We start from the raw sequence: 197,483 nt of genomic DNA, 5'->3' as shown, positions 1-197,483 counted from the left end.
GGCCAGCGTGCGCTTGATCAGGTCGGCGATCTGGGTGCGGGTGGCGGCCCCGGCCACGGCGACGTTCGTGGCCGGGGCGGCCCCGGGGAGGGTCAGGCGGCGATCGGCGAGTAGGTCGCGGCGTCGCCGCTCAGTGCGGTGCTGGTCCGGCCGTCCACGCCCACCGGCAGGTCGCCGGCGATCGTGACCCGATGCAGGCGGCGGGGACGGTCGCCGAAGTCGTGCACCACGCGGTGCTGGGTGGCCCGGTTGTCCCAGATCGCCACGTCGCCGGGCGACCAGCGCCAGCGCACGGTGTTCTCCACCTCGGTGACGTGCTCCTGGACCAGCCGGATGATCGAGCCGGACGTGTGCCCCGACAGGCCGCTCAGCCGTTTGGCGAAGTCGCCGAGCAGGATCGAGCGCTCGCCGGTCTCCGGATGCACGCGCACGACCGGGTGCTCGGTCTCGAACAGGGTGGAGGTGAACGCCTCGGCGTGCTCGCGGGCCCGCTCGTCGACGGTGGCGGTGCGGACGTAGTCGTACTGGTTGGTGTGCACGGCGCGCAGCCGGTCGAGCAGGTCGCGCAGCTCGGCGGGCAGATTGTCGTACGCGCTGACGGTGTTGGCCCACAACGTGTCGCCGCCGGCCTCCGGCACGACGACCGCGCGCAGCACCGAGGCGAGCGGCGGCCGGTCCACGAAGGTCACGTCGGTGTGCCAGCGGTCGACCTTGTGGCCGTTGCTGTAATCGAGGTCCAGGATGTGGGCGTTGCCGTGCAGCGCGGGCACGGTCGGGTGGGCGGCGGTCGGCTCGCCGAGCAGCCGGGCGAAGCCCACCTGGCCCTGCTCGTCGAGGTGCTCCTGACCGCGCAGGAAGATCACTTTGTGGGTGAGGAGGGCCTGGCGGAGCTCGGCCACGACGTCGGGGCGCAGGTCGGGGGCGAGCCGCACGCCGGTGATCTCGGCTCCTATACGGCCGGCCACGGGGGTGATGGTCAGGGATGGCAGGGTCGGCATGGTGTCCTTCCTTCCGTACGCCTCCACCGTAGATAAAAACCAACTAAATTGGTAGGGCTTGACGGAATACGATCACCGTGCTGGGCTGAAAGACGTTTCACGGACGCCAGAAAGGACTCGGCATGCCTGTGGAGTTTCTCGGTATCGGCGGCACCAACGACGGCTCGGAGACCTCACCCCGCTCGGGCCCGTCCTTCGACAAGCAGTACACGCTCCGGCTCGCGCGGGCCCACCAGGAGCACGGCTGGGACCGGGTGCTGTTCGCCTACGGCTCCGGCTCGCCCGACCCGGCCCAGGTGGCCGCGTACGTCGCGAGCAGGGTCGAGGACCTGGGGATCCTGCTGGCCCACCGGCCGAACGTGTCCTACCCGACGTACGCGCTCAAGACCTTCGCCACCCTCGACCAGATCAGCGACGGCCGCCTGACCGTGCACTTCATCACCGGCGGCAACGACCACGAGCAGGGCAGGGAGGGCGACCGCCTGACCAAGGACGAGCGGTACGCCAGGACCGGGGAGTACATCCGGATCGTCAAGAAGGGGTGGACCTCCAGGGAGCCGTTCGACCACGAGGGCGCCCACTACTCCTTCAGGGACTTCGTCTCCGACGTCTTCCCGGTCCAGCGGCCGCGGCCTCAGGTCTCCTTCGGCGGCTCGTCGCCCGCGGCGTACGCGGCGGGCGGGGCCGAGGCCGACGTCTACTGCCTGTGGGGCGAGCCGCTGGCCGAGACCGCGCAGCAGATCGCCTCGGTCAAGGAGGCGGCCCGCGCGGCCGGGCGGGCCGACGTGCCGCGCATCCAGGTGGCCTTCCGGCCGATCATCGCGCCCACCGAGGAACTGGCCTGGGAGAAGGCGCACCGGATCCTGGGCGAGCTGCGACAGGGCGGGGCGAACCCGCGGCGGCGTCCGTCGGGCCCGCCGCAGAACGCCGGGTCGCGGCGGCTGCTGGAGGTGGCCGCCAGGGGTGAGCGGCACGACCGCGCCCTGTGGACGCCCACCGCGGCGGCCACCGGCGGCGCGGGCAACTCCACCGCCCTCGTCGGCACCCCGGAGACGGTGGCGCGGGCCCTGCTCGACTACTACGACCTGGGCGTGGAGATCCTCTCGGCGCGCGGCTACGCGATCCTGGACGACGCCGTCGACTTCGGCCGGCACGTCATCCCGCTCGTCCGCGCGGAAGTGGCCAGACGCGACGCCGAGCGCGCCGCCCGCGACCAGGCCACGCGCACCGACCACGACGAGGCCGCGCGCACCGACCGCGGCGACGCCACGCGCACCGACCACGACGACGCCGCGCGCACCGACCGCGGCGAAGCCGGGCGTGCGGACCATGACGCTGCATGACACGGCCGCGGCCGTGCCCGCCGCCGGGCCGCAGGAGGCCGCGCCGAAGGTCGTGACCGCCCGCCACCCGTTACGGGCGGCGGCCGCGCTCGGTGTGCTGGTGCTGCTGGCGATGGCGGCCAACGCCCTGGTCACCAACCCGGCGTGGGATTGGGACGTCGTCGGGACGTACCTGTTCGCGCCCTCGGTCGTGCGCTCGGTGCTGCTGACGCTGGAGCTGACCGGGCTGGGCATCGGGCTCGGGTTCGGGCTCGGCACCCTGCTCGCCCTCATGCGCCTGTCGTCCAACCGGCTGCTGTCGTCGGTGGCGTGGGGGTACGTGTGGTTGTTCCGCTCGGTGCCGCTGATCCTGCAACTGCTGTTCTGGTACAACCTGGCGCTGCTGTACCCGAGGTTGTCGTTCGGGGTGCCGTTCGGGCCCGCCTTCTTCGACGTCGGCACGATGGACCTGATCGGGCCGGTCACCGCCGCCGCGCTCGGGCTGGCGCTGCACCAGGCCGCCTACGCCGCCGAGATCGTCCGCGGCGGCCTGCTGTCGGTCGATCCGGGGCAGCGCCTGGCCGCGGCGGCGCTGGGCATCCCGAGGGTCCGCCGGATGTTCCGGATCATCCTTCCGCAGGCCATGCGGACGATCGTGCCGAACGCCGGGAACGAGATCGTCGGCCTGGTCAAGGGCACCTCGGTGGTCTACATCATGGCCCTGCCCGAGCTGTTCTACCAGGTGCAGGTGATCTACAACCGCAACGGCAGGGTGATGGCGCTGCTGCTGGTCGCGACCGTCTGGTACTTCGTCCTGACCACCACGCTCTCGGTCGTCCAGCACTTCCTGGAACGCCACTACGGCAGGGGCCGCTCATGATGGTGGAACTGGCCGGGGTGCACAAGAGCTTCGGCGCGCTGCACGTCCTCAAGGGCATCGACCTGCGCGTACGGCAGGGCGAGGTGGCGGTGGTGCTCGGCCCGTCCGGCTCGGGCAAGTCCACCCTGCTCCGCGTGATCAACCACCTGGAGAAGGTGGAACGCGGGACGGTCACGGTCGACGGCGAGCTGCTGGGCTACCGGCGGGCCGGCGACAGGCTGTACGAGCTGCCCGAACGCGAGATCCTCCGCCAGCGCACCAGCATCGGCTTCGTCTTCCAGAACTTCAACCTCTTCCCGCACCTGACCGTCAGCCAGAACGTGGCCGAGGCGCCGCTGTCGGCCCGGCGCCGGCCGCGCGGCGAGGTGGCCGAGCTGACCGCCCGCCTGCTCGACCGGGTCGGGCTGGCCGACAAGGCGGCGGCCTACCCGCGCACGCTCTCCGGCGGCCAGCAGCAGCGCGTCGCCATCGCCAGGGCGCTGGCCCTGGAGCCCAAGGTGGTGCTGTTCGACGAGCCCACCTCCGCCCTCGACCCCGAGCTCGTCGGCGAGGTCCTGGAGGTCATGAAGGACCTGGCCCGCAGCGGCACCACCATGATCGTCGTCACGCACGAGGTCGGCTTCGCCCGGGAGGTGGCCGACACCGTCGTGTTCATGGATGAAGGCCGCATCGTCGAGCGGGGCCCGGCCGCGCAGGTCCTCGACGCCCCGCGCCACGCGCGCACGCGCGCCTTCCTCGGCAAGGTCCTCTGATCACAAGGAACCCTCATGCGTCTGATCGCCGTGCCCGCCCTTCTGCTGCTCCTGTCCGCCACCGTTACCGCCTGCGCGGCCGAGCCCGCGCTCGTCCCGAAGGCCGGCCCGGGGGCCGCCGCCCCCGCGGGCGCCGGCCGCGTCATCGACACCGGCCCCGACCAGAAGCGGGTGCGCACCGGCAAGGTCGCGGGCATCGCCGCCCGGGTGCCCGCCGAGATCGCCCGGGACGGCCGGCTCACCGTCGGCTTCAGCGGCCAGGGCTCGCCGCCGCTGGTCTTCCCGGCCAGTGACGACACCACGCTGATCGGCGTGGAGACCGACCTCGCCCAGCTGGTGGCCGACGTGCTCGGCCTCGAACTGGCCCCGGAGAGCTCGTCCTGGGAGAACCTGTTCCTCGGCGCCAGGTCCGGCAAGTACGAGGTCGTGCTCAACAACGTCACCGTCACCGAGGAGCGCAAGGACGTCTACGACTTCGCGACGTACCGGATCGACCAGCTCGGCTGGCAGGTGCCCGCGTCCAGTCCGATCAGGAAGATCTCCCAGCCGGCCGACGTGGCCGGGCTGCGTGTCTCGGTCGGACCGGGTACCAACCAGGAGAAGATCCTGCTCGACTGGGACGCCCGGAACCGCAGGGCAGGCCTGAAACCGGTCGAGATCCTCTACTACCAGAAGTACGGCGACGTGCTGCTCGCTCTGCGGTCGGGGCGGGTGCAGGCGTATTTCGGCCCCAATCCGTCCATCGCCTACAACATCGCGGTCAGCGGCGGTTCCAGGATCGTGGGCACCGCCTCGGGCGCCGGGCCGGGCCTGCAGGGGCTCATCGCGGCGATGACGAAGAAGGGCAACGGCCTGGTCGGGCCGGTCCACGACGCGCTGAACACGGTGATCGGGAACGGCACGTACCGGCAGGTGCTCGACCGGTGGGGGCTGGGCAACGAGGCGGTTCCCGAGTCCAGGGTCAACCCGCCTGGCCTGCCGAGGCAGAACGGTTGAGCGCGCCCGCCTTCGAGGTCCGCCTGGTCGCGCCGGACGATCCCGCCGTCCGGCCGCTGCTGGCGGACCTCGCGCTGGAGTACACGAGCCGGTACGGCGCCAATGACGAGCTGGGCCGGTACCCCGCCGAGGAGTTCGCGCCGCCGGACGGGGCCTTCCTCGTCCTGGTGGTGGGCGGCGAGACCGTGGCGGGGGGCGCGTTCCGCCGCTACGACGCGCACACGGCCGAGCTGAAGCGGGTGTGGACGCATCCCGGCCACCGCAGGCGCGGCCTGGGCGCGGTGGTCGTACGCGAGCTGGAACGCGAGGCCGCCCGCCGCGGCTACCTGCGGATCCACCTGAGCACCGGCCCCCGCCAGCCCGAGGCCGTCGCCCTGTACCTGGCCGGCGGCTACACCCCGCGGTTCGACCCGGACGACCGTCCGGAGCGCGGCCCGCTGCCTTTCGTGAAGAGTCTGTGACCCAGCGTGGGATTGACGGGCGCCCTCTCTTGCTCCTATAAACACTCTAAAGCCACTAAATAAGTGGGAAATAGGGAGAAGAGATGAACGCTCGCAGGGTTCGCGTATCGGTGGCCACCCTGGCCGCCCTGGCGCTCACGACCATGGCGGCCGCCTGTGGGGGCAGCGGCAGCCCTGCGGACAGCGGCGCGAAGAGCGGGGGAGCCGGCACGACGCAGGTGCGTCTCGGCTTCTTCCCCAACATCACCCACGCCACCGCCCTGGTCGGCGTGGAGAAGGGCATCTACGCCAAGCACCTCGGCACCGCGCCCAAGACCAGCACGTTCAACGCCGGCCCGGCCGCGATCGAGGCCGTGTTCTCCGGCGCCATCGACGCCACCTACGTCGGCCCCAACCCGGCCATCAACGCCTGGTCGAAGTCGAAGGGCCAGGCCATCAAGATCGTCGCCGGCGCGGCGTCCGGCGGCGTGTTCCTCGTGGTCAAGCCCGGGATCAACTCGGTGGAGGACCTCAAGGGCAAGAAGATCGCCACCCCGCAGCTCGGCAACACCCAGGACGTCGCGCTGCGCTACTGGCTGACCGAGAAGGGCATCAAGACCGACACCAAGGGCGGTGGCGAGGTCTCGATCGTGCCCCAGGAGAACTCCCAGACCATCCAGACCTTCGCCACCGGCGACATCGACGGCGCCTGGGTGCCCGAGCCGTTCGCCAGCCGCCTGATCAAGGAGAGCGGCGGCAAGGTGCTGGTCGACGAGCGCGACCTGTGGCCGAACAAGCAGTTCGTGATCACCCACCTCATCGTCCGCCAGGAGTGGGCCAAGGAGCACCCCGACCTGCTCAAGAAGCTGATCGAGGCGCACGTCGAGGCCAACGACGTCATCGCCAAGGACCCGGCCGGCGCCGCGCAGACCGCCAACGCCGCCCTGCAGAAGCTGACCGGCAAGCCGCTCAAGCCCGAGGTGCTGGACAGCGCGTTCAAGAACATCACCTTCACCAACGACCCGATCGCCTCGTCGCTGGTGGGCAGCGCCGAGCACGCGACGAAGGTCGGCCTCCTCGACCCGGTCGACCTGAACGGCATCTACGACCTCACGGTCCTCAACGAGGTCCTCGCCGCCAAGGGCCAGCAGGCCATTTCCGACAAGTAGGAGGCGCACGCGATGTCCGCTCCGCTCACGGAGCAGGCCACCGGCCGGGTCGAGGGGCAGCGCCCCGCGGTCCGGCTGGAGGCCGTCTCCAAGCTCTACGGTCAGGGCCGGACGGCCCTGCAGGCCCTCGACCAGGTCTCGCTGTCGGTGGCCCCCGGCGAGTTCGTCTGCCTGCTCGGCGCGTCCGGGTGCGGCAAGAGCACGCTGCTGTCGCTGGTGGCCGGGCTCGACCGGGTCTCGGCCGGCCGCATCGACGTGGACGACAGCCGCGTCGCGCTGATGTTCCAGGAGCCCGCGCTGTTCCCCTGGCTGACCGTCTCGGCCAACGTCGAGATGGCGTTGCGCGCCAAGGGCGTGGGCAAGCAGGAACGCCGGGACCGGGCGGCCGAGTTCCTCGACATCGTCCACCTGGGCGGGTTCGGCAAGAAGCGGCCGCACGAGCTGTCCGGCGGCATGCGCCAGCGCGTCGCCCTGGCCAGGGCACTCGCCCAGGACGCCGACGTGCTGCTGATGGACGAGCCCTTCGGCGCCCTGGACGCCATGACCCGCGACCTGCTGCACGACGAGCTCGAACGCATCTGGCGGGAACGCTCCCTGTCGGTCCTGTTCGTCACCCACAACGTGCGCGAGGCCGTACGGCTCGGCGACCGGGTCGTCCTGCTGTCCAGCCGGCCGGGGCGGGTGGTGGAGGACTTCCCCGTCGAGCTGCCGCGGCCCCGCCGCACCGACTCGGGCGAGGTGGCCGAGCTGGCAGGGGAGATCACCGGCCGCCTCCGCCAGGAGGTCCTGCGCCACGCCCGTCAGGAGGAGCCCGCATGACGACGACGGACACCCACGCCCAGCAGCTCGCCGGGCTCGACGCGCTGGAGCTGGGCACCGGCCACCGCGCCGGCCTGGCCTCCCGGCTGTGGGCGGGGCTGTGGCCGATCGCCTCGGCCGTGGTCATCGTGCTGGCCGTCTGGCAGGCGGTGGTGTGGGCGGGCTGGTGGCCCGAGTACGTCTTCGCCGGCCCGGTCACCACGCTCTCCGAACTCGGGCACCGCCTCGGCGACCCCGAGTTCTACACCGCGCTGACGGTCACCATGCGCCGCGCGGTCACCGGGTTCGCCCTGGCCATCGCCGTCGGGCTGGTCGTCGGCGCGCTGGTCTCGCGGATCGGGCCGCTGCGCCGCGCCACGGGCTCGCTGATCACCGGGCTCCAGACGATGCCGTCCATCGCCTGGTTCCCGCTGGCCATCCTGCTGTTCGGGCTGTCGGAGAGCGCGATCCTGTTCGTGGTGGTGCTGGGCGCGGCGCCGTCCATCGCCAACGGCCTGATCACCGGGGTGGACTACACGCCGCCGATCCTGCTGCGCGCCGGGCACATGCTCGGCTTCCGCCGGATCGCGCTCTACCGGCACGTCATCCTGCCGGCCTCGCTGCCGTCGTTCCTGGCCGGGCTCAAGCAGGGCTGGGCGTTCGCCTGGCGCTCGCTGATGGCCGGTGAGCTGCTGGTCATCATCGCCAACCAGGCTTCGCTGGGCGAGCAGCTCCACTACGCCCGCGAGCTGGCCGACTCGCCCGGCCTGCTCGCCACCATGATCGTCATCCTGGTCATCGGCATCGTGGTGGACCGCGTCTTCGGCCTGGCGGACGACGCGTTGCGCCGCCGATGGGGCCTGCACCAGGTGAGCGCCTGAGCAGTAGACGGTCATGCGGATCTCCGCCAGAACCCAGTACGCCCTGCGTGCCGCGGCCGAGCTGGCCGCGGCGCCGCCGGGCCCCATGCCCGCCGAGAAGATCGCCACGGCCCAGGGCATCCCCCGCAAGTTCCTCGACAACATCCTGCTGCAACTGCGCCGGGCGGGGCTGCTGCACAGCCAGCGCGGCCCCGACGGCGGCTACTGGCTGGCCAGGCCCGCCGGCGAGATCACCCTCGCGGACATCGTGGTGATCGTCGAGGGCGTCTCCGAGGGCGGCGACCACGGGGGGTATCCCGGGGTCGCCAGCCCGCTCGCCGAGGTGTGGAGCGCGCTGCGCGACCACGAGGAGATGATGCTGGCCGACATCACGCTGGCCGACATCGCCCGCGCGAGCGTCCGGCTGGGCGACGAGACGCGCTGAGTGCCGTACCCCGGAGCTAGCCCGCCACCCGGTTCTCCCAGGCCCACGCGATGATCTCGACCCGGTTGCGTACGCCCAGCTTGTCCAGGACGGCCGAGATGTGGCCCTTCACCGTGCTCAGCGAGATGTGCAGGGACGCGGCGATCTCCTGGTTGGTGCGTCCGGCGGCCACGGCGCGCACCACGTCGGTCTCCCGTTCCGACAGCGGGTGCACGGCGCCCTTCGCGCGCGGCGCCCGTCCGGCCAGCCGGCCCAGCAGACGCGGGGTGATCGACGGCGAGATCAGCGCGTCCCCGGTGCTGGCCGCCCGGACGGCCTCGGCGAGCAGGGCCGGGCCGGCGTCCTTCAGCACGAAGCCGGCCGCGCCGCCGCGCAGCGCGTCGTAGACGTACTCGTCGAGGTCGAACGTGGTGACCACGACCACGGTCAGCGGGTCGGGCACGCCGGCGCCGGCCAGGGCACGGGTGACCGCGATGCCGTCCATGCCGGGCATGAGGATGTCCACCAGGCACACGTCGGGGCGCAGCCGCCGGGCCAGCTCCACGGCCTCCTCGCCGTCCCGGGCCTCGGCCACCACGCGGATGTCGGGCTGGTCCTCCAGGATCAGCCGCAGGCCCCGGCGGACCATCGCCTGGTCGTCGGCCAGCAGCACGCCGATCGTCATCGCCGCCCCCCTAGGGGCCCCGTAAGGGGCCCCGTGAGAGGCAGGGTGGCGCGGACCGACCAGCCGCCCTCCGGCCGGGGGCCCGCACGCAGGGTGCCGTCGAGGGCCTCGACGCGTTCGCGCATGCCGAGCAGGCCGTAGCCGCCGCGGTTCCGGGACGTCGTCACCGGCGGGGCGTCGTCGGCGACCTCGACCACGACCGCGCCTTCCCCGCCGGTGACCTCCACGGTGACGTCGACGGTGACCGCGCGGGCGCGGGGGGCGTGCCGGGCGACGTTGGTCAGCGACTCCTGGACGATCCGGTAGACGGTGCTGGTCACCTCCGGCGGCCAGCTCTCCGCCTCGCCGGGGCCGCGCAGGGTCACGGGTGGGCCGTCGAAGCGGCCGACCAGGTCGGTGAGACGTCCGGGCGGGCCGGGGACGTCGTCGGCGGAGTCGCGGAGCAGGCCGACGACGCGGCGCAGCGCGGCCAGGGCCCCGGTGCTCGCGTCCTCGATGTCCTCCAGGGACTCCTCCAGCGGGCCGGACCCCCTGCGGGCCAGCAGCCGGGCGGCCTGGGCCTGGAGGACGATGCCGGTCATGTGGTGCGCGGCCACGTCGTGCAGCTCCCTGGCCAGCCTGCGGCGCTCGTCGTGGCGTACGCGCTCGGCGACCGCCAGGCGGCGCCCGGCCAGCAGCCTCAGGCCGCCGCCGACGGCCAGGGCGGCCAGCCAGCCGGCCACGTTGAGCGCCACCACGGAGGAGTTGTGCGCGGCAGGCACGCTCGCGGCGGCCACCGCGAGCCCACCGGCCGCGACGGCGCACGCGGGCCGCGCGGGAAGCGTCCTGACCGCCGATCCGACCAGCACGGACAGGCCCAGCGCCATGGCCGGCCCCGGCTCGTTCGGCAGGTCGGCCCACGCGGCGGCCAGGACGGCCGCCACCGCGACCGCCAGACCGGCCGCGGCCGTCCAGGCAGGGGCGAGGCGGCGCGCCAGGGCCAGCGCGCACACCGCCGCCCCCGCCGCGCAGTCGAGCACCCAGTAGCCGCCGCCCCAGCTGTCGGCGATCAGGCCGGCCCAGAAGGCCAGCACGGCGACGGCCGCGCCCCCCAGCGCGACCTCCGCCGACACGGCCGCGGCCCGTCCGCCGGGCCAGGCGGGCGCAGCCCCGTCCCGCACGTTCACACCAACCAGGCCAGGCAGGCGGGCGCAGCCCCGTCCCGCACGTTCACACCAACCGGGCCAGGCAGGCGGGCGCAGCCTCGTTCCGCATGTTCACGACATCCAGGCTAGGGAGGCGGGTCCGCCCGGCACACCGGCCGAAAGTACGGTCGCGGCGGTCCGAACCCTGCTTTCGACCCTCCCTGCGCCCCGCCGCCCGCCGCAGGATGAGGCCCCATGCCCTACGACGACACGCGGCCCGCCCGCCCCCTGCCCCATGACGAAACACCGCCCGCCGCTCCCCGGCGGTCGCGCATCATCGCGCTCGACGTCGTGCGCGGGTTCGCCCTGTGCGGGATCCTGCTCGCCAACGTCCAGCCGATCTCGCACGTCGGCATCGAGGCGGTCACCCAGCAGGAGGTGGTGCTCGACGACACCGCCCGCTGGCTGGGCCTGCTCGTCGAGCAGCGCTTCTTCCCGATCTTCTCGCTGCTGTTCGGCGTCGGCTTCTCGCTGCTGCTGGACTCCGCCTCGGCCCGCGTCCCCCACCCGCGGGCGCTGCTGCTGCGCAGGCTCCTCCTGCTGGCCTGCATGGGCCTGGTCCACATGTTCCTGCTGTGGCGCGGCGACATCCTGACCGTCTACGCGGTCGTCGGCCTGGTGGTGCTGCTGCCCTCGACGTGGCTGCCGCGCTGGGCGGTGGCGGGGCTCGCCGCCGTGCTCGTCGTCGCGGCGATGGTCGTCTTCAGCGGCGGCACGATGCTGGTCCCCGGCCTGTTCCTGCTGGGCTCGGCCCTCACCAGGTACGGCGTGATCGACCGGATCGAGAGCTCCACCCGCGTCCCGGCGCTCCTGGCCCTGCTCTTCGCCGCGGCCACCGTCCCGGCCCTGTCGTGGCAGGCGGGCGCATCGGGCGTCCCCCTGCCGATGGCCACGTCCGGCCTGCTCATGGCCGGCCTGTACGTGTGCGTCCTGCTCGTCCTGCTCAGGACCCCGGTGCGCCCGCTGCTGCGGGCCGTCTTCGCCCCGCTGGGCCGCATGGCGCTGACCAACTACCTGAGCGCCACCGCCCTGGTCCTGGTCATCGGCAAGGTGGTCGGCGGCCGGTCGGAATACTGGTCGCTGGGCACGATCGTGGGGATCGCCGCCGTCATCCTGGCCGTCCAGTGGGTGTGGTCCACCCTCTGGCTGCGCCGGTACCGCTTCGGCCCGCTGGAGTGGCTGTGGCGCTGGGCCACCTGGGGACGCCGTCCCGCCCAGCGGGCCCGGTGATTTCGCAGAAAATTCCGGGACGAACCATGCAACCCTCCGCCCGGCCGGCCGCGTTGGGAACGGGCGAAGGGAGAACACCACATTGGACGCTCACGACGGCTTCCGCGAGTTCGTCATCGCCCGGCAACAGGCGCTGATGCGGACCGCCTACCTCCTCGTGGGCGACCCCCACCTGGCCGAGGACCTGCTCCAGAGCGTGCTGGTCAAGGTCGTGCGGCACTGGCACAAGCTGGCGCGCGAGGGCAACCCCGAGGCGTACACGCGTAAGGCGCTGGTCAACCAGTACATCTCGTGGCGGCGCCGGCCGGACCCCGAGCTGCCCAGCGCCGACCCGCCCGAGCGCGCGGTCACCTACGACGACGACGCGCTCGACCGGATCGTGCTGCGGCAGGCGCTGGGCAAGCTGACGCGCAAGCAGCGGGCGGTGATCGTCCTGCGTTTCTGGGAGGACCTCACCGAGGCCCAGACCGCCGACGTGCTCGGCTGCGCGGTCGGCACGGTGAAGAGCCAGACCCACCACGCGCTGGCGCGCCTGCGCGAACTCGCTCCCGACCTCATGGACTCGCGAATCGCTCAGGAGGCGGCCCGATGACCAGACTGCGTGACGCACTGAACGGCTTGGCCGAGGAGGCTCCCCCGGCGAATCTGGCCGGCCTGGCCGACCTGGCGGTGGTCGGGTACCGGCGCAGGCGACGGTCCACGGCGACGCTGGCGGCGGTCGCGACGATCGCGGTGCTGGCCGGGGTGACGGCGACCGTGCTGATGGCCGGGCCGCGGCGGACGCCCGCCGCCGCGCCGCAGGAGGCACCAGTGCCCGTGCTGCCGGCGGGCAAGGTGGGGACGCTCAGCCACGCCTACCTGGAGACCTGCCTGCCCCCCAAGGGAAAGGACCCGCTGCCCGACTGCGTGCCGGACGAGTGGCGGGTGGTCACGAGCGCCGGCAAGACGTACCGGGTGCCCCAGGCGCTCGGGACGACCGCCCGGAACCACCGTGTGCCCGTCGCCGTCAGCCGCGACGGGCGCATGTTCGCCTACTACGACAAAGACGCGGAGGCGCACGTCGTCCGCGACATGGTGACCGGCGTGGAGACGGTCTCCGCCGCGAAGGTGAAGGAGGAACGCCTCGGCGTCGGCTCCATGCTGGTGGTCTCCGACGACGGCCGCCACCTGGCCTTCGACCCGCGCGAGGGCACCAAGGACCCCGGCCTGCTGATCGACGTGCGGACCGGCGGGACGGTGCCCGTCCCCGGCGTGTACGAGCCGGTCGCCATCAAGGACGGCGTCGCCGAGCTGGTCCGCTACCGCAGGACCGACCTGCTGTTCATGCCGGTCACCGGCGGCGGCAGGCCGGTGCGCTTCGACGGCGTCTTCATCATGTTCAGCGAGCTCGCCCCGGACGGCCGCACGGTGGTCGCCTTCGAGTTCCCGCCCGGCAAGAAGACCCAGCCCGAGTACGTCACCCGCAGGCTCACCGTGCTCGACACCAGGACCGGCCGCACTCTGCGGAAGGTCTCCGTGAAGGGCCTGCCGAAGAGGGCGGGCATCGACGACGCGACGATCTGGCAGAGCCCGTCGGAGGTCACGCTCGCCGTCGGGGTCGGGCCGGACACCCGGGCGTACGCGGTGGACGTCCGCACCGGCCGGGCCAGGCCGGTGGCCAAGTATCCCGGCCGGTCCAGGGGACAGCTGGTCCTGCCCGGAGCCGCCGGCGGGCTATGAGGCTCCCGGGAGCGCTGCCTGTACGGAGGCCAGGCAGCGCTCCACCACGGGACGCGGGTCGAAGGCGTAGTCCCCGGCCCCGAACAGCTCGAACGTCATCGCTCCCCGGTATCCCCTGCGGTCCAGCGCCGCCAGGTACGCGGCGAGCGGCAGCTCGCCGTCGCCCCAGGCCAGGTGCCCGGTGGGGGAGCCGTCGACCAGGTGCACGTGCCTGACCCGGTCGCCGAGGGCGTCGAAGTAGTCGTCCACGTCCTCCCCGGCCGCCGCCATCGCCACGGTGTCCAGCACCGCGCCCAGGTTGGGGGCGCCCACCTCGTCGATCATGCGGGCCAGTGTGGGCGCGTCGTTGACCAGGTTGGACTCCACCCGCTGCAACGCCTCCAGCACGCATGACACGCCGAGCGTCCCGGCGTACGCGCAGATCTCGCCGATCGCGTCGGCCGAGCGCCGCCAGGCGCCGGCGACCGGCTCGTCCTCGAAGCCCCGGCCGGGGGTCAGCAGCAGCAGCTCGGCCCCCAGCTCGGCGGCCAGTTCGGCGGCCCGGCGGAACATCGCCACGCTCCCGGCCCGCAGCCGGCCGTCCGGCGAGGCCAGGTTGACGGGGTAGGCCACCTGCTCGGGCGTCAGGCAGCGGACGGTGAGCCCGCGCCCGGCGGCGCTCCGGCGGATCGCCCGCGCCTCGGCGTCGCTCAGCCACGGGACGTGCAGCTGCGGCGCGACGCCCCACAGTTCCAGCTGCTCGCGCCCGAGCGCGGCGGCGTCGTCGAGGAAGCGGTCGAAGGGCAGGTGCTGGTAGGCGAAGTTGGAACCGGTGACCTGCCGCAGTGACAAAGACATCAGACTCACTTCCCGACCCCGTCGGCGAGGCCCTTGACGATGTAGCGCTGGCCTAGGAAGAACAGCAGCACCACGGGCAGCGCCGCGATCACCATCCCGGCGAAGACGACGGGGAAGTCCGTGCCGTGCTTGCTCATCAGGCTGGTCAGGCCGACCGGCAGCGTCTGCACGCCGGCGCCGCTGGTGAAGACCATCGCGAACAGGTACTCGTTCCAGGCGAACAGGATGTGCAGCAGCACGGTCGAGGTGAGGATCGGCTTGCACATCGGCAGGATGATCCGCCAGAACGCGGTCCACCGGCCGCAGCCGTCCATCTCGGCGGCCTCGTCCACCTCGCGGGGCAGGTCGATCATGTACGCCCGGATGAGGAACGTCGTGAACGGGACGCGGAACGCGGTGTAGAGGATCAGCAGCGCCCAGAAGCTGTTGTACAGCCCCATGGCCTGGAACATCTTGACCAGCGGCACGAGCGCCACGGTCGGCGCGAGCATGAGCCCGCCCAGGATGCCCATCGTGACGAACCGGTTCAACGGGAGGTTCACCCGGGTCAGCCCGTAGGCCGCCCACGCGCTGACGAACACGGTGGCGACCGTGGAGGTGAGCGTGACCAGCACACTCGTCGTCAGGTAGTCGCTCACCCCCCGGTTCCACGCCTTCTGGTAGCTCTCGAAGCTCCAGCTCGACGGCAGCGCGAACGGGTTGCCGAACAGCTCGCTGTTGGACTTGAACCCGTTGAGCACCATCCACAGCAGGGGATAGAGCACGACCACCGCGAGACAGAGCAGGAACGCCCAGAGGAACACGCGCGCGATCACGCCGAGAAAGCCACGGCGACTCACCATTCCACCCTTCTCCTACGGGTGACCCACATCTGTCCCACGGCGATGCCGAGCGTGATGACGAAGATCACTGTCGCGATGGCGGCGGCGTAGCCGAAGTTGTTGCGCACGAAGCCGCTGCGGTAGAGCCAGGTGCCCAGGACCTGGCTGGAGTTGTCGGGGCCGCCGCTGGTCATCACCATGACCTCGTTGAACACCTGGAAGGCGCCCGAGACGGTGACCATCATCATCAGCCCGGTCATCTCGCGCACGAGCGGCACGGTCACGTGGAAGAACCGCCGGACCGGGCCGGTGCCGTCGATGGCGGCGGCGCCGTAGATCTCGCGGGGGATGCGCTGGATCGCGACGGCGAACAGCAGCGTCGAGTAGCCGAATCCCTGCCACTGGCTCATCGCGATGATCGCCGACATGGCGGTGCTCTCCTGGCCCAGCCACGCCTGGGCCAGGCCGTCCAGGCCGATCGCCCTGAGCAGGTGGTTGAGCGGGCCCAGGTTGGGCTCGTAGATGAAGTAGAAGAGCAGGCCGGCGACGGTCATGGAGATCGCCGACGGGATGAAGTAGACCGCCCGCAGGCCGCGCTGCCACCGCTCGCTGCGCACGCCCTCGATCAGCGCGGCCAGCAGCAGCGCGCCGAACACCTGGAAGACGATCGAGACCACCGCGTACAGGACGTTGTTGCCCAGCGAGGACCAGAAGACCGGGTCGTCGACCAGCTTGCGGTAGTTGTCGAGCCCGACGTACTCCTGGGTGCCGCTGTAGATGTCCCACTTGAGGGTGCTGAACTGGAAGTTCTGCACCAGCGGCAGGTAGACGAACACCACGACCAGCGCGAGCGCGGGGGCCACCCACGCCAGGCCGAGCGCCCGTTGACGTATGGCACGCACCGGCATGCTCTCCCTCCGGCCGCCCGGCCTACTTCGCCGACTCCGACGCCTCGCGGACGCTCGCCAGCACCTTGTCGGGGGTCGAGCCGCCGCTGATCAGCGCCTCGCCGCCGGCCAGCCAGGCGTCGGCGACCTCGGGCACGGTGACGGTGTCGAGCCACGCGGCCAGCCGCGGCGCCTTGTTGACCTGCTCCATGCCCTCGTAGACGGCCTTGCTGGAGGTCTCGGCGGTGACCGCGCCGACGACCGTGCTGGGCTGCCCGTACGGGGGTGCCGACAGGGTCCTGGCGTTCTGCGTGGAGGTCACGAACTTCATGAAGTCGACGGCCAGCGCGGCCCGCGGCGACCTGGCGTTGATCAGGTAGCCCTCGGGCGCGCCCTCGATCGTCTTCGGGTCGCCGGCCGCGTTCTGGGGGACCGGGAGCTGGAAGATGCCGAAGTCGTCCGCCTTGAGGCCGTTCTTGTCGGTGGCGTTGTCGAACTCCAGGACCTCCTGGTAGTACATGGCCGCCTTGCCGTCGTGGAAGGCCTGCTGGGCCGAGCTGTAGAGCACGCCGTTGGTGCCCTTGCCGGTGTCGGTGCAGGTGTCGACCAGGGTCTTGAACCGGTTGAGCGCGGTCACGTAGCCCGGGTTGTCGAGCTTGGCCGTCTTCGGGCTGAAGTCGGCCTGCAGGACGTCGGCCGGCACGTCGTAGGCGAAGAGCTGCTGGAGGTAGTGCAGGGCGGGCCAGCCGTCCTTGTTGCCGAAGGCGATCGGCTCGTAGCCCGCCTTGCGCAGCGCCGCGCAGCTCCCGACCAGCTCCTCGAACGTGCCGGGCACCTTGACGCCGGCCTTGTCGAAGGCGGTCTTGTTGTAGCCCATGAACTTGCCGTTGCCGTACAGCGGGATGCCGTAGTACTTGCCGTCGTAGGCGAAGGCCGACAGGGAGCCGGGGCTGAACGTGCCGCCCCACTCGGTGCCGGGGCCGATCACCTTGCTCAGGTCGGCGGCCCGGCCGCCGCGCACGAAGTTCTCCGCCCAGTTGCCGCTCCAGGTGAAGAAGACGTCGGGCAGCGCGTCGGAGGCGGTCAGCGTCTTGGTCTTGTCCTTGACGCTCTGGTCGGTCTCCTGGATGAGCTCGACCTTCACTCCCGGGTGCTTCTTCTGGTACGCCGCGGCCAGGTCCTCGAAGTACGGCTGCAGCGGGTCGCCGGCGAACTTGGTGAGGACGCTCAGCGTGCCGGAGAAGTCGGGCGTGGCGGACAGGTCGGCGGCGGGGGCCTTGGCCGCTCCGTCGCCGCCGCCGGAACAGCCGGCCAGGGCGAGCGTCCCGAGGAGCGCCGCGAACGACGTCATTGCGCGAGGGCGCATGGGCTTCCTTTCTCTCGGAGGGAGAGGGGGACCTGCCGGTCCGCGGTGGGGGTGTTGGCTGACTGTACAGATGAACTGATACCGGTACCAGAGCGCAGAGGAAGATTTTCTTTCCGAGCAGCTCCCGGCGGGCTTTTCGCCGAGGTGAAACAGCAGGCCGCTTCGGGTTCTCGCAGGCAGGGTGTTGACGCGTGGCCGGATCCTGTGCCACCGTGACCTCCGCGTGATACCGGTATCAGGCCGCTGGGCGGCGCCGGCCCGCAAGCATTCCCGAAAGGACGCGAAGATGCTCGGATTCAACGAGCCGGAATTCCTGTCGCAGCTGGCCAGCACCGTGGCCCTGCGCCCCCAGATCGAGGAACTCGTCGATCGGCTCGTGGACCAGGGGTTCGACACCCTCCTGCTCGTCGGCGCCGGGGGCACGTACGCCCAGATGTGGCCCTACGAGCACCTGGCCAGGCGGAGCTCGACGCTCGACGTCCGCGCCGCCGTCGCGGCCGAGCTGGTCGTCTCCGGCGACGCCCGCCTCGGCGAGCGCACGGTCGCGATCTTCACCTCGGTCTCCGGCACCACCGAGGACAGCCTGCGCGCGATCGAGTACGTCAAGGACAAGGGCGCCTACACGGTCGGCTTCACCGGCTACCCCGACTCGCCGATCGCCAAGGCCGTGGACGCCGTGCTCGTCTCCGAGCCGAAGGCATGGCCGTTCGACCAGCAGATGTTGCTGTTCATGGGCCGCCTGCTGTCGCGCCGCGGCGAGTTCGAGGGCTACGAGAAGCTGGCCGGCGAGCTGGCCGGGCTGCCCGGCGTGCTGCTGGAGGTCGCCCGGCAGGCCGATCCGGTGGCGTCCGCCTTCGCCGAGGCCCACAAGGACACCGGCTACCACTTCCTCATCGGCGGCGGGAACCTGTGGGGATTCACCTACCTGTACTCGATGTGCATCCTTGAGGAGATGCAGTGGCTGCGCACCACCAGGGTGCACAGCGCCGAGTTCTTCCACGGCTCGCTGGAGCTGCTGGAGGAGGACACGAGCGTGCTGATCTTCCAGGGCGAGGACGAGACGCGCCCGCTCACCGACCGCGCGGAGGCGTTCGCCCGGCGCGTCTCCAAGGACGTCACCGTCTTCGACACCCGCGACTACCCGCTCGACGGCATCAGCCCCGAGTTCCGCGGCCTGCTCGCACCGCTCGTGCTCGACACGGTGATGGGCCGGGTCAGCAAGCACCTGGAACGGGTCCGCGACCACTCGCTCGAGCTGCGCCGCTACTACCGGGTCATGGACTACTAGGCCACCGCCACCCCGCTCCCGCTCCCGCCCGCCGGGACGGGAGCGGCCACGGCCTGCCCACCCCGAACCCCCGGCACAGGAGAAACATGAGAGTCCTCGGCTTCGGCGACAACATCGTCGACCGGTTCGTCGATCGGGGCATCGACTATCCGGGCGGCAACAGCGTGAACGTCGCCGTCTACGCGGGCCGCCTCGGCGTCGAGGCCGCCTACCTCGGGGTCTTCGGCGACGACGACCTCGGCGGCTTCCTGCGCGAGGCCGTCGCCGCGCAGGGCGTCGCCGTCGACCGTTGCGTGGTGCGTCCCGGCGAGAGCGGCGTCTCCCGGCTGCGCGTGGACGACGGCGACCGGGTCTTCCTGGGCTGGAACGGCGGCGGCGTCACCGTGCGCGAGCCGCTGGCGCTGGCCGGCGACCTGCTGGCCTACGCCGGCTCGTTCGACCTGGTGCACTCCAGCGTCTACTCCGGCAGCGAGGACGAACTGGCCGGGCTCGCCGGCCTGCGTCCCCTGGTCAGCTTCGACCTGTCCAGCGAGGACGACTACCGCGCCCCCGCCTACCTGGACCGCGTCTGCCCGCACGCCGACCTGGTGCTGTCGTCCTGCTCCCACCTGGACGAGGCGGGCACCCGCGACCTGCTGGCCCGGGTGGTGGCGAGCGGCGCCCGCCTGGCCCTCGGCACCAGGGGCGTGGACGGCGCGATGGCCTACGACGGCCGCGACCTGGTCGCCGCCCCCGCCCGGCTGGTCGAGGACCCGGGCAAGATCGTCGACACCATGGGCTGCGGGGACGCGTTCCTGGCCGGGTTCGCCGTCTCGCTGCTGCGTGACGGCTGGCGCAAGGGCGTGGCGCCCGGCCGCGGCAGGATCGAGCGGGCGCTGCTGGCCGGTGCGGAGACCGCCTACGAGCAGTGCTTCGTCGAAGGCGCGTTCGGCTTCGGCAGGCCCGCCCCGCGCGACTAGCATGGGCGTGCCCGCGACCCCCCAGAAACGAGGAACCCGTTCGATGGCAGCCGACCGGAGCCAGTCGGGCCGGCCGACGATCTCGGAGGTGGCCGCCGAGGCCGGCGTCGGCCGCGCCACCGCGGCCCGCACCCTCGGCGGCTACGGCTACGTCAGCCCCGAGCTGCGCGAACGGGTGCTGGCGGCGGCCGAGAAGCTCGGCTACCGCGCCAACGCCCTGGCCCGCAGCATGTCCACCGGGGTCAGTCACACCCTCGGCGTGATCCTGGCCGACATCGGCAACCCGTTCTTCGCGGGCGTCCTGCGCGGCATCTCCGACGCCTCGCGCGCCCGCGGGTTCGACACGATCGTGCTGAGCACGTACGAGCGGCTCGACGAGGAGGTGGCGGCCACCGACGTGCTCATCGACAAGCGGGTCGACGGCGTGATCATCGCCTCCGCGGCCGTGGGGCGCGACGAGGTCAAGCACATCAGGGCGGCCATGGGCCGGGGCATCCCGATCGTGCTCGTCGACCGCGCGGTCACGCCGCTCGACCTCGACACGGTCGTCATCGACAACCGCGGCGCGGCCCGCGAGGCGGTCGAGGTGATGATCGCGGCCGGCCACCGGCGCATCGGGTTCGTGTGGGGGCCGTCCTCGGTCGACCCGCCCGTGACCAGGCGGGCGCTGCTGGAGAAGGCGCGCAACGTGTGGACCGACGGCGAGCGCCTGCGCGGCTACCTCGACGCGCTCGACGACGCCCGCATCCCCTTCGACCCCGAGCTGGTCATGACCGGCCCGAAGACCGAGGAGTGGGCCACCCAGGAGGTGGCCCGGATGCTGGCGCTGCCCGACCGCACCACCGCCCTGTTCTGCACCGAGACCGACGCCGTGACCGGGGCGCTGCGGGCCGTACGCGCCGCCGGGCTGTCCTATCCGGCCGACATCTCGCTCATCGGCTTCGACGACAGCGCGTGGGCGGCGGTCATGGACCCGCCGCTGACGATGATCGAGCAGCCGGTCCACCAGCTCGGCGCGAAGGCGGCGGAGGTGCTGCTCGACGTGCTCGACGGCGGCGAGCCGCGGCACGACGTGCACACGCTGCGCTCGCGGCTGGTCACCCGCGCCTCGGTCGCCCCGCCGCCGTCCTGAGCGGCTCCGCCGTCGATCACCCGCTCAATGGTGGGTGACCTGTGGCGAGGTGGTCACCACCTCGCGCGTGGGGCGCGGCGCGGGCGGGGTGCGCGGACGGCCCGCCGCCACGAACACGACCGCCGACAGCAGCGTCATCGCGACCACGATGATCAGGATGAAGGCCATCTCCCGTCGCGTCACCGGACAGCGGCGGCGGCGGGCCGGTTTGGCGTTGAGCGCGTCGATGCGGCAGGCGAAGTCGCGGTCCTGCCAGCGCAGATCCTGCTCGATCTCGGCCAGGATGCGGCGTTCGCGGTCCGACAGGCTCATGGCCGCCGCTCCCGTCCCGCGACGCCGTGTGCGGGGGCGGGCCGTGAGGTCAGCGGTTCGGTCATGTCGTTCTCCGTCGCTCCCGGTCAGAAGTAGCCCCCGTCAGGGCGGCCCGGTCGGGGCCGGCCCTGGTCAGGGGGCGTCCCGCTGGTGAGGCGCGCTTTCGTGGCGGCGCGCTCTGGCGGGTCGCCGGCGGGCCTGAGGGCCCGCGATTCCTCCCGTACCCGGGGGCGCAGGCTCGATGCGGTGCCTTACCGCGCCCGGAATGAACTGTTACGCCCGTACGGCGATGTCCACCTAAATCCAGACATTTCCTTCACCTGCGATCGAGTCCCGGCTTACCGGGCCCGGCCCCCGGTCACCTGTCCGGCTTCTCCACCAGCGGGGTGTCCACCAGGTGCTCGATCAGGAACCAGGTCTGCAGCTCGTTCGTCCTGATGACGTCGGAGACCAGCAGGTCGTTGGTGCCGTCGTCGCCCATCTCCTGCGCCCGGTTGGCCGCGTCGTGGGCGGCCACCAGGATGGTCTCGTGCGCCTCGATCAGGCGCGAGAGCATGGCCGGCACCTCCTCGCAGCCGTTCGGCGGGCGCGGGATCACGGTGATCTCGGCCACGTGGCGCGGGTCGCCCACCGCGACGCCGCCGAGGGTCTGCACGCGCTCGGCCATCTCGTCCACCAGCGCGATCTGCTCCGAGGCGTGCTTGTCCAGCAGCAGGTGGAGCTGGTAGAAGGTCGGGCCGCGCATCAGCCAGTGGTGTTTCTTGTAGAGGCTGTAGAGGATCTGGGTGTCGGCCAGGATCTGGTTGAGGCGCTGGCAGGAGTACTCGCGCGCGTCGCGGGAGAGGCCGAGCGGGAACATCCGCACGGTGCCGTACTCCTGGATCTCCACGCCGTTCACGTGCAGCCACGGCTGGCTGTCGGGCTTCGACCGGGTCGGCTTGGTGGAACGTTTGGTGGGCACGTACATCTCCTCAGAAAGGCGGAACAATCGCCCGGAAACCTCCCCATGGACGCGCCAAGGGCCCCCACGAGCCTGCACAAGAGCCGGTCAACATCCGATGTCGGCGCCCGTTTGCCCGCAGGTCGGAGGGGTAGCCGGAGGGGTGGGTGCGGGGGAGCCCCGCGCCTCGTCTTCCTGAGGGGGGATGACGATGCGACGCAAAGAGTCCGAGGACCAGGAGACGCCCGCGGCCGACCTCGAAGGCCCCGAGAACGACGAGCCCTACGACGAGGAGCGCGAGCGCTTCGAACGCCTCAAGGAACTGAACCCGGACGACTTCGAGTGACCGCCGGGCCGCCCCTGGACCGGCCACTACCGGACCGGCCACTACCGGACCGGCCACCGGCCGGCGGGCCGGGTCTGTGCGGGTCAGGCGGGTCTGCCCGGGTCAGTCCGGGTCGATGAGGGCCAGGCCGGTGGCGGGGTCGTGGCGGCGCCTGAGGTAGCGCGGTGACTGCGTGACGATCACTTCCAGCGTCGGCCACACCTCGCCGCCCAGCAGGTGGCCGCCGCGGGTCGTGCCGTCCGGCAGGCCCACGACCACATGGGCGTGCAGGTGGGGCCCCACGTCGTCGTCGGGCATGGCGAAGTCGCCGATCAGGGAGAGCACCTCGGTCTGCCGGCCCACCGGGATCGGGTCGTAGCGGAGCGCCTCGGGGTCGAAGAAGCCCAGCGTGACCCGCCGGAACCCGCCGATGCCGGTCAGGCGGGCGGCGCGGATGCCGTTGCCGGCCGCCCACTCCGTCAGGCTCCGGACCACCTCGTCGCCGGGGTCGAGGACGACCGCGTACGTCTGCTCCTCGTTGGTCGAGAGCCGCTTGCTGCGCATGACGATCTCCTGCCCGCAGGGCGCGCGGGCAACCGGGTCACCGCCAGACGGCCTTGGCCAGGATGGCCCCGAGCCCGGGGGTCTTCCACTGGTCGACGACGAGCACCTTCTCCTTGCGCAGGTACCAGATGCGCTGGGTGTAGGCCACCGAGGTCGGCTTGCTGGTCTTCGTCTGGCAGGTCAGCTTCCACTCGGTGAAGCGGGCCGGATGCCCCTTCCCCACCTGTACGGTCGCGGCGCGCGAGGGCTTCAGGGGCGCGACGCCCTCCACGTAACGTTTGTCGGGAACGCACTCCATGACCCCGCTGCTGGGGTGGTACGGCTGCCCCGCCCGGTAGGGGCCGCCCTCGGAGGCGTAGGCGATGGCCTGCCGGCCGCCGATGGAGAAACCGGGGCATTCCATCGCCTGCTTCGAGCAGGCGCCGGTGACCACGTCGAGCCCTCCGACCGGGTCCTTCTTCACCTTCCATGAGACCGGTACCTGGATGGTGAAGCCCTGGAACGACACGGATTTGGTGGCCTGCGCGGGGGTTCCGGTGAGGACGAGCGCCGCGCTGAGCGTCAAGGTCATGAGCACGGCGGCGATCTTAGGTCCTGTCATCGAGGGAATGTCAAGGCCCGATAAATCGGGAAAAATGGTCGCAACTTTCCGGACGATCACCGCATCCAACCGTCCGTGAACGTGCTGACCGCCGACGATCCCCAGCGCCTGGGCGGCTACTGGCTCGCCGGACGGCTGGGCGCCGGCGGCCAGGGCGTCGTCTACGAGGCCTACGCCGAGGACGGCGTCCGGGTCGCGATCAAGGTGCTGCACGGCGACGAGGCCGGACGGCTGGCCAAGGAGGCCGAGGCGGCCGGGCGGGTCGCCTCGTTCTGCACGGCTCGCGTGCTCGCCGCCGAGCTGGACGGCCCGCGTCCCTACATCGTCAGCGAGTACGTCGCCGGGCCCAGCCTGCGCCAGGCGATCGCCGCCGGACGCCGCTTCGCGGGCGGCGACCTGCACCGACTGGCCACGGCGGTGGCGACGGCGCTCACCGCCATCCACGAGGCCGGCGTGGTGCACCGCGACCTCAAACCGGACAACGTGCTGCTGGGCCCGGACGGCCCGCGGGTCATCGACTTCGGCATCGCGCGGACGGCCGAGATGTCGCTGACCGCGACCGGCCTGGTGACCGGCACGCCGACGTACATGGCGCCCGAGGTGTTCGGCGGGCAGCGGGCCGGCGCCCCCGCGGACGTGTTCGCCTGGGGCTGCGTCGTCCTGTACGCGGCCACGGGCGCCGACCCGTTCGAGGCCGAGAGCCTGGGCGGGGTGATGCACCGGGTGCTGTCGGCCACGCCCGACCTGGCCGCGCTGCCGGACTCGCTGCGCCCGCTGGTGTCGGCGGCCCTGAGCAAGGAGCCCGGCCGGCGTCCCGAAGCCCGTCAGCTCCTGCTCGCGCTGGTCAGCGGGGACGGCGGGCTCGACACCGCGCGGCTGCTCGAACGCGGGCGACAGGCCGCCCGCGTCGCCGAGGCCGCCGCGGACCCGGCGCTCGGCACGCTGGCCGAGGACTCCTACGCGCTGCTCGCCCCGGCGGAACGGGAGCTGGCGCCCGAGGTGTTCCTGCGCCTGTTCACCGTGGACGCGCAGGGCGAGCTGGCCACCCGGAAGGCCGCCCTGGACGAGCTGGTCGCCGGCAGGCCGGCGGCCGAGACGCCGGCGGTCACCAGGATCCTGGAGGTGTTCGCGTACCTGCTGGGCCGCGACGGGCGCGAGGTCTGGCTCGCCCGCCCGGCCCTGCCGCACGCCTGGCCGCGGCTGCGCCGCTGGATCGAGGCCAACAAGGAGGGGCTGGTCGTCCACGGCCCGATCCTGGCAGCCGTCCGGCGCTGGGACGAGGGCGGCCGCAGGGACGGCGGCCTGTTCCACGGCACGATGCTCGACGACGCCCTGAGCTGGGCCGCGACCGCCCGCCGCGACATCAGGCTGTCCCAGGCCGAGCGCGAGTTCCTGGAGTCGTCGGCGCGGCTGGCCAAGCGGCGGGCCCGCCGCGCCCGGCTCCTGACGCTGAGCCTGGCGGGGCTGCTGGTCGTCGCGCTGGTCGCGGGCGGCCTGGCGATCCAGCAGAGCAGGCTCGCCGCCGCCCGCGCCGACGAGTTGCAGGACCGCCTGATGACGTCGGAGTCCACCCGCCTGGCCGCCCGCGCCGAGGCGACCAGGCGCAGCGATCCCGTGCTCGCCGGGCTGCTCGCCGTGGCCGCCTGGCGGCTGCGGCCCACGCCGCAGGCCAGGGCGGCGATGACCGCCGCGCTCGCGCAGCGCGAGCGCGGCATGTTCCGCGACCCCGCCGCCGCCCGCAGCACCCTGCGGGCGCTGGGCGCCGACGGGCACACGCTGCTCAGCGTCGGCCAGGACCAGGCGCGGCTGTGGGACGTGCGCACGGGCCGCCGCACCGCGCTGATCTCCGGCCTGGGGCTCGGCAGCGGCCAGGTGTCCGACATCGGGCTGTCCCCCTCGGGCCGCACGCTGGTCGCCGCCACCGAGAGCCGCGCCCGCGCCTGGGACGCCCGGACCGGCCGGCCGGTCGGAACCTGGCCGGTCAACCGGGTCAAGGACCTGGTCGAAGGCTGGGAGAACGCCGTCCGCCGGCACGAGGGCCGCAAGGTGATCGTCGAGCCGGACGACAGCGAGCAGTGGACCGTCGCCGACGCCGCCGACCCCGCCGCCAGGCGCGGCACGCTGAGCCCCGACGGCCGGTGGCTGGCCACGTCGGGCGATGGCACCCTGACCCTGACCCAGACGAAGGAGGGCTGGACGGAGGAGATCGGCGAGGGCACGGAAGGCGCCTGGAACAAGGGCGATCCCGTCTTCGACCGCGGCGGACGGCTGCTGGCCACCGTCACCGACGCCACCGTGCAGTTCTGGCGCCTGCCCGACAGCCACCTGCTCAGCGTCGTCCCGGTGCGCGGCGACGGCGAGGCGGGCACCCGTCCGGCCGCCGCCTTCGACGGTACGACCTTCCGCTACCTCGTCGGCGACCAGGTGTTCGCCGTGGACGTCGCCGACCTGCTGAACGAGCCGAGCGAAGGGCCGCCGTACGAGCGGGCCGACCTCGGCGAGGACGGGCTGCACCTCGTCGTGGACGGCACGCTGCGCCAGGTCCAGGGCGGCACGTCCGGCCGCCTGCCCGCCGCGCAGGCGCTCGGCTTCAGCCGCGACGGGCACGACGTCGCGCTGGCGTCCGGCCACGACGTCGCCGTCCTGGACACCACGACGCGGAAGCCCGTGGGCGGCTTCCCTGCCGGGATCGGGAAGGCACAGCCCGAGCTCGTCCGCTTCAGCCCCGACGGCGGCCGGCTCGCGCTCGTGCTCGACGGCCCCGGAAACGGCGAGGACGCGGTCGAGCTCTGGGACTGGCGGGCCCGCCGCCGCCTGTGGAGCACGCGGGTGAGAGGGGTCGTGGACCTGGCGTTCGCGCCCGACGGCGGGCGGCTGGCGGTGACCGGCCTGGACGTCCGCCTGCTGCGGGCATCGGACGGCCGGGCCGCGGGCTCGCCGTTCGGCGTCTTCGGCAAGGACGTCCTGGGCGCCTGGGTGCGCTTCACCCACGCGGGGGACGGGGTGGTCGTGTTCGACTCGCGCGGGCGGCTGAGCACGTGGGACGCGGGCGGCCGGCGGCTGGTCGAGGACACCGAGGGGTTCTCCTTCGCCGGGACGGCGGCGTACTCGCCGGTCGAGGACCTGGTCGCGGCCGACGCCGGGCAGGGCCGCGTCCGCCTGATCGACCCGAGGACCGGCGTCGACCTCGGGCTGTCCGCGGACCCGGGCGGCGGCCTCGACCGCGACGAGGGCGAGCTGCTGTCGGTCGCCTTCACCCCCGACGGGTCGCACGTCCTGACGGTGGACGCCGGCGGGACCATCGGACGCGTCCCGGCCGTCGCCGAACTGGTGGCGCGGACGGTCTGCGCCCGCGCCGGGCGGGCACTGACCGAGCGGGAATGGCGGACGTACGTGCCCGCGCTGCCCTACCGGCCCGTCTGCGGATGATCGCGCCGGCCGGGGGCTCACACCAGCGTCAGGTAGCCGGCCAGCTCGGCGGCGGAGTCCGTGGCGATCCCGACGTGGCCGTCCGGGCGCACGAGCGTGTGCCGCGCCCCGCCGTACGGCTCGGCCGGGGCGTACGCCCGCACCTCGGGCCCGCCCGGCACGCGGGGCGCCGGGTCCGGTGACAGCAGCGTGAAGTGCGGGCCGCGCAGCAGGTCGAACATGCGCGCCCGGGAGCCGTCGGCCAGCCGCAGCGGCCCGTCGGGCACCCGTTCGCCGCCCGCGCGGGCCAGCGAGCCGCCCCGGTAGCCGACCTGGAGCTGGTAGGTCTCCTCGTCCCGCTTGTACGACTTCCTGTCGTGCAGGTCCGTGCTGAGGCCGAGCACGCGGGCGGCGACCGGGCGGCGCTCCTCCTCGTAGGTGTCCAGCAGCGACGCCGGCCCGCCGGTCAGCGTGCGGGCGAGCTTCCAGCCCAGGTTGTAGGCGTCCTGGACGCCGGTGTTGAGCCCCTGGCCGCCCGCCGGGGAGTGCACGTGGGCGGCGTCCCCGGCCAGGAGGACGCGTCCGGCGCGGTAGGCGTCGGCCAGCCGGATGTTGACCCGGTAGAGGGAGGACCACAGCAGCTCGGTGATGCGGACACCATGGGCACTGCGCAGCATCGAGCGTTCGGCGAAGAGCCGCTGGAAGCCGGCCGGCGTCAGGTCCGGCGTCGCGCCCGGCCTCAGCGGCGCCATGAACTGGAAGCAGTCGGTGCCGGCCATGGGGTAGAGCGCCACCATCCCCCTGCCCGGCCGCACCCAGGCGTGGATGTGCTCCCGGTCCAGTCCCTCGACGCGCACGTCCCCGAGGGCCATGCGCTCCTCCTCGCGGGTCTCGCCGGTGAAGCCGACGCCGAGCGCCTTGCGTACCGTGCTGCGGCCGCCGTCGGCGGCGACCAGGTATCCGGCCCGCAGCGTCGCGCCGGTGCCGAGCCGGGCCGTCACGCCCTCCGCGTCCTGCGCGAAGCCGGTCAGCTCGACGCCGTGCTCGACCTCGCCGCCCAGCTCGGCCAGCCGCTCCCGCAGCACCGCCTCGGTGCGCCACTGCGGGTGCATCCGCACCATCGGGTACGGCACCTCGTCGCTCGCCGCCGCCGGCCTGTGCATGCGGCCCTGGTAGACCGGCAGCCGCCCGATCCTGACCCGGATGGGCGGGTAGGGCGTCGTCCCGGCCAGGACCCGGTCGATGATCCCGAGATCGTCGAAGATCTCCTGCGTGCGCGGTTGCAGGCCCTTGCCCTTGGAGCCCGCCGAGGGCGCCGCCGCCCGCTCGACGACGCGGTGCGCGATCCCGCGCCTGGCCAGCTCCACGGCGAGGGTGAGGCCGGTGGGCCCGGCGCCGACGATGAGCACGTCCGTCCTGTCTGTCATGGGGCGACCGTGCCAGCGGCCGCTGCCGGATCTCTGTCACCGCCCTGCCACGGGGTCACCGGCAGGGCGGACGGTAGGGCAGGTCGTCGAAGTACCGCCGCCACTCGGCCCGCGTGAGCGGCATCCCGGCGGCCTCGCAGACCACCGCCGCCACCGCCTCCGGCCGCAGGTCCCACAGCCGCAGGTCGTGGCCGGCGGCCGAGACGAGGGTGTGGTCGTCGGCGTACAGGACGGTTCCGAGGTCGGGATGGGACAGCACGGCGATCGGCCGGCGGGACCGCAGGTCCCACACGCGGGTGGTACGGGAGGCGTCCGTGGTGGCCAGGGCGGCGCCGTCGGGGCTGAACCCGGCGATCCGGACGGTGTCGTCGTGCCCGCGCAGGACCGCCGGACGGGGAACGCGGCGGAGGTCGGCGATCCTCCAGACCCGGGCGGTCCGGTCGTGGCCGGTGCTGACCAGCACGTCGCCCTTGGGGCCGAAGCGCACGGCGGCCACCGCGTCGGCGTGCTCCTCGTGGTGGGCGACCTGGTCGAGGGCGCGGCGGCGCACGTCCCACAGCCGTACGCCGCGGTCGGCGCCACCGCTGGCCAGCCGGCCGCCGTCGGGGCTGAAGTCGAGCGCGCCGACGTCGCCGAAGCCGTCGCGGGCGGCCAGGCGGCGCGGGGGGCCGGTGACGTCCCAGAGCAGCAGCCGCCCGCCGTGGTCGCCCGTCGCCAGGGTGCGGCCGTCGGGGCTGAGCGCGGCGACCGCCAGGCCGCGCACCGGCAGCCGGACGTGCCGGGCCGGGCGGTAGGGGTCGCGGATGTCCCACACGGTCACGGCCACGCCGCGCTCGACGGTGGCCAGGCGGCGGGCGTCGCCGCTCAGGGCCAGACCGGCGGTCCGTGGAACGTTCCAGCGTGACAGCAGCACGCGGTGCCGGGGGTCGCGGACGTCCCACAGCGCGCCGCCGCGCGCGCCGGTCGTGGCCATCAGCGTCCGGTCCCGGCTCAGGGCCAGCTCGGTCACCGGGGCGGGCACGCGTACCGGATGGCGCCACTGGTAGAAGGCGCCGGCCGCGGACCCGGTGGCCAGCGCCTGACCGTCGGCGGTGAAGGCGAGGCCGAGCACGCGGTCGGGATGCGGGAACGAGGTGACCTCCGCGCGGGTGGCCAGGCTCCACAGCCGGACCGTGCGGTCGTCGCCCGCGGCGGCCAGGACGGTGCCGTCCGGGCTGAAGGCCAGGGCGCCGGCGGGGTCGCCGTACCGGGTGGGACGGTGGCAGCGCCGAGCGTCCAGGCGGCAGAGCCAGGTGCCGCGGTCGGGGGCGGACCAGGCCAGCGCGCTGCCGTCGGGGCTGATCGCGAGCGCGGCGGGGGCGTCCTGGAGGCCGGTCGCGATCGTGTCGGCGGGGGAGGCGGGGGCCGCCGGGTCCCACAGGCGCACGCTGCCGTCGTCGTGGCCGGTGACCACCGCGTCGTCGCCGACTGCGAAGCGGGTGACCTGGGCGGACGTGCGTACCGGGGGCAGGGGGACCGGCCGGCCGGCCAGCCGCCACCGCCGGACGCCGTGCGCCGCGGCGGCGAGCACCGTGCGGCCGTCCGGGGTGAACGCGGCCGTGGACGCGCCGGGCAGGGCGGCGACGTGCCTGGGGCGGGCCGGGTCCACGACGTTCCACACCTCGACGCCGTCCCGGGTGGCCGCCAGCAGGACGCGGTCCCCGCCGGACGGGCGGAAGGCGAGCGCGCCGACCGGCCCGGCGGTGCGCGGCAGGGTGGCGAGCGGGGTGCGGCGGCGCGAGTCGGCGGCGTCCCACAGCTCGACCACGCCGTTGTCGGCGCCGGTCGCGAGCAGGGCGTGGTCCTGGCTGTAGGCGATCGCGCGCAGGCGGTCGCCGGTGGAGCGCAGCCGGGTGGCGTACGGCTCGGCGGTGTCGAGCAGCGTGCCCCGGGTGCCCGGGGTGTCGGCCAGGCCCTGGGCGGCCACCGCCACCTGCATCGCCAGCGCCGGGTCCGTCGTCCGCAGCGCCCGCGCCTGGGCGGCGGCCCGTTCGGCGAGCGCGGTGACGCGGGCGTCGCTCGCCCGGCCGCTCTTCTGCCACGCCAGCCCGGCCCCCACCCCGGCGACCACGACCAGCACCACCAACGCCACCACCAGCCCCCGCACCCTCCGCCGGACCGGACACCCCCCGCCGCGGGCGGGCGAACCAGGCACCCGACCCGACGGTTCCCCGCCCCCACCCCCCTCCAGGGACGGGGACGCCTCCACGAGAAAGCCTTCGGTGGGCCGCGCCGTTACGGAGAGGGCGTCGTCGGCAGTCGGCGGTGGTGGTGCGGTGGTGGTGGGGTGGTAGGCGTGGCGGGTGAGGGTGTCGCCGTCGCGGTGGTGCCAGGTGGCGCGCATCGCGTGGGAGAGGCGGGGCAGCGCGTCGGCCGCCGCCGGGGCGTCGTCGCGGGCCCCCAGGTCGTGCAGGATCGTCTCGGTCAGCCCCGGCTCCAGGGACAGGCCCGCGACCCGGGCCGGTCCGGTGATCGCGCGGCGCAGCTCGGCGCCGGTCATCGGGCCGAGCGGCAGCGACCGTGCCCGCAGCGCCTCCACCAGCGGTGGAAACCCCAGGCACCGCTCGTAGCAGCCGGCCCGCATCCCGATCACCACCGGCAGCCCGCCCGCCGCGAGCCGGCACAGCTCCTCGACGTACGCCGCCCGCTCGCTTTCGGCCCGAGCCGTGAACAGCTCCTCGAACCGGTCGACCACCAGCAGCGCGCACGACTCCACCGGCCGCCCGCCGCCCCCGACCGGCGAGCCCGGCGAACGCCACAACACCCCGGTGCCGCCCCCCGGCAGCGCCCCTTCCAGGACGGCCGGCACCAGCCCGGCCGCCAGCACCGACGTCTTCCCGACCCCGGCCGCCCCGGTCAGCACCACGGGATGGCCAGGACGGCCGGGGTCCGAGAGCAGCCCCACCAGCTCCGACACCACCCGCTCACGCCCGAAGAGCCACCTGGCGTCCCCGGCCGTGAACGGCCCGGAGGGCCAGGGGCACGGATCCCGCGCGCACCGGTCCCGCTCGCTCCCCAGCCCCGCGCCGAACCCGTCGTCCATCCCGCACCGCATCCCGTCACCCAGCGAAGTCGATCGGGGACTCAGGGTACGCGCGCCCGCCAGGCGGCGTACGCCGGTCCGGAAGGCGGCATCCACCGGACCGGTACGAAGCCGGGGAAGATCAGCCCTTGCGGCCGACGCCCGCGTAGTAGACGGCCTCGCGGTCGGCGTACAACGTCTCGGGGACGGGACGCCAGCGCGGCAGCGCCACCACGCCCGGCTCCAGCAGCTCCAGCCCGTCGAAGAAGCTCGTGACCTCGTCCAGGGTGCGCAGCGTCATGGGCGCGCCGCCGCTCTCGTTCCAGTGGCGGACGCCCTCTTCGAGCTGCCTGCCGACGAGCCCGTGGGAGACGGCCAGATGGCTGCCCGGCGCCATCGCGGCCAGCAGTTCGGCGATGATCGAGCGGGCCTGTCCGGTGTCGGGGATGAAGTCCACGACGCCGAGCAGGGTCAGCCCGATCGGCCGGTCGAAGTCGAGATGCTCGGCGGCGGCGGCCAGGATCTTGTCGGGCTCGCGCAGGTCGGCGTCGATGAAGGCGGTCGTGCCCGCGGGAGCGGCCCGCAGCAGCGCCCGCGCGTGGGCCAGGACCATGGGGTCGTTGTCGACGTACACGACGTGGCTGTCGGGGGCGACCGCCTGGGCGACCTGGTGGGTGTTGTCGGCCGTGGGGATGCCGGTGCCGATGTCCAGGAACTGCCGGATGCCCGCCTCCCCGGCCATGTACCGCACCGCGCGGCCGAGGAACTCCCGGTTCGTACGGGCCAGCACCGGCAGGTCGGGCACGGCGGCCAGGATCTGCGCGCTCACCATCCGGTCGATCTCGTAGTTGTCCTTGCCGCCCAGCCACAGGTCGTAGATGCGGGCGGGGCTCGGAACATCAGTGTTCAGCGAACGTTCGCTCATCGCGACGCCTTCCGGACGAAAGGGGCTATGTGGGAGATCGTAGCCCCAAGATCCTTCGGCGGGCCACGCCCGCCCCGGTCCAGGGTTCCGGGGACGAGTGGCTCACCTCCCCACACAGGACGCCCTGCCCGTGACGGGTCAGAGCAGGCGGCGTTGTACCGCGTCGGCGATGGCCGTGGTCACGATCCACTCGACGGCGGTGGCGCCGGGCGGGTCGCCCTCGCTGCCGGCGAACAACAGGTGGCCGCTGCCGATCAGAGTGAGCGCGAGGGCGTCGACGTCGGCGTCGACCGCGATGCGGCCCATCTCGCGCTCGGCGGTCAGGTAGGCGGCGATCATGGTCGTGGCCTCGGTCAGGAGCGGGATGCCCGACGACCCGGCCTGGCGCAGGCGGGCGCGCAGGCCGTCGCGGGAGATGACGAGGCCGACGACGGCCACGGCGACCGACCCGAACAGTTCCAGCAGCGCGAGGGTGAGGTTCCCGGCGACGGTGCCGGTGCCGGCGCTCTCGCGCAGGGCGGCGGACTGGGCCTCGACGCGGCGGATGCGGTCGGTCACCAGGTCGGCGAGGAAGGCGTCGAAGTCGGCGAAGTGGCGGTGGAGCACGCCCTTGGCGCAGCCCGCCTCGGTGGTGACCGCCCGGCTGGTCAGAGCGTTGGGGCCGTCTCGGAGCAGGACGCGCTCGGCGGCGTCGAAGAGCTGCTCGCGTACGTCGCGGAGGGCTACGCCTGTGGGCACCGGGCCGGTCTCCTTCGTTCACGAATCCCGTTCAGCGTAGACGAGTGGGCACATGCCCACTAGAGTGGGCGCATGCCCACTAACAGCTCCGAGAACGAGCCGCACCGCCACCGGGGGATGGCCGAGTCCTTCGGCGCGGACGCCGACCGCTACGACCGCACCCGCCCCCGCTACCCCGAGGAGATGATCGCCGGGATCGCCGCCGCCGCCCCCGGCCCGGACGTCCTCGACGTCGGCATCGGCACCGGCATCGCGGCCCGCCAGTTCCAGGCGGCCGGCTGCAGGGTGTCCGGCGTGGACGTCGACGCCCGCATGGCCGAGCTGGCCCGGCGCGACGGCATCGAGGTGGAGGTGTCCGCCTTCGAGTCCTGGGACCCGGCCGGGCGCACGTTCGACGCGGTCGTCGCCGGCCAGACCTGGCACTGGATCGACCCGGTCGCGGGCGCGGACAAGGCGGCCCGGGTGCTGCGGCCCGGCGGCGTGCTGGCGCTGTTCTGGAACGTCTTCCAGCCCCCGGACGTCCTGCGCGACGCCTTCGCCGAGGTCTACCGCCGCATCCTGCCCGACCTGCCGGCGCTCGGCCAGGCCGGTCCGGCGGTGGACCTGTACTCGTCGCTGCTCGACAAGATCACCGACGGCGTGCGCGCGGCGGACGCATTCGGCGAGCCCGAGCGCCGGCAGTACGCATGGGAGCGCGTCTACACCCGGGACGAGTGGCTGGAGCAGGTGCCCACGCACGGCCCGGCCACCGGGTTGCCGCCGGAGCGGCGCCGCGAGCTGCTGGAGGGCGTCGGGGCCGCGATCGACGCGGTCGGCGGCGCCTTCACCGTCCACTACGACGTCCTGGTGCTCACCGCAGTTCGGAGGGCCGGGTAGCCGCCGCTGCCCGACACGGTGGCCGGTTCAGGCCGGTTGCGGCGTCCGCGGCTCGGCCCTGGCCGGGGCGTAGAGGCCGAGCCGGCGCAGGGCCGGCGCCGTCATCATGGTGGTGACCAGGGCCATCAGCACGAGCACCGTGAACGTGCCGGGCGCGATCAGCCCCATGCCGAGCCCGGTGCTCAGCACGACGATCTCGGTGACGCCGCGGGCGTTCATCAGCACGCCGAGCCCGAGCGCGAGCCGTCCCGGCATGCCGCCCGCCCAGGCGATCACCCCGGCCGCCCCCAGCTTGCCGAGGACGGCGGCCACCAGCAGCACCGCCCCGCCCAACAGCACCGCCGGGTGGCCGAAGGCCAGGTGCACGTCGGTGCGCAGCCCGATCGAGGCGAAGAACACCGGCAGCAGCATCGCGCGGTTGAGCGAGCCGAGGCGTTCGGGCACCGCGCCGAGCACGGGCGCCTCCCGGGGGAAGGCGACCCCCGCCAGCAGCGCCCCGAAGATCGCGTGCACGCCGATGGCGTCGGTCGCCGCGGCCAGGGCGAAGATCAGGCCCAGGACGAGCGCGAGCGCGGCGGGGGCGGGCAGCCGCCGGTCGGCGTGCCGGGCCGCCAGGGCGGCGAGCGCGGGACGTACGACGAGGGTCACGGCGAGCACCAGGGCGGCGGCCAGCGCCAGCGAGGTCAGCACGCCCGCCGGGGAGCCGGCGTGGGCCAGGGCGATCACCGCGGCCAGCGCGCACCAGGCGAGCACGTCGGCCAGCCCCGCGCAGAGGATCGCCAGCGAGCCCAGCCGGGTGACGGTCAGCCCGGCCTCCTGGAGGATCCTGGCCAGCACGGGGAACGCGGTGACGCTGAGGGCGGTCCCGACGAACAGCACGAACGCCGTGCCCGACGCCGACGGCCCGGCCAGCGCGTCGGCGAACGGGAGCGCCGCGACGGTCCCCAAGGCGAAGGGCACGGCCATCATGGCCAGCGCGGCGACGCCCACGACCGTGCGCTGCCGGCCGAGGGCGGCCGGGTCGAACTCCCGTCCCACCGTGAACATGAAGATCGCCAGCCCGGTCTGGGCCAGCAGTTCGAGCTGCGGCGCCACCCAGCCGGGCAGGATCAGCGCAGACACCCCCGGCGCCAGCGAGCCCAGCGCCGACGGCCCGAGCAGCAGCCCCGCCACCATCTGCCCCACCACGGACGGCTGGCCCGCCCGGCGCGCCAGGACGCCGCCCAGCGAGGCCAGCCCGCCGATGACCGCCACCGCGAGGAACAGGCGCAGGATCGACTGGGCGGGCGGCACTCCGGCGTGCGCGGCCGGCGCCGCCGGATGCCCCGGTTCCTGCGCGCCCGGCCCGAACACGAGCAGGAGCGACACGCCGGCCACGGCGATCAGCAGCAGGGCGACCGCCAGGCCCCGGGCCGGGAGGGGCAGCAGGGCCTGTTCGGTGTCGTCGAGCGGGTCGTCTCCGCGCATGGTCGCACCTTCCTGCGTACTCCGCGATGGGCTGCCCGGCCCTTCGCCGGCTCCGGCGGCCGGCTCAGTCCGCGGCCGGGAGCGGCCCTGCCGCCCGCCGGCCGATCAGCAGCAAGGCGCCGACGGCGGCGACGATGCCGACGGCGATGACGGGGATCAGTGCCGGGTAGCCGAAGTCGCTCGCCACCAGGCCGAACAGCGGGGGGCCGAGCAGGGAGCCGAGGCTGCCGGCCTGGGCGATGACGCCGTTGCCGACGTCGGCGTGGTCGAGGCGTTCCAGGATCAGGGGGAGCGCGGCGAAGACGAGGGCGCCCAGGAAGCCGTTCTCCATGGAGATGACGCCGGCGCCGGTGAGCGCGCCCGCGGAGGAGCCGCCGGAGTACAGGATCCAGGCGGCCGGCACGACGAGGAACCCCGACAGGGCCAGCACGCCGACCCGTACGCCCCTGCGCAGCAGGACGCCCACCGCCAGCCCGCCGGCCACGCCGAGCAGCGAGATCACCGAGGTCAGCGCGCCCGCGGCGGCGGCCGAGCGGCCGTACTGCTCGATGAGCAGGGTGGGCAGGAGCACGATCACCGGGATGGTCACCAGCGCGGTCAGGCAGAAGGCCGCGGCGAGCACGCCCGGCCAGGCCAGCGCCCGCGCCCGGGGGACCGGCCCGGCGGCCTGCGCCGCGCCGCCGCGCGGCAGCCGCGCCCACGTCACCACCGCGGTCAGCAGCGTCAGCCCGGCGATCAGCCCGGTCCAGCCGCGCCACCCCAGCGCGTCGCCGGCCGCGCCGCCGGCCAGCGTGCTGGCCCCCAGCCCGACCGGGACGAACGTCGCCCACACCGACAGGGCGGTGCCCCGGTCGCGCTCCTGGGCCAGGCGCAGGATCAGCGCCGGGCAGGAGATGGTGACCAGGACGTAGCCGACGCCCTCGACGCCGCGGGCGATGAGCAGCCAGGCGAAGTCGTCGGCGGCCATGCTCGCCGCGCCCGCCGCCGCGATCAGGGCCAGCCCGGTGACCAGCGACCGCCCGGTGCCGAAGCGGCGGACGAGGTAGCCCGCCGGCAGGCCGACCGCGGCCCCGACGCCGACCACCGCCGAGATCACCCAGCCCAGCTCCGACAGCGACAGCCCGAGCTGGGCGGCCACCGCCGGTCCGACCGAGGAGAACTTGCCGAGGCTCATCGCGGCGACGACCCCGCCGACGTAGACGACGAGGATCGTCAGCCAGGGGGAGCGTGGCGGGGACGCCTCCGTGATCTTCGCCGCCGACCGGGGGTCCATGAGTCTCCTTCGCACTGCGTTCCGCGGGCCAGGGTTCCCACGTCCGATCTTCGCCATGCCGGCGGCCTCGATCAACCCGCTTCTCCCGTGGCGAGGATGCCGATGGCCGACTCGGTGACGTCGACGGCCCCGGCCGACAGCAGCGCGTCGATCGTCTCGGGCACGTCCCGCCTGGGCAGGACGCCCTGGACGACGACCATGGCGCCGTCGGCCAGGTCGGGGCCCGAGCGCCAGGACCGGCCCGGCATCGCGGGCACCACCTCGGCCAGCCGGTCGGCGGGGGCGCGGACCGTCAGCAGCACGTGGGCCGGGCCCACCCAGGCGGCGCGCAGCAGCAGGGCGACGTTCCTGATCACGTCGCGCCTGGCCGGGTCGGCGTAGGCGGCCGGGTTGGCGACGAGCTGCGCGCCGCAGGTCCGGACGGTCTCGATGACGCGCAGGTCGTTCTGGCGGAGCGAGTGGCCGGTCTCCACGACGTCCATCAAGGCGTCGGCCAGCTCGGGGATCTTGGCCTCGGTCGCGCCGTAGGACACGACCACCTCGGCCCGCCGTCCCGCCTCACGGAAGAAGCGGCGGCCGATGTTCGGGTACTCGGTGGCCACCCTGACCCCGTCGTCCAGGTCGGCCGCGCTGCGGGCGGGGTGGCCGGACGGCACCGCGAGCACCAGCCGCCACGGCCGCTCGGTGTTCCTGGAGTAGTCGAACGACTCCACCACCTCGACCTCGGCCCCGCTCTCCTCCACCCAGTCGGCGCCGGTCAGCCCGAGGTCGAAGGTGCCGTCCCCGACGACCAGGGGGATCTCGCGCGGCTTGTAGAAGGCCACGTGCGACACGCCGGAGTGGTCCACCGTGCCGCGGTAGGAGCGTTCGGAGCGCCGCCGTACGGGGAGCCCCGCGGTCGCGAAGAGCTCCAGGGCCCGCCGCTCCAGCGACCCCTTCGGCAGGGCGAGCGAGATCATGGTTCCTCCTTGCGAGCACGGCGGCGACGAGGGGGGCGCGGGGTCACACGTGCAGCAGCCGGTCGATGCCGACGACGGGCGGCTCGGGCAGGCTGGACGGCCGCACCTCGATCTCGCCCACCACGAGGTCGTCCGGCCAGGAGCCGACGATGGTGCCCACGCAGCGGGCCACCGACCGGGTGCTCATCTTGTGCGGCGACCCGTCGCCGTCGAGGTTGGCGATGGCGCCCGGCGAGACCAGGCAGGCCCGCACCCCGTTGCCCCGCTCCTCCAGCAACAGCGTCTCGACCAGCGCCTTCAGCCCGGCCTTGGTGGCACTGTAGGCGGCCCCGCCCTCGAAGTACCGGGTCCCGGCGTGGCTGCCCATGGCGACGAACATCCCGCGGGCGGCCCGCAACGCCGGCAGGACGGCCTTGAGCAGGTGGAAGCAGGCGCTCAGGTTGATCGCGACCAGCCGCTCCCAGTCCTCCCCGCGCAGGTCGGCGATCGGGTCGAGCACCCGGTCCACCGCGTTGGACACGCAGACGTCGAGCCGGCCCGCCGCGCCGAGCACCTGGGCGGTCGCCTCCGCGATCTGCGCGGGGTCCGACAGGTCGCACTTGTGCTCGCCGAGCCAGTCCTCGCCGGCGAGCGAGCGGTTCAGGGAGAAGACGCGGTAGCCGCGCTCGCGCAGCTCCTCGGCGATGGCCAGCCCGCTGCCCCGGTTGCTGCCGGTGACCAGCGCGGCCGGGGTCTCATGTGATGACATCGAGGACGCGGCTCCACTGGTTCACGATCTCCTCGCCGGCCACGCCGTCCCGGAACAGGTCCTTGTCCAGCGGGGAGCCGTCCTGGTGGCGCAGGCGCATGCAGTCCTGGGAGATCTCGGAGATGACGGTCAGGCCGCCGTCGGCGGTCTGACCGAAGATGAGGCAGAAGTCCCACACCTCCAGCGGGCGCAGCCAGGACCGCAGCACGTCGTTGACGGCGAGGGACAGCTCGCGCATCTCCTCCACCGGCAGGTCGAGCGCCCGCAGGTAGTCCTCGCCGATCGGCTGGTCCTCGGGGTCGGTCCGGTAGTCGAACTTCACGACCGGGCGCGGCAGCGGGGCGCCGTCCTCGAACAGGCCGGGGTATTTGCGGGTGGTCGATCCCGTGGCCCGGTTCTTCACGATCACCTCGAACGGCGGCGCCGGGCAGTAGTCGGCCACGTACGAGTCGGCCGAGACCCGTTCCCGGAACGCGCACGGCACCCCGGCGTCGGCCAGCCGGGCCGCCGCCCTTTCGTAGAAATCGAGCCGGAGCGGCCCGGTGCGTTCGACGATTTCATCGCGGTGGTACGTGAAACTGCGCAGGCTGGGGATTATCTGCACCAGGCAGCGCCCCTCCGGCAGCAGCCACAGACGCTTACTGCGCCCGACGATATCCGGCTCTCCGCGGCCGGCCGGACTTCCCGGTTCGGTTCCGTTATCCACGTGGCCTCCATCCGCCGACAATGGCCCACACAACTTGATATTGCGGGCACCTGATTGTCAAGGCGGCGTGACCCTGGAAAAAGGAGCACTTGACGTCCGTCTCGCGGTCTTGATATGTCGTCCGACCGTGCCCGGGGTCCTGGAAGAAAGAGTACTTGACGGGTCCCGGCGACCGGACGGTACTGTCTTCTGAAATTGAGAATTCCGATCTTAATTCAAATCCCAATGGGGGGAGGATCGTTGTCGGAATATGAGCGCATAGCTCACTCGAAGATCACGCGAAAGTTCAGGTCGGCGGGGCAGCAGCTCTTGTTCTCGCGGGGGCGGCGGGGCGAGGTGTCCGACGCGAACGGCGTACCGTACATCGATTTCGTCATGGGTTATGGGCCAGTGATAATCGGCCACGCGGACGCCCAGTTCAACGAAATTCTCTGCGGTTATCTCGGCAACGGCGTCATGCTGCCGGGCTACACCACGTTCCACCAGGAATACCTGAACAGGCTGCTCGGCGAGCGGCCCGGCGACCGCGGCGCGTTCTTCAAGACCGCCTCCGAGGCCGTCACCGCCGCCTTCCGGCTGGCCGCGATGCGCACCGGCAGGCTCGGCGTCATCCGCAGCGGCTATGTCGGCTGGCACGACGCCCAGATCGCCGACTCGCTCAAGTGGCACGAGCCGCTGCACTCGCCGCTGCGGGACAAGCTCCGCTACACCGACGCCATGCGCGGCGTCGGCGACTCCGAGCCGGTGGCCAACTGGGTGGACCTGCGCCTCGAATCCCTGGCCGAGCTGCTGGAACGGCACCGCGGCCGGCTGGGCTGCTTCGTCTTCGACGCGTACCTGGCCTCCTTCACCACGGCCGACGTGCTGCGCCAGGCCGTCGCCATGTGCCGCGAGGCCGGGCTGCTCACCGTCTTCGACGAGACCAAGACCGGCGGCCGGATCTCGGCACTCGGCTACGACCACGACAACGCCCTCGGCTCCGACCTGATCGTGATCGGCAAGGCGCTGGCCAACGGCGCCCCGCTGAGCATCCTGGCCGGTGACGCGGACCTGCTCGCGCTGGCCGAGAAGGCCCGGTTGAGCGGCACCTTCTCCAAGGAGATGATCGCCGTCTACGCCGCGCTGGCCACCCGCGACGTCCTGGAGAAGCCCGTCGGAGACTCGCCCGACGGCTGGACGGAGATCGGGCGGATCGGCACGCAGGTGGCCGCCGCCTTCACCGCGGGCGCCGCGGACGCCGGGGTCGAGGCCCTGGTCGGCGCCCGTCCGGTGCTCGGCGGCGGCATGTTCGAGCTGGTCTACCACGACGTGGGGCTGCTGGGCGACAAGGAGCGGCGCGAGTCGCTGCTGGCCGAGCTCGCCGGGGTCGGCATCCTGCTGCTCGAAGGGCACCCGTCCTTCGTGTGCCTGGCCCACCGCGACCTCGACTGGGACGACCTGCGCGACCGGGCGCGGCAGGCGTTCGAGGCGTGGAGCGCGCCCGCGGAGGCCGGCCGTGGCTGACCTCCTCCGGCTCGCCCTGGTCGGCTGCGGCCGCCAGATGCAGCAGAACCTCTTCCCGTTCCTGCAACGCATCCGCGGCCACCAGGTCGTGGCCTGCGTCGACCCCGACCTGTCGCTGGCCGCCGACGTGCAGTCGCTGGCCGGCGGCGCGACCTGTGTCTCGTCGGTGGACGAGCTCGACCTGGAGATGGTGGACGCCGCCGTGCTGGCCGTCCCGCCGGAGCCGTCGTACCTGCTGGTCCGGCAGCTCGCCGAGCGCGGGGTCGACTGTTTCGTCGAGAAGCCGGCCGGGCCGTCCACGCCCTCGCTCCAGGACCTGGAGCACGTGGTGCGGCGCACCGGGCGGCACGTCCAGGTGGGCTTCAACTTCCGCTACGCCGAGACGCTGCAACGGCTGCACGAGTTGAGCGAGGAGATCCGGGCCACGCCGTGCTCGGTGACCATCGACTTCTACAGCCGCCACCCGTCCGCGCCGCAGTGGGGGGTGGACACCACCCTGGAGGCGTGGATCCGGCACAACGGGGTGCACGCCCTCGACCTGGCCCGCTGGTTCGTGCCGTCGCCGGTCGTCCAGGTGGACGCGCACGCCATCGCCAGTGACGCCGACCGGTTCCAGGTCAACCTGTTCCTGCGGCACCACGACGGCTCGCTGTCCACGCTGCGCATGGGCAACCACGTCAAGCGGTTCATGGTGGGCGTCACCGTGCAGGGCATGGACGGCAGCCGGTACAGCGCGCCGTCGCTGGAGCGGGTGACGCTCGAACTGTCCGACGGCGTGCCGTACGGCCAGGAGCTGCACAGCACCCGCAACCTGGACCACGGGTGGGCGCGCAGCGGTTTCGGGCCCGAGCTCCAGGCGTTCGTGGACGTCTGCGCGCAGCGGTCGGCCGAGGCCCGCACGGGCGCACGTCCCGCGGTCAAGGGCGTGCCGTCGGTCTCCGACGCGCTGGCCGCCTCCGCCCTGTGCGACCGGGTGATGGCGGAGCTGAACACGGCCGCGACGAACGGCTTCGGCCTGCTGACCGGCTCCGTCCGGGCCTCGGCCTAGGCGGGGGCCGTTGACGAGGAGGGGGAGGCATGACTGAACGGGCGCGACCGGCCGCGGGCGGGCGGCCGGTCGCGTCGCACGATCAGGCCGACCGGCGGACCGGCCCAGGCACGCGCGAGGGGCGGCCGGTCGCGTCACGGGGGGTGGGCCGGTGGGTGGCCGGTCATCTGGGCCGGCACCGGCTCTCGCTGCTGCTGTTCACCCTGGCGGCCGTGGCGGCGAGCCTGTGCTCCACGCTCGTGCCCGTCCAGATCGGCACGGCGTTCGCCGAGGCCACCGGTCCCCGGCACGACCTCGGCGCGGTCGGGGTGGCGGCGCTGACGGCCGCGCTGCTGGCGGTCGGCCGGTTCGTCGCCGACCTGCTGTCGAACGGCTCGATGGAGGTCGTCGCCCAGCGCGTCAAACGGGACGTACGCGACGAGCTGTACCGCAGCCTGCTGACCAAGCGCATGGCCTTCCACGACCAGCAGCGCATCGGCGACATCCTGGCCCGCGCGATCAACGACGCCAGGCTCGTCGACTACATGCTCAGCCCGGGGGCGGCCACCGCCGCCAACGGCGTCCTGGCCCTGCTGGTGCCGATCCTGTTCATCGCCTCGCTGGACCCGCGGCTGCTGCTGGCCCCCGGCGTGCTGGTGCTGGTGTTCGCCTACGCGCTGCGCTACCACCTGCGCCGGCTCTACCCGCTGGTCATGCGCACCCGCGAGACCTTCGCCGACCTCAACGAACGCTTCTCCACCACGCTGTCGGGCATCGCCACCGTCAAGGCCGCCACGCAGGAGGACTTCGAGCGGCGCGCCCTGCGGTCGGCCGCCGCCGCCTACCGGGACGCCTTCGTCCGGCGCGGCCGGGCGCAGGCGGTCTACCTGCCCGCGCTGAGCTTCGCGCTGGCCATGGTGACCGGCTCCCTGCACTCCCTCTACCTCTACTCGCAGGGGGAGCTGGCGCTGTCCCAGGTGGTGACCTACCTCGGCTGGCTGCTGCTGTTCGCGCAGCCCGTCACCATGTCCGAGCAGGCCGTGCCGGTGATCCAGGAGGGCTTCGCCGCCGCCGCGCGCATGCGGGAGATCATCGACGGCGCCCCCGGCGAGCGCGAGGACACACGCGGCACGACGGCGGACGTCGAGGGCTCGATCACCTTCGACCGGGTCTCGCTCCGCCACGAGGGCAGGGACATCCTGCGCGAGGTCTCCTTCCACCTGCCCGCCGGCCGCACCCTGGCCGTCGTCGGCCCCACCGGCAGCGGCAAGAGCATGCTGATCAAACTGGTCAACCGCATGTACGACGCCACCGAGGGCCGCGTGCTGATCGACGGGCGTGACGTGCGCGAGTGGGAGCCGGGCGCGCTGCGCCGCCAGATCGGCCACGTGGACCAGGAGATCTTCCTGTTCTCCAAGAGCGTGCTGGACAACGTCGCCTTCGGCGCGCCGCACGCCGCCGGGTACGAGGACGTCCTGCGCGTCGCCAAGCAGGCGTGCGCGGACGAGTTCGTCCAGGGAATGGCCGACGGCTACGACACCGTGCTCAACGAGGGCGGCACGACGTTGTCCGGCGGGCAGCGGCAACGGCTGGCCATCGCCAGGGCCCTGCTGACCGACCCGCGCATCCTCACCCTCGACGACGCGACCAGCGCGGTGGACGCCCGTACCGAATCGGCCATCACCGAGGCCGTCGAACGTGCGACGGCGGGCCGCACGACGGTGCTGGTCTCGCACCGCCCCGGCCAGATCCGCCGCGCCGACGTCATCCTGCTGCTGGACGGCGGCCAGGTCGTCGACCAGGGCTCGCACGACGAACTGATGGCGCGCTGCGCGCTCTACCGGGAGATCTACAGTGGATGACGCCCAGGATCGGCGACGGCCATGAGCGACCTGTTCGCCGGCCTGCACGCCGACGCCTACGACCGCGTGTACGGCAACCGCCGCCTGCTGGCCCGCATCCTGCGCCAGCTGCGCGCCCACCGCGCCGGCATGATCGGCTCGGCCCTGCTCGTCGCGGGCTCGGTGCTGCTGACCGCCTCGGTGCCGGTGGTCGTCTCCCGTCTGATCGACCAGGCCGGCGGCGGCAGCGGCCCCGGCCTGCTGCTGTGCGTGTTCGTGGTCGCGGCGGCGGTGCTGGCCTGGGCGATGAACTGGGCCCGCCAGGCGATCACCGCCCGGCTGGTCGGCGGCATGGTGTACCGGTTGCAGTGCGAGGCCGCCGACGCCGCGCTCGCCAAGGACGTCGCCTTCTACGACGAGAACTCGGTCGGCAAGGTGCTCAGCCGGGTCACCGGCGACACCGAGGGCTTCGGCTCGGTGCTCACCCTCACCCTGAACCTGATCAGCCAGCTCTTCCTGGTGGTGCTGCTCGGCGGCGTGGTGTTCTGGATCGACCCCGGCCTCGGCCTGGTCATCGTGGCGGCGCTGCCGTTCCTGCTGGGCACGGCCCTGGCCTTCCGCCGGGTGGCCCGTACGGCGGCGGCGGCCACGCGGCGGGTGATGGCCAAGGTCAACGCCAACGTGCACGAGACCATGCTCGGCATCGCGGTCGCCAAGAGCTTCGGCCGCGAGCAGGCCGTCCATGGCGACTTCGACGACGTCAACCGGCTGTCGTACCGCGTCTACGTCCGGCAGGGCCTCATCTACGCGGTCATCCTGCCGGTCCTGACGTTGCTGGCCGGGCTGGCCACGGCGGTCGTGCTGTACCAGGGCGGGCGGTTCGCGGTGTTCGGCAGGCTTTCGGCGGGCGAGTGGTACTTCGCCCTCCAGGCACTCGGCATGCTCTGGCAGCCGGTCACCCAGGCCGCCTCGTTCTGGAGCCTGTTCCAGCAGGGGCTGGCCGCCGCCGAGCGGGTGTTCGCGCTGATCGACAGCGATCATGCCGTCGTCCAGAGCGGGAACGCGCCGGTGACCGGGCTGACCGGCGCGATCGAGGCCCGCGGCCTGCACTTCCGGTACGGCTCCGGCGCCACCGTGTTCCGCGACTTCGACGTGCGCGTCGCGGCCCGCGAGACGGTGGCGGTCGTCGGGCACACCGGCGGCGGCAAGTCCACGCTGGCCAAGCTGATCGCCCGTGCCTACGACTTCCAGGGCGGCGAGCTGCTGGTCGACGGTCGGGACATCCGCGGCCTCGACCTGCGGGCCTACCGGCGGCGGGTGGGGGTCGTCCCGCAGCACCCGTTCATCTTCGCCGGCACGCTCGCCGAGAACATCGCCTACGGCCGCCCCGGCGCCGGCCGCGACGACGTCGTACGGGCCGTCGAGCGGATCGGCCACCGCGTGTGGGACCGCAGCATGCCGATGTCCCTGGACGACCGCCTGGCCGCGGGCGGTCAGGGCGTGTCGGTCGGGCAGCGGCAGCTCATCGCCCTGGCCCGCATGTTCGTCCGCGAACCGGACATCCTGCTGCTGGACGAGCCGACCGCCAGCGTCGACCCGCTGACCGAACGCGGCATCCAGGACGCCCTGTCGCGCCTGTGCGCCGACCGCACGGTCCTGGTGATCGCCCACCGGCTGTCCACCATCCGGCGCGCCGACCGCGTTCTGGTGTTGCACGGCGGGAGGATCGCCGAGCAGGGCCGGTTCGACGAGCTGCTGCGCCGCGACGGCCCGTTCGCCGCGCTCTACGCCACCTACTACGCCCACCAGGAGACCGCATGACCTGCGCACCCCATCCGCCGGAGTTCGAGCCGATCCAGCGGGAGGCGTCCGCGGCGGGCGTGCGCTGCGTGGTGGGCGCGGTGCTGGTCAACCCGGGCGGCGAGGTGTTCCTGCAGCGGCGGGCGGCCCACGTGCGGCTCTTCCCCGGCTGCTGGGACATCGTCGGCGGGCACGTCGAGCAGGACGAGACGTTGTGCGCGGCGCTGGCCAGGGAGATCGAGGAGGAGACCGGCTGGCGGCTGCTGCGGGTGGGCGGCCTGGTGGACGTCTTCGACTGGACCGGCGGCGACGGCGGCCTCCGGCGCGAGATCGACGTGCTGGCCACGGTCGAGGGCGACCTGACCCGGCCCCGGATCGAACAGGACAAGTTCGAGGAGTCCCGCTGGCTGGACGGCGACGCCCTACGCCGCCTGGCCGCCGATTCCCCCGGCTCCGGCATGGTCGAGCTGGCCCTGCGCGCGCTGGCCATGCGGCCGGGTTAGGGCTCCGGCTTGCGTACCGCGTCCAGGGCCTGGCGCAGGGTGAACCTGCCGGCGTACAGCGCCTTGCCGACCACCGCGCCCTCGACGCCCAGCGAGGTCAGGGAGGAGATGGCGCGCAGGTCGTCCAGGCAGGAGATGCCGCCGGAGGCCACGACGGGGCTGCCGGTGGCGGCGCACACCTTGCGCAGCAGGTCGAGGTTGGGGCCGCCGAGCGTGCCGTCCCTGGCGATGTCGGTGACGACGTACCGGGCGCAGCCGGCGGCGTCCAGGCGGGCCAGGGTCTCGTACAGCTCGCCGGCGTCGCGGGTCCAGCCGTGGCTGCGTACGGTGGTGCCCCAGACGTCGAGCTCGACGGCGACCCGGTCGCCGTGCCGGGCGATGACCTCGGCCACCCACGCCGGACGTTCCAGCGCGCCCGTGCCGAGCACCACCCGGCCGCAGCCGGTCGCCAGCGCGGCGGCCAGGCCCGCGTCGTCGCGCACGCCGCCGCACAGCTCGACCGGGATGTCCAGGGCGCCGACGACCTCGGCGAGGCGGGCCCGGTTGGAGCCGGTGCCGAAGGCGGCGTCGAGGTCCACCAGGTGCACCCAGTCGGCGCCCGCGTCCTGCCAGGCCAGCGCCGCGTCGAGCGGGTCGCCGTACCAGGTCTCGGATCCGGACTCGCCGCGCACCAGGCGGACGGCCCGGCCGCCGCGCACGTCGACGGCGGGCAGGAGGGTCAGGCATGTGGACACTCGTCGTTTCCTCTCCCGTGTACCCCCCTTTTCCATCATCGCCAACAATGGTCAGAAATCGAAGTCAACCTTCGGCCACCACCATGGTTCACTTGCCGCCGCCCGGCCGGACGGGGACGCTTGCCGGTGCGCGCCGCACGCCCAGTCGCCGGGGGCCGGTCCCCCTGTTCCGAGGAGGACTGCATGGTCTCGCTCGCGCTGCCCAAGGGCACGTTCCTGGAGCGTCCCGTCCTCGACCTCTTCGCCGCCGCCGGGCTGGAGGTGCGCCGCCCGTCCGAGCGCGGCTACCGGGCCGCCATCGCCTACGACGGCGGCGTCGAGGTGGTCTTCCACAAACCGCGGGAGATCCCGCTCGCCGTGGAGAGAGGCGTCTTCGACTTCGGCGTGACCGGCACCGACTGGATCGAGGAGACCGGCGCGAAGGTCGAGCTCGTCGAGGTGAGCGGGTGCGTGCCCCCCTGGCGGCTCGTGCTCGCCGTCCCCGACGGGCATCCCGCCGTGGACGCCGCCGGCCTGCCGGCCGGGGCCCGGATCGCCACCGAGTACCCGAAGATCGTCAGGCAGTTCTTCCAGAGCGTGCCGCTGCCCGTACGGATCGTCCCGTCCTTCGGGGCCACGGAGGCCAAGGTCCCCGAGCTGGCCGACGCCGTCGTCGAGGCCGACGGGCACGGCTCCGCCCTCGACGACCACGACCTGCGGGTCATCGCCACGTTACGAACGTGCTCCCCGCACCTCGTCGCGAGCCCGGCCGCCTGGCGGGACGCCGGCAGACGCGCCGCCATCCAGCGGATCGCCCGGCTGCTCACCTCGGTGGACGGGGGAGCGGCGCACGTGCTGCTGACCGTGCGCACCTCCCCGCGCGACCTGCCGCGCGTGGCCGGGTCGATGCCGGAGCGGTCCTGGCGGGCCGGCACCGGCCTGACCGAGGGCCTGGTGGTCGTGCAGGGGCTGGCCGCCCGGCGCGGCCTGGCCGAGACCATCGGCGGCCTCCTGGCCGCCGGGGCGCTCGACGTCATCGGGTCGGGCGTCGGGAAGGACGTCACCGCGTGAGCCGGCGGATGATCGTGTGCGACCTCGACGGGACGCTCCTCGACTCCCGCGGCCAGGTCTCGGAGCGCACCAGGACGGCCGTGCGCCGCGCCCGCGCCGCCGGGCACGTGTTCGTCATCGCGACCGCCCGGCCGGTGCGCGACACCCGTCCGGTGGCCGCGGCCCTGGACCACGCGGCCGTCGCCGTCTGCGGGAACGGCTCGATCACCTTCGACTTCGGCAGCGAGGAGGTGGTCGACTTCCGCCCGCTGGACCGGCAGCCGCTCGCCGCGGCGCTGTCGGTGCTGCGCGACCGCTTCCCCGGCGTGCGCCTGGGCGCCGAGTGCCGCCTTGAGCTGCTGCTGGAGGACGCCTTCCACCTGCCCGAGCCGCTGGCCCGCGACGCCCGGCGCGTCCCCCGCCTGGAGGGCGAGATCGGCCGGCACGACGTCGGCAAGCTCATGGTCCAGCTCGAAGGGGCCGCCCGCCAGTACTACGAGACCGTGCGAGGGATCCTGACCGGCTGCGAGGTCACCATCTCGGCGGACGTGTTCTGCGAGGTGATGCGGGCCGGCGTCACCAAGGCGGCGGCCCTGAAGTCGATGGCGGCCCGGCTCGGCCTCGGCAGCGCCGACGTGATCGCCTTCGGCGACATGCCGAACGACCTCCCCATGCTGACCTGGGCCGGAACCGCGGTGGCGGTCGCCAACGCCCACCCCGCCGTGCTCGGCGCGGTCGGCGAGGTGACCTTCTCCAACGACGACGACGGGGTGGCCGCGTGGCTGGAAAGGCACGCCATGGCCGATTTCTCAGAGAAGTATTGACGCTTGTCTGACGAGTATTCATGATGGGCGCTGGAGCCGGGAACGCACCGGCCAGGATCGGCCTGCGGAGGCAGGCCGCCAGGGCCCGCGCCAGGCGCGGGCGTCCCGTCTGAGAGGTGCCCCAGTGCCCCGATTAGCCGCTGCCCCTGTGCTCGTCCGCGTCGTCGCCCTCTGCGCGGCGCTGTGCTCGCTCGCCGCCTGCACCGCCGTCGACTCCGCCGGCGGCCCCGCCGCCGGGACGAAGGGCGCCACCTCGGTCGGCGTCGCCTTCAGCCGCGGCGGACGCGGAGACAGGTCCTTCAACGACTCGGTGGGGGCCGGCGTCGACCGCGCGAAGGCCGAGCTGGGCGTCACCGCCAAGGAGCTCAGCCCCAACGCCGCCGGGTCCGACCTGGAGGAGATCCTGCGGCTGCTGGCCCAGACCGGCCACAACCCGGTGCTGGCCGTCGGCTTCTTCTACGCCCAGCCGCTGGCGAAGGTCGCCCCCGCCTTCCCCCGCACCCAGTTCGTCATCATCGACGACGCCACCGTGAAGCTGCCCAACGTCACCAACGTGGTGTTCCGCGAGGAGCAGGCCAGCTACCTGGTCGGCGCGGCGGCCGCGCTCAAGTCCGCCACCGGGAGGATCGGCTTCGTCGGCGGGGTGCAGACGCCGCCGCAGGAGAAGTTCCTCGCCGGGTACGAGGCCGGCGCCCGCGCGGTGAAACCCGCGATCCAGCTCTCCAGCGTGTTCATGTCCCAGCCGCCCGACTTCAGCGGCTTCTCCGCGCCCGACAAGGCCCAGGAGGCGGCCCGCGGCATGTACGACGGCGGCGCCGACGTCGTCTACCACGCCGCCGGCGCGTCCGGGCTCGGCGTCTTCCAGGCGGCCAAGGCGGCCGGCAAGTGGGCGATCGGCGTCGACGTCGACCAGCGGAAGACGGTCGATCCGGGGCTCGCCGGGGTGATCCTCACCAGCGCCACCAAGCAGCTCGACGTCGCGGTGCTGAGCATCGTCCGGGACGCGGCGGCGGGCCGGCCGATCGCCGGGGTGCGCGAGTTCGGGCTCAAGGAGGGCGGCGTCGGCTACGCCACCAGCGGCGGCGAGCTCGCCGACATCCAGCCGCGGCTGGAGGAGCTGCGCAAGCAGATCGTCTCGGGCCAGATCAAGGTGCCCGTCAGGCCGGCGGAGAGCCGGTGAGCCGGGCGCGGGCGGCGGGCCGGGAGGCGGTGGGCGTGCTCGCCGTGCCGGCGCTCGCGCTGCTGATCGCGCTCACGGTCGCCACCGCGCTGCTGGCCGCGGTGGGGGCCGCGCCGGGGCGGACGTACCTGACGATGCTGGAGTTCGGGGTCCGGCCGGACTCGCTCGTCTCGGCGGTGAACCGGGCGGCCGTCTACTTCTTCGCCGCCCTCGCCGTGGCCGTCACCTTCCGGATGAAGCTGTTCAACATCGGGGTCGAGGGCCAGTACCACGTGGCCGCGCTGTTCGCGGCGGTCGCCGGGACGGCCGTGCGGCTGCCGGGCCCGCTGCACCTGGCGTTCGTCTGCCTGGTCGCCGTGCTGGCCGGGGCCCTGTGGGCGGGGATCGCCGCGGTGCTCAAGGTGTGGCGCGGCGTCTCCGAGGTGCTGTCCACGCTGCTGCTGAACTACGTCGCCACCGCCGTCGTCGCCTACCTGCTGGCCGAGGTCTTCGCCGCCGGCAGCACCTCCGGTTCGACGCCGGAGCTGCCGCCGTCGGCCCGGCTGCCCCAGCTCACGCTGCCCTCGGGCGACCAGCTCGGCTCGGCCGCGCTCGCCGCGGTCGTGCTGGGGGTGGCCGTGCACCTGATGCTCACCCGCACCCGCTACGGCTACGAGCTGAAGGCCGGCGGCCTGAACCCGGTGGCGGCGCGCGTCCAGGGCATCGACCCGCGCCGGATGATCCTGGTGACGATGTTGTTGTCCGGCGGCCTGGCGGGCCTGGCCGGGCTGCCCGACCTGCTGGGCCAGACCTACCGGTACGGCATGGACTTCCCCTCCGGCGCGGGCTTCACCGGGATCGCCGTGGCCCTGCTCGGCCGCAACACGCCGGTGGGCATCGCGCTGGCCGCCCTGCTCTTCGGGTTCCTGGAACGGTCGGCGCTGATCCTCGACATCGAGGGCATCCCCAAGGAGATCGTCACGATCATGCAGGGCGTCATCGTGCTCAGCGTCGTGGTCGCCTACGAGGTGGCGCGGCGCGTGGAACGCAGACGCGCCGAGCGGCTCGTACGGGAACAGGCCGCCCCCGCGCTGGAGCCGTCCGCGTGAGCGCGGCACGGTACCGGTGGTGGCGGGCCGCGCTCGTCCTGCTGCTGGCGATGTCTGCGGTCAGGGTGTTCACCGGCGCCGACGAGCTCACCGGGTCGGGCGTCATGGGGGCGGCGCTGCGGCTGGCGGTCCCCATCGGGCTCGCCGGGCTCAGCGGCCTGTGGAGCGAGCGCGCGGGCGTCGCCAACCTCGGCATCGAGGGCATGATGATCATCGGGACGGTCTGCGGCGCCTGGGCCGGGTACGCGTACGGCGTCTGGGCCGGGGTGCTGGTCGGCACGCTCGGCGGGGTCGCCGCGGGGCTGCTGCACGCGGTCGTCACCGTGACGTTCGGGGTCGACCAGGTCGTCTGCGGCATCGCGATCAACATCCTGGCCGTGGGCGTGGCCCGGTTCATGTCGGTCATCGCCTTCAGCGGCCTGCCGGGGGCGGGGGCCACCCAGTCGCCGCCGGTGCGCGGGTCGATCGGCACGGTGAGCGTGCCCGTCCTGGCGGGCGGCGGGGGCTCGCCCGATCTCCTGGGCGGGCTGGAGCGCGGCCGGTTCTTCCTGGTGTCCGACCTCGCCGGGATCGTGCGGGGGTTCCTGCACGAGGTCTCGCTGCTGACCGTGGTCGCCGTCGCGCTGGTCCCGCTGAGTTTCGTGCTGCTCTGGCGGACCGCGTTCGGGCTGCGGCTGCGTTCGGCGGGCGAGCATCCCGCGGCGGCGGACTCGCTCGGCGTCCCGGTGCTGCGGATGCGGTACTACGGCGTGCTGGTCTCCGGCGGGCTGGCCGGGCTCGGCGGGGCCTACCTGGTCACCGTCTCCTCGACCGTCTACCGCGAGGGCCAGACCGGCGGCCGGGGCTTCATCGGGCTGGCCGCCATGATCTTCGGCAACTGGCGCCCGACCGGTACGGCGGCGGGTGCCCTGCTGTTCGGCTACGCCGACGCGCTGCAACTGCGCCAGGCGAGCGCGGTGCACGTGCTGCTGCTCCTCGGGGCCGTGCTGGCCTGGGTCGCGGCGATCGTGCTCGTCCGCACGCGGCTGCGCCCGGCCGCGACGCTGGCGCTGCTCGGCGCCGCCGCCTTCGCGCTCTTCCAGGGCACCGACTCGGTCCCCACCCAGCTCGTGTACGCCACGCCGTACCTCACCACGCTCCTGGTGCTGGTCACGGTCGCCCAACGGCTCCGCATGCCGGCCTACGTCGGCATCCCCTACCGGCGAGGAGACGCGTGATGGCCATCGACCGGGAGCCTCGCCTGATGGGGTACGCCGACCGCTGGTCGGCCGCCCCCGGCGAGCGGCTGACCGTGCACGCCTCGGGCCCGTCCGGGGAGGCGGACGTCGCCCTCGTGGACCTCGTGCGGGAGGGCGACCTGACCCCGGCCGTGCCCGTGACGATCGAGCCCCGGCCGCTGCGGCCCGGCTCCCGGCTGGAGGCGGCCTCGGTGCCGACGCCTCCCCGGGGCGGCCTGGCCCTGTGGATCCGTCCCAAGCGGCTCGGGGCGCGCCAGGTCGTGGCCCGTCTGGGCGCCTCCGGCTGGCGGCTGCTGCTGGCGCTCGACGAGGAGGGCCGGCCGGAGGCGACCGTGCTGACGGCGTCCGGGAGCATGGGCTGCCGCCTGCGCGCGGCCGTCCCGGCGGGGGAGTGGTCGCTGCTGGCCGTGGCGTGGGACGCGGCGCCGCTGATGACCGTCCTGCACCTGAACGACTTCCGCACCCCGGGCGTGAGCGCCGGCCGGGCCCGCCTGCCGCTGCCGTCCACGTCCGGCGAGCTGCGGATCGGGGCCGGCGACGAGCACCCGTACGCGGGCCGGATCGCCCTCCCGATGGTGACGGACGGCCTGCTCACCGCCCCGGGACACGCCCCGCTGCGCGACCTGACCACCGCTCCCGAGCTGGTCAAACACCTCGGCCCCGACCTGCTGGCCCTCTGGGACCCCTCCGCCGGGCCCGGCGCCCCCGTCGTCCCGGACGTCAGCGGGAACGGGCGCCACGCGAACGCCGTCAACCGGCCGCTCGCCGGGCTGATCGGGCCGGGAGGCGTCGCCCGCACCGCGCTCCAGGTCAGCCCGGAGGACCTCGACGACGCCCGCTGGCCGGTGACGTGCGAGCTGACCGTCCCCGAGGACGCCGGCTCCACCGTGCTCGGCGTGCGCCTGCGCACCCGGGGCCAGTCGTGCGTCCTCCCCGTGGTGGTGCGCCCGGACGGGACGCGCAGGAGCGCGGTCGCGGTCGTCCTGCCCACGTTCACCTACCTCGCCTACGCCAACCACCGGCAGTCCAGCGAGGCCGAGTACTTCGGGGACTACAAGCGGGTCACCGACCGCGTGATCACGCTCTCCCCGGTGGACGCCTACCTCAACGAGCACCGCGAGCTCGGCCTGTCCCTGTACGACCAGCGGAGAGAGGGCGGTCACGTCACCCACTCCTCCAGGCTCCGCCCGGTGCTCAACCTCACCCCCGGCTACCGCTGGTGGATGACCGGCGCGCCACGCCACTTCGCCGCCGACCTGCTGCTGCTGCGCTGGCTGCGTTCGGCGGGGTTCGCCTTCGACGTGCTGGCCGACGAGGACGTGCACGAAGGCGGCGCCGACCTGCTGTCCGCCTACCGCGTCGTCCTGACCGGCAGCCACCCCGAGTACGTCACCGCCCCCGGCCGCGCGGCCTTCGGTGCGTACGTGTCGGGCGGCGGCCGGCTCATGTACCTGGGCGGCAACGGGTTCTACTGGGTGACCGGCGTCGACCCCCGTCACCCGCACGCCATCGAGGTCCGCCGCGGCCACGTCGGCGACTGGTGGGACGACGAGCCCGGCGAGGACGTGCTGACCTCCACCGGCGAGCCGGGCGGCCTCTGGCGGCACCGCGGCCTCGCGCCGCAGGAGTTGCTCGGCGTCGGCTTCGCCGCCCAGGGGTGGGGGCCCGCCCCCGGGTACACCCGGCTGCCCGACAGCCACCGGGAGGAGGCGTCCTGGGTCTTCGAGGGCGTCGGGACCGACCCGGTGGGCTGCTGCGGGCTCGCGCTCGGCGGGGCGGCCGGGGACGAGATCGACCGGGCCGCGCCCGAGCTCGGCACCCCACCGGACACCCTGCTGCTCGCGACCTCCGCGGGCGGCCACAGCCACCACTACCGGCCCCCTACCGAGGAGGCCGGAACCGGCGCGGAGACCGTACGCGCCGACATGACCCTGCGACGGCTCGGATCAGGCGGCGCGGTCTTCGCCGCCGGATCCGTCAACTGGGTGACCAGTCTCGCCTGCTGTGACGGTGACATCAGGCGAATCACCCGCAACGTCCTGTCCCGATTCCTGCTCTCCCGCAGCTTGTGAGTGAGGAGTGACGTGACCACCGCCAGCGCGAGGCACCTCGACTACCCCTATCCCCGCACGTCGGCCGAGTTGACCGACGAGCTGTTGTCCATGCCCGCCGAGGACGTGGCGGCCATCGCCCGCCACCCGCTGACCGTCTACCCCGACACGACCGAGCTCTACTACCGGCTGGCCCGCGAGATGGCCGACGAGTTACGCGCCCGCAACATGCGCGGCGAGCCCACCCGCTGGATCCTGCCCGTGGGACCGAAGGCGCAGTACCCGATCCTCGCGCGCATCTGCAACGAGGAGCGCATCAGCTGGGCCGACGTGTTCGCCTTCCACATGGACGAGTTCCTCGACTGGCAGGGCCGGCCGGTGGACCCCTCGCATCCCTTCAGCTTCCGCGGCTACTGCGACCGCAACCTCTACCAGCTCCTCGACCCCGACCTGCGGCCCCACCCCGACAACGTCGTCTTCCCCGACGTGTTCGACCCCGACGCGTTCGGCGAGCGCCTGCGCGGCACGGGCGGCGCCGACACCTGCTACGCGGGCTTCGGCTACCGGGGGCACCTGGCCTTCAACGAGCCGCCGTCCACGCGCTGGCACCAGTACACCGCCGAGGAGTTCGCCGCCTCGACCACGCGCGTCGTCCCCTTGCTCGACGACACGATCGTGGCCCACTCCCACCGTGTGACCGGCGGCTACACGCAGGCGATCCCGCGCATGGCGATCACCGTCGGCATGTCGGAGATCCTCTCCGCCCGCCGGCTGCACCTCGTCACCGACGGCGGCGCCTGGAAGCGCTACATCGTCCGGGTCCTCCTGCTCACCACCGAGCCGGACGTGCTGCTCCCGGTCACCTTCGCGCACCGCCACCCCGACGTGCGCGTGACCGTCGACGCCGACAGCATCGCGCCCTGCGCCCTGGGGCTGGGCTCGTGACCGTCGTCGCGATCGGCGCCTACATCGTCGACCTGTACATGTTCGGCGACCACCTGCCGGAGCCGGGCGAGAGCGTCAACGCCGCCGACTACGCCACCGCGCACGGCGGCAAGGCCGCGAACGTGGCCGTGGCCGCCGCGCGGCTGGGCGCACCGGCCCGGTTCGTCGGCTGCCTCGGCGACGACGCCGCCCGGCCGGTGGCGCTGGCCGAGCTGCGCGCCGAGGGCATCGAGGTCGGCGACTGCACCACGGCCGTCGGCGTGGCGACCGGGCGCAGCTTCGTCTACGTCGACTCCGGCGGCAGGCAGATGGTGATGACCTGGCCGGGGGCCGCCGACCTGCTGCCGCCCGCCCAGGCGGCCGCCGTCGCCGCCGGACTGCCCACCGGGTCCGTGCTCGTCCTCCAGGGCGAGATCCCGCTGGAGATCTCCTACGCCGCCGCGACGGCCGCCCCGGCGGGCGTGCGCGTCCTGCTCAACCCCAGCCCGGCGGGCCCGTTCCGCGAAGGGACCGGGAAGGAGCTGCTGGCCCGGGCCGACCTGCTGGTGCTCAACGAGGGCGAGCTGGCCGCCCTGGCCGGGCCGACCCCCGGCGACCTGGACGACCTGCGCGGCCGGACCAGGGGGCGCGCCGTCGTCGTCACCCGCGGCGAGCACGGCGCCGAGATCGCCGACGACGGCGGCACTATGCTGATCGACGTCCCCAGCGTGCGCGTTGTGGACACCACCGGCGCGGGTGACGCCTTCACCGGCGCCCTGGCGGCCGCCCTCTGCGCCGGCGCGGGCCTGGTGCGCGGCGTCCGGCTCGCCTGCCAGGTGGCGACCGTCTCGGTCACGCGCCGGTTCTGTGCCCCCAGCTACCCATCGGCCGCCGAGCTCGGCATCGCCCCGCTCCGCGGTCCGTCCGTGCAGGAGAGACCCGCGTGACACGACGTCATCCCACCCTGGCCATCCAGATCCGTGACCGGCTGCACGCCCTGATCGTCGAACAGGGGTTGCGCCCCGGTGACAGGCTGCCGTCGGAGAACGAGCTCATGACCCTGTTCGACGTCGGGCGCACCAGCATCAGGGAGGCGTTCAAGCTCCTGGAGCAGGAAGGGCTCATCCAGGCCAGGCACGGCGACGGCCGCTACCTCACCACCCAGCCCAGCCTGGACCGGCCGCTGACCCGCCTCGAAGGCGTGACCGAGATGCTGGCCAGCCGGGGGTTCACGGCCGACAACACCGTCCTCGACGTCGTGGCCACCGAGCCGGACCGCCACCAGCGCGAGCTGCTGCAACTCCCGCCCGGCGAGGCCATCGTCCGGTTGGAACGCCTGCGCCGGCACCGGGACGACGCGCTGCTGTACTCGATCGACCTGTTCCCGCGCTCGCTCATCGGCCGCCCCATGGACGAGGTGGACTGGACGGGGTCGCTGTTCCAGCTCCTCACCGAGTACGGCCACACCATCGCCTACGCCGTCGCCCAGGTCAGGGCGGTGACCCTCAGCCACGCCCAGGCCGAGCGCATCGGCACCCCCGAGGACGGCGGCGCCTGGCTGCTGCTGCTCCAGACCCACCACGACAGCGCCGGACGGCCGCTGCTGTATTCGCAGGACTACCACAGGGGCACCGACTTCTCCTTCCACCTGGTGAGACGCCGAGACTGACGAGTCCCCACGACCGATAGAGCCGCCGCCGCGTACCGACCGACCGCCGTTCGCCGACGCAGAGAGGATCATGCGATGAGTGCCATCACGCTGGAGGCCGGCCAGCCGATCCCGGCCTCCCCTTCCAGCCTCCGTGCGAGGTGCTCCAGGCTGTCCGTCTTCTGGCTCGCCGAGGACGAGGTCTCCTTCTACGGGCTCCCGCCGCTGCTGATGAAGGTGTCGAACGTGGCCGGGGTCGCGGTCGTGCGCAGCTCGGCGGAGGCCAGGCTGCTGCTGGCCGGCGAGGACTTCGACGTGGCGGTGATCCCGCTCGCCGTCCTGGCGGACGTGCTCGGCGGACGCCCCTGCCGGGCCCGCCCGCGCATCCTGGCCATGGTGCGGCAGGGGGAGGAGCTCGCGCCCTGCGTCGCCCAGCGGTACGGCCTGGCCGGTTGCCTGCTGTGGGACGAGATCAATGTCGCGGGCTTGTCGGGCACCTTCGATCGGCTGCTGCGCGGTGACGCGCCCGCCCCGTCCAGAGGCGGCCCCGACCTGCTCGGACGCCTGACCGAACGCGAGCACATGGTCCTGGCGCTGCTGCTGCGCGGCATGAGCAACCACCAGATCGCCCGCGCGATGGGCATCTCCATCCACGGCGTCAAGCGCCACATCTCGAACCTGCTCGTCAAGTTCAACTGCTCCAACCGCACCGAGGTCGCCCTGGTCGCCCAGCGTCTCGGCCTCGACCCCGCCGCCCGCATCCCGAGCCACCTGAGCAGCACCGGCACGTAGCACGTACGACGAACCATCCCGATCGGTCATCGAGAAACGGAGTGACAATGGACGTCCCTCTCATGGAACTCAGCGGCCGCGCTCCCGTCGTCAGGCTGCACGACATCGAGGCGGACATGGCCGCCGCCACCGACGCCATCAGGTCACAGCTGACCGGATGGGGCTTCATGGCCGCGGAGGTTCCCGGCATCGGCGAGCGCGTCGCGGCCATGATGAACGACTTCGCCGCGGCCTGCCGGGCGACCGGGCCCGCCCTGTCCGACTACGCCTACGACGTCGTCCCGCAGCTCGCCGTCGGCGGCACGCACGGGTTCTTCCCGTACAACTCGGAGATCCCGCGCCTGGCCAACGGCGTGCCCGACCCGAAGGAGTTCATCCACGTCAGCGGCGCCATGATCGGCGACCAGCCGCCCGGGGCGGGTGACGTGCTGCGGGCCTTCCCGGCGTTCGGCACCCGCGCCGCCGAGGTGTTCGACATCGCCTTCCGGCTGATCTCGCTCTTCGGCGAGGTCGTCCGGGGGATGATGCCGCCGGGCACGCCCGAGCTGGACCTGTCGCACGACGCGACGAACCTGCGGGTGATCCACTACCGGGACGTGGGCGACCGCCAGGTGCTGGCCCACGAGCACTCCGGCATCCAGATGCTCGGCCTCCAGCTTCCCCCGTCCGACCAGGGCCTGCAGTACGTGCTGCACGACGGCACCTGGGTCGAGCCAGTGATCGCCGGGACCGACGTCGTGCTCTGCAACATCGGCCGGATGCTCACCAGCGCCTCCGACGGGCGGTTCCGGCCGTCCACGCACCGGGTGCACACCAGGCCGATGCCCGCCGGCTACGAGCGCCTGTCGTCCGTGCTCTTCGCCTACCCGCAGCACAAGGCCCGCCAGTGGAAGATGGTGGACGGCGAGCTGATGACGCTGAACTCCACCTGGGGCGACTTCATCGAGAGCCGCTTCCAGGGCCTCGGCAAGCAGTCCTGACCACCCGGCCTCCACCCGCCTCCTGGCGGCCTTGGCTGCCGTCAGGAGGTGGCGCGGACGGCCGCGCGGATCACGTCGGCGACCTCCTTCGGCCGGGACACCGCGACCGCGTGCGAGGCGCCCGCGACCTCGACGGCGGTCGCGCCGGCCCGCTCGGCGCCGAACCGCTGCACGTCGGGGTTGATGGCCTGGTCGGCGTCCGCGACGACGGCCCACGACGGCTTGGCCCGCCAGGCCGTCGTGGCCGCCGGCTCGGTGAACGCCCCGGCCGCCAGCGGCCGCTGCGCCACCGCCAGGACGCGGGTGACGTCGGCGGGCACGTCCGCGGCGAAGACCTCGGGGAAGGCGTCGGCGGCGATGGTGAGCTCCACGGCGGTGCCGCCGCCGGCCAGCGGGTAGGACGCCTGCCGCAGGCTCGCGCCGAGCGGCGGCTCGGGGAAGCGTCCCTGGAGCTCGGCCAGGCTCTCGCCCTCCTCCAGGACGTACGCGGCGACGTAGACGAGGCCGACGACGTTGTCCGCCGTGCCGGCCACGGTGATGATCGCGCCGCCGTACGAGTGGCCGACCAGCACGACCGGGCCGTCGATCTGGGCCGCCACGGAGGCGACGTAGGCGGCGTCGGAGGCCAGGCCGCGCAGCGGGTTGGGCGGCGCGACCACGGGGATGCCGTCCCGCTGGAGCTCGGCGATGACGCCGGTCCAGCTCGCCGCGTCGGCGAACGCGCCGTGCACGAGGACGACCGTCGGGGTGATGCTCTCCGTCATGGGAAAGGCTCCTTCTCTGGGCAAAGGGGACCGGTCGGCCCCGGTAGCGATCCAACAGCCCGGCCGCTCGCGCGCACGAGGCGGAAACGTACTTCTGCCTGTGGTTCCGCCTCGTCTTTCCCCGGGACGGTCGCTTTGATGGATGACGGCCCCCCTGCTTCCCGCCCCTTCTTCCTGGAGTGATCATGATCAAGCCTGTCCTGGAACCCGCCGCCCAGGCGTTCGCCGAGGCCACCGCCGAGCCGCCGTACCTGTTCCAGCTCCCGCCGGAGGAGGGCCGCAAGGCCGTGAACGAGGTCCAGTCCGGCCCGGTCGAGCTGCCCGCCGTGGACGAGGAGTGGGTGACGGTCCCCGGCGGCCCCACCGGCGAGGTCAGGGCCCGCATCGTGCGGCCCGCCGGCAGCACCGGCGACCTTCCCGTGATCATCTACATCCACGGCGCGGGCTGGGTCTTCGGCAACGCCCACACCCACGACCGGCTGGTCCGCGAGCTGGCGACCGGCGCCGGCGCCGCCGTGGTCTTCCCCGAGTACGACCTGTCGCCCGAGCACCGCTACCCGGTCGCCATCGAGCAGAACTGGACGGTCGCCCGCTGGATCGTCACCGACGGCGCCTCCAAGGGCCTGGACGCCACGCGCCTGGCGGTGGCCGGCGACTCCGTCGGCGGCAACATGACCGCCGCGCTCACCATCATGGCCAAGCAGCGTGGCGGGCTGTCGCTGCGCGGCCAGGTGCTCTTCTACCCGGTGACCGACGCCTCCTTCGACACCGGCTCCTACCGGCAGTTCGCCGAGGGCTACTTCCTGCGCCGCGACGGCATGCAGTGGTTCTGGGACCAGTACACGACCTCGGCCGCCGAGCGCGCCGAGATCACCGCGTCCCCGCTGCGGGCCACCGTCGAGGAGCTGACCGGCCTGCCGCCGGCGCTGGTCATCACCGGCGAGGCGGACGTGCTGCGGGACGAGGGCGAGGCGTACGCCGCCAAGCTGCGCGAGGCCGGGGTGCCCGTGACCGCCGTGCGTTACCAGGGCATCATCCACGACTTCGTCATGCTCAACGCGCTGCGCGGCACGTACGCGGCCGAGTCGGCGATCGAGCTGGCCGTGGGCACGCTGCGCCGGGCCCTGCACGAGAGCTGACCCGCCGCGCCATGTCCTCCGCCTACGACCTCGACCAGGTACGCCACGCCAACGCCACCGGCCGGGTTCCGGTCGTCTTCGTGCACGACCCGTGGCTGCTGGCCGAGAGCTGGGAGCCCTGGGCCGAGGTGTTCGGGCAGGCGGGGTTCGTCCCCGTGATCCCGGCCTGGCCGGCGGACGGCGAGGCGGCGGGGCACTTCGCGGGGCTGGTCGGCGGGCTGACCCGCCGGCCCGCCGTCGTCGGCCACGCCGCCGGCGGCCTGGTCGCGCAGATCCTCGCCGGGCGCGGGCTGGCCTGCGCCTGCGTGGCGATCAGCCCGGCGCCGTTCCGCGGGACGCTCACGTACGGGCGGTTCCGGCACGCCGTGGCCAACGCCGTCGGGGAGGAGGAGGCCAGGCGGCTGTACGAGACGTACGCCGTCCCGGCGGGGGAGGCGGCCGACCCGTGGAGCCTCGACGGCACAGCGCCGGACCGGGGGCCGCTGCTGCTGATCTCCGGCGAGATGGACCGCACGGTCCCGTGGGCCGCCGCACACGCCTCCTACCTGCGCCAGGCGCGCAATCAGCACCACCTGACCGAGATCGTCGAGCTGCCGGGGCGCGGACACTCGATGACCGTGGACAGCGGCTGGCGCGAGGTCTGCGGCACCGCCCTGACCTTCGTCGAACGCTTCGTGGAGCCCTGACCGGCGCGCGCCCGGCCTGGTTCAGCCGGTGGCCCCCGGGGTCGCGACCGGGCTGAGCCGGGCGAGCTCGGCGGCCACGCGGGCGGCGCGGACGGTGTCGGCGGAGGCTTCGTACAGCTCCTTGGCCTCCTGGAACGCCTCGCGGGCCTCCTCCAGCCGTCCCAGCTCGACCAGCGCCCGGCCCAGGTTCGTCAGCGTATGGGCCGTGGCCCGGTTGATCGGACGCTTGCGCAGCTCGACCAGCGCCTCGCGATAGTGGTCGGCGGCCTCCTGCCAGCGGCCGAGCGCGAAGTAGCCGTCGCTCAGCAGGTCCAGTGCCGCGCCGACGGCGTGGGCGACGATGACCGGCGTGCCGCCGAACGCCGGGTCGCGCAGCCGTTCCAGCACCTCCAGCCCGTGCCGTACGGCCTCCTCGATGCGGCCGAGCCTGCGCAGGCCGTTCCCGACGCTGAGCACGGCCTGGGCGTACCCTTCCGGGTCGCCGGCCAGGCGGAAGCACTCCGCCGCCCGCCGCGCGTGCTCCAGGCCGGTCTCCAGGGCGGGCCGGTCGTCGCGACCCCACAGCGCCCAGGTGGCGTAGGTCAGCGCCCAGCCCTGCTGGCGCACGTCGCCGACCTCGCGGGCCAGCTCCAGCGCGCGCAGCGCGGTGCGCTCGCCCTCGGCGTACCGGCCCTGGCAGTACGTCCGCGCCCAGGACAGGTAGTTGAGGTGCACCGCCTCCTGCGCGCGGTCGCCCGTCGCGCGGGCGGCCGCGGACGACAGCTCGAACACCTCGGGCCAGTGTCCCCAGTGCATCCACAGGTCGGAGAACCAGTGCATGGCCTCGGCCACCTCGACGACCCGCGCGTGCTCGCCGACGCGGGCCGCCTGCCGCAGCGCCGCCAGCCATGCCGTGCCCTCGGCCTGGAGCCATTCCTGCGCCTGCCGGGCGCTGTCCAGCTCGACCAGCGAGCTCCAGCCGGGCGGCGGCGCGCCGTAGTCCGGCTCGAACCAGCGTCCGGCGACGGTTGCCACCTCCAGCAGCCAGTCGTCCATCCGCCGCCGCGCCTGCCGCTGAGCCGACATGGACTCCTCGTCGGACAGCCGGGCGCGGGCGAACAGCCGTACGAGATCGTGGAAGCGGTAGCGGCCGGGGTACGGCGACTGCAGCAGCCCCAGGTCGACCAGCTCCTCCAGGGCGTCCTCGGCGTCGTCCGGGCCGAGCTCGGCGAGGACCGCCGTCATCGGCACCCCGAAGTCCGGCGCGGCGGCCAGCGCCAGACGGCGGAAGGCACGCCGCGCGGGCGCCGAGAGCTGCCGGTACGACAGCGCGAAGGCCGCCGCCACCGACAGGTCGCCGGCGGCCAGCGACTCCACCCGGCGTCCCTCGTCGCCGAGGCGGGCGGCCAGATTCCCGGGGGTCCAGCCGGGCCTGCTCTGCAGCCGGTTGCCGGCGATGCGCAGCGCCAGCGGCAGGTTCCCGCACAGGTCGGCCACCAGTGCCACCCCGTCCGGGTCGGCCTCGGCACGCTCGGCGCCGACGATCGCGCGCAGCAGCGCGGCCGACTCCCCGGCGGCCAGATGAGCCAGCGGCAGCTGGTGGACGCCTTCGAGCCCGGCCAGCGGGCGGCGGCTGGTCACCAGCGTCATCGCCGGGCCCTCCGCGGGCAGCAACGGGCGCACCTGGGCCTCGTGGGCGGCGTTGTCCAGGATGACCAGGCAGCGCCGTTCGCGCAGCAGGGCGCGGTAGTGGCCGGCGCGGCCCTCCTCGTCGGCTGGGATGCGTCGCTCGGCCACGCCCAGGGCGTTGAGCAGCCTGGACAGCGCCGTGCCCGGGTCCAGCGGGACCGGGTCCATGCCGCGCAGGTCCAGGTAGAAGCGGCCGTCGGGGAACAGGTCGGCCAGGTGCGCGGCGGCGCGTACGGCCAGCGCCGTCTTGCCGATGCCGGCGGTCCCCGAGACGGCGGCGACGACGGCGGGCGCGTCCTCGGCCGTCCGGGCGGCCAGGTCGCGCAGCAGGTCCAGCTCCCGTTCCCGGCCGGTGAAGTCGCCCACGCCGCGGGGCGGCTCGCAGGCGCCCGGCGCGGCGGCCTCCTGGCGGGGACGGCCGGCGCGGGCGGCGTCCGACAGCGCCGTCCGCCGCGGCTCGTCCAGCCGCAGCGCCTCGGCCAGGGCCTCGACGGTGCGCCGCTGGGGGCCCCGGCTGGCGCCGCGCTCCATGTCGCCGATGGCCCGCACGCTGACGCCGGAGGCGTGGGAGAGCTCCTCGATGGTCAGCCCGGCGGCGTGTCTCAGGCTTCTCAGCATCGTGCCGAACGACTCCGCCACCCGTCCCCCTCATGCTGGTGAGCGGCGAAATCCCCCGAAGCGCCGCATACCCACCTTATCTGCCGGAAAATGGGGTGAGGTGCTGGTCGATCGAGGTGTACGTCACGGTCCAGAAGTTCTCGAAGACCTTGGGCGGCACCTGCGAGGTCATGGCCACCTGCGTGAACAGCACACCCACCAGCCCCGGCACCTCGCCCCGCTCCACGAACCCGCCCAGCACACCCCGCAGCCGCTGTTCCAGTACGCTCATCGGTCCTCCTGAAGTGACGTGTCCCGGCAATGACCGGCCGCCGTCGGAAAACTCATCGCCGCGACATGTCCATCCGGGCGGGTCCCGTTCGTGGTGATGGCGTACGGCGGCCCCGCCGTACGCCGACCGCGGAAAGGGAACACCGTGAAGTACATGCTGCTGATCAACTCCGGCACCTCCGACGAGCAGGAGCCGGGCGACTTCCAGGAGTGGGTGGCCTACGACAAGTCCGTCCGGGAGGCGGGCGTCCTGGTCTCCGGCGAGTCGCTGGCCGACCTGGTGACCGCCACCACCGTCCGGGTGGGCGGCGACGGCACGCCCACCGTGACCGACGGCCCGTACGCCGAGACGCACGAGGTCCTGGGCGGCTTCTACGTGATCGACGTGCCCGACCTCGACGCCGCCCTCGACTGGGCCGTCCGTTGCCCGGGGGCGCGCGGCGGCGGCTCGGTGGTGGTGCGCCCGGTCGCCGACTTCGACGCGTGAGTTCTCCGGTGCGTGAGCGCTTCGGGGTCTTCGGTGCGTGAGATCGAGGACGTCTTCCGTGAGGAGCGCGGCCGGTTGCTGGCCGCGCTCGTCCGCCGCTTCGGCGACCTCGACCTGGCCGAGGAGGTCACCTCCGACGCCGTCGAGGCGGCGCTGAGACACTGGCCGGCCGAGGGCGTGCCGCCCAATCCGGGCGCGTGGCTGATGACCACGGCCCGGCGCAGGGCGGTCGACCGGCTCAGGCGCGAGCAGGCGCTCGCCACCCGGCTGGCCGTCCTGGCGGCCGAGGCCGAGCGGGCCGGCCCCGAGGCCCCCGCAGGCGAGGACGGCGGCCTGCCCGACGAACGCCTGCGGCTCTTCTTCACCTGCGCCCACCCCGCGCTGCCCGCCGAGGACCGGGGCGCGCTGACGTTGCGCTGCCTGGCCGGCCTGACCACCCCCGAGGTGGCGCGGGCCTACCTGGTGCCGGCCCAGACGATGGCCAAGCGCATCGTCCGGGCCAAGAAGAAGATCCGGGAGGCGCGCGTCCCGTTCCGCGTGCCCGACGCCGACGAGCTGCCGGAACGGGTTCCCGGCGTGCTCCAGGTCATCTACTCGATCTTCACCGAGGGCTACGCGGCCAGCTCGGGCCCCCACCTCCAGCGGCTCGACCTGGCCGAGGAGGCGATCAGGCTGGCCCGGATCCTGCGCCGGCTGCTGCCCGCCGAGCGGGAGGTCGCCGGGCTGCTGGCGTTGCTGCTGCTGGTGCACGCGCGGCGCCAGGCCCGTACCGGGCCTGGGGGCGAGCCGGTGCTGCTCGACGAGCAGGACCGCGGCCTCTGGGACCGGGCCATGATCGAGGAGGGGGCGGCGCTGGTGGTGGCCGCGCTCAGCGGCGGCCCGCCGGGCCCGTACGCCGTCCAGGCCGCGATCGCGGCGCTCCACGACGAGGCCCCCGACCTGGCCACGACCGACTGGCCGCAGATCGTGGCCCTGTACGACGTGCTGCTCGCGCTCGACCCCTCCCCGGTGGTGGCGCTGAACCGGGCTGTCGCCGTGGCCATGCGCGACGGGCCCGAGGCCGGGCTGGCACTGCTGGAGGAGCTCGCGGGGGAGCGGCGGCTGCGCGACTACCACCCCTACCTGGTGGCCCGCGCCGACCTGCTGCACCGGCTCGGCCGCCTGCCCGAGGCCGCCGAGGCGTACCGGACGGCGCTGCGGGCGGCCACCAGCGAGCCCGGACGCGCCTACCTGCGCCGCCGCCTGGCCGCGGCGGAGGAAGCCGTGCCCGAGGTTTGAGTACCGCCCTGACCTGGGAGAACTGCTGCGATGGGTGGAGCAGACGGTGACCGCTACCTGCCGATCGCCGAGCACGGCCTCATCGGCGATCTGCGCAGCGTGGCCCTCGTCGGCACCAACGGGACCATCGACTGGTACTGCTGCCCGGCCTTCGACTCGCCCAGCGTCTTCGCCGCGATCCTCGACGCCGACCGGGGCGGGGCGTTCGAGCTGGCCACCGACGTGCCGGCGCGGACCAAGCAGTTCTACTTCCCTGACACCAACGTGCTCATCACCCGCTTCTTCACCGAGAGCGGAGTGGGCGAGATCCAGGACTTCATGCCGATCATCGGCGAGCCGGGCGGCCGCGGACGGCAGCGGCTGATCCGGCGGGTGCTCTGCGTGCGCGGCTCGCTGCCCTTCCACGCGCGGGTGGCCCCCCGCTTCGGCTACGGCGCCGACCCGCACACCGTCCGCGAGGCCGACGGCCTGACCGTCTTCGAGTCGGCCCACCTGACGCTCGCGCTGAGCGTCACCGTCCCGGTCGAGTCCGACGGCCGCGACGTGCGGGCGGCCTTCACCCTCGCGGAGGGCGAGTCGGAGGTGTTCGCGCTCGACCGGGTCGAGGCCGAGGTCCCGCCGCTCGGGTGCCCGCACGTCGAGGCGGAGGAGCAGCTGACCGCCACGGTGACGTTCTGGCGCAAATGGCTGTCGGCCTCCCGCTACCGGGGCAGGTGGCGGGAGATGGTCCACCGCTCGGCGCTGACGCTCAAGCTGCTGACGTACGCGCCGACCGGCGCCATCGTCGCCGCGCCGACGACCAGCCTGCCCGAGCTGATCGGTGGCGAGCGCAACTGGGACTACCGCTACCTCTGGATCCGCGACGCCGCCTTCTGCGTCTACGCCCTGCTCCGGCTCGGCTTCACCGGCGAGGCGGAGGCGTTCATGTCGTTCCTGACCCGGTACGTCAGCCTGCGCGGCGCCGGACCCAACGGCCCCCTCCAGATCATGTACGGCATCGACGGCCGCACCGACCTGCCCGAACGGCAGCTCGACCACCTGGAGGGCTACCGCGGCTCGGCCCCCGTACGCGTCGGCAACGCCGCCGCCGACCAGCTCCAGCTCGACATCTACGGCGCCCTCCTCGACTCCGTCTACCTCTACGACAAATGGGGCAAGCCCATCTCCAGCGACCACTGGAACGCCGTCTGCGCCCTGGTCGACTGGGTCTGCGACAACTGGGACCAGCCCGACGAGGGCGTCTGGGAGACCAGGGGCGGGCGCAAGAAGTTCCTGTACTCCCGGCTGATGTGCTGGGTCGCCATCGAACGCGCCATGCGCATGGCCGCCCACCGGGGCCTGCCCGCCGACATCCCCCACTGGCGCGCGGCCCGCGACGACCTCTACCGGCAGATCATGGCCCACGGCTGGTCCGACGTGCGGCAGGCGTTCGTCCAGCACGAGGACGACGACGTGCTCGACGCGGCGCTGCTGATGATGCCGCTGGCCAAGTTCGTCTCGCCCACCGACCCGAAATGGCTGTCCACCCTCGACGCGCTCACCGCCGACCTGGTGTCCGACTCGCTGGTCTACCGCTACGACCCCGACGCCAGCCCCGACGGCCTGCGCGGACAGGAGGGCACGTTCTCCATCTGCTCCTTCTGGTACGTCGAGGCGCTGGTCCGCGCCGGCCGGGTGGAGGAGGCCCGCCTGGCCTTCGAGAAGATGCTGACCTACGCCAACCACCTCGGCCTGTACGCCGAGGAGATCGGCCGTACGGGCGAGCAGCAGGGCAACTTCCCGCAGGCGTTCACCCACCTGGCCCTGATCAGCGCCGCCTTCAACCTCGACCGCGCCCTCGGCTGACCTGCCAGCGTCCTGACAGCCGGGTACCAGCGCGGGCGGCCATGCTGCTGTCTCCACCGACGTGAAGGCAGGACGGGATGGGCGGCAGGATGGCGACGCAGTGGCAGCCGGCGGAAGTGACCTCGCGGGACGGGACGACGATCGCCCTGCTCAGCGCCGGGCGAGGCCCCGGGCTGCTGGTGATCCCCGGGAACAACCGGCGCGCCCACCACTACGGGGCCCTGGCGCGGGAGCTGTCCGGCGCACACAGCGTGCACGTGATCGAACGGCGCGGACGCGGCTCCAGCGGCCCGCAGGGCCCGGCCTACAGCGTGGAGACGGAGGTCGACGACGCCCTCGCCGTCATGAACCACACGGGTGCGCGCCTGGTCTTCGGGCACAGCTACGGCGGCCTCGTCGCCCTGCACCTCGGGCTGCGCCGGCGGGTGGACGCGCTCATGGTCCACGAACCCGGCGTGAGCATCGACGGTTCCTTCCCCGCCCACTGGGTGCCGGCGTTCAACCGCCTGCTGGAGGAGGGCAGGCGCACGGCGGCGATGGCGGCCTTCCTCAAGGGCACCCGCCTGACCCCCGTCGGCGACGCGCCGGCGCCGGTGTTCCACGCGCTGGCGTTCCTGCTGCTGCGCGGGTCCGAAGGGCGGGACGCGCGGGCGATGATGGCGACGACCCCGGCCGAGATCGGCGAGATCCTCCGCCTGGACTCCGACGGCGCCAGGTACACGGGCGTCGACTCCCCGACGCTGCTGCTCGGCGGCGGCAGGTCCCCCGGCTACCTCACCGGCGTGCTCGCCCGCCTGGCCCACGTCATGCCCGACGCCTGCCACGAGATCGTCGCCGGGCTCGACCACAACGCCCCCGACCTGAACGCCCCGGACGTCGTCGCCGAACGGATCCGGACCTTCGTGCGGTCCCGTCCCGCCCGCGGACACGAGCCGCCGGCGGGACGGATGACCTCCGCCTGATCCCCGAGGGGTCAGGACTCGCCGGACAGCACGGCCGTCCCCAGGGACGCGCCGGAGATCACCCTCGCCGCGGTCGTCGTGGACGAGGAGGACGTCAGTTCCGACAGCACGGCCCGGTCGAGGGCGTGCACGGTGAACTGGTAGGTGTTGACCGACCAGGGCGAGCACGGCCCCTGGTAGCCGTACAGGCTCGCGCTGCCGCGGTAGTAGACCTGCCGGGCTCCGGCGGGGGTCGCCGGCCGGTAGGCGTGCTCGACGTTCTGCGGCAGAGAGGTCACGCCCGCCGGGATGTCGTAGATCACCCAGTGGATGAGGTTGTTGTTGTCGAGGTCTCTCATGACCAGGGCGTAGCCGCGGGTCCCGGCCGGGCCGCCGTTCCAGGTCAGGGGCGGGGACTCGTTGCGGCGGCCGGGGTCGGTCTGGCCGCCGCTGGTGCACTCGTGCACCTTCGGGATGAGGCCGCCCTCGGTGAAGGCGGTGCTGGTCAGGGTGAAGGCGGTGGCGGACGCCGGTGAGGCCGCGGTCGCGGCGGTCGCCGCGGTCGTCACGGCGAGCAGGGCGTGCAGCACGATTCGTCTGACGGTCACAAAGGGCTCCTGAGGAGGGGTTCGGTGCGCCGTTCGTTCGCGTCTGCTGTTCGTGGGGTGTGCCCGCAGTGTAGGCATCGGCGGCCCGTCCCGTCACCACCGTGAACGGCATAAACCCGTCGATCCTGTCCGCCATGAACCGATATCAGGCTGAGCCATCCGGTTTCTTTGAGATGAGGCAGGGAAGCAATGGCGCTGTCAGGCCGGGGGCCGCTCCTTCCCCCACGAGGGGCGGCGACACCCGGCGCGGCAGAACGGGAGCGTGCAGCGTGGAAGTCACCGGCATCATCTCCGCCCTCATCATCGGGCTTGTCATCGGCGTCCTCGGCCGGCTGGTCGTGCCGGGCCGTCAGAGCATTCCCATCTGGCTCACCATCGTGATCGGCATCGTCGCGGCCCTCATCGGCACCGCGGTCGCCGCCGCGGTCGGCGTCGCGGACACTCGCGGCATCGACTGGATCGAACTGGTCATCCAAGTGGTGCTCGCCGGTCTGGGGGTGGCCCTGGCGGCGGGCCTCTACGGCAGACGCGGCGTCAGGTAGACCGGGACACGTCGGGATCCCGGAGGGCGGCACACGCGCCGCGCTCCGGGATCCCGCCGTTCCCGCCCCTTCGCCGACGCCCCGGCATGCGTTTTCGCTATGTCCGGAACCGGGGCACGCCGGAGATCGTTGTGCGGGTCGGCTGCACACATTTCGATCTTCGACAGGGAGAACAAAGCCGTGGTCTTCAAACGCATGCTGGGTGCCTTCGGCGTCGGCGCGCCCTCCGTGGACACCGTCCTGGCGACCCCGCGCGTCCAGCCGGGCGGCACGCTGTCGGGCGAGGTACGGCTCAAGGGCGGCGACTTCGACGCCGAGATCGAGCACGTCACCCTCGGCCTGGTCGCCCGCGTGGAGTTCGAGCACGGCGACGGCGAGCACGCGGGGGCGGGGGAGTTCTCCCGCGTCCAGGTGTCCGGCCCGTTCGTGCTGCGCCAGGGCGAGGAGCGCACGATCCCCTTCGAGATCGGCGTGCCGTGGGAGGCGCCGATCAGCCGGATCGGCGGGCAGCCGCTGCACGGCATGGCGCTGGGCGTGCGCACCGAGCTCGCCATCGCCAAGGCGGTCGACAAGGGCGACCTCGACGAGGTCGCGATCGAGCCGCTGCCCTCCCAGCTGCGCATCCTGGAGGCACTGCTGCAGCTCGGCTTCGCGTTCAAGTCCGCCGACCTGGAGGCCGGCCACCTGTACGGCGTGCACCAGACGCTGCCGTTCTACCAGGAGATCGAGTTCTACCCGGCCGGCCGGTACGCCGGCGTGCTCGGCGAGCTCGAAGTGACCTTCGTGGCCGACCCGTCGGGGCTGGAGGTGGTCCTGGAGGCCGACAAGCGCGCCGGCCGCTACTCCGGCGACGCGATCGGCCGCTTCACCGTCAGCCACGCCGACGCCCTGCGCACCGACTGGCCCGGCGAGCTCGACCGCTGGCTGTCCGGCCTGGCGTCCCACGCCCACTCGTCCTTCGGGCACGGCGACCATCACGGTCACGGCGACCATCACGGTTACGGCCACCACGAGGAGCACCGCGGCGGGCCGGGCTGGGGCACGGTGGCCGCGGCCGGCGCCGCCGGCGTGGTCGGCGGACTGGTGGCGGGCGAGATCGTCGAGGAGATCTTCGAGGGCGACGAGGACGAGGGCGGCGACGGCGACTGGTGATCCCGCACCGGTGATCCGCCCGTCAGGGGCGGGTCACCGGCTTCCGCCGGTCACGCAGCCTGGTGGACGCCCCGCGCGTCGAGGCTCTGAGCCGTGCGTCGCCTTGTGGGGGATTGCTCCTGCATTGCGGAGCGAAAGTTGAAGAAAGGAGCTTCTACTCCTTTCCACTCTCAACGTATAGCGCACCCGGGGGCTTGCGGCAAGACCCCCGTCGTGGCGCAGAATCGTCCGCCGAGGCCAGAAGCCTTGCCATGCGAAGACCGACCTCGTAGCGGAGCCACAGATATGAATCCCCTGACCACCAGCGTGTTCGACCTGCCCGGCAACCTCGCCGCCAAGGCCGACCCGGCGCTGATCGCCGTCGACGAGCGGCACTTCGCGGCGCTCGCCGAGACCCTGGAGCAGTCGATCGCCGACCTGTCCGCCCGCCTCGACGCCGAACGCAAGAACCCCGGCGGCAAGGGCCGCCAGGCGCTCGACCGGGACCTGGAGATCCACCGGCTGGCCGCCCGCCTGCGTACGCTGCGCCGCTTCGGCCTGGACCTGTGCCTCGGCCACATGGTCACCCCCGACCACCCCGAACCGGTGTACGTCGGACGCCTCGGCCTCACCGACCGCGACGGACGCCGCCTGCTGCTCGACTGGCGTTCGCCCGCGGCCGAGCCGTTCTTCGGCGCCACCCACGCCAACCCCATGGGCCTGACCAGCCGCCGCAGATACCGCTGGACCCGCGGCCGGATCAGCGACTACTGGGACGAGGTGTTCACCGCCGACGGCTTCGAGGGCCACGCCGCCCTCGACGACCAGTCGGCCTTCATCGCCAGCCTGGGCGGCAACCGTTCGCCCAGGATGCGGGACGTGCTCGGCACCATCCAGGCCGACCAGGACGCCATCATCCGGGCCGGCTCCCGCGGCGCCCTCGTCGTGGACGGCGGCCCCGGCACGGGCAAGACCGTCGTCGCCCTCCACCGCTCGGCCTACCTGCTCTACTCCGACCCCCGGCTCGGCCATTCCCGGGGCGGCGTGCTGTTCGTCGGCCCGCACCAGCCCTACCTGGCCTACGTCGCCGACGTCCTGCCCAGCCTGGGGGAGGAGGGCGTGCGGACCTGCACCTTGCGGGACCTCGTGCCCGAGGGGGCGGCGGCGGCCCCCGAGCGGGACCCGGAGGTGGCCCGGCTGAAGGCGTCCGCGGACCTGGTGAAGGCGATCGAGCCGGCCGTCAGGTTCTACGAGAACCCGCCCGCCAAGGGCATGACGGTCACCACGCACTGGGCCGACGTCCGGCTGAGCGCCGAGGACTGGGCCGAGGCGTTCGAGGCCGCCGAACCCGGCACGCCGCACAACGAGGCGCGCGACCAGATCTGGGAGGAACTGCTCACGATCCTCATCGACAAGCACGACCTGTCCGACGAGGTCTCACCGGACCTGCTGCGCAGGTCGCTGCGGGCGAACCGGGAGCTGCTCGCCGCCTTCAACCGCGCCTGGCCGCTGATCGAGCCCACCGACCTCGTCGGCGACCTGTGGACGGTCCCCGCCTACCTGCGGCTGTGCGCCCCCTGGCTCGGCCCGGACGAGATCCGCCGGCTCCAGCGCGCCGACGCCCAGTCCTGGACCGTCTCCGACCTGCCCCTCCTGGACGCGGCCCGCCAGCGCCTCGGCGACCCGGAGGCGTCCCGCCGCATGCGCAGGCAGGAGGCCGCCCTCGCCGTGCAGCGCGAGCGCATGGCCCAGGTCGTGGACAACCTGATCGAGGCCGACGACGACGGCGAGGGTCTGGTGACGCAGCTGCGCCGGGCGGACCTCCAGCGGAACCTGGTGGACGAGTCCGAGCTGCCCACGGTGGAGCCGGACCTGCTCGCCGGGCCGTTCGCGCACATCGTCGTGGACGAGGCCCAGGAGCTGACCGACGCCGAATGGCAGATGTTGCTGCTGCGCTGCCCGTCCAGGAGTTTCACCATCGTCGGGGACCGCGCCCAGGCCAGGCACGGGTTCACCGAGTCGTGGGAGGAGCGGCTCGGCCGGGTCGGCATCGACCGCGTCGAACTGGCCACCCTGAGCGTCAACTACCGGACCCCGGCGGAGATCATGGCCGAGGCCGAGCCGGTCATCCGGGCCGCGCTCCCGGACGCCAACGTGCCGAGCTCCATCCGGGAGAGCGGCGTCCCCGTCACGCGCGGGCCGGTCGCGGAGCTGGCGGCGATCCTCGACGCCTGGCTGGCCGCGAACGCCGAGGGGATCGCGTGCGTGATCGGGGACCCGGGCTTCCGGGAGCGGCCCCGGGTCCGGTCGCTGACGCCGGAGCTGTCGAAGGGGCTGGAGTTCGACCTGGTCGTCCTGGTCGATCCGGAGAGGTTCGGCGGGGGCGGCGAGGGCGTCGAAGGGGCGGTCGACCGTTATGTCGCGATGACCCGGGCGACCCGCCAACTCGTCATCCTCACCACCCCCTGACGCGCCCCCGCCTCTCTCCAGGCCGCCGCCGTCGCGTTCTATGCCCGTGCCTTGGCGGCCGGGCCCGTCGTGGTGCTCGGGCGGGTGACGCGGCGGCGGCGGGCCGGGAGGCCCAGCATCGGGTTGGCGACCCCCCACGCCGCCCCCTTGCAGACCAGCTCCTTGTAGACGGCGGCGGTCCGCCCGGTCAGCACCGTGGGCACGGCGCGGTCGTCGGCGGTGACGAACTGGATCAGCCCGTTGTCCCGGCCCAGCGAGACGCACTGGTTGAAGTAGCGCAGCGGCGTGTTCGGCAGCTTCCCGCCGGTCAGCCGCGCCGCGATCGAGTCGGCGGCCTGCCAGGCGGTCGGGATGCCCGACGCGCACGACATCCGCAGGGGCTTGTCGCCGGGGCCCATCGCCATGGCGGCGTCGCCGACGGCGTACACGTCCGGGTGCGAGACCGAGCGCATCGTCCGGTCGACCACGATCTGGCCGCTTTCGGTGACCTCCAGCGTGGTCGCCCGCGGGATCGGGTGCACGGCGAAGCCGGCTGTCCAGACGGTCACCGCGGCCGGGATGGGCTCGCCGGCGGTGGTGACACGGTCGGCCTCGACCCCGGTGACGGTGGTGTGCTCGTGCACGCTCACCCCGAGCCCGGTCAGGACCTTCCGCACGTGCGCGCGGCCCTTCGGCGAGAGCCAGTCGCCGAGCCCGCCGCGGGCGGCCAGGGCGACGTCGAGGTCCGGACGGGCCTCGGCGATCTCGGCCACGGCCTCCAGCCCGGTGAGCCCGCCGCCGACGACGACCACGCTCTGCCCCGCGTCGAGCCCGGCCAGCCGCTCGCGCAGCCGCAGCGCCCCCGGACGGCCGGCGATGTCGTGGGCGTGCTCGGCGGTCCCGGGCACGGCCTCGGCGTCCCAGCCGCTGCCGAGCGCGTAGACCAGCGTGTCGTAGGCCAGCTCCTCGGCGCCGCCGGTGCTGGTGCCCGTGCTGGTCACGGTGACGGTCCGGCGGTCGGCGTCGAGGCCGGTGACCGTCCCGAGCCGCAGCTCGACGCCGGTGCCCGCGAACATCTCGCGGAACGGCCGGGGCCTGAGGTCCTGGCCGGTGGCCACCTGGTGCATGCGGACGCGTTCGACGAAGTCGGGCTCGGCGTTGACGAGGGTGATGGCGACGTCCTCGTGGCGCAGCCGCCTGGCGAGACGGCCGGCGACGACGGCTCCGGTGTAGCCGGCTCCGAGGACGATGATGCGGTGCTGCATTTCCTCGCTCCTGTCTGACGCGGGTTCGCCACCTGAACCGGACGGCCCGCGCTTTCCTGACAGGATCACGATGTGAAGCGCGTCACACCTCTCACCAGGAGGCTCTGAGCAGCGGCTCCCCGTGGTCTGTGGCGGCCCACTGCGCGGTCGCGCGGGCGAGCTTGTCGGGGTTGACCTGGTTGCGGAACGCGGCGATGCCCTCGGTGGTGATCTCCATGCACATGACGCCGACGACCTGGCCGTCCACGACCGCGACGACGGCCGGCTCGCCGTTGGCCGTCCAGACGTGGATCTCGGGCGAGCCGCCGACCAGGGCGCGCTTGGCCTTGCCGGGCTTGAGCAGGCCCCACAGGAACTTCGCGACCGCGACGGCGCCCTCGAACGCCTTGGCGCGGGCCGGGACCTTGCCGCCGCCGTCGCCGATCGCGATGGCGTCCTGGGTGAGCAGGCGTACCAGCGGCTCGGTCTGCCCGTTGCCGGCGGCGGCCAGGAACTCCTCGACGATCCGCCGGGCGGTGGCCTCGTCGACCTCCGTACGGGCCCTGCCGTCGGCGACGTGCTTCTTGGCGCGGTGGAAGATCTGCTGGCTGGCCGCCTCGGTGAGGTCGAGGATCTCGGCGATCTCCCGGTGGGAGTGGTCGAAGGCCGTCCGCAGCACGTAGACCGCCCGCTCGTTGGGGGAGAGGCGTTCCATCAGGGTGAGGACGGCGTACGAGACCGACTCGCGCTGCTCGGCGGTGTCGGCCGGGCCGAGCATCGGGTCCCCGGCGAGCAGCGGCTCGGGCAGCCACTGGCCCACGTACGTCTCGCGGCGCGCCCGCGCGGAGCCGAGCTGGTTGAGGCACAGGTTGGTGAGCACCTTCGTCAGCCACGCCTCGGGAACCTCGACGCGCCCGGCGTCGGCGGCCTGCCAGCGCAGAAACGTCTCCTGCACGGCGTCCTCGGCCTCCGCGGCCGAGCCGAGCAGGCGATAGGCGATGGCCTCCAGGCGGGGTCTGGCGGTCACGAACCGGTCGACGTCGTCCGCGGTCAAAGGCATGGCCCGATCCTAGAACGTCCCCGTATGCGGCGGGTCGCCGGTTCGGCACCTGTGACCGTCCGTCGCTTGCCGGGCGTCGCGACCCGGGCCGCGTTGATCGGCGGCGGCCGTGGGTAGAGGCGGCCGATGTTCGACGACTTCGCGACCGGCATGATCGACGTGGGCGAGACTGAACTGTTCGTCCGGTACGGCGGCTCGGGCTCGCCCGTCCTGCTGCTCCACGGCCACCCCCGTACCCACGCGACCTGGCACCGCGTCGCCCCCCTCCTGGCCCCGCACCACACGGTGGTCTGCCCCGACCTGCGCGGGTACGGCCGCTCGGGCAAGCCGCCCACCACCCCCGACCACGCGCCCTACTCCAAGCGCGCCATGGCCCGCGACATGGTCGCCCTCATGCGCTCGCTGGGCCACGAACGGTTCGCCGTCGCCGGCCACGACCGCGGCGCCTACGTGGCCCACCGCCTGGCCGCCGACCACCCCGACGCCGTCACCCGCCTGGTCGTGATGGACGGCATCCCCATCGGCGAGGCGCTGGCCAGGGCCGACGCCCGGTTCGCCGCGTCCTGGTGGCACTGGTTCTTCCTCGGCCAGACCGCCAAACCCGCCGAACGCGTCATCAACGCCGACCCCGACGCCTGGTACGAGGGCACCGCCGAGCAGATGGGCCAGGAGGCGTACGAGGACTACCGCCGGGCCGTCCACGACCCGGAGACCGTGCACGCGATGTGCGAGGACTACCGCGCCGGCCTGACCGTGGACCGCGCGGCCGACGACGCCGACCGCGCCGCCGCCCGCCGCCTCACCTGCCCGACCCTGTTCCTCTGGACGTCCAAGGACGACATGGAGGACCTGTACGGCGACCCGCTGGCGATCTGGCGCACCTGGGCCGACGACGTGACCGGCCACCCGATCGACAGCGGCCACCACGTGGCCGAAGAGGCCCCGGACGCCCTCGCCGCCTCCCTGCTGACCTTCCTGCACGAATGACGACCTCACGGACCCGCCGCCTCCCGCTCAGCCCACGTCAAACCCCCGACGGGTCCGCGCAGAGCGCCAGGAGCCGGTCCATCGCCTCCTGCCGCGGCAGGTCCGCGCCACGCCGGTACGCCTCCAGGTAACCTGCGTCGCCGAGCCGCCCGGTCAGGACGGGAACCAGCCGGCCCAGATCGGGGTCGCCCTCGTCGAAGACGCCCCTGATCACGTGGCTCATGCCGAGCGCCGTCGCGGCCCCCGCATGGTCGCCTTCCAGCCCGAGCAGCCTGGCCACCAGCTCCGCGCCCCGGGCCATGGCGTTGGCGTTGGTGTTCCCGAGCACACCGCGCAGCGCCCGGGGCAGCAGCTCGCGCGCCCCCTCCGCGGCCCCCTCGGTCACCAGGACGGCCATCCGGGAGGACACGATCACGTCGCCGTTCAGCGCGGGCGGGCCGGGCAGCCGGTGGGCGACCGCCTCCAGCTCGTCCACGGCCTGATGGGCCCGGTCCAGGTCGCCGGCGTGGCGGTGCACCTCGGCGAGCGGGAACAGCATGCTGGCCTCCAGCCTCCGGTGGCCGTGCTCGCGTCCCTGGCGCCGCGCGGCGTGGACGTCGTGCAGCGCGCCGTCCAGGTCGCCGCCGCGCATGCGGTTCTGGGCGAGATGCGACTTGGTGATGAAGAGGTGTTCCTCGGTGCCGAGCTCGGAGGCGACCGCGACGGCGCGCTCGCAGGCCGCGACCGCGCTGTCGTGCTCGCCGCGCAGGCCGTGGACGCGGCTCTGCCGTACCAGGCTCATCACCAGCCCCCAGCGGTCGCCGACCTGCTGGAACAGGCGCAACGCCGCCTCCCTGTGGCCGGCGCCGGTCTCCTGGTCACCCTGTTCCGTGAGGCGGAAGTCGTAGGCCCAGTGGGCGCTGGCGCGCACCCAGGGGTCGGGGGAGTCCAGGGCCTCCAGGTCTCCGGCGTCCTGGGTGGTGAGCTTGGAGAGGCGGAGCAACGGCAGCGCGTTGTGGTACTTCGTCACCCCGGGACGGCTGAGGTTCTCGCGGACCTCCTGCCCGCCTCGCCGGCCCGCCGTCGACCGCACCACCTCGAAGGCGGTACGCGCGTCCGCCGGCAGCTCTTCGCCGAACGCCAGCACCTCACCCAGGAACGCGTCGGACTCGGTGGACATCCCGCGCATGCCCCAGTACCAGATCATGGACCTGACGAACCGGGCGGACGTGGCCGCGTCGCCCGCCTCAATGGCCGTCCGCAGCACGGCGACCAGGTTGTCGTGCTCGGCGTCGAAGACCTCGACGGCCCGCAGCTGGTCCCGGGTACGCAGCAGCGGCTCGTTCTCCTCGGCCAGCGCCAGGAAGTAGTCGCGGAACCGGTCGTTGATCGGCTCGGCGAGCCGGTCCGCCGCGTAGGCGCGGACGGTCTCCAGCATCCAGTACCTGTCGCCGTCCTGCTGGATCATGGACTTCTCGACCAGTGCGCTCGCGACGTACACCATGTCGGCGGCGGACAGGGACGCGTCGGAGCAGATCTCCTCCAGCGCGGCCAGGTCGGCGCCGCCGGGGAAGGCGGCCAGGCGGGCGGCCAGCACCCGTTCGGGCTCCTCCAGCAGGTCCCAGCTCCACTCCACCAGCGCGAGCAGCGTGCGCTGACGTGGCAGCGCGGTCCTGCTCCCCGAGGTGAGCAGGCGGAACCGATCGTCCAGACGCCGGGCGATCTGCGCCACGCTCATCGCCCGCAGCTTGGCCGCGGCCAGTTCGAGCGCCAGCGGCATGCCGTCCAGGCGGCGGCAGATCTCCACCGTGTGCCCCAGCGTGGCCTGGTCGAGCGCGAACCCCTGGCGCACCCTGCCCGCCCGCTCGACGAACAGCCGCACGGCGTCCGACTCGGCGGCCTCGGCCAGGTCCGCGTCCGCCACGGGCAGGTCGAGCGGGCCGAGGTGGCACAGGGCCTCGCCGTTGATCGCCAGCGCCTCCCTGCTGGTGGCCAGGACGCGCAGCTGCGGAAGCCGGCCGAGCAGCTGCTCGGCGAGCTGCGCGGCCGCCTCCACCAGGTGCTCGCAGTTGTCCAGCACCAGTACGGCCGGGCCGACGTCGAGCTGGGCCGCCAGCCGGGCCGTGGCGGGAGCCTGCGGCTTGAACCCGCCCTCGAACAGGCCGCCGCAGGCGCTGAGCACCGCGTCCGCGATCTGGTCCGGCTGGGTGACCCCGGCGAGCGAGACGAACCACGTGCGCTCCTCGACGTGGTCGGCGGCCTCCATCGCCAGCCTGGTCTTGCCCGCGCCACCCGGTCCGACGATCGTCACCAGCCGGGCGCCGGCCAGCAGCCGGGCGAGCTCGCCGAGCTCACGTTCCCGGCCGACGAAGGTGGTCAGCCTGGCCGGGAGCCGGCTGGGCGCGGACGGTGGCCGTACGGCCGGACGGTTCAGCTCCCCGCGCAGCAGGGCGAGGTGGACCGCGCGCAGCTCGGGCGAGGGATCGACGCCCAGCTCGTCGCCGAGCCTGCCGCGGACCTCGTCGTACACCGCCAGCGCCTCCGACTGGCGCCCGGCGGCCGACAGGGCCCGGATCCGCAGTTCGGCCAGCCGCTCGCTCAGCGGGCGGGCGACGGCCGCGAGACGCAGGTCGGCCAGCACCTCGGAGTGGCGGCCGAGCCGCACCTCCGCGTCGAAGAAGTCCTCGGCGACGGCGGCGCGCAACTCCTCCAGCCGGGCCGCCACATCACGGGCGAACGCGGCCTCCAGCACGTCCGCCAGCGCGTCGCCCCGCCATTGGTCCAGAGCGGTCCGGAGCAAGGCCGAGGCTTCCTCCGGCCTGCCGGCCGCGAGCTCCCGCCTGGCCTGCCCGGCAAGCTGCTCGAACCGATGCGTGTCCACGTCCTCGGGACGCACCGGCAACCGGTATCCACCGGCCACCAGCTCCACGGACTCCGGCCCGCCCAACATCCTGCGCAGCCGCGAGACCAGCCCGTGCAACGCGTTGGCGACCCCGGCCGGGGGCTCCTCGCCCCAGATGCAGTCGATCAGAACGTCCGCCGGCACCGGCCGTCCGGCCTCCAGCGCGAGCCGCGTCAGCAACATCCGCAGCCGCGCGCCGGGGAGGTCGATCGGGGAGGCGTCGTCGGACGTGGCCGCAACAGGACCAAGGAGGGAAATCTGCACCCGGCCACCTTCCCACCTGCCCCTCCCCGAACAACCGCCGCACCCCGCCTCACCGGACGGGCTCCCACAGGACGTAGCCATCGCCACGATGGCGACCAGGGTGGACGGCGTGCTCCCCTCAGATGCGGTCCGCCTCGGCCGTGAAGCCGCTCGGCGCCTGGCGTCGTCGGGCGTCTGCGAGGTCAGGCCCGGCCTGACCGACAAGGAGTTCGCCTGGATCGAGAAGGAATACGGCATCGAGTTCGCCGACGACCACCGGGCCTGTCTCGCCGCAGACCTTCCCATCAACTCCGCCCGGCCGGACGAAGGCGCCACATGGGAACGCCCCTGGCCGGACTGGCGCGAGGGCGACGAGGAGGAGCTTCGCCAGCACGTCGGATAGCCTGTGCGGGTGGTTCTGCAGGATGTGGAGCGGGGCGACTGGTTGAGGTCGTGGGGAGCACGGCCGGAGAGCGATGAGCAGGCGTTACGCGTCGCGGCACAAGAGCACTGGAGGCCCGCCCGTTCCTGTGATGTTTGCGCTGGTCAGTGACCTGAGTCGCTGATCAAGATTGTGTGCCCCCTGTAGGATTCGAACCTACGCACCCGGCTCCGGAGGCCGGTGCTCTATCCCCTGAGCTAAGGGGGCGACGAGTGATAAGGCTATCAGCATCCGGAGACCACTCGGCACCAGATAACGCTCCCTGAACGCATCCCGCGAAAACCCCACGTGACCGCCCCGCTACGGGCTAGCTTTGCGCCCGTGAGCGACGTTCTTGGCAAAGTACTGGTCGTGGATGACGACGAGGTCATCCGGCAGCTCATCGCGGTCAACCTGAACCTGGAGGGGTTCGAGGTGTCGACCGCCACCGATGGGCAGGACTGTCTGGATCGGGTGATGGACGTCATGCCGGATGTGATCACGCTCGACGTGATGATGCCCTGCCTGGACGGGTGGGCGACGGCGGAGAAGTTGCGTACGGAGGAGGCGACCAGTCACATCAAGGTCGTCCTGATCACGGCGCGGGCGCAGGACGATGACCGGAGGCGTGGGCTGGGGATCGGGGTCGACGCGTACCTGACCAAGCCGTTCGACCCGGCCGAGCTCATTCAGGTGGTACGGGAACTCGCTTCCGGGGCTCCGAGTTGATGGGGTTGTAGAAGGCGCTGGGGCGGAGTGCCGGAGGTGGTGAAGAGCGGCGGGGTGGCGCCGCTCGGGCCGCGTCCGGGTGCACGTCGGCGGCGACGACCATCGACGTGAGAGGTACGACGTGCGTAGTTCGATCTTTGGCAACCTCGATGCCCAACCGCTTCCCGGCGGGTTCGCGCTGGAGAACCGCAAGATGTTGCGGGTTCAGTTGCCACATGAGGTGCTGGCCAAGCAGGGGTCCATGGTCGCCTTCCAGGGGCAGATGGACTTCGACTACGAGGGCGCCGGCGGGATCGGCCGGTTGCTCAAGAAGGCCGTGACGGGGGAGGGCACCTCCCTGATGCGGGTACGCGGCCAGGGGCTGCTCTATCTGGCGGACAATGCCGACGACATCCACCTTTTCTACCTGGAGAACGAGGGGCTGACGGTCAACGGGCGGAACCTGTTGGCGTTCGGGCCGGAGCTCCGGTGGGACATCCAGCGGGTTCAGGGGGCCGGGGTCGCGGCCGGCGGGTTGTTCAACACCACGGTGACCGGCACCGGGTGGGTGGCGGTGACCACGCACGGTACGCCGGTGCTGCTGGACGTGGCGAGGATGCCGACGTTCGTGGACGGGCAGGCGGCGGTGTGCTGGAGCACGGGGTTGCAGGTCGGGGTCAACCGCACGATGAAGGCGGGGGCGTTGATCGGGCGGGGGAGCGGGGAGGCCATGCAACTGGCGTTCCGGGGGCAGGGATTCGTGCTGGTGCAGGCCAGCGAAGGGGCGCCGGTGGTGCAGGCGTCGTGAGGCATGCGCGGCCGTGAGGCATGCGCGGCCGACGGTGGTGCAGCTGTCCGGCCGACTTGTACGGCTGCCGGGAAGCTTGTGCGGTTGCCGAGGAGGCAGTGGCCTGCGGCGGCGGGGAGGCTTGTGCGGTTGCCGAGGAGGCAGTGGCCTGCGGCGGCCGGGGAGTGCGTGTGGGCGCCGAGGGCAGGTGCCGGTTCTACGTCAGGTGGCGGTTCGGGCGTGGACAGGTAATTAGCTAATTGCCATACTGGCTCGGTGGATGTGGATCTGGTCAAGGCGCTGGCCAGCGACAAACGGCTGCTCATCCTTGAGTGGCTGCGTGACCCCGAGCGGCACTTCCGCCCACAGCGCGACGGCGACCTCGTACGGGACGGCGTCTGTTCGCTGTTCATCGCCGAGAAGCTGGGCGTGAGTCAGCCCACCTGCGGCGAGCACCTCAAGGTGCTGGCCAAGGCGGGGCTGATCCGGGGCACGAAGATCAGGCAATGGGTCTTCTACCAGCGCGACGAGGACCGGATCGCCAAGGTCAAGGAGATGTTGAGCAGTGACTGGTGACTCGGCCGACGCCTACGAACGTCTGATCGCCGATCTCGATGCCGGCGGGGCGCGCTACCGGGTGATCGACCATCCGGCGGAGGGCCGTACCGAGCTGGTGAGCGCCCTGCGGGGGCACGGTGTGGAGCAGGCGGCCAAGTGCCTGATCGTGATGGTCAAGGTCGGTAAGAAGGTGACCCGGCACGTGCTGGCCGTCATGCCGGGGGATGCGCGGCTGGATCTGCAGGCGGTCAAGGGGTTGTTGGAGGGCACGTACGTGGCCTTCGCGGACAAGGACAGGGCGGAGGAGCTGGCGGGGAGCGTCAGCGGGACGGTGTTGCCGTTCAGCTTCGACCCTCGTCTTGAGCTGGTGGTCGATCCTTCGCTGCTGGAGCTGCCGGAGATCTACTTCAACGCCGCGCGGCTCGACCGGTCGCTGGTGCTGGCCACCGACGACTACGTCCGGCTGGCCGCGCCGCGCGTGGCCACCATCGTGGCGGCGCCGGTGCCGGCCGCCAACTGAGCCCCTGCGGGGGTACCGCCCGCCGACAAAGACCGCGTGTGGGTACCGGCAACCAACCGGGCCTCAAGCGCGGGCGCAGGTGGCGGTTGGTGGGGTGTTGGTGGTGGTCCAGGAGGAGAGGAAGCCGAAGGTGGTCGTGGCGCCGGGGGCGAGGGCGCCGTTCCAGGTCTCGTTCCTGACCTGCACGGACGAGCCCGTCTGCGTGAGCCGCCCACCCCACAGCCGGCTGACCGCCTGACCGTCGGCGAACGTCCAGCCGACGTCCCAGCCGGTCACCGGGGAGGCGCCGGTGTTCGTGACGGTCACCTCGCCCTGGAAACCGCCCTGCCACTGGCCGGTGATCCGGTAGGCCGCCGCGCAGTCACCGCTCCCCGAGGTGGGGTGGGGGAGGAAGGCCCGGAGAGGGCGGCGGTCAGGGCCGGCTACCAGGCGTCGGACATCTTCTGGTCGCCGGAGGCATTCGGGTGCACGCCGTCGTAGGTGTCGGTGCCCGTGCTGAAGCCCGTCCACTGGTCCACCACCGTGACGGGGGACTGGGCGGTGGTGGTGGCGGCGGCCCAGGCGGGGACGGCGTTGTCGAAGGCCACGACGCGTTGCGCAGTCGGCGCAGGTGGCCGGGTTCATCGGGATGATCTTGGCGACGAGGATCTTCATGTCGGGGTTGCTCGCCCGCATCTGGTTCACCAGGGTGGTGAACGCGCCCAGGATCGTCGCGGGGGCGATGTTGCTCCACACGTCGTTGGTGCCGAGGTGCATGACGACGATGTCGGGCCTGGTGGCCGGGAGCCAGCCGGGCAGCAGGCCCTGGTTCGCGATGTTGGTGGCCAGGTAGCCGCCGTGACCCTCGTTGTCACCGTCGTGGGCGACGTGGTGAGGACGAGCACCGCGCCGGCCAGTGCCAGCATCGCCGTCAGTAAGGCGCTGATCCTGCGCATGTCCACTCCCGTCGCGTGGCCTGCGCAGATGGTAGGAGCGGGCGGGGGGAGACGGGGAAGGCGGCCGTCCGAACGGAAGGCGGCGACCTGCGGGAACGTCCCCTACACCGATGTGACTTTCACGATCGCGAGCGGGCAGGGCCCGTGGTGCAGCATGCCCTGGCTGACCGAGCCGATGAGCATGCCCTTCAGCGTGCCGTGCCCCCGGCTGCCGACGACCAGCAGGTCGGCCCCGGACGCCGCCTCGCGCAGCACCTCGACGGGATGGCCGTGCACGACGTCCTCGATCACCTCCACGCCGGGATGGCACTGCCGGGGTATGGCGAGGAACGTCCGCAGGGCCTCGCGGGTCTCGCGTTCGGCCTCAGGATCGGCGGGGTCGAAGCCCGAAGCGCGCGGCCAGGCCCAGGCCTCCACCGCGCGCAGGCGGGCGCCGCGCAGCTCGGCCTCGGCGAAGGCGAACTTCAGCGCGCGCAGGCTCCCCTCGGAGCGGTCCACACCGACCACCAGTTCCCCGCGCGGAACGGCGGGCGGGTCGCGGACCAGGACGACGTCCGTGTGGGCGTGCGCGGCCACCCCGTGGGCGACCGAGCCGAGCAGCAGCCCACGGACGCCGCCCAGGCCACGACTGCCGACGACGAGCAGTTCGGCCTGCTCGGCGGTCTTGATGAGCGCGGCGCGGGGATCGCCGGGCACGAGTTCCGTGGTCACGTCGGCGCCCTGCTCGCGGGCGTGCCGCTCGGCGGCCGCGAGCACTTCCTTGGCGCCGTCGCGCATCCACTTGCCCACCTCCGCGTACCGGCCGGAGATCGGGTGGCAGACCCAGTCGGGCACCACGTGGGCCACGGTCAGCGACACCCCGCGCAGCACTGCCTCCTTGGCGGCCCAGTCGACGGACAGCAGTCCGGTCGGCGAGCCGTCGACACCTGCGACGATCATGGTCAGGCCACGTAACATTCCACTTCGGCGCGGCGGTACGCCAAGCCCTGTCTGGTGGACTCGTCGATGCACGCGCGCTCGGTCCTGCTGAGGAGTAGTTCGCCGCAGACCGTCACGCCGGAGTACGTCCGGCAGTCGAGTGAACGGTTGCGCCGGCCGATGCGGTAGTTCTCCTGGACCGCCTGCCTGCACTTGGTGCGCAGGGCCTGCGTGTCGGCGTAGCGGCACTGGGCGGTCAGGATCCGGTACTGCTGCTTGCTCACTTCCTGCTGCTCGATGCCGTCCCCAGAGGCGGCAGCCGGTCCGATCGTGGTCAGAGCCACGATCGCGGCCACAGCGGCGATCTTCATCATAGTTCCCCTGAGGGGGTCCGTACCGCCAGGGGCGATCGTCAAACCTTAGGCTGATCACCATGCTGACGCTCCGGTACGACGAGCCCGCCCCCGACTGGGAAGGACACGTCCTTCCGATCGGCAACGGAGCGCTCGGCGCGTGCGTGTTCGGGACCCTCGGGACGGAACGCGTCCAGCTCAACGAGAAGTCGTTGTGGACCGGCGGTCCGGGCAGCGCGGAGCCCGGCGCGTCGGGGAACTGGCCCGAGGAGCGGCCCGGCGCGCTGGACGCCGTGCGCCGGCTGATCGACGAGCGGGGTTCGGCCGCGCCGGAGGAAGTGGCCGGAATCCTCGGAAACCCGTCCTACAGCACTGTGGGGCACATCCCCGGGTTCGGGGCGTACCAGAACTTCGGTGAGCTGCTGCTCGACGTGACCGGTGGTTTCTCGGGCGGCTACCGGCGCACGCTCGACCTGGAGACGGCGGTGGCCGCCGTGACGTACGAGGACGCCGACGGCGTGGTGCTCACCAGGGAATATTTCGCCTCGTACCCGGCGAAGGTCATCGTCGGACGGCTGACGGCGGCACGCCCGGGGCGGGTGGGGTTCACGTTACGGTTCGGCACAGCGCACCCAGGCGGGGAGGAAGTGACCGCCGAGGCGGGACGGCTGCGCGTCCGGGGCGTGCTGGCCGACAACGGCCTGGTGTACGAGGGCCAGGTCCAGGTGCTGACCGAGGGCGGCACCCGTACGGACGAGGGCGGCCGCGTCGTCGTGACCGGCGCCGACAGCGCGGTGTTCGTGTTCTCGGCGGGCACCGACCACGCGCCCGTCCATCCCGGTTACCGGGGCCCGGACCCGGCGGCGCGGGTCACGGCGGCCGTGGACGCGGCGGCGCGCCGGCCGTACGGGGAGCTGCGGGCCGAGCACGAGGCCGACCACCGGGCGCTGTTCGGCCGGGTCCGCCTGGACCTTGGCCAGATCATGCCCGACCTGCCGACCGACCGCCTGCTGGCCGGCTACGGAGGGGTCGCGAGCCCGTCCGACAAGGCGCTGGAGACGCTGTACTTCCAGTACGGCCGGTACCTGCTGATCGCCTCCTCCCGCCCCGGCTCACTGCCGGCCAACCTCCAGGGGGTGTGGAACGCGTCCAACTCGCCGCCCTGGGAGTCCGACTACCACACCAACATCAACCTCCAGATGAACTACTGGGCCGCCGAGCCGGCGAACCTGGCCGAGACGGCGGTGCCGTACCAGGAGTTCGTGGCGGGGCTGCGCGCGCCCGGACGCGAGACCGCCAGGTCGATCTTCGGCACCGAGGGGTGGGTGGTGCACTCCAACACCAACCCGTTCGGGTTCACGGGGGTGCACGACTGGCCCACGTCGTTCTGGATGCCGGACGCGGCCGGCTGGCTGGTGCGCCAGCTCTACGAGCGTTACCTGTTCGACGGCGACGAGGGTTACCTGCGCGGGCACGCCTACCCGGCGATGCGCGAGGCCGCCGAGTTCTGGCTGGCCAACCTGCGTCCCGACGTGCGCGACAGCAGCCTGGTCGTCTCGCCCGCCTACTCGCCCGAGCACGGCGACTTCACCGCGGGCGCGGCCATGCCGCAGCAGATCGTCCGGGACCTGTTCGCCTGCACGGCCGAGGCCGCGCGGACGCTCGGCGTGGACGCCGAGTTCGCCGGACGGCTGCGCGCGGCGGCCGACCGGCTCGATCCCGGGCTGCGCGTCGGCTCCTGGGGGCAGCTCCAGGAATGGAAGGCCGACCTCGACGACCCCGCCGACCGGCACCGGCACGTCTCCCAGCTCTACGCCCTGCACCCCGGCACGCAGCTCACCGCTCCCGAGCACTTGGCGGCGGCGCGCACGACCCTCGAAGCCCGCGGCGACGGAGGCACGGGCTGGAGCATGGCCTGGAAGGTCAACTTCTGGGCCCGGCTCAAGGACGGCGACCGCGCGCTGAGCATGCTGAGCGGGCAATTGCGGTCCAGCACGCTGCCGAACCTGTGGGACACGCATCCGCCGTTCCAGATCGACGGGAACCTCGGCTCGACCGCAGGGGTGGCCGAGATGCTGCTCCAGAGCCACGCCGGCGTCGTCGAGCTGCTGCCCGCGCTGCCGTCCGCCTGGCGCGCGGGCTCCTTCGACGGGCTGCGCGCCCGCGGCGGCTTCACGGTGGGGGTGACCTGGACGGACGGCGTGCCGGCCGAGGTCAGGCTGACGTCGGCGCGCGGCGGGACCGCCCGGCTGCGCGGCCCCGGGTTCGCGCTCGACCTGGAGACTAGGGCAGGGGAGAGCTACGCGCTGTCGCCAGCACGCTGAACCAGGTGCGGTGGGTCACGCTCGACTCGTGCCAGGCGACCGCGAACCCGGCCGAGTCCAGCGCCGTGAGCAGGTCGCCGGCGTCGCGATGGACGAACCAGCGCTCGTACTCGGTCCGGTAGGGCACCGGCTCCCACCCCTCGCTGTCGCCCAGGGCGGTGGTCAGCGCGAGCACCCCGCCGGGGCGCAGTGTCGCGTGCCAGGCGCGCAACGTCGACTCGGTCTGCTCGGACGGCACGTGCACGAGGGCCGCGGCCGACCAGATGCCGTCCAGGGACGCGGGCGCCAGCGGCGGGTGCCGCAGATCGCCCAGGACGGTGGGAACGCCTCGCCCGGCGGCGAGAGCGGCCATCCCGATCGACAGGTCCACGCCCACGGTGGACAGGCCGCGTCCGGTGAACCAGGCCGACTCGCGCCCGGGACCGCACCCCAGGTCGGCGACCGTGGCTCCGGCGGGAAGGGATGAGGCGAACCGTTCGCGGAAGGCCGCGAACGAAGGAAGAGGGGCGGCGAACCGCTCGTCGAACTGGTTCGCGATGACGTCGTAGGTGGCGGTCGTGTGCGCAATGGGATCAGACATCCCCTTGATCCTGCCACGCGCGAGGTTATGATCGCGGTGACCAACGCGGGAGCCCGGTGTGGACCGGGCTGAGAGGACGGCTGCCAGCCGCCGACCGCCAGAACCTGCTCCGGATAATGCCGGCGAAGGGAGTTTGCGCGATGAGCGACGCGCGCTTTTCCAAGATCCACATCGGTGACCTCCAGGTGCCCATGCGCGAGGTCAGGCTGTCGAACGGCACGTCGGTGCGGCTCTACGACACCTCAGGGCCGTCGCGTACCGACCGCTCGGCGTGGGGGTCCCCGGTCACCCAGCTCGGCGCCGCGCGGCGCGGGGTGGTCACCAAGGAGATGGAGTTCGTGGCCGTCCGGGAGGGCATGGCGCCCGAGTTCGTACGGCAGGAGGTCGCGGCCGGCCGGGCGGTCATCCCCGCCAACGTCAACCATCCCGAGTCCGAGCCGATGGCCATCGGCAGGAACTTCCTGGTCAAGATCAACGCCAACATCGGCAACTCAGCCGTCACCTCCTCGATCGAGGAGGAGGTCGAGAAGATGACCTGGGCCACCCGCTGGGGCGCCGACACGGTCATGGACCTGTCCACCGGGCCGAACATCCACGAGACCCGCGAGCAGATCATCCGCAGCTCGCCCGTACCGGTCGGGACCGTGCCGATCTATCAGGCGCTGGAGAAGGTGGGCGGGCGTCCGGAGGCGCTGTCGTGGGAGGTCTACCGCGACACCCTGATCGAGCAGTGCGAGCAGGGCGTCGACTACGTGACGGTGCACGCGGGCGTGCGGCTGGCGCACGTGCCGCTGACCGTCCGCCGCAGGACCGGGATCGTCTCGCGGGGCGGTGCGATCATGGCCGCCTGGTGCCTGGCCCACCACCGCGAGAGCTTCCTGTACGAGCACTTCGACGAGATGTGCGCCCTGCTGGCCCGCTACGACGTGACGTTCTCGCTGGGCGACGGCCTGCGCCCGGGGTCGATCGCGGACGCCAACGACGAGGCCCAGTTCGCCGAGCTGCGCACCCTGGGCGAGCTGACCAAGGTCGCGCACGCGCACGACGTGCAGGTGATGATCGAGGGCCCCGGCCACGTGCCCATGCACAAGATCAAGGAGAACGTCGACCTGCAGCGCGAGCTCTGCGACGACGTGCCGTTCTACACCCTCGGCCCGCTCGTCACCGACATCGCACCCGGCTACGACCACATCACCTCGGGCATCGGCGCCGCCATGATCGCCTGGTACGGCACCGCCATGCTCTGCTACGTCACCCCCAAGGAGCACCTGGGCCTGCCGAACCGGGACGACGTCAAGACCGGCGTGATCACGTACAAGATCGCGGCGCACGCGGCGGACCTGGCCAAGGGCCACCCGCAGGCCCAGGCGTGGGACGACGCGCTCTCGGACGCCCGGTTCGAGTTCCGCTGGGAGGACCAGTTCGACCTGTCGCTCGACCCGGACACCGCCCGCGCCTTCCACGACGAGACCCTGCCCGCCGCGCCCGCCAAGACCGCGCACTTCTGCTCGATGTGCGGCCCGAAGTTCTGCTCGATGAAGCTCAGCCACGAGGTACGGGCGGGCATGGCCGACAAGGCGGCCGAGTTCACCCGGAAGGGCGGCACGATCTACCTGTAGCCCGCTGCGGTCAGCCGGGCAGCGTCTCGCCGCCGATCGGGGCCAGCACCTCACCCGTGTAGTACGAGGACAGCCGGTCGGCGGCGAAGAACACGTACGAAGGGGCGATCTCGTCGGGGTCGGCGGCCCGCTTCATGGGCACCTGCGCGCCGAACGTCTCCACCTTCTCCTCCGGCATCGTGGCCGGGATCAGCGGCGTCCAGACCGGGCCGGGGGCGACGGCGTTGATCCTGATGCCGCGTTCGACCAGATTCTGGGCCATGGAGTAGGTGAAGGCGTTGATCGCGCCCTTCGTCGCGGCGTAGTCGATCAGATTCCTGTTGCCGCGCAGGCCGTTGATCGAGGAGGTGTTCACGATCGCGCAGCCCTCCCGCAGGTGCGGCAGCGCGGCCTTGGTGACGCGGTAGTAGCTGTGGATGTTGACCGCGAACGTGTGCTCCCACTGCTCGTCCGGGAGCTCCTCCAGGGAGTCCACCGGCGCCTGGTAGGCCACGTTGTTGACCAGCACGTCGAGGCCGCCGAGCTCGGCGACGGCCTGCTCCACGACCGCCACGCAGTGGTCGCGGTCGGCCAGGTCGCCGGGCAGTAGGACGCAGCGCCGCCCCTCCCGCTCGACCAGGCCGCGGGTGTGGTTGGCGTCGTCGTGCTCGTCGAGGTAGGCGATGGCGACGTCCGCGCCCTCCTTGGCGAACGCGACCGCCACCGCCCGGCCGATGCCCGAGTCACCACCGGTGATCAGCGTCCTCTTGCCCGCCAGCAGGTTCCTGCCCTCGTAGCCGCGCATCTCGTCGCGCGGCTCGGGGGACATGTCGCCCGTACGGCCCGGGTACGGCTGGCTCTGCGGTGGTGGTGTGTCTGACATGTCCGGCGGTCTTCCCCCGGCGGGGTATCGGTAACGTCACGGCTTGCCCAGGTCAGCCCTTTCTGAAGTCCTGAACCTCCTTCCACACCCGTTTGTGCTCGATCAGCCTGGTGTCGAAGACCTTCGTCCTGGCCTCCTTGGCGTACGTGGCCAGTTCGCCGCTCTTGGCGCGCTTGAGGAAGTCGGCCTGCTCCTTGAGCTGGGTGCGGACGGTCTCGACGGCGGTGGACAGCGTGTCGTCGTCCTCCCAGCGGTCCAGGTCGGCGGCGAGCAGGTCGCGCTCGGCCAGCAGCTTGTCCGCGACCGACTTCGCGTTCTTGACCAGTTCCTCCTGCTTGTGGTCGGCGGCCAGCTTCATCGCCGTCCGGTCGAACGTGATGTCCACCCCGCCGTCCTTCTTCTCCGCGTGGCCGCCGCGGTCGCCCTCGTTGACCGTCGCGAACGGCATGAGGTTGCGGAACGACAGGTAGGCCATCGCGGCCGTGGGCGCGTCGGAGGCGTTCAGCACCGCGGCGGCCTCGTCGAACATGCTCGCGAGCTGGCGTCCCTCGATCTGTTCGACGGGCAGCAGCGCGGCCAGCTCCATGATCCGCGACTGGAGGTCCTTGCGCACGGCCTCCTTCAGCGCCCTGACCGCCTGGGGGCCGGTGGTGGCGTCCGAGACGAGGTGGTTGGCGTGCTGTGTCTCGATCGCCCAGGCGGTGGTGTGGCAGCCCATCCCGGCGACGCCCGGCGGGGCGGGCGCGCGCCCGTTGATGACCAGGGACTCCTTCAGCGACGAGTCGAAGTCCACCACCAGGTTCGTGTCGGCGGCCTCCGACGCCCAGGTGGTGCGCTTCGGCTCGACGGTGATCGGCGGCTGGTCGGCCAGCCGCGCCGTGATGCTCTCGATCAGCGGCGGGAGCGCGTCCGGGACCGCCCTCTTGGGGAACAGCTCCGGGTACTCCTTGCGCAGCGCGCCCTCGAACTGCTTGACCATCATCTCCGCGGCCGCCCGGCCGAGCTTGCCGTCCACCGGCTCGGGCAGCCCGGCCGCGGTCACCGCGTGCGGGTAGGCGGCGGCCATCACCCGCAGGTGCCTGTCCAAGAGGTCGGACAGGACGACGACCGCGTACTCCGGCGCGCCGTCGCCGATCTTCTTCAGGTCCGTGGCGACCTGGCCGGCCTCGGCGAGGATGCGGGCGTTCCTGGCCGACGAGATCGCCTCCTTGGCGCTCTCCGCCCGGCGCGCGGTGTGCGGCTGCTGGAGCCGGGTGCGCGCGTCCTCCGCCTTGGCCCTGAGCGCGCCGGCCGCGCGGTGCATGCCCTGGTAGATCCCGGGTGCCTTCTGCACGTCCTCGATCCGGTCGAGGAGGGCCGGGATGCCCTGCAACGCCGTGACCCGGTCCTTGTTGGTGGCGACCGCCGTCAGCGCCTTGTCCAGCTCGGTGTTGATCGACTGGAGCTCGGCGTACTGCTTGGCCACGTCCCCGTAGGACTGCGGGTTGAGCGCGTACTCGACGTACGACTCGCGCATCGACGCGTCGAACGCGAACATCTTCCACAGAGCCGTCCTCATCTCGTTCTGCTCGGACTGGCGGGGTTTGGGGGCGCCCGTGCCCTTCTCGGCGGCCAGCTTCGCCGCCTTGACCTCGTACGCCAGCAGAGCCCCCCGGTACGTGCCCTCACCCGACCCCGTCGAGCCCCTGGCCGAGGCGGGCGGGACCGTGCTGAACGGCAGGTGGTTCAGGAAGTTCAGATGCTGGGCCACCGCCGTGGCCAGCGCCTGGGCCGCCTTGCTCTCGTTCTTCTCGCTCAGGGCCAGGGCGCACTGCTCGGCGACCAGGCGGGCAGAGTTCTCCAGAGGCCCGACCCGGCTGGTCGCGTCGTCGGCGTCGACCGCCTCCAGGCGCATCAGCAGGTCGCGTGCCGTGCCGTCCGGGTCGCTCACCTGGGCCTGCGCCGCGGCCTGCATCGACAGCAGCGCCGTGGCCGCCTCCTTGACGGTCAGGCCGTACAGCGAGGCGCGTACCGAGTCCACGACCCCCTGCCACGAGGTCGTGTGGTCGCCCATGCGATTGCCGAAGGGGGAGGGCGTGCGCTGGAGCCGGCTGATGAGCACTCCGGCGATCTTCTTCGGTCCCGCGTCACCCCGCAGGTCCACCAGGGGGCGCAGGTGCACGACGGCGCCCGCCGGGAGGTCGTGCTCCCGTGCCGCGAACGTGACCGCGCCCCAGACCTCGCTGCGCGGCTTGGAGATGGCGATGGTGCGCGGGCGCGTGTCGGTCTCCATGGCCTCGCCTCGGTCCAGGGACAGGACCGGCGCGCTCTTCCGCTTCTCCAGCCGGACGACGGGCGTGACCTCCTCCTCGGAGTCACCCTTGTTCTTCTTGCGTAAGTTCGTCTTGCTGCTCTCCGACTTCGTGCCGCCCTGCCCCTTGGACCGCTTCCGCTTCATCCCCACCCCTCCCCGTGCCACCGTCAGCCCGATGCTCCTCCTCGGGACGCCCCAACGGCAGTGCCCTGACCTCATCCGGCCACGTCCGGCGGATCTGTCGTAGGTGATCAATAGACTCGCCCGCGTGCCGACCGCCTGGGACGAGATCCGCGACCTCATCGACGCGCGCCACACCGACACGCTCGTCTCCCGCCTGCTCACCCTCGACGCCGACGAGCGCAAGCTCGTCGCCGGATCACTCCGCGAGCACGTCGCCCTCCGGCGCGACGACCTCGCCGACCCCGATTGGGAGGAGATCGGCGAGGTCGGCTGGACACCGCCCGCCGAGCTGCTGCGCCTGGCCGGGGCGGCCACCCTCGGCGCCGTCGGCGCCGTGGCCGCCTGGGTCAACCGCCGCGACCTCCAGTCCTGGTACGGCTTCTCCGCCCGTCCCCACTTCGGTGCCCCCGGGCCGATGGTGCGGCTGTTCGGTCACCGTCCCGCCGCCTGGCAGGCCGACCTCGCCGTACGCCTGGCCGCCAGGCTGCGCGGCCCCGCCGACCCGGGAGCCCCGCTGGCCCTGGCCATGCTCCGGCACACCCGGGCCGAGCCGCCCGCGCACGATCCCCTGGTGCTGGCCTGGATCTCCGACGGCGCGTTACGCCCCGCCGACCCGCTCTTCCCCGCCCTCCTGCCCAGGATCTTCGAGGCGGAAGGGGCCGGGCGGCTCCTGCGCGAGGCCGTACCGACCCGCTGATCCGCGCGGCCGACCGCGGGGTCCTGCTCGACGGCTGCGTACGCCGCTTCCTGCGCGGCGGGCCGCTCCACGACCTGCGCTTCTTCGTCCGGCTCCACAAAGCCCTCGACCCGGCCGCCGACGAGGTCGTTGCGCGCCGCCTCGACTACCTGCGCCTGCTGCCCGCCGCTCCCGGCCTGGTGGCCGAGCTGGCGCTGAGACGCGTCCGTCACCTGGACCACCCCGACCCCGCCGACGTGGTGGAGGCCGTGGAGGGGCTGGTGTTCCGCGCCGAGGTCAAGCTCGCCCGCGCCGGGCTGAGCTGGCTCGACGAGACCGTACGCGCGTCGCCCGCCCTGGCCGACGACCTGGCGGGGGCGTTGGTCCTGGGATTCCAGCACGCGTCGTACGAGGTGCAGGGGAGGGCGGCGCAGCTCGTGCTCAAACATCGGGCGCGGTTCGGGGGCGAGGCGGGCGGACGCATCCGCGACGGCCTGCCCGCCCTTCCCCAGTCCCTCGTGGCCCGCCTGAACCCTCACCTCGTGAGCGATCCAGCCCGCTGACCGACCGGCCGGTGTCAAAGGCGAGCCCGAGGGATGAGAGGTTCCTCATCCGGGGCTCAGAGTGGTCTCCTCGGACGGGCGCACGCTCAACCTCATGAAACGCGTGATGCTCATTCTCGTGGCGCTGACGGCGGCGGGCTTCCTCTCGGCCGGATGGGTGCGGGCGGCCGACGACGGGCCCGATCTGGGCGACTCCGTCACGGTCTCGTCCTCGCCGGGGACGTCGGTCGACGACGTACGGCCGGTCACGTCGCCGGGAACCGAGGCGGAACCCGTCAAGCCGCCCGCGCCGAAGCCCGGAGGCGGCGATGATGATGGCGACGACGACCCCCATCGCGCCTGGGCCGACGAAGACGAAGACGACGACGATGACGACGACGATGACGACGCTCACGAAAGCGGCGACGACGATGATGATGATGACGACGAAGACGACTGAGCGGGGGGTCGGATGCGGGTGAGCGCCCGCGCCCGGATCGTGGGCTGGATGCTCGCCGTGGTCGGCCTGGCCCTGGCGGTCTCGATCTTCGCGACCTGGACCGTCCTGCTCGCCCGCCTCGACGACCGGATGAACCTGGAGTTCACCAACGAGGCCGAGAAGCTGCGCCGGTACGCCGCCACCGCCCACGATCCCCGCACCGGCCGGCCGGTCTCCGACGTGCGGGAACTGCTCACCGGCTACCTGGCGATCAACTCGCCCGACCGATGGGAGACCTTCTTCAGCATGGTGGACGGCAGGGCCGACCGGATCACCGCCGTCACGCCCCCGGCCCGGCTCGACACGGACGAGAAGCTGGTCAAGGTCCTGGCCGCGGCCACCAGACCGGCCTACGGCGACACCGAGAGCGTCGAGGGCACGGTCAGGTACGCCGTCATCCCGGTCAGGGTGGCGGCCGACCCCCGTCCCGGCCATTTCGTCGCCGCCGTCTTCTACGACCGCCACCGGGGCGAGATCGTGGACGCGGTCGGTGTGCTCGGACTGTCGGCGCTGGCCGCGCTGGCCCTGGCGGGGGCGGCGGGATGGTTCGTGGCGGGGCGGGTGCTGGCCCCGGTGCGGCTGGTGAGCCAGACGGCCGAGCAGATCAGCGACTCGGCCGACCTCACGCGCCGGCTCAAGGTCAGCGGTGACGACGACGTGGCCGCGCTGGCCGCCACGTTCAACCACATGCTCGACCGTTTGGAACGTTCCTTCGCCGTGCAGCGCACGTTCGTGGACGACGCGGGGCACGAGCTGCGTACCCCCATCACGGTCATCCGGGGGCATCTGGAGCTGATGGGGGACGATCCGGCCGAGCGGGCGGAGACGCTGGCCCTGGTCACCGACGAGCTGGACCGCATGAACCGGATCGTGGACGACCTGCTCACGTTGGCCAAGGCCGAGCAGCCCGGGTTCCTGGCGGTCGAGGAGGTCGAGCTGGCCGACCTCACGGTGAGCGTGGTGGCCAAGGCGCGGCCGCTGGGCGACCGGCGGTGGCGGGTGGACCAGGTGGCCGAGGCGCGGATCCCGGCCGACCGGCAGCGGCTCACGCAGGCGCTCATGCAGCTCGTGGTGAACGCCGTCCGCCACACCATGGACGACGATCTCATCGCGGTCGGGTCGGCCGTGCGGGACGGGCGGGCCGAGCTGTGGGTGCGGGACAGCGGGCCTGGCGTCGCGCCCGCCGACCGCGAGCGCATCTTCCGCCGGTTCGTCAGGGGCGCGGGACGGACGGGCGGGCACGACGGGGCAGGGCTGGGGCTGGCGATCGTCAGATCGATCGCCGAGGCGCATGGAGGCGGTGTGAGAGTGGCGGACGTCCCGGCGGGGGGCGCTTGTTTCGTGATGACGTTGCCGCTGGCCAGGGCATGAACCGGATCCTGATCGCCGAGGACGAGAGCCGGATCGCGGCCTTCCTGGAGAAGGGCCTGCGCGGCAACGGCTTCGTCACGGCGGTGGTGACGGACGGCGTGGCGGCCTACGATCTGGCCAGTTCGGGCGGGTTCGACCTGCTCCTGCTCGACATCGGGCTGCCGCTCAGCGACGGGTTCACCGTGCTGCGGCGGCTGCGGGAGTCGAAGGTGGCCATCCCGGTGATCATCCTGACGGCCCGGGGCGGCGTGACCGACACGGTCGCCGGGCTCGAAGGGGGCGCCGACGACTACATCGCCAAGCCCTTCGCCTTCGAGGAGCTGCTCGCACGGGTCAGGCTGCGGCTGCGGGCCGACCGCACGCCCGAGCCGACCGTCCTGCGCGTCCGGGATCTGGCACTCGACCTGCGGACCAGGCGGGCGCACGTCGGGGACCGCGTGGTGGACCTGTCCACCAGGGAGTTCGCGCTGGCGGAGATCTTCTGCCGGCATCCCGACCAGGTGCTGACCCGCGAGCAGCTCCTCAGCCACGTCTGGGGCTTCGACTTCGACCCCGGCTCGAATGTCGTGGACGTCTATGTCCGCTACCTGCGCAGGAAGATCGGCCCCGACCGCATCGAGACCGTGCGCGGCACGGGCTACCGGATGAGAGCCGCCTAATGGGCGGCTCACGGCTCCCTCACCGGCGGGCCGCAGGCTGGTGGACATGAGAACGAGGGGCAAGACACCGTGACGGCCGGACTGGCGATGGACCTGGCGGCGATCACCGTCCTGGCCTACGGCCTGTACTACCGGCGACATCACCGGCGCGACCTGCTGTTCGCCTACGTGGCGCTGAACCTGGGCATCTTCGCGGTGGTCTCCCTGCTGCTGGTCCAGCGGGTGGACCTGGCGGTCGGGTTCGGGCTGTTCGGGGTGTTGTCGATCATCCGGCTGCGGTCCAGCGAGATCACCCAGCAGGAGATCGCCTACTACTTCGTGGCGATCGTCCTCGGGCTGGTGAACGGCATCGCCTCGCAGCTCCCGCTGACCGCGCTCTTCCTGGACGGCGTGCTCCTGGCCGTCGTGTACGTCGCCGACCATCCCCGCCTGCTCGGCCGCACGAGGCAGCAGGTCGTGACGCTGGACGTCGTGCACGCCGACCCCGAGCTGCTCAGGGCCGACCTGGAGAGCCGGTTGCGCGGCCGCGTCCTGCACTGCGTCGTCACCCAGGTGGACTACGTGCGCGACGTGACCGTGGTGGACGTGCGCTTCCAACTCGCCGAGGTGGCCCGATGAGGGACGCGAGCGCGCTGATGGCCGGCGTCGCCGCCGGGCTGCCGCCGATCGGGCTGGACGAGGTGCCCGAGCTGATGAGCCGGACGGACCACAAGTACGTGGTCAGTGTCCCGGTCATGGCCAGGCTCGCGGCCGAGCTGGGCGACCGGTTCTCGGTGTTGCGGATCGGGGCCCTTCGCCAGTTCCGTTACACCTCGACCTACTTCGACACCCCTGACCTGCTGACCTTCCGCCACCACCGGCAGGACCGGCGACGCCGGTTCAAGCTGCGCACCCGTACGTACCTGGACGGCGGCGGCCGGTGGCTGGAGCTGAAGCTGAACGGCGCGCGCGGCAACACCGACAAACGCCGCATCCCCTACGATGCCGCCCCGGCCGGCGAGCTGACCACGGAGGCCATGGAGTTCGTCGGTGACACGCTGAGCAGAGAGCTGAGCGTCGCCGTGCCCGACGCGCTGGGGCCCGTGCTGTCCACCGACTACCGGCGGGTCACGCTCGTGGACGGGCAGACCCGGCTGACCTGCGACACCGGCCTGCTCTGCCGCGACGGCGGCCGGAGCGTGCCCGCCCGCGGCGACCGGGTGCTGCTGGAGTCGAAGTCGGCCGACGGGCGGGCGCCGGTGGACCGGGTGCTGCGCGGGCTGGGGGTGCGGCCGGTCAGCGTGAGCAAGTACTGCCTGGCGGTGGCCGCGTTGAGGGGCGTCCCGGCCAACCGCTGGCAGCCCGCCATGCGGGGATATTTCGCGCTATAGCGGCAGGCCGCCCGTCGCCGCGCTCGTCGAACCGGTCGCCTGGTAGGCCGCGATCGTGCGCTCGGCGATGCGCATCTGGTGGATCTCGTCGGCGCCGTCGGCGAAACGGGCCCAGCGGGCGTGCTGGAACATGCTCGCCAGCGGAGTGTCGGTCGAGTAGCCGAGCGCGCCGTGCACCTGGATCGCCCGGTCCACGATCCGGTTGAGGCTGTTGGCCACGAAGTGCTTGGCCATCGACACCTCCGTTCGGAAGTCCTCGCCCCTGTCGATCTTCGAGGCGGCGTGCAGGACCATCAGCTTGCACTGGTAGAGCTCCATGGCCGAGTCGGCGATCAGCCACTGCACGCCCTGCTTCTCGGCCAGCAGCGAGCCGTGGCTGTAGCGGTTGAGCGCCCGGTCCACCATCATGTCCAGCGCCGTCTCGGCCTGCGAGATCCACCGCATGCAGTGGGCGAGCCGCGCCGGGCCCAGCCGGTACTGGCCCAGCCGGTGGCCGTTGCCCCGGCCGCCCAGGACCGCGCTGTCGGGCACCCGGAGGTCCTCGATCACGATCTCGCTGTGGCCGGTCGAGCCGTGCATGGTCTCGACCTCGCGCACGTCCTTCCAGCCCGGATTGGGCAGGTCGACCAGGAAGGCCGTGTTCGCGCCACGGGAGCCGTCGGGCACGTCCTTCTCGGTGCGCGCGATGAGGATGGCGAAGCTCGCCCGGCGGGCGTTGGAGATGAACCACTTGTGGCCGTTGATCACCCACTCGTCGCCGTCCTTGACGGCCTCGGTGCGGATCAGGGTGGGGTCGGACCCGGCCACCTCGGGCTCGGTCATCGCGAAGCACGACATCTGGACGCCGTCCAGCAGCGGCCGCAGGTACTTCTCCTTCTGCTCGTCGTCCGCCCAGTGGAGCAGGGTGTGCATGTTGCCCTCGTCGGGGGCCTGGCAGTTGAGCACCCACGGGCCGATGCGGGTCTTGGCCGCCTCCGACTGCACCATGGCCAGCTCGACGTGGCCGAGGCCCATGCCGCCCCACTCCTCGGGCATGTGCGGCAGCCACAGCCCCTCGGACTTCGCCCGGCGGCGCAGCTCGAAGATCGTGCGGAGGTAGGCGTCCCGGTCGCCCTCCTCCACGCCGGACATCGTCGGGATCACGGTCTCCTGGATGAAGGACCTGACCCGCCCGCGGATCTCCTCGTGTTCGGGAGCGAGAGTGAAATCGATGGCCATGACTCTCCTTCGGCGATTTCACCGATAGTACTATCGGCGAAAGCACACACAAGTCCCGTGAGGCGATCGTGACCAGCACACCGCGCAGCAGAAGCGAGGCGAAGGACCTGACCCGGCGCAGGCTGATCAGGGCGGCCCTGACGCTCCTCGACGAGGAGGGCGAGGCCGGCCTGACCACCGGCAAGGTCGCCAGGGCCGCAGGAATCGCCCAGTCGAGCTTCTACGTGCACTTCAAGGACATGCAGGAGCTGCTGCGGGTGCTCGGCGAGGAGGGCGGCGACCGGCTGCGCCGGGCGATGCGGGAGGCGCGGCGCAGGGCCCGCGAGGCGCCCGACGACCTCGAACGCCACCGCGACACCTTCCGCATCCCGCTGGAGGCGATCTGCCGCCACCCCGAGCTGCTGCGCATCCAGCTGCGCGCGCGGCACGACCCGTCCTCCTCGCTGCGCGACTTCGCCGCCCGTACGGCCGCGGCCTACCGCGAGCACCACGCGGCCGACCTGGCCGCGCTCGGCTACACCGCCGGCGACGAGCGCGACCGGCGGCGCCTGGAGATGATCGCCGAGGGCGTCAACGCGGCCACGAACGCGCTGGCCATGGGCCACCTGGAGGGCCGCTACCCCGACCTGGACGAGTGCGCCGACATCCTGGTCGCGCTGTCCAGGGGCGCGCTGCGCCTGCTCAGGCACGAGTCAGCCGGGACGGCGCAGCGGGGTGAAGGCCCAGGTCATGCGGGGTTCGACGGCCCAGCGGAAGAGCCGGCGCACCCAGGGGGCGCACAGCAGGGTGGCGGTGACGACGCCCAGCAGGAGTGACAGCGGCAGGCCCAGGCCGAGCCGCTCGGCGCCCTTCACCACGAAGCCGTGCAGCAGGTACGCGTACATGGTGGCCGACCCCAGCCCGCTGAACCAGGTGCGCCGGGACGGGGTGACCGCCAGGAACGCGGCCACCAGCACCGCCCCCGCCGCCAGCAGCGCCAGCCTGATCGCGGTGCCGGTGAGGTCGTCCACGCCGATGGCCGCGTTGGAGTGCCGCCACCTGATCCACTCGGTCGGCACCCGCTCGTGCACCAGCAGCGCGACCGCGAGCCCCAGCCCCAGCACGCAGAACCCGGCCAGCCGCATGGGAGGCCGCCGCAGCCACGCGAAGTGCTCGGGCCGCACCATCAGGCCGAGCACGTAGAACGGCAGCAGCGCGAACGTGCGGTTCATGGCCAGCTCGCCGGGCAACCGGTCGAGCCCGGTCAGCAGGGACAGCGCGACCGCGACCGCGAGCGGCCACTTGAGCTGCTGCCACACCGGCGTGGACAGCCGCCACAGGAACAGCGAGAGCAGGAACCAGGTGAGGTAGTAGGGGTCGAGCAGGCTCAGCTCGAACTTGCCGTACAGGATCGGGCGGGGGAGCGAGTAGGCCAGCTCGAAGATCAGGTAGGGGACGGCGAGCGTGGAGATGAGTTTGCGCGCCTTGCCCCCCGAAAACGTGAAATTTCGGGACAAATAGCCGCTTAGGACGATGAATAGCGGCATGTGGAAGACGTACACATAGAAGTACAGCGCGTGGGCGAGCGGCGCATCGCGCTGGTCCTCGATCAGGTGACCGCACACGACCAGCACGATGGCCAGGTACTTCGCGTTGTCGAAGAACGGGTCCCTGGCGGTGGCGGGGCGGGCGATGACGGGTGCGTTCACAGATTCCGCACCCTAGCCGCGGCCCGTCGAACCGCCGGGAAACCGGGAATGAGGGCTTACCGAAGAGCGGGTGTCAGGCGCGCTCCCCGCTCACCGCCTCAGATCACCGCCTCAGATCACCGCCTCAGATCACCGCCTCAGATCACCGCCTCAGATCACCGCCTCAGATCATCGCCTCGACGGTGGCGGCCAGGGCCGACGCCGCCGGCCCGTCGAGCCGCCCGTCGGCCACGACCGTGACCACCCGCCTGGTCAGCGCGTCCTCGACGACGAGCGGACGGTCCCACGCCAGCGCCTGCCCGACCCCCGGATACTCCGCCACCCGCACGAACCAGGGATCGTCGCCGGCCTGCACGAACACCAGCGTCCAGTCCCGCCCGTCCGGCTCGGTCCCGGCCATGGCCACCCACCGGCCCCGGCTGCCGTGCACGGACCCCTCGTCCCCGGGGAAGGTCACCCGGCCGGAGGAGGAGCCGGGCGCGCGCCAGAAGAACCCGCCGTAGCCGGCGCCGGGCCGGCCCTTCGTGGCCGAGCTGTTGACCTCCAGCGGCGAGCCGGTGAGGTTGGTCAGCGTGAACGTGAGGTCGAGGGCCCATGCGCCGCCGACCGGCCGGGCGGCGACCGTGCGCCGCTCGCGGGCGATCAGCCGGTCGCCGGGGCCGATCCACTCCAGCTCCTCGGTGAAGCCGTCGTCGTCCAGCCGGGTGAAGGCGACGTGCCGCTGCCTTCCGTGGTCGTCCAGCCAGGCCGGTCCCCGGTCCCTGACGTAGGTGCGGCCGCCCCAGAAGTTCGCGCCGCCCAGGTCGGCGATCGCCACGCCGGCGCCGAGGTGGTGCACGTGGTCGTCGGGGCGCACCTGGGTGACGGTGACGCCGCCGAGCGTGTGCACCGGATGCAGGTACGGCCGCGGTGAGTCGGTGACGGGCAGGTCGGGCCGCCATTCGTAGGCCGCGACCGGCGTGCCGGCCACCCGCAGCTCCACCTCCGTCCAGGGGGCCCGGAGCTCGGAGTAGAGCGCCAGCTCCTCGGCGCTGCGGGCGGTCAGCTCGGCGATGCCGGGCAGGAACCGGTGGGTGACCTCGCCCGCGTCGTCGCGCTCCACGACCTGGTGCCGCGCGGCGATGGGCAGCGGCTCGGGGGCCAGCCGCACCGCGTCCAGGACCTGGGTGAACGTCTCCGTACGGGCCAGCGGGACGAGCAGCTCGGCCCCTGTGCGGATGTGCGCGACCAGGTTCTCCAGCAGCCCGGCGCGCTCGTGCACGGTGGTCTCGACCGAGCCGTCGGCCCGCTCGACCCGCAGCTCGTCCAGCGTGTACGTGAGCGTCGCCCGCCCCGCCTCCCCGTGCACCACCAGGTACGGTTCACTCCGGCCGGTCGCGCACAACGACACCGCGATCGTGATCACCGGCCCGCCCGCGATCCGGACGCGCAGGCAGGAGGTGTCGTCGGCCTCGATCGGATGGGCGTGGTAGAGCTCGGTCTCGACCGTCTCGACCGGGCCGTCCACCAGGGCGAGCGCGGTCGCGACGGCGTGCGCGAAGGGGTTGGTGAGCGCGCCGTCCACCACGTCCACGCCGTCCAGCCGGCGCCGTCCGGCCCAGGACGAGCGCGTGAAGTACGACGAGGGCCGCTCCCACGCACCCGCGCCGCCGATGCCGCGGACACGGCCGAGCGCGCCGCTCGCCATCAGCTCCCGCAGCGCGGGGACGGCCCGCGAGCCCAGGCTCTGGAAGCCGACCTGGCAGGCCAGCCCGGTCTCGGCCACCGCCGCGGTGATCCGCGCGTGCGCCTCGGGGCTCGCCGCGGGCGGCTTCTCCAGCAGCACGTGCGACCCGGCGCGCAGCGCCGTGACGGCGAGGTCGGCGTGCGTGTGGATCGGCGTGCAGACGATCGTGATCTCCGCGCCGGTGGCGGCGACGAGCTCGCCCAGGTCCGGTGACCAGGGCAGGGGATCGCCGTCGAGCTCCACCGGCCGCACGTCGCAGATCCCGGCCGGCTCGACCAGCCCGGTGGCCGCGAGCCTGCGCAGGTCGTCCAGGTGATGCCGCCCGTGCCCGTGCGCCCCGGCCAGGACGACCTTGACGGGGTCCGTCCTCACGCCCATCGCAACCCCAGTCCCGCGTGGCCGCCCACGCGCAGCACGCCGTCCGCGATCTCCACCGGGTACGGCTCGGCCAGCAGCCCCAGCCTGCCGAACGAGGCGTCCTCGACGTCCTCGGCCAGCGGCGGCAGCGGCAGCGCCAGGGCGAGCTGCCCGGACACCTCGCTCAGCAGGTGCGGATGGACCGGCACGCCGAACGTCCTGGCCAGCTCCGCGATCCGCAGGAACGGCGTGACGCCGCCGACGCGCACGACGTTCGGCTGGACGATGTCGCAGGCGCCCGCGGTGAGCAGGTCGCGGAAGCCGTACACGGTGTAGACGTTCTCGCCCACCGCGACCGGCACGTCGGTCGAGCGGCGCAGCTCGACGTGCGCCGCCACGTCGTCGGCGGGCAGCGGCTCCTCGATCCAGTGGAGGTCGAACTCGCGCAACGCGGCCAGGGCGCGCCTGGCCCGGTGGAGGTCCCACCGCTGGTTGGCGTCGATCATCAGCAGCCGGTCGGGCCCGATCACCTCGCGGACGGCCGCCACCCGGGCGACGTCCTCGGCCAGGTCGGGACGGCCCACCTTGATCTTGACGCCGCGGTACCCGGCGGCCACCCAGCGCCGCGCCTGCCCGGTCAGCTCCTCCAGGGAGTAGTGCAGGTTGACGCCGCTGCCGTAGGCCGGGACGTGCTCGCGCCGCCGGCCCAGCACGTCGGCCAGCCCGGCGTCGCCGCAGCGCAGGTCCCACAGCGCCAGGTCGATCCCGGCCAGCGCGACCGTGGTGATCCCGCCGGGGCCGGCCTCGCGCAGGTGCCGCCACAGCCGGTCCCACACCAGCTCGGGGTGGGCGGGCAGCCCGATCAGCGCCCCGCGCAGGTCGTGCTCCAGCAGGGCCCGCACGGCGTGCGCGCCGATCTGCGGCGTCCAGGAGAACCCGGTGCCGGTGCGGCCGTCCGCCAGCGTCACGTGGCAGACGATCACGTGGTTGGCCGGCACGTCCGGGCCCCACGGGCGGGGCAGGGGGACCGTCCGCAGCTCGGTCCGCAGGCCGGTGATCACGAGGCCGCCAGGGTGAGCCCGGACCTGATCAGCGCGTCCAGCTCGGCGAGGTGGTCCTCGGCCACGTCGACCAGCGGCGGGCGCACCGCGCCGACGTCGAGGCCGCGCAGCCGTACGCCGGCCTTGACCAGGGCCACCGGGTAGCCCGGCACCTTGTCGCGCAGGCGGACCAGCGGCGCGTAGAACTCGGTCAGCAGCCGCTCGTCGCCCTTCAGGTACGCCACGGCGATCTCGGGGGCGAAGGCGAAGACCGCGCTGGAGTACAGGTCGACGCCGATGCCGCGGTAGGCGGGCATGGTCAGCTCGGCCGTCGGCAGGCCGTTGAAGAACAGGAAGTCCGGGTGCTTCTCGCGCACCGCGAGGACGGTCCGCTGCATGCGGTCGATGTCGCCGAGCCCGTCCTTGAGCCCGATCACGCCGGGGACGCCGGCCAGCTCGACCACGGCGTCCGGAGCGAGCACGACCGCGCCGCGCTGGTAGACGATCACCGGCAGCTCGGCGGCGACGGCGGCCACGTACGCGGCGAAACCGCTGCCCGGCCCCTGCGTCAGGTACGGAGGCATGAGCAGCAGCCCGTCGGCGCCGGCCGCGCGGGCCGCCCGCGCCTGGTTCAGCGCCGCGCCGATCGGGCCGCCCGCCCCGGCGAACACCGGCACCCGCCCGCCCACGACCTCGGCGGCCACCCGGACGGCCCGCGCGTGCTCCGCCTCCGACAGGGCGGAGAACTCGCCGGTGCCGCAGGCCACGAACACGCCGCCGGGGCCGTGGGCCATGCCCTGCCGGATGTGCTCGGCCAGCACCTGCTCGGCGAGGGCGCCGTCGGCGTCGAAGGGGGTGACGGGGAAGAACAGCACACCGCTGAGATTCATTCGGATTCCTTCAGTTCGGTTCGCCAGCTTCGCTTGGGCTCCCAGCCGAGCAGGCGGCGGGCCTTGTCCGTCGAGAAGGCGGGAGCGCTGCCGGTGAGCCCGGCCGCCAGTTCCCCGGTGCCGGGCACGGCCTGCGGGAGCAGGCCGGCCAGCGGCTCCCTGGCCAGGGCGTCGGCCGCGCCGGCGAAGAAGACCTCGCCGCCCGGCAGCTCGGGCAGCGCCGCGATCAGCACGGCGAACAGCTCGGCCGCGTCGCGCGCGTCGATGTAGTTGAACAGCGAGACGCCGCCGATCTCCGGCTGGTCGAGCCGTTCCCTGACGGTGTGGCCCGACTGCGTGGGCGCGCCCGCCCACTCCTCGGGCGGGATGACGAAGCACGGCCGGACGGCCGCCATCCTCGTCCGGCCCGCCCGCGCGAACGCCTTCATGGTCTGCTCGGCCACCAGTTTGGACAGGTTGTAGGCGTTCCAGGGCAGCGCCGGGTGCTCCTCGTCGATCGGCAGGTACGCCGGCGCCCAGCCGCCGGGCGCGCCGTACCCGATGACCGTGGGGCTGCTGGCCACCACCACGCCGGCCACGCCCAGCTCCACCGAGGCCGCGCAGACGTTGAACGCGAGCCGCGTGTTCACCTGGAAGATCACTGACTCCGGCCGGCTGAACGGCGTCGCGATGGCCGCCAGATGGATCACCGACTCCGGCCGGAACCGGGCGACGACCTCGTACGCCTGGCCGGTGTCGGTGAGGTCGGCCGGTGACGTCGCGGCGGCCTCGACCGGCGTGCCGGGGGCCTGGTCCACGCCGATCACCTCGTGCCCGGCGGCCGCGAGCGCGGTGACGACGCTGCGGCCGAGGCGTCCGGCGCTGCCGGTGACGAGCACTCTGCTCACCGTGGGGGACTCCTTCAGGACTGCAAACAGTTGCACTAAACCTATGGGTCACGCAGGGAGAGGCGTCAAGAGCCGATTTCTGACAACACCATCTACCTGGGGATATGCCAGGTCGCCTGGAAGCGGCCTGGTCGGCAAGCGCTTTCATCCTCGCCCGGCTGCCTGCAAGCGGTTGCGTTAGGGTGGGCGACTGTGACAGTGACGATTCGTGATGTGGCCCGCGCTTCCGGTGTGCACGTATCGACCGTGTCGCGGACGTTCTCCGCGCCGCACATGGTGAACGCCGCCACCCGTACCAGGGTGCTGACGGTGGCCGAGGAGCTGGGATACCGGCCCAACAGGGCGGCGAGGGCGCTCACGACCGGGCGTACCCACAACCTGGGGCTGATCGTGGCCGACATCGCCAACCCGTTCTTCCCGCCGCTGATCAAGGCCGCGCACGCCGCGGCCCGGCAGCGCGACTACCACCTGTTCGTGGCCGACACCGACGAGGAGCCGGCCGCCGAGGAGGAGCTGATCCAGGCGTTCTCCAAGCAGGTGGACGGCGTGGTGCTGTGCAGCCCGCGCTCGTCGAACAAGGCGCTGGAGCGGCTGGCCGAGCGGGTGCCGTTCGTGGTGATCAACCGCCGGCTGCGCGGCGCGGCCACGGTCCTCATGGACGTCGGGCACGGCGCGCGGATGGCGGTCGAGCACCTGGCCGTGCTCGGTCACCGCCGCGTCGCGCTGCTGTCGGGCCCGGCGGGCTCGTGGACGAGCGGCGAGATCCGGACGGCCGCCGAGCGGGTGGCGGGCGTCGACCTGGTCGTGATCGGGCCCAACGCGCCCACCGAGCGGGGTGGCCTGGCCGCCGCGTCCGCGGTGCGCGAGGCCGGGGTGACCGGGGTGCTGGCCTACAACGACCTCATGGCGATCGGGCTCATCGAGGGGCTGGGCGAGCTCGGGCTCAGCGTGCCGGAGGACGTCAGCGTGGTGGGCATCGACGACATCGTCCCGGGGCGGCTGAACCGTCCCAAGCTCACCACGGTCGCCATGCCCACGGCGGCGGCCGGGCGGCTGGCGGTCGACCTGCTCATCCAGGAGGTGAGCGCCACGACCTCGCTGGAGACCAGGTTGGTGCTGCGGGAGTCGACGGCGCCGCCCCGATGACCTGCAAACGGTTGTACTAAATCGCAGCAATATTCGTCCTACCTCTGAGTGGTAAGCGCTTGTCACCAGGTAAAACGCGATGTCGATATATCGATAACGGCGATGTAACGTCTGCAAAGGGTTGACGGAACTTTCCTGCCAGCTATAGGAAAGCGCTATCCGTTCACATCTCGCCGGAAGGTCCGTGATGACGAATGAGTTCCGTCATGGCTGACTCGGTGGCGGTGAGACCCCCGGACGTCGCGAACCCGCCCGAGCGCGGAGACCGCCGTGCGTCCAGACGTTCCCGCCGCGAGGCGCGGGCCGCCTACCTGTTCCTGGCGCCCTGGTTCGCCGGTCTGCTCGTCATCACGATCGGTCCCATCGTCGCCTCGCTCTACCTGTCGTTCACCGACTACAACCTCCTGGAGGAGGCCAAGTGGGTCGGGTTCGACAACTACGTCAAGATGTTCACCGAGGACCCCCGTTACCTGAACTCGCTGAAGGTGACGACGATCTACGTGGTCGTCTCGGTGCCGCTGCAACTGGCCTTCGCGCTCGTGCTGGCCCTGGTGCTCGACCGCGGGCTGCGCGGCCTGTCGCTCTACCGGTCGATCTTCTACCTGCCCTCGCTGCTGGGCGGCAGCGTGGCGATCGCGATCCTCTGGCGCAAGGTCTTCGGGGCCGAGGGCCTGGTCAACGCCGTGCTGTCGGTCTTCGGGATCCAGGGGCCCGGCTGGGTCAGCGACCCCGACACCGCCCTCGGCACGCTGATCATCCTGCACGTCTGGACGTTCGGCGCCCCGATGATCATCTTCCTGGCCGGGCTGCGGCAGATCCCCGCCAGCTACTACGAGGCCGCCTCGGTGGACGGCGCCGGCGCGTTCCGCCGGTTCCGCTCGATCACGCTGCCGCTGCTGACGCCGATCATCTTCTTCAACCTGGTGCTGGAGATCATCAAGTCGTTCCAGTCGTTCACGCAGTCGTTCATCGTGAGCGGCGGCTCGGGCGGACCGGCCGACTCCACGATGTTCAACACGCTCTACCTCTACCTCAAGGGCTTCAAGAGCTTCGACATGGGCTACGCGGCCGCCATGGCGTGGGTCCTGCTGCTCATCATCGCCGGTCTCACCGGGGTGAACTTCCTCGCGTCCAAGTATTGGGTCTTCTATGGCGACACCAAGTAGGCCGCTGCCCGTCCTGTTCCGCCCGCTCAAGGGCGGCCGGGTGGTCAAGCACGTGCTGCTGATCGGGTTCGGCCTGGTCATGCTCTATCCGCTGCTGTGGATGATCTCCAGCTCGCTCAAACCGGAGGAGCTGATCTTCCGGCAGCCCGGCCTGTGGCCCGGCGAGGTGACGCTGGAGAACTACACCGAGGGCTGGACCGCGCTGAAGCACCCCTTCGGCTACTACCTGTGGAACTCCGCGGTGATCACCGTGCTGTCGGTGGTGGCGAACCTGGTGGCCTGCTCGCTGGCCGCCTACGCCTTCGCCCGGCTGAACTTCCCGCTCAAGAAGCTGTGGTTCACCCTCATGCTGGGCACGATCATGCTGCCGCACCACGTGCTGATCGTGCCGCAGTACGTCATGTTCTCCAAGCTCGGGCTGATCAACACGATCTGGCCGCTGGTCATGCCGAAGGTGCTGGCCACGGACGCGTTCTTCGTGTTCCTGATGGTGCAGTTCATCCGCTCCCTCCCCCGGGAGCTGGACGAGGCCGCCGAGATCGACGGCGCCGGCTACTGGCGGACGTTCATCAGGGTGATCATCCCGCTCTGCACCCCGGCGCTGGCCACGACGGCGATCTTCACGTTCATCTGGACGTGGAACGACTTCCTCAGCCAGCTCCTCTACCTCAACAACCCGGACAACTTCACCGCTCCGGTGGCTCTGCGCACCTTCCTCGACGCCAGCAGCGACTCGTCCTGGGGCCCGATGTTCGCCATGTCGATCGTCGCGCTCGGGCCGATCTTCGGCTTCTTCCTGGCCGGCCAGAAGTACCTGATCCGTGGTGTGGCCACCACGGGCCTGAAGTAGTTCCCCCACCCCCCGACACAGAGAAATCCCACAGGAGGTAGAGCCGTGAGCTCTGGCAAGAAGATGTGGTCGGCGGCCCTGCTCGCCACCGCTGTGCTGGCGGTCACCGCGGCCTGCGGCAGCGGCGGCGACGAGGGCGCCGGCGGGAAGGTCAAGCTGCGCTTCTCCTACTGGGGCAGCGACGCTCGGCAGAAGATGACCGAGGAGGCCATCAAGAAGTTCGAGGCCAAGAACCCGGGCATCGACGTCGAGGGCGAGTTCTCCGACTTCGCCAGCTACTACGAGACGCTGTCCACGAAGGTGGCCGCCAGCGACGCCCCGGACGTCATCACGCTGGAGATCCGCGGGCTGCGCGAGTACGCCGACCGCGGCACGCTGGCCGACCTGACCGGCAAGGTCCAGACCGGCGACATCGACCCCAAGCTGCTCGGCACCGGCAACATCGACGGCAAGCAGTTCGCCGTCCCCACCGGCGCGAACGTCTTCTCGGTGGTGCTCAACCCGTCCGTGGTGGAGGCGGCCGGGGAGAAGGTGCCCGACGACACCAAGTGGACCTGGCAGGACTACGTCGACCTCAGTTCGAAGATCACCGCCAAGGGCGGCGGCACGGTCTACGGCACCCAGCTCAACTGGAACCCCGCCTTCCTGCAGATCTTCGCCGCCCAGCGCGGCGAGCCCTTCTACCAGGGCAACAAGATCGCCGTCACGCCCGGGACGATCGTGGCCTGGTGGCAGGTCATGCTGGACACGATCAAGGCCAAGGGCAGCCCCGACGCCGCCAAGACCGCCGAGGTCGGCGCGACCAGCGTGGACCAGTCGCTGCTGGCCACCAACACCGGCGCGTCCGGCATGTGGTGGAGCAACCAGCTCGGCGCGGTCGTCAAGGCGTCGGGCAAGGAGATGAGCCTGCTGCGCCTGCCCAAGGCGGAGGGCGCCGGCAGCGGCGGCATGTTCCTCCAGCCGGCGATGTTCTACACCGCCTCCGCCAAGAGCGAGCACGCCGCCGAGGCCGCCAAGTTCATCGACTTCATGATCAACGACGCCGAGGTCGGCGGGATCATCCTCAGCGACCGCGGCCTGCCCGCCAGCTCGAAGGTCCTGGCCGCGGTCAAGGACAAGCTGCCGCCCGCGGACCAGAAGACGCTGGAGTTCGTCGACTCCATCAAGGGCGAGCTGTCCGACCCGCCCGCCGCGCCGCCGAAGGGCGCCAGCGCCCTGGAGGACATGCTCAAGCGGTACACCGAAGAGGTCATCTTCGGCCGGATGGCGCCCGACGCCGCCGCCCAGAAGTTCCTGACCGAGGCCAACGCCGCCCTCGGCGGCTGAGAGGACGACCATGAGGTACGCGTTCGTCGGGCTCGGGCACCGCGCGCAGCTGTACGTCGACGCCCTGCTCGGTGAGTGGCGCGACACCGGCACCGTCGTCGCCCTGTGCGACGGCAACCGGACCCGCATGGACTACTACGTCGAGCGGATCGGCCACGAGGTGCCCTGCTTCGCCCCCGCCGAGTTCGGCAAGGTGCTCGAACTCGCCGACGCGGTCGTGGTCGCGACCGTGGACGCCGCGCACGCCCGGTACGTGTGCGCGGCCCTGGACGCCGGCCGCGACGTCATCGTGGAGAAACCGCTCACCGTGGACGCCGAGAGCTGCGCGGCCATCGCCGAGTCGGCCCGGCGCAGCACCGGCAGGCTGATCGTCACCTTCAACTACCGGTACTCGCCGCGCAACTCGGCCGTGCGCCGCCTGCTCATGGACGGCGCCGTCGGCGAGGTGACGTCCGTGCACTTCGAGTGGACGCTCGACACCATCCACGGCGCGGACTACTTCCGCCGCTGGCACCGCGACCGGGGCAGCTCGGGCGGCCTGCTCGTGCACAAGTCCACCCACCACTTCGACCTGGTCAACTGGTGGCTCGGGGCGGCGCCGGAGACCGTCTTCGCGCAGACGTCGCTGCGGTTCTACGGCTCGGCCAACGCGCGGTCGCGGGGGCTGGCCGACCGTCCCGAACGCGGCCAGGGCGCGCCCGGCCTCGGCAGCGACCCGTTCATCCTGGACATCTCCGCCGATCCCCGGCTCAAGCGCCTCTACCTGGACGCCGAGCACGAGGACGGCTACGTCCGGGACCAGGACGTCTTCGGCGACGGCGTCACCATCGACGACAACATGGCGGTCCTGGTCCGGTACGACAGCGGGGCGCTGCTGACGTACTCGCTGAACGCCCACGCGCCCTTCGAGGGTTACCGGGTGGCGTTCAACGGGACGGCGGGACGGCTGGAGCTGGAGGTCGTCGAACGGGCGTGGACGCCGCCGCACGCGGCGATCGACCCGAGCGCCGCGTCCAAGGAGCACGCCGCCGGGACCTGGGAGCGGCTCACCCTGCGCCCCCACTGGGAGGAGCCCCGCGAGGTGCCGATCGAGTCGGGCGCGGGCGGGCACGGTGGGGGGCACGGTGGGGGGCACGGTGGGGGGCACGGTGGCGGTGACCGGCTGCTGCTGGACGACGTGTTCCGCGGCCCGGCCGACGACCCGCTGGCCCGGCAGGCGGGCTACCGGGACGGCATCCGCAGCGTCCTGACCGGCGTCGCCGCCAACCTGTCGGCCGCGTCAGGCACCCCGGTACACCTGACGGACACCGGCACCCGCCTGGCCTGACGGCCCCACACCGGCCCCGCGCCGGTGCGGGGGTTGGCGCGGGGACGGGACGGTGCCGGGACGGTGCGGGGGCTGGTCAGCCGCCGGCCTTCCACTGGGCGATGAGCTTGTCGTAGTCGAGCGTGGCGGGCTTGCCGCGCTCGTCCGCCAGCTTCGGCGCGGGCGCGCCCGGCTGGTCGAACCAGTACTGGGCCGGACGCTCGGGGTTCAGCTTGGGCGCGCACTGGCCGCCGTAGCCCTGGCGCTCCCGCGACAGGCGTTCCAGCCGGGCCAGGATCTCGTCCTGCTGCCTGGCCAGGTTGTCCATCGACTGCTGCGGGGTCGTCTCGCCGGTGACGGCGGTGGCCACGTTCTGCCACCAGAGCTGGGCGAGCTTGGGGTAGTCGGGCACGTTCGTGCCGGTCGGGGTCCACTGCTTGCGGGCGGGGGAGTTGTAGAACTCGATCAGGCCGCCGTACTTGGCCGCGTTGTCCTTGAAGTAGTCGCTCTTGATGTCGGAGTCGCGGATGAAGGTCAGCCCGGTGATCGACTTCTTCAGCGACACCGTCTTGGAGGTGACGAACTGGGCGTAGAGCCAGGCCGCGGCCCTGCGGTCCTTGGGGGTGTTGTTCAGCAGCGTCCACGAGCCGGCGTCCTGGTAGCCGAGCTTGTTGCCGTCCTTCCAGTAGGCGCCGTGCGGGCTGGGCGCGATGCGCCACTTGGGGGTGCCGTCGTCGTTGACGACCGGCAGGCCCTTCTTGGTCATGTCGGCCGTGAACGTGGTGTACCAGAAGATCTGCTGGGCGATGTTCCCCTGGGCCGGGACCGGGCCCGCCTCGCTGAAGTTCATGCCCGCGGCCTCGCGGGGCGCGTACTTCTTCAGCCAGTCCACGTACTTGGTGAGGGCGTACACCGAGGCCGGGCCGTTGGTGTCGCCGCCGCGGGTGACCGACGAGCCGACCGGGCGGCAGTTCTCCACCCGGATGCCCCAGTCGTCCACCGGCAGGCCGTTGGGGATGCCGGGGTCGCCGTTGCCCGCCATGGACAGCCACGCGTCGGTGAAGCGCCAGCCCAGCGAGGGGTCCTTGCGGCCGTAGTCCATGTGGCCGTAGACCTTCTTGCCGTCGACGGTCCCGTCGCCGTTGACCTTGTTGCTGAAGAAGTCGGCGATGTCCTCGTAGGCCGCCCAGTTGACCGGCACGCCCAGGTCGTAGCCGTAGGCGTCCTTGAACTGCTTCTTGATTGCCGGGTCGGTGAACCAGTCGTAGCGGAACCAGTAGAGGTTCGCGAACTGCTGGTCGGGGAGCTGGTAGATCTTCTTGTCGGGGCCGGTGGTGAAGCTGATGCCGATGAAGTCGTTCAGGTCGAGGGTAGGGGAGGTGACGTTCCTGCCCTCTCCGGCCATGTAGTCCGACAGCGGGAACACGTACGTGCCGCGCGAGTGGGTGCCGATGAGGTCGGAGTCGTTGACGTAGGCGTCGTAGATGTTCTGGTCGCCCTGGATCTGCGTCTGGAGCTTCTCGATGACGTCGCCCTCCTGGATCAGGTCGTGCTTGATCCTGATCCCGGTGATCTCGGTGAACGCCTTGGCCAGCTTCTGGGACTCGTACTCGTGGGTGGTGATCGTCTCGGACACCACGTTGATCTGCATGCCCCGGTACGGCGCCGCCGCCTTGATGAACCAGTCCATCTCCGCCAGTTGCTGATCCTTCGACAACGTGCTCGGCGTGAACTCCTCCGCCACCCAGCGCTGCGCCGCCGCCCTGCCGTCGGCCTCCTTGAAGTCGCTCTTCGGCTTCTCCTCGCCGCTCGTGCAACCGGCCACCACCAGGGCCAGCGCCGCCGCGACCGCCGCCGCAGCACCCATCGCATGCCTCATCGCCTGGCTCCTTCCTCTCAGCCCCACATCCCGATCACGACCACGACCAGCAGCGCGACGCCGAGCGCCGCCCACATGGACAGGTCGGTGACTGCAATCCACAGGGCCAGCACGACGGCCGCGCTGATCAGGCCGATGTACAGCCGGTCGCCCCGGTCGGTCTCGATGCGCAGGAACCCGCGCCGGGCCACGGGCGGGGAGATCCGGGCCCACACGGCCATCCCGCACAGCAGCAGCGCCAGCCCGGCGAACACCAGGGCCGTGGGGGCGGTCCACACCATCCACTGCACGGTCAGACCCTCCCCAGGGCGAACCCCTTGGCGATGTAGTTGCGCACGAACCAGATGACGACGGCCCCGGGGACGATCGTCAGCACGCCGGCCGCGGCCAGCAGCCCCCAGTCCACGCCCGCCGCACTCACCGTCCGCGTCATGGTGGCCGCGATGGGCTTGGCGTCCACGGACGTGATCGTCCTGGCGATCAGCAGCTCCACCCAGCTGAACATGAAGCAGAAGAACGCGGTGACGCCGAGCGCGGACCGGATCATCGGCAGGAAGATCCGCACGAAGAAGCGCGGCAGCGAGTACCCGTCGATCGCCGCGGTCTCGTCGATCTCCCGCGGGATCCCTGACATGAAGCCTTCGAGGATCCATACCGCCAGCGGCACGTTGAAGAGCATGTGCGCGATCGCCACGCCCAGATGGGTGTCGAACAGCCCGACCGCCTGGTAGATCTGGAAGAACGGCAGCAGGAACACCGCGGGCGGCGCCATCCGGTTCGTCAGCAGCCAGAAGAACAGGTGCTTGTCCCCGGCGAAGCGGAACCGCGAGAACGCGTACGCCGCCGGCAGCGCCACCACCAGCGACATGACCGCGTTCATCGAGGTGTAGACGATCGAGTTCAGGTAGCTCGAATACCACGACGGATCGGTGAAGAACGTGGCGTAGTTGTCGAAGGTCACGCGCTGCGGGATCAGCGAGAAGCTGCCCAGGATGTCCTCGTTCGGGCGGATGGACATGCCGAACATCCACAGCAGCGGCAACATCAGCGTGGCGGCGTACAGCCAGAAGACCGTGCGCGCCCACGGCAGCCGGTGGCGCATCGGGCTCACCTCCCCGCCCTGGTCAGCACGGTGAAGAAGACGTAACAGGCGACCTGGACGAGCAGGAAGTACAGCAGCGAGAACGCGCCCGCCGGGCCCAGGTCGAACTGGCCGACGGCGATCTTCGACAGCAGGATGCTCAGGAACGAGGTCGCGTTCCCCGGCCCGCCGCCGGTCACCACGAACGGCTCGGTGTAGATCATGAAGCTGTCCATGAACCGCAGCAGGATCGCGATCGTCAGCACGCCGCGCAGCCGCGGGAGCTGGATGTGCCGGAACGTCGCCCACGCCGACGCGCCGTCGATCTGCGCGGCCTGGAAGTACGGCTCCGGGATCGACCGCAGCCCCGCGTAGGCCAGCAGCGCCACCAGCGGCGTCCAGTGCCACACGTCCATGACCAGGACGGTGATCCAGGCGTCGGCCGAGTCGAGCGTGTAGTTGAAGTTGACGTGCAGCACGTTGTTGACCGCCCAGCCGCCGAGCCCGATGTCGCCGCGGGCGAAGATCTGCCAGATCGTGCCCACGACGTTCCACGGGATGAGCAGCGGCAGCGCCACCAGCACCAGCGCCACCGACACCCAGAACCCGCGGCGCGGCATGCACACGGCGATGACCACGCCGAGCGGGATCTCCACCAGCAGCACCTGGGCCGAGAACAGCAGCGTGCGCACGAGCGCCGCGCGCACCTCGGGGTCGCGGGCGATCTGCCGGAACCAGTCCAGGCCGACGAACACCCGGTCCACCGGGCTGAAGACGTCCTGGACGGAGAAGTTCACGACGGTCATCAGCGGGATCACGGCGGTGAAGGCCACCGACACCACGACCGGCAGCACCAGCAGCCAGGCCCGGTTGTCCCGCGGACGGGGATCGGCCCGCGACCCGGCGGCCTCGGCCGGGGGCGCGGGCGCGGCGTCCGGGACGACCTCGCCGGCTGTCTGGCCGCCCGCGACGGCGGTCCGGTCGGTCATGCCTGACCCCTTCCGTCCAGGGGTGCGAGCGAGCCGCACCTGACCTCGTCGCGGAACAGGAACGTGCGGTCCGCGGGGAAATGCAGGAACACGACCGTGCCCGGCGTCCAAGGGGAGCCGGCCTCGGTCCTGGCGATCAGCGGATGGCCGCCGATCTCGGCGCGCACCAGGTCATGGGAGCCCATGCGGTCGACCCCGGTCACCCTGCCCGCCGCGCCGGGGTTCCGCACCGGGCCGCCGACCTGGACGAACTCGGGCCGCACCCCGATCCGCACCGGCCCGGGCGGCAACCCACCCCCCATCGCGCCGGCCGCGCCCGCCGCGCCGACCGCCGAGGGGCCGATCCTGACCACGCCGTCGCCGCCGATCTCGGCGGGCAGCACGTTCATGCCGGGCGAGCCGATGAAGTGGCCGACGAACTCGTGCGCGGGCGACAGGAACAGCTCCGCCGGCTCCCCGGCCTGCACGATCCGGCCGTCGTTGAGGACGACCACCTCGTCGGCGAAGGTCAGCGCCTCGGTCTGGTCGTGGGTGACGTAGACGAGGGTGTGGCCGGTGTCGCGGTGGATCTCCTTGAGCTTGCTGCGCAGCGTCCACTTCAGCGCCGGGTCCACCACGGTCAGCGGCTCGTCGAGCAGCACGGCCGCCACCTGCTCGCGTACCAGGCCGCGGCCCAGGCTGACGATCTGCTTGCGGCCCGGGTCGAGCCGGCGCGCCCGGCGGCGCAGCACGTCGTCCAGGCCCAGCATGGCCGAGACCCGCAGGACGCGCCGGTGGACCTCCTCGGCCGGGACCTTCCGGTTGCGCAGCGGGAAGGCCAGGTTGCCGTAGACGGACATCTCCTCGTACAGGACGGGGAACTGGAAGACCTGGGCGATGTCGCGGCCGGCCGTGGGGACCCCGGTCACCTCGCGGTCGTCGAACCAGATCCGGCCCACGGTGGGCGTGAGCAGCCCCGAGATGATGTTGAGCAGCGTCGTCTTGCCGCAGCCGCTCGGCCCCAGCAGGGCGTAGGCCCTGGCGCCGCGCCACGTCCAGGTCGTCGGCCTGAGCGCCCAGGTGCGGCCGCCGTCGTAGCTGTGGCCCACGCCTTCCAGGCGGATGTCAGCCATGCGGGCCGGCCCCCGCCGCCGGGACCGCCGGTAATCGGCCGCCGGCCTCGTCGAACACGAAGATGTGCCGCGGGTCCACGTACGCGGTGGTCGGCTCGCCCGGGGTGAACTGCCGGGTGCCCGGCAGGTGGGCGACCAGGTGCCGCCGTCCGTCCAGCAGCAGGTGCAGGAACGTCGCGCCGCCGGTCACCTCGGCCAGCCTGATCTCGGCGGGCAGCTCCAGCGCGCCGGGGCCGGTCCTGGTGATCGTGACCTGGTGGGGGCGGATGCCCAGCACGACGTCGTGGCCCGAGGCGGGAGCGGGCGGCGCGGGGAAGGACGTGCCCAGGACCTCGATCCGGCCGTTCCGTACCGTGCCGGGCAGCAGGTTGAGCGGCGGGTCGCTGAGCGTGGCCGCGACGTCGAGCGTGGGCGGCTCGGCGTACATGGTGGCCGGGTCGCCGACGTGCCGCACCCGGCCCTCGCCGAGCACCACGGCGGGCGCGGCGAAGGTCAGGGCCTCGTTCGGGTCGGCCGTGGAGTACAGGACGACGCCCGGCGCGCCGGCGAACATGCGCTTGAGGTCCTCGCGCAACTGCTCGCGCAGCTTGAAGTCGAGGTTGGCCAGCGGCTCGTCGAGCAGCAGCACGTCCACGGGCCTGGCCAGCGCGCGGGCGATCGCCGTGCGCTGCTGCTGGCCGCCCGACAGCTCCGCGGGCCTGCGGTCCAGCAGGTCGCCGAGGCCCATGATCGCGGCCACCTCCCGCACCCGCCGGTCGATGTCGTCCTTCCGGTACGACCGGTCCAGCCGCAGCGGCGAGGCGATGTTCTGCCGGACGGTGAGGGACGGGTAATTGATGAATTGCTGATAGACGAAGGCGACCGAGCGCTTTCGCACGGAAATCGAGGTGACGTCATTTCCGTTGACCAGCACCCGCCCGGAATCAGGCGGCTGCAGCCCGGCGGCGACCCGCATGAGCGTGGTCTTTCCCGAGTTCATCGGGCCGACGAGAGTGGTCAGTCCGTTGGGTAGTTCCAGGTGGATGTCGTCGAGCCAGGTCTCCCCGCGCTGCCGTACGCGGACGCCATCGAGAATCAGCGTCACAATGCCCGGTCCTCTCTCCCGGAGCTTGCCCTCCATCTAACATGATCTGATTCTTTGTGCAAAGAGGGCAGTTGTTGTGACTGTTGCTATTCAGTTGACGTGGGTTATGGAATTTGTCAAGGGGAGAAGAGTTTTGTGACGAGAATGTGGAGATGGCGGCGCTCGGCGTCCGTCAGCGGGGCGAGGGTCTCGCGTTCGACGTCCGCCACCACCGCGCGGGCCCGTTCGAGGGTTTCGCGGCCGGCGGCGGTCAGCGAGATCCGGTAGCGGCGGCGGTCGGCGGGGTCGCGCTCCCGGGTGGCCAGGCCCTCGTTCATGAGCCCGTCCATCAGGCGCACCATGTCGCTCGGGTCGAGGCCCAGCCGGTCGCCGACCTCCCGCTGGGCGGCCGGACCGAAGTCGTCGAGCGTGGCCAGCGCCGCGAACTCCCACAGGCTCAGCCCCGTGTCGGCGGTCAGCCGCGCGGCCAGGGCGCGCCGGTTGGCGACGCCGACCTTGTGCAGCACGAAGGTGGTCGTCCCGAGCAAGGTGGGTGGCAGTTCCATCTCATCCAGAAGTGTAGGTTGTTGCCAATAGTTGGTAGTTACCCACTAATATTGGAGGTCCAGGATGGACGCCCTCTACCCTCGGCTGCTGGTGCGCGACTTCCCGGCGAGCGTCGCCTTCTACCGGGCCGCCCTCGGCGTGGAGCCGGTCAAGGTGCTGCCGGAGGCCGCCTACGCCAACTGGGACATCGACGGCCAGGCCGGTCTGGTGCTCTTCGGCCGCGACCGCGTCGCCGAGGTCGTCGGCACTGCCGGGCTGCCTGCGTCGGCCGCCCAGGACACGGTGATGCTGGTGATGAAGGTCGACGACGTGGACGGCGAGACCGACCGGCTCGTCCGGCTCGGGGCCACGGTCGCCGCGCCGCCCCAGGACCGTCCCGCCTGGGGGGCCGGCCTGCGCACGGCCCACCTGCGTGACCCGGAGGGCAACCTGATCGAGCTCCAGTCGTACTGAGCGCGGGCGGGCGGCCGGGATCAGGGCAGGATGGCGTCCACGTAGCCGCCGTCCACGCGCAGGGCGCCGCCCGTGGTGGCCGAGGCGAGCGGCGAGCTGAGATAGACGACCATGTTGGCGATCTCCTCGGGCTCGATCAGCCGCTGGATGAGCGACTGCGGACGGTACTGGCGCATGAACGCCCGCTGCGCCTCCTCCCACGGCAGCTCCCGGTCCACGAGCTGGTAGACGAACTCCTCCACGCCGCCGGTGTGCGTGGGCCCGGCGATCACCGAGTTGACCGTCACCCCGCTCCCGGCGGCCTCCTTGGCGAACCCGCGCGAGACGGCCAGCAGCGCCGTCTTGCTCATGCCGTAGTGGATCATCTCGGCGGGCGTGACGACGGCCGAGTCGCTGGCGATGTACTGGATCCGGCCCCAGCCGCGCTCGATCATGCCCGGCAGGTAGGCGCGCGTCAGCCGCACCGCGGTCAGGACGTTGACCTCGAAGTACCGCCGCCACTCCGCGTCGTCGATCTCCATCGCGGGCCTGGCCCCGAAGATGCCCAGGTTGTTGACGAGGATGTCCACCCGCGGCAGCGAGCCGAGGATCCCCTGGAGCCCTTCGTCGGTGGAGACGTCGCCGGGCGCCGCCACGAGGTCGCCGTGGTCCATGCGCTCGATGGCGGCGGCCACCGAGCCCTCGCTGCGGCCGTTGACGCCGACCCGCGCGCCCGCTCCCGCCAGACCGGCCGCGATGGCCGCCCCGATGCCCTGGGTCGAGCCTGTGACCAGCGCTGTCTTCCCACTGAGGTCGATGCTCACCATGACTCCATTGTCCGTGCCGCCGCCCGGCCGCCCGGTGCCGGGGCACGTACGGCCGCGGATCGGGTAGGTGCCTACTGTGGTCGGTACGTCGAGGGGAGCACGGGTGCGCCGGTTACGGTGGCTGGTCGTGGTGGCGGTCCTGGCGGTCTTCGTCGTGGTCCCGGCCGGGGCCGGCGCGGGCGACGACGGGTGCCCGCCCAGGGACACGCGGGCGGGCTCCCCGTACGCGATCACGGGCTACTGGGTCATGCCGCGGGCCGACGTGTGCGTGACGCGGCGGATGGTGGAGGCGATCCACTCGCTCGGCGGTGACACGCTCGTCACGTTCGGGCCCCGGTTCGAGGCCGGGCCGATGGAGCCGGAGTTCGCCGCCTGCCGGGTGGACGGGCGGCCCTGCGCGCGGGTGCCGGGCAAGCGCGTCCGGCACGTGTACACGTACGTGACCAGCGAGGAGTTCGGGCGCTCGCTGCTGCGCTGTCCCGGCGTGGACCGCCGGATCGACGCCGGCGACCGCGTCTTCTACCGGGTGTCGCTGGCCGCGTCGTGCGCCGATCGCGTCCAGGACCTCGTGCTGGTCTCCACGGACGGCGACGGGGTCGGCAATCTGGTGGAGGAGGCGGCGGCGTACGGGATGAAGGTGTTCCCCGGGCTGCCCGCCGCGCCGCAGCGGCGCGGCAAGCCGTGGGAGCCGGACCTCGCGCACCTCGCCGCGCTGAACGCCTTCACCGCGCGGGTGCTGGCCGCCTACCGGGAGCGGTTCGGCGGGTCGTCGGCCTTCGGCGGGGTCTACCAGTCGTTCGAGCTGGCCATGCGCCAGCGGGGGCCGCGCGACCCCGTGCTCGCGCTGTACGCGGCCCAGCACGCGGTGGTCGCCGCCGCGCTGCCCGGCAGGAAGATCCTGGTCAGCCCCTACATCGACGCCCGCAGGGGGCGCGGATTCCCGCCCGGCCAGGTGCCCGGCGGGCTCGCCGACATCGCCGCCACCCGCGCGGGCGCCCCCATGGCCGTCGCCGTGCAGGACGGGCGGGGCACCGGCAAGGTCCCCGTGCACGGGATCGAGGACGGCGGTTCCATGGTCGCCCCCAGGCTGGTGCCGGTGGTCGGCCGGGTGCGCAACGCCGACGGCTACTACGGGCCCACCAGGGACTACATCGAGGCGGCGGCCCGGAGCGTGCCCGCCGGGGTCGAGCTGTGGGTGAACGTCGAGGGCTTCGAGCCCGCCCCGGTGGACGGCGAGTGCGGCCGGGTCGAGCCGTTGCCGTTCCGGGGGCGTACCAGCAAGGCCCGGCTGGACCAGCAGATCATGGCGACCGGCGGGCTCGCCGCGAAGATCCTCTCCTACGGCTGGGACCCCTTCTTCACCTGCCAGGCGAGCCCGGCCACCCCTTCCCTGGCCGACGACATCGCCGACGGAAGGCGGCAGCCGATCATCGTGAACGCGTACCGGAAGGACCGGGACGGACGGCCCGGAATCGTGGTCGAGGGCTACAACCTGCGCGGCGGCACCCTGCGCTTCACCTCGCCCGGCGGACGCGAGGTCGGCGTCGCCCAGCAGTGGCACGGACCGGGCCGCCCCGAGTCGGCGTGGGCCCCCTATGTCCCGCCAGGCCCCTGGACCTCCGTCACCGCCACGAACGCCGCCGGACAGACCAGCACGAGCGGGTACGTGTTCCGCTAGGGCTCGCCGAAGCCGTGCAGCATGGCTTCGAGCGCGAAGACGAAGCGGGGGTCGGTGCCCGAGGACGGCTGGGCGCGCCGCGCCCGGGTGGCCTCGGCCAGCAGCGGGGTCTCCAGCAGGTCCGGTTCGGGGATGTCCCGCATCCCGTCGCCCGGAGCTGGTCCGCCGCCGGCGGCCAGGAGGGCGACGTGGCCGACGACGAATCCGGTCACGGCGTAGAGCATGTCCAGCGCGCGGTCCGGCGGCAGGCCCGCCGAGCGCAGCACGCGCAGCCCCTCCTCCATCAGGCGCAGGTTCTGGGGGGTGATCGCGGGCCGGCTGACCACCAGGGGCAGGACGTTCGGGTGCGCGAGCAGGACGCGCAGCAGCGTGTGGGCGTACTCGCGCAGGCCCTCCTGCCATGCGGCGGCCTCGGTCAGCAGCGGCGCGGCCTGCGTGACGAGCTGCTCGACCAGGCCGTCGAGCAGCTCGTCCTTGCTGCCTACGTGCTGGTAGAGGGACATGGCCTCGACGCCGAGCTCCTGGCCGATGCGGCGCATGGACAGCGCCTTCAGCCCTTCGCGGTCGGCCAGCGCCAGAGCCGCCCGCAGGATGGCCTGCCGGGTGAGGCCGGCGTTCTGGCCGCGGGTGCGCTTCGGGGACATGGTGCCCTTTCTCGATTCTTACCGCGTAAGTATAGTAGAAACATACGTTGTAAGAATGTTGTGCCGACGAAAGGACCATGTCATGACAGGGAAGTCGCGGGGCGCCCTCGCCCTGCTGTACGGCGGCGCCGCGCTCACGCTGCTCGTCACGCTCTTCGTGTTCGCCTACCGGTCCGGGCTGGCCGAACACCTCCGGACCGGCTACCCCGGGCTCGCCCCGGCGAAGATCGACGAGGGCGTCACCGCGTACACGGTGATCCTCGTCGTCATGGGGGCACTCGGGCTGCTCGGCTGGCTCGTCACCGTCCGGGGTGCCCGTGCGGGCAAGGGGTGGGCCCGGTGGCTGGGGTCCGGGCTGTTCGTGGTGGCCCTGTGCCTCGTGCTGGCGGCGCTGACCGTCCGGGACACCAACGGCGAGGTCGGTCTCGTGCCGCTGCTCGGCTGGTCGCAGGTCCTTCCGCTGGTCCCGGGGCTCGCGGCGGTCGTGCTGTTGTGGAGAAGGGTGCGGTGACCCCGGCGTGGACGGGCGTCGTCCGGCGGCTGGCGGCGCTCAAACGCCTGATGTACCGGGGCGGGCGGCCCAACGCGCTCATGCGTGCGATGAACCGGCTCGACGCGCTGACGTACGCGTCCCGCTGGTTGCCGCTGCCCCAGGGGGCCGTGCTCCAGGTGGTGGGACGCCGTACCGGGGCCCGCACGTCGGTGCCCGTCGTGGTCGCGGGGTTCGAGGGCGGCGAGTTCCTCGTGTCCATGCTGGTGCCGGAGGCGAACTGGGTGCGCAACGTCCGGGCCGCCGGTGGCCGGGCCGTGCTGCGCCGCCGCGGGCGGGGGGTGCCGATCAGGCTGGAGGAGGTGCCGGTCGAGCGCCGCCCCGAGATCCTGCGCCGCTACGCCGCCGTCGCGCCCGGCGCGCGCCCCCATCTCGGCCTCGGCCCGAAGGCGTCGCTGGACGGTTTCCGGCGGATCGCACCTCGCCATCCCGTCTTCCGCATCCTCAGGGCGGACGGCTCCGCCCCGGAAGGCCACGGGTCAGCTCAGGGCTGAGACGAGGATGTCGGTCAGGGTGGCCGCCTGGCTGCCGTCCTCGTCGAGGTCGGGGTCGAGGATGGTGATCTCGATCCCGGCCGCGCCGGGCAGCGCGACCAGCCCGCGGAGCAGGTCGGCGAGCTGCTCGCCGGTCAGGCCGCCGGGGGAGGGCGAGTCGACGGCCGACACCACGGACGGGTCGAGCACGTCGGCGTCCACGTGGATCCAGAAGCCGTCCAGGTCGTCGCGCATGAGCACGCGCTCGGCGGCCTCCAAGGGGATGTCGTTCCCGGTGACGAAGGCGATCCCGCTGCCGGCGATGTCCTGGACGTCCTCGTTGTCCCGGACGCCGAGCACGATGACGTCCTCGTCCCGGACGTACGGGCGCAGGCCGTCGATGTCGGCCAGGTAGTCGTCGCCGCGGCCGGTCACCAGGGCCAGGTCCTCCCCGGCCGCCGCGCCGACGTGCGGGGAGTTGCCGAGGTGGCGGAAGTCGGCGTGGGCGTCGAGGTAGGCCACCCCGTAGCGGCCGGTCCTGCGCAGGGCGAGGGCGGGGCCGAGCATGATCGAGCAGTCGCCGCCGAGCAGGACGGGGAACCCGCCGGACGCCCTGATCCCGGCCACGCGGTCGGCCAGCCGCCGGGTGTAGGCGGCGATCGCCTCGCCGTTGCGCACGCCGTCGCCGGGCTTCCAGGTGGCCACGTAGCGGGGCGGGATCAGCGTGCCCGCGTCGGCCGCGCCGAGCCGGGCGACCAGCCCGTTGTTCCGCAGCGCCCAGGGGGCCTTGTAGCAGCCGGGGATGACATCCTCGGCGAGTGGGCGCAGGCCCAGGTTCGAGGGCGCGTCGAGGATGGTCAGGTTTCTGTCAGGGGTTATAGTGCTCATAGTCGTGACAGTAGCAGGAGGGTGAGGGATGCGCCAGTTCATCGAGACGGGTCTCGTGGCCGTCGATCTGGCCAACACGTGGGACGAGTACCTGGACGATCCCGAACGATTGCCCGACGTGGCGGAGCTGCACCGCTTCTGTCGCGAACTGGGCGAACCGGTCGAGAACGACCAGGCGCCGCGCGGTCAGGGCGGGGTCGGGGAGGAGGACCTGCGGCAGGTCAGGGAGGTGCGGGGGCGGTTGCGGGCGGTGCTGGCCGCCGAGCCCGACGACCGGGCGCGGGTGCTGGCGGAGTGGGTGGCCGGGCTGCCCGCGCGGCCGGCGGTGACCGCGGCGGGCGGCGTGCCCCGGCTGCGGCTGGTCGCGCCGGACGGGGCGGCGCCGGCGGGACGGCTCGCCGTACGGGCCGTCACCGAGCTGCTGGAGATCGCCGCGTCCGGCGACTGGGAACGGCTGCGCCGATGCGCGGCCACGCCGTGCACCGACGCCTTCATCGACCGCAGCCGGCCGGGCAAGCGGCAGTTCTGCTCGACCCGCTGCGCCAACCGCGCCCACGCCCAGGCCTCCCGCGCCCGCCACCGCTGACGGCGGGCGCCGGGCAAGGTCAGGCGAACAGGGTGCGTCCCCAGTAGTCGCCCGCGTCCTGGACGCCGGGAGGGCAGGCGAACAGGCCGCTGGAGACGTGCTTGATGTACTCGTTGAGCGCGTCGTGCCGGGCCAGGTTCATCTGCACGGGCACGAACTGCCTGCGCGGGTCGCGCTGGTAGGCGATGAAGAACAGCCCGGCGTCCAGGCGGCCGAGCCCGTCGGAGCCGTCCACGAAGTTGTAGCCGCGGCGCAGCAGGTGGGCGTTGCCGTTGCTGGTCGGGTGGGCCAGCCTGACGTGCGAGTTCTCCTTGATCACCGGCTGCCCGTCGGGGCCCTTGGCGGCGAGGTCCACGGCGTCGAACTCGGCCTTCTTGCCCAGCGGCGCGCCCTCGCCCTTGTCCCGGCCGAAGATCTGCTCCTGCTCGGCGAGCGGGGCGCGGTCCCAGGTCTCGACCGTCATGCGGATCTTCCTGGTGACCATGTACGTGCCGCCCGCCATCCAGGCGGTGCCGTCCGAGCCGGCGGCCCACAGGTGGTCGCGCAGCAGGTCGGCGTCCTCCAGCTTCATGTTGTTGGTGCCGTCCTTGAAGCCCATGAGGTTGCGCGGCGTGGCCTGGGCCCGCGAGGTGGACGACGTACGGCCGAAGCCGAGCTGCGACCAGCGCACCGAGACCTTGCCGAACCCGATCCTGGCCAGGTTGCGGATGGCGTGCACGGCCACCTGGGGGTCGTGCGCGCAGGCCTGGACGCAGATGTCCCCGCCCGAGATCTCCGGGATGAGCTGTTCGCCGGGGAACTTCGGCAGGTCGGCGAGGGCGGCCGGACGCTTGCTCGCCAGCCCGAACCGGTCGTCGAACAGCGACGGGCCGAACCCGATCGTCAGCGTGAGCCCCGAGGCGGGCAGGCCCAGCGCCTCGCCGGTGTCGTCGGGGGCCGCCTCGGCCGCCCCGCCCACCGCGCCGAACGCCCCGGCCTCCTTGCCCTGCGTCAGCCGGGCCGCCGCGGCCGTCCACTCCTGGAGCAGGTCGACCAGTTCGGCCTTCTTGTCGGTGATGACGTCGAAGGCGACGAAGTGCAGCCGGTCCTGGGCGGGCGTGACGACGCCCGCCTGATGCCCGCCGTAGAACGGGTACGGATCGGACGTCGAGGCGGCGTGCGCGACCGGCGGCTCCTCCAGCAGCGACCTGGTCGTCACCGCCCCGGCCCCGAGCACGGCCGCCCCCGCGGCCCCCAGCCCGAACAGCTTGCGGCGGCTCATCCGCCCGCCGGCCTGCGACATCGCCCCCACCTCCCGTTACTTGGCGATGACCGGAGCGATCTTACTGATCGGCTCGGCCAGCGCGTTGATCGCGTCGGACAGCGCCTTCAGCTCGGCCTTGGACAGCTCGTCGTGCAGCTTCCAGCCGTCGCCCTTCCGGTGCGCGCCCAGCGCGGCGTCGGCGGCGGCGAACTTCTCGTCCAGCGTCTTGACCAGGTCGGGGGAGCGCTCCTCCAGCACCGGGCGGAGCGACTGCACGGCGGCCTTGGAGCCCTGGAGGTTGGCGTCGAAGTCCCACAGGTCGGTGTGCGACCAGATGTCCTCCTCGCCGGTGATCTTCCCGGAGGCCACCTCGTCGAGCAGCCCCTTGGCGCCGTTGGCCAGGTTGAGCGGGGTCAGCTCGGCGGTGTTGGACTTCTCGACGATGGTCTTGACGTCGGCGATCAGCTTGTCGGCGACCGGGCCGTCCTTGCTGACGTCCTTCTTGATCCACAGATCCTTCTCGATCCGGTGGAAACCGGTCCACTCCTCGCCGTCGGCCAGGTCCGCCTCGCGGGCGTCGATGGCCGGGTCGAGGTCGCCGAAGATCTCCGCGACGGGCTCGATGCGCTCCCAGTACGTCCGCGCGACCGGGTACAGCTCCTTGGCCTTGGCGATCTCACCGGCCTTGACGGCGTCCACGAACTCCTGGGTCTTGACCAGCAGCGTGTCGCTCTGCGACTTGATGTAGCGCTTGTAGCTGGTGACCGCGCCGGCGAGCTGCGCGTCGGAGCTGAGCGCCTTGTGCTCGCCGGTCACCTTCAGGGCGTTGCGGATGCCCTTGCCCACCATGCCGGGCTTGCACACGGTCTCGTACGCGCCGGCCGGCAGCTCGGCGACCAGCTCCCTGGTCAGGCCGGGCACGATGTTCTCGACCTCGGCCATGACCCGGTCACCGGGGGCGTACACGTAGAACTCGGTCACCTTGGACCCGCCGTTGGTGATCGCGAACGTGCTCGTGCCCGCTGCGATCTCCGCGGTCGCGACCTTGCACTCGGTGTCGGACGCGGCCACATTGATCTTGCCGGGCGCGGCGGCCGACCCCTTGCCGGTGTCCGTGGCGGTGGTGCCCGAGCCGCACGCGGTCAGGGTCGCCAGGGCGAGCGCGCCGAAGGACAGGCTGATGGCGGTACGCATGATGCTCCTGTTCAGGCCGCGGGTGCGGTGGCGGCGGGAGTGGTCTTCACCCGCTGGGGCAGCAGGAAGAAAATGAGAGTGGGCACGAGGTAGACGATCCAGGCCACGGCCTCGACGACGCTCGGCTGGGGCGTGATGTTGAGCATGCCGGAAAGCAGTGCGCCGTACCAGGAATCGGCGGGCAGCGCGGCGCTGATGTCGAAGGCGTACGTGCTCAGCCCCGGCAGGATGTTGGCCTCCTGGAGGTCGTGCATGCCGTACTTGAAGATGCCGGCGGCGACCAGGATCAGCAGCAGGCCGGTCCAGGTGAAGAACTTGGTGAGGTTGATCCTCAACGCGCTCTTGTACAGCCCCCAGCCGATGACCACGGACGTGAGCAGGCCGAGCGCGATGCCGATCAGCGGCTCGGCGGTGGCGGTCGCGCCCCGGACGGCGGCGAAGAACAGCAGCGCCGTCTCCAGCCCCTCGCGGGCCACGGCCAGGAAGGCCATCACGACCACCGCGAGCGAGCCCATCTGGAGCGCGTCGGTGAGCTTGCCCCGCAGCTCACCGGAGAGCGCGCGGGCGGTGCGCCGCATCCAGAAGATCATCCAGGTGACGAACACGACGGCGAGCAGCGAGGTGATCGCGTCGAACAGCTCCTGCCCGGTGTGCCCGAGGTTGGCGGCGGTGAAGGTCAGCAGTGCGCCGAAGCCGACGGACAGGGCGATCGCCGCGGCGACTCCCGTCCAGACCTGGGGAAGTTTGTCCTTCCTGTCGCTCTTGACGAGGAAGGCGATGAGGACGGAGACGACGAGAGTCGCCTCCAGTCCCTCGCGCAGTCCGATGAGGTAGCTGGCGAACACCGTCACTCCCGCTCGCTGAGGAAAGGCTTACCTAAATTAGGGCAGCCGAAGCATACCTAGCGCAAGCAGTGATGGCGATAGTTTGCCCGGTGGTGTGACGCACCCGACTGTATGAGTGGTTTGTCACCCCATGAGGTTGCCGGCCAGCAGGTCGAGCAGCGGCTCGCGCCGGACGCACCGCTCCAGCGCGAACGAGTCGGCCAGGGCGAGCAGCTCGTCGTCGCCGAGCCCCCTGAACAGCTCGGCGTACTCGGGCAGCAGGGCCTGGGCGAAGAGGATGTGCCTGATCAGGTCGTCGGTCTGGTAGCGGGCGCCCCACGGGTAGGGCTCCCAGCCCGGGAACTCGGTCTCGACCAGCCGGTGCAGCGGGCCGAGCACGTCGGCGCACTCCTCCATGGTCGAGCCCCACCGGTCCGCGCCGAGCCGCCGCTTCTTGGCGATGAACGCGCCGAACCGGTCCAGGTACGCCCCCGACGCGTGCACCAGCCCCTGGAGGCCCACGTCCTTGTACGTCCACAGCGACCAGCCCGCGTCATGGGCGTCGTAGATGTCGAGCTGGTCGCGCAGGACCTGGTAGCGCTGCGCGTCCCGCTCCGGGTCGCCGGTGTAGACCGGGCCGAACTCGCCCACCCACAACGGCGTGCCGGTCTCGCGCTGGAACTGCGACCGCCGGGCGAAGGTCTCCTCCAGCTGGCCCCGGTCACACCACTCGCCCCTGGTGAGCCCCGGGTACGGACCGCCATGGGCGAACCCGGCCAGGGCGTAGTCATGCATGACGAACACCGTGTTCTCGTACATCTCCCGGAACATCGAGAAATCGGTGGCGTACGTGTTGCCGTCCAGGAACAGGACGTGGTCCGGGTCCGCGGCCCGTACGGCCTTGACCAGCCGGTCGTAGAACGGGCCGACCACCTTGCCCGAGACGTCGCCCGGCTCGTTCACCATGTTGTACCCGGCCACCCAGGGATGCCCCCGGTAGTGGTCGGCCAGCGCCTCCCACAGGTGCACGGCCCGGTCCTGGAAGTGGCGGTGCTGCCAGAACGCCGCCACGTGCGTCGGGTTGTCGCTGTGCCAGTGCTGGTTCTGGGAGCCGGGCAGGGCGTGCAGGTCGATGACGCTGTAGATGCCGCGCTCGCCCAGCAGGCCGATCACCCGGTCGAGGTGCCGGAAGCCCCTAGGGTCGATCTCCATGGGCCGGGCGTCGGACTCCCAGTGGTGGTAGTTGACCGGGATGCGCACGCAGTTCATGCCCAGCTCGGCCAGCAGGCCGGCGTCGCCGCCGGTGAAGAACGAGGTGAGCAGCCGGTCGAAGAAGAGCTCGGCCCGCTCCTCGCCCAGCACGCCGCTCACGGCCGCGCGCATCGAGGTCTCGTTCGCGGGGTGGCCGGTGATGAAGTTCTCCATGTTCATCCAGCCCCCGAGACCCACCCCCCTGAGCCGTACCTGGGTGCCTTCGGGGGTGAGGAGCCGGCTTCCGGAGACGTGGAGCATGTTCACCCTTTCGTCGCACCTGCGGTGAGCCCACCGACCAGGTGACGTTCAGCGATGGCGTAGAACCCGAGCGCCGGCAGCATGGCCAGGATCAGGTAGGCGAGGATGCGTGCGGTGTCGGCGGCGTACTGGCCCTGGAACTGCTGGATGCCGAGCGGCAGCGTCCAGCTCGTCTCGTCGCTGAAGACCACCAGGGGCAGCATGAAGTTGTTCCAGCTGCCCACGACGGCCAGCACGGAGACCGTCGCCATGGCCGGGCGGGCCATCGGCAGCAGGATCCGCCAGAAGAACCCGAACGGCGAGCAGCCGTCGATGATCGCGGCCTCCTCGACCTCACCCGGGATGCTCCGGAAGAAGCCTCGCAGGATGATGATCGTCAGCGGCAGCCCGAAGGCGGCCTGCGTCAGGATCACGCCGAGCGGGTCGTCCAGCAGCCCGAACGTGCGCAGCAACACGAAGATCGGCAGGATGGCCACCGCGAACGGGAACATCAGCCCGGCGGTGAACAGCGTGAACAGCGCCTCCCTGCCCCGGAAGGCGAACCTGGCGAAGACGAACGCGGCCAGCGCCGACAGCCCGACCATCACCACGGTCGTGGCGACCGCGATGAACGTGCTGTTCCACACCTGCCGCCAGAACGACCCCGAGCCGAGCACGTCGGTGTAGTTCGAGGTCACCCAGGGATCGGGCAGGCCGAAGGGGTTGCCGGAGAGCTGGCTGTTGCTCTTGAACCCGCCGAGCAGCGCGTACACGATCGGCACCAGGATGAACGCGCCGACGATCCAGGCGATCACGTGCAGGGGCAGGGTGGGGCGGCGCCGCCGCGCGGGCGGCCTTCCGTGGTTCATCGTCGGCCTCCCATGGACGTGGTCGCGCCCTCCAGGTCCCGGCGCATCACCGCGCGCTGGTAGACGAGGGCGAAGACGAGGCTGAGCACGAACATCACGACGCTGATCGCGTTGGCGTAACCCACCTGGGAGCGCTTGAAGCCGAACTCCATCATGGTGACGGCCATCGTCTCCGAGGAGTGCGACGGGCCGCCGCCGGTGAGGATCCAGACCAGGTCGAACAGCTGGATGGTGTAGATGACCGACAGGAACACGCTGATCCTGATCGTCGGCCCGAGCAGCGGCAGCGTGACGTGCCGGAACGTCTCCCAGGGCGTCGCGCCGTCGATCTGCGCGGCCTCGATCAGCTCGTTCGGGATGCCCTGCCGTCCGGCCAGGTAGATCATCATGTGGAACCCGAAGTACTTCCAGGTCATGACCAGGAAGAGGGCGGGCATCACGGTGTCCGGGTCGGCCAGGAACTCCGACTCCAGCCCGAACACCGACAGGAACTGGTTCGCCATCCCGCCGTCCGGGGCGAGGATCAGCGAGAACAGCACGCCCGTGATCACCTCGGACAGCACGTACGGCGCGAAGAACACCAGCCGGTAGACCGCCCGTCCCCGGATGCGCTGGTTCAGCAGCATCGCGACGGCCAGCGAGAACGGAAGCTGGATCACCACCGAGAACAGGACCAGGACAGCCAGGTGCGCCAGGTCGGTGGCGAAGATGTCGGAGGAGAAGAGCCTGGTGAAGTTGTCCAGCCCGACGAAGTCGGTGGGCAGCCCGCCGAATCCGTTCCACTTGAACGCGCTGGCGTAGCCGGCCACCAGGATCGGGGCCACCACCAGCAGCAGGAAGAGCACCAGCGCGGGCAGCAGGAACAGGGCGATCGTGACCGCCCGCCCGCGCCCCCGCCCCGCCGGGGCAGGGGCCGGAAGCGTGACCGCCTCCGGCCCTCGGGTCAGGGTCGTCATTCGCTCTTGGCCACTTCGCTGATGTCCTGGCCGATCTGTTCCGGCGTCTTGGTCCCGGCGATCAGCTCGGCCACGCTGTCGTTGACCTGCTGGCCGACCGCCGGCGGGTAGGCCTGGTCCAGGTAGAGCTGGTAGCCGGAGGCTCCGGCCAGCAAGGTCGCGACCTGCTTGAGGTTGGCGTCCTTGACCGCGTTCTCCTCGCCCTTGAGCACCGGCAGCACGCCGCCGGCCTCCACGGCCTTGGTGTGCTGGTCCATCTGCGTCATGAACTTCACGAACTCCACGGCCTCCGGGGGCGCGTCCGCGCCCACCGACAGGCCGTTGCCGCCGCCGAAGGCGTCGCCGATCGCGCCTTTGCCGCCCTCGACCGCGGGGAAGGGGAAGAAGCCCAGGTCGTCGCCGAGGCCCTTGCCCGCGTCCTTCTGGACGGCGGGCGCCCACTGGCCCATGAGCTCGATGGCGGCCTTGCCGTTGGAGATCGTGGCCGCCTGTCCGTCGGGGGTGCCGTACCCCGCGCCGAGGAAGCCCTTCTGGAACGGCTGGAGGTCGGCCAGCGCCTTGACCTGCTGCCCGGCGGCCACGAAGTCGGGCTTGGTGAAGTCGTGGTCCACGCCTGCCTGCTGGAGCGCGGGCAGGCCGGCGATGCGCATGGCGAGGTAGGCCCAGTAGTAGTGGCCCGGCCACTTCTCCTTGCCCGCCAGCGCGATCGGGGTGACGCCGGACGCCTTCAGCTTCTTGACGTCGCCGAGGAACTCCGTCCAGGTGGCGGGCGGGGCCGAGATGCCCGCCTTGGCGAAAAGCTTCTTGTTGTACCAGAACCCGACCAGCCCGATGTCCGTGGGCAGCCCGTACGTCTTCCCGTCGAACTGGTACGCGCTCAGCGCCGCCGGGGTGAACGTGTCCAGCACGGGGGCGACGTCGCCGGAGACGTCCTTGACCAGGCCGGCGTCGATCTGCTGCTGGAGCACGCCGCCGCCCCAGGTGACGAAGACGTCCGGGGCCTTGCCGGACTGGGTGATCGTGGTGAGCTTGGCCTTGTAGGCGTCGTTCTCCAGCACCGTCGCCTTGATGGTGACGTTCGGGTGCGCGGCCTCGAAGTCCTTGGCCCGCTGCGCCCACAGGGACTTCAGCGGCTCGGAGGTGGACAGGTGCCACCATTCCAGCGTCACCTTGGCGGGCTTCTGGCCCTGCTGCGAGCTGCCGGGCTGCGCGCCACTGCCGTCATTCCCGCCGCTGCCGCATCCGGCGACGAGTACGGCGGTGGCCATGAGGATCAGACCGCGTTTCATCCAGGGGTCCCTTCATCGGGCACGAGCGGTATGAAAGTTTCGTATATCCCCCGATAATTTCGTTGGTCGGAGCATAGGTATGTGCTGCCCAGGGCGTCAATAGCTGTCGTGGGAGCGATCCCAGTCCGAAACTTTCGGATACACTCCCGAACGTGTCAGCTAAGAGGCGCGTGACGATCGCACTGATCGCAGAAGAGGCCGGAGTCTCCATCCCGACGGTCTCCAAGGTCATCAACGGCCGGCCCGAGGTGGCGCCGGCGACCCGTCACAAGGTCGAACGGCTGCTCCAGGAGCACGGCTACCAGCGGCGCGTCAGCCAGGACGACAGCCCCGCCGGCCTGGTCGACCTGGTGTTCGCCGAGATCGAGTCGCCGTGGGCCATGGAGATCGTGCGCGGCGCGGAGAGCGCGGCCCACGAGGCCGGGGCCAGCGTCGTCATCTCGGTGCTGCACACCCACGCCGGCCCCGGACGCGACTGGCTCGAACGGCTGGCCGCCCGCCGTACCGACGGCGTGGTGATCGTCGCCTCCCGCCTGTCCACCGGCGTGCAGGCCCAGCTCAGCGCGCGGTCGCTGCCGTTCGTCGTGGTCGACCCCGAGGGCGAGCCGGCGCCCGGCGTCGTCTCGGTCGGCGCCACCAACTGGAACGGCGGCCTCGCCGCCACCCGCCACCTGCTCGAACTCGGCCACCGTCGCATCGGCATGATCAGCGGCCCCGCCGACATGCTCTGCAGCCAGGCCCGCGTGGACGGTTACCGGGCCGCCCTGGAGACGGCCGGCGTGCCGCTCGCCCCCGAGCTCATCCGGCGCGGCACCTTCCTCGTCGACTCCGGCCACGACCAGGGCCACGCGCTCCTGTCCCTGGACGAACCGCCCACGGCCATCTTCGCCGGCTGCGACCTGATGGCGTTCGGCGTGTTCGAGGCCGCCCGGCAGCGGGGGCTGCGCGTACCCGAGGACCTGAGCGTCGTGGGGTTCGACGACCTGCCGCTGTCGAAGTCGGCCTGGCCGCCGCTGACGACGGTACGACAGCCCTTGCAGGAGATGGCGGCGCTGGCCACCCGTACGGTGCTGGGCATGGGGAAGGGTGAGGTGCCGGAGACCAAGCGGGTGGAACTGGCCACGGAGTTGATCGTCCGGGAGAGCACGGCCGCCGTGGAATGACGGGAGCGGGCACCCCGGCCCGAGCGGTCTTCGCCCTTCGGGCTCAGGCCCCCTTCCTTCGGCGCCTCCGGCGCACCCCGCGCCTGCGGCGCCCTGGCCCCAGCGCTTGCCCCGCGAGGCCCGGGACGCCAGCACCCGGCTACATCTGAGGCAGCCCGTAACCCCGGTCGGCCGATCCCAGGCCGCAAGGCCTCTCGGAGAAACGGCAAGCTCCCCTTTCGAGTTCTTGGCGTCGCGGTCACAGGAACAGGTTGTGGGGGTCGTGGGTGGTCTTGAGGGAGGTGAGCCTGCTCCACGTGGCTGGGGTGTACGCCTCGGCGGCCAAGGCCGGGGCTTCCGGGCCGGCCAGGAAGTTGCGGAAGCGGAGGCCCGTGCTGGACGGGTCGGCGAGGTCCAGGGGCGGTTTCGGGTTCGTGGCTGCGAAGACGTTCGGGGCGGTGAAGACGTTCGGGGCGGTGAAGACGTTCGGGGCGGTGAAGGTGTTCGTGGTGGTGAAGGTGTTCGTGGTGGTGAAGGTGTTCGTGGTGGTGAAGGCGGTCGTGGCGGCGGGTGCGATCGTGCTCAGGCTGTAGGCGGCCGTGCGGTGGTCGATCGCGTTCGGGACGTCCGGGGCGGCGGACAGGGCGCCGCCGAGCCGGCGGATCTCGACCGTCGCGAAGCCCGGGTCGGGATGGTCGAACAGGCCGGGGTCGAGGGTGTGCAGCATCAGGGAGAGCTCGTGATAGGCGGCGGGTTCCGTGGGGTCGTCGTGGACGGCGGCGATCTCGGTGCACGGGCGGTCCCTGACGGTGTCCTCGACCGGACGCAGGGCGCGAAGAGGGGCGATCAGGGTCTCGGGGGCCGGGTGCGAGGACGAGAGGGGCGAGAGGGCGGCGTGGGCCAGGCGGATGGCCACCAGGTGGGCGTGGGGCAGGCGGAGGAGGGCGATGGAGGTGTTCATCGTGTCGGGAAGGTCGCGGCTCCACTCCAGCCAGGCGGCCAGCAGCTCGGACGCGCGCTCGGCGGGAAAGCGCAGCATGCCACCGTGGAAACGGGGGACGGCGGCGAGTTCCACTTCCATCGCGGTCACCACGCCGACGCCCGGCCGGCCGCCGCGCAGGGCCCAGAACAGGTCCGGGTTCTCGTACGGGCTCACCGTGCGCAGGGATCCGTCGGCCGTGACCAGGTCCAGCGACCTGACCCGGTCGGCGGCCCAGCCGAGCGTGCGGCCGAGCACGGGCAGGCCGCCGCCCAGCGTGTAGCCGATCGCGCCGACCAGAGGGGAGGAGCCGTTCGGCGGGGTGAGGCCGTGCTCGGCGGCGGCGTCGACGACCTGGCCCCAGCGCACTCCGGCCTCGACGCGGGCCGTGCGGGTGGCGGGGTCGACGGACAGGCCGGTCATCCGGCGGGTGTTGATGAGAAGGGCGCCGTCCGTGGGGGTGGACAGGCCGTGGCCGGTCGCCTGGATCGCCACCCTGAGCCCTGCCGACCGCGCGTGGGCGATCGCCTTCCGGACGTCGGTCACGTCCCGTGCGCCGACGACCACGGCGGGGCGGGCGGGGGTGGCGACGGTGTTGAAGCGGGCGGTCTCGTCGTCGTATCCGGGGTCGCCGGGGACGAGTGCCGGTCCGCTGAGGTGGGAGATCATGGCGGCCAGTCGATCGCGGAAGCGGCCGGGGAACCAGACGGGGTTCGTCCGCACTGTCATCACCGGTGGTGATGAATCGGGGGGCGGGGCCAGTAGGGTCGGGTGGCGTGAGCGAGGAGCTGGAGGGGCTGGCCGTACGGCTGCGGGAGTTCGCGCGGGCCCGTGACTGGGAGAGGTTCCATACGCCGAAGAACCTGGCGATGGCGCTGGCGGGGGAGGCCGGGGAACTGGTCGCGGAGTTCCAGTGGCTGACCGCCGAGGAGTCCGCGAGCCCCGACGCCGACACGCTCGCCCGCGTCCGTGCCGAGCTCGGCGACGTGACCCTGTACCTGGTCCGGCTGGCCGACGTCCTGGGGGTCGACCTGGTGGAGGCGGCGACGGCCAAGCTGGCGGACAACGAACGCCGCTACGACGCGGCCGGCTACCGCGGCTCGGCCCGCAAGGCGCCGCCGTCCACCTGACCGGCGTACGGCCGGAACCCGCCGGAACCACGAAGGACCGCCGGCCGGGCCGGCGGTCCGAGGGGGAGGGGCGGTCAGGGTGTGGGGCGGTGGTCGCGGAGGGTGAGGAGGGCGAAGACGGCCAGCCCCGCGAAGACCACCGCGCTCACCGCCCCCACCGTGTTCAGCCCCGCCGTGAACGCCGCCCGCGCCAGGTCCAGCAGGTCGGGCAGGTCCTTGGCGGCGGTCACCGCCGCGCTGATGCTCTCCCGCACGGCCTCCACCGGCAGGTGCTCGGGGAGCCGGCCACGGTAGACGGCCGTGCCGAGGCTGCCGAGCGCGGCCACCCCCAGCGCCACCCCGAACTCGCCGCTCGTCTCGGTCAGGGACGCCGCAGACCCGGCCTTCTCGGCGGGCGCGGCCGTCATGATCACGCTGTTGCCCGCGCCCATCGGCAGCGCGATGCCCGCCGAGGCCAGGACCAGCCCGGTGACGACCAGCCCGGTCCCGCCGACGCTCGGGACCAGGGTGTGCAGGAACAGTCCGACGGCGCCCAGCGCCAGCCCGGCGGCCATCACGTACGCGGTGCCGATCCGGGCGGCGAGCCGCGGCGCGGCCGTCAGGGCCACGATCATCGCCAGGTTCTGCGGCACCAGCCACAACCCGGCGCCCAGCGGCGACAGCGACTCCACGGCCTGCAGGTACTGGGTGGTCATGAGCGTGGTCCCGGCCATGACGATCCCGCCGAGCGACATGATCCCCAGCGTCGCCGCGAACGCGCGGTTGCCGAACAGCCGCAGGTCCAGCAGCGGGTTGGCGAGCTTACGCTGCCGCCGGACGAACACCACGCCGAAGGCCGTCCCGGCGACGAGCGCGGCCACGGGCACGGTCTGCCAGCCGCCGCGCGCGATCTCCTTGAGCCCGTAGACGGCCGGCAGGATGGTCGCCAGGGACAGGGCCACGCTGGCCAGGTCGAGGCGGCCGGCGTCCGGGTCGCGGTACTCGGGGAGCAGCAGCCGTCCGGCGACCAACACCGCCGCCATGAACGGCACGCCCATCAGGAACGCCGACCCCCACCAGAAGTGCTCCAGCAGCAGCCCGCCCACCAGCGGGCCGACCGCCATGCCGAGCATGAAGCAGCCGTACCAGAGGCCGATCGCGGTCCCCATCTGCCGGCCGTCGGTGAACATCGTGCGGATCAGCGCCAGCGACGACGGCAGCAGCGTCGCCCCCGAGATCCCGAGCAGCGCCCTGGACACGATGAGCATCTCCGCGTTCACCGAGTACGCGGCGGCCACCGAGGCCGCGGCGAAGGCCACCGAGCCGATCAGCAGCAGCCTGCGCCGCCCGATCCGGTCGCCCAGCGTCCCCATGGTCACCAGGAAGCCGGCCAGCATGAACGAGTAGATGTCCAGGATCCACAACTGCTGCGGCGCGGAGGCCCCGAGACCGGCGCTCAGGTGCGGCAGCGCCAGGTAGAGCACGCTCAGGTCGATGGAGAGCAGCAGGGCCACCGAGGCCAGGACCGCGAGTCCGGTCCATTCACGCCGTCCCGCGAGGGTGCCGGTCTTCATGTCGTTTGCCCCTTCCATGGGCTTCACCGCTTTTCGATGGCTTCACGGTGCCGGAGGGCGCTTCAGGTGTGCTTCTCGCCGGCTTACGGCGGCACATAAGGTGACGGACATGCGTTTTGGGGTGCTGGGCTCGCTGGCCGTGTGGACCGACGCGGGGGAGCCCGTGACGATCCCCGGGCTCAAGGTACGGGCGCTGCTCGCCGACCTGCTCGTCCACGAGGGCCATCCGGTCTCGGCCGACCGGCTGGTCGACGACCTGTGGGGCGAGGAGCCGCCGGGCAACCCGGCGGGCGCGCTCCAGGTGCGGGTCTCGCAGTTGCGCAAGGCGCTGGAGGACGCCGAGCCGGGCGGCAAGAACCTGGTGGTCTCGCGGGCGCCCGGCTACCTGCTGCGCACCGATCCAGGAGCGCTCGACGCGGCCCGCTTCGCCGACCTGCTGACCCGCGCCGAGGCCGCCGACAGCCCCCGGACCAGGGCGGGGCTGCTGGCCGACGCCCTGGCGCTGTGGCGGGGGGAGGCGTACGCGGACTTCGCCGACGAGGAGTACACCAGGTCGGCCATCGTCCGGCTGGAGGAGCAGCGGCTGACGGCGCTGGAGCAGCGCGCGGAGGCCCGGCTCGAACTGGGCGAGCACGGGCTGCTCGTGGGCGAGCTGGGCGACCTGGTGGCCCGGCATCCGCTGCGGGAACGGCTGCGCGCCGCCCACATGCGCGCCCTCTACCGGGCCGGACGTCAGAGCGACGCCCTGGCGGGCTTCGCCGAGCTGCGCGAGCGCCTGGCCGACGAACTGGGCCTCGACCCCGGCCCCGACCTGGTCGCGCTGCACCAGGCGATCCTGGGCCAGGACCCGGCGCTGAGCCTGCCCGCCGAGCGGCCCACGACGAACCTGCCCGCGTCCGTCAGCAGGCTCGTCGGCAGGGACGAGGCGCTGGCCGAGGTCTGCTCGCTGGTCACCGCCGAGCGGCTGGTCACGCTGACCGGCACCGGCGGCGTCGGCAAGACCAGGCTCGCTCTGGAGGCGGCGCACCGGCTGCTGGACGGGTTCGCCGACGGCGTCTGGCTGGTCGCGCTCGACCAGGCCACCCACTCGCCCGCCGAGGCGATCATGGCGGCGCTGGACATCCGCGAGGACCCGTCGGGCGGCGACGTCCACGAGCGGCTGGCCGCGGCGCTGCGGCCGAGGCGCGTGCTGCTCGTGCTGGACAACTGCGAGCACGTGATCGAGCAGGTCGCCGAGCTGGCCGAGGTGCTGTTGGCCGCCGCGCCGCGGCTGACCGTGCTGGCCACCAGCCGGGAGCCGCTCGGCGTGGACGGCGAGGTGTTGTGGAGCGTCCCGCCGCTCGGCCTGCCTACGGGCACGGACCTGACCGAGATGGCCCGCTCCGACGCGGTCCGCCTGTTCGTCGCCAGGGCCGCCGCCTCCGCCCGCGGGTTCGCCCTGGAGGCGGGCAACGCGCAGGCGGTGGCCCAGCTCTGCCGGCGGCTCGACGGCATCCCGCTGGCCCTGGAGCTGGCCGCGACGCGGGTGCGGGCGCTCGGCGTCCAGGGCGTGGTGGACCGGCTGGACGACCGGTTCAGGCTGCTGGCGTCCGGACGGCGGGGCGCGCCCGCCCGGCAGCAGACGCTCACCGCCGTGATCGACTGGAGCTGGGACCTGCTGTCGGACGAGGAGCGGGTGGTGCTGCGCCGCCTGGCCGTGCACGCCGACGGCTGCACCCTGGAGTCGGCCGAGGCGGTGTGCGCCGAGCCGGGCCTCGACGTGCTGGACCTGCTGGCCCGGCTGGTCGACCGCTCGCTCGTGGTCGTCGCCGAGGGCACGACCGGGGTCAGGTACCGGCTGCTGGAGTCGGTGTCCGAGTACTGCGCAGGCCGTCTCGCCGACGCCGGTGAGCTGGCCGGCGTCCGCCACGCGCACCTGCGCCACTACCTGGACCTGGCGATCGAGTCCGAACCCGGCCTGTACGGCGGCGAGCAGCGGGACCGCCTGCTGCGCCTGGACGCCGAGTCGGCCAACATGCGGGCCGCGCTCGACACCGCGATCGCCGAGGGTGCCGCCGACGCCGCCGCGCGTCTGGTCAACGCGCTGGCCTGGTACTGGTTCCTGCGCGGCCGGCTGGCCGAGGGCAGGCGCTCGCTGGGTGCGGCGCTGGCCGTCGAAGGTCCGGACGACCCGGCCCGGCAGCGGGCCGCGGCCTGGCACGCCGGGTTCGCGCTCATCCTGGGCGAGCAGGTCGCGTGGGAGCCGCTGATCGACCGGATCGCCGACCCGGGCGAGCGCGCGAGGGCCGAGCTGTTCGTCGGCGTGGGCGTGCCCGACATGGTCACCGGCCAGGAGCTGACCGGACGGGCGCTGGCGGCCTGCCGCGAGCTCGGCGACACGTGGGGCGTCGCGGTCGCGCTGGCCAGGCAGGCGCGGGACGCGTTCACCACGCGGGACACCGAGGCGCTGGAGCGCGACGCGGGGGAGAGCGCGCGGCTGTTCGGCGAGCTGGGCGACCGCTGGGGCATGTTGCAGGCCACCGAATGGCTGGCGGGCGCGGCCGAGATGGCCGGCGACCACGAGCGGGCGCGCCGGCTGTTCGCCGAGGGGCTGGGCATGGCCGAGGAGCTCGGCCTGTGGCCCGAGGTGGCCGGGCGCATCGCCTGGCTGGGCTGGACGGCGCTGCACAGCGGCGCGTACGACCAGGCCATGGAGCTGTGCGGACGGGCGATGAAGCTGGCGCTCGGCCAGGGCTACAAGATGGGCGAGACGATGGCCGAGATGGGCCTGGCGTTCGCCGCGCGCCGCGCAGGGCTGCTCGACCTGGCCGAGTCGCACCTGCACCACCTGCTGGAGGGCCTGCCGCGCGACCCCGGCGTCGAGCCCCCGCTGCACCTGCCCGACCTGCTGGTAGAGCTGGGCCACGTCACCGAGCTGCGCGGCGACCCGGCCGCGGCCATGGAACTGCACCGGGAGGCGCTGGCTGCGGCGGTCAGGATCGGCGACCCGCGCACGGCGGCGGCGTGCGTCGCGGGCGCGGCGTCGGCGGCCGGGCCGACCGAGCCGGCGGCGGTGCTGCTGGGCCTGGCCGCCGCGATCCGCGAGCAGATCCAGACCCCGGCGACCGCCTCCGAACGCGAGGAGGACGAGCGCGTCACGGCCCGGGTCCGCGACGCGCTCGGTGAGCGGGCCTTCGCCGAGGCGTACGAGCGGGGCGGCACGTACAAGCTGGACGACGCCCTGGGGCTGTTCTGACGGTCAGCGCCCGACATGCTCGGCCAGGCGGTCGAAGAACTCGTCCCAGCCGGCCCTGGCCTGGTCGGCGTGGGCCTGGTCGGTGTTGACGCCGAACTGGTGGAAGCGCATCTCGGTGCCGCCGTCCCGGTCGAGCAGGTCGAGCGTCACCACGGAGGCGGGGCCGTCGCCGGGGTTGTCGGGGTCGCCGGTCGTGAACACCAGCCGCGCGGGCGCCTGCACCTCGCGGTAGGAGCCTTCCAGTGTGGCCTCGAACCCGTCCTCGCCGACGAGCGTCGCGCGCCACCGGCCGCCGGGGTGGGCGTCCAGGGTGATCCGGCCGACCGGCGTGGTCAGCATGCGGGGGCCGAACCAGCGCGAGAAGCGCTCGGGCTCGGTCCAGGCGGCGTAGACGTCCTCGCGGGGGGCGTCGAAGGTGCGGACGATCTCGTACTGTGCGGTCTGCGTCGTTGTCATGTCTCCACGATGCGCGGGCGGCCTTACGGTCCTCTTCTCACGGCCTTACGGTGATCTGCCGCACCGGCCGTACGGACAGCAGAACCAGGCAGCCGGCGACCGCGACCAGCGCGGAGAAGGCCAGCACCTCGCGGGAGCCCACCAGGGCGGCCACCGGCCCGGCCAGCGCCTGCCCGATCGGGAGCGACATGGTCGAGCCGCCGATCTCGTACGCGCTGACCCGGTTCAGCGCCTCGGCCGGCACCAGCGTCTGCACGCTCGTCGCCCACATCACCGACCAGAACGCCCACCCGGCCCCGCCCAGCACGTGACAGGCCATGATCACGCCGAGCGGCACGCCGGCCGCGAAGCTCAGCGGCTCCAGCGCGAACAGGAACATGCCGACGCCGCCCGCCGCCAGCGGCCTGGCCGGCCTGATCCGCAGCGCCACCAGCCCGCCCACGATCGTGCCCGCCCCGCTCGCCGACATGACCAGCCCGTACGCGGTCTCCCCGAACGCGTCGGTCACGATCACCGAGCCCAGCGGGATCAGCGGCCCGAACAGGGTGATCCCGAAGACCACCCAGATCATGATGACGCTCCACATCCACGTCCGGGACCGGAACTCCCGCCACCCCTCCCGCAGCCGCACGAGCACCGGCTCCTCACCCGAGCCGGCCACCCGCACCCGCATGAGCAGCAGGCAGGCCGCGCTGACGGCGAACCCGGCCGAGTCGGCGGCGAACACCACGCCCACCCCGGCCAGCCCGACCAGCGCGCCGGCCAGGCCCGGCCCGAGCAACTGCATGATCGCCTCGGACATGCGCAGGGTGGCGTTGGCCCGCTGCACGTCGGACGCGATCCGCGAGATCGTGCCCGCGACGCCCGGCGTGTACATGGCGGCCGCCGCCCCTGCCGCCGCCGACAGCGCCAGGACCTCCCACAACTCCGGCCGGCCCAGCCCGAACAGGACCGCCATGCCGGCCTGCGTCGCCGTCCTGGTGAGGTCGGCGCCGACCATCATGCGGCGGGGGGTGAAACGGTCCATGAGCACGCCGCCGAACAGGATGAGCCCGGCCATCGGCACCATCCAGGCGGCCAGCGCCAGGCCGACGCCGGTCGCGCCGTAACCGGCGTCGTGCATGCCGAGCGCGGTGGCCACCGGCATCATCGCCGAGCCGAGCATCGACACCGTGCGGGCGGTGAAGAAGAGCACGAAGTCGCGCGTCCACATGGACGGCCATCATGCCCTAATAAGGAAACCTTCCTATCAGAAGGGTGGTCCGGCGCGGGCCCACACCGAACCCCTTCGCCCCGCACGCGAGCGCGGTCGGAGCGGCGTGGGGTGGGCGGCGTCCGGGGTGTGTGACAGGGTGGAGGACATGCGGATCATCCGTGCCGGCACGGTGCTCACTGGGCGCCCCGGAGAGGTCATCACGGACGGCGAGGTGCTGATCGACGGCTCGCGCATCCTGGCGGTGGGCCCCCGCGGCAGCGCGGGCGACGCCCCCGAGACGCTCGACCTGCCCGGCCACACCCTCCTGCCCGGCCTGGTCGACGCGCACGTGCACCTCGGCTTCGACGGCACGGTCGACCCGGTGACCGGCCGCAGCGCCGTGAGCGACGGCCACCTGCTGCTGCGCATGGCCGAGAACGCCCGCAAGCTCGTCTCCGCCGGCGTCACCACCGCCCGCGACCTGGGCGGACGCGGCTTCCTCGACCTCACCCTGCGCGACGCGATCGAGGGCGGCCTCGCTGTCGGCCCGCACCTGATCGCCGCGACCCGGCCGATCACGGTCACCGGCGGCCACTGCTGGTACATGGGCGGCGAGGCCGACGACGAGCCGTCCGTCCGACGGGTGGCCAGGGAGAACCTGCGGGCCGGCGCCGACTGCCTCAAGGTGATGGCCTCGGGAGGCGAGATGTCGCCCGGCTCGGTGCCGAGCTGGCGGGCCCAGTACCCGGCCGCGCTGATCAGGGCCGCGGTGGAGGAGGCGGCGACGCGCGGCAGGACCGTCGCGGCCCACGCCCATGCCCCCGAGTCGATCCGCAACGCGCTGGAGGCCGGGGTCACCACGATCGAGCACTGCACGTTCCACACCCCGGCGGGCCCGGCCTACGACGCGCGGCTGGCCGACCGCATCGCCGAGAGCGGCACGTACGTGTGCCCCACCGTCCACGGGCAGTTCTGGAACCTGCGCGCGCTCGTCGGCGCCGAGCCGATGGACCGCTGGCTGGGCAACCTGGCCGCCATGCGCGAGGCCGGGATCAGGCTCGTCGCCGGCACCGACACCGGGTTCGCCATCGCCGGGCTCGACAAGCGCACCGACGACTACGTGTCGGGGCTGGAGGTCTTCGCCGAGGCCGGGTTCGGCAACGCCGAGATCATCGAGCTGGCCACCGTACGCGCCGCCGACGCGTGCGGGGCCGGGGCCGAGACCGGCAGCCTGGAGGCGGGCAAGCGCGCCGACGTCATCGCGGTCCGCGGCAACCCGCTCGACCGCCTGGCCGACCTGCGCGCGCTCGAACTCGTCCTGGTGTCAGGGCGTTCGGTCTCCCAGAAGCACGTGGACACCGTGACCCCGTCGGTCGGCTGAGTCGGTCGGCTGAGTCGGTCGGCTGAACCGAAGGAGAATTCATGCTGCCCTGGTCCGCCGAACTGGCCGGACGCCTCGACCACCACGTCGTCGACAGCGCCCTGCTGCGCGGCAACCCCCTTGGCGACCCGCACGAACGGCCCCTCCTGGTGTACGTGCCGCCCGGCTACGACTCCGAACCCGACCGCCGCTACCCCTCCGTCTACGTGCTGCTCGGTTACACCGGGCACGTCGGCATGTGGCTCAACCGGACGCCGTTCCGTCAGCCGTACCCTGAGCTGGCCGACGCCGTGTTCGCCGCCGGGCAGGCGCCGCCCGCGATCGTCGTCTACGTCGACGCCTGGACCGCGCTCGGCGGCAGCCAGTACCTCGACTCGCCCGGCACCGGCCGCTACCACTCCTACCTGCGCGACGAGGTCGTCCCGTGGGTGGACGCCCACTACCGGACGATCGCCGACCGCGACCACCGTGCCGTCACCGGCAAGTCGAGCGGCGGCTACGGGGCCATGGTCACCGCGATGCTGGCCCCCGACGTGTTCGGCGCGCTCGCCACGCACGCCGGCGACGCCCTGTTCGAGGTCGGCAACAGGAACGCGTTCCCGGGCCTGGCCCGCAGGTTGCGCGACATGTACGACGGCTCCTACGACACGTTCCTCGCCGACTTCCGCGGCCGTCTGGCCGGCACCAGGGAGGGCGACTTCGAGCTCCTGGAGATGTACGCCTACTCCGCGGCCTACTCGGCCGACGACGACGGCACCGTACACGTCCCGTTCGACGACACCGGGGCGGTGATCCCCGAGGTGTGGAGCCGCTGGCTGGCCCGCGACCCGGTGGTCATGGCCGCCGAGCCCCGCTACGCCGAGGCGCTGCGCTCGATGCGAGCGATCTGGGTGGACGCCGGCAGCCGCGACGAGTACTACCTGGACTTCGGGGCCACGGCGTTCCGCCGCGCTCTGGAGGCGGCGGGCGTACCGGACGAGCGGGTCTACTTCGAGCTCTTCGACGCCGGGCACGGCGCGATCGAGTACCGCTATCCCCTCGCCCTGGCGTGGCTCACCCGCCGCCTGTCGGCCTGACGGGACGCCGGGCGCTAGGCTGCCGCGTGTGGAGTTGAAGGATCAGGTACGCGAGCTGCGCGCCCAGGGCAGGTCCCCCAAGGAGATCGCCCGGGCGCTCAAGGTGTCGCCGTCGGTCGTCGCGCCCCTCGTGCGCGCCATCGCCGCCGAGAACGTGACGACCGGCGAGGCCGAGGTGGTCGGCTGCTGGACGAACGTCGGCTGGAGCGCCGGGCTGGGCGTCGACCCGTCCAAGGGCTGGACCGACGAGGCCCCGGAGTCCGGCGCGGGCGGCATGGTGTGCGTGCTGGTCGCCCGGCGTCACACCTGGGACCGGATGACCGTCTGCGGCTACCTCGCCGACGTCTACTGCCTCGGCGTGAAGAACACCATCGGCCCCGACGTGCTCGACGATCGCGACCTGCGCAGGTTCCGCGAGTACTTCTTCGGCGAGTACGCGGGCTACCAGGAGGTGCCGATCGAGCTGGCCCAGAACCTGGTCTTCGGCTCGATGGACTACGCGCGCACGCTCGGCTTCGAGCCCCACGAGGACTTCTCGCCGGTCAGCGACCTGCTGGGCAAGTGGGAGGGCGGCTCGGCCATCACCTTCGGCCGCGAGGGCAAGCCCTTCTACGTGCCGGGCCCGCACGACGACCCCGGCAAGGTCCTGCGCATCCTGCGCCGCACCCTCACCGACGACCAGTTCGACTACTTCATCGAAGACCAGTCACCCGCATCGTGACGTTGAGGCGTCCGGCGGCCAGGCCCGTGGCGGGGTCGCCGGTGCCCGGATGGACCTTCGGCACGCCGTGATAGGCGAACCGGGACGCGCCGCCGAACACGAACAGGTCACCCGAGGCCAGCTCGACGTCCGTGTACGGCTTCCCGCGCGTCTCGGTGTTGCCGAAGCGGAACAGGCACGTGTCGCCGACGCTCAGGGACACCACCGGGGCGTCGGAGCGTTCGTCCTTGTCCTGGTGCATGCCCATCCTGGCCTGGCCGTCGTAGAAGTTGACCAGCGCGGTGTCCGGTTCGTAGCCGTCGTCCGGGCGGCCGTAGGCGTCGGCGATCGCGCGGCGGCCGAGGTCGCCGAGCCAGCCGGGGAACGCGGCCACCCGCTGCCCGTTCACGTCGTGGGCCAGCCGCGTGTACCGGTACGGCTGCCAGTGCCAGCCGACGCACACCGTCCGCACCGACATCACGCCGCCTCCGGGCAGCACGGTGTGCCGGATCGGCACCGGGCCGGTGGCCCAGGCGCGGCAGGCGCGCACCAGGTCCTGCTGCTCGCGGAGGGACAGCCAGCCGGGGACGTGCACCGCGCCGGGGGCGATCTCCCGCATGGGCAAAGGGATCACAATTCTTCCCGAAATATCAGATTTCGTCCTATTCGCCATGGTGTGCCGTCGGTGTCGGCTCCGCGCATGCCTTCCAGTGTCCCAGGGGCGGCCAGGGCGACCGCGGGGGCCGTGGCCGCGAAACCGTACGTCCGGTTCGGGTCCCAGTCGGTGCTGCGGCGCAGGCGTCCGCTCATCCCGGCCCATCCCGCCGGCTCGCCCGCGACCACCCAGGCGTCGGGGGCTCCTGCCGTGAACCGCCTGGCCTGACGCAACCACGACGCCGCCGTCTCCGGCCAGGCGACCACCGCGAGCACCGTCCCCTCCCAGGCGTCCGCGAACGCCTCGGCCAGGTGGACGCCGTCCCGGCCGTGGCCGATCACGACCGCCGCCGCCCTCGGACGCTGGGCCCGTACCAGCGCGAGCACCCCCTCCAGCTCGGCGATCGGCTCGCCCGTCATGTCGCGTCGTGCAGGACGAGGCCGAGGGTGTGCCGCAGCCCGGAACGCACCGTGCTGACCCCGTGCCGCACCGGCGAGGCCGACCAGCCGCGCGAGGAGCGCACCGGCCGGTCGCGGGTGGTGAAGATCAGCCCGTGACCCTGCGGCAGGACGGTCACCGTGCCCCGCGACTGAGCCCTCGGCCGCTGCTCCACCAGCAGGAACTCGCCCCCGGTGTACTCCTCGCCGGGCCGGTCGAGGCCGATCACGACCTGGAGCGGGAACACGAGGTCGCCATACAGGTCGCGGTGGAGGGCGTTCCAGTCGTTCTCGCGGTAACGCAGCAGGATCGGGGTCGGCCTGGTCTGTCCCGCCGCGTGGCACATGTCCAGCCACTCGCCGAAGTCGTCCGGCCAGGGCGCCGGCTGGCCGAGCCGGGCCGCCCAGTCGCGGGCGATCGGCAACAGCCGGGGATAGAACGCCGCCCGCAACGCCTCGACCAGCGGCGGGAACGGCCGGCGGAAGTACCGGTACTGGCCGGAGCCGAACCGGTGGCGCGCCATGTCGATGGTGGCGCGGAACCGGCCCGGCTCGTCGTACAGGGCGGAGATCTCCGCGCACTCCGCCGGCGAGAGCAGCTGCGGCGTCAGCGCGCAGCCGTGGGCGTCGAGCTCCCCGGCCAGCAGCTTCCAGTCGGCCCCTTCGACCTGCGGGAACCCCGTCATGGCAGCACGCTCCACAGCTGCGGCTGGAGCACGCCTTCGAGGGTGAGCAGGTCGCACTTGCGTTCCAGGCCACCCGCGTAGCCGGTCAGCGCGCCGTCCGCGGCGACCACCCGGTGGCAGGGGACCACGACGAGCAGCGGGTTCGCGCCGATCGCCGCGCCGACCGCGCGGATGCGGTCCCGTGCCGCGCCCGCGCGGGCGGTCAGCTCGCCATAGCTCACGGTGGTCCCGTACGGCAGCGCCGCCACCTGCTCCCACACCTGCTGCTGGAACGCCGTCCCGCGGGCGGCCAGGGGCAGGTCGAAGACGGTACGCTCGCCCGCGAAGTACTCGCCGAGCTGCCGCTCCGCCTCCCTGAACGCGGCCGGCTCCCGGCGTCCGGGCGGCGCGCCCACGTCGAACGACACGCGGGTCAGACGCCCCTCGCCGTCGCCGGCGAGCAGAATCTCGCCCAGCGGGCTGTCGATGATGTTGTGGATGTCCATAGTCTCTACAACACCGGAGCGTCCGCGGAAGTCAGCGGTTTTCGGACGTCGTGGCTGGAGGAGAGGAAGTTCATGGCCGGATCGCGAGAGCACACCTTCACCGGGACGCGGGGGCCGAACGTCGTCCGCGAATGGCCGCACGCCCGGCCCCGCTACCTCGCCCTCCTGGTCCACGGGTACGGCGAGCACATCGGCCGCTACGAACACGTCGCCGACCGCCTCGTCCGGCACGGCGCGGCCGTCTACGGACTCGATCACATGGGCCACGGCAGGTCGGCGGGCGAACGCGTGCTCGTCGAGGACTTCGAGGACGTCGTCACCGACGTGCACGCCGTCGAGGAACGCGCCAGGGCCGACCATCCCGGCGTCCCGGTCGTGGTGATCGGCCACTCGATGGGCGGCATGATCGCCGCCCGGTACGCCCAGCGCTACGCCGAGGGCCTGACCGCGCTGGTGCTGTCGGGGCCGGTGATCGGCGAGTGGGAGGTCATCCCGGCGCTGATGGCGCTCGACGAGCTGCCCGACGTCCCCATCGACCCGGCCACGCTCTCCCGCGACCCGTCCGTGGGGGCGGCGTACGCGGAGGACCCGCTGGTCTGGCACGGGCCGTTCAAGCGGGCCACGGTGCGGGCGTTCGCCGCGATGCTCGACACGATCGCCAAGGGCGGCACGTTCGGCGACCTGCCCACGCTGTGGGTGCACGGCGACGACGACCAGCTCGTACCGCTGGCCGGGAGCCGGGCCGGGGTGGAGGCGGTCAAGGGCAGCGACCTGACCGAGCGGATCTACGCCGGAGCCCGCCACGAGGTGTTCAACGAAACCAACAAGAACGAGGTGCTCGCCGACGTCGAAGCATTCGTGGACCGCGCACTGAACCCCCACTGACCCGGCGCCACGCGACCAGCGTGTCGGTGGCCGGGTGCTGTGCGATCCGTATTTCGGTGGACGGTTGCTGCGTGGCCGACGCGTCAGTGGTCGGTTGTCGTGCGACCGGAGTTCCGGGGGGCGGATGCGACGCGGCCGGTGTTTTCGGTGGTCGGGTCTACGTGCACGGTGTTTCGGCGGTCGTGTGTCAGGCGACCGGTAGCCAGAGGTGGGCTGTGCCGTGGGTGCGGCTGAGGTCGATCCTCCAGCAGCCGCGTTCGGGGAAGACGAGCCCGGTGCCCCATTCGTCCCCCGGCCGGTGCCAGGTCGACCCGCCGTGCTCCTCGGGCCCCCAGGCGAGCCGGGCGGCGGTGCCGTCGGGAAGGGCCGCCTTGACCGTCAGCGGTCCTTCCCCGGTCATCCGCCACACGATCTTGACGGTCTCGCCCCGCGGCAGCGGCACCCCGGACACGAACAACAACCCCCACAGCTCGACATCTCCCGACACCCCCCGCACCTCCGGAAACCCCTCCCCTTCCACCACAGGCGTCTCCGCACAACCCCCGCCGCCGCCACCCCCAGACCTCGGCTTCCCACCAACCTTCAGACTCGGCCCCCCGCTCGGCCGCCCACCCGTCTCCGAGCTCGGCCCTCCGTCCGGCCTCCCACCCGTCTCCGGGCTCGGGCCTCCGTCCGGCCGCCCATCCGTCTCCGGGCTTCCACTCCCGCTCGGCGTGCTCCCGCTCGGGGTGAGCCCCGGGGATGAGCTCCCCTCGCCCCCGGACAGAGCCCCAACGCCACCACCACTCGCGACTGGCGACCCTCCGGAACCACCGCACCCCGCACACCCGCTCGCCAGCAGGAGCGCCACCACCGAAAACGTCGCTATCTTCCTCATGCCCTCACATACCCCGCCACCCGCCCAAAGGTTCCAGCGAAACAAGCGCCACCCACATCCCAACCCAAGAGCCACCTGAGCCCCACCCCCGCAAGCACACGGGCCTTGTGTGTGTGGGGGGCCTGTGCAGTGGAACGGACTGTCCCCCAAACACCGGAAGACCCCGCGGCCCCCGGCCCTTCGGCACTGTGGGCCTTGTGGGGGCGGGGCTGTGTGCGTGGGGGGCCTGTGCAGTGGAACGCGCTGCTCCCCAAGCACCGGAAGGCCCGCGGCTCCCGGCACTCCCGGCCCCGCCCCTCGGCGCCCGGCGCTCCCGGCCCCGGCTCGCGGCGCTCCCGGCCCTGACCCTCGGCTCCCGGCCGCGACGGCCGATGAATTTCCGCCATCCCCAAGGTCTGCATGAACCGAGGAGGCGACATGAACGAACGGGCACGGGCATTGACGGCAGGGGTGGCGCTGCTTGAGCGGGCCATCGACTACACCTTGGGCAGCCTCCGCATAGTCAGCCCCCACGTGCTGTGCCGCCCCACCCCGTGCTCCCACTGGAGCCTCCAGGCGCTCCTGGACCACATGCACGACTCCTTCGAGGCCCTGAACGAGGCCGCGCTGGGCCACATCGCCCCTGCCCGCAGGCCCGTCACCGTCGGCGGCCCCGCGCCCGGCAACCCGGCCCTGCTGCTCAGGGACGGCGCGACCGAAGTGCTCGGCACCTGGACGGGTACGATCCAGGCCGAGATGATCTCCGTGGGGAACGTGCCGATGACGACGCCGATGGTCGCCGCGGCGGGCGCCATCGAGATCACCGTGCACGGCTGGGACATCGCGCGAGCCTGCGGCGAACACCGCCCGATCCCGCACGCCCTGGCGGAAGAACTGCTGGACCTGGCCCACCTGTTCGTCACCGACGAGGACCGCCCGTTCCGCTTCGCCGCCCGGCTCCGGCCGCCCCCGCTGGCCACCGCCCAGGAACACCTCCTCGCCTACCTCGGCCGCGCCCCGCACTGACGGCATGACCGGCCCCCCACTCGGTGGCGGCACCCCGTACGATCAAAGAGGGACACGGGGCCCGACAGCCGTCCGGCCGGTCGCGGGCCAGACACCTCGACCGGGCCGGCCCACGTGATGGCGACGACCGTTCTTCGTGCGGCCGTCGCCATCACCCCGAACCGCACCTCCACGGAGGCCGGAGGCGGAAACGGTGTCAGGCGTCTTCGGCGGCCGCCGCCGCGACGACCTCCAGAACCTGGTCACCGTATTTGGCGAGTTTGTTCTCCCCGACCCCGTTGACCCGGCTCAGCTCCGCCAGTGAGGACGGCGCCGACGTGGCGATCTCCCGCAGCGTGGCGTCGTGGAAGATGACGTACGCGGGCACGCCCTGTTCCTTGGCGACGGCGCCCCGCCAGGCCCGCAGCCGCTCGAACAGCGGCGCCGCCTCTGCGGAAAGCTCGGCGACCGGCTGCCCCTTCGCCCCGGACGACCCGGACGACCTGGACGCCCGGGACGCCGGACGGGCGGTCTCCCGGCGCAGCGGCACCTCCCGCTGCCCGCGCAGCACGTCGGCGCTGGCGTCGGTGAGCACCAGCGTGCCGTGGTCGGACTCCACCGCGAGCAGGCCCTGGGCCAGCAGTTGCCGCGCCACGCCGTGCCACTCGGCGTTGCCCAGGTCGGTGCCCACGCCGAACACGGTCAGTGAGTCGTGGCCGTGCTGGAGCACCTTGGCCGTCTTCTTGCCGAGCAGGATGTCGACCACCTGGCCGACGCCGAAATTCTGGCCGCGTTCCCGCTTGAGCCGGAGCACGGTGGACAGCACCTTCTGGGCGGCGATCGTGCCGTCCCAGGACTCGGGCGGGCTCTGGCAGGTGTCGCAGTTGCCGCAGGGCTCGGCGCCCTTCTGCCCGAAGTAGTCGAGCAGCATGACCCGGCGGCAGCCGGCCGTCTCGCACAGCGCCAGCATGGCGTCGAGGTGGAGGACCTGGCGGCGGCGGTGGGCGTCGTCGCCCTCCAGGGCCATGCGCCGGTGCTGGACGACGTCCTGGAGGCCGTAGGCCATCCAGGCGGTCGCGGGCAGGCCGTCGCGCCCGGCCCGGCCGGTCTCCTGGTAGTAGCCCTCGACCGACTTGGGCAGGTCGAGGTGGGCGACGAACCGCACGTCGGGCTTGTCGATGCCCATGCCGAACGCGATGGTGGCCACCACGATCAGCCCGTCCTCGCGCAGGAAGCGGGACTGGTGGGCGGCGCGGGTGCGGGCGTCGAGCCCCGCGTGGTACGGCACCGCCGCGATGCCGTGATCGGCCAGGAACGCGGCGATCTTCTCCACCGACGAGCGCGACAGACAGTAGACGATGCCGGAGTCGCCCGGGTGCTCGGTGCGCAGGAAGTCGAGGAGCTGCCGCTTGGGATCGCTCTTGGACGTGATGCGGTAGTGGATGTTGGGCCGGTCGAAGCCGGCCACGAAATGGCGGGCCTCGTCGAGGCCGAGCCGGGTGGAGATCTCGGCGTGGGTGGCCGGGGTGGCGGTGGCGGTCAGCGCGATGCGCGGCACCTGCGGCCAGCGCTCGCGCAGCTCCGACAGGGCCAGGTAGTCGGGGCGGAAGTCGTGGCCCCACTGCGACACGCAGTGGGCCTCGTCGATGGCGAACATCGAGATCTCGCCCTTGGCCAGCAGCCGCATCGTGGCCTCGACGCGCAGCCGCTCGGGCGCGAGGTAGAGCAGGTCGAGCTCGCCGGCCAGGAACTCGGCCTCCACGAGCTGGCGCTCGTCGAAGTCTTGGGTGGAGTTGAGGAAACCGGCCCGCACGCCGAGCGCGCGCAGCGCGTCGACCTGGTCCTGCATGAGCGCGATGAGCGGCGAGACGACGACCCCCACCCCGGGGCGCACGAGGGCCGGGATCTGGTAGCACAGGGACTTGCCGCCGCCGGTGGGCATGAGCACCAGCGCGTCGCCGCCGCCGACGACATGGTCGATGATCTCCTGCTGACCCGCCCTGAACGAGTCGTAACCGAAGACGCGGTGGAGAACCTCGGTGGGGGTATCCATGCGGCTACCTTACGTGGTCGTCGATCGACGTTCCGTCAGTTCCGCCGACGGCGGACCGCGGGTCTCAGGCCGGCTCGGCGGGCAGCGCGGCCTCCTGCTCCGGCGCCCGCCCGTACCGATCGTAGGCCACCAGCGAGAGCGCTCCGAGCACGCACGCCGCCGCCACCGAGGCCATCACCGCCGGATATCCGGCGATCTGCGCCACCGCCGCCGACAGCAGCGGGGCCACCGCCTTGGCCACCGTGACGGGCAGGGCGAGCGCGCCGCTCAGCGTCGCGTACGCGGTCGTGCCGTACCGGTCGGCCAGCAGCGCGGGACGGGCGATCGTGGCCACCCCGAACCCCAGCCCGAACAGCACCACCCCCGCGACCGCCCCCGCGACGCTGTCGCCCGCCAGCGGCAGCAGCAGCGCGGCCACTCCCTGGACGGCGAACATCGCCGCCGTGACCAGCGCCACCGGCCACCGGCTCCGCAGCCCCGTCGTGACCAGCCGCCCGGTCACCGACAGCACGCCGAGCAGCCCGGCCACGCTCGCCGCGAACACCGGCGGATGCCCGAGCGCGATCAGGTACGTCACCAGCAGCACCCCCATGACCGCCACCGCCCCCGTCTGGGCCAGGAAGGCGGCCACGAGCAGCCAGAACGGCCGTTCGCGCAGCGCGGAGCCGACGATCTCGCGCCGCCGGGCCCGCGGCGCGGACGCCCGCCGCCCCCGAAGGGCGAGAGCGTGCAGCGGCACGGCCGTCAGCGCGTACCCGGCGGCCAGGACGACCAGCGCCCGCCGCCAGCCGTACCGGTCCACGAGGAGGCCCGTCAGCGGCAGGAAGATGCTGGAGGCGAACCCGGCCACCACCGTCACGGCCAGCAGCGCGCGCGCCCGCCGGGCCGCGTCGAACCAGGCGACGATCACCGCGAAGGCGGCCTCGTAGAGCACCATGGCCGAGGCGGCCCCGAGCACCGCGCACACCAGGTAGAGCTGCGTCACCGTGCGCACCTGCGACCACGCGAGCACCGCGAGCCCGCCCAGCAGGGACCCGGCCGTCATCAGCGCGCGGCCCCCGTGCCGGTCGAGCCGGCGTCCGACGAGCGGCGCGAACAGGGCGGACACCAGCACCGCCACCGTGATCGCCCCGGTGAGCTGGGCGATCCCGGTCCGCAGGTCGCGGGCCATCGGCGGGATGAGCACCGAGAACGCGTAGTAGAGCACGCCGTAGCCGGCCGTCTGCGTGATCGCGAGCGCCCCGACCACGAAAGCCGGCGACCTCGGACCGGGTACGGCGATCACGCACTGGTTCGTTCCCGTTCACCAGCCGGAAATACGGTGACAAGGGTCACTCCGGGACCGAGTAGCGTCGGACGCATGAGTCTTTCCTATGTGGTGACCGGCGGCGGGCGTGGCATCGGGAAGGCCGTGGTCCAGCGGCTCCTGGGGGAGAAGGACACCGTCGTCGTCATCGACCGCGACGGCGGCTCGCTGTCCTGGACGGGCCCCCGCGTCATCCCCGTGGTGGGCGACGCGGCCGACGAGGAGCTGGCCGCCTGGGCCGCCGACCGGGCCCAGGAGGCCGGCACGCTGGCGGGCTGGGTCAACAACGCGGCGATCTTCCGTGACGCCTCCGTGCACGACGCCCCGATCGCCGAGGTCAGGGAGCTGGTCGCGGCCAACCTGGACCTGGCGCTGGTGGGCTGCGCGGTGGCCGTCCGTCGGTTCCTGGCGGCGGGCACGCCCGGGGCGATCGTCAACGTCACCTCGCACCAGGCCACGAGGGCGGTGCCCGGCAGCCTGCCCTACGCCACGGCGAAGGCCGCGACCGAGGGCCTGACCAGGTCGCTGGCCGTCGAGTACGGGCGGTACGGCATCAGGGTCAACGCCGTCGCGCCGGGTTCGGTGGCCACCGAACGCTACGAGGACTTCCTGGCCTCCAGGACCGCGGACGAGGTCGTGGAGGTCGAGCGCGAGATGGCCAGGGTGCACCCCCTGGGCCGGGTCGCCCACCCGGACGAGGTGGCCTCGGTCGTGGCGCACCTGCTGTCGCCGGAGGCCTCCTTCGTCAACGGTGCGACGATCCCCGTGGACGGCGGCCGGACCGTCCTCGGGATCGACCCGGAAGCCAGGGAATGAAAACCATTGTCACCCGGTTGAGAGGGGCATGAAGAAGAACCTGCACCCCTCGTACCGTCCGGTCGTCTTCCGCGACCCGAGCGCCGGCTTCGCCATCCTCACCCGCTCGACCCTGACGAGCAGCAGGACCGTCGAGTGGGAGGACGGCAGGACCTACCCGGTCGTGGACGTCGACGTGTCGTCGGCCAGCCACCCGTTCTACACCGGCCGCAGCCGCGTCCTCGACACCGAGGGCCGCGTCGAGCGCTTCAACCAGCGCTACGGCAGGAAATGACAGCCGAAGCTTGACCCGCCCCTGTCCGCTCCCTGCCTTCCGGCCGGAGCGGCCGGGGGTTTCGGCATGTCATGCCAAGGACGCGCGAGGCGGGCATGCTGGGGCTACTGGTGGGTACAAGGCTTTCACCGGCGTGGGAGCAATGGTGATCGCGATGGGTCTCTCTGGAAGGGAACGCCGCCTCCTCGCTGAGATCGAGCAGGGCCTCGAACGGGACGACCCCGAGCTGGCCCGGCGCGTGGCGGCGATCAACAGGATCGAGTCCGACGGAATCGACTATCCGCATGCCTGCGGTGACCGGCTACGAGTGTGGGCGCTGACCCATGTCTGGATCATCTTCGGGGTGGCCGCCGCCGTGATCCTGCTGCTCCTGCTGGCCGTGCTCACCACCTGACGGCCGGGCGCGGCGGCGTCTGAGCACCGCCAGGTCCACGGCGGCCACCACGGCCACCGCGGCGGCGATGGCGGCCTCCCAGACCCACACCTGCTGTCCCGTGGACATCGCGCGGGTCACGAAGAAGACCGCCGCGACCACGGCGACCACCAGGGCGATCCACGACAGGATGCGCCTGGCGCGCAGCGGACTGCGCGCGGTCACCGGCTCGGAGCCCTCGCGGTCACGCAGCCACATGCCGCTCTCCTCTCAGGCCAGGCACCGCAGCGCGGCGGCGACCCGCGGGTCGAGCCCGTCGGTCGGCAGCCGCCCCACGGTCGCCTCCACGAACTCCGGGTACGACAGCGACGCGCTGCCCTGGTCGACGCTCACCCAGATCTGCTCGGCCGTCTGCTCCACCTGCGCCTTCGAGTCCTGCTCGGCCAGCACGAACCGCCCGACGGCCACCCGCCAGAACGTCCGGTGGTCGATCTCCTCCTGCGAGACCGGCGCGCCGACGTCATCGGCGTGGGTGGCGTACTCGGAGTCGTAGTGGAAGGTCTGCAACCCCACCGGGTACGGGCCCGCCATCGTGTCGATCGTCGCGTCGCGGCCGAGTGCCCGCATACGTTCGCGCGTCTCGCCGTTCTTGGTGCGCCACTCCTGGAGCACCGTCTCGACGGGCACGTCACGACGCTGCCGTACGGACCACTCGTTGAAGTCGTTGAACCCGGTCACCCCCTCGGCGGCCACCCGGGTCAGCAGCTCCTGCACGGTGCCGTCGAGGCAGGCGTGGTTGTACGCCTCCTCACCCGCCAGGTGGGCGAGCACGTCCCGGACCGACCACCCGGCACAGCGGGACGGACGCGCCCAGCCCGCCTCGTCGAGCCCGTCGAAGAACCGGTCGAGCCGGGCCGCCTCGGTGTCGAAGATGTCGAACGGGTCGAACTCTCGGAGCAGCTCCTCAGCCATACACCGGACGTACCCCTCACGCCTCGACTTTCACGGCCAGGGAGCCCAGAGCCGACCTGGCCTGCTCGTACTCGGCGCGGCAGGAAGGGGCGCGCTCGGCCGGAACCCAGCCGCCCTTGGCGATGCGGGCGTACTTGACGGGGTCGGCGCCGTACAGCAGGCAGGCGAAGGTGGCGGACGCGGCCGTCCCCGACAGGTGGTCCGCGTCGGTGTGGGCGGCCAGCAGGTGGCGGGCCTCGGCGGCGGCCACCACGTGCCCGCCGTCGCGCGCGGCGAGCGTCAGCGCGGCGAACCGGTCGGCCTGCTGCTCGTCGGCGGGCAGGCCGTTGAGCGCGGCCAGGGCGTGGCCGAGCTGGTGGTGGTAGAGGGCGGCCAGCGCGCCGTCCACGCGGCCGGCGGTGGTGCGCCGGTCGGCCTCCTCGGTCTCGGAGATGCCGGTGAGCGTCCGGTCGATCTTGTTGACCAGGGAGTAGCAGATCGTGATCCGCCGCTTGCCGCCGTCCCAGCGGGCGCGGGGGGCGTCGCAGCCGCGGGTCACGACCTGGACCCCGCCGAGCCGGGGCCGCAGCGCGCCGCTGTCCTTCAGGAGCTTCCTGGCGTGTTGCTCGCGGGCCGTGCCGGCGGGTTCGTAACGCACCGAAGGCGCCGCCCCCAGCGTGCTCGTCAGGCTCAGGACGAGGGCGATCAGGGGGTTGGGCATATAAGGGCTCCTGTCGGATCGACGCGCTGTCCGTGAGGCGGCGTGCCGCCTCCTTTGCAAATGGGACAGTCCATGCGGCGATCCGGTGATCGATAAACCCCGGTGCGGGTAAAGGAATCCGGAAAAGCCGAAGGCCCGGCTCCCACCAGGGGAACCGGGCCTCAGACGATCAATTACCGGTGGTGCCAGGAACGGTAGACCTTGACGTAGTCGCGACGGCTCTCGGAGCCGTTGAGCTCGTCGTTGCCCTCGTAGACGGCCTTGAACGTGCCGCTCTTCCAGGCGCGGGTCTTGGCGGAGAACTTGCCGCCCCACTTGGTCGTGGTGGAGGCGACCCACTTCCAGCCGCTGGAGCCGTCGGCGCGGTAGTAGACGCTGACCTTCTCGCCGCGCAGGCCCTCCCAGCCTTCGTCATCGACCTGAAGGCGACCGGAGAAGTAGATCGAGCGGCCCTGACGGACCTTGTAGGGGTCGGCCGTGAAGCGCGAGACGCGGGTGTCGGCCTTGCCCTTCTGGATCTCGACGTTGAAGAACGCCGAGTCGGTGGCGACCTGCTTGTTGTCCTTGTCGAAGGCCACAGCGGTGGCCTTCCACTTGCCGGCGAAGTCGCCCTCGTTGAACGGGACGGCGAAGCGCCAGCCCTGAAGGTCCTTGACGTCCTTGGCGCGGAAGGTGCGGACGTCGCCCTCCGGCGCCACGCTCAGCGTGACCTTCTGGACGTCGGAGCTGGCCCCGATGTCGAAGTACGCGGTGGTCTCGCTGCCGGCCTTCACCACGACCGGGTTGGGGGTGATGTCACGGATCTTGAGCTCCGTGGCGTGCTTGGTCGCGGTGGCGGAGGCGGCGCCCGCGCCGGAAACCAACATGGCCCCGCCGACGAAGGCGGTGATGATTCCTACTGCGATCTTTCTCATGAGGGTGCTGATTCCTCTCCCCGTATCGACTCGAAGCCGGCACCGGGGCGCGCCGGCTTCCTCTACTACTTTGAGGCACGAGTTGGGAAAAAGGTTCGCTAAAGATACAGAAAATATTTGATCACGGTCCTAACCAGGACCTATGCAAAAAAATCATTCAGCACTGCCGTGACCAACTACAGTCTGGCCCATGACAGACGTCTACGCGCTGGGCGAGCCGCTCGGCGTCGTCTCCAGCGGCCGGGTGCGGCACGAGAACGATGCCAGGCTGGACGTCTGCGGTCCCGAGTTCACCCTGGTCATCGCCCTGTCCAGGCTGGGTCACCGCTGCGCGTACGCCGGCCGGGTGGGGGACGACGAGCTGGGCGCCAGGGCGCTGACCGTGCTCAAGGGCGAGGGCGTGGACGTCGGGGACGTGCGGGTGGTCGAAGGGGCGCGTACCGGGATGGTGCTCAGGGAGGTGCGCGTCGGCCGCGAGCCGGTGACGGCCCAGTACCGCACCCGTTCGGCCGGGTCGCGGCTGTCGCCTGGCAACGTGCCGGTGGACCGGGTGGGCGCGGCGAAGATGCTGCACGTGACCGGCGTCACGGCGGCCCTGGGCATGGACGCGCTCGACGCCGTGCACGCCGCCATGAGCGCGGCGCGGACGGCCGGCGTCATGATCTCCTTCTCCGTCGACTACGTGCCCGAGCTGTGGCCCTCCGTCCGGGAGGCCGAGGAGGTGCTCGGCGAGCTGGCCTGCCGCTCCCACCTGCTCTTCCTCGCCCAGGACGAGCTGGACCTGGTCAAACCCGCCCTCACCCCCGAGCGCGAGGTCGTCGTCAACCGGGGTGCGAAGGGCGCCAGCGTGCGCGCCGACCGCATGCGTTACGACGTGACCGTCCCGCAGGTTCCCGTGGTGGACATGGCGGGCTCGGGCGAGGCGTTCGCGGCCGGCTACATCAGCGCCGCGCTCGACGGTCTGACCCCGCAGGAGCGGTTGCAGCGAGGCGCGCTGCTGGGCGCGGCGGCGATGACGAGCGTGAGCGACTGGCAGGGTTTGCCGACCAGGGCGGAGCTGTGACGCAGAATTTCGCAACGGCTTGACGTGATTGCGCAAACATTTGACGGGCAATTGTCGTGCGGCACCCCGCATTTCGTCCGGCCGATACGCCGAAATTGCCGGGAAGGCCGTCCTGGGCGGGAGTGGGATCGCCGGGCGCGGGCTACGTAAGTGATCGCAAGCGCTTGCGTGGGAGGCCGTATAGTTTGCCCATGACGCGACGACTCGCAGAGGTGGCGAAGAAGGTCGGGGTGAGCGAGGCGACGGTCAGCCGCGTGCTCAACGGCAAGCCGGGTGTGTCCGACGCCACGCGCGAGGCCGTGCTGACCGCGCTCGACGTGCTCGGCTACGAGCGTCCCACCCAGTTGCGCGGCGACCGGGCCCGCCTGGTCGGCCTGGTGCTCCCCGAGCTGCAGAACCCGATCTTCCCCGCCTTCGCGGAGGTCGTCGGCGGCGCCCTGGCCCAGCAGGGCTTCACCTCGGTGCTGTGCACCCGCACGGTCGGCGGCGTCTCCGAGGCCGACTACGTCGACCTGTTGCTCCAGCAGCAGGTCAGCGGCGTGGTCTTCGCCGGCGGCCTCTACGCCCAGGCCGACGCCTCGCACGACCACTACGAGCTGCTGCACGAGCGCAAGCTGCCGACCGTCCTGGTCAACGCGGCCGTCGAGCGGCTGGACTTCCCGCAGGTCTCCTGCGACGACGTGGTGGCCGCCGAGATGGCCCTGTCCCACCTGCGCGCGCTCGGCCACGAACGCGTCGGCATGGTGCTCGGCCCGAAGGACCACATGCCCTCCCGGCGCAAGCTGGAGACGTTCGAGGCCGGGGGCGGCGATCCACGACTCGTCGAGCACACGATGTTCTCCCTGGAAGGCGGGCACGCGGCCGCGGCCCGGCTGGTCAGGCAGGGGGTGACCGGCGTGATCTGCGCCAGCGACCTGCTCGCGCTCGGCACCGTCCGGGCGGCCAGGCGGGCCGGGCTCACCGTGCCGGGGGACGTCTCGGTCATCGGCTTCGACGACTCGGCGCTGATGAACTGCACCGAGCCGCCGCTGACCACGGTCCGCCAGCCGATCGACGCGATGGGCCGGGCCGCCGTCGACCTGCTGGTGGCCCAGATCGACAAGGCGGTCGTGCCCGCCGACGAGCTGCTGTTCGAGCCGGAGCTGGTGGTCAGGGCCTCGACGGCGCGGGCGCGCGGCTGACCGCTCCCGCGCTAGGCATATGCCCCGGATGTCGTTGTCTGCGGCGTCGGCCTCCATTAGGTTCGGGCAAATGTGGATCGAGCGGGCCCAGGAGCTCTACGAACGTGGGATCTACGCCGGGGACGACGCGGCGCTCGCGACGTCCGACCGCGAGCTGGACGCGGTCGAGGCGGCGTTGTGCCTGGCCAGAGGCCGGGTCCTGCACGGGCGCGTGCTGCAAGGGGATGAGGCGGACCCGCGCGAGCTGCCGCTGTTCCAGCGGGCCACGACCCTGTTCAGGGCGCTCGGCGACCGGCGCGGGGAGGGCGAGGCGGCGTTCTGGGAGGGCTGTTTCCACCAGGTCGTCGAAGGCGACCTCGACCGGGCCGTTCCCCTGTTCGAGCGCGCCGGGGAGCTGGCCGCGGAGACGGGCGACCTCGCCACGCTCGCGGAGGTGCTCAGGCACCAGGGGATCGTCGCCCACCGGGCCGGGCGGCTCGACGAGGCGCGCGAGAGGCTGACGGAGTCGTCGCGGCTGCGGCGGGAGCTCGGGCATCCGGCGGGGGTCGCGTCCAACCAGGTCGGGCTGATCCGCATCGCCGTCGCCCAGGGACGTCACGCCGAGGCGCTGGCGCTGGCCGACGAGGCCCGCGCGCTGGCCGAGTCGTGCGGCGCCGGCCGCATCGCCGCCCACGTCGAGGAGGCCCGCGCCATCATCCCCGCCTGACCACGCCCGGACCCGCCCCGGCCCCGCGGAGGGCGTGGTGCCGGTCAGCGGGTGCGGCGGGTGGGGTCGCGCAGCCATCCGTCGAGGGTGGCGCGGGCGGCGGCCCGCTCCTCGGGGAAGCGCAGCGCCCTGACCAGCGTCCACAGGACGGCCTGCAAGGTCCGCGCCTCCGTGAACACCGCCAGGGCCGGATCGTCGGGATCGGCGCCGTAGGCCCGCACGGCGGCGCGCCCGTCGAGCCGGACGGTCCTCAGCAGGCAGGCCAGGTCCCAGCCCACGGGCGCGGACATGGTCTCCTCGAAGTCGTTCCACAGCAGGCCGCCGGGCGTGACCAGCAGGTTGCCCGGATGCGCGTCGCCGTGCACGGCCTGACCGCCGTCGGGCAGCCGGGCGGCCAGCCCGTCGCGGGCCTCGGCGAGCCGGGCCAGCACGTCCGGCTCCAGCTCGCCGGAGAGCAGCCCGAGCAGGTGCCGGGGCTCGTCGAGGACGGGCCCCAGGCGCGGCAGCGCGCCTGGAAAGCCGCGCAGCTCTTCGTGCAGCTCGCGCAGCGCCCGCCCGAACGCCTCGGGCGTCACCGGAGACCCGTCGTGCTCGACGTGTTCGGCGTGTTCGACGTGTTCGACGTACTGCCAGTACGACACCGGCGTCCCGCCGTGCTCGTGCACCCGCGCGGGCAGCAGGTCGCTCGGCGGCACGACCGGCGCCCCCCGCCCGTGCAGGAACGACACGACCGCCAGCTCCCGCCGCATCGCCTCCTCGGGCCGGAGCCGGGCCAGGGCGGTGACCGTGGGCACCCGCGCCACGACCGGCGCCGGCCGCAGGTGGATCCTGAGGTTGTAGGAGTCCGTCAGCACGACGGGCTCGCGCACCGTGATGCCGTGCTCCTCGGCCACCGCGACGGCGGCGGCCACGGCCTCGCCCGCGGAGATCGCCCGCGCGGCCCCGGCACGCTCAGGCCGACTCACGGACCACCAGCTCGGTCGGCAGGATCACCGGTTCCCGCGAGCCGCCCTCGAAGAGGCCGAGCAGCAGCCGGACCATGGCCGCCGCCTGCTCGGCGATCGGATGCCGCAGCGTGGTCAGCGGCGGCTCGGTGTACTTGGCCGCCTCGATGTCGTCGAACCCCACCACCGCCACGTCGTCGGGCACCCGCCGCCCGGCCTGGCGCAACGCCTGGAGCGCACCGACGGCCATCAGGTCGTTGCCCACGAACACGGCGTCGAGCGCGGGGTCGTCGCCGAGGAGCTGGCGCATCGCGATCGCGCCCGACTCCCTGGTGAAGTCGCCCACGGCCACGATCGAGCGGCGGTCGGAGTCGCGCAGCACGTTGCGGTAGCCGGTCAGGCGGTCCTGGCCGGCGATCATGTCCTGCGGGCCGGCGATCGTGGCGATCCTGCGCCGCCCGGACTCGACCAGGTGCCGCACCCCCGCCTCGGCCCCGCCCACGTTGTCGTTGTCGACGAACGGGATGTCCACCGGCACGGCCGGCCGCCCGTACGAGACCACGGGGACGCGCAGCCGCGACAACGCGGACGGCAGCGGGTCGGCGCCGTGCATGGAGATCAGCATGACGCCGTCGACGTGGCCGCCCGAGATGTACCGCTCCACCCGGGCGTGGCTCTTGGGCGAGGAGGCCAGCATCAGCACGACTTGCTTGTTGACCGCCTCCAGCTCGTAGCTGGCCGACCTGATCGCCGTGGAGAACATCGGGTCCTCGGAGAAGACCCGGGTGCCCGGCTCGCTGACGACCAGGGCGATCGAGTCGGTGCGCTGGGTGACCAGGCTGCGCGCCGCCGAGTTGGGGATGTAGCCCAGCTCGTCGATCGCGCGCTGCACGGCGTCGCGGATGTGCGGCGCGACGGTCGTCTGGTTGTTGACGACCCTGGAGGCGGTCGCGCGGGAGACGCCCGCGCGGGCGGCGACCGCCTCCAGCGTCGGGCGTCTCATGACTGCACCAAGAGGGAGAGCACGGAAAAAATCTACAGGCCGTTCCTGCTGATCACGTCGCGGTACCACAGGGCGCTGTCCTTGGGCACCCGGGTCTGCGTCGCGTAGTCCACGTGCACGATGCCGAACCTGCGCCGGTAGCCCTCGGCCCACTCGAAGTTGTCGAGCAACGACCACACCAGGTAACCGCGCAGGTCGGCGCCCGCCTCGACGGCCCGGTGCACCTCGCGCAGATGCCCGTCCAGGTACGCCACGCGCTCGTCGTCGTGCACCCGCCCGTCCTCGACGCGGTCGTCGAAGGCCGCGCCGTTCTCGGTGACCATGAGCCCGACCTGCGGATAGTCCTTGGAGAGCCGGACGAGCAGCCGGGACAGGCCGTCGGGCACGATCGGCCAGCCCATCGCGGTGACCGGCGCGTCCGCCGTCGTGAAGCGCACGTCCTCCGAGCCCGGCCAGGCGGCGTCGGCGGGCAGCCCCGGGCCCGACTCGACCACGCACGGGTTGTAGTAGTTGACGCCGACCAGGTCGATCGGCGCGTTGATCAGCTCCAGGTCGCCGTCCTGGACGTGCGCGGTCCCGCCGTTGCGCGCCGCCGCCGCGAGGACCTCCTCCGGGTACGTGCCGTACACCGCCGGGTCGAGGAACTGCCTGGTCAGCAGGGCATGGACGCGTTCTGCGGCGGCCGCGTCCGCCTCGCCGGCGACCGCCGCGGGGTCGTTGACCTGGGCCGGCGTGAGCACCGGCGCGGAGTTGACCACGAGCATGATGCTGCGCGCCCCGGCCGCCCGCAGCCGGCGCGCCGCCAGGCCGTGGCCGAGCATGAGGTGGTGGGCGGCGCGCATGGCCTCGCCGGGGTCGCGGCGGCCGGGGGCGTGGACGCCGTTGCCGTAGCCGAGGAAGGCCGAGACCCAGGGCTCGTTGAGCGTCGTCCAGTGGGTCACCCGGTCGCCGAGCCGGTCGTGCACGGCCTGGGCGTAGTCGGCGAAGCGGTAGGCCGTGTCGCGGTCCGTCCAGCCGCCGTGGGCTTCGAGGGCTTGGGGGAGGTCCCAGTGGTAGAGGGTGACATAAGGCGAAATTTCGGCGGCTAGTAGTTCATCTACGAGTTTGTCGTAGAAGGCTAGGCCGCGCGGGTTGATCGGCCCCCTGCCGTCCGGCTGGACGCGCGGCCAGGCCACCGAGAACCGGTAGGCCCGCAGCCGCAGCTCGCGCATCAGCGCGACGTCGTCCTTGTACCGGTGGTAGTGGTCGCAGGCCATGTCGCCGGTGTCGCCGTCGGCCACTTTCCCGGGGGTGTGGGAGAAGGTGTCCCAGATCGACTGGCCCCGCCCGTCCTCCTTGACCGCCCCCTCGATCTGGTAGGACGCCGTGGCGGCTCCCCAGACGAATTCCTCGGGAAACTTCATCCCTTAACAGCTCCTTGCATGATTCCACCGATGATTTGCCTGCCGAACAGGGCGAAGACCGCCACGAGCGGCAGGACGCCGACCGCCGTGCCCGCCAGGCCCAGCACGTAGTCGTTGACGTATCCGCTGGCCAGCGTGGACAGGGCCACCTGGACGGTGGGGTTGTCCGGGTTCAGCACGACCAGCGGCCAGAAGTAGTCGTTCCAGGCCGACATGAACGTCAGCATGCCCAGCACGGCCGCCGCCGGCCGCGCGGCGGGCAGCACGACGTGCCAGAACAGGCCCCACGTCGTGCAGCCGTCCACCCGCCCGGCCTCCAGCAGCTCGTCGGGCAGCGCCCGGGTGAGGTACTGGGTCATGAAGAACACCCCGAACGCGTTGACCAGCGCCGGCACGATCAGCGCGTAGTCCGTGCCGGTCCACTCCAGCTTCACCATGAGCAGGTAGAGCGGGATGATGCCGAGCTGGGCCGGGACCATCATGGTGGCCACGGTGATCACCAGCATGGCGTTCCTGCCCCGGAACCGCAGCTTGGCGAAGGCGAACCCGGCCAGCGTCGAGAAGAACATCACCGCGACCGCGATCGAGCCCGCCACGATGACCGAGTTCAGCAGCGCCAGCCCGAAGGGCACGGTGTCGAACACGCGGGAGACGTTGGCCAGGAAGTTCCCGCCGGGCAGCAGCGGCGGCGGGACCTCGGCCAGCGCCGAGTTGTGCCGCGAGGCCACCACCACGCTGTAGTAGAGCGGGAAGGCGGAGAAGAAGGCGACCGCGATGAGGGTCAGGTAGCGCAGTCTCATGTCGTGCCGCCCTTCACCCGGCGGCTGATCAGGAAGTTGATCCCGGCGACGGCCACCACGACCAGGAACATCAGCCAGGACGCCGCCGAGGCGTACCCGAAGTCGAACTTGGTGAAGCCCTGCTCGTAGACGAACAGCGCGAGCGTCTGGTACTGGCGGTCCGGGCCGCCGCTGGCCGCGCCGCCGCCCGCGCCGCTGCTCTGGCCGAACAGCAGCGGCTCGGCGATGATCTGCATCGCGCCGATCGTGGAGACGATGACGACGAAGATGATCGTGGGCCGGATCATCGGGATGGTGATCCGGCGGAGCTGGGTGAAGCTGCTCGCGCCGTCGAGGGTGGCGGCCTCGTACAGCTCGCGCGGCACGGCCTGCATGGCGGCCAGGAAGATGAGCGCGTTGTAGCCGGTCCAGCGCCACATGATCATCACGGCGAGCGCGATGTGCGAGGTCGCGGTGCCGGCCGCCCAGTCGATGTTCCCGATGCCGAACCACGACAGCACCCAGTTGATCAGCCCGAAGTCGCGGCCGAAGAGCTGGCTGAAGATCACCACCACGGCCACCACGCTGGTGACGTTGGGCAGCAGCATCGAGATGCGCAGCAGCGTCTGGAAGCGCAGCCGCCGGTTCAGCAGATGGGCCAGCCAGACGGCCAGCAGGAGCTGCGGCACGGTGGACAGCACGCCGATGGACAGCGTGTTGAACGTGGCGTTCCAGAAGTAGCCGTCGGCCAGCAGCGTCTGGAAGTTCTTCGCGCCGACGAACGTGTGCTCCTCCGACAGCAGGGTCCAGTCGTGCAGGCTGACCCAGGCCGTGTAGATGAGCGGGAACAGCCCGAAGGCGCAGAACAGCAGGAAGAAGGGGGCGACGTAGGCGTACGGCGACACCCTCACGTCGAGGGTGTGCCGGACGCTACGCCGCCGGCGCCGGGTCGGCACCGACAGCGGGAGCGTGCTCATCTGATCTTCTGGACGTCCTGGAGAACCTGCGCCCACGCCTCTTCCGGCGTCTGCTTGCCCTGCTCGACCCGGCCGAGCCCGTTACCGATCGCCACCCGGACGTCGGCCTCCTTCGGGCCGAGGTGCTGCGGCTTGAGCGCCTTGGCGGCGTCGGAGTAGATCTTGCCGATGGGGGCGTCGCCGAAGAACGGCTTGGTGAAGTTCTGGATCGAGGGGTCGTCGTACAGCGCCGGGATCGACGGGAACGTGCCCTCCTCCTTGAACACCTTGGCCTGGTTCTCCTTGGAGGTCAGGAAGTCGATCAGCTCGGCCGCCTCCTTCGGGTGCTTGCTCTGCTTGGGCACCATCAGGTGGGAGCCGCCGCTGTTGCCCGAACCGCCCGGCACGGTCGCGATGTCCCACTTCCCGGAGGCGTCCTTGGCCTGCTCCTGGATGAACCCGGTCATCCAGGCCGGACAGATGATCGTGGCGAACGAGCCCTTGGCGAAACCGGTGTTCCACGGCGGGGTGAAGGCGGCCAGCTTGGCGGTCAGGCCTTCCTGGGTGAGCTGGTTGGACAGGTCCCACGCCTTCTTCACGTCGGGGTTGCTGTCCACGATGATCTTGTCCTGGGCGTCGTACAGGCCGACGGGGGCCTGGTTGACCATCGCGCGGAAGATCTCGCCGGGGGAGTCGACGAACTTGGCGTCGGCGACCTTCGCGGCGCCGAACTTCTTGCCGGTCTCGATGTACTGCTCCCAGGTGGGCCAGAGAGCGCTCACTTCGGTTCGTCCGCTCGGCAGCCCGGCCTTCTTGAACAGGTCCTTGCGGTAGCACATGGCCAGGCCGCCGACGTCGGTGCCGAGGCCGAGGAGCTGCTGCCCGTCCTTGCTGAGGCCCTGTTGCCACTTCCAGTCGAGGTAGTCGCCCTGGCGCTTGTCGAGCCCGTACTGCTTGAGGTCGACGAACTTGCCGGGCTGGGAGGTGAACGTGCTGACGTAGCCCACCTCGACGGCCTCGACGTCACCCGCGCCGGCGTTCGTGGCCAGGCGCTTGACCAGGTTGTTGTGGTGGTCGTTGAACTGGGTGACGGCCTCCACGACCTCGATGTTCGGGTGGGTCTTCTTGTATTCCTCGTAGAGCGGTTTGAAGCCGAAGTCCCCGAAGAGGCCGACGGACAGCTTGATCTTCTCGCCGGGCTTGGCGCTCGCCTCCGTGGCGGGGCTTCCGCCGCCGCTGCCGCAGGCCGTCGCCAGCGCGAGCAGGGACGCGGTGAGCACGGGCACGGCGAGCCGCCGGATACGAGGGGTCATGGAAACCCTCCTGGGTAGAACGGGGGATGTGAGAGAGCGCTCTCTCGCCAGATTCGCGGCCTCTGTGCCGCCCTGTCAACGGGGTCTGCATAACGATCGGCGTTACCAGGAGAGCGCGTTCAGGGCAGCCTGGAGGTGTGGGGTAGGGTGCTGCAACGTCTCCGACCGGACCGAGGAGCAGCCCGCCTTGACGAGCGACCTTCCGCCCGAGACCCTGCCGGTCCCGCTCCCGGGCGCGACCGTCACGCCCGTCGTCAGCCGGCTCGACGACGAGCACGACGCGGTCACGTTCCGGTGGCACGGCCCCGCCGGCGAGGTGCGCGTCCTGGCCGGCAGGCTGCGTCCCGACGGCGCCGACACCCTGCTGGAGCTCGGGCCGGACCTGTGGAGCCGCACCTTCCGCGTGCGGCGCGGCTGGCGCGCCTCCTACCACCTCCAGGTGGACGGCGCGCAGGTCGCCGACCCGCTCAACCCCCGCCGGTGGCGCGGCTTCTCGATCGCCGAGACGACCCCGTCGTCACCGTGGCTGGTCCCCGGCCGGCGCCGTCACGAGCTCGTCCGCGAGCCCGCCGGGTTCCGGTACGAGCCCGCGCTCCCGCCGGTCGCCTCGCTGGTCGCGCTCGACGGCGAGGAGTGGACCGAGGACCTGCCCGTCGTCCTCGACAACCTCATCGCGGCCGGCCGCATCCCGCCGGTCCGGGCCTGGCTGGTCGAGTCGGGCCCCGACCGCGTGGCCCGGCTCACCTGCGACCCCGGCTTCGTGGACGCGCTGCCCCACGACGGCTTCACCGTGATCGCCGGTCAGAGCCTCGGCGGGCTCACCGCCGTCTACGCCGCCCACCGGCATCCCGGCAGGTTCGCCGCGGCGGTGTCGCAGTCGGGCTCGTTCTGGTGGCCGGACGGCCCCGAGCCCGAATGGCTGACGGGCGAGCTGGCCAGGGGCCCGGTGCCGCGCGTGCACCTCCAGCTCGGCAGCCTGGAGGACGACGCCATGCACGGCCCGACCGAACGGCTGCGAGCCGTCCTCGGCGCGGCGGCGGACTACCGGGAGTTCGCGGGCGGTCACGACCGCTACTGCTGGCGCGACCGCCTGGGGGACGCCCTGATCGCCGCCTTCGCCGGATTCCGGGGCCCTACGACCGGGGGCTGAGCACGCGGCCCACCATGCGGGCGTACATGCGGCCGGGGCTCGGCGCCTCGGTCAGGAAGCCGGGCAGCATCGGCAGCCCGACGGCGAAGGGGGCCAGCCGCTCGTACAGCTCGTCGGCGTCGGCGGGACGGTTCTCCGGCTGCTTCTCCAGCAGCTCGGCCAGGAGCGCGCCCAGCTTGTCGGGAAGGCCGGGGATGGCCGGCGGACGCTCCTTGACCTGCTGCTCGAACACCACGTAGTCGGTCGGCCCGGTGAACAGCTGCCGCCCGGTCAGCATCTCGTGCAGGACGCAGCCGAGCGAGTACAGGTCGCTGCGCGGCTCGGCCACACCGTGCTGGATCTGCTCGGGAGCCATGTACGCCGGCGTGCCGAGGATCTGGCCGATCCGGGTGAACGTGGTGACGTCGGCGTCCCGCAGCAGCGCGAGCCCGAAGTCGAGCACCTTGACGCTGCCGTCGGGGCAGAGCATGAGGTTGGTCGGCTTGAGGTCGCGGTGGCAGATCGCCAGGGCGTGGGCCGCCGACAGCACCGCGCACGCCTGGGCCGCGATGGCCGCCGCCCACGGCACCGGCAGCGGGCCGTGCTCGCTGACCACGTCGGCCACCGTGACGCCCTCGATGAACTGCATGACCTGGTAGAGCCGCTGCTCGTGGGTGCCGAAGTCGTACAGCACGGGCGCGCCCGGATGCTCCAGCCTGGCCAGGATGCGCGCCTCGCGGATGAACCGGCGTTCCAGCTCGTGGTCGGGGCCGCTCGGCAGCCTGAGCAGCTTCACCGCGACCCTGCGATCGAGGTGGCGGTCGTGGCCCGCGTAGACCGCGCCCATCCCGCCCTGCCCGAGGGGGAGGTCGTCGAGCTCATAGCGGTCGCCGATGACCATTCGCCCCTCCACGCAGCCTTTCGGGAAAAACTACACCGTCAGGACTGCGGGTGCAGATGGCCGTCGGCCAGCCCGTCGAGGCCGAGCCTGATCAGGGTACGGCCCAGCGTCGAGGTCTCGCGCAGCGCGTCCTCCAGCACGGCCAGTTGCCTGAACGCCTCCCCGTACGCCTTCTGCTCCTTCAGCGACAGCCTGGGCACGCGGGTGCGGCGCACGTCGAACCTGCTGGAGCCGGTGGTCACCCGGCCGCCCGCGGCCCGCAGGAACCCGGCCAGGAAGTCGGGATCGAGCCTGCGGGCGTCGACCCGGTAGAGGGTCAGGTGGGGGCCGAGCACCGCGCCGCCGTCGGCGATCACCCGCACCCCCGAGTAGGAGGCCACCACGTCGCCGGGACGGATCACGATCAGGCCCGGCTGCATGCCGGTCAGGCCGGAGGGCGCGCCGCCGGTCAGCACGTCGTCGGCCGTGAGCACGGCCACGTCGCCGCCGTCGGCGGCCATCTTGGGCGGCGCCTGCGACGTGCTCACCAGCCCCTCCTTGATCAGGTCGCCCAGCGTCGTGGACGGCTGGTCGAGCGGCTGGTCGAGCACCTTCAGGTCGGGCGGGACGGCGGCGGCGGCGAGGAAGCGGTCGCGCGCCTGCGCGAAGGCCCGGCCCACGTCGTCGCGGCGCTGGTGGCGGGCCGGGGTCATGTCGACCTCGTCGGCCAGCAGGTCGATGATCCGCACGGTCTGGTCGGAGCGGTCGTCGAGGTAGGCCAGCCAGGCGGGCTCGACCGGCGACAGGTCGGCCGTCGCGTCGAGGATGAGCACCTCCGACGGCGGCCGCTCGCCCGCCCGCGGCCGGCGCAGCAGCCACAGGTCGGAGCCCGGCAGCGCCACCACCGCGCGCAACGCTCCGGCGCGCAGCAGGTTGGCCCTGATCCGGCGGCCCGCCTTGCGGCTCGCGGCGGCCGGCGGCATGAGCACCGCGACCAGGCCGCCGGGCCTGACGTGGGTGAGGCAGTGCTGGACCCAGGCCAGCTCGGGCTCGCCGCGCGGCGGCAGGCCGTGCTCCCAGCGCGGGTCGCCGGTCAGCTCCTCGTAACCCCAGGCCCGCTCGTTGAACGGCGGATCGCACACCACGGCGTCGGCCTTGAGCTCGGGGAAGCCATCGAGCCGCATGGAGTCGCCGGCCACGATGTCGGCCTGGATGCCGCGCAGCCGCAGGCGGGCCGCGGTGATGGCGGCCGAGGTCTCGCTGAGCTCCTGCCCGAGGACGCGGGCGGGGCCGCCCCGGCCCGCGGGCGGGTCGCCGTCGGCGGGCGCGGGGTCGCCGGGAACGGCTTCGGCGCGTTCCGGCACGGCGGACGGCGGCAGGAGCAGGGTGCCGACCCCGCAGGCGGGATCGAGGACGGTGGCGCCGTCGGCCCGGACGAGCCGCAGCATCAGCTCGGCCACGTCGTCGCGGGTGACCGAGAGCTGGCGGGAGTGGGCCTCCAGGTAACGCTCGCAGAGGAACTCGTAGGCCGTCAGCGGGTCGTGCCGCTCGGCCAGCTCCGTCACGAGCCCGGCCAGCTCGGGCTCCAGCTCGCTCTCTCCGCTGGTCAGCAGCGTTCCAGCCTGGGCGACCAGATGGCCCAGCCGCAGATCGCCGGCGGCTTTCAGGCGTTGCCACACCCGATCTGCCAGCGAGACCTGGTAGGACTTCCCATAGCGGCGCAGCCAGGACTCGACCTGCCGCAGCGAGAACAGCGGCTGGTTCGCGGTTCCGCCGATCGGTTGGGGGAAGTCGTCGTGGCGGCGGCGCCAGTTGCTCACCGCGGCACGCCCGACACCGGCGAGCCGGGCGATGTCCCCGGCGTTCACGGTCGGGTCGTGGCTCATGAAACCCACAGTAGTTCACAAGAGTCTTCAGCGCATCTGCTTGTGAAGTCTTTCAACCAATGATTTACTGCTGGGTATGAAGCACAACATCCGCTATGCCGCCGGATCAGACGTGGGCCGCCGCAGGGAGCAGAACGAGGACTCCGGCTATGCGAGTGGCCGGTTGCTCGTGGTTGCCGACGGCATGGGCGGGCACGCGGCCGGCGAGCTGGCGAGCTCGGCGGCGATCGCCGTCATGCGCGAGCTGGATGCCACGCTTCCCGAGACCGGCTCCGATCTGGAGGCGGCCCTGGAGGGCGCCGTGCACGAGGCGGCCCGCAGGCTGGTCGAGCTGGCCGACATCGACCCGGCCCGCCGGGGGATGGGAACCACGGTCACCGCCCTGCTGTGGGACGGCTACCGGTTCGCCCTTGCTCATCTCGGTGACTCCCGCGGATACCTGCTTCGTGATGGCGCGCTCTATCAGATGACCAAGGATCACACACTTGTGCAGTCGATGGTGGACGAAGGGCGGATAACGGAGGATCAGGCCGCCGTACATCCCCGGCGGTCCATGGTGCTGCGCGTCCTGGGCAGCGAGGGCAGGGCCGAGCCGGACATGGCGCTGCGCGAGGCCGAGCCTGATGATCGCTACCTCCTCTGCTCCGACGGGCTCACGACCGTGCTCGGGCCCGAGGTCCTGCACGAGGTGCTGACCACGGTGGCAGACCCGGCGGCCGCCGTCCAGCGGCTCATCGACCTGGCGAACGAGGGCGGCTCGCCCGACAACGTCACCGTGATCGTGGCCGACGTGGTGGCGCCGGGCGCGGGTGAGGTGAGCGTCTACCGCGTGGGTGCGGGGGCCTGACGGGCGATATCGCCCGTCACAGCAGTCACATGCGTCCCAATGCCGAAATTTGGGCCCATTGATAGACACTTTCTGAATGATTCGAGCAAATTCGCGATGGCGCTACTACAGTCCATCGTGATTTGTCGGTTTTTCGGGGAGGAGTCACCCTGGACCCGATCGCGGACGCGCTGCTGAAGCAGGTACGGCAGGAAGTCGGCTACAAGGAGAAGAGCGGCCAGAGCACCAAGTTCGGCCAGTGGTACGCGGATCGCGTCCAGGACACCCAATACCGCAACGCCCCCTGGTGTGACATGTTCATCGCCTGGGCAGCCGACAGAACCGGCCTCAGTCCGTACGTCGGGCAGTTCGCCTGGACGCCGTCCCACGCGGCCTGGTTCATCAAGCAGAAGGCCTGGGCGCAGCGGCCCGAGCCCGGCGCTCTGGTCTTCTACGACTGGAGCGGCGGCAAGAGCTACAAGGGCGTCGACCACGTCGGGATCGTGGAACGGGTCGAGGGCAAGAAGATCCACACCATCGAGGCCAACGTCGACCGTGTCTGGCTCAAGCGCAAGGTCAGGGACACCGACAAGGTCGTCGGCTACGGGCTTCCCCGGCTGGTCAAGGCCGGTGCCGACCAGGCGGCCGAGATCCGGTCGACCGAGCGTCCGTTCGTGCCCGCGCCGCGCACGGAGGTGGGGCGGTCCTCGCCTCTGGACGTCCTGGGGACGCCGCCCGCGCTGCTGGTCGCGATGGTGCTGGTGACCGTCGTGCTCTCCTTACGCGTGACGGGCCGCCGCCGCGGCACCCACCGCCGCTTCAGCTGGCCCCGCCCCTGGAACGCGCCAGAAGACCGCAGCGCCGGCCGCCCCGGCCTGGACGACCGCCGTACCGTTGATGGCCCACGTGCCGCGCGCATCGGGGATGGCGAGGACTGGGCGCCTCGCGTGACCGTCCTCGCGCCCGATCAGGCGCCGCAGGACGCCTCCCGCATCCGCGTGGGCACCACCCCGCCCCGGCAGCGGGTCGCGGCGGGCGCGGGACGCCCGGCGGCCGGCCGCACCCCCACCACCCGCCGCAAGCCCTACACCCCCAAGGACTGACCTCCCCGGGGACGGGCCCCTCCCAGGGGCGCAACCGTCGGGGCCGCCCTCGAAGTGGGTCAGGTGGTGAGGTCGAGGGTCACCTTGACGTCGCCCGGGTGGTGGACGAAGGCGTCCTTGGCCTGGCTGAGGGGGACGCGGCGGGTGATCAGGCGTTCGAGCCAGGTCCGGTCCGCCTGGGCCAGGGCGGTCGCGGCGTCCCGGAAGTGGCGGAGGTTGGCGTTGACCGTGCCGAAGATCGCGTCGTTCTCCAGGACGATGTCCCGGTTGATCTCGCTCACGTCCAGCCGGTGGGTGCGGCCGCCCGCAGCCAGCCCGGCCAGGCAGACGATCCCGGCCGCGGACGTGCAGGTCATGGACTCCATGACGAGCTGCCCCACCCCGGTCCCCTCGATGATGATGTCCGGTTTGGCGTTGGCGAAGGCGTCCAGGCTGCTGCCCACGTGGTACGTCGCCCCCAGGTCGGCCACCAGCGCGGGCTTGGCCCCGCCCGCCGTCCGGTCCAGGACGTGCACCTCCAGCCCCCGCTGCCGTCCCAGCAGCGCCGCCAGCAGCCCGATCGGCCCCGCGCCGGTCACCAGCACCGTGCGCGGCTCGAACCAGGCGCGCGAGCCGATCCGCTCGATGTGCTCCCACGCCTTGGCCACCACGGACGTCGGCTCGACGAGCATGCCCACGCTCTCCAGCGAGGGGTCGAGGCGCACGGCGTACCCGGCCTCGACGGTCCACCGCTCACCGGCGTAGCCGTCGATCTCCTTGATGCCGCGTTCGGTGTAGCGGCCGTTGCGGCACATGTCGAACTCGCCGCGCGCGCAGGCGCCGCACGGTTCGGGGTCGGGACGGCGTACCACGCCCACGACCAGGTCGCCGGGGGAGAAGGCGGACCCGTCGGGGACCTGGAGCACCCGGCCGAGCGACTCATGGCCGATGATCATACGGCTCCGGCCGGGCGGCGCCCAGCCGTACTCGCCGTCCGCCAGTTCCCTGTCGGTCCCGCAGACCCCCAGGGCCAGCCCCTGGACGAGCAGTTCCCCGGGGCCCGGTTCCGGATCGGGCACCTCTTCCACCTCAAGCATCCCCGGCCGGCCCGGCTCGAATGTCAACGCGCGCATCGGCGTCACCCCCTGGGGCAGTCCTTACCCCGACCGGACGGAGCTACGAGGACGTCCTACTATCGAAATAGTTGGACGTCCTAGTATCTTTCGCAGGAGGGGTCCCCTCACAAAGGAGTGATCAGGCGTGCACGTTCCGGCGTACCCTGTCCGTTTCGTGACCGCCGCGGCGCTGTTCGACGGCCATGACGCGGCGATCAACATCATGCGGCGCATCCTCCAGACGCAGGGGGCAGAGGTGATCCACCTCGGCCACAACCGGTCCGTGGACGAGATCGTCACGGCCGCCCTCCAGGAGGACGTCCAGGGCGTGGCCATCAGCTCCTACCAGGGCGGCCACGTGGAGTTCTTCACCTACCTGGTCGAGCTGCTGCGCGAGCGCGGCGCGGGCCACGTGAAGGTGTACGGCGGCGGTGGCGGCGTGATCGTCCCCGAGGAGATCGAGCTGCTGCACGAGCGGGGCGTCACGCGCATCTTCTCGCCGGAGGACGGCCAGCGGTACGGCCTGCCCGGCATGATCAACAAGCTGATCGAGGAGTGCGACCACGAGCTCGGCGACCCGCCGCCCCTGGAGGCCGTGCTCTCGGGCGACCAGGCGGCGCTGGCCCGCGCGATCACCTTCATGGAGTCCGGACGCGCCTCGGCCGAGCTGGTCGAGGGGCTGAAGGCCGCGGTGGCCGTCCAGGAGCGCCCGGCGCGCGTGCTCGGCATCACCGGGACGGGCGGTTCGGGCAAGTCGTCGCTCACCGACGAGCTGGTCCGTCGCTTCCGGGTGGACAACGACGACAAGCTGCGCATCGCCATCCTCGCCATCGACCCGACCCGCCGGCGCGGCGGCGGCGCGCTGCTCGGCGACCGCATCAGGATGAACAGCCTGGGCCCCCAGACGTACTTCCGCTCGCTGGCCACCCGCGGGGCCGCCAACGAGGTCCCGGCCTGCCTCGACGACGTGGTCACCGCCTGCCGCGCGGCCGGCTACGACCTGGTGATCGTGGAGACCCCGGGCATCGGCCAGGGCGACGCCGGCATCGTCCCGCACGTGGACGTGCCCATCTACGTCATGACCCCCGAGTTCGGCGCCGCCTCCCAGCTGGAGAAGATCGACATGCTCGACTTCGCCGAGGCCGTCGTCATCAACAAGTACGAGCGCCGCGGCGCCGAGGACGCCCTGCGCGACGTGCGCCGCCAGCTCGTGCGCAACCGGGAGGCGTTCGGTCAGTCGCCCGAGGACATGCCGGTCTTCGGCACGATCGCCGCCCGCTACAACGACGCCGGCGTCACCGCCCTCTACCAGCACCTCAAGGGCCTGCTGCTGGAGGACGTCGGGCCGGGGCTGCTGCCCGTCGTGACCGAGCGCACCTCCAAGGCGGCCGCGGCGATCGTCCCGCCCGCCAGGGCCCGCTACCTGGCCGACATCGCCGAGTCCGTCCGGACCTACCACGCCGAGACGCTGGCCCAGGCGGAGGTCGCGCGCCGCCGTCAGCAGCTCGCCGCCGTACAGGAGCTCCTGGGCGGCGAGGACGCCCGGCTGGCCGGGCTCGCCGAGCAGGCCGAGGGGGAGCTGAGCGAGGAGAGCCGCCGCCTGCTCGACGGCTGGCCCGCGGTCAAGGAGGCGTACAGCAGCGACGAGCTGGTCGTGAAGATCCGCGACCGGGAGATCCACACTCCGCTCTGGCGCGAGACGCTGTCCGGCAACCGCATCCCGCGGGTGGCCCTGCCGCGCTTCAGCGACCACGGTGACCTGCTGAGGTTCCTGCGCTCGGAGAACCTGCCGGGGTCGTTCCCGTTCACCGCCGGGGTGTTCCCGTTCAAGCGCGACGACGAGGACCCGACCAGGATGTTCGCCGGGGAGGGCGACCCGTTCCGCACCAACCGGCGCTTCAAGCTGCTGTCGGAGGGCCAGCCCGCGACCCGGCTGTCCACGGCCTTCGACTCGGTCACCCTGTACGGCCACGACCCCGACCTGCGTCCCGACATTTACGGAAAGGTCGGCACCTCGGGGGTGTCCATCGCCACGCTCGACGACATGAAGGTGCTCTACGACGGGTTCGACCTGGCGGCGCCCAACACGTCGGTGTCCATGACGATCAACGGCCCGGCGCCCACCATCCTGGCCTTCTTCCTCAACGCCGCGATCGACCAGGCCCTCGACCGCTTCCGCGCCGAGCAGGGCCGCGAGCCCGGCGAGCAGGAGGCCCGCGACCTGCGCGCCCGTACGCTGGCCACGGTCAGGGGCACGGTCCAGGCCGACATCCTGAAGGAGGACCAGGGGCAGAACACCTGCATCTTCTCCACCGAGTTCTCGTTGCGGATGATGGCCGACATCCAGGAATGGTTCATCCAGAACGCGGTCAGGAACTTCTACTCGGTCTCGATCTCCGGCTACCACATCGCCGAGGCAGGGGCCAACCCGATCAGCCAGCTCGCGTTCACGCTGGCCAACGGGTTCACGTACGTGGAGGCGTACCTGGCCAGGGGGATGCGGGTCGACGACTTCGCGCCGAACCTGTCGTTCTTCTTCTCCAACGGCATGGACCCCGAGTACAGCGTGCTCGGACGGGTGGCGCGCCGGATCTGGGCGGTCGCCATGCGCGAGCGTTACGGCGCGGGCGAGCGCTCGCAGAAGCTCAAGTACCACATCCAGACCTCGGGCCGGTCGCTGCACGCGCAGGAGATGTCCTTCAACGACATCCGCACGACCCTCCAGGCCCTGATCGCCATCTACGACAACTGCAACAGCCTGCACACCAACGCCTTCGACGAGGCCGTCACCACCCCGTCGGCCGACTCGGTGCGCCGCGCGATGGCGATCCAGCTCATCATCAACCGCGAGTGGGGCCTGGCCAGGAACGAGAACCCGTTGCAGGGCTCGTTCATCATCGACGAGCTGACCGACCTGGTCGAGGAGGCGGTGCTGGCCGAGTTCGAGCGGCTGTCGGACCGCGGCGGCGTGCTCGGCGCGATGGAGACCGGCTACCAGCGCGGCAAGATCCAGGACGAGTCGATGCTGTACGAGATGCGCAAGCACGACGGCTCCCTGCCGATCATCGGCGTCAACACCTTCCGCAACCCCGGCGCCGAGCAGTCCGACCCGCACAAGCTGGAGCTGGCCAGGGGCACCGAGGAGGAGAAGCGCTCGCAGCTCGACCGCCTGCGCGACTTCCACGAGCGCAACCGGGCACAGGCGCCCGCGGAGCTGTCGCGGCTGCGCGAGGTCGCGATGTCCGACGGCAACGCGTTCGCGGTGCTGATGGACGCGGCCCGGGTCTGCTCGCTCGGCCAGATCACCGACGCCCTGTTCGAGGCGGGCGGCCAGTACCGGCGCAACGTCTAGCGATCACGCGCGGCCGGTACCGGTGATGCGCGGGCCCGGTACCGGCGTGACGTCGAGCGGTGCGTGGCGCCGGGGCCGGGCTGCCTGGCGGGGGAGATCGCGCCGCTAGGATCGCGGTCGGGGAACATCGCTATCAGGAGGCTTTCATGTCCGACGTCACTTTCAAGGGCAACCCGATCACCGTGGGCGGCGCCTTCCCGAAGCCCGGCGACGCCGCGCCCGCCTTCACGCTGGTCGGCACCGACCTGTCCGACCGCACGCTGGCCGACTTCGCCGGCAAGACCAAGGTGCTCAACATCTTCCCGAGCGTCGACACCGGCGTCTGCGCGGCCTCGGTGCGCCGCTTCAACCAGGTCGCGTCCGAGCACCCCGACGCGGTCGTGCTCTGCGTCTCGGCCGACCTGCCCTTCGCCCAGAACCGGTTCTGCGGCGCCGAGGGCCTCGACAAGGTGACCATGCTGTCGCTCATGCGCGGGCGTGAGTTCCTCACCGACTACGGCGTGGCCCAGGAGTCCGGCCCGCTGGCCGGCCTGGCCGCGCGCGCGGTCGTCGTGCTCGACGCCGACGACAACGTGGTCTACTCCGAGCTGGTGCCCGAGATCACCCAGGAGCCCGACTACGAGGGCGCGCTCTCCGCGCTCAAGTAGCCGACGCTCAGGCAGCCGGCTGTGGCCCCGGGTTCAGGCGGCGCGAAGGCGCTCGCCGAACTCGGCGGCCAGCTCCAGCAGGTGGTCGACGTCGGCGGCGGTGTGCTGGAGGTCCAGGATGACCTCGTGGACCCCGGCCTCCGCCGCCTGCGACAGGTACGCCGAGATCTCGGCGACCGTGCCGCTCCTCGGCGGGGTGCCGTCGGCGGTGACGACCGGGTTGGAGCGCAGGATCATGCGCAGCGCGTCCGGGTCGCGTCCGGCCTGCTCGGCGCTCTTCCTGACCGTCTTCCACATCGCGAGGAGCGCGGGGATCGGCAGCGCGGCCGTCAGCCAGCCGTCGCCCCTGCGCCCGATCCTGGCCAGCGCCTCCGGGGCGAACCCGGCCAGCAGCAGCGGCGGGCGGCGGGCCGGCTTGGGGTCGATGTGGCTGGGCGCGATCGTCCACAGCTCGTGCTCGAACGTCACGGGGTCCTCGCCCCAGATCGCCTCCAGGGCGTCGAGGGTGGCCTCGTAGCGTTCGGCCCGGCCCTTCCAGGGCACGCCCACGGCGGCGTACTCGTCGGAGGACCAGCCGAGGCCGAGACCCGCCGCCAGGCGCCCGCCGCTCAGGTGGTCGATCGTGGTGAGCGAGCGGGCCAGCACCGGCGGGGGATACCAGCAGGCGTTGAGCGCGCTGGTCCCCAGCCGCACGGACGACGTCACGGACGCGGCCACGGCCAGCACCGCGAACGGGTCGAGGAACACCCGATGGGCCTCGGGCACGCTGCCGTCGCCGCCGGGGTAGCGGTCCTTGGGGCGCAGCGGCGTCAGCAGCCGGTCGCCCGCCCACAGGGCGGCGAACCCCATCGCCTCTGCCTCGCGGGCCACCCGGGTCACGGCGGGCAGCGCGGCGAACCTGCCGTACTGCGGGACGGCGAGGCCGAGGTCCATGAGCGCGTCCTAGACCTTCCTGGCGACGCCGCACACGATGAGCGACGACTCCGGACGGTCCATGAAGTCGATCGTGTCCGTCTGGTCGGGATGCCACTCGGGCAGCCACACCAGGCCGGGCTCCAGCAGCTCGAAACCCTCGAACAGCTCCCTGATCCGGGCCCGGCTGCGCAGCGCCAGCCGCGCGGTGGCGTTGCGGTAGACCTCGGTGCCCGTGCTGACCGCGTCGGGACGGGCGTCGCTGGTGCCGTGGGACATGACCAGGTAACTACCCGGGGCCATGACCTCACGCAACGTCTTCAGGATCCCCTCGGGATCGTCGGACTCCTCGATGAAGTGCATGATCGCCACCAGCAGCACGGCGACCGGCCGGCTGAAGTCGATGGCCCGCAGCACCTCGGGGTCGCGCAGGATGTCGCCCGGATTGCGCAGGTCGCCCTCGACCACCGTGGTGTCGTCGCCGTGGCCGGTGAGCAGCGCCCTGGCGTGCACCAGCACCACGGGGTCACGGTCGACGTAGACGACGCGGGAGCCCGGCGCGATCTTGGCGGCCACCTCGTGCACGTTCCCCTGGGTCGGCAGCCCCGTGCCGATGTCGAGGAACTGCCTGATCCCGGCCTCGGCGAGGTGGCGTACGGCGCGGCCGAGGAAGGCGCGGTTGGCCCGCGCCGCCGCCCGTACCTCGGGCGCCACCGTGAGGATCCGCTCGGCCGCCTCCCGGTCGACCGGGAAGTGATCCTTGCCGCCGAGGTAGTAGTCGTAGAGCCGTGCCACGTTCGGCGTGTTCGGATCGAAATCCGATGCCTCGTGCTCCAACCGTCGAGCCCCCGATCACAGAGTTTTAACGATCTTTACCGGGATTCTACGGATCTATACCGACATAAGAGTGGTGCTACGCATATTTCAGGAAAACGCAACCTAAGGTGGTGCCGTGGTCCACGATGACACAGGGGTGCCTGTGAAGGTACCCCGCGACGTCCGGCGGATCGTGTCGCTGGTGCCGTCGCTGACCGAGTCCGTGGCGGCGACCGTCCCGGAGGCGCTGGTCGGGGCGACGGACTGGTGCACGCACCCGGCCGGCCTGGACGTGGCCAGGGTCAGGGGCACCAAGAACCCCGATCTCGACGCCGTGCTCCGCCTGCGACCGGACGTCGTCCTGGCCAACGTCGAGGAGAACCGCGCGCCCGACGTCGAGGCCCTGCGCGAGGCGGGCGTCGCGGTCTGGGTGACCAGGATCGAGACGCTGGAGCAGGCGTTCGCCTCGCTGGAGCGCATGTTCGCGCACGCCTGCCGTACGGACCGCCCGGCCTGGCTGGAAACCGCCCGCGAGGCGTGGGGCGCCCCCGCGCCCGGCCCGCGCCGCACCGCGATCGTCCCGATCTGGCGCCGCCCCTGGATGGTCGTGGGCCGCGACACCTTCACCGGGGACGTGCTGCGGCACCTCGGCGTGGACAACCTGTACGCCGGCCACGCCGACCGCTACCCCAAGATCCCGCTGCCCGAGCTGACCGGCAACCGCCCCGACCTGGTCGTACTGCCCGACGAGCCCTACGCCTTCAGCGCGGACGACGGCCCCGAGGCGTTCCCCGGCCTGCCCTGCGCGCTGGTCAGCGGCCGCCTGCTGACCTGGTACGGCCCCTCGCTCACCGAGGCCGCCACCGCCCTGCCCGCAGCCCTCGCCTGATCACCCGACGGCGGCGGCCAGCGCGCCGTCCACGGCCGCGGGCGAGAGCACGTGCTCCATGACGATCACCGCCATGCCGGTGATCCCGGCCCGGTCGCCGAGCCGGCTGGGGACGATCTCCAGGTTGCGCGTCGTGTACGGCAGGCTTCGCCGGTAGACGACCTCCCTGATCCCGGTCAGGTAGTGCTCCCGCGTCTGCGCCATGTCCCCGGCCAGCACCAGCACGCCGGGGTTGAGCAGGCTGACCGCGGTGGCCAGCACCACGCCCAGCGTGCGGCCCGCCTCCTGGGTGCGCGCGATGGCCGCCGGGTCGCCCGCCTGCACCAGGCGCACGACGTCGCGGCTGGTCTCCTGGCCGAGGTCGGCCGCGAGGGCGTGCCCGCTGGCCAGGGAGGCCACGCAGCCGCGGGAGCCGCAGGTGCACACCCGGTCGTCGGTCTCCCGGATGCGGACGTGCCCGATGTTCCCGGCGGCCTCCTCGACGCCACGGTAGATCTGCCCGTCGAGGACGATGCCGGTGCCGATGCCGGTTGACACCTTGACCAGGATCAGCGAGTCCGTCTCCCGCCAGGACGACCACCACTCGCCGAGCGCCATCGCGTTGGCGTCGTTCTCCACCAGGATGGGCACGTCGTACGTGCGTCCGATCGCCTCCCTGATCGGATGGTCGTCCCAGCCCGGCATCAGGAACGACCTGATCATCCGCCCGCTGGTGTGGTCGACCGAGCCGGGCAGGTCGAGCCCGATGCCGCACACCTCGCTCGCCGGCCGTCCGGCCCGGTCCAGCATGCGCTGGAACGCCTCGCGCACCCACGTCAGCACGGCCTCGGGCCCGCGGTCGATGCGCATCTCGGCGCGTTCCTCGGCCAACGGCCGGGCGGCGAGGTCGGTGAGGGCCACCCTGGCGTGGGTGGCGCCCAGGTCGGCCACGAGCACCAGCCGCCGGGCGGCGTCGACGTCGAGCACGGAGGGCGGCCGGCCACCGCCGGAGGCGCCGACGCCGGACTCGTGCAGGTAGCCGGCGGCGATGAGCCGGTCGACCCGGTCGGTGATGGTCGACCGGGACAGGCCGGTGAACTCGATCAGCTCTTTGCGGGTACGGCAGGAGCCATCGCGGACGAGCTGGAGGACCTGCCCTGCCGTCAGCATGTCTATCCCTTCTCCGCGCCGGCCGTGAGGCCCTCCGTCAGCAGGCGTTCACTGGCGAAGAACACGATCACGATGGGCAGCGTCAGCACCACGGATCCTGCCATCAGCACCGTCGTGGGGATCTCTATGCTCCCCGCCAGCTGCGAGAGCCCCAGGGAGACCGTCCAGCTCTCCCGCCGCTCCACGAGGAACAGCAGGGCGAACAGGAACTCGTTCCACGCGATCATGAACGCGTAGAGTCCGGTCGCCATGAGCGCGGGCTTGGACAGGGGCAGCACCACCCGCCAGATGGTCGACAGCCGCGAGCAGCCGTCGATCGCGGCCGCCTCCTCCACGCTCCGTGGCACGGTCTCGAAGTAGTTGCGCAGCATGTATACCGTGACGGGCACGGTCTGCGCGATATAAACCAGGATCAGTCCGGCGAGAGATCCTCTGAGCCCCAGCATGGTGAACAGCACGAACAAGGGGATGGCCAGGACGATCGCCGGGAACAGGTAGACCGCCAGGAACAGGAAGTGCACCTGCCGCCGGCCGAAGAAGCGCAGCCGCGCGACGGCGTAGGCGCCCGGGATCGAGATCAGCAGCGTCGCGGCCACCGAGCCGGCCGCGACGACCGCGCTGTTCCTGATGAAGGTGAGGAACCCCTGCGTGGTGAGCACGTTCACGTACGTGTCCAGGGTGAGACGCCGCGGCCACACCGACCCCGGCTCCAGGATGAGCTCCTGGATGTCGCGCACGGACAACGTCACCATGTAGAGGAACGGCAGCGCGGTGACCGCGAGGAGGAACACGATCACCACGGGCCTGAGCACCGCGAACAGCCCACGCTCGAACCTATCCCTGCTCACGATCGCCTCCCGAGAAGAAGCGCAGGTAGACGGTCAGGAAGACGACGAGGAAGACGGCCAGCACGATCGCCTGCGCGGCCGAGGCGCCGATGTCGTCGCGGGCGGTCAGGAAGTTGTAGACGCGCACGCTGACCACCTCGGTCCCGGCGCCGCCGCCGGTCAGCAGGTAGACGTCGTCGAACTTGGTGAAGGTGAACACGAACCGCAGCACCGCCAGGAGCGCCACGATGCGCCAGAGCTGCGGCATGATCACATACCGGAAGCGCTGGGTGGGGGTGGCGCCGTCCACGACCGCGGCCTCCTCCAGGTCGGCGGGCAGCGCCTGCAACCGGGCCAGGATGAACAGGAACGCGAACGGGAAGTACCGCCACGCCTCGAACGCGATCACCGTGAGCAGCGCGACCGGCACCTTCAGGCCCAGGAAGTCGCCCTGGGCCTGGGTGAGGAAGGCGATCGGCTCCTTCAGCCAGGTGTTCACGATGCCGTACTGGGGGTTCAGCATGGTCTCCCACAGGAAGGCCACGGCCACGACCGGCGCCACGTACGGGATCAGGATCGAGGCCCTGACCAGGGTGCGGCCCCGGAACCTGTCGCGCAGGGCGAGCGCGGTCACCAGGCCGGCCGCGATCGACAGCGCCGTGCCGGCCACCGTGTAGACCAGGGTGTTGACCAGCGACGTCCAGAAACCCGGCTCGGAGATCACGTACGTGAAGTTCTGCAGCGTGTAGTGCCCGAAGACGCCGGCCCGGCGGATGTTGATCAGCCGGACGTCCTGGAAGGCCAGCATGATCGCCCACAGCAGCGGCAGCACCACCACGACCAGCGTGATGACCAGCGTGGGGGAGATCAACGCCAGGCCGGCCCGCCCTTCCCGCTGCCGCAGGGTCCGGGGTGCGCTCATTGCCGGATCCCGCGCTTGATGGTCTCCACGTCCTTCCTGGCCTGGGCGGCGGCGGCCTGCGGGGTCAGCGAGCCGTCGGCCACCTGGCTCAGTGCCTTGGGCACGGGCAGTTCGCCCATCGTGGCGCCGACGAGCTTGCCCTGGCCCTGCGGGATGCCCCAGCGGGCGAAGGTGTCCGGGCTCCTGCGCAGCGCGTCGAGCACGTCGGCCGGGTAGACCTCCGACAGCGGCTTCTTGGAGTCCACGCCCGCGGGCAGCTTGTTCCACTTGTCCGCGAAGCCCTCGCGGGTGGGGAACTTGCCCTCGGGGGCCATCCCGATCCAGCGCTCGTAGCCCTCGTCCATCATGTAGGCGACGAACGTGGCGGCCGGGTCGGTGGCGGCGCCGCGGACGACCGCCCACGAGACGATCTCGCCGTACTGGGCGGGGGCGCTTCCGTCGGGGCCCTTCAGCGCCGTGACCACGCCGGTGTTCTTCGCCAGCCACTCGGGGTCGCCGCGGCACTCGGCGCAGCTCGGCAGCGCGTCCTTACGCAGCCCCGCCAGCTCGTCGAGGATGAACGACGACCAGATCATCATGGCCGCCTTCCCGGAGAAGTACGTGGCCCTGGTGGAGTCGACGTCCTGTTTGCCCTTGACTGAGTAGTTTTTCGCCAGTTTCGCGTAGAACTCGAAGGCTTTCACACACTGTGGGCTGTCTAGCGCGACATTTCCGGAATTGTCGACAAGCTGGCAGCCGTTCGCCAGCGCCACGTGCTCGAAGCTCTGCGCGGTGAAGGAGTCCTTGGGCGCGATCGCCAGCGTGATGCCCGCCACCCCACCCGTGTTCAGCTTCGCCGCCGCCGCCTCCAGCGCCTCGTACGTGTCCGGCGGCGCCAGCCCGGCCTTGCCGAACAGGTCCTTGCGGTAGAGCAGGAGCTGCGCCCACCCGTCGCTGGGCACGGCCAGCAGCCTGCCGCCGGAGGAGTCCAGTTCGAGCGCGCGCGGCGAGAAGGAGTCCTTGCCGAGCCGATCGACGATCCGCCCCGGCGTCTCGGTGTCCAGCAGGTCGTTGGCCTCCAGCTCGCGGACGGAGGCGAGGGGCAGCGCGCCGATCACGTCCGGGAGGTCGTCCGCGGCGGCGGCGGCCGTCACGGTCTGGCTGAACTGGTCCTCCCCGACGCCGACCAGCTTGACCTTGATCCCGGTCTTCCTGGTGAACTCGGCGACGATCTGGTTCTGCACGGCCATCCGGTCGCCGAGGTTCTCCTCGGTCCAGACGGTGATCTGGTTCGGGCCGGACCGCTGCTCGCCGCCGTCGCCGCACGCCGCGAGGGAGGCCGAGGCCAGCAGGGCGACGGAGAGGACGGCGGTGACCTTCTTCGGCATGGCACGCTCCTCCAGTTGGGGGGATTTCGTAAAAGATTGGTCGGCATCGCGGCAAATCTTCCCCAGAACCGATCGCGGACACCCGTCGCGAAACGATCGGGTCTGATGTCATTTCGGTCATCCGGATGCTGCCCGGCCAAGCACTTCTGGCACTTCCGGACCAGGTGGACAGACGGGGCGGGATATGTCGATAAGATCTCTTTCCAGAACGCGCCCTGCCGGAAACCCGGATTCCATCGGCCGCGATCGACGGAAGTCGTAGACTTACGCGTGTTTCGAGCGCAACTATGGTGTGCAAACAAACACTAAATCTCTGACTTTTGTTTGATCAAAAAGCGTAAGTGTGGGGTATGCGCGTCATCACCTTCCAAGAGCCAGGCCGTGTCAGCGTCAGCCTGGAGTCGCCCGCCGAACTCGTCCCGGGCGCCGTCCGGGTGCGGACCCTGTATTCCGGGGTTTCCGCGGGCACCGAGCTGACCGCGTATCGCGGCACCAATCCCTACCTCACCCGTAAGTGGGACACCGAGCGCCGGATCTTCCTCGAAGGCCAGACGCACGCCTACCCCCTGTCCGGCTGGGGCTACCAGGAGGTGGGCGAGGTGGTGGAGGCTGCCCCCGACGTCGCCGAGCCGCCCGTCGGCAGCCTCGTGTGGGGCATCTGGGGCCACCGCGCCGAGGCGGTCGTCCCCGCCGAGAAGCTGGCCGGCCACATCCTGCCGCCGGGGGCCGACCCCGTCGCGGGCGTGTTCGCCCGGGTCGGGGCCATCGCGCTCAACGCCGTCCACGCCGCCGACGTGCACCTGGGCGACCAGGTCGTGATCTTCGGCCAGGGCGTCATCGGCCTGCTCGCCACCCGCATGGCGGTGCTCAGCGGCGCCCGGGTGGTCGCCGCCGACGCCATCCCCGACCGGCTCGAACTCGCCAGGAAGTTCGGCGCCGCCGAGACGTTCGACGTGCGGTCCGGCTCGGTGGCCGAGTTCCTGCGCAAGCGCATCGAGGGCGCCGACACCGCGATCGAGCTGAGCGGCAACCACCTGGGCCTCCAGGAGGCCATCAGGAGCGTGCGCAAGGGCGGCCGGGTCGTGGCGGCCGGCTTCTACCAGGGCGACGGCATCGGGCTGCGGCTGGGCGAGGAGTTCCACCACAACCAGGTGCAGCTCGTCTCCTCCCAGATCGGCGGCGTCGCCTCCTGGCTGGCCCACCGCTGGGACGTCGAACGCCTCCAGCGCACGTTCATGGAGCTCGTGCACCGGGGCGAGGTCGAGGTCGCCGACCTCGTCACCCATCGCGTGCCGGTCGAGCAGGCGGCCGAGGCGTTCGACCTGATCGACAAGCACCAGTCCGAGGTGCTCCAGCTCGTCTTCACCTTCGAGGAGTCATGATGAAGCTCGCCGCCCAGGAGCAGCTTCTGCCCGGCCGGAGCCTGCAGGAGAAGTTCGCGTTCGCGGTGGAGGCCGGGTTCGACGCCATCGAGCTGAGGGGCAAGGGCGACTTCCACTTCGCCGGCCGCCTGACCGAGCTCAAGCGGGCGCTGGCCGACGGCGTCGTCATGCCCACGGTGTGCGTCGAGATGCCGCACTTCATCGGCGACTTCGACCCCGCCAAGCGCAAGGACGCCATCCAGCAGCTCAGGTCGCAGCTCACGGTGATCGCCGAGCTGGGCGGCATCGGCGTCATGACCCCGGCTTCCTGGGGCCAGTTCTCGCTCAGGCTGCCGCCGTTCGAGCCGCCGCGCACCGCCGAGGAGGACCGCGAGGTGCTCGCCGAGGCGCTCGGCATCCTCGGCGAGCACGCCCAGCGCAACGGCGTGCTGATCATGCTCGAACCCCTCAACCGGTACGAGAACCACATGGTCAACACCCTGGCCGACGCGGTGTCGTACTGCTCGATGGACTCGATCAGGATCGTCGGCGACACCTACCACATGAACATCGAGGAGGACGACCCCTGCCAGGCCCTGGCGGAGGCGGCGCCGTACCTCGCGCACATGCAGATCAGCGAGTCCAACAGGAACCAGCCCGGCACCGGCCACCTCGACTGGGGCGCGCAGCTCGCCACGCTCGACGCCGTCGGCTTCGACGGCTACCTCGCCCTCGAATGCCGGTTGCGGGGCGAGCCCGAGATCGTGCTCCCGCAGACGGCGGCCTTCATCAGGAAATACCTGTGATCCTCCGCGACGCCGTACGCGTGCTGGTCGCCAACTGGGACGGCAGCTACACGGTTCCCTCCCGTCGCCTGTACCCCCACCAGTGGAGCTGGGACTCCGCCTTCATCGCGATCGGCAACGCCCGCTGGTCGCCGCGGCGGGCCAGGGCGGAGCTGCTCTCGCTGTTCGGCGCCCAGTGGCGCGACGGCCGGGTGCCGCACATCGTGTTCAACCCCGTCGTGCCCGAGGGCGCCTACTTCCCCGGCCCGCAGTTCTGGGGCGCCCGCGCGCCGTCCGGCTCGGCGACCTCCGGCATCGTGCAGCCGCCCGTGCACGCGCTGGCGGCCTGGAAGGTGCACCAGGCCGAGCCCGACCCGGCGTTCCTGGCCAGGATCTATCCCAAGCTCGTCGCCCAGCAGGAGTTCCTGCGCGCCTCGCGGCGCTCGCCCGAGGGGCTGATCTCGATCGTCCACCCGTGGGAGTCGGGCATGGACAACAGCCCGGCCTGGGACCTCCCGCTGCGCGCGGTCGAGCCCGGCGTGACGGGCTTCGTCCGCAGAGACCTCAACACCGTCAGCGCCGACGAACGCCCCACCGACCGCGACTACGAGCGGTACGTCGCGCTCGCGAGCGCCTACCGTGACAGCGGCTACCAGCGGGCCGGCTCGTTCGAGATCGAGGACCCGCTGTTCAACACCGCGTACGGCGTGGCCGAGTCGGCGCTCGCCGAGATCGCCGAGGTGTGCGGCCAGGACCCCGAGCCCCACCGGCGCGAGGCCGCCGCCGTCACCGCCGCCATGGTCGACCACCTCTACCAGGACGGCCACTTCCGCCCCCGCGACCTGCGCACGGGCCGCCTGATCCGCTCGGGCAGCGCCGCCGGCCTGGTGCCGCTCATGCTGCCCGGGCTGCCGCCGGAGATCGCCGAGGCGCTGATCGGCACGGCCGTCGACAAGTTCTCGCTCAAGGACGGCGTGCTGCCCAGCCACGCCCCGGCCACGGCCGAGTTCGACCCGGCGCGCTACTGGCGCGGGCCGAGCTGGATCAACCTGACCTGGCTCGTCTGGCAGGGGCTCAGGGACCGCCGCCCCGACCTGGCCGACCTGCTCGCCGAGGGCATGATCCACGCCGTCGCCCACTCCGGCTTCCGCGAGTACTTCAACCCGTTCACGCTGCGCGGTCACGGGTGCGGGGACTTCAGCTGGTCAGCCGCCCTCATCCTCGACGTCGTCGCTGAGCACGGCCTGGACGGTCTGCCGCCGTCGGGCCGCGAGATCGGCCAGAAGTTCGGGGGCCTCCCCGAAGCCGACGACGTCGGTGACCACGTGCTCGCGTAGCAGCCTCCCGCGCTCCCTGAGCAGGCCGATCGTCTCGTACGAGAGGCGTTCGCGGTCCCAGGAGTGCGCGAGACCGCGCGGCACCCGGCCGATCTGGGCGCAGCGCAGCGTCAGCCCGTTGTGGTGGAACTCCTCGCCGAGCCGCACCTCGTCGGCGCCCTGGGTGTAGAACGCCAGGTCGATCAGCGTGCCCTGCGGGCGCAGCAGCCTGAGCCCCAGGGCCAGCGCCCTCGGCTGACCGCGGCACTGGAAGACCAGGTCCGCGCCGCGGTCGTTGGGGGCGTGCCGCCAGCGGCGCTTCAGCGTCACCGCGGGGTCGTCGTCGGCGGTGGCCAGGACCTGCGCGCCGATCGCCTCGGCGACCGCGAGCCTGGCCGGGGTCTCGTCCACGACCACGACCTCGGCGGCCCCGCAGGACAGGGCGAAGGACGCGGTCAGCAGGCCCACCACGCCCGCGCCGACCACCGCGACGCGCCGCCCGCGCACGCCGTCGCCCAGGTGCTGGACGGCCGGGCCGTGCAGGTCGGCGGCCGCGTGCAGGAGGCCGTTGGCGCAGATCGGGCCCATGTGGGCGACGTAGATGCCGAGCAGCGGGTCGAGGTCGCCGGGCAGCACGACGAACCGGTCGGTCATCGGGTCGGCCGCGTACGCGGTGCGGTGTCCGTACGCCATGGCGACCAGCGCGCCTTCGTCCACGGCCCGCGTACGGGTCTCGACCACCTGGCCCACCTGCATGTAGCCGATGCCGCGCACGGGATACCCCACCGACGGCGTGCCGGGCAGGAACAGGCCGAGCGCCGGGTCCCAGGTCGAGCTGAGGTAGGGGTTGGCGCCCTTGACGTAGGTCAGCTCGGTGCCCGCCGAGACACCACTGTGCGTGGTGGCGACCATGAACCCGCCGTCGACCAGGCCCGGCAGCTCCTCCTCCACCATCCGCACCTCACCGGGCGCCTCGATACTGAGAATGGTGTTCACAGGCTCACTCATCGAGCATCACCGGCCGGCGTTCGGCGGCGGAGCGGGTGAGGGCGAGGGCCAGGCGGTGGGTTCGCAGGGCTTCGGCGTACGGCGCGCGCACGTCGGCGTCCTTCCCCCGCACCGCGTCGATGAACGCGCGGTCCACGAGGGTCTTGGCGTGCCCGGCGTCCTCGATCGACTCCTCGCCGTCCACGAGCAGCCGGGTCTCGCTGACCTCCAGGGCGATGCCGTCGGCGCACACCTCCAGCCCCACCCGGTGCTTGCGGGGCAGCAGGCAGGAGGTGGCCAGCAGGCCGGTGGCGCCGTCCGTGAAGCTCATGACGGCCGACGTGGCCCGGTCGATCTCGCCCTCCACCCGGTTCCCGGCCGGTACGGCGTGCACCATCGACACCTCGCCCACCAGCAGCCGGGCCAGGTCCAGGACGTGGACCGCCTGCTCCAGGATCTGGCCGCCCGACAGCCCGGCGTTCAGCCACCAGCCGACCGGGGGCACCTTGTCCAGCCAGTGCCCGAGCGCGAGCCGTACGGGCCGGCCGTCGAGCAGTTCCCTGGCCCTGTCGACGACGTCGAGGTAGCGCCAGTGGTGGCCGACGGCGGACGGGAGCCCTCTCCGTTCGATTTCGGCTGCGATGTTTTCTGCGGTTTTGAGATCCATGGAAAGGGGTTTTTCCACGAAAATCGGGAGATTGCAGGATAGGGCGTCGAACTCCGGTTTACCGTGCGCGAAAGGAGGCACACAGACGTAAACAGCGTCGAGACCGCCGGCCTCCAGCAGGCCGGCATGGTCGCCGTAGGCGGGGGAGCCGTACGCGGAGGCCAACGCCTCAGCCTTGTGGAGATCGGTGTCGGCCACCCCGGCGATCGTCACATCGGGGAAGCCGGCCAGGACATCTGCGTGGCGAGCGGCGACATTTCCGGCACCAATGATGCCGACACGGGTAATTGGGGACACAACCCGACATATGCCACGTCTAGGGGTTAACAAACAAAGATGTTCAGAGGCGCATAGATCGGGCAGGGGTCGTGGCCCTATGAGATGGGGCTGACTGCATGGATACAGATGTGCGAGCCTTGGCCAGGGCACAGGAGTGGTATGGCCCGCATTCCAGCACGGCGTCCGAATGGCCGGTGGACGCCTTAATCGCGGCCAAGGGCAACACGACGGTGAGCGTCGTCCTACCGGCGCGCGACGAAGAGCGCACAGTCGGGGACATCGTCACCGTCATCAGGCGTGAGCTGGTGGAGGAGTCGCCACTCGTCGACGAGATCCTCGTCGTCGACTCCAACTCCACCGACGCGACGGCGGAACGGGCCCGCGCGGCGGGCGCTCGGGTCGTGGCGCAGAACGAGGTACTGCCCCACCTGCCGCGCATGACGGGCAAGGGGGAGGCGCTGTGGAAGGGCCTGGCCGCCTCCCACGGCGACATCGTCGCGTTCGTCGACTCGGACCTGCTCAACTTCGGCTCGCACTTCGTGTCGGGGCTGGTCGGTCCGCTGCTGGTGAACTCCGACACCCATTTCGTCAAGGCGACGTACGAGCGTCCCTTCACGGGCGAGGACGGCGTGCCGCGGCGCGGCGCGGGCGGACGGGTGACCGAGCTGGTGGCCAGGCCCCTGCTCAACCTGTTCTGGCCGGAGCTGGCGGGCTTCGGCCAACCCCTCGGCGGCGAGTACGCCGCCCGGCGCGAAGTGCTCGAACAGGTGCCCTTCGTCACCGAGTACGGCGTGGAGCTCGGCCTCCTCGTCGATCTCCTCCACCTCGTGGGACTGGACGCGATGGCCCAGGTGGACCTGGGCTCCCGCGCGCACGGGCACCAGTCCGTGAACGCGCTCGGCCGGATGGCCGGGCAGATCATGCTCACCGCGTGGTCCCGGCTCGAACGCCAGGGCCGCGTGGTGTCGTCGCAGCCCCCGGGACACACGCTGCTGCAGTTCGGGCTCGACGGGCGGGCCGGTCTGGTGGACGTGGGCGTGGCGGAACGACCGCCGCTCGCCTCCCTCATGCTGGAGGAGGACGTCGCGTGAAGGTGCTGATCAACGCGGGACCGTGGCTGGCGGTCCCGCCTCCCGGCTACGGCGGGATCGAGAACGTCGTCGCGACGCTGGTGCCCGCGCTGCGCGAACGCGGCGTGCACATCGTGCTGGCCTCCGTGGCGTCGAGCACGCTGGAGGCCGACGAGCTGATCGCCGTCTACGACGAGGGCCGGTTCGCCGAGCTGCAGAAGCCGTACAACCAGGTCATGGGGATCGCGCACGCGCACCAGGCGCGGGTGGCGGACGAGCTGCGCGCCCGCGACGACATCGACCTCGTCCACGACCACCTGGAGGTCGTCGGGCCGGCGGTGCTGTCGGCGCTGGGCGGGCCGCCGGTGCTGCACACCCTCCACTGGGACCTGTGCAAACACCCGGCCTTCTACGGCGACTTCCCGGGGTCGATCGCGGTCAACGGGGTGTCGGAGTCGCAGCTGGCCCGCGCCCCCGAGGCGCTGCGCGCGGCCTCGCTCGGCGCCGTCTACCTGGCCACCCCGCTCGCGGACCAGGACGTCCGGGCCGAGCGGGGCGAGCACCTGGTGATCATGGGCCGGATCTGCGGGCTCAAGGGCCAGCACGTGGCCGCCGGGATCTGCCAGAAGCTCGGCCTGCCGCTGGTCGTGGCCGGGCCGGTCTGCGGCCGGGACAGCCAGGCCGAGCTGGACGTCGTCCTCCAGGACCCCCACCACCCGCTGCACGGCCACCCCGACGTGCGCTACCACCTCGACCAGTTGTCCCGCTACCTCGACGGCGACCTGATCAAGTGGGTCGGCGCGGTCGGCGGCCAGGCCAGGGACGAGCTGTACGCCTCGGCCCGCGCCGCGCTCTTCCCCATCCAGTGGGACGAGCCCGGCGGCACGGCCGTCGTCGAGGCCCTGGCGCTCGGGGTGCCGCCGGTGGGCCTGCGCCGCGGCTGCCTCCCCGAGATCATCGACCACGGCCGCACCGGCTTCCTCGCCGACACCGAGGAGGAGCTGGCCGAGTGGGTCCAGCGGGTGGACGAGATCGACCCGGAGGAGTGCCGCCGCGAGGCCCGGCGCCGCTTCTCGCCCGCCGTGATGGCCGACCGCTACCTGGAGCTGTACGGCCGGCTCCTGGGCTCAGACGGCTGACCGCAGCGCGAGCCGGGCCGGCAGAGCGGTGGCGACCAGGGACAGGACGGCCGCCGCCGCGATCACCCCGGCGAAGGCGGGCAGCGGGATGTGCGGCACCGCCGACCCGGTCATGCCCGCGCCGAACGCGGCCAGCGTCACCACGGCCACCGCCGACCCGAGCACCGAGGCGGCCAGCACCGCGCCCAGCGTCTCCAGCCGCAGGGTCCGCAGCACCTGCCGCCGGGTCGTGCCCGTCAGCCGCAGCGCGGTCAGCTCGCCGGACCGGGCCGAGGTCGCCATGGCCAGCGTGTTGACCACGGCGATGGCGGTGAAGGCGATGATCAGGCCCAGGGCCACGAAGGTGACCTGCGGGTTCGCGGTGCTCACCTCGGCCGCCGTGGCCCGGTCGAGCACGCTCGCCCCCGGCAGCGCCGCGGTCAGCGCGGTCCTCGGCACCTGCGGAGCCCGTACGAGCAGCGTGGCGGACGGGTCGTCCACGTGCCCGGCGACCAGTGCGTACGGCAGCGTCACGTCGCCGAAGCCGAGGCCGCGGGAGTAGACGGCGGCGACCGTGAGCGCGGCGGGGGTGCCGTCGCCCAGCGTGAGCTTCAGCGGGTCGCCGGGCCGCAGGCCGAGCAGGTCGGCGGCGGTCCGGCTGATCGCGGCCGAGCCGTCGGCGAAGCCGTCCATGGAACCGGCGACCACCCCCAGGTCGAGGGTGCCGGAGTGGTGGGCGACGGCCTGGGCGGAGAATTTGTCCAGGCCGACCCGCACCGACGTGCGCAGGACCTCGGTCACCGACAGCACGCCGGGCACCGCGCGGGCCGCCTGGCCGGAGGCCCCGGCCACCACGTAGTCGGCGCGGGTGCCGGCGTCGGCCTGCTCCTGGGCGGCGTACCCCATCGTGGTCTGGACGAACAGGATCGTGCACGTCATCGCCACCATCAGGGTCAGCGGCGAGAGCACCGACGCCAGCGCCCCCGACCCGGCGCGCAGGTTGCGCGCGGCCAGGAAGCCGGCCACCCGCGAGATCCGCAGCGGGACCGCCAGCAGCGCCGCCGTCACCCGCGCCACCAGGGGCCCGAGCAGCGTGAACGCCGTCGTCCAGACCAGCGTGGTCAGCAGGGTCACCGGCGTGGCCGCCGCCTCGGTGCGCAGGCCCGACAGGACCAGCGTCAGCACCACGGCCCCGGCCACCGCCACGAGCCCGGCCGCCAGCCGCCACCACGGCAGCCGCGGGCTGCCGAGAGCGGCCTCGCCCAGCGCCTCCACCGGACGGATCCGGGTCAGGCGGCGGGCCGACACCCGGGCCGCGACCCAGGCAGCGCCGACGGTGGCCGTCAGCGCGACCAGCGGCGGGAACGGGCTCACCACCAGGTGCAGGTTCGCCGGCACCGCCCCCAGCGAGACGAACTGCCCGCGCAGCCAGAAGCCCAGCCCGATGCCCGCCGCGGCCCCCAGCGTCCCGGCGGCGGCGCCCACCAGCAGCGCCTCGCCGCCGACCAGCCCGCGCACCTGCTTCGGCGTGGCCGCGATCGCCCGCAGCAGGGCCAGCTCCCGCTGCCGCTGCTGGACGGAGAGCGCGAACGTGCCCATCACGACGAGGATCGCGACCAGCAGCGAGGTGCCGGCCAGCGAGCCGCCCATGCTGATCAGCTTGATCCGGGCCTGCTCGGCGTCGAGGAACTCCAGCCTGCCGCGCTCGTCCCCGGTGTACAGCACGGTGCCCTCCGGAGCCCGGTCGAGGCCGGGGAAGACGCCGGCGGCGCTCACCCTGCCCGGGTGCCCGGCCAGGCGGCGGGCCTGCGCGGTGCTGAAGAACACGGTGTCCTGACTCGGCAGCGCCTGCGCGGTGACCCCGACGACGCGGTATCCGCGCAGCCTGGCGCCCACGTCGAGCCCGGCGCGGGCGTCCACCGCCACCTCGTCGTCGGCCCGCGGTGCGCGGCCCTTGGCGATCGTGAACGGGGTGAGCGCGGCCGACTCCCAGCCGTGCCCGGTGAAGCCGCCGAACGGGAACGTCACCTCGGTGACGACCTTGCGGCCGTCGCGGCGCAGCCCGGCCACGACGGACTCGGGCAGCCAGGCGCGCTCGGCCAGCGCCTTGGCCTTCGTCTTGACGTCGCCGTCGCCCTTGACGACGGTCTGGCGGACGAACTGGTCGGCCGCCACGACCGCGGGCGCGCCGGCGTACCGCTCGGGCAGGACGTCGCCGCGCAGACCGGTCTCCAGCAGCATCAGGCACGCGCACACCAGCGCGGCGGCGCACAGCAGGGCGAAGAACGCGCCCGCGAAGGCGGCCACGCGGTGCCGCAGGGTCCTCAGGGCCAGCGAGATCATCATCGCGTCCACGCTCCCAGCCGGGTCATGCGCTCGGCGACCTTCTCGGCGGTCGGCGCGGTCATCGCGTCCACGATCCGGCCGTCGGCCAGGAACAGCACCTGGTCGGCGTAGGAGGCGGCCACCGGGTCGTGGGTCACCATCACCACGGTCTGGCCCATGCCGTCCACCACCTCGCGCAGCAGCCTGAGCACGTCGCGGGCGGTCATCGTGTCCAGAGCGCCCGTGGGCTCGTCGCCGAACACCACCTCCGGCCTGGTGACCAGCGCCCTGGCGATGGCCACCCGCTGCTGCTGGCCGCCGGACAGCTGCGCGGGCCGGTGCCCGGCCCTGCCCTCCAGACCGACCCGGCTCAGGATCTCGGTCAGCCAGGCCCGGTCCACGCGGGCCCCGGCCAGGCGCAGCGGGAGCGTGACGTTCTCGATCACGTCGAGCGCGGGGATCAGGTTGAACGCCTGGAAGACGAAACCGATCCGCTCCCGGCGCAGCTCGGTGAGGCGGGTCTCGTCCATGCCGGCCAGCTCCGTGCCGCCCAGCCGGACCGATCCGGAGGAGGGCACGTCCAGCCCCGCCGCACAGTGCAGGAACGTGCTCTTGCCCGAGCCCGAGGGGCCCATCACCGCCGTGAAGGAGCCGCGCGGGATGCCCACGGACACCTCGCGCAGGGCCGCCACCGCGCCCTGGCCCTTCCCGTACACCTTGCTCACCGCGTCCAACCGCACTACGTCCGTCATGGCTCCAAGCCTGCTGAACTGCGCGTACGCCCACCAGAGACACGATCACCGATGGCCCATGACGTCATCATGATTCGGACACTGATAGACATGTCCCCGTGATTCGCGTACTTCTGGCCGAGGATCAAGCCGTGATCAGGCACGCGCTCGCGACCCTGCTCGGCCTGGAGGCCGACTTCGAGATCGTGGCCGCCGTCGAGTCCGGGGACGCGGCCGTGGCCTCCGCCGCCGTGCACCGGCCGGACGTGGCCGTCCTGGACATCGACATGCCCGGCACCCTCGACGGGCTGGCCGCCGCCGCGGAGATCCGGGCCAGGGTGCCGTCGTGCCGCACGCTCATGCTCACCGCGTACGGCAAGCCCGGCCACCTCAAGCGGGCCCTGGCCGCCCAGGTGGACGGCTTCCTGCTGAAGACGGCCCCGCCGGAGGACCTGGTCTCGGCGATCAGGGAGGTCACGCGCGGCGGCCGGGTGCTCGACCCCTCGCTCGCCGTCACCGCCTGGGACCTGGCCGACAACCCGCTCACGCCGCGCGAGGCCGACGTGCTGCGCCTGGTGGCGGGCGGCGCGGAGGCCACCGACATCGCCCAGCGGCTGCACCTGACCGCCGGGACCGTGCGCAACTACCTGACGGCCATCGTGGCCAAGCTAAACGCGCGCAACCGCACCGACGCCGTGCGCATCGCCACCGAGGCCGGCTGGATCTAGCGGGGCGCGCGCGTCGAGCCGGAACCAGCCGTCCTCGGCGGCGGTGGTGAGCCGGCCGCCCAGCGTGGCCAGGCGGGTGGTGAGGTTGCCCAGGCCCGACGAGCCGCGACGGGGAGCCGCCGTGGCCGCGCCGTCGTTGCGGACGAGCAGCCCGACCTCGTCGCCCGTGGCGGACGTGGAGATCACGCAGGCGCGGGCGGCGCTGTGGCGCAGGACGTTCGTCACGGCCTCGCGCAGCACGGCGCTGAGCACGGTCTCGACCTCAGCCGGCAGCTCGGGGTGCGCGAGCCGTACGGTCACCTCGACCCCGGCCGCCGCCAGCACCTTCCCGGCCGACTCGGCCTCGGCGTCGAAGGACAGCTCGCGGTGCTCGCCGGTGACCGAGCGCAGGTCGTGATGGGCGTGCTCGGCCATGGTGACGACGTTCTCCAGCTCGGCAACGGGGTCGGGCAGGCGGCGGGCCAGCTCGCAGGTGAGCAGGATGGCGGCCAGGCTGTGGCCGAGCAGGTCGTGCAGGTCGCGGGCGGCACGCAGCCGCTCCTCCACGACGGCCGAGCGGGCCAGGCTCTCCCTGGCGGCGTGCAGCTCCTTGGCGAGCTGGGCCAGCCTGAGGAGGCTGTAGACGACCAGGCCGGTCGTCAGCGTGCTCACCGTGATGTTGACCCGGGCGGGCAGCGCGTACAGGGAGGCGACCGTCCAGACCGCGGCCAGGATCGCGGCCGTCAGGGGCCAGGCGGTACGCGGGCGGAAGGCGAGCAGCACCGGACCGGCGAGGAACCCCGCCGTCCCCAGCCAGATCGGCCCGAACACCGGGATCGGGGCGAAGGTGAGCGCCGCCATCACCCCCAGCGCCACCATGTGGCGGCCGGTGACCGACCGCAGCTGCATGACCACGATCACGGCCAGCGCCGCGACCGCGGGGGCCAGCAGGCCGGCCGGGATCTGCAGCAGCGCCTTGACGCTGAACCCGACCAGCACGGCGGCCAGCAGGACCACCGAGACATCGGGCGGCTCGCGCCGGGCGGCCGCGGGCGGGCGGGTCGTGGGCAGCACGGCCTCCACCGTGTAGCGGCCCCGCCCGGACAGGCCGCGGGTGAGCGTGCCGCCCGCCGCCGCCACCTGGCGCGTGAGTCCGGCCGGGTCGCCGAGTCCGCCCAGGCCGTCGTCCTCGGCCGTACGGCGGCCGTCGTCGGCCACTCTCAGGCGTACCTGGGCTCCTTCGGGCTCCTCCCAGGTCTCGATCACGCACACCGTGGCCGTGCCGCGGCGGGCGACGTCCGTGACCGCCTCGCGCAGCACCGAGGCGAGCAGCGCGCCCGCCGGGCCCAGCGGCTCGGTGTGGGCGGCCCGCACCTCCACGCCGACACCCGCCGCCTCCAGCAGGGCGCGGGCGGTCGTCAGCTCGGGGGCCAGGGACATCGCGCGGTAGCTCGCCGCCGCGGCGCGGGCGTCGGCCAGCGACAGCCGCGCCGTCGTGACCACCTCGCCGAGCAGCCGCGCCGCGTTCTGCGGCGCGGCCAGCGCCCGCCGCGCGCCCGTGCCGATCGCGGTCAGGCCGCGCCCGAGGCCGTCGCTCAGCTCGGCCGCGATGCGCAGCCGCTCCTCGGCCACCGCCGCCGCGGCCAGCGCCGGACGGGTGGCCTCCATCTCGGCCACCCGCTCGACCAGCCGGTTGAGGCCGAACACGACCAGCGCCATCAGGATCGTCGTGATCGCGAGGTCCGTCGTGGAGACCGCGTCACCGGCGTACCGCCAGTGGTGGATCACGACGCCGCTGAACGCCACCGCGGGCGCTACCGCCCACCAGCGCGTCACCAGCAGCGAGCCGGCGAGGAACCCCAGGATCGCCACGGACGCGCCCTGCCCCAGCGTCGCCGCGTAGACCAGCACGCCCTGGACGGCGAGCAGCCACCCCTTCCTGACCCGCAGCGTGAAGGCGCACTGAGCGGCGAACACCGCCAGCGCCCCCCACGCGCCGGCCACCACGTAGACGCCGGCCAGGGAGGCCAGCACCACGACGACGATCAACCGGGCGACACGCACGCCCAGAAGCTTAGGAGAAACCCCTCGGCAGCACGGTGACCGGGCAGGACGACGACCTGAGCACCTTCATCGCCAGCTCGCCCAGGAACACCCGGTGGGGCTGGGCGTCCTCGCCCGCGGCGCACACCAGCAGCTCGCCGGGCAGCCACTCGACGTCCTTCAGCGCGGCC

At 72.3% G+C, this 197,483-nt stretch carries 186 protein-coding genes, 1 tRNA gene, 3 pseudogenes and 1 riboswitch (1 of these 191 running past the window's edge); of the genes and pseudogenes, 94 read left to right on the top strand and 96 right to left on the bottom strand.

What is annotated here, in order from left to right; translation table 11 throughout:
- Window positions 1-92 precede the first annotated feature (92 nt).
- Window positions 93-998, bottom strand: coding sequence for a TauD/TfdA family dioxygenase (locus tag AB0J97_RS17585; RefSeq protein ID WP_364089541.1), 906 nt, complete (start codon window positions 996-998; stop codon window positions 93-95).
- 122 nt (window positions 999-1,120) lie between these two features.
- Here AB0J97_RS17585 and AB0J97_RS17580 point away from each other — a divergent pair, with 122 nt between their 5' ends.
- From AB0J97_RS17580 to AB0J97_RS17540, 9 genes are all read left to right on the top strand, one after another.
- On the top strand, window positions 1,121-2,341 hold the full coding sequence (locus tag AB0J97_RS17580) for an LLM class flavin-dependent oxidoreductase (RefSeq protein ID WP_364089538.1): 1,221 nt from the start codon (window positions 1,121-1,123) through the stop codon (window positions 2,339-2,341).
- A complete protein-coding gene (locus AB0J97_RS17575) occupies window positions 2,328-3,200 on the top strand; it encodes an amino acid ABC transporter permease (protein ID WP_364089535.1) in 873 nt (290 codons plus the stop codon). The genes AB0J97_RS17580 and AB0J97_RS17575 overlap by 14 nt, the downstream gene beginning before the upstream one ends.
- Window positions 3,197-3,952 (top strand): amino acid ABC transporter ATP-binding protein, encoded by a 756-nt coding sequence (locus AB0J97_RS17570; RefSeq protein WP_364089532.1) that lies wholly within the window; start codon window positions 3,197-3,199, stop codon window positions 3,950-3,952. Before AB0J97_RS17575 ends, AB0J97_RS17570 begins: the two co-directional genes overlap by 4 nt.
- Window positions 3,953-3,967: 15 nt before the next feature.
- Window positions 3,968-4,948: an ABC transporter substrate-binding protein gene (locus tag AB0J97_RS17565; protein WP_357702781.1), complete on the top strand. Its 981-nt coding sequence runs from the start codon at window positions 3,968-3,970 to the stop codon at window positions 4,946-4,948.
- A complete protein-coding gene (locus AB0J97_RS17560) occupies window positions 4,945-5,409 on the top strand; it encodes a GNAT family N-acetyltransferase (RefSeq protein ID WP_364089529.1) in 465 nt (154 codons plus the stop codon). The genes AB0J97_RS17565 and AB0J97_RS17560 overlap by 4 nt, the downstream gene beginning before the upstream one ends.
- An 83-nt stretch (window positions 5,410-5,492) precedes the next feature.
- Window positions 5,493-6,557 (top strand): ABC transporter substrate-binding protein, encoded by a 1,065-nt coding sequence (locus AB0J97_RS17555; RefSeq protein WP_357702777.1) that lies wholly within the window; start codon window positions 5,493-5,495, stop codon window positions 6,555-6,557.
- Between the two features lie 12 nt (window positions 6,558-6,569).
- Window positions 6,570-7,376 carry an ABC transporter ATP-binding protein gene (locus AB0J97_RS17550; protein WP_364089526.1) on the top strand — a complete coding sequence of 269 codons (807 nt, stop codon included), beginning with the start codon at window positions 6,570-6,572 and terminating at the stop codon, window positions 7,374-7,376.
- Window positions 7,373-8,236 carry an ABC transporter permease gene (locus tag AB0J97_RS17545; protein ID WP_364089523.1) on the top strand — a complete coding sequence of 288 codons (864 nt, stop codon included), beginning with the start codon at window positions 7,373-7,375 and terminating at the stop codon, window positions 8,234-8,236. Before AB0J97_RS17550 ends, AB0J97_RS17545 begins: the two co-directional genes overlap by 4 nt.
- Window positions 8,237-8,249: 13 nt before the next feature.
- Window positions 8,250-8,660 (top strand): Rrf2 family transcriptional regulator, encoded by a 411-nt coding sequence (locus tag AB0J97_RS17540; protein WP_357702773.1) that lies wholly within the window; start codon window positions 8,250-8,252, stop codon window positions 8,658-8,660.
- A gap of 16 nt (window positions 8,661-8,676) precedes the next feature.
- Here AB0J97_RS17540 and AB0J97_RS17535 read toward each other — a convergent pair whose 3' ends face one another.
- Window positions 8,677-9,324: a response regulator transcription factor gene (locus AB0J97_RS17535; RefSeq protein ID WP_364089520.1), complete on the bottom strand. Its 648-nt coding sequence runs from the start codon at window positions 9,322-9,324 to the stop codon at window positions 8,677-8,679.
- On the bottom strand, window positions 9,321-10,484 hold the full coding sequence (locus tag AB0J97_RS17530; RefSeq protein WP_364089517.1) for a histidine kinase: 1,164 nt from the start codon (window positions 10,482-10,484) through the stop codon (window positions 9,321-9,323). The genes AB0J97_RS17535 and AB0J97_RS17530 overlap by 4 nt, the downstream gene beginning before the upstream one ends.
- A gap of 219 nt (window positions 10,485-10,703) precedes the next feature.
- On the opposite strand from AB0J97_RS17530, the gene AB0J97_RS17525 reads away from it, so the two are divergent.
- The 3 genes from AB0J97_RS17525 to AB0J97_RS17515 all read left to right on the top strand — a co-directional run bounded on the left by AB0J97_RS17525 (window position 10,704) and on the right by AB0J97_RS17515 (window position 13,457).
- The gene (locus AB0J97_RS17525; protein ID WP_364089514.1) at window positions 10,704-11,738 is read left to right on the top strand and encodes a DUF418 domain-containing protein; all 1,035 of its coding nucleotides are present in this window, start codon (window positions 10,704-10,706) and stop codon (window positions 11,736-11,738) included.
- 82 nt (window positions 11,739-11,820) lie between these two features.
- Window positions 11,821-12,330, top strand: coding sequence for a SigE family RNA polymerase sigma factor (locus AB0J97_RS17520; protein ID WP_357702765.1), 510 nt, complete (start codon window positions 11,821-11,823; stop codon window positions 12,328-12,330).
- Window positions 12,327-13,457 (top strand): hypothetical protein, encoded by a 1,131-nt coding sequence (locus AB0J97_RS17515; protein ID WP_364089510.1) that lies wholly within the window; start codon window positions 12,327-12,329, stop codon window positions 13,455-13,457. The genes AB0J97_RS17520 and AB0J97_RS17515 overlap by 4 nt, the downstream gene beginning before the upstream one ends.
- Here AB0J97_RS17515 and AB0J97_RS17510 read toward each other — a convergent pair.
- The 4 genes from AB0J97_RS17510 to AB0J97_RS17495 are packed head-to-tail and all read right to left on the bottom strand — an operon-like array spanning window position 13,452 to window position 17,368.
- Window positions 13,452-14,294 carry a TIM barrel protein gene (locus AB0J97_RS17510; protein ID WP_364089507.1) on the bottom strand — a complete coding sequence of 281 codons (843 nt, stop codon included), beginning with the start codon at window positions 14,292-14,294 and terminating at the stop codon, window positions 13,452-13,454. The two genes, AB0J97_RS17515 and AB0J97_RS17510, sit on opposite strands and share 6 nt — an antisense overlap.
- A gap of 5 nt (window positions 14,295-14,299) precedes the next feature.
- A complete protein-coding gene (locus AB0J97_RS17505; protein WP_364089505.1) occupies window positions 14,300-15,136 on the bottom strand; it encodes a carbohydrate ABC transporter permease in 837 nt (278 codons plus the stop codon).
- Window positions 15,130-16,017: a sugar ABC transporter permease gene (locus AB0J97_RS17500; RefSeq protein WP_357702758.1), complete on the bottom strand. Its 888-nt coding sequence runs from the start codon at window positions 16,015-16,017 to the stop codon at window positions 15,130-15,132. Before AB0J97_RS17500 ends, AB0J97_RS17505 begins: the two co-directional genes overlap by 7 nt.
- A 28-nt stretch (window positions 16,018-16,045) precedes the next feature.
- On the bottom strand, window positions 16,046-17,368 hold the full coding sequence (locus AB0J97_RS17495; RefSeq protein WP_364089501.1) for an extracellular solute-binding protein: 1,323 nt from the start codon (window positions 17,366-17,368) through the stop codon (window positions 16,046-16,048).
- 286 nt (window positions 17,369-17,654) lie between these two features.
- Here AB0J97_RS17495 and AB0J97_RS17490 point away from each other — a divergent pair, with 286 nt between their 5' ends.
- The 3 genes from AB0J97_RS17490 to AB0J97_RS17480 all read left to right on the top strand — a co-directional run bounded on the left by AB0J97_RS17490 (window position 17,655) and on the right by AB0J97_RS17480 (window position 20,747).
- A complete protein-coding gene (locus AB0J97_RS17490) occupies window positions 17,655-18,656 on the top strand; it encodes an SIS domain-containing protein (protein ID WP_364089498.1) in 1,002 nt (333 codons plus the stop codon).
- An 86-nt stretch (window positions 18,657-18,742) separates the two neighbouring features.
- Entirely contained in the window at window positions 18,743-19,615 is an 873-nt protein-coding gene (locus AB0J97_RS17485; protein ID WP_364089495.1) for a PfkB family carbohydrate kinase, read from the top strand.
- Between the two features lie 43 nt (window positions 19,616-19,658).
- The gene (locus AB0J97_RS17480) at window positions 19,659-20,747 is read left to right on the top strand and encodes a LacI family DNA-binding transcriptional regulator (RefSeq protein WP_357702750.1); all 1,089 of its coding nucleotides are present in this window, start codon (window positions 19,659-19,661) and stop codon (window positions 20,745-20,747) included.
- A gap of 24 nt (window positions 20,748-20,771) precedes the next feature.
- On the opposite strand, the gene AB0J97_RS17475 is transcribed toward AB0J97_RS17480, so the two are convergent.
- The gene (locus AB0J97_RS17475) at window positions 20,772-21,059 is read right to left on the bottom strand and encodes a DUF3040 domain-containing protein (RefSeq protein WP_357702748.1); all 288 of its coding nucleotides are present in this window, start codon (window positions 21,057-21,059) and stop codon (window positions 20,772-20,774) included.
- 358 nt (window positions 21,060-21,417) lie between these two features.
- Window positions 21,418-22,020: a DNA starvation/stationary phase protection protein gene (locus AB0J97_RS17470; protein ID WP_357702746.1), complete on the bottom strand. Its 603-nt coding sequence runs from the start codon at window positions 22,018-22,020 to the stop codon at window positions 21,418-21,420.
- 190 nt (window positions 22,021-22,210) lie between these two features.
- Here AB0J97_RS17470 and AB0J97_RS17465 point away from each other — a divergent pair, with 190 nt between their 5' ends.
- On the top strand, window positions 22,211-22,345 hold the full coding sequence (locus tag AB0J97_RS17465) for a hypothetical protein (RefSeq protein ID WP_357702744.1): 135 nt from the start codon (window positions 22,211-22,213) through the stop codon (window positions 22,343-22,345).
- A 102-nt stretch (window positions 22,346-22,447) separates the two neighbouring features.
- Here the strand turns inward: AB0J97_RS17465 and AB0J97_RS17460 are convergent, their stop codons facing one another.
- Together AB0J97_RS17460 and AB0J97_RS17455 are read right to left on the bottom strand one after the other, a co-directional pair.
- Window positions 22,448-22,888, bottom strand: a complete 441-nt coding sequence (locus tag AB0J97_RS17460; protein WP_364089490.1) for a PPC domain-containing DNA-binding protein — start codon at window positions 22,886-22,888, stop codon at window positions 22,448-22,450.
- 37 nt (window positions 22,889-22,925) lie between these two features.
- Entirely contained in the window at window positions 22,926-23,489 is a 564-nt protein-coding gene (locus tag AB0J97_RS17455) for a hypothetical protein (protein WP_364089487.1), read from the bottom strand.
- Between the two features lie 75 nt (window positions 23,490-23,564).
- Here AB0J97_RS17455 and AB0J97_RS17450 point away from each other — a divergent pair, with 75 nt between their 5' ends.
- Window positions 23,565-26,918 carry a serine/threonine-protein kinase gene (locus AB0J97_RS17450; protein WP_364089484.1) on the top strand — a complete coding sequence of 1,118 codons (3,354 nt, stop codon included), beginning with the start codon at window positions 23,565-23,567 and terminating at the stop codon, window positions 26,916-26,918.
- A gap of 17 nt (window positions 26,919-26,935) precedes the next feature.
- Here AB0J97_RS17450 and AB0J97_RS17445 read toward each other — a convergent pair whose 3' ends face one another.
- The 4 genes from AB0J97_RS17445 to AB0J97_RS17430 form a co-directional block, all read right to left on the bottom strand.
- Window positions 26,936-28,324, bottom strand: a complete 1,389-nt coding sequence (locus AB0J97_RS17445) for an FAD-dependent monooxygenase (protein ID WP_364089481.1) — start codon at window positions 28,322-28,324, stop codon at window positions 26,936-26,938.
- A gap of 55 nt (window positions 28,325-28,379) precedes the next feature.
- A complete protein-coding gene (locus AB0J97_RS17440; RefSeq protein WP_364089478.1) occupies window positions 28,380-31,406 on the bottom strand; it encodes a hypothetical protein in 3,027 nt (1,008 codons plus the stop codon).
- A gap of 121 nt (window positions 31,407-31,527) precedes the next feature.
- Window positions 31,528-32,310, bottom strand: a complete 783-nt coding sequence (locus tag AB0J97_RS17435; protein ID WP_364089475.1) for an SAM-dependent methyltransferase — start codon at window positions 32,308-32,310, stop codon at window positions 31,528-31,530.
- Window positions 32,311-32,448: 138 nt separating this feature from the next.
- Window positions 32,449-33,048, bottom strand: coding sequence for a TetR family transcriptional regulator (locus AB0J97_RS17430; RefSeq protein ID WP_364089472.1), 600 nt, complete (start codon window positions 33,046-33,048; stop codon window positions 32,449-32,451).
- A 72-nt stretch (window positions 33,049-33,120) separates the two neighbouring features.
- Between AB0J97_RS17430 and AB0J97_RS17425 the strand changes: the two genes are divergently transcribed.
- Window positions 33,121-33,924 (top strand): methyltransferase domain-containing protein, encoded by an 804-nt coding sequence (locus AB0J97_RS17425; protein ID WP_357694697.1) that lies wholly within the window; start codon window positions 33,121-33,123, stop codon window positions 33,922-33,924.
- A 27-nt stretch (window positions 33,925-33,951) separates the two neighbouring features.
- Here the strand turns inward: AB0J97_RS17425 and AB0J97_RS17420 are convergent, their stop codons facing one another.
- The 5 genes from AB0J97_RS17420 to AB0J97_RS17400 all read right to left on the bottom strand — a co-directional run bounded on the left by AB0J97_RS17420 (window position 33,952) and on the right by AB0J97_RS17400 (window position 39,077).
- A complete protein-coding gene (locus AB0J97_RS17420; protein WP_364089469.1) occupies window positions 33,952-35,391 on the bottom strand; it encodes a cation:proton antiporter in 1,440 nt (479 codons plus the stop codon).
- A 64-nt stretch (window positions 35,392-35,455) separates the two neighbouring features.
- Window positions 35,456-36,664, bottom strand: coding sequence for an MFS transporter (locus tag AB0J97_RS17415; RefSeq protein ID WP_364089466.1), 1,209 nt, complete (start codon window positions 36,662-36,664; stop codon window positions 35,456-35,458).
- Window positions 36,665-36,735: 71 nt separating this feature from the next.
- Entirely contained in the window at window positions 36,736-37,623 is an 888-nt protein-coding gene (hisG, locus tag AB0J97_RS17410) for an ATP phosphoribosyltransferase (RefSeq protein WP_357694703.1), read from the bottom strand.
- 43 nt (window positions 37,624-37,666) lie between these two features.
- Window positions 37,667-38,371: an SDR family NAD(P)-dependent oxidoreductase gene (locus tag AB0J97_RS17405; protein ID WP_364089463.1), complete on the bottom strand. Its 705-nt coding sequence runs from the start codon at window positions 38,369-38,371 to the stop codon at window positions 37,667-37,669.
- Complete coding sequence (locus AB0J97_RS17400; RefSeq protein ID WP_357694707.1) at window positions 38,358-39,077, bottom strand: phosphoribosylaminoimidazolesuccinocarboxamide synthase; 720 nt, start codon at window positions 39,075-39,077, stop codon at window positions 38,358-38,360. Before AB0J97_RS17400 ends, AB0J97_RS17405 begins: the two co-directional genes overlap by 14 nt.
- A gap of 225 nt (window positions 39,078-39,302) precedes the next feature.
- Here AB0J97_RS17400 and AB0J97_RS17395 point away from each other — a divergent pair, with 225 nt between their 5' ends.
- From AB0J97_RS17395 to AB0J97_RS17375, 5 genes are read left to right on the top strand one after another with little or no spacing between them, the layout of a single operon-like run.
- Complete coding sequence (locus tag AB0J97_RS17395) at window positions 39,303-40,580, top strand: aminotransferase class III-fold pyridoxal phosphate-dependent enzyme (protein WP_357694709.1); 1,278 nt, start codon at window positions 39,303-39,305, stop codon at window positions 40,578-40,580.
- The gene (locus tag AB0J97_RS17390; protein WP_357694711.1) at window positions 40,573-41,628 is read left to right on the top strand and encodes a Gfo/Idh/MocA family oxidoreductase; all 1,056 of its coding nucleotides are present in this window, start codon (window positions 40,573-40,575) and stop codon (window positions 41,626-41,628) included. Before AB0J97_RS17395 ends, AB0J97_RS17390 begins: the two co-directional genes overlap by 8 nt.
- 29 nt (window positions 41,629-41,657) lie before the next feature.
- A complete protein-coding gene (locus tag AB0J97_RS17385) occupies window positions 41,658-43,469 on the top strand; it encodes an ABC transporter ATP-binding protein (protein ID WP_364089458.1) in 1,812 nt (603 codons plus the stop codon).
- Between the two features lie 21 nt (window positions 43,470-43,490).
- The gene (locus AB0J97_RS17380; protein WP_364089455.1) at window positions 43,491-45,269 is read left to right on the top strand and encodes an ABC transporter ATP-binding protein; all 1,779 of its coding nucleotides are present in this window, start codon (window positions 43,491-43,493) and stop codon (window positions 45,267-45,269) included.
- Window positions 45,266-45,751, top strand: coding sequence for an NUDIX domain-containing protein (locus AB0J97_RS17375; RefSeq protein ID WP_357694717.1), 486 nt, complete (start codon window positions 45,266-45,268; stop codon window positions 45,749-45,751). Before AB0J97_RS17380 ends, AB0J97_RS17375 begins: the two co-directional genes overlap by 4 nt.
- Here the strand turns inward: AB0J97_RS17375 and priA are convergent.
- Window positions 45,748-46,485, bottom strand: a complete 738-nt coding sequence (priA, locus tag AB0J97_RS17370; RefSeq protein ID WP_357694718.1) for a bifunctional 1-(5-phosphoribosyl)-5-((5-phosphoribosylamino)methylideneamino)imidazole-4-carboxamide isomerase/phosphoribosylanthranilate isomerase PriA — start codon at window positions 46,483-46,485, stop codon at window positions 45,748-45,750. The two genes, AB0J97_RS17375 and priA, sit on opposite strands and share 4 nt — an antisense overlap.
- Before the next feature lie 183 nt (window positions 46,486-46,668).
- Between priA and hisG (AB0J97_RS17365) the strand changes: the two genes are divergently transcribed.
- From hisG (AB0J97_RS17365) to AB0J97_RS17315, 11 genes are all read left to right on the top strand, one after another.
- Window positions 46,669-47,535 (top strand): ATP phosphoribosyltransferase, encoded by an 867-nt coding sequence (gene hisG, locus AB0J97_RS17365; protein WP_364089451.1) that lies wholly within the window; start codon window positions 46,669-46,671, stop codon window positions 47,533-47,535.
- On the top strand, window positions 47,532-48,338 hold the full coding sequence (locus AB0J97_RS17360) for an HAD hydrolase family protein (RefSeq protein WP_364089448.1): 807 nt from the start codon (window positions 47,532-47,534) through the stop codon (window positions 48,336-48,338). Before hisG (AB0J97_RS17365) ends, AB0J97_RS17360 begins: the two co-directional genes overlap by 4 nt.
- A gap of 124 nt (window positions 48,339-48,462) precedes the next feature.
- Window positions 48,463-49,518, top strand: a complete 1,056-nt coding sequence (locus tag AB0J97_RS17355; protein ID WP_364089445.1) for a BMP family ABC transporter substrate-binding protein — start codon at window positions 48,463-48,465, stop codon at window positions 49,516-49,518.
- Window positions 49,515-50,606 carry an ABC transporter permease gene (locus AB0J97_RS17350; protein ID WP_364089442.1) on the top strand — a complete coding sequence of 364 codons (1,092 nt, stop codon included), beginning with the start codon at window positions 49,515-49,517 and terminating at the stop codon, window positions 50,604-50,606. The genes AB0J97_RS17355 and AB0J97_RS17350 overlap by 4 nt, the downstream gene beginning before the upstream one ends.
- On the top strand, window positions 50,603-51,823 hold the full coding sequence (locus AB0J97_RS17345; RefSeq protein WP_364089439.1) for an ABC transporter permease: 1,221 nt from the start codon (window positions 50,603-50,605) through the stop codon (window positions 51,821-51,823). The genes AB0J97_RS17350 and AB0J97_RS17345 overlap by 4 nt, the downstream gene beginning before the upstream one ends.
- On the top strand, window positions 51,823-53,916 hold the full coding sequence (locus AB0J97_RS17340; protein ID WP_364089436.1) for a N,N-dimethylformamidase beta subunit family domain-containing protein: 2,094 nt from the start codon (window positions 51,823-51,825) through the stop codon (window positions 53,914-53,916). The genes AB0J97_RS17345 and AB0J97_RS17340 overlap by 1 nt, the downstream gene beginning before the upstream one ends.
- 12 nt (window positions 53,917-53,928) lie before the next feature.
- Window positions 53,929-54,840 (top strand): hypothetical protein, encoded by a 912-nt coding sequence (locus tag AB0J97_RS17335; protein WP_364089433.1) that lies wholly within the window; start codon window positions 53,929-53,931, stop codon window positions 54,838-54,840.
- Complete coding sequence (locus tag AB0J97_RS17330; RefSeq protein WP_357694733.1) at window positions 54,837-55,766, top strand: PfkB family carbohydrate kinase; 930 nt, start codon at window positions 54,837-54,839, stop codon at window positions 55,764-55,766. Before AB0J97_RS17335 ends, AB0J97_RS17330 begins: the two co-directional genes overlap by 4 nt.
- Window positions 55,763-56,488: a GntR family transcriptional regulator gene (locus tag AB0J97_RS17325; protein ID WP_357694735.1), complete on the top strand. Its 726-nt coding sequence runs from the start codon at window positions 55,763-55,765 to the stop codon at window positions 56,486-56,488. The genes AB0J97_RS17330 and AB0J97_RS17325 overlap by 4 nt, the downstream gene beginning before the upstream one ends.
- A 75-nt stretch (window positions 56,489-56,563) precedes the next feature.
- Window positions 56,564-57,259, top strand: coding sequence for a LuxR C-terminal-related transcriptional regulator (locus AB0J97_RS17320; RefSeq protein WP_364089429.1), 696 nt, complete (start codon window positions 56,564-56,566; stop codon window positions 57,257-57,259).
- Between the two features lie 47 nt (window positions 57,260-57,306).
- Window positions 57,307-58,239 (top strand): hypothetical protein, encoded by a 933-nt coding sequence (locus AB0J97_RS17315; protein WP_357694739.1) that lies wholly within the window; start codon window positions 57,307-57,309, stop codon window positions 58,237-58,239.
- 41 nt (window positions 58,240-58,280) lie between these two features.
- Here AB0J97_RS17315 and AB0J97_RS17310 read toward each other — a convergent pair whose 3' ends face one another.
- Window positions 58,281-59,003: an alpha/beta hydrolase gene (locus AB0J97_RS17310; RefSeq protein ID WP_357694741.1), complete on the bottom strand. Its 723-nt coding sequence runs from the start codon at window positions 59,001-59,003 to the stop codon at window positions 58,281-58,283.
- 179 nt (window positions 59,004-59,182) lie between these two features.
- On the opposite strand from AB0J97_RS17310, the gene AB0J97_RS17305 reads away from it, so the two are divergent.
- Window positions 59,183-60,142 carry an alpha/beta hydrolase gene (locus tag AB0J97_RS17305; RefSeq protein ID WP_357694743.1) on the top strand — a complete coding sequence of 320 codons (960 nt, stop codon included), beginning with the start codon at window positions 59,183-59,185 and terminating at the stop codon, window positions 60,140-60,142.
- A gap of 11 nt (window positions 60,143-60,153) precedes the next feature.
- Window positions 60,154-60,828, top strand: a complete 675-nt coding sequence (locus AB0J97_RS17300; protein ID WP_364089425.1) for a hypothetical protein — start codon at window positions 60,154-60,156, stop codon at window positions 60,826-60,828.
- Window positions 60,829-60,849: 21 nt separating this feature from the next.
- On the opposite strand, the gene AB0J97_RS17295 is transcribed toward AB0J97_RS17300, so the two are convergent.
- Both AB0J97_RS17295 and AB0J97_RS17290 read right to left on the bottom strand, forming a co-directional pair.
- On the bottom strand, window positions 60,850-63,135 hold the full coding sequence (locus AB0J97_RS17295) for a tetratricopeptide repeat protein (protein WP_364089422.1): 2,286 nt from the start codon (window positions 63,133-63,135) through the stop codon (window positions 60,850-60,852).
- A gap of 55 nt (window positions 63,136-63,190) precedes the next feature.
- Complete coding sequence (locus AB0J97_RS17290; protein WP_364089420.1) at window positions 63,191-63,385, bottom strand: hypothetical protein; 195 nt, start codon at window positions 63,383-63,385, stop codon at window positions 63,191-63,193.
- Window positions 63,386-63,538: 153 nt separating this feature from the next.
- Here AB0J97_RS17290 and AB0J97_RS17285 point away from each other — a divergent pair, with 153 nt between their 5' ends.
- From AB0J97_RS17285 to AB0J97_RS17270, 4 genes are all read left to right on the top strand, one after another.
- Complete coding sequence (locus AB0J97_RS17285; protein WP_357695403.1) at window positions 63,539-63,871, top strand: YciI family protein; 333 nt, start codon at window positions 63,539-63,541, stop codon at window positions 63,869-63,871.
- A 33-nt stretch (window positions 63,872-63,904) separates the two neighbouring features.
- Window positions 63,905-65,149 carry a DUF6596 domain-containing protein gene (locus tag AB0J97_RS17280; RefSeq protein WP_364089417.1) on the top strand — a complete coding sequence of 415 codons (1,245 nt, stop codon included), beginning with the start codon at window positions 63,905-63,907 and terminating at the stop codon, window positions 65,147-65,149.
- A 30-nt stretch (window positions 65,150-65,179) separates the two neighbouring features.
- Window positions 65,180-66,994, top strand: coding sequence for a glycoside hydrolase family 15 protein (locus tag AB0J97_RS17275; protein ID WP_364089414.1), 1,815 nt, complete (start codon window positions 65,180-65,182; stop codon window positions 66,992-66,994).
- 77 nt (window positions 66,995-67,071) lie between these two features.
- A complete protein-coding gene (locus AB0J97_RS17270) occupies window positions 67,072-67,956 on the top strand; it encodes an alpha/beta hydrolase (protein WP_364089411.1) in 885 nt (294 codons plus the stop codon).
- Between the two features lie 11 nt (window positions 67,957-67,967).
- Here AB0J97_RS17270 and AB0J97_RS17265 read toward each other — a convergent pair whose 3' ends face one another.
- Window positions 67,968-68,543, bottom strand: a complete 576-nt coding sequence (locus AB0J97_RS17265) for a YbhB/YbcL family Raf kinase inhibitor-like protein (RefSeq protein WP_357694755.1) — start codon at window positions 68,541-68,543, stop codon at window positions 67,968-67,970.
- A 269-nt stretch (window positions 68,544-68,812) separates the two neighbouring features.
- Here AB0J97_RS17265 and AB0J97_RS17260 point away from each other — a divergent pair, with 269 nt between their 5' ends.
- The 3 genes from AB0J97_RS17260 to helR all read left to right on the top strand — a co-directional run bounded on the left by AB0J97_RS17260 (window position 68,813) and on the right by helR (window position 72,685).
- Window positions 68,813-69,085 (top strand): GlsB/YeaQ/YmgE family stress response membrane protein, encoded by a 273-nt coding sequence (locus tag AB0J97_RS17260; RefSeq protein ID WP_357694757.1) that lies wholly within the window; start codon window positions 68,813-68,815, stop codon window positions 69,083-69,085.
- A gap of 180 nt (window positions 69,086-69,265) precedes the next feature.
- Entirely contained in the window at window positions 69,266-70,237 is a 972-nt protein-coding gene (locus AB0J97_RS17255) for a sporulation protein (protein WP_364089406.1), read from the top strand.
- Window positions 70,238-70,522: 285 nt separating this feature from the next.
- Window positions 70,523-72,685: an RNA polymerase recycling motor ATPase HelR gene (helR, locus tag AB0J97_RS17250; protein WP_364089403.1), complete on the top strand. Its 2,163-nt coding sequence runs from the start codon at window positions 70,523-70,525 to the stop codon at window positions 72,683-72,685.
- A 38-nt stretch (window positions 72,686-72,723) separates the two neighbouring features.
- Here the strand turns inward: helR and AB0J97_RS17245 are convergent, their stop codons facing one another.
- Complete coding sequence (locus AB0J97_RS17245) at window positions 72,724-73,929, bottom strand: FAD-dependent oxidoreductase (RefSeq protein ID WP_364089400.1); 1,206 nt, start codon at window positions 73,927-73,929, stop codon at window positions 72,724-72,726.
- 91 nt (window positions 73,930-74,020) lie between these two features.
- Entirely contained in the window at window positions 74,021-74,968 is a 948-nt protein-coding gene (sigJ, locus tag AB0J97_RS17240) for an RNA polymerase sigma factor SigJ (protein WP_357694764.1), read from the bottom strand.
- Window positions 74,969-75,094: 126 nt separating this feature from the next.
- Between sigJ and AB0J97_RS17235 the strand changes: the two genes are divergently transcribed.
- Entirely contained in the window at window positions 75,095-75,955 is an 861-nt protein-coding gene (locus AB0J97_RS17235) for an alpha/beta hydrolase (RefSeq protein WP_364089396.1), read from the top strand.
- Between the two features lie 37 nt (window positions 75,956-75,992).
- Here the strand turns inward: AB0J97_RS17235 and AB0J97_RS17230 are convergent, their stop codons facing one another.
- Window positions 75,993-79,100, bottom strand: a complete 3,108-nt coding sequence (locus AB0J97_RS17230; RefSeq protein ID WP_364089393.1) for a BTAD domain-containing putative transcriptional regulator — start codon at window positions 79,098-79,100, stop codon at window positions 75,993-75,995.
- 109 nt (window positions 79,101-79,209) lie between these two features.
- Here AB0J97_RS17230 and AB0J97_RS17225 point away from each other — a divergent pair, with 109 nt between their 5' ends.
- Window positions 79,210-79,482 carry a hypothetical protein gene (locus tag AB0J97_RS17225; protein WP_364089390.1) on the top strand — a complete coding sequence of 91 codons (273 nt, stop codon included), beginning with the start codon at window positions 79,210-79,212 and terminating at the stop codon, window positions 79,480-79,482.
- 174 nt (window positions 79,483-79,656) lie between these two features.
- On the opposite strand, the gene AB0J97_RS17220 is transcribed toward AB0J97_RS17225, so the two are convergent.
- Window positions 79,657-79,728: transfer RNA gene (locus AB0J97_RS17220), tRNA-Arg, on the bottom strand.
- Window positions 79,729-79,842: 114 nt separating this feature from the next.
- Here AB0J97_RS17220 and AB0J97_RS17215 point away from each other — a divergent pair.
- The 4 genes from AB0J97_RS17215 to AB0J97_RS17200 all read left to right on the top strand — a co-directional run bounded on the left by AB0J97_RS17215 (window position 79,843) and on the right by AB0J97_RS17200 (window position 82,073).
- The gene (locus AB0J97_RS17215; protein WP_352349704.1) at window positions 79,843-80,229 is read left to right on the top strand and encodes a response regulator; all 387 of its coding nucleotides are present in this window, start codon (window positions 79,843-79,845) and stop codon (window positions 80,227-80,229) included.
- A gap of 121 nt (window positions 80,230-80,350) precedes the next feature.
- Window positions 80,351-81,016: an AIM24 family protein gene (locus tag AB0J97_RS17210; protein ID WP_357694780.1), complete on the top strand. Its 666-nt coding sequence runs from the start codon at window positions 80,351-80,353 to the stop codon at window positions 81,014-81,016.
- 255 nt (window positions 81,017-81,271) lie between these two features.
- Complete coding sequence (locus tag AB0J97_RS17205; RefSeq protein WP_357694782.1) at window positions 81,272-81,571, top strand: winged helix-turn-helix domain-containing protein; 300 nt, start codon at window positions 81,272-81,274, stop codon at window positions 81,569-81,571.
- Window positions 81,561-82,073, top strand: a complete 513-nt coding sequence (locus AB0J97_RS17200) for a YbaK/prolyl-tRNA synthetase associated domain-containing protein (protein WP_364089385.1) — start codon at window positions 81,561-81,563, stop codon at window positions 82,071-82,073. Before AB0J97_RS17205 ends, AB0J97_RS17200 begins: the two co-directional genes overlap by 11 nt.
- Before the next feature lie 63 nt (window positions 82,074-82,136).
- On the opposite strand, the pseudogene AB0J97_RS17195 reads toward AB0J97_RS17200, so the two are convergent.
- From AB0J97_RS17195 to AB0J97_RS17175, 5 genes and pseudogenes are all read right to left on the bottom strand, one after another.
- Window positions 82,137-82,421, bottom strand: a pseudogene (locus tag AB0J97_RS17195) (cellulose binding domain-containing protein); the annotation flags it as partial.
- Window positions 82,422-82,495: 74 nt separating this feature from the next.
- Window positions 82,496-82,660 carry a hypothetical protein gene (locus tag AB0J97_RS17190; RefSeq protein WP_364089563.1) on the bottom strand — a complete coding sequence of 55 codons (165 nt, stop codon included), beginning with the start codon at window positions 82,658-82,660 and terminating at the stop codon, window positions 82,496-82,498.
- Between the two features lie 43 nt (window positions 82,661-82,703).
- Window positions 82,704-83,036 (bottom strand): annotated as a pseudogene (locus tag AB0J97_RS17185) (GDSL-type esterase/lipase family protein); the annotation flags it as partial.
- 74 nt (window positions 83,037-83,110) lie between these two features.
- On the bottom strand, window positions 83,111-83,947 hold the full coding sequence (locus AB0J97_RS17180; RefSeq protein WP_364089382.1) for a universal stress protein: 837 nt from the start codon (window positions 83,945-83,947) through the stop codon (window positions 83,111-83,113).
- Between the two features lie 2 nt (window positions 83,948-83,949).
- On the bottom strand, window positions 83,950-84,297 hold the full coding sequence (locus AB0J97_RS17175) for a hypothetical protein (RefSeq protein ID WP_364089379.1): 348 nt from the start codon (window positions 84,295-84,297) through the stop codon (window positions 83,950-83,952).
- 62 nt (window positions 84,298-84,359) lie between these two features.
- Here AB0J97_RS17175 and AB0J97_RS17170 point away from each other — a divergent pair, with 62 nt between their 5' ends.
- Window positions 84,360-86,603, top strand: coding sequence for a glycoside hydrolase family 95 protein (locus AB0J97_RS17170; RefSeq protein WP_364089376.1), 2,244 nt, complete (start codon window positions 84,360-84,362; stop codon window positions 86,601-86,603).
- Here AB0J97_RS17170 and AB0J97_RS17165 read toward each other — a convergent pair.
- The gene (locus AB0J97_RS17165; RefSeq protein WP_364089373.1) at window positions 86,563-87,183 is read right to left on the bottom strand and encodes a class I SAM-dependent methyltransferase; all 621 of its coding nucleotides are present in this window, start codon (window positions 87,181-87,183) and stop codon (window positions 86,563-86,565) included. The genes AB0J97_RS17170 and AB0J97_RS17165 overlap by 41 nt on opposite strands.
- 35 nt (window positions 87,184-87,218) lie before the next feature.
- Window positions 87,219-87,331: riboswitch (TPP riboswitch) on the top strand.
- On the opposite strand from AB0J97_RS17165, the gene thiC reads away from it, so the two are divergent.
- A complete protein-coding gene (thiC, locus tag AB0J97_RS17160) occupies window positions 87,324-88,802 on the top strand; it encodes a phosphomethylpyrimidine synthase ThiC (protein WP_364089370.1) in 1,479 nt (492 codons plus the stop codon). It overlaps the preceding riboswitch by 8 nt.
- Before the next feature lie 10 nt (window positions 88,803-88,812).
- Here the strand turns inward: thiC and AB0J97_RS17155 are convergent, their stop codons facing one another.
- Window positions 88,813-89,664: an SDR family oxidoreductase gene (locus AB0J97_RS17155; RefSeq protein WP_364089367.1), complete on the bottom strand. Its 852-nt coding sequence runs from the start codon at window positions 89,662-89,664 to the stop codon at window positions 88,813-88,815.
- Between the two features lie 52 nt (window positions 89,665-89,716).
- Window positions 89,717-92,101 carry a hypothetical protein gene (locus tag AB0J97_RS17150; RefSeq protein ID WP_364089365.1) on the bottom strand — a complete coding sequence of 795 codons (2,385 nt, stop codon included), beginning with the start codon at window positions 92,099-92,101 and terminating at the stop codon, window positions 89,717-89,719.
- Window positions 92,102-92,225: 124 nt separating this feature from the next.
- On the opposite strand from AB0J97_RS17150, the gene AB0J97_RS17145 reads away from it, so the two are divergent.
- The 7 genes from AB0J97_RS17145 (at window position 92,226) to AB0J97_RS17115 (ending at window position 97,257) form a co-directional block, all read left to right on the top strand.
- Window positions 92,226-92,837, top strand: coding sequence for a hypothetical protein (locus tag AB0J97_RS17145; protein WP_364089362.1), 612 nt, complete (start codon window positions 92,226-92,228; stop codon window positions 92,835-92,837).
- A complete protein-coding gene (locus tag AB0J97_RS17140) occupies window positions 92,720-93,379 on the top strand; it encodes a DUF6493 family protein (RefSeq protein WP_364089559.1) in 660 nt (219 codons plus the stop codon). The genes AB0J97_RS17145 and AB0J97_RS17140 overlap by 118 nt, the downstream gene beginning before the upstream one ends.
- A gap of 94 nt (window positions 93,380-93,473) precedes the next feature.
- Window positions 93,474-93,818, top strand: coding sequence for a hypothetical protein (locus AB0J97_RS17135; protein ID WP_364089359.1), 345 nt, complete (start codon window positions 93,474-93,476; stop codon window positions 93,816-93,818).
- Between the two features lie 12 nt (window positions 93,819-93,830).
- Window positions 93,831-95,228 (top strand): HAMP domain-containing sensor histidine kinase, encoded by a 1,398-nt coding sequence (locus AB0J97_RS17130; RefSeq protein WP_364089356.1) that lies wholly within the window; start codon window positions 93,831-93,833, stop codon window positions 95,226-95,228.
- Window positions 95,225-95,887, top strand: coding sequence for a response regulator transcription factor (locus AB0J97_RS17125; RefSeq protein ID WP_357694807.1), 663 nt, complete (start codon window positions 95,225-95,227; stop codon window positions 95,885-95,887). Before AB0J97_RS17130 ends, AB0J97_RS17125 begins: the two co-directional genes overlap by 4 nt.
- Window positions 95,888-95,974: 87 nt before the next feature.
- The gene (locus AB0J97_RS17120) at window positions 95,975-96,505 is read left to right on the top strand and encodes a DUF4956 domain-containing protein (RefSeq protein ID WP_357695405.1); all 531 of its coding nucleotides are present in this window, start codon (window positions 95,975-95,977) and stop codon (window positions 96,503-96,505) included.
- Entirely contained in the window at window positions 96,502-97,257 is a 756-nt protein-coding gene (locus AB0J97_RS17115) for a polyphosphate polymerase domain-containing protein (RefSeq protein WP_364089353.1), read from the top strand. Before AB0J97_RS17120 ends, AB0J97_RS17115 begins: the two co-directional genes overlap by 4 nt.
- Here AB0J97_RS17115 and AB0J97_RS17110 read toward each other — a convergent pair.
- The gene (locus AB0J97_RS17110; RefSeq protein WP_364089350.1) at window positions 97,252-98,475 is read right to left on the bottom strand and encodes an acyl-CoA dehydrogenase family protein; all 1,224 of its coding nucleotides are present in this window, start codon (window positions 98,473-98,475) and stop codon (window positions 97,252-97,254) included. The genes AB0J97_RS17115 and AB0J97_RS17110 overlap by 6 nt on opposite strands.
- 68 nt (window positions 98,476-98,543) lie before the next feature.
- Between AB0J97_RS17110 and AB0J97_RS17105 the strand changes: the two are divergent.
- Window positions 98,544-98,720 (top strand): annotated as a pseudogene (locus AB0J97_RS17105) (TetR family transcriptional regulator); the annotation flags it as partial.
- Between the two features lie 447 nt (window positions 98,721-99,167).
- On the opposite strand, the gene AB0J97_RS17100 reads toward AB0J97_RS17105, so the two are convergent.
- From AB0J97_RS17100 to AB0J97_RS17080, 5 genes are all read right to left on the bottom strand, one after another.
- Window positions 99,168-100,163: an acyltransferase family protein gene (locus tag AB0J97_RS17100; RefSeq protein ID WP_357694813.1), complete on the bottom strand. Its 996-nt coding sequence runs from the start codon at window positions 100,161-100,163 to the stop codon at window positions 99,168-99,170.
- A 163-nt stretch (window positions 100,164-100,326) separates the two neighbouring features.
- Window positions 100,327-102,261 (bottom strand): DUF6807 family protein, encoded by a 1,935-nt coding sequence (locus AB0J97_RS17095; protein WP_364089347.1) that lies wholly within the window; start codon window positions 102,259-102,261, stop codon window positions 100,327-100,329.
- Window positions 102,258-103,307 carry a mandelate racemase/muconate lactonizing enzyme family protein gene (locus tag AB0J97_RS17090; protein WP_364089344.1) on the bottom strand — a complete coding sequence of 350 codons (1,050 nt, stop codon included), beginning with the start codon at window positions 103,305-103,307 and terminating at the stop codon, window positions 102,258-102,260. The genes AB0J97_RS17095 and AB0J97_RS17090 overlap by 4 nt, the downstream gene beginning before the upstream one ends.
- Window positions 103,304-104,176, bottom strand: a complete 873-nt coding sequence (locus tag AB0J97_RS17085) for a 5-dehydro-4-deoxyglucarate dehydratase (protein WP_364089341.1) — start codon at window positions 104,174-104,176, stop codon at window positions 103,304-103,306. Before AB0J97_RS17085 ends, AB0J97_RS17090 begins: the two co-directional genes overlap by 4 nt.
- On the bottom strand, window positions 104,173-105,063 hold the full coding sequence (locus AB0J97_RS17080) for an NAD(P)-dependent oxidoreductase (protein ID WP_364089338.1): 891 nt from the start codon (window positions 105,061-105,063) through the stop codon (window positions 104,173-104,175). Before AB0J97_RS17080 ends, AB0J97_RS17085 begins: the two co-directional genes overlap by 4 nt.
- A 192-nt stretch (window positions 105,064-105,255) precedes the next feature.
- Here AB0J97_RS17080 and AB0J97_RS17075 point away from each other — a divergent pair, with 192 nt between their 5' ends.
- The 5 genes from AB0J97_RS17075 to AB0J97_RS17055 all read left to right on the top strand — a co-directional run bounded on the left by AB0J97_RS17075 (window position 105,256) and on the right by AB0J97_RS17055 (window position 110,878).
- Window positions 105,256-106,209 (top strand): LacI family DNA-binding transcriptional regulator, encoded by a 954-nt coding sequence (locus AB0J97_RS17075; protein WP_364089335.1) that lies wholly within the window; start codon window positions 105,256-105,258, stop codon window positions 106,207-106,209.
- A gap of 206 nt (window positions 106,210-106,415) precedes the next feature.
- Window positions 106,416-107,375, top strand: a complete 960-nt coding sequence (locus AB0J97_RS17070) for a sugar ABC transporter permease (protein WP_364089332.1) — start codon at window positions 106,416-106,418, stop codon at window positions 107,373-107,375.
- Window positions 107,359-108,225, top strand: a complete 867-nt coding sequence (locus AB0J97_RS17065) for a carbohydrate ABC transporter permease (RefSeq protein ID WP_357694827.1) — start codon at window positions 107,359-107,361, stop codon at window positions 108,223-108,225. The genes AB0J97_RS17070 and AB0J97_RS17065 overlap by 17 nt, the downstream gene beginning before the upstream one ends.
- A gap of 45 nt (window positions 108,226-108,270) precedes the next feature.
- On the top strand, window positions 108,271-109,551 hold the full coding sequence (locus AB0J97_RS17060) for an extracellular solute-binding protein (protein WP_364089329.1): 1,281 nt from the start codon (window positions 108,271-108,273) through the stop codon (window positions 109,549-109,551).
- A gap of 10 nt (window positions 109,552-109,561) precedes the next feature.
- Window positions 109,562-110,878 carry a Gfo/Idh/MocA family oxidoreductase gene (locus tag AB0J97_RS17055; RefSeq protein WP_364089326.1) on the top strand — a complete coding sequence of 439 codons (1,317 nt, stop codon included), beginning with the start codon at window positions 109,562-109,564 and terminating at the stop codon, window positions 110,876-110,878.
- 76 nt (window positions 110,879-110,954) lie between these two features.
- Here AB0J97_RS17055 and AB0J97_RS17050 read toward each other — a convergent pair whose 3' ends face one another.
- The 7 genes from AB0J97_RS17050 to AB0J97_RS17020 all read right to left on the bottom strand — a co-directional run bounded on the left by AB0J97_RS17050 (window position 110,955) and on the right by AB0J97_RS17020 (window position 117,547).
- Window positions 110,955-112,736, bottom strand: a complete 1,782-nt coding sequence (locus AB0J97_RS17050; RefSeq protein WP_364089323.1) for an ABC transporter substrate-binding protein — start codon at window positions 112,734-112,736, stop codon at window positions 110,955-110,957.
- Between the two features lie 17 nt (window positions 112,737-112,753).
- Window positions 112,754-113,017 carry a DUF2160 family membrane protein gene (locus AB0J97_RS17045; RefSeq protein ID WP_364089556.1) on the bottom strand — a complete coding sequence of 88 codons (264 nt, stop codon included), beginning with the start codon at window positions 113,015-113,017 and terminating at the stop codon, window positions 112,754-112,756.
- A gap of 11 nt (window positions 113,018-113,028) precedes the next feature.
- Window positions 113,029-113,838, bottom strand: coding sequence for a carbohydrate ABC transporter permease (locus AB0J97_RS17040; RefSeq protein ID WP_364089320.1), 810 nt, complete (start codon window positions 113,836-113,838; stop codon window positions 113,029-113,031).
- 5 nt (window positions 113,839-113,843) lie between these two features.
- Window positions 113,844-114,806 carry a sugar ABC transporter permease gene (locus AB0J97_RS17035; RefSeq protein ID WP_364089318.1) on the bottom strand — a complete coding sequence of 321 codons (963 nt, stop codon included), beginning with the start codon at window positions 114,804-114,806 and terminating at the stop codon, window positions 113,844-113,846.
- On the bottom strand, window positions 114,803-115,918 hold the full coding sequence (locus AB0J97_RS17030) for an ABC transporter ATP-binding protein (RefSeq protein WP_364089315.1): 1,116 nt from the start codon (window positions 115,916-115,918) through the stop codon (window positions 114,803-114,805). Before AB0J97_RS17030 ends, AB0J97_RS17035 begins: the two co-directional genes overlap by 4 nt.
- Window positions 115,911-117,002 carry an ABC transporter ATP-binding protein gene (locus tag AB0J97_RS17025; protein ID WP_364089312.1) on the bottom strand — a complete coding sequence of 364 codons (1,092 nt, stop codon included), beginning with the start codon at window positions 117,000-117,002 and terminating at the stop codon, window positions 115,911-115,913. Before AB0J97_RS17025 ends, AB0J97_RS17030 begins: the two co-directional genes overlap by 8 nt.
- A 116-nt stretch (window positions 117,003-117,118) precedes the next feature.
- Window positions 117,119-117,547 (bottom strand): MarR family transcriptional regulator, encoded by a 429-nt coding sequence (locus tag AB0J97_RS17020; protein ID WP_364089310.1) that lies wholly within the window; start codon window positions 117,545-117,547, stop codon window positions 117,119-117,121.
- Between the two features lie 64 nt (window positions 117,548-117,611).
- Here AB0J97_RS17020 and AB0J97_RS17015 point away from each other — a divergent pair, with 64 nt between their 5' ends.
- A complete protein-coding gene (locus tag AB0J97_RS17015; protein WP_364089307.1) occupies window positions 117,612-118,001 on the top strand; it encodes a VOC family protein in 390 nt (129 codons plus the stop codon).
- Between the two features lie 20 nt (window positions 118,002-118,021).
- Here AB0J97_RS17015 and AB0J97_RS17010 read toward each other — a convergent pair whose 3' ends face one another.
- On the bottom strand, window positions 118,022-118,804 hold the full coding sequence (locus AB0J97_RS17010) for an SDR family oxidoreductase (protein ID WP_364089553.1): 783 nt from the start codon (window positions 118,802-118,804) through the stop codon (window positions 118,022-118,024).
- Window positions 118,805-118,910: 106 nt separating this feature from the next.
- Here AB0J97_RS17010 and AB0J97_RS17005 point away from each other — a divergent pair, with 106 nt between their 5' ends.
- Window positions 118,911-120,485: a DUF4434 domain-containing protein gene (locus AB0J97_RS17005; protein WP_364089304.1), complete on the top strand. Its 1,575-nt coding sequence runs from the start codon at window positions 118,911-118,913 to the stop codon at window positions 120,483-120,485.
- Here AB0J97_RS17005 and AB0J97_RS17000 read toward each other — a convergent pair.
- Complete coding sequence (locus AB0J97_RS17000) at window positions 120,482-121,129, bottom strand: TetR/AcrR family transcriptional regulator (RefSeq protein ID WP_364089301.1); 648 nt, start codon at window positions 121,127-121,129, stop codon at window positions 120,482-120,484. The genes AB0J97_RS17005 and AB0J97_RS17000 overlap by 4 nt on opposite strands.
- A gap of 82 nt (window positions 121,130-121,211) precedes the next feature.
- Between AB0J97_RS17000 and AB0J97_RS16995 the strand changes: the two genes are divergently transcribed.
- Both AB0J97_RS16995 and AB0J97_RS16990 read left to right on the top strand, forming a co-directional pair.
- Window positions 121,212-121,640, top strand: a complete 429-nt coding sequence (locus AB0J97_RS16995) for a hypothetical protein (RefSeq protein WP_364089298.1) — start codon at window positions 121,212-121,214, stop codon at window positions 121,638-121,640.
- Entirely contained in the window at window positions 121,637-122,173 is a 537-nt protein-coding gene (locus tag AB0J97_RS16990) for a nitroreductase family deazaflavin-dependent oxidoreductase (RefSeq protein WP_364089295.1), read from the top strand. Before AB0J97_RS16995 ends, AB0J97_RS16990 begins: the two co-directional genes overlap by 4 nt.
- On the opposite strand, the gene AB0J97_RS16985 is transcribed toward AB0J97_RS16990, so the two are convergent.
- On the bottom strand, window positions 122,159-123,040 hold the full coding sequence (locus tag AB0J97_RS16985) for an arginase family protein (protein WP_364089292.1): 882 nt from the start codon (window positions 123,038-123,040) through the stop codon (window positions 122,159-122,161). The genes AB0J97_RS16990 and AB0J97_RS16985 overlap by 15 nt on opposite strands.
- 28 nt (window positions 123,041-123,068) lie before the next feature.
- Here AB0J97_RS16985 and AB0J97_RS16980 point away from each other — a divergent pair, with 28 nt between their 5' ends.
- Window positions 123,069-123,626, top strand: a complete 558-nt coding sequence (locus AB0J97_RS16980) for a CGNR zinc finger domain-containing protein (RefSeq protein ID WP_364089289.1) — start codon at window positions 123,069-123,071, stop codon at window positions 123,624-123,626.
- Window positions 123,627-123,645: 19 nt separating this feature from the next.
- On the opposite strand, the gene efeB is transcribed toward AB0J97_RS16980, so the two are convergent.
- The 7 genes from efeB to AB0J97_RS16945 form a co-directional block, all read right to left on the bottom strand.
- Window positions 123,646-124,908 carry an iron uptake transporter deferrochelatase/peroxidase subunit gene (gene efeB / locus AB0J97_RS16975; protein ID WP_364089286.1) on the bottom strand — a complete coding sequence of 421 codons (1,263 nt, stop codon included), beginning with the start codon at window positions 124,906-124,908 and terminating at the stop codon, window positions 123,646-123,648.
- Window positions 124,909-124,923: 15 nt separating this feature from the next.
- Window positions 124,924-126,063, bottom strand: coding sequence for an iron uptake system protein EfeO (gene efeO, locus AB0J97_RS16970; RefSeq protein ID WP_364089283.1), 1,140 nt, complete (start codon window positions 126,061-126,063; stop codon window positions 124,924-124,926).
- An 11-nt stretch (window positions 126,064-126,074) separates the two neighbouring features.
- Window positions 126,075-126,908 (bottom strand): iron uptake transporter permease EfeU, encoded by an 834-nt coding sequence (gene efeU / locus AB0J97_RS16965; protein WP_364089280.1) that lies wholly within the window; start codon window positions 126,906-126,908, stop codon window positions 126,075-126,077.
- Between the two features lie 123 nt (window positions 126,909-127,031).
- Window positions 127,032-128,399: a cellulase family glycosylhydrolase gene (locus tag AB0J97_RS16960; protein WP_364089550.1), complete on the bottom strand. Its 1,368-nt coding sequence runs from the start codon at window positions 128,397-128,399 to the stop codon at window positions 127,032-127,034.
- Between the two features lie 2 nt (window positions 128,400-128,401).
- The gene (locus tag AB0J97_RS16955) at window positions 128,402-129,247 is read right to left on the bottom strand and encodes a carbohydrate ABC transporter permease (protein ID WP_357694863.1); all 846 of its coding nucleotides are present in this window, start codon (window positions 129,245-129,247) and stop codon (window positions 128,402-128,404) included.
- Entirely contained in the window at window positions 129,244-130,203 is a 960-nt protein-coding gene (locus tag AB0J97_RS16950) for a sugar ABC transporter permease (protein ID WP_364089277.1), read from the bottom strand. Before AB0J97_RS16950 ends, AB0J97_RS16955 begins: the two co-directional genes overlap by 4 nt.
- Complete coding sequence (locus AB0J97_RS16945; RefSeq protein ID WP_364089274.1) at window positions 130,200-131,492, bottom strand: extracellular solute-binding protein; 1,293 nt, start codon at window positions 131,490-131,492, stop codon at window positions 130,200-130,202. Before AB0J97_RS16945 ends, AB0J97_RS16950 begins: the two co-directional genes overlap by 4 nt.
- Before the next feature lie 152 nt (window positions 131,493-131,644).
- Between AB0J97_RS16945 and AB0J97_RS16940 the strand changes: the two genes are divergently transcribed.
- Window positions 131,645-132,655: a LacI family DNA-binding transcriptional regulator gene (locus AB0J97_RS16940; RefSeq protein ID WP_357694869.1), complete on the top strand. Its 1,011-nt coding sequence runs from the start codon at window positions 131,645-131,647 to the stop codon at window positions 132,653-132,655.
- A 238-nt stretch (window positions 132,656-132,893) separates the two neighbouring features.
- Here AB0J97_RS16940 and AB0J97_RS16935 read toward each other — a convergent pair whose 3' ends face one another.
- Complete coding sequence (locus AB0J97_RS16935; RefSeq protein ID WP_364089270.1) at window positions 132,894-134,342, bottom strand: FAD-binding oxidoreductase; 1,449 nt, start codon at window positions 134,340-134,342, stop codon at window positions 132,894-132,896.
- A 47-nt stretch (window positions 134,343-134,389) separates the two neighbouring features.
- Between AB0J97_RS16935 and AB0J97_RS16930 the strand changes: the two genes are divergently transcribed.
- Complete coding sequence (locus AB0J97_RS16930) at window positions 134,390-134,743, top strand: nucleotide pyrophosphohydrolase (RefSeq protein ID WP_357694879.1); 354 nt, start codon at window positions 134,390-134,392, stop codon at window positions 134,741-134,743.
- 74 nt (window positions 134,744-134,817) lie between these two features.
- On the opposite strand, the gene AB0J97_RS16925 is transcribed toward AB0J97_RS16930, so the two are convergent.
- Window positions 134,818-136,296 carry an MFS transporter gene (locus AB0J97_RS16925; RefSeq protein WP_364089267.1) on the bottom strand — a complete coding sequence of 493 codons (1,479 nt, stop codon included), beginning with the start codon at window positions 136,294-136,296 and terminating at the stop codon, window positions 134,818-134,820.
- Window positions 136,297-136,405: 109 nt separating this feature from the next.
- Between AB0J97_RS16925 and AB0J97_RS16920 the strand changes: the two genes are divergently transcribed.
- The gene (locus tag AB0J97_RS16920; RefSeq protein ID WP_364089264.1) at window positions 136,406-139,531 is read left to right on the top strand and encodes a BTAD domain-containing putative transcriptional regulator; all 3,126 of its coding nucleotides are present in this window, start codon (window positions 136,406-136,408) and stop codon (window positions 139,529-139,531) included.
- A gap of 3 nt (window positions 139,532-139,534) precedes the next feature.
- Here AB0J97_RS16920 and AB0J97_RS16915 read toward each other — a convergent pair whose 3' ends face one another.
- Together AB0J97_RS16915 and AB0J97_RS16910 are read right to left on the bottom strand one after the other, a co-directional pair.
- Entirely contained in the window at window positions 139,535-139,987 is a 453-nt protein-coding gene (locus tag AB0J97_RS16915) for an SRPBCC domain-containing protein (protein WP_364089261.1), read from the bottom strand.
- Between the two features lie 37 nt (window positions 139,988-140,024).
- The gene (locus AB0J97_RS16910) at window positions 140,025-141,200 is read right to left on the bottom strand and encodes an MFS transporter (RefSeq protein WP_364089258.1); all 1,176 of its coding nucleotides are present in this window, start codon (window positions 141,198-141,200) and stop codon (window positions 140,025-140,027) included.
- Window positions 141,201-141,348: 148 nt separating this feature from the next.
- On the opposite strand from AB0J97_RS16910, the gene AB0J97_RS16905 reads away from it, so the two are divergent.
- Genes AB0J97_RS16905 through AB0J97_RS16895 form a run of 3 tightly spaced genes read left to right on the top strand, consistent with a single transcriptional unit; the run spans window position 141,349 to window position 144,360 of the window.
- Window positions 141,349-142,563, top strand: coding sequence for an amidohydrolase family protein (locus AB0J97_RS16905; protein WP_364089255.1), 1,215 nt, complete (start codon window positions 141,349-141,351; stop codon window positions 142,561-142,563).
- 41 nt (window positions 142,564-142,604) lie between these two features.
- Window positions 142,605-143,639 carry an alpha/beta hydrolase-fold protein gene (locus AB0J97_RS16900; RefSeq protein WP_364089252.1) on the top strand — a complete coding sequence of 345 codons (1,035 nt, stop codon included), beginning with the start codon at window positions 142,605-142,607 and terminating at the stop codon, window positions 143,637-143,639.
- A gap of 28 nt (window positions 143,640-143,667) precedes the next feature.
- Window positions 143,668-144,360: a helix-turn-helix domain-containing protein gene (locus AB0J97_RS16895; RefSeq protein ID WP_357694893.1), complete on the top strand. Its 693-nt coding sequence runs from the start codon at window positions 143,668-143,670 to the stop codon at window positions 144,358-144,360.
- On the opposite strand, the gene AB0J97_RS16890 is transcribed toward AB0J97_RS16895, so the two are convergent.
- The 4 genes from AB0J97_RS16890 to AB0J97_RS16875 are packed head-to-tail and all read right to left on the bottom strand — an operon-like array spanning window position 144,332 to window position 146,602.
- The gene (locus AB0J97_RS16890; protein WP_364089547.1) at window positions 144,332-144,958 is read right to left on the bottom strand and encodes an alpha-ketoglutarate-dependent dioxygenase AlkB; all 627 of its coding nucleotides are present in this window, start codon (window positions 144,956-144,958) and stop codon (window positions 144,332-144,334) included. The genes AB0J97_RS16895 and AB0J97_RS16890 overlap by 29 nt on opposite strands.
- Before the next feature lie 11 nt (window positions 144,959-144,969).
- Window positions 144,970-145,413 (bottom strand): hypothetical protein, encoded by a 444-nt coding sequence (locus AB0J97_RS16885; protein ID WP_364089249.1) that lies wholly within the window; start codon window positions 145,411-145,413, stop codon window positions 144,970-144,972.
- A complete protein-coding gene (locus AB0J97_RS16880; protein WP_364089246.1) occupies window positions 145,410-146,117 on the bottom strand; it encodes a 2OG-Fe(II) oxygenase in 708 nt (235 codons plus the stop codon). The genes AB0J97_RS16885 and AB0J97_RS16880 overlap by 4 nt, the downstream gene beginning before the upstream one ends.
- The gene (locus AB0J97_RS16875; protein ID WP_364089243.1) at window positions 146,114-146,602 is read right to left on the bottom strand and encodes a methylated-DNA--[protein]-cysteine S-methyltransferase; all 489 of its coding nucleotides are present in this window, start codon (window positions 146,600-146,602) and stop codon (window positions 146,114-146,116) included. Before AB0J97_RS16875 ends, AB0J97_RS16880 begins: the two co-directional genes overlap by 4 nt.
- Before the next feature lie 72 nt (window positions 146,603-146,674).
- Between AB0J97_RS16875 and AB0J97_RS16870 the strand changes: the two genes are divergently transcribed.
- A complete protein-coding gene (locus AB0J97_RS16870) occupies window positions 146,675-147,487 on the top strand; it encodes a lysophospholipase (RefSeq protein WP_364089240.1) in 813 nt (270 codons plus the stop codon).
- Window positions 147,488-147,674: 187 nt separating this feature from the next.
- Here AB0J97_RS16870 and AB0J97_RS16865 read toward each other — a convergent pair whose 3' ends face one another.
- Window positions 147,675-147,974, bottom strand: a complete 300-nt coding sequence (locus AB0J97_RS16865; protein ID WP_364089237.1) for a hypothetical protein — start codon at window positions 147,972-147,974, stop codon at window positions 147,675-147,677.
- Between the two features lie 807 nt (window positions 147,975-148,781).
- Here AB0J97_RS16865 and AB0J97_RS16860 point away from each other — a divergent pair.
- Window positions 148,782-149,369 (top strand): TIGR03086 family metal-binding protein, encoded by a 588-nt coding sequence (locus AB0J97_RS16860; RefSeq protein ID WP_364089234.1) that lies wholly within the window; start codon window positions 148,782-148,784, stop codon window positions 149,367-149,369.
- Window positions 149,370-149,565: 196 nt separating this feature from the next.
- Here the strand turns inward: AB0J97_RS16860 and recQ are convergent, their stop codons facing one another.
- Window positions 149,566-151,401 (bottom strand): DNA helicase RecQ, encoded by a 1,836-nt coding sequence (recQ, locus tag AB0J97_RS16855; protein WP_364089231.1) that lies wholly within the window; start codon window positions 151,399-151,401, stop codon window positions 149,566-149,568.
- A gap of 64 nt (window positions 151,402-151,465) precedes the next feature.
- On the bottom strand, window positions 151,466-152,686 hold the full coding sequence (locus tag AB0J97_RS16850) for an MFS transporter (protein WP_364089228.1): 1,221 nt from the start codon (window positions 152,684-152,686) through the stop codon (window positions 151,466-151,468).
- Window positions 152,687-152,761: 75 nt separating this feature from the next.
- On the opposite strand from AB0J97_RS16850, the gene AB0J97_RS16845 reads away from it, so the two are divergent.
- The 3 genes from AB0J97_RS16845 to AB0J97_RS16835 all read left to right on the top strand — a co-directional run bounded on the left by AB0J97_RS16845 (window position 152,762) and on the right by AB0J97_RS16835 (window position 154,191).
- The gene (locus tag AB0J97_RS16845; protein ID WP_364089225.1) at window positions 152,762-153,523 is read left to right on the top strand and encodes an SDR family oxidoreductase; all 762 of its coding nucleotides are present in this window, start codon (window positions 152,762-152,764) and stop codon (window positions 153,521-153,523) included.
- A gap of 28 nt (window positions 153,524-153,551) precedes the next feature.
- Window positions 153,552-153,797 carry a type B 50S ribosomal protein L31 gene (locus tag AB0J97_RS16840; RefSeq protein WP_357694915.1) on the top strand — a complete coding sequence of 82 codons (246 nt, stop codon included), beginning with the start codon at window positions 153,552-153,554 and terminating at the stop codon, window positions 153,795-153,797.
- 154 nt (window positions 153,798-153,951) lie between these two features.
- Window positions 153,952-154,191 (top strand): DUF3040 domain-containing protein, encoded by a 240-nt coding sequence (locus AB0J97_RS16835; RefSeq protein WP_364089222.1) that lies wholly within the window; start codon window positions 153,952-153,954, stop codon window positions 154,189-154,191.
- Here the strand turns inward: AB0J97_RS16835 and AB0J97_RS16830 are convergent.
- The 4 genes from AB0J97_RS16830 to AB0J97_RS16815 form a co-directional block, all read right to left on the bottom strand.
- Window positions 154,099-154,428, bottom strand: a complete 330-nt coding sequence (locus AB0J97_RS16830; RefSeq protein WP_364089219.1) for a DUF6343 family protein — start codon at window positions 154,426-154,428, stop codon at window positions 154,099-154,101. The two genes, AB0J97_RS16835 and AB0J97_RS16830, sit on opposite strands and share 93 nt — an antisense overlap.
- 12 nt (window positions 154,429-154,440) lie before the next feature.
- Window positions 154,441-155,142, bottom strand: a complete 702-nt coding sequence (locus AB0J97_RS16825) for a maleylpyruvate isomerase family mycothiol-dependent enzyme (RefSeq protein WP_357694921.1) — start codon at window positions 155,140-155,142, stop codon at window positions 154,441-154,443.
- Between the two features lie 16 nt (window positions 155,143-155,158).
- Complete coding sequence (locus AB0J97_RS16820; RefSeq protein ID WP_364089215.1) at window positions 155,159-155,842, bottom strand: DUF4344 domain-containing metallopeptidase; 684 nt, start codon at window positions 155,840-155,842, stop codon at window positions 155,159-155,161.
- Between the two features lie 173 nt (window positions 155,843-156,015).
- Window positions 156,016-156,756: a hypothetical protein gene (locus AB0J97_RS16815; protein WP_364089212.1), complete on the bottom strand. Its 741-nt coding sequence runs from the start codon at window positions 156,754-156,756 to the stop codon at window positions 156,016-156,018.
- A 190-nt stretch (window positions 156,757-156,946) separates the two neighbouring features.
- Between AB0J97_RS16815 and AB0J97_RS16810 the strand changes: the two genes are divergently transcribed.
- From AB0J97_RS16810 to AB0J97_RS16800, 3 genes are all read left to right on the top strand, one after another.
- The gene (locus AB0J97_RS16810; protein WP_364089209.1) at window positions 156,947-157,819 is read left to right on the top strand and encodes a sugar kinase; all 873 of its coding nucleotides are present in this window, start codon (window positions 156,947-156,949) and stop codon (window positions 157,817-157,819) included.
- A gap of 191 nt (window positions 157,820-158,010) precedes the next feature.
- Window positions 158,011-159,000 carry a LacI family DNA-binding transcriptional regulator gene (locus AB0J97_RS16805; RefSeq protein WP_357694929.1) on the top strand — a complete coding sequence of 330 codons (990 nt, stop codon included), beginning with the start codon at window positions 158,011-158,013 and terminating at the stop codon, window positions 158,998-159,000.
- A gap of 70 nt (window positions 159,001-159,070) precedes the next feature.
- Window positions 159,071-159,706: a tetratricopeptide repeat protein gene (locus AB0J97_RS16800; protein WP_357694931.1), complete on the top strand. Its 636-nt coding sequence runs from the start codon at window positions 159,071-159,073 to the stop codon at window positions 159,704-159,706.
- 44 nt (window positions 159,707-159,750) lie between these two features.
- Here AB0J97_RS16800 and AB0J97_RS16795 read toward each other — a convergent pair whose 3' ends face one another.
- Genes AB0J97_RS16795 through AB0J97_RS16770 form a run of 6 tightly spaced genes read right to left on the bottom strand, consistent with a single transcriptional unit; the run spans window position 159,751 to window position 166,104 of the window.
- Window positions 159,751-160,671 carry an aminoglycoside phosphotransferase family protein gene (locus AB0J97_RS16795; RefSeq protein WP_364089206.1) on the bottom strand — a complete coding sequence of 307 codons (921 nt, stop codon included), beginning with the start codon at window positions 160,669-160,671 and terminating at the stop codon, window positions 159,751-159,753.
- A complete protein-coding gene (locus AB0J97_RS16790) occupies window positions 160,658-161,653 on the bottom strand; it encodes a LacI family DNA-binding transcriptional regulator (RefSeq protein ID WP_357694935.1) in 996 nt (331 codons plus the stop codon). The genes AB0J97_RS16795 and AB0J97_RS16790 overlap by 14 nt, the downstream gene beginning before the upstream one ends.
- Before the next feature lie 32 nt (window positions 161,654-161,685).
- Window positions 161,686-163,056 (bottom strand): GH1 family beta-glucosidase, encoded by a 1,371-nt coding sequence (locus tag AB0J97_RS16785; RefSeq protein ID WP_364089202.1) that lies wholly within the window; start codon window positions 163,054-163,056, stop codon window positions 161,686-161,688.
- Window positions 163,053-163,856, bottom strand: a complete 804-nt coding sequence (locus AB0J97_RS16780; RefSeq protein ID WP_357694939.1) for a carbohydrate ABC transporter permease — start codon at window positions 163,854-163,856, stop codon at window positions 163,053-163,055. The genes AB0J97_RS16785 and AB0J97_RS16780 overlap by 4 nt, the downstream gene beginning before the upstream one ends.
- On the bottom strand, window positions 163,853-164,812 hold the full coding sequence (locus AB0J97_RS16775; RefSeq protein ID WP_364089198.1) for a sugar ABC transporter permease: 960 nt from the start codon (window positions 164,810-164,812) through the stop codon (window positions 163,853-163,855). The genes AB0J97_RS16780 and AB0J97_RS16775 overlap by 4 nt, the downstream gene beginning before the upstream one ends.
- Window positions 164,809-166,104, bottom strand: a complete 1,296-nt coding sequence (locus AB0J97_RS16770; RefSeq protein ID WP_364089195.1) for an extracellular solute-binding protein — start codon at window positions 166,102-166,104, stop codon at window positions 164,809-164,811. The genes AB0J97_RS16775 and AB0J97_RS16770 overlap by 4 nt, the downstream gene beginning before the upstream one ends.
- Window positions 166,105-166,291: 187 nt before the next feature.
- Between AB0J97_RS16770 and AB0J97_RS16765 the strand changes: the two genes are divergently transcribed.
- A complete protein-coding gene (locus AB0J97_RS16765; protein ID WP_364089192.1) occupies window positions 166,292-167,254 on the top strand; it encodes an alpha/beta hydrolase-fold protein in 963 nt (320 codons plus the stop codon).
- Here the strand turns inward: AB0J97_RS16765 and AB0J97_RS16760 are convergent.
- Window positions 167,238-168,134, bottom strand: a complete 897-nt coding sequence (locus tag AB0J97_RS16760) for a serine/threonine-protein kinase (RefSeq protein ID WP_357694947.1) — start codon at window positions 168,132-168,134, stop codon at window positions 167,238-167,240. The genes AB0J97_RS16765 and AB0J97_RS16760 overlap by 17 nt on opposite strands.
- A gap of 38 nt (window positions 168,135-168,172) precedes the next feature.
- Window positions 168,173-169,999 (bottom strand): N-6 DNA methylase, encoded by a 1,827-nt coding sequence (locus AB0J97_RS16755; protein WP_364089188.1) that lies wholly within the window; start codon window positions 169,997-169,999, stop codon window positions 168,173-168,175.
- 76 nt (window positions 170,000-170,075) lie between these two features.
- Between AB0J97_RS16755 and AB0J97_RS16750 the strand changes: the two genes are divergently transcribed.
- Together AB0J97_RS16750 and AB0J97_RS16745 are read left to right on the top strand one after the other, a co-directional pair.
- Window positions 170,076-170,846 (top strand): PP2C family serine/threonine-protein phosphatase, encoded by a 771-nt coding sequence (locus tag AB0J97_RS16750; protein WP_357694950.1) that lies wholly within the window; start codon window positions 170,076-170,078, stop codon window positions 170,844-170,846.
- 122 nt (window positions 170,847-170,968) lie between these two features.
- The gene (locus AB0J97_RS16745; RefSeq protein ID WP_364089185.1) at window positions 170,969-171,928 is read left to right on the top strand and encodes a CHAP domain-containing protein; all 960 of its coding nucleotides are present in this window, start codon (window positions 170,969-170,971) and stop codon (window positions 171,926-171,928) included.
- 59 nt (window positions 171,929-171,987) lie between these two features.
- Here the strand turns inward: AB0J97_RS16745 and AB0J97_RS16740 are convergent, their stop codons facing one another.
- Window positions 171,988-173,040, bottom strand: a complete 1,053-nt coding sequence (locus tag AB0J97_RS16740; RefSeq protein WP_364089182.1) for a glucose 1-dehydrogenase — start codon at window positions 173,038-173,040, stop codon at window positions 171,988-171,990.
- A gap of 127 nt (window positions 173,041-173,167) precedes the next feature.
- Between AB0J97_RS16740 and icmF the strand changes: the two genes are divergently transcribed.
- Both icmF and tpx read left to right on the top strand, forming a co-directional pair.
- Window positions 173,168-176,374 carry a fused isobutyryl-CoA mutase/GTPase IcmF gene (gene icmF / locus AB0J97_RS16735; RefSeq protein ID WP_364089179.1) on the top strand — a complete coding sequence of 1,069 codons (3,207 nt, stop codon included), beginning with the start codon at window positions 173,168-173,170 and terminating at the stop codon, window positions 176,372-176,374.
- A 146-nt stretch (window positions 176,375-176,520) separates the two neighbouring features.
- The gene (gene tpx, locus AB0J97_RS16730; protein WP_357694957.1) at window positions 176,521-177,021 is read left to right on the top strand and encodes a thiol peroxidase; all 501 of its coding nucleotides are present in this window, start codon (window positions 176,521-176,523) and stop codon (window positions 177,019-177,021) included.
- Window positions 177,022-177,054: 33 nt separating this feature from the next.
- On the opposite strand, the gene AB0J97_RS16725 is transcribed toward tpx, so the two are convergent.
- A complete protein-coding gene (locus tag AB0J97_RS16725) occupies window positions 177,055-177,954 on the bottom strand; it encodes a TIGR03619 family F420-dependent LLM class oxidoreductase (RefSeq protein ID WP_364089175.1) in 900 nt (299 codons plus the stop codon).
- Window positions 177,955-177,963: 9 nt separating this feature from the next.
- On the bottom strand, window positions 177,964-178,770 hold the full coding sequence (locus AB0J97_RS16720) for an SAM-dependent methyltransferase (protein WP_357694961.1): 807 nt from the start codon (window positions 178,768-178,770) through the stop codon (window positions 177,964-177,966).
- Window positions 178,771-178,912: 142 nt separating this feature from the next.
- Between AB0J97_RS16720 and AB0J97_RS16715 the strand changes: the two genes are divergently transcribed.
- Window positions 178,913-179,638 carry a helical backbone metal receptor gene (locus AB0J97_RS16715; RefSeq protein ID WP_364089171.1) on the top strand — a complete coding sequence of 242 codons (726 nt, stop codon included), beginning with the start codon at window positions 178,913-178,915 and terminating at the stop codon, window positions 179,636-179,638.
- Here AB0J97_RS16715 and AB0J97_RS16710 read toward each other — a convergent pair whose 3' ends face one another.
- From AB0J97_RS16710 to AB0J97_RS16695, 4 genes are read right to left on the bottom strand one after another with little or no spacing between them, the layout of a single operon-like run.
- Entirely contained in the window at window positions 179,639-180,787 is a 1,149-nt protein-coding gene (locus tag AB0J97_RS16710) for an ROK family transcriptional regulator (protein WP_364089168.1), read from the bottom strand. It abuts the gene before it with no gap.
- 2 nt (window positions 180,788-180,789) lie between these two features.
- Window positions 180,790-181,635, bottom strand: coding sequence for a carbohydrate ABC transporter permease (locus tag AB0J97_RS16705; RefSeq protein ID WP_364089165.1), 846 nt, complete (start codon window positions 181,633-181,635; stop codon window positions 180,790-180,792).
- Complete coding sequence (locus AB0J97_RS16700; RefSeq protein WP_357694969.1) at window positions 181,622-182,536, bottom strand: sugar ABC transporter permease; 915 nt, start codon at window positions 182,534-182,536, stop codon at window positions 181,622-181,624. Before AB0J97_RS16700 ends, AB0J97_RS16705 begins: the two co-directional genes overlap by 14 nt.
- A complete protein-coding gene (locus AB0J97_RS16695; RefSeq protein WP_364089161.1) occupies window positions 182,533-183,903 on the bottom strand; it encodes an extracellular solute-binding protein in 1,371 nt (456 codons plus the stop codon). The genes AB0J97_RS16700 and AB0J97_RS16695 overlap by 4 nt, the downstream gene beginning before the upstream one ends.
- Window positions 183,904-184,253: 350 nt before the next feature.
- On the opposite strand from AB0J97_RS16695, the gene AB0J97_RS16690 reads away from it, so the two are divergent.
- Complete coding sequence (locus AB0J97_RS16690) at window positions 184,254-185,285, top strand: zinc-binding alcohol dehydrogenase (RefSeq protein ID WP_364089158.1); 1,032 nt, start codon at window positions 184,254-184,256, stop codon at window positions 185,283-185,285.
- The gene (locus AB0J97_RS16685) at window positions 185,282-186,070 is read left to right on the top strand and encodes a sugar phosphate isomerase/epimerase family protein (RefSeq protein WP_357694975.1); all 789 of its coding nucleotides are present in this window, start codon (window positions 185,282-185,284) and stop codon (window positions 186,068-186,070) included. The genes AB0J97_RS16690 and AB0J97_RS16685 overlap by 4 nt, the downstream gene beginning before the upstream one ends.
- A gap of 1,184 nt (window positions 186,071-187,254) precedes the next feature.
- On the opposite strand, the gene AB0J97_RS16680 is transcribed toward AB0J97_RS16685, so the two are convergent.
- Together AB0J97_RS16680 and AB0J97_RS16675 are read right to left on the bottom strand one after the other, a co-directional pair.
- A complete protein-coding gene (locus AB0J97_RS16680; protein ID WP_364089155.1) occupies window positions 187,255-188,361 on the bottom strand; it encodes a zinc-binding dehydrogenase in 1,107 nt (368 codons plus the stop codon).
- A gap of 4 nt (window positions 188,362-188,365) precedes the next feature.
- Window positions 188,366-189,316, bottom strand: a complete 951-nt coding sequence (locus AB0J97_RS16675) for a Gfo/Idh/MocA family oxidoreductase (protein ID WP_364089152.1) — start codon at window positions 189,314-189,316, stop codon at window positions 188,366-188,368.
- A gap of 98 nt (window positions 189,317-189,414) precedes the next feature.
- Here AB0J97_RS16675 and AB0J97_RS16670 point away from each other — a divergent pair, with 98 nt between their 5' ends.
- Both AB0J97_RS16670 and AB0J97_RS16665 read left to right on the top strand, forming a co-directional pair.
- Complete coding sequence (locus AB0J97_RS16670; RefSeq protein ID WP_364089149.1) at window positions 189,415-190,389, top strand: glucosyl-3-phosphoglycerate synthase; 975 nt, start codon at window positions 189,415-189,417, stop codon at window positions 190,387-190,389.
- Window positions 190,386-191,507 (top strand): glycosyltransferase, encoded by a 1,122-nt coding sequence (locus tag AB0J97_RS16665; RefSeq protein ID WP_357694983.1) that lies wholly within the window; start codon window positions 190,386-190,388, stop codon window positions 191,505-191,507. Before AB0J97_RS16670 ends, AB0J97_RS16665 begins: the two co-directional genes overlap by 4 nt.
- On the opposite strand, the gene AB0J97_RS16660 is transcribed toward AB0J97_RS16665, so the two are convergent.
- Both AB0J97_RS16660 and AB0J97_RS16655 read right to left on the bottom strand, forming a co-directional pair.
- A complete protein-coding gene (locus AB0J97_RS16660) occupies window positions 191,496-193,832 on the bottom strand; it encodes an FtsX-like permease family protein (RefSeq protein WP_364089146.1) in 2,337 nt (778 codons plus the stop codon). The two genes, AB0J97_RS16665 and AB0J97_RS16660, sit on opposite strands and share 12 nt — an antisense overlap.
- A complete protein-coding gene (locus AB0J97_RS16655; RefSeq protein WP_357694985.1) occupies window positions 193,829-194,563 on the bottom strand; it encodes an ABC transporter ATP-binding protein in 735 nt (244 codons plus the stop codon). The genes AB0J97_RS16660 and AB0J97_RS16655 overlap by 4 nt, the downstream gene beginning before the upstream one ends.
- Window positions 194,564-194,661: 98 nt before the next feature.
- Here AB0J97_RS16655 and AB0J97_RS16650 point away from each other — a divergent pair, with 98 nt between their 5' ends.
- A complete protein-coding gene (locus tag AB0J97_RS16650; RefSeq protein WP_357694987.1) occupies window positions 194,662-195,270 on the top strand; it encodes a response regulator transcription factor in 609 nt (202 codons plus the stop codon).
- On the opposite strand, the gene AB0J97_RS16645 is transcribed toward AB0J97_RS16650, so the two are convergent.
- The gene (locus AB0J97_RS16645; protein WP_364089143.1) at window positions 195,211-197,313 is read right to left on the bottom strand and encodes a histidine kinase; all 2,103 of its coding nucleotides are present in this window, start codon (window positions 197,311-197,313) and stop codon (window positions 195,211-195,213) included. The two genes, AB0J97_RS16650 and AB0J97_RS16645, sit on opposite strands and share 60 nt — an antisense overlap.
- A gap of 10 nt (window positions 197,314-197,323) precedes the next feature.
- Window positions 197,324-197,483, bottom strand: the end of a protein-coding gene (locus AB0J97_RS16640; protein ID WP_364089140.1) for a universal stress protein. The gene runs 635 nt beyond the window's last position; the window shows 160 of its 795 coding nt (coding positions 636-795); its start codon lies off the right edge, out of view; the stop codon is at window positions 197,324-197,326.

Origin of the sequence: Nonomuraea sp. NPDC049607, assembly GCF_040675375.1 — a bacterium.
Taxonomy (GTDB): Bacteria; Actinomycetota; Actinomycetes; order Streptosporangiales; family Streptosporangiaceae; genus Nonomuraea.
The sequence above is the reverse complement of the archived record's forward strand: the minus strand, read 5'-3'. Positions and strand labels throughout refer to the sequence as shown.

Coding starts and splice junctions, on each gene's coding strand:
- AB0J97_RS17585 (WP_364089541.1), bottom strand. CDS start 998: ATGCCGACCCTGCCATCCCTGACCATCACCCCCGTGGCCGGCCGTATA.
- AB0J97_RS17580 (WP_364089538.1), top strand. CDS start 1,121: ATGCCTGTGGAGTTTCTCGGTATCGGCGGCACCAACGACGGCTCGGAG.
- AB0J97_RS17575 (WP_364089535.1), top strand. CDS start 2,328: ATGACGCTGCATGACACGGCCGCGGCCGTGCCCGCCGCCGGGCCGCAG.
- AB0J97_RS17570 (WP_364089532.1), top strand. CDS start 3,197: ATGATGGTGGAACTGGCCGGGGTGCACAAGAGCTTCGGCGCGCTGCAC.
- AB0J97_RS17565 (WP_357702781.1), top strand. CDS start 3,968: ATGCGTCTGATCGCCGTGCCCGCCCTTCTGCTGCTCCTGTCCGCCACC.
- AB0J97_RS17555 (WP_357702777.1), top strand. CDS start 5,493: ATGAACGCTCGCAGGGTTCGCGTATCGGTGGCCACCCTGGCCGCCCTG.
- AB0J97_RS17550 (WP_364089526.1), top strand. CDS start 6,570: ATGTCCGCTCCGCTCACGGAGCAGGCCACCGGCCGGGTCGAGGGGCAG.
- AB0J97_RS17545 (WP_364089523.1), top strand. CDS start 7,373: ATGACGACGACGGACACCCACGCCCAGCAGCTCGCCGGGCTCGACGCG.
- AB0J97_RS17540 (WP_357702773.1), top strand. CDS start 8,250: ATGCGGATCTCCGCCAGAACCCAGTACGCCCTGCGTGCCGCGGCCGAG.
- AB0J97_RS17535 (WP_364089520.1), bottom strand. CDS start 9,324: ATGACGATCGGCGTGCTGCTGGCCGACGACCAGGCGATGGTCCGCCGG.
- AB0J97_RS17525 (WP_364089514.1), top strand. CDS start 10,704: ATGCCCTACGACGACACGCGGCCCGCCCGCCCCCTGCCCCATGACGAA.
- AB0J97_RS17515 (WP_364089510.1), top strand. CDS start 12,327: ATGACCAGACTGCGTGACGCACTGAACGGCTTGGCCGAGGAGGCTCCC.
- AB0J97_RS17510 (WP_364089507.1), bottom strand. CDS start 14,294: ATGTCTTTGTCACTGCGGCAGGTCACCGGTTCCAACTTCGCCTACCAG.
- AB0J97_RS17505 (WP_364089505.1), bottom strand. CDS start 15,136: ATGGTGAGTCGCCGTGGCTTTCTCGGCGTGATCGCGCGCGTGTTCCTC.
- AB0J97_RS17495 (WP_364089501.1), bottom strand. CDS start 17,368: ATGCGCCCTCGCGCAATGACGTCGTTCGCGGCGCTCCTCGGGACGCTC.
- AB0J97_RS17490 (WP_364089498.1), top strand. CDS start 17,655: ATGCTCGGATTCAACGAGCCGGAATTCCTGTCGCAGCTGGCCAGCACC.
- AB0J97_RS17485 (WP_364089495.1), top strand. CDS start 18,743: ATGAGAGTCCTCGGCTTCGGCGACAACATCGTCGACCGGTTCGTCGAT.
- AB0J97_RS17480 (WP_357702750.1), top strand. CDS start 19,659: ATGGCAGCCGACCGGAGCCAGTCGGGCCGGCCGACGATCTCGGAGGTG.
- AB0J97_RS17475 (WP_357702748.1), bottom strand. CDS start 21,059: ATGAGCCTGTCGGACCGCGAACGCCGCATCCTGGCCGAGATCGAGCAG.
- AB0J97_RS17465 (WP_357702744.1), top strand. CDS start 22,211: ATGCGACGCAAAGAGTCCGAGGACCAGGAGACGCCCGCGGCCGACCTC.
- AB0J97_RS17460 (WP_364089490.1), bottom strand. CDS start 22,888: ATGCGCAGCAAGCGGCTCTCGACCAACGAGGAGCAGACGTACGCGGTC.
- AB0J97_RS17455 (WP_364089487.1), bottom strand. CDS start 23,489: ATGACAGGACCTAAGATCGCCGCCGTGCTCATGACCTTGACGCTCAGC.
- AB0J97_RS17445 (WP_364089481.1), bottom strand. CDS start 28,324: ATGACAGACAGGACGGACGTGCTCATCGTCGGCGCCGGGCCCACCGGC.
- AB0J97_RS17440 (WP_364089478.1), bottom strand. CDS start 31,406: ATGGACGACGGGTTCGGCGCGGGGCTGGGGAGCGAGCGGGACCGGTGC.
- AB0J97_RS17435 (WP_364089475.1), bottom strand. CDS start 32,310: ATGAGCGAACGTTCGCTGAACACTGATGTTCCGAGCCCCGCCCGCATC.
- AB0J97_RS17425 (WP_357694697.1), top strand. CDS start 33,121: ATGCCCACTAACAGCTCCGAGAACGAGCCGCACCGCCACCGGGGGATG.
- AB0J97_RS17420 (WP_364089469.1), bottom strand. CDS start 35,391: ATGCGCGGAGACGACCCGCTCGACGACACCGAACAGGCCCTGCTGCCC.
- AB0J97_RS17415 (WP_364089466.1), bottom strand. CDS start 36,664: ATGGACCCCCGGTCGGCGGCGAAGATCACGGAGGCGTCCCCGCCACGC.
- hisG (WP_357694703.1), bottom strand. CDS start 37,623: ATGATCTCGCTCGCCCTGCCGAAGGGGTCGCTGGAGCGGCGGGCCCTG.
- AB0J97_RS17405 (WP_364089463.1), bottom strand. CDS start 38,371: ATGTCATCACATGAGACCCCGGCCGCGCTGGTCACCGGCAGCAACCGG.
- AB0J97_RS17395 (WP_357694709.1), top strand. CDS start 39,303: ATGGGGGGAGGATCGTTGTCGGAATATGAGCGCATAGCTCACTCGAAG.
- AB0J97_RS17385 (WP_364089458.1), top strand. CDS start 41,658: ATGACTGAACGGGCGCGACCGGCCGCGGGCGGGCGGCCGGTCGCGTCG.
- AB0J97_RS17380 (WP_364089455.1), top strand. CDS start 43,491: ATGAGCGACCTGTTCGCCGGCCTGCACGCCGACGCCTACGACCGCGTG.
- AB0J97_RS17375 (WP_357694717.1), top strand. CDS start 45,266: ATGACCTGCGCACCCCATCCGCCGGAGTTCGAGCCGATCCAGCGGGAG.
- hisG (WP_364089451.1), top strand. CDS start 46,669: ATGGTCTCGCTCGCGCTGCCCAAGGGCACGTTCCTGGAGCGTCCCGTC.
- AB0J97_RS17340 (WP_364089436.1), top strand. CDS start 51,823: ATGGCCATCGACCGGGAGCCTCGCCTGATGGGGTACGCCGACCGCTGG.
- AB0J97_RS17320 (WP_364089429.1), top strand. CDS start 56,564: ATGAGTGCCATCACGCTGGAGGCCGGCCAGCCGATCCCGGCCTCCCCT.
- AB0J97_RS17315 (WP_357694739.1), top strand. CDS start 57,307: ATGGACGTCCCTCTCATGGAACTCAGCGGCCGCGCTCCCGTCGTCAGG.
- AB0J97_RS17310 (WP_357694741.1), bottom strand. CDS start 59,003: ATGACGGAGAGCATCACCCCGACGGTCGTCCTCGTGCACGGCGCGTTC.
- AB0J97_RS17300 (WP_364089425.1), top strand. CDS start 60,154: ATGTCCTCCGCCTACGACCTCGACCAGGTACGCCACGCCAACGCCACC.
- AB0J97_RS17290 (WP_364089420.1), bottom strand. CDS start 63,385: ATGAGCGTACTGGAACAGCGGCTGCGGGGTGTGCTGGGCGGGTTCGTG.
- AB0J97_RS17285 (WP_357695403.1), top strand. CDS start 63,539: ATGCTGCTGATCAACTCCGGCACCTCCGACGAGCAGGAGCCGGGCGAC.
- AB0J97_RS17275 (WP_364089414.1), top strand. CDS start 65,180: ATGGGTGGAGCAGACGGTGACCGCTACCTGCCGATCGCCGAGCACGGC.
- AB0J97_RS17270 (WP_364089411.1), top strand. CDS start 67,072: ATGGGCGGCAGGATGGCGACGCAGTGGCAGCCGGCGGAAGTGACCTCG.
- helR (WP_364089403.1), top strand. CDS start 70,523: ATGAATCCCCTGACCACCAGCGTGTTCGACCTGCCCGGCAACCTCGCC.
- AB0J97_RS17245 (WP_364089400.1), bottom strand. CDS start 73,929: ATGCAGCACCGCATCATCGTCCTCGGAGCCGGCTACACCGGAGCCGTC.
- sigJ (WP_357694764.1), bottom strand. CDS start 74,968: ATGCCTTTGACCGCGGACGACGTCGACCGGTTCGTGACCGCCAGACCC.
- AB0J97_RS17235 (WP_364089396.1), top strand. CDS start 75,095: ATGTTCGACGACTTCGCGACCGGCATGATCGACGTGGGCGAGACTGAA.
- AB0J97_RS17180 (WP_364089382.1), bottom strand. CDS start 83,947: ATGATCGTCGCAGGTGTCGACGGCTCGCCGACCGGACTGCTGTCCGTC.
- AB0J97_RS17175 (WP_364089379.1), bottom strand. CDS start 84,297: ATGAAGATCGCCGCTGTGGCCGCGATCGTGGCTCTGACCACGATCGGA.
- AB0J97_RS17170 (WP_364089376.1), top strand. CDS start 84,360: ATGCTGACGCTCCGGTACGACGAGCCCGCCCCCGACTGGGAAGGACAC.
- AB0J97_RS17165 (WP_364089373.1), bottom strand. CDS start 87,183: ATGTCTGATCCCATTGCGCACACGACCGCCACCTACGACGTCATCGCG.
- thiC (WP_364089370.1), top strand. CDS start 87,324: ATGAGCGACGCGCGCTTTTCCAAGATCCACATCGGTGACCTCCAGGTG.
- AB0J97_RS17155 (WP_364089367.1), bottom strand. CDS start 89,664: ATGTCAGACACACCACCACCGCAGAGCCAGCCGTACCCGGGCCGTACG.
- AB0J97_RS17150 (WP_364089365.1), bottom strand. CDS start 92,101: ATGAAGCGGAAGCGGTCCAAGGGGCAGGGCGGCACGAAGTCGGAGAGC.
- AB0J97_RS17135 (WP_364089359.1), top strand. CDS start 93,474: ATGAAACGCGTGATGCTCATTCTCGTGGCGCTGACGGCGGCGGGCTTC.
- AB0J97_RS17130 (WP_364089356.1), top strand. CDS start 93,831: ATGCGGGTGAGCGCCCGCGCCCGGATCGTGGGCTGGATGCTCGCCGTG.
- AB0J97_RS17125 (WP_357694807.1), top strand. CDS start 95,225: ATGAACCGGATCCTGATCGCCGAGGACGAGAGCCGGATCGCGGCCTTC.
- AB0J97_RS17120 (WP_357695405.1), top strand. CDS start 95,975: ATGGACCTGGCGGCGATCACCGTCCTGGCCTACGGCCTGTACTACCGG.
- AB0J97_RS17115 (WP_364089353.1), top strand. CDS start 96,502: ATGAGGGACGCGAGCGCGCTGATGGCCGGCGTCGCCGCCGGGCTGCCG.
- AB0J97_RS17110 (WP_364089350.1), bottom strand. CDS start 98,475: ATGGCCATCGATTTCACTCTCGCTCCCGAACACGAGGAGATCCGCGGG.
- AB0J97_RS17085 (WP_364089341.1), bottom strand. CDS start 104,176: ATGAATCTCAGCGGTGTGCTGTTCTTCCCCGTCACCCCCTTCGACGCC.
- AB0J97_RS17070 (WP_364089332.1), top strand. CDS start 106,416: ATGGCTGACTCGGTGGCGGTGAGACCCCCGGACGTCGCGAACCCGCCC.
- AB0J97_RS17065 (WP_357694827.1), top strand. CDS start 107,359: ATGGCGACACCAAGTAGGCCGCTGCCCGTCCTGTTCCGCCCGCTCAAG.
- AB0J97_RS17055 (WP_364089326.1), top strand. CDS start 109,562: ATGAGGTACGCGTTCGTCGGGCTCGGGCACCGCGCGCAGCTGTACGTC.
- AB0J97_RS17050 (WP_364089323.1), bottom strand. CDS start 112,736: ATGAGGCATGCGATGGGTGCTGCGGCGGCGGTCGCGGCGGCGCTGGCC.
- AB0J97_RS17045 (WP_364089556.1), bottom strand. CDS start 113,017: ATGGTGTGGACCGCCCCCACGGCCCTGGTGTTCGCCGGGCTGGCGCTG.
- AB0J97_RS17040 (WP_364089320.1), bottom strand. CDS start 113,838: ATGCGCCACCGGCTGCCGTGGGCGCGCACGGTCTTCTGGCTGTACGCC.
- AB0J97_RS17035 (WP_364089318.1), bottom strand. CDS start 114,806: ATGACCGACCGGACCGCCGTCGCGGGCGGCCAGACAGCCGGCGAGGTC.
- AB0J97_RS17030 (WP_364089315.1), bottom strand. CDS start 115,918: ATGGCTGACATCCGCCTGGAAGGCGTGGGCCACAGCTACGACGGCGGC.
- AB0J97_RS17020 (WP_364089310.1), bottom strand. CDS start 117,547: ATGGAACTGCCACCCACCTTGCTCGGGACGACCACCTTCGTGCTGCAC.
- AB0J97_RS17015 (WP_364089307.1), top strand. CDS start 117,612: ATGGACGCCCTCTACCCTCGGCTGCTGGTGCGCGACTTCCCGGCGAGC.
- AB0J97_RS17000 (WP_364089301.1), bottom strand. CDS start 121,129: ATGTCCCCGAAGCGCACCCGCGGCCAGAACGCCGGCCTCACCCGGCAG.
- AB0J97_RS16995 (WP_364089298.1), top strand. CDS start 121,212: ATGACAGGGAAGTCGCGGGGCGCCCTCGCCCTGCTGTACGGCGGCGCC.
- AB0J97_RS16985 (WP_364089292.1), bottom strand. CDS start 123,040: ATGAGCACTATAACCCCTGACAGAAACCTGACCATCCTCGACGCGCCC.
- AB0J97_RS16980 (WP_364089289.1), top strand. CDS start 123,069: ATGCGCCAGTTCATCGAGACGGGTCTCGTGGCCGTCGATCTGGCCAAC.
- efeB (WP_364089286.1), bottom strand. CDS start 124,908: ATGTCGCAGGCCGGCGGGCGGATGAGCCGCCGCAAGCTGTTCGGGCTG.
- efeO (WP_364089283.1), bottom strand. CDS start 126,063: ATGCGTACCGCCATCAGCCTGTCCTTCGGCGCGCTCGCCCTGGCGACC.
- AB0J97_RS16960 (WP_364089550.1), bottom strand. CDS start 128,399: ATGCTCCACGTCTCCGGAAGCCGGCTCCTCACCCCCGAAGGCACCCAG.
- AB0J97_RS16955 (WP_357694863.1), bottom strand. CDS start 129,247: ATGAACCACGGAAGGCCGCCCGCGCGGCGGCGCCGCCCCACCCTGCCC.
- AB0J97_RS16950 (WP_364089277.1), bottom strand. CDS start 130,203: ATGACGACCCTGACCCGAGGGCCGGAGGCGGTCACGCTTCCGGCCCCT.
- AB0J97_RS16945 (WP_364089274.1), bottom strand. CDS start 131,492: ATGAAACGCGGTCTGATCCTCATGGCCACCGCCGTACTCGTCGCCGGA.
- AB0J97_RS16935 (WP_364089270.1), bottom strand. CDS start 134,342: ATGACAGTGCGGACGAACCCCGTCTGGTTCCCCGGCCGCTTCCGCGAT.
- AB0J97_RS16925 (WP_364089267.1), bottom strand. CDS start 136,296: ATGAAGACCGGCACCCTCGCGGGACGGCGTGAATGGACCGGACTCGCG.
- AB0J97_RS16920 (WP_364089264.1), top strand. CDS start 136,406: ATGCGTTTTGGGGTGCTGGGCTCGCTGGCCGTGTGGACCGACGCGGGG.
- AB0J97_RS16915 (WP_364089261.1), bottom strand. CDS start 139,987: ATGACAACGACGCAGACCGCACAGTACGAGATCGTCCGCACCTTCGAC.
- AB0J97_RS16910 (WP_364089258.1), bottom strand. CDS start 141,200: ATGTGGACGCGCGACTTCGTGCTCTTCTTCACCGCCCGCACGGTGTCG.
- AB0J97_RS16905 (WP_364089255.1), top strand. CDS start 141,349: ATGCGGATCATCCGTGCCGGCACGGTGCTCACTGGGCGCCCCGGAGAG.
- AB0J97_RS16900 (WP_364089252.1), top strand. CDS start 142,605: ATGCTGCCCTGGTCCGCCGAACTGGCCGGACGCCTCGACCACCACGTC.
- AB0J97_RS16890 (WP_364089547.1), bottom strand. CDS start 144,958: ATGCGGGAGATCGCCCCCGGCGCGGTGCACGTCCCCGGCTGGCTGTCC.
- AB0J97_RS16885 (WP_364089249.1), bottom strand. CDS start 145,413: ATGACGGGCGAGCCGATCGCCGAGCTGGAGGGGGTGCTCGCGCTGGTA.
- AB0J97_RS16880 (WP_364089246.1), bottom strand. CDS start 146,117: ATGACGGGGTTCCCGCAGGTCGAAGGGGCCGACTGGAAGCTGCTGGCC.
- AB0J97_RS16875 (WP_364089243.1), bottom strand. CDS start 146,602: ATGGACATCCACAACATCATCGACAGCCCGCTGGGCGAGATTCTGCTC.
- AB0J97_RS16870 (WP_364089240.1), top strand. CDS start 146,675: ATGGCCGGATCGCGAGAGCACACCTTCACCGGGACGCGGGGGCCGAAC.
- AB0J97_RS16860 (WP_364089234.1), top strand. CDS start 148,782: ATGAACGAACGGGCACGGGCATTGACGGCAGGGGTGGCGCTGCTTGAG.
- recQ (WP_364089231.1), bottom strand. CDS start 151,401: ATGGATACCCCCACCGAGGTTCTCCACCGCGTCTTCGGTTACGACTCG.
- AB0J97_RS16845 (WP_364089225.1), top strand. CDS start 152,762: ATGAGTCTTTCCTATGTGGTGACCGGCGGCGGGCGTGGCATCGGGAAG.
- AB0J97_RS16840 (WP_357694915.1), top strand. CDS start 153,552: ATGAAGAAGAACCTGCACCCCTCGTACCGTCCGGTCGTCTTCCGCGAC.
- AB0J97_RS16835 (WP_364089222.1), top strand. CDS start 153,952: ATGGGTCTCTCTGGAAGGGAACGCCGCCTCCTCGCTGAGATCGAGCAG.
- AB0J97_RS16830 (WP_364089219.1), bottom strand. CDS start 154,428: ATGTGGCTGCGTGACCGCGAGGGCTCCGAGCCGGTGACCGCGCGCAGT.
- AB0J97_RS16825 (WP_357694921.1), bottom strand. CDS start 155,142: ATGGCTGAGGAGCTGCTCCGAGAGTTCGACCCGTTCGACATCTTCGAC.
- AB0J97_RS16820 (WP_364089215.1), bottom strand. CDS start 155,842: ATGCCCAACCCCCTGATCGCCCTCGTCCTGAGCCTGACGAGCACGCTG.
- AB0J97_RS16815 (WP_364089212.1), bottom strand. CDS start 156,756: ATGAGAAAGATCGCAGTAGGAATCATCACCGCCTTCGTCGGCGGGGCC.
- AB0J97_RS16810 (WP_364089209.1), top strand. CDS start 156,947: ATGACAGACGTCTACGCGCTGGGCGAGCCGCTCGGCGTCGTCTCCAGC.
- AB0J97_RS16805 (WP_357694929.1), top strand. CDS start 158,011: ATGACGCGACGACTCGCAGAGGTGGCGAAGAAGGTCGGGGTGAGCGAG.
- AB0J97_RS16800 (WP_357694931.1), top strand. CDS start 159,071: ATGTGGATCGAGCGGGCCCAGGAGCTCTACGAACGTGGGATCTACGCC.
- AB0J97_RS16790 (WP_357694935.1), bottom strand. CDS start 161,653: ATGAGACGCCCGACGCTGGAGGCGGTCGCCGCCCGCGCGGGCGTCTCC.
- AB0J97_RS16785 (WP_364089202.1), bottom strand. CDS start 163,056: ATGAAGTTTCCCGAGGAATTCGTCTGGGGAGCCGCCACGGCGTCCTAC.
- AB0J97_RS16780 (WP_357694939.1), bottom strand. CDS start 163,856: ATGAGACTGCGCTACCTGACCCTCATCGCGGTCGCCTTCTTCTCCGCC.
- AB0J97_RS16775 (WP_364089198.1), bottom strand. CDS start 164,812: ATGAGCACGCTCCCGCTGTCGGTGCCGACCCGGCGCCGGCGGCGTAGC.
- AB0J97_RS16770 (WP_364089195.1), bottom strand. CDS start 166,104: ATGACCCCTCGTATCCGGCGGCTCGCCGTGCCCGTGCTCACCGCGTCC.
- AB0J97_RS16760 (WP_357694947.1), bottom strand. CDS start 168,134: ATGGTCATCGGCGACCGCTATGAGCTCGACGACCTCCCCCTCGGGCAG.
- AB0J97_RS16755 (WP_364089188.1), bottom strand. CDS start 169,999: ATGAGCCACGACCCGACCGTGAACGCCGGGGACATCGCCCGGCTCGCC.
- AB0J97_RS16750 (WP_357694950.1), top strand. CDS start 170,076: ATGAAGCACAACATCCGCTATGCCGCCGGATCAGACGTGGGCCGCCGC.
- AB0J97_RS16740 (WP_364089182.1), bottom strand. CDS start 173,040: ATGCGCGCGTTGACATTCGAGCCGGGCCGGCCGGGGATGCTTGAGGTG.
- tpx (WP_357694957.1), top strand. CDS start 176,521: ATGTCCGACGTCACTTTCAAGGGCAACCCGATCACCGTGGGCGGCGCC.
- AB0J97_RS16725 (WP_364089175.1), bottom strand. CDS start 177,954: ATGGACCTCGGCCTCGCCGTCCCGCAGTACGGCAGGTTCGCCGCGCTG.
- AB0J97_RS16710 (WP_364089168.1), bottom strand. CDS start 180,787: ATGCTGACGGCAGGGCAGGTCCTCCAGCTCGTCCGCGATGGCTCCTGC.
- AB0J97_RS16700 (WP_357694969.1), bottom strand. CDS start 182,536: ATGAGCGCACCCCGGACCCTGCGGCAGCGGGAAGGGCGGGCCGGCCTG.
- AB0J97_RS16695 (WP_364089161.1), bottom strand. CDS start 183,903: ATGCCGAAGAAGGTCACCGCCGTCCTCTCCGTCGCCCTGCTGGCCTCG.
- AB0J97_RS16690 (WP_364089158.1), top strand. CDS start 184,254: ATGCGCGTCATCACCTTCCAAGAGCCAGGCCGTGTCAGCGTCAGCCTG.
- AB0J97_RS16685 (WP_357694975.1), top strand. CDS start 185,282: ATGATGAAGCTCGCCGCCCAGGAGCAGCTTCTGCCCGGCCGGAGCCTG.
- AB0J97_RS16670 (WP_364089149.1), top strand. CDS start 189,415: ATGGATACAGATGTGCGAGCCTTGGCCAGGGCACAGGAGTGGTATGGC.
- AB0J97_RS16660 (WP_364089146.1), bottom strand. CDS start 193,832: ATGATGATCTCGCTGGCCCTGAGGACCCTGCGGCACCGCGTGGCCGCC.
- AB0J97_RS16655 (WP_357694985.1), bottom strand. CDS start 194,563: ATGACGGACGTAGTGCGGTTGGACGCGGTGAGCAAGGTGTACGGGAAG.